This is a genomic window from Streptomyces sp. NPDC059009 (genome assembly GCF_042740175.1).
Classification (GTDB): Bacteria; Actinomycetota; Actinomycetes; order Streptomycetales; family Streptomycetaceae; genus Streptomyces.
The window spans coordinates 1-200712 of sequence record NZ_JBHYJB010000013.1 but is presented as its reverse complement, the minus strand read 5'-3'; the positions used below and the strand labels follow the sequence as shown (position 1 = coordinate 200712).

General features: G+C 71.9%; 186 protein-coding genes, 1 tRNA gene and 1 riboswitch. Of the genes, 97 read left to right on the top strand and 90 right to left on the bottom strand.

Annotation, left to right across the window (positions count from 1 at the left end; genetic code table 11):
• Positions 1-181: 181 nt before the first annotated feature.
• Positions 182-994: a class I SAM-dependent methyltransferase gene (locus tag ACFWYM_RS16080; RefSeq protein WP_384836237.1), complete on the bottom strand. Its 813-nt coding sequence runs from the start codon at positions 992-994 to the stop codon at positions 182-184.
• Between the two features lie 279 nt (positions 995-1273).
• Between ACFWYM_RS16080 and mshA the strand changes: the two genes are divergently transcribed.
• From mshA to ACFWYM_RS16065, 3 genes are all read left to right on the top strand, one after another.
• Complete coding sequence (gene mshA / locus ACFWYM_RS16075) at positions 1274-2677, top strand: D-inositol-3-phosphate glycosyltransferase (protein ID WP_384836234.1); 1404 nt, start codon at positions 1274-1276, stop codon at positions 2675-2677.
• A complete protein-coding gene (locus ACFWYM_RS16070; RefSeq protein ID WP_384836231.1) occupies positions 2670-3191 on the top strand; it encodes a YbjN domain-containing protein in 522 nt (173 codons plus the stop codon). Before mshA ends, ACFWYM_RS16070 begins: the two co-directional genes overlap by 8 nt.
• Before the next feature lie 124 nt (positions 3192-3315).
• A complete protein-coding gene (locus ACFWYM_RS16065) occupies positions 3316-5043 on the top strand; it encodes a glycosyl hydrolase family 28-related protein (protein WP_384836228.1) in 1728 nt (575 codons plus the stop codon).
• Here the strand turns inward: ACFWYM_RS16065 and ACFWYM_RS16060 are convergent.
• The gene (locus ACFWYM_RS16060; protein WP_384836225.1) at positions 5033-6373 is read right to left on the bottom strand and encodes an MDR family MFS transporter; all 1341 of its coding nucleotides are present in this window, start codon (positions 6371-6373) and stop codon (positions 5033-5035) included. The genes ACFWYM_RS16065 and ACFWYM_RS16060 overlap by 11 nt on opposite strands.
• 134 nt (positions 6374-6507) lie before the next feature.
• Between ACFWYM_RS16060 and ACFWYM_RS16055 the strand changes: the two genes are divergently transcribed.
• Positions 6508-7269, top strand: a complete 762-nt coding sequence (locus ACFWYM_RS16055) for a phosphoglyceromutase (RefSeq protein ID WP_384836222.1) — start codon at positions 6508-6510, stop codon at positions 7267-7269.
• A 49-nt stretch (positions 7270-7318) separates the two neighbouring features.
• Here the strand turns inward: ACFWYM_RS16055 and ACFWYM_RS16050 are convergent, their stop codons facing one another.
• Positions 7319-7522, bottom strand: coding sequence for a hypothetical protein (locus tag ACFWYM_RS16050; RefSeq protein ID WP_384836218.1), 204 nt, complete (start codon positions 7520-7522; stop codon positions 7319-7321).
• Between the two features lie 137 nt (positions 7523-7659).
• A complete protein-coding gene (locus tag ACFWYM_RS16045) occupies positions 7660-9651 on the bottom strand; it encodes a YncE family protein (protein WP_384836215.1) in 1992 nt (663 codons plus the stop codon).
• Positions 9652-9903: 252 nt separating this feature from the next.
• Between ACFWYM_RS16045 and ACFWYM_RS16040 the strand changes: the two genes are divergently transcribed.
• Positions 9904-10062 carry a hypothetical protein gene (locus tag ACFWYM_RS16040; protein ID WP_384836212.1) on the top strand — a complete coding sequence of 53 codons (159 nt, stop codon included), beginning with the start codon at positions 9904-9906 and terminating at the stop codon, positions 10060-10062.
• A 124-nt stretch (positions 10063-10186) separates the two neighbouring features.
• On the opposite strand, the gene phoU is transcribed toward ACFWYM_RS16040, so the two are convergent.
• A complete protein-coding gene (phoU, locus tag ACFWYM_RS16035) occupies positions 10187-10867 on the bottom strand; it encodes a phosphate signaling complex protein PhoU (RefSeq protein WP_384836210.1) in 681 nt (226 codons plus the stop codon).
• Positions 10868-11140: 273 nt separating this feature from the next.
• On the opposite strand from phoU, the gene ACFWYM_RS16030 reads away from it, so the two are divergent.
• Positions 11141-12421, top strand: a complete 1281-nt coding sequence (locus tag ACFWYM_RS16030) for a sensor histidine kinase (protein ID WP_384836207.1) — start codon at positions 11141-11143, stop codon at positions 12419-12421.
• A complete protein-coding gene (locus ACFWYM_RS16025; protein ID WP_018527980.1) occupies positions 12418-13098 on the top strand; it encodes a response regulator transcription factor in 681 nt (226 codons plus the stop codon). The genes ACFWYM_RS16030 and ACFWYM_RS16025 overlap by 4 nt, the downstream gene beginning before the upstream one ends.
• Before the next feature lie 112 nt (positions 13099-13210).
• Here the strand turns inward: ACFWYM_RS16025 and ACFWYM_RS16020 are convergent, their stop codons facing one another.
• Positions 13211-13969, bottom strand: coding sequence for a DUF461 domain-containing protein (locus tag ACFWYM_RS16020; RefSeq protein ID WP_384836204.1), 759 nt, complete (start codon positions 13967-13969; stop codon positions 13211-13213).
• Positions 13970-14603: 634 nt separating this feature from the next.
• Between ACFWYM_RS16020 and ACFWYM_RS16015 the strand changes: the two genes are divergently transcribed.
• From ACFWYM_RS16015 to ACFWYM_RS15985, 7 genes are all read left to right on the top strand, one after another.
• Positions 14604-15086 carry a CarD family transcriptional regulator gene (locus ACFWYM_RS16015; RefSeq protein WP_003953493.1) on the top strand — a complete coding sequence of 161 codons (483 nt, stop codon included), beginning with the start codon at positions 14604-14606 and terminating at the stop codon, positions 15084-15086.
• A 365-nt stretch (positions 15087-15451) separates the two neighbouring features.
• Complete coding sequence (gene ispD / locus ACFWYM_RS16010; protein ID WP_384836201.1) at positions 15452-16198, top strand: 2-C-methyl-D-erythritol 4-phosphate cytidylyltransferase; 747 nt, start codon at positions 15452-15454, stop codon at positions 16196-16198.
• Between the two features lie 37 nt (positions 16199-16235).
• Positions 16236-16742 (top strand): 2-C-methyl-D-erythritol 2,4-cyclodiphosphate synthase, encoded by a 507-nt coding sequence (gene ispF / locus ACFWYM_RS16005; protein ID WP_384836198.1) that lies wholly within the window; start codon positions 16236-16238, stop codon positions 16740-16742.
• A gap of 126 nt (positions 16743-16868) precedes the next feature.
• Positions 16869-17273, top strand: coding sequence for a PPOX class F420-dependent oxidoreductase (locus ACFWYM_RS16000; RefSeq protein WP_384836195.1), 405 nt, complete (start codon positions 16869-16871; stop codon positions 17271-17273).
• Between the two features lie 99 nt (positions 17274-17372).
• On the top strand, positions 17373-18776 hold the full coding sequence (cysS, locus tag ACFWYM_RS15995; protein ID WP_384836192.1) for a cysteine--tRNA ligase: 1404 nt from the start codon (positions 17373-17375) through the stop codon (positions 18774-18776).
• Between the two features lie 107 nt (positions 18777-18883).
• The gene (rlmB, locus tag ACFWYM_RS15990; protein ID WP_384836189.1) at positions 18884-19825 is read left to right on the top strand and encodes a 23S rRNA (guanosine(2251)-2'-O)-methyltransferase RlmB; all 942 of its coding nucleotides are present in this window, start codon (positions 18884-18886) and stop codon (positions 19823-19825) included.
• Positions 19826-19973: 148 nt separating this feature from the next.
• The gene (locus ACFWYM_RS15985) at positions 19974-21626 is read left to right on the top strand and encodes a DoxX family protein (protein WP_384836186.1); all 1653 of its coding nucleotides are present in this window, start codon (positions 19974-19976) and stop codon (positions 21624-21626) included.
• Positions 21627-21757: 131 nt separating this feature from the next.
• Here the strand turns inward: ACFWYM_RS15985 and ACFWYM_RS15980 are convergent, their stop codons facing one another.
• From ACFWYM_RS15980 to ACFWYM_RS15970, 3 genes are all read right to left on the bottom strand, one after another.
• A complete protein-coding gene (locus ACFWYM_RS15980; protein WP_384836183.1) occupies positions 21758-22492 on the bottom strand; it encodes an NDP-sugar synthase in 735 nt (244 codons plus the stop codon).
• A 52-nt stretch (positions 22493-22544) separates the two neighbouring features.
• On the bottom strand, positions 22545-23003 hold the full coding sequence (locus ACFWYM_RS15975; RefSeq protein WP_384836180.1) for a hypothetical protein: 459 nt from the start codon (positions 23001-23003) through the stop codon (positions 22545-22547).
• Between the two features lie 265 nt (positions 23004-23268).
• On the bottom strand, positions 23269-24405 hold the full coding sequence (locus tag ACFWYM_RS15970; protein ID WP_384836177.1) for an ABC transporter ATP-binding protein: 1137 nt from the start codon (positions 24403-24405) through the stop codon (positions 23269-23271).
• 192 nt (positions 24406-24597) lie between these two features.
• On the opposite strand from ACFWYM_RS15970, the gene ACFWYM_RS15965 reads away from it, so the two are divergent.
• Positions 24598-24674: transfer RNA gene (locus ACFWYM_RS15965), tRNA-Thr, on the top strand.
• Between the two features lie 44 nt (positions 24675-24718).
• On the opposite strand, the gene ACFWYM_RS15960 is transcribed toward ACFWYM_RS15965, so the two are convergent.
• From ACFWYM_RS15960 to ACFWYM_RS15950, 3 genes are all read right to left on the bottom strand, one after another.
• Positions 24719-27352 carry a glycosyl hydrolase gene (locus ACFWYM_RS15960; RefSeq protein WP_384836174.1) on the bottom strand — a complete coding sequence of 878 codons (2634 nt, stop codon included), beginning with the start codon at positions 27350-27352 and terminating at the stop codon, positions 24719-24721.
• 171 nt (positions 27353-27523) lie between these two features.
• Positions 27524-28222: a DUF4232 domain-containing protein gene (locus tag ACFWYM_RS15955; RefSeq protein WP_384836171.1), complete on the bottom strand. Its 699-nt coding sequence runs from the start codon at positions 28220-28222 to the stop codon at positions 27524-27526.
• A gap of 140 nt (positions 28223-28362) precedes the next feature.
• Positions 28363-29769, bottom strand: a complete 1407-nt coding sequence (locus ACFWYM_RS15950) for an NAD(P)/FAD-dependent oxidoreductase (protein ID WP_384836168.1) — start codon at positions 29767-29769, stop codon at positions 28363-28365.
• Between the two features lie 132 nt (positions 29770-29901).
• Between ACFWYM_RS15950 and ACFWYM_RS15945 the strand changes: the two genes are divergently transcribed.
• The gene (locus ACFWYM_RS15945) at positions 29902-30645 is read left to right on the top strand and encodes a DsbA family protein (protein WP_384836165.1); all 744 of its coding nucleotides are present in this window, start codon (positions 29902-29904) and stop codon (positions 30643-30645) included.
• Here ACFWYM_RS15945 and ACFWYM_RS15940 read toward each other — a convergent pair.
• The gene (locus ACFWYM_RS15940) at positions 30623-31291 is read right to left on the bottom strand and encodes a rhomboid-like protein (RefSeq protein WP_384836162.1); all 669 of its coding nucleotides are present in this window, start codon (positions 31289-31291) and stop codon (positions 30623-30625) included. The genes ACFWYM_RS15945 and ACFWYM_RS15940 overlap by 23 nt on opposite strands.
• Between ACFWYM_RS15940 and ACFWYM_RS15935 the strand changes: the two genes are divergently transcribed.
• The 4 genes from ACFWYM_RS15935 to ACFWYM_RS15920 all read left to right on the top strand — a co-directional run bounded on the left by ACFWYM_RS15935 (position 31290) and on the right by ACFWYM_RS15920 (position 33549).
• The gene (locus ACFWYM_RS15935) at positions 31290-32237 is read left to right on the top strand and encodes an aminoglycoside phosphotransferase family protein (RefSeq protein WP_384836159.1); all 948 of its coding nucleotides are present in this window, start codon (positions 31290-31292) and stop codon (positions 32235-32237) included. The two genes, ACFWYM_RS15940 and ACFWYM_RS15935, sit on opposite strands and share 2 nt — an antisense overlap.
• Positions 32238-32258: 21 nt before the next feature.
• Entirely contained in the window at positions 32259-32750 is a 492-nt protein-coding gene (locus ACFWYM_RS15930; RefSeq protein WP_384836156.1) for a GNAT family N-acetyltransferase, read from the top strand.
• Between the two features lie 109 nt (positions 32751-32859).
• A complete protein-coding gene (locus ACFWYM_RS15925; RefSeq protein WP_384836257.1) occupies positions 32860-33357 on the top strand; it encodes a hypothetical protein in 498 nt (165 codons plus the stop codon).
• A gap of 48 nt (positions 33358-33405) precedes the next feature.
• Complete coding sequence (locus ACFWYM_RS15920) at positions 33406-33549, top strand: hypothetical protein (protein WP_384836153.1); 144 nt, start codon at positions 33406-33408, stop codon at positions 33547-33549.
• Between the two features lie 65 nt (positions 33550-33614).
• Here the strand turns inward: ACFWYM_RS15920 and ACFWYM_RS15915 are convergent, their stop codons facing one another.
• The gene (locus ACFWYM_RS15915; RefSeq protein ID WP_384836150.1) at positions 33615-34619 is read right to left on the bottom strand and encodes a zinc-binding dehydrogenase; all 1005 of its coding nucleotides are present in this window, start codon (positions 34617-34619) and stop codon (positions 33615-33617) included.
• A 68-nt stretch (positions 34620-34687) separates the two neighbouring features.
• Positions 34688-35965, bottom strand: a complete 1278-nt coding sequence (locus ACFWYM_RS15910; RefSeq protein ID WP_384836254.1) for an NAD(P)-binding protein — start codon at positions 35963-35965, stop codon at positions 34688-34690.
• A 184-nt stretch (positions 35966-36149) separates the two neighbouring features.
• Here ACFWYM_RS15910 and ACFWYM_RS15905 point away from each other — a divergent pair, with 184 nt between their 5' ends.
• On the top strand, positions 36150-36878 hold the full coding sequence (locus ACFWYM_RS15905) for a pentapeptide repeat-containing protein (protein ID WP_384836148.1): 729 nt from the start codon (positions 36150-36152) through the stop codon (positions 36876-36878).
• Between the two features lie 111 nt (positions 36879-36989).
• Here the strand turns inward: ACFWYM_RS15905 and ACFWYM_RS15900 are convergent, their stop codons facing one another.
• Complete coding sequence (locus ACFWYM_RS15900) at positions 36990-37490, bottom strand: hypothetical protein (RefSeq protein ID WP_384836145.1); 501 nt, start codon at positions 37488-37490, stop codon at positions 36990-36992.
• Positions 37491-37700: 210 nt separating this feature from the next.
• On the opposite strand from ACFWYM_RS15900, the gene ACFWYM_RS15895 reads away from it, so the two are divergent.
• On the top strand, positions 37701-38264 hold the full coding sequence (locus ACFWYM_RS15895; protein WP_384836142.1) for a Uma2 family endonuclease: 564 nt from the start codon (positions 37701-37703) through the stop codon (positions 38262-38264).
• A gap of 15 nt (positions 38265-38279) precedes the next feature.
• Here ACFWYM_RS15895 and ACFWYM_RS15890 read toward each other — a convergent pair whose 3' ends face one another.
• Positions 38280-38969, bottom strand: a complete 690-nt coding sequence (locus ACFWYM_RS15890; protein WP_384836139.1) for a response regulator — start codon at positions 38967-38969, stop codon at positions 38280-38282.
• Complete coding sequence (locus tag ACFWYM_RS15885; RefSeq protein WP_384836251.1) at positions 38966-40210, bottom strand: sensor histidine kinase; 1245 nt, start codon at positions 40208-40210, stop codon at positions 38966-38968. Before ACFWYM_RS15885 ends, ACFWYM_RS15890 begins: the two co-directional genes overlap by 4 nt.
• A gap of 444 nt (positions 40211-40654) precedes the next feature.
• On the opposite strand from ACFWYM_RS15885, the gene ACFWYM_RS15880 reads away from it, so the two are divergent.
• The 4 genes from ACFWYM_RS15880 to ACFWYM_RS15865 all read left to right on the top strand — a co-directional run bounded on the left by ACFWYM_RS15880 (position 40655) and on the right by ACFWYM_RS15865 (position 44519).
• A complete protein-coding gene (locus ACFWYM_RS15880; protein ID WP_384836136.1) occupies positions 40655-41212 on the top strand; it encodes a heme-binding protein in 558 nt (185 codons plus the stop codon).
• A gap of 56 nt (positions 41213-41268) precedes the next feature.
• Positions 41269-41868, top strand: coding sequence for an ankyrin repeat domain-containing protein (locus ACFWYM_RS15875; protein WP_384836133.1), 600 nt, complete (start codon positions 41269-41271; stop codon positions 41866-41868).
• On the top strand, positions 41868-43022 hold the full coding sequence (locus ACFWYM_RS15870) for a YncE family protein (protein WP_384836130.1): 1155 nt from the start codon (positions 41868-41870) through the stop codon (positions 43020-43022). The genes ACFWYM_RS15875 and ACFWYM_RS15870 overlap by 1 nt, the downstream gene beginning before the upstream one ends.
• Before the next feature lie 72 nt (positions 43023-43094).
• Entirely contained in the window at positions 43095-44519 is a 1425-nt protein-coding gene (locus ACFWYM_RS15865) for a M1 family metallopeptidase (protein ID WP_384836128.1), read from the top strand.
• Positions 44520-44582: 63 nt separating this feature from the next.
• Here ACFWYM_RS15865 and ACFWYM_RS15860 read toward each other — a convergent pair whose 3' ends face one another.
• The 4 genes from ACFWYM_RS15860 to ACFWYM_RS15845 all read right to left on the bottom strand — a co-directional run bounded on the left by ACFWYM_RS15860 (position 44583) and on the right by ACFWYM_RS15845 (position 47531).
• Positions 44583-45110, bottom strand: coding sequence for a GNAT family N-acetyltransferase (locus ACFWYM_RS15860; RefSeq protein WP_384836125.1), 528 nt, complete (start codon positions 45108-45110; stop codon positions 44583-44585).
• A gap of 222 nt (positions 45111-45332) precedes the next feature.
• Positions 45333-46388 (bottom strand): hypothetical protein, encoded by a 1056-nt coding sequence (locus ACFWYM_RS15855; protein ID WP_384836122.1) that lies wholly within the window; start codon positions 46386-46388, stop codon positions 45333-45335.
• A complete protein-coding gene (locus ACFWYM_RS15850; RefSeq protein WP_384836119.1) occupies positions 46385-46747 on the bottom strand; it encodes a PadR family transcriptional regulator in 363 nt (120 codons plus the stop codon). The genes ACFWYM_RS15855 and ACFWYM_RS15850 overlap by 4 nt, the downstream gene beginning before the upstream one ends.
• Before the next feature lie 208 nt (positions 46748-46955).
• Positions 46956-47531: a TerD family protein gene (locus ACFWYM_RS15845; protein ID WP_289949196.1), complete on the bottom strand. Its 576-nt coding sequence runs from the start codon at positions 47529-47531 to the stop codon at positions 46956-46958.
• Positions 47532-47751: 220 nt separating this feature from the next.
• Here ACFWYM_RS15845 and arfB point away from each other — a divergent pair, with 220 nt between their 5' ends.
• The gene (gene arfB / locus ACFWYM_RS15840; RefSeq protein ID WP_384836115.1) at positions 47752-48183 is read left to right on the top strand and encodes an alternative ribosome rescue aminoacyl-tRNA hydrolase ArfB; all 432 of its coding nucleotides are present in this window, start codon (positions 47752-47754) and stop codon (positions 48181-48183) included.
• 209 nt (positions 48184-48392) lie between these two features.
• Here the strand turns inward: arfB and ACFWYM_RS15835 are convergent, their stop codons facing one another.
• Positions 48393-48884 (bottom strand): flavin reductase family protein, encoded by a 492-nt coding sequence (locus tag ACFWYM_RS15835; protein ID WP_384836248.1) that lies wholly within the window; start codon positions 48882-48884, stop codon positions 48393-48395.
• A gap of 426 nt (positions 48885-49310) precedes the next feature.
• On the opposite strand from ACFWYM_RS15835, the gene cdgB reads away from it, so the two are divergent.
• Entirely contained in the window at positions 49311-51005 is a 1695-nt protein-coding gene (gene cdgB, locus ACFWYM_RS15830) for a diguanylate cyclase CdgB (RefSeq protein ID WP_384836112.1), read from the top strand.
• Positions 51006-51126: 121 nt separating this feature from the next.
• Positions 51127-52104, top strand: coding sequence for a carbohydrate-binding protein (locus ACFWYM_RS15825; RefSeq protein ID WP_384836109.1), 978 nt, complete (start codon positions 51127-51129; stop codon positions 52102-52104).
• Between the two features lie 14 nt (positions 52105-52118).
• On the opposite strand, the gene ACFWYM_RS15820 is transcribed toward ACFWYM_RS15825, so the two are convergent.
• The 5 genes from ACFWYM_RS15820 to ACFWYM_RS15800 form a co-directional block, all read right to left on the bottom strand.
• The gene (locus ACFWYM_RS15820; protein ID WP_384836106.1) at positions 52119-52973 is read right to left on the bottom strand and encodes a ketose-bisphosphate aldolase; all 855 of its coding nucleotides are present in this window, start codon (positions 52971-52973) and stop codon (positions 52119-52121) included.
• An 80-nt stretch (positions 52974-53053) separates the two neighbouring features.
• Positions 53054-53983: a 1-phosphofructokinase family hexose kinase gene (locus ACFWYM_RS15815; protein ID WP_384836103.1), complete on the bottom strand. Its 930-nt coding sequence runs from the start codon at positions 53981-53983 to the stop codon at positions 53054-53056.
• A gap of 183 nt (positions 53984-54166) precedes the next feature.
• Entirely contained in the window at positions 54167-55312 is a 1146-nt protein-coding gene (gene nagA / locus ACFWYM_RS15810) for an N-acetylglucosamine-6-phosphate deacetylase (RefSeq protein WP_384836100.1), read from the bottom strand.
• Positions 55312-56265 (bottom strand): ROK family protein, encoded by a 954-nt coding sequence (locus ACFWYM_RS15805; protein ID WP_384836097.1) that lies wholly within the window; start codon positions 56263-56265, stop codon positions 55312-55314. The genes nagA and ACFWYM_RS15805 overlap by 1 nt, the downstream gene beginning before the upstream one ends.
• Before the next feature lie 338 nt (positions 56266-56603).
• Positions 56604-57494 carry an SIS domain-containing protein gene (locus tag ACFWYM_RS15800; protein WP_384836094.1) on the bottom strand — a complete coding sequence of 297 codons (891 nt, stop codon included), beginning with the start codon at positions 57492-57494 and terminating at the stop codon, positions 56604-56606.
• Between the two features lie 272 nt (positions 57495-57766).
• Between ACFWYM_RS15800 and ACFWYM_RS15795 the strand changes: the two genes are divergently transcribed.
• The 3 genes from ACFWYM_RS15795 (at position 57767) to otsB (ending at position 60238) form a co-directional block, all read left to right on the top strand.
• Complete coding sequence (locus ACFWYM_RS15795; protein ID WP_384836246.1) at positions 57767-58984, top strand: ABC transporter substrate-binding protein; 1218 nt, start codon at positions 57767-57769, stop codon at positions 58982-58984.
• 9 nt (positions 58985-58993) lie between these two features.
• Positions 58994-59254 (top strand): DUF3263 domain-containing protein, encoded by a 261-nt coding sequence (locus tag ACFWYM_RS15790; RefSeq protein ID WP_384836091.1) that lies wholly within the window; start codon positions 58994-58996, stop codon positions 59252-59254.
• A 111-nt stretch (positions 59255-59365) separates the two neighbouring features.
• A complete protein-coding gene (gene otsB / locus ACFWYM_RS15785; protein ID WP_384836088.1) occupies positions 59366-60238 on the top strand; it encodes a trehalose-phosphatase in 873 nt (290 codons plus the stop codon).
• Here the strand turns inward: otsB and ACFWYM_RS15780 are convergent.
• From ACFWYM_RS15780 to ACFWYM_RS15765, 4 genes are all read right to left on the bottom strand, one after another.
• The gene (locus ACFWYM_RS15780) at positions 60226-61725 is read right to left on the bottom strand and encodes a right-handed parallel beta-helix repeat-containing protein (protein ID WP_384836085.1); all 1500 of its coding nucleotides are present in this window, start codon (positions 61723-61725) and stop codon (positions 60226-60228) included. The genes otsB and ACFWYM_RS15780 overlap by 13 nt on opposite strands.
• Positions 61726-62029: 304 nt before the next feature.
• Entirely contained in the window at positions 62030-63451 is a 1422-nt protein-coding gene (locus tag ACFWYM_RS15775; protein WP_384836082.1) for a trehalose-6-phosphate synthase, read from the bottom strand.
• 180 nt (positions 63452-63631) lie between these two features.
• A complete protein-coding gene (locus ACFWYM_RS15770) occupies positions 63632-65719 on the bottom strand; it encodes a hypothetical protein (protein WP_384836080.1) in 2088 nt (695 codons plus the stop codon).
• Positions 65720-65808: 89 nt separating this feature from the next.
• On the bottom strand, positions 65809-66780 hold the full coding sequence (locus tag ACFWYM_RS15765; protein WP_384836077.1) for a glucosyl-3-phosphoglycerate synthase: 972 nt from the start codon (positions 66778-66780) through the stop codon (positions 65809-65811).
• A gap of 180 nt (positions 66781-66960) precedes the next feature.
• A riboswitch (SAM riboswitch) is annotated at positions 66961-67143 on the top strand.
• Between the two features lie 17 nt (positions 67144-67160).
• On the opposite strand from ACFWYM_RS15765, the gene thrC reads away from it, so the two are divergent.
• The 5 genes from thrC (at position 67161) to ACFWYM_RS15740 (ending at position 72705) form a co-directional block, all read left to right on the top strand.
• The gene (thrC, locus tag ACFWYM_RS15760) at positions 67161-68456 is read left to right on the top strand and encodes a threonine synthase (RefSeq protein WP_384836074.1); all 1296 of its coding nucleotides are present in this window, start codon (positions 67161-67163) and stop codon (positions 68454-68456) included.
• 37 nt (positions 68457-68493) lie between these two features.
• Entirely contained in the window at positions 68494-68769 is a 276-nt protein-coding gene (locus tag ACFWYM_RS15755; protein WP_384836071.1) for a ubiquitin-like small modifier protein 1, read from the top strand.
• Positions 68770-69212: 443 nt separating this feature from the next.
• Positions 69213-69419 carry a cold-shock protein gene (locus ACFWYM_RS15750; protein ID WP_003967346.1) on the top strand — a complete coding sequence of 69 codons (207 nt, stop codon included), beginning with the start codon at positions 69213-69215 and terminating at the stop codon, positions 69417-69419.
• A 354-nt stretch (positions 69420-69773) separates the two neighbouring features.
• Positions 69774-71396, top strand: coding sequence for a chaperonin GroEL (gene groL / locus ACFWYM_RS15745; RefSeq protein WP_384836068.1), 1623 nt, complete (start codon positions 69774-69776; stop codon positions 71394-71396).
• Positions 71397-71652: 256 nt separating this feature from the next.
• Entirely contained in the window at positions 71653-72705 is a 1053-nt protein-coding gene (locus tag ACFWYM_RS15740) for an aldo/keto reductase (protein ID WP_384836065.1), read from the top strand.
• A 32-nt stretch (positions 72706-72737) separates the two neighbouring features.
• Here the strand turns inward: ACFWYM_RS15740 and ACFWYM_RS15735 are convergent, their stop codons facing one another.
• A complete protein-coding gene (locus ACFWYM_RS15735; protein ID WP_384836062.1) occupies positions 72738-73253 on the bottom strand; it encodes a hypothetical protein in 516 nt (171 codons plus the stop codon).
• Positions 73254-73386: 133 nt separating this feature from the next.
• On the opposite strand from ACFWYM_RS15735, the gene ACFWYM_RS15730 reads away from it, so the two are divergent.
• Positions 73387-73896, top strand: coding sequence for a hypothetical protein (locus ACFWYM_RS15730; protein ID WP_384836059.1), 510 nt, complete (start codon positions 73387-73389; stop codon positions 73894-73896).
• Between the two features lie 94 nt (positions 73897-73990).
• Here the strand turns inward: ACFWYM_RS15730 and ACFWYM_RS15725 are convergent, their stop codons facing one another.
• From ACFWYM_RS15725 to ACFWYM_RS15715, 3 genes are all read right to left on the bottom strand, one after another.
• Entirely contained in the window at positions 73991-75520 is a 1530-nt protein-coding gene (locus ACFWYM_RS15725) for a PTS transporter subunit EIIC (RefSeq protein WP_384836056.1), read from the bottom strand.
• A 44-nt stretch (positions 75521-75564) separates the two neighbouring features.
• Entirely contained in the window at positions 75565-76536 is a 972-nt protein-coding gene (gene murQ, locus ACFWYM_RS15720) for an N-acetylmuramic acid 6-phosphate etherase (RefSeq protein WP_384836054.1), read from the bottom strand.
• A gap of 102 nt (positions 76537-76638) precedes the next feature.
• Complete coding sequence (locus tag ACFWYM_RS15715) at positions 76639-77562, bottom strand: MurR/RpiR family transcriptional regulator (protein WP_384836051.1); 924 nt, start codon at positions 77560-77562, stop codon at positions 76639-76641.
• Positions 77563-77688: 126 nt separating this feature from the next.
• Here ACFWYM_RS15715 and ACFWYM_RS15710 point away from each other — a divergent pair, with 126 nt between their 5' ends.
• Both ACFWYM_RS15710 and ACFWYM_RS15705 read left to right on the top strand, forming a co-directional pair.
• A complete protein-coding gene (locus ACFWYM_RS15710) occupies positions 77689-78048 on the top strand; it encodes a hypothetical protein (RefSeq protein ID WP_384836048.1) in 360 nt (119 codons plus the stop codon).
• Positions 78045-78311, top strand: coding sequence for a DUF4031 domain-containing protein (locus ACFWYM_RS15705; RefSeq protein ID WP_384836045.1), 267 nt, complete (start codon positions 78045-78047; stop codon positions 78309-78311). Before ACFWYM_RS15710 ends, ACFWYM_RS15705 begins: the two co-directional genes overlap by 4 nt.
• A gap of 320 nt (positions 78312-78631) precedes the next feature.
• On the opposite strand, the gene ACFWYM_RS15700 is transcribed toward ACFWYM_RS15705, so the two are convergent.
• Both ACFWYM_RS15700 and ACFWYM_RS15695 read right to left on the bottom strand, forming a co-directional pair.
• Positions 78632-79720: a GNAT family N-acetyltransferase gene (locus tag ACFWYM_RS15700; protein WP_384836042.1), complete on the bottom strand. Its 1089-nt coding sequence runs from the start codon at positions 79718-79720 to the stop codon at positions 78632-78634.
• 79 nt (positions 79721-79799) lie between these two features.
• Positions 79800-80564, bottom strand: a complete 765-nt coding sequence (locus ACFWYM_RS15695) for a hypothetical protein (RefSeq protein WP_384836039.1) — start codon at positions 80562-80564, stop codon at positions 79800-79802.
• Positions 80565-80630: 66 nt separating this feature from the next.
• On the opposite strand from ACFWYM_RS15695, the gene ACFWYM_RS15690 reads away from it, so the two are divergent.
• A complete protein-coding gene (locus ACFWYM_RS15690) occupies positions 80631-81323 on the top strand; it encodes a maleylpyruvate isomerase family mycothiol-dependent enzyme (RefSeq protein ID WP_384836036.1) in 693 nt (230 codons plus the stop codon).
• A gap of 84 nt (positions 81324-81407) precedes the next feature.
• On the opposite strand, the gene ACFWYM_RS15685 is transcribed toward ACFWYM_RS15690, so the two are convergent.
• On the bottom strand, positions 81408-82424 hold the full coding sequence (locus ACFWYM_RS15685) for a hypothetical protein (protein ID WP_384836033.1): 1017 nt from the start codon (positions 82422-82424) through the stop codon (positions 81408-81410).
• A 187-nt stretch (positions 82425-82611) separates the two neighbouring features.
• Here ACFWYM_RS15685 and ACFWYM_RS15680 point away from each other — a divergent pair, with 187 nt between their 5' ends.
• Both ACFWYM_RS15680 and ACFWYM_RS15675 read left to right on the top strand, forming a co-directional pair.
• A complete protein-coding gene (locus ACFWYM_RS15680) occupies positions 82612-84906 on the top strand; it encodes a heavy metal translocating P-type ATPase (protein ID WP_384836030.1) in 2295 nt (764 codons plus the stop codon).
• A 141-nt stretch (positions 84907-85047) separates the two neighbouring features.
• Positions 85048-85737, top strand: a complete 690-nt coding sequence (locus tag ACFWYM_RS15675; RefSeq protein WP_384836028.1) for a copper homeostasis protein CutC — start codon at positions 85048-85050, stop codon at positions 85735-85737.
• 90 nt (positions 85738-85827) lie between these two features.
• Here ACFWYM_RS15675 and ACFWYM_RS15670 read toward each other — a convergent pair whose 3' ends face one another.
• Together ACFWYM_RS15670 and ACFWYM_RS15665 are read right to left on the bottom strand one after the other, a co-directional pair.
• Positions 85828-87951 (bottom strand): HelD family protein, encoded by a 2124-nt coding sequence (locus ACFWYM_RS15670; RefSeq protein ID WP_384836025.1) that lies wholly within the window; start codon positions 87949-87951, stop codon positions 85828-85830.
• A gap of 241 nt (positions 87952-88192) precedes the next feature.
• Positions 88193-88969, bottom strand: coding sequence for a helix-turn-helix domain-containing protein (locus tag ACFWYM_RS15665; RefSeq protein ID WP_384836022.1), 777 nt, complete (start codon positions 88967-88969; stop codon positions 88193-88195).
• Positions 88970-89165: 196 nt separating this feature from the next.
• Here ACFWYM_RS15665 and ACFWYM_RS15660 point away from each other — a divergent pair, with 196 nt between their 5' ends.
• On the top strand, positions 89166-89522 hold the full coding sequence (locus ACFWYM_RS15660; RefSeq protein WP_384836019.1) for a hypothetical protein: 357 nt from the start codon (positions 89166-89168) through the stop codon (positions 89520-89522).
• A gap of 74 nt (positions 89523-89596) precedes the next feature.
• Positions 89597-90427: a protein kinase gene (locus tag ACFWYM_RS15655; protein WP_384836016.1), complete on the top strand. Its 831-nt coding sequence runs from the start codon at positions 89597-89599 to the stop codon at positions 90425-90427.
• Between the two features lie 37 nt (positions 90428-90464).
• Here the strand turns inward: ACFWYM_RS15655 and ACFWYM_RS15650 are convergent, their stop codons facing one another.
• Both ACFWYM_RS15650 and ACFWYM_RS15645 read right to left on the bottom strand, forming a co-directional pair.
• Positions 90465-90689, bottom strand: coding sequence for a hypothetical protein (locus ACFWYM_RS15650; protein ID WP_384836013.1), 225 nt, complete (start codon positions 90687-90689; stop codon positions 90465-90467).
• A gap of 144 nt (positions 90690-90833) precedes the next feature.
• Positions 90834-91637, bottom strand: coding sequence for a hypothetical protein (locus ACFWYM_RS15645; RefSeq protein ID WP_384836010.1), 804 nt, complete (start codon positions 91635-91637; stop codon positions 90834-90836).
• A gap of 385 nt (positions 91638-92022) precedes the next feature.
• Between ACFWYM_RS15645 and ACFWYM_RS15640 the strand changes: the two genes are divergently transcribed.
• The gene (locus ACFWYM_RS15640; RefSeq protein WP_384836007.1) at positions 92023-93666 is read left to right on the top strand and encodes a DNA repair helicase XPB; all 1644 of its coding nucleotides are present in this window, start codon (positions 92023-92025) and stop codon (positions 93664-93666) included.
• Between the two features lie 226 nt (positions 93667-93892).
• Here ACFWYM_RS15640 and ACFWYM_RS15635 read toward each other — a convergent pair whose 3' ends face one another.
• The 3 genes from ACFWYM_RS15635 to ACFWYM_RS15625 form a co-directional block, all read right to left on the bottom strand.
• Positions 93893-95113 (bottom strand): glycosyltransferase 87 family protein, encoded by a 1221-nt coding sequence (locus ACFWYM_RS15635; RefSeq protein WP_384836004.1) that lies wholly within the window; start codon positions 95111-95113, stop codon positions 93893-93895.
• A gap of 50 nt (positions 95114-95163) precedes the next feature.
• On the bottom strand, positions 95164-95373 hold the full coding sequence (locus tag ACFWYM_RS15630) for a hypothetical protein (protein WP_384836001.1): 210 nt from the start codon (positions 95371-95373) through the stop codon (positions 95164-95166).
• A gap of 111 nt (positions 95374-95484) precedes the next feature.
• Positions 95485-98019 (bottom strand): helicase-associated domain-containing protein, encoded by a 2535-nt coding sequence (locus tag ACFWYM_RS15625; RefSeq protein ID WP_384835998.1) that lies wholly within the window; start codon positions 98017-98019, stop codon positions 95485-95487.
• A 111-nt stretch (positions 98020-98130) separates the two neighbouring features.
• Between ACFWYM_RS15625 and ACFWYM_RS15620 the strand changes: the two genes are divergently transcribed.
• Positions 98131-99234 (top strand): hypothetical protein, encoded by a 1104-nt coding sequence (locus ACFWYM_RS15620; protein ID WP_384835995.1) that lies wholly within the window; start codon positions 98131-98133, stop codon positions 99232-99234.
• Positions 99235-99278: 44 nt separating this feature from the next.
• Here ACFWYM_RS15620 and ACFWYM_RS15615 read toward each other — a convergent pair whose 3' ends face one another.
• Genes ACFWYM_RS15615 through ACFWYM_RS15600 form a run of 4 tightly spaced genes read right to left on the bottom strand, consistent with a single transcriptional unit; the run spans position 99279 to position 103241 of the window.
• The gene (locus tag ACFWYM_RS15615) at positions 99279-100262 is read right to left on the bottom strand and encodes an ABC transporter substrate-binding protein (protein ID WP_384835992.1); all 984 of its coding nucleotides are present in this window, start codon (positions 100260-100262) and stop codon (positions 99279-99281) included.
• Positions 100259-101155: an ABC transporter ATP-binding protein gene (locus tag ACFWYM_RS15610; RefSeq protein ID WP_384835989.1), complete on the bottom strand. Its 897-nt coding sequence runs from the start codon at positions 101153-101155 to the stop codon at positions 100259-100261. The genes ACFWYM_RS15615 and ACFWYM_RS15610 overlap by 4 nt, the downstream gene beginning before the upstream one ends.
• The gene (locus tag ACFWYM_RS15605; protein WP_384835986.1) at positions 101152-102246 is read right to left on the bottom strand and encodes a FecCD family ABC transporter permease; all 1095 of its coding nucleotides are present in this window, start codon (positions 102244-102246) and stop codon (positions 101152-101154) included. Before ACFWYM_RS15605 ends, ACFWYM_RS15610 begins: the two co-directional genes overlap by 4 nt.
• Entirely contained in the window at positions 102243-103241 is a 999-nt protein-coding gene (locus tag ACFWYM_RS15600; RefSeq protein ID WP_384835983.1) for a FecCD family ABC transporter permease, read from the bottom strand. Before ACFWYM_RS15600 ends, ACFWYM_RS15605 begins: the two co-directional genes overlap by 4 nt.
• Before the next feature lie 150 nt (positions 103242-103391).
• Between ACFWYM_RS15600 and ACFWYM_RS15595 the strand changes: the two genes are divergently transcribed.
• A complete protein-coding gene (locus ACFWYM_RS15595; protein ID WP_384835980.1) occupies positions 103392-104009 on the top strand; it encodes an HAD family hydrolase in 618 nt (205 codons plus the stop codon).
• Between the two features lie 20 nt (positions 104010-104029).
• Here ACFWYM_RS15595 and ACFWYM_RS15590 read toward each other — a convergent pair whose 3' ends face one another.
• Positions 104030-104278 (bottom strand): hypothetical protein, encoded by a 249-nt coding sequence (locus ACFWYM_RS15590; RefSeq protein WP_384835977.1) that lies wholly within the window; start codon positions 104276-104278, stop codon positions 104030-104032.
• Positions 104279-104434: 156 nt separating this feature from the next.
• Here ACFWYM_RS15590 and ACFWYM_RS15585 point away from each other — a divergent pair, with 156 nt between their 5' ends.
• Positions 104435-104818, top strand: a complete 384-nt coding sequence (locus ACFWYM_RS15585; protein ID WP_055701393.1) for a cold-shock protein — start codon at positions 104435-104437, stop codon at positions 104816-104818.
• Positions 104819-104871: 53 nt separating this feature from the next.
• On the opposite strand, the gene ACFWYM_RS15580 is transcribed toward ACFWYM_RS15585, so the two are convergent.
• The 4 genes from ACFWYM_RS15580 to ACFWYM_RS15565 all read right to left on the bottom strand — a co-directional run bounded on the left by ACFWYM_RS15580 (position 104872) and on the right by ACFWYM_RS15565 (position 108465).
• Positions 104872-105756: a 1,4-dihydroxy-6-naphthoate synthase gene (locus ACFWYM_RS15580; protein WP_384835974.1), complete on the bottom strand. Its 885-nt coding sequence runs from the start codon at positions 105754-105756 to the stop codon at positions 104872-104874.
• Positions 105746-106414, bottom strand: a complete 669-nt coding sequence (locus ACFWYM_RS15575; protein ID WP_384835971.1) for a futalosine hydrolase — start codon at positions 106412-106414, stop codon at positions 105746-105748. The genes ACFWYM_RS15580 and ACFWYM_RS15575 overlap by 11 nt, the downstream gene beginning before the upstream one ends.
• 25 nt (positions 106415-106439) lie before the next feature.
• Positions 106440-106943, bottom strand: a complete 504-nt coding sequence (locus ACFWYM_RS15570) for a hypothetical protein (RefSeq protein WP_384835968.1) — start codon at positions 106941-106943, stop codon at positions 106440-106442.
• A 112-nt stretch (positions 106944-107055) separates the two neighbouring features.
• On the bottom strand, positions 107056-108465 hold the full coding sequence (locus ACFWYM_RS15565; RefSeq protein WP_384835966.1) for an MFS transporter: 1410 nt from the start codon (positions 108463-108465) through the stop codon (positions 107056-107058).
• A 400-nt stretch (positions 108466-108865) separates the two neighbouring features.
• On the opposite strand from ACFWYM_RS15565, the gene ACFWYM_RS15560 reads away from it, so the two are divergent.
• From ACFWYM_RS15560 to ACFWYM_RS15545, 4 genes are all read left to right on the top strand, one after another.
• Positions 108866-109804 (top strand): DUF3027 domain-containing protein, encoded by a 939-nt coding sequence (locus ACFWYM_RS15560; protein ID WP_384835963.1) that lies wholly within the window; start codon positions 108866-108868, stop codon positions 109802-109804.
• A gap of 370 nt (positions 109805-110174) precedes the next feature.
• Positions 110175-113369 (top strand): sacsin N-terminal ATP-binding-like domain-containing protein, encoded by a 3195-nt coding sequence (locus tag ACFWYM_RS15555; RefSeq protein WP_384835960.1) that lies wholly within the window; start codon positions 110175-110177, stop codon positions 113367-113369.
• Positions 113370-113535: 166 nt separating this feature from the next.
• Entirely contained in the window at positions 113536-114315 is a 780-nt protein-coding gene (locus tag ACFWYM_RS15550; RefSeq protein ID WP_384835957.1) for a calcium-binding protein, read from the top strand.
• A gap of 145 nt (positions 114316-114460) precedes the next feature.
• Positions 114461-115303: a calcium-binding protein gene (locus tag ACFWYM_RS15545; RefSeq protein WP_384835954.1), complete on the top strand. Its 843-nt coding sequence runs from the start codon at positions 114461-114463 to the stop codon at positions 115301-115303.
• Positions 115304-115309: 6 nt separating this feature from the next.
• On the opposite strand, the gene ACFWYM_RS15540 is transcribed toward ACFWYM_RS15545, so the two are convergent.
• Together ACFWYM_RS15540 and ACFWYM_RS15535 are read right to left on the bottom strand one after the other, a co-directional pair.
• Positions 115310-117712, bottom strand: coding sequence for an HAD-IC family P-type ATPase (locus ACFWYM_RS15540; RefSeq protein WP_384835951.1), 2403 nt, complete (start codon positions 117710-117712; stop codon positions 115310-115312).
• A 95-nt stretch (positions 117713-117807) separates the two neighbouring features.
• Positions 117808-118095 (bottom strand): DUF2530 domain-containing protein, encoded by a 288-nt coding sequence (locus ACFWYM_RS15535; RefSeq protein WP_384835948.1) that lies wholly within the window; start codon positions 118093-118095, stop codon positions 117808-117810.
• A 174-nt stretch (positions 118096-118269) separates the two neighbouring features.
• Here ACFWYM_RS15535 and ACFWYM_RS15530 point away from each other — a divergent pair, with 174 nt between their 5' ends.
• Positions 118270-119715 carry an NCS2 family permease gene (locus tag ACFWYM_RS15530; protein WP_384835945.1) on the top strand — a complete coding sequence of 482 codons (1446 nt, stop codon included), beginning with the start codon at positions 118270-118272 and terminating at the stop codon, positions 119713-119715.
• Positions 119716-119783: 68 nt separating this feature from the next.
• On the opposite strand, the gene ACFWYM_RS15525 is transcribed toward ACFWYM_RS15530, so the two are convergent.
• Positions 119784-119966, bottom strand: a complete 183-nt coding sequence (locus ACFWYM_RS15525) for a ribbon-helix-helix protein, CopG family (RefSeq protein WP_384835942.1) — start codon at positions 119964-119966, stop codon at positions 119784-119786.
• A 154-nt stretch (positions 119967-120120) separates the two neighbouring features.
• Here ACFWYM_RS15525 and ACFWYM_RS15520 point away from each other — a divergent pair, with 154 nt between their 5' ends.
• Positions 120121-120558 carry a MarR family winged helix-turn-helix transcriptional regulator gene (locus ACFWYM_RS15520; protein WP_384835939.1) on the top strand — a complete coding sequence of 146 codons (438 nt, stop codon included), beginning with the start codon at positions 120121-120123 and terminating at the stop codon, positions 120556-120558.
• A 70-nt stretch (positions 120559-120628) separates the two neighbouring features.
• A complete protein-coding gene (locus ACFWYM_RS15515) occupies positions 120629-121975 on the top strand; it encodes an MFS transporter (RefSeq protein WP_384835936.1) in 1347 nt (448 codons plus the stop codon).
• A gap of 159 nt (positions 121976-122134) precedes the next feature.
• Here the strand turns inward: ACFWYM_RS15515 and ACFWYM_RS15510 are convergent, their stop codons facing one another.
• The gene (locus ACFWYM_RS15510) at positions 122135-122650 is read right to left on the bottom strand and encodes a GNAT family N-acetyltransferase (RefSeq protein WP_384835935.1); all 516 of its coding nucleotides are present in this window, start codon (positions 122648-122650) and stop codon (positions 122135-122137) included.
• Positions 122651-122661: 11 nt separating this feature from the next.
• On the bottom strand, positions 122662-123423 hold the full coding sequence (locus ACFWYM_RS15505) for a hypothetical protein (protein ID WP_384835932.1): 762 nt from the start codon (positions 123421-123423) through the stop codon (positions 122662-122664).
• A gap of 76 nt (positions 123424-123499) precedes the next feature.
• On the opposite strand from ACFWYM_RS15505, the gene thpR reads away from it, so the two are divergent.
• Positions 123500-124090 (top strand): RNA 2',3'-cyclic phosphodiesterase, encoded by a 591-nt coding sequence (thpR, locus tag ACFWYM_RS15500; RefSeq protein ID WP_384835929.1) that lies wholly within the window; start codon positions 123500-123502, stop codon positions 124088-124090.
• 268 nt (positions 124091-124358) lie between these two features.
• Here thpR and ACFWYM_RS15495 read toward each other — a convergent pair whose 3' ends face one another.
• From ACFWYM_RS15495 to ACFWYM_RS15485, 3 genes are all read right to left on the bottom strand, one after another.
• A complete protein-coding gene (locus ACFWYM_RS15495) occupies positions 124359-125357 on the bottom strand; it encodes an aldo/keto reductase (protein WP_384835926.1) in 999 nt (332 codons plus the stop codon).
• Positions 125358-125416: 59 nt separating this feature from the next.
• On the bottom strand, positions 125417-125971 hold the full coding sequence (locus ACFWYM_RS15490; protein ID WP_384835923.1) for a Uma2 family endonuclease: 555 nt from the start codon (positions 125969-125971) through the stop codon (positions 125417-125419).
• 88 nt (positions 125972-126059) lie between these two features.
• A complete protein-coding gene (locus ACFWYM_RS15485) occupies positions 126060-126635 on the bottom strand; it encodes a MarR family winged helix-turn-helix transcriptional regulator (RefSeq protein ID WP_384835920.1) in 576 nt (191 codons plus the stop codon).
• Positions 126636-126663: 28 nt separating this feature from the next.
• Between ACFWYM_RS15485 and ACFWYM_RS15480 the strand changes: the two genes are divergently transcribed.
• Positions 126664-127128: a carboxymuconolactone decarboxylase family protein gene (locus ACFWYM_RS15480; protein ID WP_384835918.1), complete on the top strand. Its 465-nt coding sequence runs from the start codon at positions 126664-126666 to the stop codon at positions 127126-127128.
• Here ACFWYM_RS15480 and ACFWYM_RS15475 read toward each other — a convergent pair.
• Positions 127106-128101: an AraC family transcriptional regulator gene (locus tag ACFWYM_RS15475; RefSeq protein WP_384835915.1), complete on the bottom strand. Its 996-nt coding sequence runs from the start codon at positions 128099-128101 to the stop codon at positions 127106-127108. The genes ACFWYM_RS15480 and ACFWYM_RS15475 overlap by 23 nt on opposite strands.
• Before the next feature lie 103 nt (positions 128102-128204).
• Here ACFWYM_RS15475 and ACFWYM_RS15470 point away from each other — a divergent pair, with 103 nt between their 5' ends.
• Both ACFWYM_RS15470 and ACFWYM_RS15465 read left to right on the top strand, forming a co-directional pair.
• On the top strand, positions 128205-129113 hold the full coding sequence (locus tag ACFWYM_RS15470) for an MBL fold metallo-hydrolase (RefSeq protein WP_384835912.1): 909 nt from the start codon (positions 128205-128207) through the stop codon (positions 129111-129113).
• Positions 129114-129213: 100 nt separating this feature from the next.
• Positions 129214-130152, top strand: coding sequence for a glutaminase (locus tag ACFWYM_RS15465; protein ID WP_384835909.1), 939 nt, complete (start codon positions 129214-129216; stop codon positions 130150-130152).
• Between the two features lie 10 nt (positions 130153-130162).
• Here ACFWYM_RS15465 and ACFWYM_RS15460 read toward each other — a convergent pair whose 3' ends face one another.
• Both ACFWYM_RS15460 and ACFWYM_RS15455 read right to left on the bottom strand, forming a co-directional pair.
• Positions 130163-130399: a DUF397 domain-containing protein gene (locus tag ACFWYM_RS15460; RefSeq protein ID WP_384835906.1), complete on the bottom strand. Its 237-nt coding sequence runs from the start codon at positions 130397-130399 to the stop codon at positions 130163-130165.
• Entirely contained in the window at positions 130396-131205 is an 810-nt protein-coding gene (locus tag ACFWYM_RS15455) for a Scr1 family TA system antitoxin-like transcriptional regulator (protein WP_384835903.1), read from the bottom strand. Before ACFWYM_RS15455 ends, ACFWYM_RS15460 begins: the two co-directional genes overlap by 4 nt.
• 83 nt (positions 131206-131288) lie before the next feature.
• Here ACFWYM_RS15455 and ACFWYM_RS15450 point away from each other — a divergent pair, with 83 nt between their 5' ends.
• Positions 131289-131708, top strand: a complete 420-nt coding sequence (locus tag ACFWYM_RS15450; RefSeq protein WP_384835900.1) for a hypothetical protein — start codon at positions 131289-131291, stop codon at positions 131706-131708.
• A gap of 1196 nt (positions 131709-132904) precedes the next feature.
• Here ACFWYM_RS15450 and ACFWYM_RS15445 read toward each other — a convergent pair.
• Together ACFWYM_RS15445 and ACFWYM_RS15440 are read right to left on the bottom strand one after the other, a co-directional pair.
• Positions 132905-133261: a hypothetical protein gene (locus ACFWYM_RS15445; protein WP_384835897.1), complete on the bottom strand. Its 357-nt coding sequence runs from the start codon at positions 133259-133261 to the stop codon at positions 132905-132907.
• 57 nt (positions 133262-133318) lie between these two features.
• A complete protein-coding gene (locus tag ACFWYM_RS15440; RefSeq protein WP_384835894.1) occupies positions 133319-134041 on the bottom strand; it encodes a GDSL-type esterase/lipase family protein in 723 nt (240 codons plus the stop codon).
• Between the two features lie 76 nt (positions 134042-134117).
• On the opposite strand from ACFWYM_RS15440, the gene ACFWYM_RS15435 reads away from it, so the two are divergent.
• On the top strand, positions 134118-135149 hold the full coding sequence (locus ACFWYM_RS15435; RefSeq protein ID WP_384835891.1) for a WD40 repeat domain-containing protein: 1032 nt from the start codon (positions 134118-134120) through the stop codon (positions 135147-135149).
• A 29-nt stretch (positions 135150-135178) separates the two neighbouring features.
• On the opposite strand, the gene ACFWYM_RS15430 is transcribed toward ACFWYM_RS15435, so the two are convergent.
• Together ACFWYM_RS15430 and ACFWYM_RS15425 are read right to left on the bottom strand one after the other, a co-directional pair.
• The gene (locus tag ACFWYM_RS15430; protein ID WP_384835888.1) at positions 135179-135610 is read right to left on the bottom strand and encodes a PPOX class F420-dependent oxidoreductase; all 432 of its coding nucleotides are present in this window, start codon (positions 135608-135610) and stop codon (positions 135179-135181) included.
• Between the two features lie 31 nt (positions 135611-135641).
• Positions 135642-136403 carry a TetR/AcrR family transcriptional regulator gene (locus ACFWYM_RS15425; RefSeq protein ID WP_384835885.1) on the bottom strand — a complete coding sequence of 254 codons (762 nt, stop codon included), beginning with the start codon at positions 136401-136403 and terminating at the stop codon, positions 135642-135644.
• A 120-nt stretch (positions 136404-136523) separates the two neighbouring features.
• Here ACFWYM_RS15425 and ACFWYM_RS15420 point away from each other — a divergent pair, with 120 nt between their 5' ends.
• A complete protein-coding gene (locus ACFWYM_RS15420) occupies positions 136524-137489 on the top strand; it encodes an ATP-binding cassette domain-containing protein (protein ID WP_384835882.1) in 966 nt (321 codons plus the stop codon).
• Positions 137486-138361, top strand: coding sequence for an ABC transporter permease (locus ACFWYM_RS15415; RefSeq protein WP_384835879.1), 876 nt, complete (start codon positions 137486-137488; stop codon positions 138359-138361). Before ACFWYM_RS15420 ends, ACFWYM_RS15415 begins: the two co-directional genes overlap by 4 nt.
• A gap of 105 nt (positions 138362-138466) precedes the next feature.
• On the opposite strand, the gene serC is transcribed toward ACFWYM_RS15415, so the two are convergent.
• Complete coding sequence (serC, locus tag ACFWYM_RS15410) at positions 138467-139585, bottom strand: phosphoserine transaminase (protein ID WP_384835876.1); 1119 nt, start codon at positions 139583-139585, stop codon at positions 138467-138469.
• 171 nt (positions 139586-139756) lie between these two features.
• Here serC and ACFWYM_RS15405 point away from each other — a divergent pair, with 171 nt between their 5' ends.
• From ACFWYM_RS15405 to ACFWYM_RS15360, 10 genes are all read left to right on the top strand, one after another.
• Positions 139757-142627, top strand: a complete 2871-nt coding sequence (locus ACFWYM_RS15405) for an FAD-binding and (Fe-S)-binding domain-containing protein (protein WP_384835873.1) — start codon at positions 139757-139759, stop codon at positions 142625-142627.
• A gap of 107 nt (positions 142628-142734) precedes the next feature.
• Complete coding sequence (locus ACFWYM_RS15400) at positions 142735-143700, top strand: DMT family transporter (RefSeq protein WP_384836243.1); 966 nt, start codon at positions 142735-142737, stop codon at positions 143698-143700.
• Between the two features lie 76 nt (positions 143701-143776).
• Positions 143777-144571, top strand: coding sequence for a TIGR03084 family metal-binding protein (locus ACFWYM_RS15395; RefSeq protein WP_384835870.1), 795 nt, complete (start codon positions 143777-143779; stop codon positions 144569-144571).
• Positions 144568-146271: an acyclic terpene utilization AtuA family protein gene (locus ACFWYM_RS15390; RefSeq protein ID WP_384835867.1), complete on the top strand. Its 1704-nt coding sequence runs from the start codon at positions 144568-144570 to the stop codon at positions 146269-146271. Before ACFWYM_RS15395 ends, ACFWYM_RS15390 begins: the two co-directional genes overlap by 4 nt.
• Positions 146268-147872 carry an acyl-CoA carboxylase subunit beta gene (locus ACFWYM_RS15385; protein WP_384835864.1) on the top strand — a complete coding sequence of 535 codons (1605 nt, stop codon included), beginning with the start codon at positions 146268-146270 and terminating at the stop codon, positions 147870-147872. Before ACFWYM_RS15390 ends, ACFWYM_RS15385 begins: the two co-directional genes overlap by 4 nt.
• 53 nt (positions 147873-147925) lie before the next feature.
• The gene (locus ACFWYM_RS15380) at positions 147926-149833 is read left to right on the top strand and encodes an acetyl/propionyl/methylcrotonyl-CoA carboxylase subunit alpha (RefSeq protein WP_384835861.1); all 1908 of its coding nucleotides are present in this window, start codon (positions 147926-147928) and stop codon (positions 149831-149833) included.
• Complete coding sequence (locus ACFWYM_RS15375; protein WP_384835858.1) at positions 149830-151002, top strand: acyl-CoA dehydrogenase family protein; 1173 nt, start codon at positions 149830-149832, stop codon at positions 151000-151002. The genes ACFWYM_RS15380 and ACFWYM_RS15375 overlap by 4 nt, the downstream gene beginning before the upstream one ends.
• Positions 151003-151035: 33 nt before the next feature.
• Entirely contained in the window at positions 151036-151770 is a 735-nt protein-coding gene (locus ACFWYM_RS15370; RefSeq protein ID WP_384835855.1) for an enoyl-CoA hydratase family protein, read from the top strand.
• Positions 151758-152378, top strand: a complete 621-nt coding sequence (locus ACFWYM_RS15365) for a TetR/AcrR family transcriptional regulator (protein ID WP_384835852.1) — start codon at positions 151758-151760, stop codon at positions 152376-152378. Before ACFWYM_RS15370 ends, ACFWYM_RS15365 begins: the two co-directional genes overlap by 13 nt.
• Before the next feature lie 132 nt (positions 152379-152510).
• Positions 152511-153113, top strand: coding sequence for a hypothetical protein (locus ACFWYM_RS15360; RefSeq protein WP_384835849.1), 603 nt, complete (start codon positions 152511-152513; stop codon positions 153111-153113).
• 69 nt (positions 153114-153182) lie between these two features.
• Here the strand turns inward: ACFWYM_RS15360 and ACFWYM_RS15355 are convergent, their stop codons facing one another.
• On the bottom strand, positions 153183-154286 hold the full coding sequence (locus ACFWYM_RS15355) for a citrate synthase 2 (RefSeq protein ID WP_384835847.1): 1104 nt from the start codon (positions 154284-154286) through the stop codon (positions 153183-153185).
• A 299-nt stretch (positions 154287-154585) separates the two neighbouring features.
• Between ACFWYM_RS15355 and pdxH the strand changes: the two genes are divergently transcribed.
• Complete coding sequence (gene pdxH / locus ACFWYM_RS15350; RefSeq protein WP_384835844.1) at positions 154586-155314, top strand: pyridoxamine 5'-phosphate oxidase; 729 nt, start codon at positions 154586-154588, stop codon at positions 155312-155314.
• Positions 155315-155418: 104 nt separating this feature from the next.
• Here pdxH and ACFWYM_RS15345 read toward each other — a convergent pair whose 3' ends face one another.
• Both ACFWYM_RS15345 and ACFWYM_RS15340 read right to left on the bottom strand, forming a co-directional pair.
• Positions 155419-156282: an alpha/beta fold hydrolase gene (locus ACFWYM_RS15345; protein WP_384835841.1), complete on the bottom strand. Its 864-nt coding sequence runs from the start codon at positions 156280-156282 to the stop codon at positions 155419-155421.
• Positions 156283-156994: 712 nt separating this feature from the next.
• Positions 156995-157687: a metal-dependent transcriptional regulator gene (locus ACFWYM_RS15340; protein WP_384835838.1), complete on the bottom strand. Its 693-nt coding sequence runs from the start codon at positions 157685-157687 to the stop codon at positions 156995-156997.
• 251 nt (positions 157688-157938) lie between these two features.
• On the opposite strand from ACFWYM_RS15340, the gene ACFWYM_RS15335 reads away from it, so the two are divergent.
• On the top strand, positions 157939-158703 hold the full coding sequence (locus ACFWYM_RS15335; RefSeq protein ID WP_384835835.1) for an SIS domain-containing protein: 765 nt from the start codon (positions 157939-157941) through the stop codon (positions 158701-158703).
• Here the strand turns inward: ACFWYM_RS15335 and ACFWYM_RS15330 are convergent.
• Positions 158691-159959: a sensor histidine kinase gene (locus tag ACFWYM_RS15330; protein ID WP_384835832.1), complete on the bottom strand. Its 1269-nt coding sequence runs from the start codon at positions 159957-159959 to the stop codon at positions 158691-158693. The genes ACFWYM_RS15335 and ACFWYM_RS15330 overlap by 13 nt on opposite strands.
• A gap of 14 nt (positions 159960-159973) precedes the next feature.
• Positions 159974-160642 carry a response regulator transcription factor gene (locus tag ACFWYM_RS15325; RefSeq protein ID WP_384835829.1) on the bottom strand — a complete coding sequence of 223 codons (669 nt, stop codon included), beginning with the start codon at positions 160640-160642 and terminating at the stop codon, positions 159974-159976.
• Between the two features lie 151 nt (positions 160643-160793).
• On the opposite strand from ACFWYM_RS15325, the gene ACFWYM_RS15320 reads away from it, so the two are divergent.
• From ACFWYM_RS15320 to ACFWYM_RS15305, 4 genes are read left to right on the top strand one after another with little or no spacing between them, the layout of a single operon-like run.
• A complete protein-coding gene (locus ACFWYM_RS15320; protein WP_384835826.1) occupies positions 160794-161288 on the top strand; it encodes a hypothetical protein in 495 nt (164 codons plus the stop codon).
• The gene (locus ACFWYM_RS15315; RefSeq protein ID WP_384835824.1) at positions 161285-162361 is read left to right on the top strand and encodes an efflux RND transporter periplasmic adaptor subunit; all 1077 of its coding nucleotides are present in this window, start codon (positions 161285-161287) and stop codon (positions 162359-162361) included. The genes ACFWYM_RS15320 and ACFWYM_RS15315 overlap by 4 nt, the downstream gene beginning before the upstream one ends.
• A 19-nt stretch (positions 162362-162380) precedes the next feature.
• The gene (locus ACFWYM_RS15310; protein WP_384835821.1) at positions 162381-163100 is read left to right on the top strand and encodes an ABC transporter ATP-binding protein; all 720 of its coding nucleotides are present in this window, start codon (positions 162381-162383) and stop codon (positions 163098-163100) included.
• Positions 163097-164287: an ABC transporter permease gene (locus ACFWYM_RS15305; RefSeq protein ID WP_384835818.1), complete on the top strand. Its 1191-nt coding sequence runs from the start codon at positions 163097-163099 to the stop codon at positions 164285-164287. The genes ACFWYM_RS15310 and ACFWYM_RS15305 overlap by 4 nt, the downstream gene beginning before the upstream one ends.
• A 55-nt stretch (positions 164288-164342) precedes the next feature.
• Here the strand turns inward: ACFWYM_RS15305 and ACFWYM_RS15300 are convergent, their stop codons facing one another.
• From ACFWYM_RS15300 to ACFWYM_RS15285, 4 genes are all read right to left on the bottom strand, one after another.
• The gene (locus ACFWYM_RS15300; protein ID WP_384835815.1) at positions 164343-165785 is read right to left on the bottom strand and encodes a PAS domain-containing protein; all 1443 of its coding nucleotides are present in this window, start codon (positions 165783-165785) and stop codon (positions 164343-164345) included.
• A 447-nt stretch (positions 165786-166232) separates the two neighbouring features.
• Entirely contained in the window at positions 166233-167861 is a 1629-nt protein-coding gene (locus ACFWYM_RS15295; RefSeq protein WP_384835812.1) for a transporter, read from the bottom strand.
• The gene (locus ACFWYM_RS15290) at positions 167858-168670 is read right to left on the bottom strand and encodes an ABC transporter ATP-binding protein (RefSeq protein WP_384835810.1); all 813 of its coding nucleotides are present in this window, start codon (positions 168668-168670) and stop codon (positions 167858-167860) included. The genes ACFWYM_RS15295 and ACFWYM_RS15290 overlap by 4 nt, the downstream gene beginning before the upstream one ends.
• 36 nt (positions 168671-168706) lie before the next feature.
• Entirely contained in the window at positions 168707-169369 is a 663-nt protein-coding gene (locus ACFWYM_RS15285) for a bifunctional DNA primase/polymerase (RefSeq protein ID WP_384835807.1), read from the bottom strand.
• 287 nt (positions 169370-169656) lie between these two features.
• Between ACFWYM_RS15285 and ACFWYM_RS15280 the strand changes: the two genes are divergently transcribed.
• Both ACFWYM_RS15280 and ACFWYM_RS15275 read left to right on the top strand, forming a co-directional pair.
• Positions 169657-171045 carry a transcriptional regulator gene (locus ACFWYM_RS15280; RefSeq protein WP_384835805.1) on the top strand — a complete coding sequence of 463 codons (1389 nt, stop codon included), beginning with the start codon at positions 169657-169659 and terminating at the stop codon, positions 171043-171045.
• 250 nt (positions 171046-171295) lie between these two features.
• Positions 171296-173188, top strand: coding sequence for a hypothetical protein (locus tag ACFWYM_RS15275; protein WP_384835802.1), 1893 nt, complete (start codon positions 171296-171298; stop codon positions 173186-173188).
• A gap of 36 nt (positions 173189-173224) precedes the next feature.
• Here ACFWYM_RS15275 and ACFWYM_RS15270 read toward each other — a convergent pair whose 3' ends face one another.
• The gene (locus ACFWYM_RS15270; RefSeq protein ID WP_384835800.1) at positions 173225-174490 is read right to left on the bottom strand and encodes an ABC transporter substrate-binding protein; all 1266 of its coding nucleotides are present in this window, start codon (positions 174488-174490) and stop codon (positions 173225-173227) included.
• A gap of 117 nt (positions 174491-174607) precedes the next feature.
• Between ACFWYM_RS15270 and ACFWYM_RS15265 the strand changes: the two genes are divergently transcribed.
• The gene (locus tag ACFWYM_RS15265) at positions 174608-175114 is read left to right on the top strand and encodes a hypothetical protein (protein WP_384835797.1); all 507 of its coding nucleotides are present in this window, start codon (positions 174608-174610) and stop codon (positions 175112-175114) included.
• Positions 175115-175236: 122 nt separating this feature from the next.
• Positions 175237-176115 carry a formyltetrahydrofolate deformylase gene (gene purU, locus ACFWYM_RS15260; RefSeq protein ID WP_384835794.1) on the top strand — a complete coding sequence of 293 codons (879 nt, stop codon included), beginning with the start codon at positions 175237-175239 and terminating at the stop codon, positions 176113-176115.
• Positions 176116-176239: 124 nt separating this feature from the next.
• Here the strand turns inward: purU and ACFWYM_RS15255 are convergent, their stop codons facing one another.
• Both ACFWYM_RS15255 and ACFWYM_RS15250 read right to left on the bottom strand, forming a co-directional pair.
• Positions 176240-177598 (bottom strand): zf-HC2 domain-containing protein, encoded by a 1359-nt coding sequence (locus ACFWYM_RS15255; protein WP_384835791.1) that lies wholly within the window; start codon positions 177596-177598, stop codon positions 176240-176242.
• Positions 177595-178182, bottom strand: a complete 588-nt coding sequence (locus ACFWYM_RS15250; RefSeq protein WP_384835788.1) for a sigma-70 family RNA polymerase sigma factor — start codon at positions 178180-178182, stop codon at positions 177595-177597. The genes ACFWYM_RS15255 and ACFWYM_RS15250 overlap by 4 nt, the downstream gene beginning before the upstream one ends.
• 286 nt (positions 178183-178468) lie before the next feature.
• Here ACFWYM_RS15250 and ACFWYM_RS15245 point away from each other — a divergent pair, with 286 nt between their 5' ends.
• Together ACFWYM_RS15245 and ACFWYM_RS15240 are read left to right on the top strand one after the other, a co-directional pair.
• Entirely contained in the window at positions 178469-178843 is a 375-nt protein-coding gene (locus ACFWYM_RS15245) for an STAS domain-containing protein (protein WP_384835785.1), read from the top strand.
• A 193-nt stretch (positions 178844-179036) separates the two neighbouring features.
• Positions 179037-179549, top strand: a complete 513-nt coding sequence (locus ACFWYM_RS15240; protein ID WP_384835782.1) for an EF-hand domain-containing protein — start codon at positions 179037-179039, stop codon at positions 179547-179549.
• A gap of 61 nt (positions 179550-179610) precedes the next feature.
• On the opposite strand, the gene ACFWYM_RS15235 is transcribed toward ACFWYM_RS15240, so the two are convergent.
• A complete protein-coding gene (locus ACFWYM_RS15235) occupies positions 179611-181164 on the bottom strand; it encodes a class I adenylate-forming enzyme family protein (RefSeq protein ID WP_384835779.1) in 1554 nt (517 codons plus the stop codon).
• A gap of 134 nt (positions 181165-181298) precedes the next feature.
• Here ACFWYM_RS15235 and ACFWYM_RS15230 point away from each other — a divergent pair, with 134 nt between their 5' ends.
• The 4 genes from ACFWYM_RS15230 to ACFWYM_RS15215 all read left to right on the top strand — a co-directional run bounded on the left by ACFWYM_RS15230 (position 181299) and on the right by ACFWYM_RS15215 (position 184936).
• Positions 181299-182462: an acyl-CoA dehydrogenase gene (locus tag ACFWYM_RS15230; RefSeq protein ID WP_384835776.1), complete on the top strand. Its 1164-nt coding sequence runs from the start codon at positions 181299-181301 to the stop codon at positions 182460-182462.
• 8 nt (positions 182463-182470) lie between these two features.
• A complete protein-coding gene (locus ACFWYM_RS15225) occupies positions 182471-183340 on the top strand; it encodes an acyl-CoA dehydrogenase family protein (RefSeq protein WP_384835773.1) in 870 nt (289 codons plus the stop codon).
• Positions 183341-183425: 85 nt separating this feature from the next.
• Positions 183426-184025 (top strand): hypothetical protein, encoded by a 600-nt coding sequence (locus tag ACFWYM_RS15220; protein ID WP_384835770.1) that lies wholly within the window; start codon positions 183426-183428, stop codon positions 184023-184025.
• Positions 184026-184465: 440 nt separating this feature from the next.
• Entirely contained in the window at positions 184466-184936 is a 471-nt protein-coding gene (locus tag ACFWYM_RS15215; protein ID WP_384835768.1) for an ATP-binding protein, read from the top strand.
• 447 nt (positions 184937-185383) lie between these two features.
• On the opposite strand, the gene ACFWYM_RS15210 is transcribed toward ACFWYM_RS15215, so the two are convergent.
• Positions 185384-186310, bottom strand: a complete 927-nt coding sequence (locus tag ACFWYM_RS15210; RefSeq protein ID WP_384835765.1) for a cyclase family protein — start codon at positions 186308-186310, stop codon at positions 185384-185386.
• Between the two features lie 87 nt (positions 186311-186397).
• On the opposite strand from ACFWYM_RS15210, the gene ACFWYM_RS15205 reads away from it, so the two are divergent.
• The 5 genes from ACFWYM_RS15205 (at position 186398) to ACFWYM_RS15185 (ending at position 191396) form a co-directional block, all read left to right on the top strand.
• Positions 186398-187309, top strand: coding sequence for an SDR family oxidoreductase (locus tag ACFWYM_RS15205; protein ID WP_384835762.1), 912 nt, complete (start codon positions 186398-186400; stop codon positions 187307-187309).
• An 8-nt stretch (positions 187310-187317) separates the two neighbouring features.
• Positions 187318-188520: an acyl-CoA dehydrogenase family protein gene (locus ACFWYM_RS15200; RefSeq protein ID WP_384835759.1), complete on the top strand. Its 1203-nt coding sequence runs from the start codon at positions 187318-187320 to the stop codon at positions 188518-188520.
• Between the two features lie 13 nt (positions 188521-188533).
• Positions 188534-189583: a Zn-dependent alcohol dehydrogenase gene (locus ACFWYM_RS15195; protein WP_384835756.1), complete on the top strand. Its 1050-nt coding sequence runs from the start codon at positions 188534-188536 to the stop codon at positions 189581-189583.
• Between the two features lie 73 nt (positions 189584-189656).
• Entirely contained in the window at positions 189657-190862 is a 1206-nt protein-coding gene (locus ACFWYM_RS15190; RefSeq protein ID WP_384835753.1) for an MFS transporter, read from the top strand.
• 93 nt (positions 190863-190955) lie between these two features.
• A complete protein-coding gene (locus ACFWYM_RS15185; RefSeq protein ID WP_384835750.1) occupies positions 190956-191396 on the top strand; it encodes a hypothetical protein in 441 nt (146 codons plus the stop codon).
• A gap of 105 nt (positions 191397-191501) precedes the next feature.
• Here ACFWYM_RS15185 and ACFWYM_RS15180 read toward each other — a convergent pair whose 3' ends face one another.
• The gene (locus tag ACFWYM_RS15180; RefSeq protein WP_384835747.1) at positions 191502-192497 is read right to left on the bottom strand and encodes a GlxA family transcriptional regulator; all 996 of its coding nucleotides are present in this window, start codon (positions 192495-192497) and stop codon (positions 191502-191504) included.
• Positions 192498-192656: 159 nt separating this feature from the next.
• On the opposite strand from ACFWYM_RS15180, the gene ACFWYM_RS15175 reads away from it, so the two are divergent.
• Positions 192657-193970 (top strand): MFS transporter, encoded by a 1314-nt coding sequence (locus ACFWYM_RS15175; RefSeq protein WP_384836240.1) that lies wholly within the window; start codon positions 192657-192659, stop codon positions 193968-193970.
• Here the strand turns inward: ACFWYM_RS15175 and ACFWYM_RS15170 are convergent.
• The 4 genes from ACFWYM_RS15170 to ACFWYM_RS15155 all read right to left on the bottom strand — a co-directional run bounded on the left by ACFWYM_RS15170 (position 193957) and on the right by ACFWYM_RS15155 (position 199294).
• Entirely contained in the window at positions 193957-194586 is a 630-nt protein-coding gene (locus tag ACFWYM_RS15170; RefSeq protein ID WP_384835745.1) for a flavin reductase family protein, read from the bottom strand. The two genes, ACFWYM_RS15175 and ACFWYM_RS15170, sit on opposite strands and share 14 nt — an antisense overlap.
• A 146-nt stretch (positions 194587-194732) precedes the next feature.
• On the bottom strand, positions 194733-195578 hold the full coding sequence (locus tag ACFWYM_RS15165; RefSeq protein ID WP_384835742.1) for an enoyl-CoA hydratase/isomerase family protein: 846 nt from the start codon (positions 195576-195578) through the stop codon (positions 194733-194735).
• Between the two features lie 115 nt (positions 195579-195693).
• The gene (locus ACFWYM_RS15160; protein ID WP_384835739.1) at positions 195694-197919 is read right to left on the bottom strand and encodes an acetate--CoA ligase family protein; all 2226 of its coding nucleotides are present in this window, start codon (positions 197917-197919) and stop codon (positions 195694-195696) included.
• A 196-nt stretch (positions 197920-198115) separates the two neighbouring features.
• A complete protein-coding gene (locus ACFWYM_RS15155; protein WP_384835736.1) occupies positions 198116-199294 on the bottom strand; it encodes a flavin-containing monooxygenase in 1179 nt (392 codons plus the stop codon).
• A gap of 167 nt (positions 199295-199461) precedes the next feature.
• Here ACFWYM_RS15155 and ACFWYM_RS15150 point away from each other — a divergent pair, with 167 nt between their 5' ends.
• The gene (locus ACFWYM_RS15150) at positions 199462-199965 is read left to right on the top strand and encodes a Zn-ribbon domain-containing OB-fold protein (protein WP_384835734.1); all 504 of its coding nucleotides are present in this window, start codon (positions 199462-199464) and stop codon (positions 199963-199965) included.
• The last annotated feature ends 747 nt before the right edge of the window (positions 199966-200712 follow it).

Sequence of the window (200712 nt, the reverse complement as noted above, 5' to 3'; positions counted from 1 at the left end):
GCGGTATGTCCGCCCGCAGTACAGCACCCCACCCACCCCAGTACTCATGAACTCGTCCGGCGCCCCCGGCTTTTCGAGGACGGACATACCGCCGCGTCCCCACCCCGACCCACCCACCGGCCCGCACCCGCACCCACGAACCCGCACCCACGAACCCGCACCCACGAACCCGCCCCGCCCCCTACACCGCACCAGCCCCCGGCGCCAACGCCCCCCACCGCACCGTCACTTCCCCCCGCCCCCACTCCTCCCGCCGCCCCTCCACCGGCCACACCCCCGCCACATCCGCCACCGCCCGCACCCACCGCTGCCGCACCCCGTACGCCGCATACGGGGCCGCCGCAGCCCACGCCCGGTCGAAGTCCCGCAGGAACGCATGCACCGGCTCCCCGGGCACGTTCCGGTGGATCAGCGCCTTGGGCAGCCGCTCGGCCAGGTCCGAAGGCCGCTCGAGAGAGGCCAGCCGCGCAGCGAACGTCACCGTCCGCGGCCCCTCTGGCCCCAGCGCCACCCACACATGACGCCGCCCGATCTCGTCGCACGTGCCCTCCACCAACAGCCCGCCCGGCGCCAGCCGCCCGCACAGCCGCTCCCACACGGCCGCGACCTCAGCCTCCTCGTACTGCCGCAACACATTCGCGGCCCGAATCAACAACGGCTGGGCGCCCCCGCCCAACGGCACCTCGAACCCCCCATGCCGAAAGCTCAGCCCCTCCCTCTCATAGGGCCGCGCCCCCGCCACCCGCTCCGGGTCGATCTCGACGCCGACGACCCGCACGCGCGGCGCCACCGTCCGCAGCCGGAGCAGCAGCTCGACCGCGGTCCAGGGCGCCGCCCCGTATCCGAGGTCCACGGCCACCGCCCCCGCGCCCGCCCGCCGCAGCACCCCACCGTGCCGCGTGGCGATCCAGCGGTCCATGCGCCGCAGCCGGTTCGGATTGGTGGTCCCGCGTGTGACCGTCCCCACGGGACGGGAGGAGGAGCGGGGAGCCATGGAAAGAGCGTAAGCGTCCCGGGTGGCAAGCCCTCACAAGCGTCCCGGGCGATACGCCCCCGCAAGCGCCCCGGACGGCAAGCCCTCACAAGCTTCCCGGGCGGTACACCCCCACAAGCACACAAGCATCCCGAGCCGTAAGTCCTCGCAAGCGCTCCGGCGGGCCCCCAAGGCAACGGTTTGGCAAAGTGGAAATGGAGGGCGACCTTCCGGTGTTCCGACTGTGTAGAGGGTCCCGTACGCCCTCCCCGAAGTCGTGCCATCAAGGAGGACCGCCAGGTGAGCCAGTACGTGACCAGGCTCGGCCGTCGCTCCCAGGCGACCCTGGGCGCCCCGGGCAGGCTCCGCATCCCCGGCGCGAGCCGCCCGCCCCGCCGCCCCCGCCGTATCGCGATGCTCAGCGTGCACACCTCTCCGCTCCACCAGCCCGGCACCGGCGACGCGGGCGGCATGAACGTCTACATCGTGGAGCTGGCCAAGCGCCTCGCCGCGATCAACATCGAGGTCGAGATCTTCACGCGCGCCACGACCGGCGCCCTCCCGCCCGCCGTCGAGCTCGCCCCCGGCGTCCTCGTACGACATGTGGACGCGGGCCCGTACGAGGGGCTCGCGAAGGAGGAACTGCCCGCTCAGCTCTGCGCGTTCACGCACGGGGTGATGCAGGCGTGGGCCGGTCACCGCCCTGGCTACTACGACCTGGTCCACTCCCACTACTGGCTCTCCGGCCACGTCGGCTGGCTCGCGGCCGAGCGCTGGGGCGTGCCCCTCGTCCACGCCATGCACACCATGGCCAAGGTGAAGAACGCCGCGCTCGCCGCGGGCGACACCCCCGAGCCCGCCGCCCGCGTCATCGGCGAGACACAGATCGTGCGCGCCGCCGACCGCCTCATCGCCAACACCTCCGACGAGGCCGACGAGCTCGTACGGCACTACGAGGCGGACCCGGGGAAGGTCGCCGTCGTGCACCCCGGGGTCAATCTCGACCGCTTCCGGCCCTTCCCCAAGGGCTCCGACGAGCTCCGTCCAGGGGAGGCATCGTCCGCGCGGGCCGCAGCGCGCGCCCGCCTCGGCCTGCCGCAGGACGCGCTGATCCCGCTCTTCGCGGGCCGCATCCAGCCCCTCAAGGCCCCCGACGTCCTCCTCCGTGCGGTCGCGGTCCTCCTCGACCAGCGCCCCGAGCTGCGCGGCCACATCGTCGTGCCCGTCGTCGGCGGCCCCAGCGGCAGCGGCCTCGCCAAGCCGGAGGGGCTGCAGAAGCTGGCGGCACGGCTCGGGATCGCGGACGTCGTGCGGTTCCAGCCTCCCGTCGGACAGGAGCAGCTCGCGGACTGGTTCCGGGCGGCCTCGGTCCTGGTGATGCCCTCGTACAGCGAGTCCTTCGGGCTCGTCGCGATCGAGGCGCAGGCGGCCGGGACCCCGGTCCTCGCGGCCGCCGTCGGCGGGCTGCCCGTGGCGGTGCGCGACGAGGTGACCGGCTTCCTGGTCTCCGGGCACGAACCGGCCCACTACGCGCGCGTGCTGCGCGACTTCGCCGACCATCCACAGCTTGTGGACCGCATGGGCCAGGCCGCGGCCCGGCACGCGCAGTCCTTCGGCTGGGACACCGCGGCCTCGGCCACCGCCGACGTCTACACCGCCGCCCTGCACGATTTCCGCCGTCACGTACGCTCGCACCATGGCTGAGCAGGCGGACGTGAAGGCTCCGGGCCCGGGCCCGAGCGCGATCATCGAGCAGACCCTGACCGGCGCCGAGCTGGAGTGGGAGAGCCCCGAGCCCGGCGCCTACGTGGTGAAGCTGCCGGGCACGCGCAAGCTCTCCACGACGCTCTCCCTCAAGCTCGGCCGGCACTCCCTGTCCCTGAACGCGTTCGTGATCCGCCACCCGGACGAGAACGAGGGGGCGTTCCACCGCTGGCTCCTGGAGCGCAACCTCCGCCTCTACGGAGTGAGTTACGCCGTCGACCAGCTGGGCGACGTCTACGTGGCGGGCAAGCTCCCGCTCGCCGCGGTCACCCCGGACGAGCTGGACCGGCTTCTCGGCTCCGTCCTGGAGGCGGCGGACGGCTCCTTCAACACCCTCCTTGAGCTCGGTTTCGCGAGCGCCATCCGCAAGGAGTACGCGTGGCGGGTCTCGCGCGGCGAGTCCACGCGCAACCTGGACGCGTTCACGCACCTGACCCAGAAGCCGAGCAGCTAGCCCTCCGACGGTCTCCTCAACACCCCGTCTGCGCAACCCCTTTCGGCGCACGGCGGGGTCTGGCATGCTCCCGCCCATCGCTTACGTGAATCACGTTCACATCCATGAAAGTGAGGGCGGCAGTATGCGGAACCCCGGCAGACGCACGGTGATCGGCGGCGCCATCGCTGTGGCGGCCGCCGCGGCGACCGGCTCCACCCCGGCGCAGGCGACCGAAGCCACCCCTTCCCAGGCGACCGAAGTCACCCCTTCCCGGCGCCGCCCCCAGGGCCGGGCCCGCCCCGCCCATCCCCAACCCCCCACCCTCTGGCGCGAGTTCACCGCCACCCCCTACACCCACCCCCAGATCCCGTACATCGGCAGGGCAGGAGCCCGCACCGGCACCCGCACCCTGCCCCGCCGCCCGGTCGTCGCGAACGTCCTCGACCACGGTGCCGACCCCACCGGCGCCCGCGACTCCGCGCCCGCGATCAACCGTGCCCTCGCCGTCGCCGGACGGGCAGGCGGGGGCACGGTCCTCGTCCCGGCCGGCACCTACCGCGTCGACGACGTCATCCGCATCGCCCACGACCGCGTCGTCCTGCGCGGCGCGGGCAGCGGCCGCACCACCCTCCACGCCACCAAGAACCTCACCGAGCTGATCGGCGTCTACGGCTCCCGCTACGGCGGCGACAAGTCCAGCTGGTCCTGGGCGGGCGGCCTCATCTGGCTCTGCCCGCAGGCGCGTTGGGACTCGCTCACCGCCGCCATCAAGAACAAGGAGTGGCCCTTCGAGGGCTGGACCGGCAACAAGCGCGACGCATGGAAGCCCCTCACCGCCGTCGCCCCCGCCACCCGCGGCTCCTGGGCGGTGACGGTCGCCGACCCGGCACGACTGCGACAAGGAGACCTCGTCCTGCTCCGCCTCGCGGACGACGCGGACCACACGCTCCTCCAGCACATGGCGGGCGGCGGCCCCGGCCCCGAGGCGTACACCTGGGCCGACAAGACCAAGCTGACCTCGTACGTCCCCTACGAGTGGCCCGTGCGCATCGCCTCCGTACGCGGCCGGAAGGTCACCTTCGAGCGACCGCTTCCGCTGGACGTCCGCAAGGAGTGGCAGCCTCAGCTCACCACCCACGTAAGAGCCCTCTCCGGAGCGGGCGTCGAAGGGCTCACCCTCGAAGCCGTGGAGACCCCGCAGTCCCCGCACCTCCTGGACAAGGGCCACAACGGCGTCGCGTTCCAGTGCGCGTACGACTGCTGGGCGGACGACATCACGGTCCGGCACGTCGACAACGGCTTCGGCCTGGTCGCCGCCTCCGCCTGCACGCTGCGCAACACCCGCGTGGAGGGCCGGGGTTCGCACCACCCGTACTTCTGCCGGGAGGGCTCGCACGACAACCTCGTCGAGGACTTCACGATCGCGCGGCGCACGGTCCCGGCGCCCGCGAACACCCAGCTCCACGGCATCAACGTCGAGGGCCTGTCCTCGTACAACGTCTGGTCGCGCGGCCGGATGGAGATGGGCACCTTCGACAGCCACCGCGGACTGCCGTTCGCCAACGTCCGCACGGACATCACCGTGAACAACAACGGCCGCCACGGCGGTGACGCGTCGGCCGGCCCTCTCTTCGGTGCCCGCTTCACGCACTGGAACATCCGCGTCACCAACGAGCGCGCGGGCCTCATGAAGATCGACGGCCTCGCGCCCTACAGCGCCACCGTCGGCCTCAACGAGGTGCGCGAGTTCGACCAGATCGACGTCCCGGACTTCACCGGCGACCTGCACAGCAGGCTGGAGGCGTACGGGACCCCCGTGCCCGTACGCCCCCGGAATCTGTACGAGGCCCAGCGCGCTCTCAGGCGCTGAGCTCGACGGCAGAGGCGGCAGAGGCGGCAGAGGCGGCAGAGGCGGCAGAGGCACCTACAGGCGCCTCCTCCACGGCGGCCTCCTCCACGGCGGCCTCCACCACACCGGCCTCCACCACACCGGCCTCCTCCTCCGGCAGCTTCCGCATCAGCCCCCAGTACCCGGCCGCCGCCACCGTCCCGATCACCGCGCAGCCGCCCCACAGCCACTCCGGCCCGAACCGGTCGATCACGGCGCCCGACATCAGCGGCGCGACGAGACCGGCCACGGCCCACGACAGGGTGTACATGCCCTGGTAGCGCCCGCGTCCATGGGTCGGCGAGAGCCGGACGACGAGACCGGTCTGCGTCGGTGCGTTGACGATCTCGGCGAGCGTCCATACGCACACCGTCAGGGCGAAGGCGCCGACCGAACCGGCGAAGGCGGTGAGCCCGAAGCCGTATCCGGCGACGATCGACGACACCACCAACAGGCGCTGCGGGTCCCGGTGTTCGATGAAGCGGGTGACCGGGATCTGCAGCGCGACGATCAGGACGCCGTTGACCGCGATGGCCATGCCGTAGTCGGCGGGCGTGAACCCCGCGTGCCCCATTGCCACCGGCAGTCCCACCGACCCCTGCTGGAAGATCAGCGCGACCAGGAACGACAGCCCCACGACACCCATGAACCGCCCGTCCCGCACCACGGTCCCGAGCCCCACCTCCGGCTCCCCGCCCGCCTCCGACGTGTTCTTCTCCGGCCGCGACTCGGGCAGCTTCACATACACGACGATCGCGCACGCGAGCGTCATGGCGGCCTCGATCAGGAACCCGGCGCGGTAGCTGTACGAGGCGATGAAGCCCGCGCCCGCCGAGGAGACCGCGAAACCGAGGTTGATGGCCCAGTAGTTGAGCGAGAACGCCCGCACCCGGTCCTCGGGGCGCACGATGTCGGCCATCATCGCCTGCACGGCCGGGCGCGAGGCGTTGCTCGCCATCCCGACCAGGAAGGCGGCCCCGGCGATGGCCACCGGGTGCTCCATGAAGCCGAGCAGCGCGACCGAGCCCGCCGTGGAGGTCTGCGCGATGAGCAGCGTGGGCCGCCGCCCCAGCCGGTCGGTCAGCACGCCGCCGCCGATCGAGGAGACGACGCCGCCGAGCCCGTGCAGCGCGGCCACGAGCCCCGCGTACGTCGCCGAGTACCCCCGCTCCAAGGTCAGGTACAACGCCATGAAAGTGGCGACGAAGGCCCCGAGCCGGTTGACCAGAGTGCTCGTCCACAGCCACCAGAAGTCCCGGGGCAGCCCCGAGACGGACTCTTTGGCGGCACGTCTGAGCGAGGCGACTGACATGAGTGCGTTCCCCCGGGTGATGTAAGTGGCTCGTTAGATGAACGCAACTTACGGTCCGGCCAGGGACCAAGGCCACTGGATTGACGACCACCGTCAATCGGCGGGGAACAGAAGGGTCGATTAGGCTCGGGCCCATGGCCGACGCACCGTACAAGCTGATCCTCCTCCGCCACGGCGAGAGCGAATGGAACGCGAAGAACCTGTTCACCGGCTGGGTGGACGTCAACCTGAACGAGAAGGGCGAGAAGGAGGCGGTCCGCGGCGGTGAGCTGCTCAAGGACGCCGGCCTGCTCCCGGACGTGGTCCACACGTCGCTCCAGAAGCGCGCGATCCGCACCGCGCAGCTGGCGCTGGAGTCCGCCGACCGCCACTGGATCCCGGTCCACCGCAGCTGGCGCCTGAACGAGCGCCACTACGGCGCCCTCCAGGGCAAGGACAAGGCCCAGACCCTGGCCGAGTTCGGCGAGGAGCAGTTCATGCTCTGGCGCCGCTCGTACGACACCCCGCCCCCGCCGCTGGACCGCGACGCCGAGTACTCCCAGTTCGAGGACCCGCGCTACGCGACGCTCCCGCCGGAGCTGCGCCCGCAGACGGAGTGCCTGAAGGACGTCGTCGTCCGCATGCTCCCGTACTGGTTCGACGGCATCGTCCCGGACCTGCTGACGGGCAGGACGGTCCTGGTCGCGGCCCACGGCAACTCGCTGCGCGCCCTGGTCAAGCACCTGGACGGCATCTCCGACGCCGACATCGCGGGCCTCAACATCCCGACGGGCATCCCGCTCTCGTACGAGCTGGACAGCGACTTCAAGCCGGTGAAGCCGGGCGGCACGTACCTGGACCCGGACGCGGCCGCGGCGGCGATCGAGGCGGTCAAGAACCAGGGCAAGAAGAAGTAGCCCGACCCGCAGGACACCGCCACCCCCTGATCCGCACGCCTGGTGCGGGTCAGGGGGTGGCTGCGTTGGAGACGCCTTGGGCGAGTTCGCCTGTGGTGTTCAGGATCCAGTGGCCGAAGCTCGTGGGGGCTATCAGGACTCCGAAGACGAGCACGACAGTCGCGGTCATGACCGCGTCGCTCCGCTTCCGGGCCAACGGGCGTCTGCGCACCAGGAAGAAGATGATGACGGCCAGCAGAACCGCGAGGTCCATCGTGAGTACCACTGGCTGTCCTCCCGTCAGGTAAGAGCATCCCTCTTTCCTGTGTAGCGTGAACTGACTTGCGTGACCGCCCAGTTACCCATGGTTGGCGCCAAAACGCTCCTGCCGGGCCGGATCGGCGTACTGGCTCAGCGGGTGAAGTTCAGGTACTGCCAGGCGCCGTGCGTCGTCGAGTTCACGTTGTCGCCCGAGGTGCCGTTCACGTACGACGAGCGGATGCGCGCGCGGATGCCGGAGCGGCCGGGAGCCTCCAGGCGGACCACCGACGTGCCGTCCGGGCCGAGTTTGAAGTACTCGGAGCCGGTGGCGTGCCACGCGCGGTCGTCTCCGTAGACCTGGATCTCGAAGCGCTGCTTGCGGCCCTTGTAGTACGTCATCTTCGTGCTGAGCACCGGGTCGGTGTTCTTGTGGAAGTAGTGGTACTTCGTGGCGCCGATCCTGCCCGTCTTGTAGTGCTTGGAGACGGAGCTGGAGATCCTGGCCTTGGCGTACGCCGTGGACGTCGCCTTCTTGGACTCCGAGCGGGCGTCTCCGGAGAAGGCGGCGGTCACCTTCGTGTCGCGCTTCATGTCGACCGTGGCCGACAGGTTGCCCGCGGAGTTGACCTTGCCCTTCTTGACCAGCTTGGTGGGCTTGTCGCCGCCGTAGGGGTCGGCCCAGATCTCGACGGTGCGGTTCTTGTAGGTCTTGCCGAGGTGCGCGGTGAAGGAGACGTCGGCGCCGTAGCCGTAGACGTTGCCGTTCTTGTTCAGGGTGAGGGTCGTCCTGGAGCGCGCGACCGCCACCGTGGCCGCACCGGAGGCCGCGGCCCGCTGGGCGTTGCCCGCGTACGCCGCCCTGTACGTCACCTTGTCGCCCGCGGGCGGGGAGTCGGTGAACGAGAAGGAGCCGTCCGCCTTGGTCTTCACCGGGGGCAGCGCCTTGCCGCCGGGGGACTCGACGTCCGTGCGCGTCACGGCCAGTTCGGTCCCGGCGGGCAGCGGCACGGTGTCGCTGATCTTGCCGGAGACGGTGAGCGGCTTGGCCCGCGGGGCCTTCGCCGGAGCCTTCACCGTGAGCGTGGGCAGGGACTTGGCGGGGTCGGCCAGACCGCGCAGCGTGTACTTCCCGTACGAGTTCACGGACACCGCGAAGACCCGGCTGCCGTCCGGCGCCCACGCCAGCGCGGCCGGGACCAGGGTGTCGGCGCCGGAGGTGTTGCCGGTGTTGGGGAAGTCGTACTGCCGCACGGGGGTCTTCACGCCCGGCTGGTAGATGTGCACGTCCGGCTCGTACCAGGAGTCGGTGCCGCCCGCGACGGTGCCGTCCGGGGCGATGTCCACGGCGTTCGGATACGGCTCCGTGGGGTACTGGCTGACCTGGTGCAGGTCCTTGGCGGAGTACACCGGGAACGAGTAGCCGTTCCCGTCGCCCCAGGTGGTCAGCACCTGCTCCCCGTCGGGCGTCAGGTCCAGCTGCTTGAAGTTGCCGGTGACGTTCTTCGAGGTGCGCAGCGCGGGCTCGGCGCCCGAGATGTCGTACACCGCGATGTCGGCCCAGGTGTTGCCCTGCTCACCGGCCACCAGGAGCCCCGGCTGCTTCGGGTCCGCGCCGAGCAGCGGCACCCCGTCCCAGGTGACGCCGGTGCCCTGGCCGGTCTGCACGACGGGTTCGGCGCCGGAGGTGTCGAGTGAGCCGATGCCTCCCTTGTAGCCGAACCACACCTTGCCGCCCGCGGTCTCCAGGGTGGCGGGACCCTGCGCGCCGGCGAGGTCGTAGCTCGCCGTCTGCGTGTACGTGGCGGTGTCCACGGAGACGATGCGGTCCTTGTCGGCGACCGCGGCGAACACCTGGCCGGAGTCCGCGGACAGCGCGAGGCCGTCGACGCCGGGCAAGCCGGTGACGGTGCCCTGGACCGCTCCTTCGTAGTCCGTGACGACGATCTGCCCCACGGACGGGTCGGAGACGTAGACCCGGCGGTGGACGCCGTCCACGGCGATGTCGCCGACCGAGGAGACCGGCAGCAGTTCGGCGGAGTCCGCCGCGGCGGCCGGACCCGCCGCGCCCGCGACCAGCGCCGCGGAGCTGAAGAGGACCGCGAGCGCCGTCGCGGTCGAGATGGTGCGCGTACGTGTACGCATGGTGATGTGGCCCCCCACAGGCACAGTGAATCCCGGGCGGCCGACTGCGCGCCCGGGGCATGACCCCCCGTTCCAGCGCTGAGGTTAAGGCATTCCTGTGACAGTTGTGGAGGAAGTTTCACAGGAGCCGGGAGTGCCGTGGAGCCTGAAGTCCCGCGCGCGCGTGCGCCGTTGATGCGCCCCGCCCCAGTGGGCATGAGATGGGCAGTAGGCAGTACGTCTTCGCAGTACGCCTTCGAGGAGGAGACCCCCATGGCCGAGTCCCCCACACCCGATTTCACCCCCGAGCAGCCCATAGAAGTCGCGGAGTTCCCCGCACTCGTCCTGCTCGGCGCCTGCGGCTGCGGCTCGGGCTGCAGCTGCGGCTGCCAGTCCGGAGCGCCCTGCCAGTGCGGCGGCTGCTGCGGCTGACGCGACGACGGCGGTACGACGGCGTGGGGCCCCGCACGGATCCGTGCGGGGCCCCACGCGCGCGTACGCGCGTACGAGAGCTATGACGGCTCAGGCACCCTCGACGCTCAGGCGCCCTCGACGCTCAGGCGCCCTCGACCGGCGCCGTGCTCGGCTGGATCTCGTCCGCGTGCTCGCCCGTGACCAGGTACACGACGCGCTTGGCGACCGACACCGCGTGGTCCGCGAAGCGCTCGTAGTAGCGGCCGAGGAGGGTGACGTCGACGGCCGTCTCGATGCCGTGCTTCCAGCGGTCGTCCATCAGGTGCTGGAAGAGCGTGCGGTGCAGGAGGTCCATCTCGTCGTCGTCCTGCTCCAGTTGGAGCGCGAGGTCGACGTCCTTGGTGATGATGACCTCCGCCGCCTTCGCCATCAGGCGCTGCGCGAGCTGGCCCATCTCCAGGATCGTGGCGTGCAGGTCGCGGGGGACCGCCGAGTCGGGGAAGCGCAGCCGGGTCAGCTTGGCCACGTGCTGGGCGAGGTCGCCGGAGCGCTCCAGGTCGGCGCTCATCCGCAGGGAGGTCACGACGATGCGCAGGTCCGTCGCGACCGGTTGCTGGCGGGCCAGCAGGGCTATCGCGCGCGCCTCCAGGTCGTGCTGGAGATCGTCGACCTTCTGGTCCGCGGCGATCACGCTTTCGGCCATCTTCAGGTCGGCGTCGAGCATGGCCGTGGTGGCGCGCCCGATCGCCGACCCGACAAGACGGGCCATCTCGACCAGCCCCTCGCCGATCGAGTCAAGTTCCTCGTGGTACGCGTCACGCATGTGGCTGTCCCTCTCTAGTACGTCCCAGGGGGCTGACCCCCACGCTCCCACGGTGTGGTCCCGACGCGTCCGTTTCCGGCACCCCGCGTGAACCGACCCTGTCGCCAAGGTGAACACCGGGCGACCTGGTCACCGACCGCCCGGTAACCGCCGGAGTACCCGGTCAGCAGAAATGAACCCGCCACATCGCCCCGGTGAACTCTGGGCGACGAGTGTTCGAGCTGACCCTCGGACGGCTGGGGCTGGGGCTCGGACCGCGCATAACCTGGACTCATGGACGTGAACGCGGCGGTCGCCGCAGCGGCAGCGATCGCCGGAGTGTGCACCGGTGTCATCGCCATGCTGGCGTTCCGCTGGAGCGAACGCGACCAGAAACGCCCCACCCGCACTTCCCTGCACACGGACCCGGTCCTGCCGCCCGGCGTCGACACGGTCCTGTCCGTGCTCCGCTCCTCCGCCGTCGTCCTGGACGAGGCGGACAGCGTGGTCAAGGCCAGCTCCGCCGCGTACGCCCTCGGCCTGGTCCGCGGCGGCAAGCTCGCCGTCGAGCCGATGCTCCAGATGGCCAGGGACACCCGGCGCGACGGCGAGATACGCCAGGTCGAGCTGGACCTGCCGCGGCGCGGCACGGGCCGCGGCGGCGAGGCGCTCGCCGTCTCCGCCCGCGTGGCCCCCCTCGGCTCCCGCCTGGTGCTCCTCCTCGTCGAGGACCTCACCGAGGCCCGGCGCATCGAGGCCGTGCGCCGCGACTTCGTCGCCAACGTCAGCCACGAGCTCAAGACCCCCGTGGGCGCCCTGAGCCTCCTCTCCGAGGCCGTCATGGACGCCTCGGACGATCCGGAGGCAGTCGAGCGCTTCGCGGGCCGTATGCAGATCGAGTCGACCCGCCTGACCAGCCTGGTCCAGGAGCTCATCGACCTCTCCCGGGTGCAGAACGACGACCCGCTGGAGGACGCCGAGCCGGTCCGCGTGGACGAGCTGGTGGCCGAGGCCATCGACCGCTGCCGCCACCAGGCGGGCACGAAGCAGATCACGATGGCCGCGGGCGGCACCGCCGACCTGCACGTCTGGGGCAACCGCGGCCAGCTCGCCGCCGCCCTCGGCAACCTCGTCGAGAACGCGGTGAACTACTCGCCCGCCCGCACCCGCGTGGGCATAGCCGCCCGCCGGGTGACCGCACCCGGCGGAGACCTCATCGAAGTCGCCGTGACCGACCAGGGCATCGGCATCTCCGACAAGGACAAGGAGCGCATCTTCGAGCGCTTCTACCGCGTCGACCCGGCCCGCTCCCGGGCCACCGGCGGCACCGGCCTCGGCCTCGCCATCGTCAAGCACGTGGCCGCCTCGCACGGCGGGGAGGTCACCGTGTGGAGCTCCGAGGGACAGGGCTCCACCTTCACCCTGCGGCTGCCCGAAGCGGGCGCGACCCGCGACCGTGACCGCGGCAACGGAGCCGCGGGCGGCGCCGGCGCGGCCGCCGACCGCGACAGGGCCGACCGGCCCGACGAGACCACCCAGTACGAAACCATTCCTGCCCCGGAGGTCCTTCCGTGACCCGAGTGCTCGTCGTCGAGGACGAGGAATCCTTCTCCGACGCCCTGTCTTACATGCTCCGCAAAGAGGGCTTCGAGGTCGCCATCGCGGCCACCGGCCCGGACGGACTCGACGAATTCGAGCGCAACGGCGCCGACCTCGTCCTGCTCGACCTGATGCTCCCCGGACTGCCCGGCACCGAGGTCTGCCGCCAGCTGCGCGGCCGCTCCAACGTCCCCGTGATCATGGTGACCGCCAAGGACAGCGAGATCGACAAGGTCGTGGGCCTCGAAATAGGAGCCGATGACTATGTCACCAAGCCGTTCTCCTCGCGCGAGCTGGTGGCCCGCATCCGCGCCGTCCTGCGCCGCCGCGGCGAGCCCGAGGAGGTCGCCCCGCAGGCCCTGGAAGCGGGCCCGGTCCGCATGGACGTGGACCGCCACGTGGTCACGGTCTCCGGCTCCAAGGTCGACCTGCCGCTCAAGGAGTTCGACCTCCTGGAGATGCTGCTGCGCAACGCGGGCCGCGTCCTGACCCGCATGCAGCTCATCGACCGCGTCTGGGGCGCCGACTACGTGGGCGACACCAAGACCCTGGACGTCCACGTGAAGCGCCTGCGCGCCAAGATCGAGCCGGACCCGGGGGCGCCGCGCTACCTGGTGACGGTGCGCGGCCTCGGCTACAAGTTCGAGCCGTAAACCGGCCCGCGCACACCACGCACACCACGCACACCACGCCGAAGGGCGGGACCCCGAGGGGGTCCCGCCCTTTGCGCTGCTGCTGCGCTGCGGTGCTGCTGCGTTACGAAGGTCAGTGCTGCCCGGTACCGGTACCGGTACCAGTCCCCGCACCGTGCGAGGCGGCCCCCGACGGGTTGGTGGAGGCCGCACCGTCCTGGCCCTGGGCACCCCCGGACGGCTTGCCCGAGGGCTTGCCGGACGGGTTCGTGGAGGCGCCCTCACCGGGCTTGCCGGAGGCGGCGCCCGAGGGCTTCCCGGAGGGCTTGCCCGACGGCTTCTGGTCCGGCGCCTTCGGGAGCTCGCTCGGGCCCCACTTCTCGAAGTAGCTCGCGGCCGGGACGACGAAGCCGCTGATGCTGACGGCGCCGGTCTCGCTGAAGGTGAAGGTCATCTTCTGCGCGTTGCCGTCCTTGACCGCCTCACGGCTGCTCGGCAGGACGGCGGAGGCGTTGCCCTCGCCGCCGATGACGACGGAGCCGCCCGCCGGGATCGTGAGCGGGCCGCCGGGCTTGGAGATCTTGTCCTCCTTGCCGGGCGTGATCTTGGCCGACTTGCCGGTGCCGTTGATCGTGATGGAGTCCAAGGTCTGGGCCTTGTCCCCATTGTTGAAGAGCGTCCCCGCGACCACGGCCGGACCCTTCGACTCCAGGTCGGGCTGGGTGATGACCATGGCGTTCTGGATCTTGATGTTGCCGACGGCGGTCTCGGCGTTGTCCGGCTTGACCCCCAGGGTCTGGGCGTCGCTGCCGGCGCCGCACGCGGCGAGCGTGGCGAGCGAGAACGCGATGGTGGTGGCGGCGAGGGCGCCGCGTCGAAGGCTGCGGCTCACGGCGGCGGCAACTCCTTGAACGTGGGCGATACGGGAGAGCGGGCGGCTGTAAAGCCGCCCTAAGGGTGTGTCAGCGGCCTTAGGTTACCGAGCCGTTCCGCCGCCACCGCACCCGACCCGCCCCTTGGCCACAGCAGCCGCTCGGGCCTCACCGTGCCACCGGCGCACGATTGTTGATTCCCATAACTCCCGTGACGCCGGCGCGTGGATTTCCGGCAGGGAATGCGGGGAGATCCCAAAGAATTGATCTTCGATCGATCTCCGTTCGATCTCTGATCAAGATCGGGCCGGTGTGCGGCTCGCTTGATCAATTCCGGAATCGCGCCGAGAACCGCCGCACAACGTCTCGTACGCCTCTCCCGTCACCGAACGGAGTAGCGGAAGTCCCCCGCTTGGAACCTGGCAAAACGGGACGTTCGGCCTCTTGGGAGGCGATCGCGGGCTCTGTGACGTGTACGTTTCGCCTTCCCCGGAGAGCGGCTCCCACCTGCGAATACCCGGCTCCGCAGGCCCTTCGCAGCACGTTCCTGTTGCTGTTGTCAAGCCCCGAGATATGCCCTGACCTGCGAAAACGCCATTCAGAAGAGGCGGTTCTCGTGTTAGGATGGATAGCCACGGAAGGGGTACCTGTCACATGACGTTCAAGGTTGGCGACACCGTGGTCTATCCCCATCACGGGGCCGCGCTGATTGAGGCCATCGAAACTCGCCAGATCAAAGGCGTGGACAAGACCTACTTGGTGCTGAAAGTCGCCCAGGGCGACTTGACGGTACGTGTGCCAGCGGACAATGCGGAGTTCGTCGGCGTACGTGATGTGGTCGGTCAGGACGGCCTCGACCGGGTCTTCGAAGTACTGCGCGCGCCGTACGCCGAAGAGCCCACGAACTGGTCGCGTCGCTACAAGGCAAATCTCGAGAAGCTCGCGTCCGGCGATGTCATCAAGGTCGCGGAAGTCGTCCGTGACCTGTGGCGTCGCGAGCGTGAGCGCGGACTGTCCGCGGGCGAGAAGCGCATGCTCGCCAAGGCTCGCCAGATCCTGGTGAGCGAGCTGGCCCTCGCCGAGAACACGAACGAGGACAAGGCCGAGGCTCTTCTTGACGAGGTCCTCGCGTCCTGACGCACGTCCCACCGACTCTTGATGTCAGTGACTCTTGATGTCTGTAGACGTACGGCCTGCGCAGCAGTGAGTGATTGCCGCGGTGCCCGCTGACGCCCTTCATGGTGTCGCCGGGCGCTGCGGCATGTTCATACCCGGAAAGAATTCCGGAAGATCCCCCTCGATCCCCTGACTATCGATCCCTCGCCCCCGCACCACGACTACTTTGGTGTGCCGGGCTCGGGCAGCTGACTCGACCAGATGTCACGGAAGGGTCCGGTCAAGGCTCGTGCCCGGCACGCCCCCACGCTCTCGACTGCGCTCGAGCAGGGGGTACCCCCAGGCCATACCCACGCAGCCCGAGCGCACAAACCTGAACGGAACCGATGTCTGACGCATCTGCTTCGGCGGGCCAGTCTCGTACCGCCGTCGTGATCCCCGCCGCAGGTCGCGGCGTACGTCTCGGCCCCGGCGCCCCCAAGGCGCTGCGCGCGCTGAACGGCACTCCCATGCTCATCCACGCCGTACGGGCCATGGCCGCCTCGCGGTCCGTCTCGCTCGTCGTCGTCGTGGCGCCGCCCGACGGCGCCGCCGAGGTGAAGACGCTCCTCGCCGACCACGCGTTGCCCGAGCGCACGGACTTCCTGGTGGTGCCCGGCGGCGAGAGCCGCCAGGACTCGGTGAAGCTCGGCCTGGACGCGCTGCCGGCCGGTGTCGAGGTCGTCCTCGTCCACGACGCGGCCCGCCCCCTCGTCCCGGTCGACACCGTCGACGCGGTCATCGAGGCGGTACGGGACGGGGCCCCGGCCGTTGTCCCCGCGCTGCCGCTCGCGGACACCGTCAAGGAGGTCGAGCCCGGCGCCCCCGGGGAGCCCGAGCCCGTCCTGGCCACGCCCGACCGGGCCCGCCTCCGAGCCGTGCAGACCCCGCAGGGCTTCGACCGGGACACCCTGGTGCGCGCCCACGAGACGGTCACCGAGAACGTCACGGACGACGCGAGCATGGTCGAGCAGCTGGGCCTCCAGGTCGTCGTGGTGCCCGGGCACGAGGAGGCGTTCAAGGTGACGCGGCCGCTGGACCTCGTACTGGCCGAGGCGGTCCTGGCGCGCAGGAGGGCGAACGATGGCTTCTGAGACAGCTTCCGAGACGGCTTCCGAGACAGATCCTGAGATGGCTTCTGAGATGGCCGCTCCACGGGTGGTTCTCCCGCTCGTCGGGATCGGCACCGACATCCACGCCTTCGAAGAGGGGCGCGAGCTGTGGTGCGCGGGCCTGAAGTGGGAGGGCGAGGGGCCCGGTCTGGCCGGGCACTCGGACGCGGACGTCGTCGCGCACGCCGCGTGCAACGCGCTCTTCTCCGCGGCGGGCCTCGGCGACCTCGGCGCCCACTTCGGCACCGGCCGCCCCGAGTGGTCCGGCGCCTCCGGGCTCACCCTGCTCACGGAGGCGGCCCGGATCGTGCGGGACGCCGGTTTCACCATCGGCAATGTCGCGGTGCAGGTCATCGGCGCCCGGCCCAAGATCGGCAAGCGCCGTGACGAGGCCCAGAAGGTGCTGTCCGACGCCGTCGGCGCCCCCGTCTCGGTCTCCGGCGCCACGACGGACGGGCTCGGGTTCCCGGGGCGGGGCGAGGGGCTGCAGGCGATCGCCACGGCGCTCGTGGTCCGTACGGGCTGAGCCCGGCTCAGCCGGGCCGGAAATCCCTCTTGGGGAGGGAGCGGCCGCGCAGTATCGGGTACTCGTACGACTCATCCAGCGCTCAACGAAACGCCGTTCAGCGCGCAATGAAGGGACGAGGCACCCATGTCCGCAGCGCTCTCCGAGGACCTCAAGGCACTTCTCGACACCCCCGTCTTCATCACCGTCGCCACGATCCAGCCCGACGGCAGCCCTCAGCTCTCTCCGGTCTGGGTCAAGCGGGACGGTGACGACGTGCTGTTCTCCACGACGATCGGCCGCCGGAAGGAGAAGAACCTGCGGCGCGACCCCCGCGTCACGGTCCTCTTCCAGCCCTTCGACGCCCCGTACACGTACGCGGAGATCCGTGGCACGGCGGAGCTGACGACGGAGGGCGGCCAGGAGCTCATCGACGAGCTGTCGCTGAAGTACACGGGCAAGAAGTACGCCGAGTTCAACCCGGGGTCGGCGGACGATGCGGAGCGGGTCGTGGTGCGGGTGTCGGCGCGGAAGGTCGTTGGCCGGATCTGATCGCTCCGGGGGCGGGGGGCCGAGGGTGAACGTCACAGTTCCGTCCGCTGTCCCTCACAGGGGCGCGGGGCACTGCCCTGCGCCCACTACCCTGGAGTGGTGACGATTCGCCTGTACGACACCAGCGCCCGGCAGATCCGTGACTTCAGTCCGCTCATCGACGGCTGTGTCTCGATCTACCTGTGTGGTGCCACGGTGCAGGCGGCCCCGCACATCGGGCACATCCGCTCGGGCCTGAACTTCGACATCATGCGCCGCTGGTTCGCCTACCGCGGCTACGAAGTGACGTTCGTGCGCAATGTGACCGACATCGACGACAAGATCATCAAGAAGTCCGGCGAGCAGGGCCGCCCCTGGTGGTCCATCGGCTACGAGAACGAGCGGGCCTTCAACAGCGGCTACGACGCCCTGGGCTGCCTGCCGCCCACCTACGAGCCGCGCGCCACCGGGCACATCACCGAGATGGTCGAGATGATGCGCGGGCTCATCGAGCGCGGGCACGCCTACGAGGCCGACGGGAACGTGTACTTCGACGTGAAGTCCTTCCCCGGCTACCTGGAGCTGTCCAACCAGGAGCTCGACAATCTGCTCCAGCCGTCCGGCGAGGGCGAGACCGGCAAGCGGGACCCGCGGGACTTCGCCATGTGGAAGGCCGCCAAGGAAGGCGAGCCGAGCTGGGAGACGCCGTGGGGGCGTGGCCGTCCGGGCTGGCACCTGGAGTGCTCCGCCATGGCCCACAAGTACCTGGGGTCCGCCTTCGACATCCACGGCGGCGGCATCGACCTGATCTTCCCGCACCACGAGAACGAGATCGCCCAGGCCAAGGCGTTCGGCGACGAGTTCGCGAAGTACTGGGTGCACAACGCCTGGGTCACGATCGCCGGCGAGAAGATGGCCAAGTCCCTGGGCAACTCGGTGCTCGTCAGCGAAATGGTCAAGCACTGGCGGCCCATCGTGCTGCGCTACTACCTGGGCACCCCGCACTACCGCTCGATGATCGAGTACAGCCCGGAGGCGCTGCGCGAGGCCGAGTCCGCCTTCGCGCGCATCGAGGGCTTCATGCAGCGCGCCGCCGAGCTGGCCGGGGGACCGGTCGAGCCCGCGGCCGAGGTGCCGCCCGCGTTCGCCGAGGCGATGGACGACGACCTCGGGGTGCCGCAGGCCCTCGCGATCGTCCACACCACGGTGCGCCAGGGCAACTCCGCGCTCGCCGCCGACGACAAGGAAGCCGCCGTGGCGCGGCTCGCCGAGGTGCGGGCCATGCTGGGCGTGCTCGGCCTCGACCCGCTGGACGCGCACTGGGGCGGGGGCGAGAACGACCGGGGCGAGGACCTGCACGGGGTCGTCGACACCCTCGTGCGCCTGGTGCTCGAGCAGCGCGAGGCGGCGCGGGCCCGTAAGGACTGGGGCGCGGCTGACGCCATCCGCGACCAGCTCAAGCAGTCCGGTCTCGTCATCGAGGACAGCCCGTCGGGCCCGCGCTGGACGCTCGGCCCGCGCTGACGCGACAGCGAGCAGCAGCGAGGACGTGCCGCCCGCGCCCGTGGGCGGCACACTCGTAGACACACGCAGATACGTACGTACGCACGCTTCACAGAGACAGGTAGGTCATGGCCGCGAACAACCGTCGCATGTCCGGCAAGAAGGGCGCGCAGGTCGGCAGCGGCGGCAATCGGCGCCGCGCGCTCGAGGGCAAGGGCCCGACGCCGCCCGCCGAGGCGCGCAAGGGGCATGTGAAGAACCGCATCGCCAACGCCAAGGCCAAGCAGACCGCGCGCCGTCCCGCGCCGCGCGGCCGGGGCGGCAAGTCCACCTCCGAGCTGGTCGTGGGCCGCAACCCCGTCGTCGAGGCGCTGCGCGAGGGCGTGCCCGCGAACACGCTGTACGTGCAGCAGTTCATCGACAACGACGAGCGGGTGCGCGAGGCGCTCCAGCTCGCCGGTGAGCGCGGCGGCATCCACCTCATGGAGGCCCCCCGCCCCGAGCTCGACCGCATGACGAACGGGCTCAACCACCAGGGCCTGGTCCTCCAGGTCCCGCCGTACGAGTACGCGCACCCCGAGGACCTCGTCGCCGCCGCCTTCGACGCGGGCGAGGACCCGCTGATCGTCGCCCTCGACGGTGTGACGGACCCGCGCAACCTCGGCGCGGTCGTGCGGTCCGTGTCCGCGTTCGGCGGGCACGGGGTCGTGGTGCCGGAGCGGCGGGCGGCCGGGATGACGGCCGGGGCCTGGAAGACGTCCGCCGGTACGGCGGCGCGCACGCCGGTGGCGCGGGCCACGAATCTGACGCGGGCCCTGGAGCAGTACAAGAAGGCCGGTGTCGCCGTGGTCGGCCTCGCCGCCGACGGCGAGCACGCGGTGGGCGACCTGGAGGCGCTGAACGGCCCCGTCGTCATCGTGGTCGGCAGCGAGGGCAAGGGCCTGTCCCGCCTCGTCGGCGAGACGTGCGACTTCCGGGTGCGGATTCCGATGCCGGGTGGGGCGGAGTCGCTGAACGCGGGTGTCGCGGCGGGCGTCGTGCTGTACGAGGCGTCGCGGCGCCGGGCCTGAGGGCGCGGTACGGGGGAGCGGCATGGCGCGGCACGGGGGAGCGGCGCGGGGGCCGGTGACGGCCCTCGTGGGTGTCGTGGCTGCTTGACGGGGTCCGGACAGATCGGAGCGGTCAAGGCAGTGTCCTAAACACACATCACTCGGTTAGATGAGTGTGGACACCAGAACACCCCGCACACCCACGGGGGGAAGCTCGTCAGGCTTCGACGAAGCTCCCGCGCTGAGCATGGTGAAGGTGCCGAGCGACCCGGCGCAGGTCATCGTCAATCACGCGAGCTTCCGCGTACAGCTCCCCACCGCTTCACGTACTCAATCCCCGCGCATCGCACAGCACTTGGGCACGGCCGACGAGACGGTGCGCATCCCCGTCGTCACCGCCGCCGGCAAGCGCCGCGCGCCCGTCGTGTGGAGCGGCAAGTCCGAGCCGGGCGACCCCGCCGCCAGTGGCCTGCTGCAGGCCGTGCGCGGAACCGGCGTGCGCCATACGGCCGAAGGCGCCTCCGTCGGCTCCTCCTTCGACGACGGCGGGGCCACCCAGGTCATCCCGCGCATCGACCTCGACGAGGGTCCGGAGACCGCCGCGACGCCCAGCGTCATCGGGCCCCGCAGCCCCGGCGCCGAGACCCGGCTGCTGCCTCAGATGCGGATGCCGGGCAGCGACCTCGACGAGCGCCACCCCTATGACGAGCAACGTCCTTATGAGGACGACGAGTTCGAGGGGGAGGAGGGCGAGGACGGGGCCGCGCGGCGGCACGGGGCCGACCCGGTGCGGCACGCCTACTACCCCGGGCGCCGGATGAACCTCGGCGTGGTGCTGCTCCCGCTGCGCGTCTTCCTGGGCTTCATCTCGATCTACGCCGGCATGGGCAAGCTCTGCGACCCCGTCTACTTCGACGGCGGCGAGCGCGGCTCCATGGTCAAGTGGCTGAACTCGCTGCACCCCTGGGCCCTCGCCGAGCCGCTGCGGGACTTCGCGCTCCAGCACCCGGTCGGCGCCGGCCTCTGCATCGCCTTCCTTCAGGTCATCGTCGGCGTGCTCACCGTGCTCGGGCTCTGGCAGCGGGTCGCGGCGAGCATCGGCGTGCTGCTCTCCGCCGCGCTCATCGTCACCGTCAGCTGGAAGACGGTGCCCGCCTATGACGCGCCGGACATCATCTACCTCGCCGCCTGGTCGCCGCTGATCATCGCCGGTGCCCCGGTCTACTCCATCGACGGGCGGCTCGCGGGCGAAGCCTGGCGCACCCTCGGGCCGCGCGCCGACCTCTGGGAGCTGCGGCGCCGGGTGCTGCGGCGCGGCGGGCTCGTGGGCACGGTCGTGGTCGGGCTCACGCTCCTCATCGGCTCGCTGCTCGGCGGCGCCGTGCGCGACGCGGACCGCGTGACCGTGCCGGGCCCCGGCGAGGCGCCCCGCAACCAGGTGCCCGGGTCCCCGCTTCCCGAGGACCCCGCGAAGAAGGGCGGCCACGGAAGCAAGGAACACCGGGGGCGGCAGCACTCGAAGTCGCCGTCCGCCGCCTCGCAGTCGCCGACGCAGGGGCAGTCCGCGAGCCCCACGGAGAGCGCCACGACGCCGGGTGCGGTCCGCGAGACCGGCACCGTCGGCACGGGGCAGCCCAGCCAGACGCAGGGCACCGGGCAGGCGCCGCCGCAGCAGTCGACGCCGCAGCAGCCGCCGACGACGTCCGCCGGTCCCACTTCCAGTGGGGGTGGCGGCACCGGGTCCGGTGGGAGCGGTAGTTCCGGCGGTAGTGGTGGTGGTTCCGGGTCCGGCGGACTCTTGGGCGGAGTGCTCGGCCACTGAGTGCCTGAGGGAGGCCGAGTCCTACCTGCGGGTGCGTCGTGGCTGGTCGCGCAGTTCCCCGCGCCCCTCTAAGCAGTTCCCCCGCGCCCCCTCAGGGGGCGCGGGGGAACTGCTGCGTCAGGGGGCGTCCCTCAACGGGACTGTGCCGCAAGCTCCTTGGCTGCCTCTGTGAGGTCCTTCGCCGTGTCGATGGCGCGCCAGTATGCGCCCTGCGGGATGGGGAAGCCCGCCAGGTTCTTGCCGCGGGCCAGCCGCGGGAACGTGGTGCGCTCGTGGTCGCCGCGGTCGGGCAGCAGGGCCGTGAAGGCGGCGGAGAAGACGTAGACGCCCGCGTTGATGAGGTACGGGGAGGGCGGGGACTCGATGAAGTCCGTGATGTGGCCGAAGGCGTCCGTCTCGACGGCGCCCCAGGGGATGCGGGGCCGGGCCAGGGCGAGCGTCGCGGTGGCGTCGCGCTCGGCGTGGAAGGCCGCCATGTCGCGGAGCGAGAAGCGGGTCCAGATGTCGCCGTTCGTCGCGTACCAGGGCCGGTCGGCGTGGGGGAGGTGCTGGGCCGCGTACTTGAGGCCGCCGCCGCGGCCGAGCGGCTCGGTCTCGACGACCGTCGTGACGCGCAGGGGCAGGTCGGTCTTCTCCAGCCACTCCTGGAGGACCTCGGCGAGATGGCCGCAGGAGACGACCGCGTCGGTCACGCCCTCTTCGGCGAGCCAGGCAAGCTGATGGCCGATGATCGGGGTCCCCGTGCCGGGGATCTCGACCATCGGCTTCGGCCGGTCGTCGGTGTACGGGCGCAGCCGCGAGCCCTGGCCTCCGGCCAGGACGACGGCCTGCGTGGGTGGCTTCAGCGCGTGGGGGTCTGCGGTCATGCCCAGAACCCTACGTGGTGGGCGGAGGCGTCCCCGGAGCTCGGCCGGCCCGTCAGCCGTTCTGGTGCGCGGCGACTCCGGTGGCGAAGGAGGTGTCGCAGACCGGGCGGGCGTAGGACTGCGCGCGGCTCGGGCCGTACGCCTGGACCGCGGCGCGGCCGAGGGCACGGGCGATCGAGACGCAGTGCTTGGCGAGCGAGGGGCGGCGGTCGACCTCCTCCTGCAGGTGGGTGAGCGCGATGCCCGGGTCCTTCTCCTGGAGCTCGGTCAGGAGCCGGTCGCGCAGCACGTCCTGCGGGGCGCGGGACTTGGCCGGCACGGAGAGGTCGTCGGCGGAGGCGGTGAGCACCGAGTCCGACGAGCTTCCCGACCAGTTGACGCGCGTGACCGCGAGCGTCCCGGACAGGACCAGGAAGACGGGCAGGACGAGGGCGAGGGTGCGGCCGATGCGGCGAGCGGGGCCTCGGTGGGCTCGGCGCTGCTTCTGGGTGTAGTTGGCGGAGTGCGTCACGCAGGCGAGCGTAGCGGTAGGTGATGATTTGGCGACATTTAGTCACTCGGTCGAGCGACCAAGAAAAGGGTTTTGCTGTACGGGTGTTGACGGGGTGCTGCGAAATGACCGTTGTGCCGGGGTATTTGTCGACAACCGGCGTATGGGACGGATGGGCCCGCACCGTGAGCGCGGAAGAGCCCCGCACCACAAGTGCGGGGCTCTTCATGCCAGTTGGGCGGTGCCTATCGGGCGGTGCCGGTCGGGCGACGCCGGTCGGGCGGTGTCAGTCGCTGAGGCGCTCGCCCGTCGACGTCGAGAAGACGTGGATCTCGCCCGGGCGCGGCACGACGTGCAGCTGGGTGCCCTTCTCCGGGACCTGGCGGCCGTTCACGCGGACCACGAGGTCCTTGTGCTCGCCGCCGACCTCGGCGGAGCCGTAGACGTAGCCGTCGGCGCCGAGCTCCTCGACGACGTTGACCGAGACGGCCAGGCCCGCCGGGGCGTCCTCGGTCTCCTTGGAGAGGCTCTTCGCGGCGGCGCCGCCCTGCTCGGCGATGTCGAAGTGCTCGGGGCGGACGCCGACCGTGACGGTGCGGTCGCCGCGGTCGGCGGCGGCCGCGAGGGCCTCGCGGTTGACCGGCACCACGGAGTTGCCGAACTTCACGCCGCCGTCGGTGATCGGGACCTCGACCAGGTTCATGGCGGGGGAGCCGATGAAGCCCGCGACGAAGAGGTTGGCCGGGCGGTCGTACATGTTGCGGGGGCTGTCCACCTGCTGGAGGAGCCCGTCCTTCAGGACGGCCACGCGGTCGCCCATCGTCATGGCCTCGACCTGGTCGTGGGTGACGTAGACGGTCGTGATGCCGAGGCGGCGCTGGAGGCTCGCGATCTGCGTACGGGTCGAGACGCGGAGCTTGGCGTCCAGGTTCGACAGCGGCTCGTCCATGAGGAAGACCTGCGGCTCACGGACGATCGCGCGGCCCATCGCGACGCGCTGGCGCTGACCGCCGGAGAGGGCCTTGGGCTTGCGGCCCAGGTACTCGGTGAGGTCCAGGATCTTGGCGGCGTCCTCGACCTTCTGGCGGATCTCGGCCTTGTTGACGCCCGCGATCTTGAGCGCGAAGCCCATGTTGTCGGCGACCGTCATGTGCGGGTAGAGCGCGTAGTTCTGGAACACCATGGCGATGTCCCGGTCCTTGGGCGGCAGGTGCGTGACGTCGCGCTCACCGATGCGGATGGCGCCGTTGTTCACGTCCTCCAGGCCCGCGAGCATGCGCAGGGAGGTGGACTTGCCGCAGCCGGACGGGCCGACGAGGACGAGGAACTCGCCGTCCTCGATCTCGATGTCGAGGCCGTCGACGGCGGGCTTGTCGGAACCCGGGTAGATCCGGGTCGCCTTGTCGAACGTAACTGTGGCCATGGTGTGGGCCCCCTTCACCGGCAGGAACGTGCCGGACGATCCGAGTAGAGGGAGTGGTGTAGTCCACTCGAGTGGACTGACCGTGACGGTACCCGGCGGGTGCCGGGTCTGTCAGTAGCCGGGAGCACGTGACCTTCGAGGGAATTTTCGACGGAGGCGTGCCGCTCGTTGGTTACACTTCTCGGGCAGCACGCCTCCTTAGCTCAGTTGGTCAGAGCGCCGCTCTTGTAAAGCGAAGGTCGTCGGTTCGAATCCGACAGGGGGCTCCAGAGCAGGGGCCAGGGGGCTCCCGGGCAGGGGGACGGCGGCGGGATCAGGGCCGGCCCCGCGAGGCCCAGATGCCGCGGCCGTGGGTCGCGGCGTAGAGGCGGCCGTCCGGGCCGGTCTTCAGTTGGAGGACCGCTGTCGTCGGCAGGTCGCGGGCCCGGGTCCAGGACGATCCGGGGGCCGGGCGGAGCAGGACGCCCAGGTCGGTGCCGAGCGCCACCGTCCCGTTCTTCAGGAGGGTCACCGAGTTCGCGGGTACGTCGGGCAGGTTGCCCGATATGTCCGTCCAGGTGGCGCCGGAGTCGTGGGTCTCGAAGAGGTGGCCGACGCCCGCGCCGGGGCCCTCCGTCCACTTCCGCGTGAAGCCGTTGACGGCGAGCAGGACGTGCGCCGGGTCCTTGGGGTCGATGGCGAGGGAGGACAGGTAGCGGTTGGGGACCGTGCCCTCGACGGGCAGGGGCAGCTGGTGCCAGCCGGTGCCGTCCGCGTTGCCGACCGCGATGCCGCGCGTGAAGCCCTGGTTGTTGCAGGGCCCGCACCAGGCCGCGTAGACGGTGCCGCCGGACGCGGCGACGGCCGTGGCGGTGTGGCCCTGGCCGAGGTCGACGGCGGACGTCCACTCGGTGGAGGAGCGGATCGCGTAGCCGTGCGTGTTGATCCAGACGTGGCGGCCGCCCGCGACCCAGGTGTTCTTGTCCTTGAGGTCGGCGGCGAGCGGGGCGATGAAGCGGGCCGACTGTGTCGCGTTGTCGGGCGGGGGCACGGGGTACGTGGTGGCCTTTGTCGGGTCTGTGGTCCAACTGCCGTCGTTCACCGCGCAGTTCTGGGTGACCGCCACCGCCAGGTACACGTACTCCTGGGCGATGTCGCAGCCGTCGGCCGGGTCCACGAGGGTGTCGCCGCCGTCGCCGCCGAAGTTGGAGCCCATCACGCGGTCGCCGGGGCGCAGCATGGACTGGCCGTTGTCCTGCATGCCGCCGGTGAGCGCGAGGCCCCGCCCGGAGGGGTCGGCGCCGATGCCCACCGAGTAGTACTGGAGGGCGCCCATCGTGCCGTCGTTGAGGGAGCGCCAGTCGGTGGCGTGCCCGTCGGGGTTGGCCGAGCCGTCGACCGGGCGGCGGTAGGTGCCACCGTCGTTGCCGACGATCACGTACGGCTTGCCGCCGTCGCTGCCGATGGCCACCGCGTGCTGGTCGGGGTGGGTGGTCTGCGGGCAGGTGCCGCTCTGGTGGGCCGGGTCGATGGACCAGCAGGGGAAGCCGAAGTTCCAGTACGGGCCCGGGGTGGTCCAGGTGGTGCCGCCGTCCTTCGTCTCGAAGACCTCCTCGAGGCCCGCGTAGACGTGGTCGGGGTCGGCCGGGTCGACCTGGAGGAACTGGTTGTACCAGGACTGGGTGCCCGGCATGGCGCCGGGCCCGGTCAGCGCCGAACCCGAGTCGCGGAGCTTCTGGTGGTCGGCGACGCGGGTCCAAGGGCCGGTCGGCGAGCCGGACTTGGAGACGAAGACCCCGTACAGGCCGCTGCTGGGATTCTCGGCGGTCTGCTTCGGGGACTGGTCGAGCGCGTAGTAGCGGGAGCCGTCCGCGCTGCGGGCGAAGGTGACGTTGCCGACGTCGGCGGCGGCGGACGGGAGGTCGCCGAGGCCGCTGGTGAGGCGCTGCCAGGTGCCGTCGGCCTGCTTGGTGTAGAAGCCGTTGTACGTGTCTCCGCCGCGCCAGCCGAGTGCGAGGACGGTCTTGTCGGGGTTCTTGGGGTCGAGGGCCACGTCGTTCGCGATGTTCTTGTACGCGGCCGCCGGGTCGTTCGCCTTCGGGCCGCCCGGCAGGTAGTCGGGGTTGGGTGCGAACTCCAGCTTCCACGGGCCCTTGAGGTCGGCCGTGGAGTGGCTCCACACGCCGCGCGTGGTGGCCGCCCACACCGTGGTGCCCGCGAATCGCAGGGCGTTGACCGATGTCGACTCCAGCTCGTCGCCGCCGACCCGGTCGCGCGGGCCGAAGCTGCCCTTGCGGGGGTCGCGCAGGACGTAGACGCCGGTGCCGAGGAAGGAGGTGGAGCTGGTGTTGGCCTCGCCCGTCGCGTACCAGAGGCGGCCGTGGCCATCGAGCTGGAGGTCGCCGGTGGAGAGCGCGGGCAGCCGGTCGGAGATGTTCTGCCAGTGGCCGCCACCGCTGCGGGACCGGTACACGCCGCCGTTGGCCGCGCCCGCGTAGACGTGGCCGCTCCGGTCGGCGGCGAGCCCGGTGACCCGGCCCGTGACCTTGCCCGCGCCGCCGCTGGAGTTGGAGTTGACGTCACGGTAGCGGGGGTCGTCGGCGTCGTACGGGAGGCTGGTCAGGTCGCGCCAGCCGCCCGGTGCGTACGGCAGGCCGGTGAACTCCGCGTAGGCGGCCCCGTAGGCGCCGGGGGCGACGATGCCGGGTGAGGTGCGGGCCTCGGCGTACTGCTGGGCGGCCTCGTCGATGTCCTCGGACTCGCCGGGCTCGCCGGGGGCGGCCAGAGACGGCGGCAGGCCCTTCTGCTGCTGATGCAGAAGGGCCTGCCGGTGGAGTGCGCGGACTCCGAAGGGGTCGGCGCCGCCGCTGCCCGCCGGTGCTGCCTGGGCCTGCGTGGCCAGGAGCCCGAAGGCGGCGGCGGTGGCCACTAAGGTCCACGCGCCGGTGCGTCTTGCCATGATCGCCATGAACGTTCCCTCCCCTGGGAAAGCCGTTACGTGCATGACATGGGGTGCCCAACCAGGTTTCCGGGGAGGGGAGTCGGGTGCGTGGGGCGGGATGGCAATGGGGGAGTAAAGCTTGGTTGAGGCTTATACGGAGAGTGGCGCCGGGGGGCTTGCGGGCTTTCGGGTGTGCGCCTACTGCTTGCCGGTGCCGACGGGGTCCACCGAGACGCCGTCGACGTGGGAGTCGTCCGTGGCGGGCAGGTTGAGGCCGATCAGCACGGTCTTGGAGTGCGTCTCGTTCGGCGGGGTCACGACGATGCGGTCGATCTTGACGCCCGAGCCGCCGCTGTTGTTCGGCGGGTAGTGCAGCGTGAAGCGGGTCTCCTCGCCGGACTTCACGACGACGGAGGGGGCGGCGAGGTCGGAGCGGTCGGCGCTGATGCCGCCGGGGCCGCCGTCCGCCTTCAGGTCGACGCCGGGGAAGCCCTTGAGCGAGCAGGCGTCGCCGGTGTTCTTCATGCTGACCAGGACGTTGCCCTCGCCCATGCCGTGGGTGGCGCGGATCTGGAGGTTCGCGGTCTTGCAGGGGCCGGTGTTGATCTGGCCGCCGCCGCTGCCCGGGGCGTCGTCGTCGGAGCTGGAACCGCCGTTGCCCGCCTGGGAGTTGTCGCCGGAACCGCCCTTGCCCGCGGAGCTTCCGGAGCTGCCGCTCTCGCCCTTGCCGCCGGAGCCGCCCGTGCCGCTGGAGCCGCCCGTGCCGCCGGAGCCCTGGGACGCCGAGGACCCGGAGTCGTTCGCGCCCGAGGCGGAGTCCTCGTCCCCCTGGCAGGCGGTCAGCGAGAGACCCGCGACGAGGGCCAGGGCGGCGAGGGTGAGCTTCTGAGCGCGCATCGTTTCTTCTCTTCCTTCGTGGTCCGGTGCGAGTGATGAGCCGTGGTGCCTGTCGCTTGTCTGGACCCGCTCAAGCCCGGGTGCCGTTCCGCCCGGCCCCCGCTTCGTACATGCCTGTTACACACGCCTCGCGTGTGCCGTCAGCCCCGCCCCGCCACCCGGTCCGCGATCCGCGCCAGGCGCGACGACTCGGCGGTGTGCGTGGTGAGTTCACGCCGGTCGGCCGCGTAGTACGTGGCGTACATGCCGTGCACGCCCAGCCAGCGCAACGGCTCCGGCTCCCACTTGCGGACCTTGTGGTTGACCCAGGGCAGGGAGGTGAGGTCGGTGGGGCCGGCCTGCCCCGAGTCCTGCTGGACCAGGTCGCGCAGGGTGCGCGCGGCGAGGTTGGCGGTGGCGACGCCGGAGCCGACGTAGCCGCCCGCCCAGCCGAGGCCCGTCGCGCGGTCCAGGGTCACCGTGGCGCACCAGTCGCGCGGGACGCCGAGGACGCCGGACCAGGCGTGCGCCACCTCCACCCCGGCGAGCTGCGGGAAGAAGCGGGTCAGGATCGCGCGCAGGGACTCGACGGTGGCGGCCTGGGTGCGGCCGTCGTTGTCGGTCCTGGAGCCGTAGCGGTAGGGGACGCCGCGGCCGCCGAGGGCGATGCGGCCGTCCGCCGTGCGCTGCGCGTACATGTACGCGTGCGCCATGTCGCCGAGGGTCTCGCGGCCCTCCCAGCCGATCGACTCCCACTGCCCGGCGGTCAGCGGCTCCGTCGCGATCATCGAGGAGTTCATGGGGAGCCAGGTGCGGCGCTGGCCCTTGAGGGCGGCCGTGAAGCCCTCCGTGCAGCGCAGGACGTACGGGGCGCGGACCGTGCCGTACGGGGTGATCGCGTGCTTCGGCCTGATCTCGGTCACCGGGGTCGACTCGTGGAGGGTGACGCCGAGCGCCTCGACGGCGGCCGCGAGCCCCTTGACCAGCTTCACCGGGTGCAGCCGGGCGCCGTGCGGGGTCCAGGTGGAGCCGACGGCCCCGGAGACGCGGATCCGCTCGGCGGTCTCGCGGGCGCCGTGCAGGGTGCGGTCCGTCTCGCCGTATGCGAGCTCGGCGGCGTGGAAGGACTTCAGGCGCGCCAACTGGGCCGGGGTGTGGGCGACTTCGAGGACGCCGCCGTGGTGGATGTCGGCGTCGATCGACTCGGCGCGGGCCGTGTCGATGACCTCGGTCACCGTCTCGTTCATGGCCTGCTGGAGGCGGACCGCGGCGTCGTGGCCGTGCAGCTTCGCGTAGCGGTCGCGGCCCGCGATGCCGTTGTAGAGCCAGCCGCCGTTGCGGCCGGAGGCGCCGTAGCCGCAGAACTTCTGCTCCAGGACCGTGATGCGCAGGAAGGGCGCGGCCTTCTTCAGGTAGTACGCGGTCCACAGGCCGGTGTAGCCGCCGCCGACGATGCAGACGTCCGCCGTCGCGTCGCCGGGCAGGGGCTCGCGGGGTGCGGGGGTGCCCTCCTGGGCGTACCAGAACGATATGCCGCCGTTGACGGCGCCGCTGATCTTGCTGCTCATAGCCGGACGTTACTGCGTGCGGAGGGTGCGGGGGGCCTTGGTCCCCGGGGCCGGGCCCTTCGGCGGTCCGGCGGCAGGGTAGATTCGGTTACTTTGGGCCGTAATCATCAAAATTTCTGGAGGACTGTTCTCATGGCCGTACGCAAGGCCGGACGCATCGCGACCGCCGTGGCCGCCGCCGCGCTGATCGGGGTGGGCGTGGCCGCCTGCGGGCCCGACGACGGCGGCAGCGGCAAGAAGGACTCCGCCTCCGCCGAGCAGTCCGCCCCCGAGGCCAAGGCCCCGCCGCACGGCGCCGAGCTCGGCAAGGTGCCCGCCAAGGTGAACGGCGGCGTGATCACCGTCGGCGACCCGAAGGCGAAGCATACGGTCAAGATCTACGAGGACGCGCGCTGCCCGTTCTGCGCGAAGTTCGAGGAGAACGGCGCCCAGGCGCTGGTCAAGCCGGTGACCGAGGGCAAGGTCAAGATCGAGTACACGATCGCCTCGTTCCTCGACAAGAACTTCGGCGGCAGCGGTTCGGTGAACGCCGCGAACGCCCTGCGGGCCTCCGTCGAGGCGGGCAAGTTCGCGGAGTTCCACGCGGGTGTCTTCGCCAACCAGCCCGAGCAGGAGTCGGACGACGCCTTCACCCCGGCCTTCCTCCTGAAGATCGCCGACAAGGTCGACGGGCTGCGCGGCCCGGCCTTCGACAAGGCCGTCAAGAACAACTCGTACGAGAGCTGGACCGAGGAGGCCATGAAGTCCTTCCAGAAGGACGGCGTCCAGGCCACTCCGAACGTCCTCATCGACGGCGAGAAGGTGCCGGGCGACGGCAGCGCGATGTTCAGCGAGTCCGAGTTCGCGAAGGTCCTCAAGGACCAGGGGATCGGCTGACCCCGGCCCGTGCGGTGACCCCTCTGGTCAGCGGGTAGCAGGCCAGGCCGATCAGGACCGAGGTGAAGTGTCCGAGGTCGGTGAAGGTCCGCCCGCTGACCAGCGGGATGCCGTACACGACGAGGACGCCGAGGAGATACCCGTACCGCCAGGGCCTCGGCAGCCGGTACGTGAGCACCGCCACGACGCCCGCCAGCGCGTAACTCACGCCCACATCAAGGGTGTTGACCGACGACGCGGGCGCGGCGCCGTGGCGGACCGCGAGCAGCAGCACGCCCTCGCTGATGAGCGTGGCCGCGACGTGCGCGCCCGCCGCCACCGCGAGCCAGCGCCAGGTGCCCAGCCAGCGCTCCACGGTGGCGTGGAAGGCCGTGTAGAGCACGACGTACGAGAGCCAGCCGCCGCCGTCGATCCAGAAGGCGCTGGAGACCAGCACCCGGACCGGGTTCTTGCTGAGCTCGTGGATGTTGGTGGAGCGCTGCCGCAGGAACTCGTCCTCGAACTCCGGGGACATGTGGTGCATCGCGACCGTCGTGAAGAAGAGAGCCGCGAGCCAGATGTAGGTCCCCGGGGCGCTGCGGACGTAGGACCGGATCGCGTGGGCGGCGCGGGCCACCGGGTGTTCCGCCCGCCGGAAAAACGACATGTGCCGATTCACGCACGTCGGTAGGGTCGCGAAGGTGATCGACATTCGCATTCCGGACGGGCTGATCGAGTCGCAGTACGCATACGCGGGGGAGCCGGGGCGTGCCTTCATCGCCGCCCTGCCCGCGCGCGTGGAGGAGTTCCTGGAGCGCTGGGAGCTACGGGTGGACGGGGACCCGATGCACGGCATGGCGGCGCTGGTGCTGCCGGTGGTGCGGGCGGACGGGACCGGGGCCGCCCTCAAGTTCCAACTCCTGGACGAGGAGACCGAGGGCGAGCCCGTGGGCCTGCGGGTGTGGGACGGCGACGGCGCGGTCCGCCTCCTCGCCTACGACGACGAGACGGCGACGGGCACGATGCTGCTCGAACGCCTGGACTCCGGGCGGATGTTGTCGACGACGGCCACCTCGCGCGACGAGACTCGCAAGGCCGTGCTCGTCATCGCGGAGCTGCTCGCCCGCCTCACATCGGTGCGGGCCCCGGCGGGGATGCGCACCCTCAAGGACATCGCCGGGCAGATGCTCGCGGACACCCCCGACGCCCTGACGTCCCTCGCCGACCCGGCCGAGCGGGCGCTGGTCGAGCGGTGCGCGGGCGCGCTGCGGGAGGTCGTGGGCGAGCCCGGTGACCGGCTGCTCCACTGGGACCTGCACTTCGAGAACGTCCTCGCGGCCGACCGCGAGCCCTGGCTCGCCATCGACCCGAAGCCGCTCGCCGGCGACCCCGGCTTCGACCTGTGGCCCGCCCTGAACAACGAGTTCGACGCCGACGACCTGCTGTGGCGGTTCGACGCCATGAGCGAGGTCCTCGGCCTGGACCGGAAGCGGGCCGCGGCCTGGACGCTCGGCCGGGTGCTGCAGAACGCGCTGTGGGAGATCGAGGACGGCCGCGCCCCCGACCCGGAGGACCTGGAGGTCGCGCGGCAGCTCCTGGACCACCGCGCGTAGGGCAGGCTTTAGCCTTCGACCATGATTCGTACCGCGACCCCCGCCGATGTCCCCGCCCTCCACGCCATGGTGTGTGAGCTCGCCGACTACGAGAAGGCGCTCGACGAAGTCCGCGCCACCGAGGAGCAGTTGCACGAAGCGCTGTTCGGGGAGCGGCCCGCCGCCTTCGCCCACATCGCCGAGACGGACGCGGGCGAGACGGCCGGGTTCGCGCTGTGGTTCCTCAACTTCTCGACGTGGCGCGGGGTCCACGGGATCTATCTGGAGGACCTCTACGTCCGCCCCGAGGCGCGCGGCGGCGGCCACGGCAAGGCGCTCCTGGCCGAGTTGGCGCGGATCTGCGTCGCGCGCGGCTATGAGCGCCTGGAGTGGTCGGTGCTCGACTGGAACACCCCGTCCATCGACTTCTACGAGTCCCTGGGCGCGCGCCCGCAGGACGAGTGGACGGTCTATCGGCTGACGGACGGCGCGTTGGCCGAGTTGGGTTCCGGGAGCGGGAGCGGGAGCCGTTAAGGAAGTCCCCTTTTAAAGCAAGGTCATTGCGTATGCGGAGCGCCCGCTGGTAGCGTCCCGACGCAACGACCAGGCAATTTCAGGAAGTTGGGGGAACGGCTTCGTGAGCATGCGCAATAAAGGTATTTCCGTCGTCATAGCCTGCGCCTTGACCGGGGTGGCGGGCAGTACGGCATACGCGGCCGCAGAGCAGTCGGCGACTGAATCCCAGGCCGTCGGCGCGGACGAGATCTGCGCGGTCCTGGGCATCGGCAGTGGCGCGGCCGGCCTGACCAAGGCGCTGGCCAAGGGGGCGTCGTGGGTAGGGATCGGCGCCAGCATCGGCTGCTACGCGTACACGAAGGCGAAGCAGGTGACGCCCGCGCAGAAGCGCGCGGCCATGATCAAGTCGTACAAGAAGTACCAGGCCATGAGCGCCCTCAAGAAGCTTGACGCACTGGGCTATTACTGCCGGAAGCAGAGCGGCGGTGGCGGTGGCGGTACGGATGTCGCCCCGGCCAATGCTGTCGGCCCGGCCCATGCTGTCGGCCCGATCACCACGATGGCAGGTTGGCGGACCATCAAGATGAAGGGCGTCAAGTACTCCTGCACCGCCAATAGGGACTAGTGATCCGCCGTGGCCCGGGACAGGTACGGAGAGCGATTCCTTTTCTCCGTGGCGCTGGTCGTCGTGAGCCTGCTGTGGATGACGCAGGAAATGGCTCAATGGGCGACCGTGTTGTGCGGCGCCGGTGCCGTTGCCGGAGTCCTTGGAATTCTCCACTTCGGCCGGCTCTATATGCGGGCACGCGGAAATTGACGTAGGCGAGGGCCGCCCCCACCGAAAGGTATGGGCGGCCCTTTGCCGTCCGACGCCGGGTGCTTCTACGGGATCAGCACGACCTTCCCGATCGTGGCCCGCGTCTCCAGGGCGCGGTGGGCGGCGGCCGCCTCGGCGAGGGGGAAGCGCTGCACGGCAGGCGTGAAGTACCCCTCGGCGGCGGCGGACAGCGCGCGCAGCTCCAGCGTGCGGACCGGGTTGTCGCCGCCCGCCGCCCGCATCATGGCCGGGCCGAGCGGGCTGACCTGGGTGATCCCGCGCCCGGCCAGGTACCCGTCGGGGAAGGTCAAGGGCGCGCCGTCGTGCAGGCCCTGGCCGGACCAGCCGAACACGACGTGTGTGCCGCCGGGGCCGAGCAGGTCGACGGCGGCGCGCCCGGCCTCGCCCCCGACGCCGTCGAAGACGACGGTGGCGGCGCGCCCGCCGAGGTGCGCGCGCACGGCGTCCGGCCATGCGGGGTCGGTGTAGTCGACGGCCAGGTCGGCGCCGTTCGCCCGTACCCGTGCGGTCTTCTCGGGGCCGCCCGCCAGGCCGATCACCGTGGCGCCCGTGTGCTTCGCGTACTGCGTGAGGAGGGTGCCGATGCCTCCGGCGGCGGCCGGAACGACGGCCACGGAGGAGGGGCCGAGCTCGGCGAACTGGAGGATGCCCATCGTCGTGCGGCCGGTGCCGATGAGGGCGACGGCCTCCTCGAAGCCGAGCGCGTCGGGGAGTTCGTGGAGGCGGTCGGCCTCGGTGACGGTCAGCTCGGCGTATCCGCCGGGCGCGAAGCCGATGTGGGCGGTGACGCGCCTGCCCAGCCAGGCGGGGTCGACATCCGGGCCGAGGGACTCGACGGTGCCGGCGACCTCGCGGCCGGGGACCGTGGGCAGGGCGGGGAGTTCGGGCAGAGGGCCCTTGATGCCCGCGCGGATTGCCGTGTCGAGGAGGTGCACCCCGGCGGCGGCGACCGCGATCCGGACCTGCCCGGGGCCGGGCTCGGGGTCGGCCGTCTCCTCGTGCACGAGGTTCTCGGCCGGGCCGAAGGCGTGCAGACGGATGGCGTGCATGGCGGGCTCCTGGGGTCGGGCGGGGGCCGGAGGAGCTCCGGCCCGGGGACGTCCGCCACTCTGCGACCTCAAGCGGACTTGAGGTCAACCCAGGGCTTGACCGAGGGCTCGACCCAGGGCTCGGTCGCCCCCGGCCGCCGGGCGCCGCCCTCCCGCAGGCGTCCGCTGAGGGCCAGCGCCACCGCTTCGATCGCGCTGTTGAAGGAGACCTCGGAGAGCAGCCCGGGCGCCGCGACCTGGTCGCCCACGAGGTAGACGCCGTCGCCCCGGGCGATCGCGGGCCGGTCGCGCCAGGTGGTGCCGGGGTGGTCGACGGCGCCGGTGCGGCCGTTCGCGACGGAGGCGCGGCGCCAGGCCACGCGGCCGCGCCAGTCCGGGAAGCCCAGGTCGAGCAGGCGCTCGGCGCGGGCCTCGCCGTCCGCCTTCGTCTCGTCGGGCCCGATCGGGAACTGGCCCTGGAGGAGCTGCCGGCCCGCCGGGGCGAGGGTGCGGTCCTGGGCGGTGAACCGCTCGATCCAGCCGGTCCCGTCCAGGTCGGAGAGGACGAAGGGGTCGCCCTTGCGGGAGCGCAGCGCGAGGTCGACGAGGACGGTGCGGCCGCTGTCCCAGCGCAGTGAGCCGTCGTCCAGGAGGCGGCGCGCGGAGTCCAGGGAGGTGGCGACGACGACCGGTCCCGCGGAGAGGCCGGTGTCCGTGAGGGAGTCGACCCGGGCCAGGGTCTCCACGCGCACCCCGAGGTTCCAGGCGCGGGCCGCCATCCGGTCGATGACCGACGCCCAGCCACCGACGGGGAGTGGGGTATCCCCTGCCCGAGCGAGGCCGAGAGCTCGGGGAAGGGCTTCTGAGGGCATCTTGGCGGCGCGGCGCAGGCGCTCCTGGACGAAGCGGGCCGAGAGGGAGCCGGGGTCGTGGTGGAAGGTGGCGACGGCCACGTAGTGCGCGGCCGCGCGGGCGCCCTCCTCGCCCACCTGACCGGTGGCCCAGGTGGTGAAGTCCTGGTCGACGGGCGCCAGTTCGGCCTTGCGGCGCAGCAGCTTCAGCATCGCGAAGGGCGGGGTGCGGCGCAGGGCGCCCCGGTGGCGCAGGCGCAGGCGGGTGCCTTCGAGGGGCGGGACCGGGGCGAGCGGGCCGATGAGGTCGCGCTGCTTGAGCCAGGTCCAGTGGGGGCCGCCGCTGTAGAGGGCGTGCGGGCCCTCGTTCGTCTTGTACGGGCCTTCGGCGGTGCGGGCGCGGCCGCCGAGGGTGTGGTGCGACTCGTGCAGGGTCACGCGGGCCCCGGCCTCCGCGGCGCTGATGGCGGCGGTGAGCCCGGCGAAGCCGCCGCCGATGACGGTGAGACGGGGCATCCGGGTCGTACGGGGGGTGCGGGGCGTACGGGCCATGGCTGGGTTTCCCTCTCGCGCGGTGGCGGGTGCTGTCCTTGTGCGGGTCTTTGGTCCTGTCGTTCCTGTCCTTGTTCAGTACGACCGGGCGAGGGGGCCGGAATGTGACATCGGGCCGTTGTCAGTGGTGGGAGTCACCATGGAGGGCATGGCAGCACGAGGACGGAACGCAGGCAGGGGCACGGGTGGCGCGGGCTCGGGGGAGGCCAGGGGCGGCCGGTCGGGTACGGAGGTGAAGGCGGCGCGGCGGCCGGAGGTGCGGCTGCCGGTGCTGACGCCTTTCGAGGAAGGGGAGTTGGCGCCGGACGGGGACTATGACGGGGTGGAGTTCCAGGGCCTCGACCTGGGCGGGCAGGACGGCGGGGGAGCGCTGTTCATGGACTGCGCGCTCGCCGGGTGCGGGCTCACGGAGACGCGGCTGCACGCGGCCCGCTTCGTCGACTCGGTGGTGACGGCCCCGCAGGGCGTGGGCACGGACCTCGCGTCGGCGTCGCTGCGGGACGTGGAGGTGGTGGACGCGCGGCTCGGCGGAGTGCAGCTGCACGGGGCCGTGCTGGAGCGGGTGGTGGTGCGGGGCGGCAAGATCGACTATCTGAACCTGCGGAAGGCGAAGCTGAAGGACGTCGTCTTCGAGGAGTGCGTCCTGGTGGAGCCGGACTTCGGGGCGGCGTCCCTGGAGCGGGTGGAGTTCAAGGGGTGCGCGCTGCGGGGTGCGGACTTCAGCGGGGCGCGGCTGCGGGACGTGGACCTGCGGGAGGCCGCACAGCTGGAGATCGCGCGGGGGGTGGACTGTCTCGCGGGGGCGGTGGTCAGTCCGGGCCAACTGCTGGATCTGGCACCGGTGTTCGCGGCGCAGCTGGGGGTGCGGGTGCTGTAGGGCGCCGGGGGGCGGGGTGCCCGGGCTCAGGGTGCGGGGTGCGGGGTGCGGGGTGCCGGGTGTGTGGCGCCGGGGGGCGGGATGCCGGGTACCGGGTGTGTGGCGCCGGGCTCAGGCGACCCGGGGGAAGCGGGCCTGGAGCGTCCAGATCGCCGGGTTGTCCGCCAGGTCCTCGTGCAGGTCGGACAGGTCGGCGATCAGGTCGTGGAGGAAGTCCCGTGCCTCGCGCCGGAGTTCGGTGTGGGAGAAGGTCAGCGGCTCCTCCTCGCCCGGCATCCAGTCCGCCTCGACGTCGACCCAGCCGAAGCGGCGGGCGAAGAGCATGCGGTCGGTGGACTCGGTGAAGTCGATCTCCGCGTGCTGGGGGCGCGCGGCGCGGCTGCCCAGCGGGTCCCGGTCCAGGTGCTCCACCGTGTCGCACAGCGCCCACGCGAAGTCGAGCACGGGCACCCATCCCCAGCCTGTGGACAGCTCCCGGTCCGCCTTGGTGTCCGCCAGGTACACGTCCCCGCAGAACAGGTCGTGCCGCAGCGCGTGGACGTCCGCGCGGCGGTAGTCCGTCTGCGGGGGGTCGGGGAAGCGGTTGGAGAGGGCGTAGCCGATGTCGAGCACGTAGGTGATGGTGTCATGGGGTTGCCCTGTAGTTGGCCGCATGGCGTCTGACCTGCTGAAACGTTACGCTCACGCGTTCGAGTGAACGATCCCCGGCTCCGTCCGGGCGATGCGGCATACGCTGGCACTGTCGCGCTGAGCGAAGGAGGCCCGCCATGGCAGCACTGCCACTCCCGGAGTGCGAGCCCTGTCAGGAGTTCGACCCCACTGATGAGCCTGGTCAAGGACCAGGTTCCTGCCATGCCGGTGGAGGACGCCTTCGTCATGTTCAGCGCGGTCGCCCCCAAGGGGTGGCGCGTGGAGTTGATCGAAGGGGAGATCCACGCGACGCCTCCGGCCGATGGGGAGCACGAAGAGATCGTGTCGGAAATCACGGGTCAAGCACGGGATCACCGTAAGGACTTGGCTCGCTACACGGGCATCGGCCTGTACTTGCCGGGCGCGTCGGTCTCCGGCCAGGTCGAGCCCGACATCGTGCTCGCGCCCAAGGGCAGCTTCGCCGACCAGGAGGAATACCACGACCCGAGCCCCGTCCTCCTCGTCGCCGAAGTCACCTCCAAGTCCACCGGCGACAACGACCGCCACAAGAAGATCCTCGGCTACGCCCGCGCAGGCATCCCCGTCTATCTCCTCATCGACCGCAAGGCCGGGCACGCCGTGCTGTACACCGAGCCCGCCGGTGAGGAGTACGAGCGCCAGGAGACGTTCAAGCTCTCCAAGGTCATCCCGCTTCCCGAGCCCCTCGGCTTCGAGCTCGACACCAGCCAGTTCTGAGCAGACGCGCCCTCCTCACCCCAGCAGCCGCTGCTCCTTCGCCACCGCCACCGCACCCGCCCGCGTGTCCACGCCCAACTTGTCGTAGATCCGGCCCAGATGGGTCTTCACCGTCGCCTCGCTGATGAACAGGGCGCGGGCGATGTCGCGGTTGCCGAGGCCGTGGGCGAGCTGCGCGAGGATGTCGCGCTCGCGGTCGGTGAGGGTGGGGCGGGGGCTGCGCATATTGGCCATGACACGGGAGGCCACCGGTGGGGAGAGGGTGGTGCGGCCCTGGGCGGCGGCCTGGATCGCGGAGAACAGCTCCTCGGGGCGTTCCGCCTTGAGCAGGTAGCCCGTCGCGCCCGCCTCGATGGCGCGGGTGATGTCGGCGTCCGTGTCGTAGGTGGTCAGGACCAGGACGTGGGGGACGTGCGGCGGGGTGCCCGAGGAGGAGACGATGCGGCGCGTCGCCTCCACCCCGTCGATGCCCTCGCCGAGCTGGAGGTCCATCAGGACCACGTCCGGGGCCAGCTTCGCGGCCAGGGCGGCCGCCTCCTCGCCGGTGCCCGCCTCGCCGACCACCTCGATGTCCGGCGCGCTGCCGAGGAGGGCGAGCAGGCCCGCCCGTACGACGACGTGGTCGTCGCAGACCAGGAGGCGGACCGGGGCCGTGCCGGGCGTACTGCCGGGCGTGCTGCCGGGCGTGCTGCCGGGCGTACTCATGCGCTCTCCAAGGGGATGGAAACCGAAAGCACCGTGCCCTCGCCCGGCGCCGACTCGATGGTCAGGGTGCCGCCCAGCTGGCGCACCCGCGCCCGGATCGCGGGCAGGCCGTGGCCCCGTACCCCAGGGCCCCCGCCCCCGGCCGGGAGCTCCGCGGGCGTGAAGCCGCGGCCGTCGTCCAGGATGTCGAGGACCACCTGGTCGTCGAGGTGGGTGAGGGTCAGGGCGGCCGTCGTCGCGGCGGCGTGCTCGCGGACGTTGGCGAGGGCGCCCTGTGCGATGCGGAGCAGCGCCGAGCTCACGCCGTCGGGGAGCGGCACCGCCGGGGCGCCCTCGGCGTGGAAGCGGACCGTGAGGCCCGCCCCCGACTCCCGCTCGGCCAGGGCCCGCAGCGCCTGGCTGAGGCCGCCGCCGTCGGCGAGGTCGGCGGGGGCGAGGTCGTGCACGAAGCGGCGGGCCTCGGCGAGGCCGCGCTCGGTGACCGACTCGGCCGTACGGATGTGGGTGCGGGCCTTGGCCGGGTCGGTGTCCCAGAGGCGGTCCGCGGCCTGGAGGAGCATCTGCTGGCTGGACAGGCTCTGCGCGAGCGTGTCGTGGATCTCCATGGAGAGGCGCTGGCGTTCGGCGAGGGTGCCCTCGCGGCGCTCGGTGGCGGCGAGTTCGCGGCGGGTGCGGATGAGGTCGTCGATCAGGGCGCGCTGCCGGACCGCCTGGCGCCGCATGTGGAGGAAGACCGCCGTCGCGATCGCCGACACGGCCGGCGGCCCGAGGATCAGGTCCGGGTCGTACCGGCCCGCGAGCCGCAGCTGGGACGCGATGACGCAGCCGGTGAGGACGGTCACCAGGGCCAGGGCCGCGCGCGGCGGCAGCGTCCGCAGGCCGGTGTAGAAGAGCGGCACCGCGCACCACCCGAAGCTCGGCGCGAGGACGACGAGGACCAGCCAGACCACGACGACCAGGGCGAGCCAGGTGAGGCGGCGGGGCGTGGGCCGGGCGCCGGACGCGAGTCCTGGCGGGTGGGGGAGTCCTGACGGGTGGGGGGCGGTGCGCCTGCCCCGGGGCGCGCCGGTCAGGAAGGACGGCAGGAAGGACCGCAGGAACGGCAGCAGGAACGGCAGGGCGTAGAGGACGGCCAGGACCGCGGAGAGCGCGATGATCCACGGGACGCGCGCGCCGCCGGGGTGGCGCAGCAGGAAGCGGGCCAGCGAGGTCGCCAGGAGCAGGTAGAAGGTCGCGTGCATGACGGCCGCGAGCCAGCGGGCGTCGGGGTCGTGCGTGCGGGGGCCGCGGTCGTGCGTGCGGGGGTCGGTGCCGTGTGTGCGGGGGTCGGTGCCCGGCGTGCGCTGTCCCACGGGGCGCCTCCCTCTCGTACTGCCGCCTCGTACTGCCGCGAGGCGGTCGCTGGGCCGGGCCCCACCCAGGTCGCTGGATCTGGGCCCACACTCATGTCTCTGAACTGGGCAAACACCCTTATTGTCCCCCGCCCTGGCGGGCCCGGGGTCAACCGATCGGTTGACCCACGTGTCGGCCGAGTCGCGCGCCGCCTCCAGCCGGTACGCCGAGGGGTGCGGGCCGGAAGCGGCCACAGGATTGAGGGCAGAGGCAAGCACCTCCGAGGCAAGCCCTCCGAGGCGATCGGCCTCCTCCTCCCGCCTCCCTCCCTCCCCGATTCGCAGGAGCCCCTGATGAAGAAGTTCACCCGCCGCACCCGCGTCCTCACCGGCGCCGCCACCGTCGCCGTCCTCGCCGCCGGTACCTTCGGTGCCGTCTCCGCGAGCGCCGACGCCCCGGCCGCCACCCCGAAGGCCGCGGTCACCGCCGACGCCGGCAACGCCAACCTGCAGCAGAGCACGCACCTGACGGCCGCCGCCGCCAACAAGGCCGCGCAGGCCGCCCTCGACGCCGCGAAGAAGGAGAACCAGAAGGTCTCCGTCGCCGTCGTCGACCGCAACGGCAACACCATCCTCACGCTGCGCGGCGACGGCGCGGGCCCGCAGTCGTACGAGGCCGCCGAGAAGAAGGCGTTCACCGCCGTTTCCTGGAACGCCCCCACCTCTGAGCTCGTCAAGCGTCTTGACAAGGCCCCCACCCTGAAGGACATCCCCGGCACCCTCTTCCTGGCCGGCGGCGCCCCCGTCACCGCCAAGGGCGCCCCCGTCGCGGGCATCGGTGTCGCGGGTGCCCCGAGCGGCGACCTGGACGAGAAGTTCGCCCAGGCGGGTGTGGCGGCGCTCGGCCGCTGAGCCCCATGCTGCTGAGGCTGTTCCCGACCCTGCCGCCGACCGCGAGGAGATCCGTCATGAACAAGCGTGCCGATCAGCGTCTGCTCGACGCCGCGCGGTCCGGGAACGCCACCGAAGTCGCCGCCGCCCTCGACGCGGGTGCCCGCGTCGAGGCGCGCGACTCCGAACTGCGCACGCCGCTGCTGCTGGCCGCCGTCGGCGACCACGTGGCGGCCGCGCGGGTCCTCGTCGCGGCGGGCGCCGACGTCAATGCGCAGGATCACCGCGCCGACAGCCCCTGGCTGGTCACCGGCGTGACGGGCAGCGTCGCCATGCTGCACGTCCTGCTCCCGGCGGGACCCGACCTGAAGCTCCGCAACCGCTTCGGCGGGATCTGTGTGATCCCCGCGTCGGAGCGCGGCCACGTCGCGTACGTACGTGAGGTGCTGCGCGTCACCGACATCGACGTCGACCACGTCAACGACCTGGGCTGGACCGCCCTGTTGGAGGCCGTGATCCTCGGCGACGGCGGGCGCGCGCACCGCGACATCGTGGAGCTGCTGCTCGCCGCGGGCGCCACCGCCGACCTGCCCGACGGCGACGGGGTCACGCCGCTCGCCCACGCGGAGCGGCGCGGCTTCACCGAGATCGCCGACCTGCTGAGAGGGGTCTCCTGATGGCGCACCGCTCCCGGATCACGGCGCCCGGCTCCCGGATCACGGCGTCCCGCACCCGGATCGCGGGCGCTGTCCTCCTGGCCGCCGCGGCCCTCGCGGGCTGCGGCACCGGCGCGGGCGCGGCGTCCCCCGAGCCCGCCCGCGCCGTACAGACGGCCACCCTGCCCGCGAAGGCCGGGACTCCCCAAGGGACGCTGCTCGTCGCCGACTTCGGCTCCGACACCGTCACCTTCATCGACCCGAAGAAGGGCCCCGTCGACTCCGTGCGGGTCGGCCAGGCCCCCTACGGGCTCGCCGTGGGCAAGGACGGCCGCGCCTGGGTGGCGACCGCCGAGGGCGTCGCCGTCGTCGACACCGCCACCCGCGAGCGCGTCGACCGCATCCCGTACGAGACGGAGACCGGGCCCGCCACGACCGGCGAGTACCGGGGCGGCGGCATGGGCATCGCACTCGCCCCCGACGGCAAGCACGCCTATGTGGGCGTCAACGTCCCTGACAAGAAAGGGGTGTTGGAGGTCATCGACACCGAGCGCCGCGCCGTGACGGACACCGTCGGGGTGGGCCGCCGCCCCTTCGACGTGGACGTCTCCAAGGACGGCCGCGAGGTGTACGCCACCGACCACGACTCCTTCGACGTGACGGTGGTCCGCGCGAATGACCTGAAGCCGCGCCGCATCGAGGTCGCCCCCTACGGGACCGAGGGCGGCCTCGGCTCCTGGCTGAAGCCGCACTACGCCGCCGTACGGCCGTCGGACGGGAAGCTCCTGCTGCCCTTCGAGGGCGAGAAGCTCGTCGTGCTCGACCCGCGCACCGGCGACCAGGACATCGAGAAGATGACGGCCAACACCCACCAGCACGGTGCCGCCGTCGCCCCCGACGGCACCCTCTTCGCCGTCGGCACCGGCCCCATCGACCCGGACCGGGACGACGGCCCTTCCCTCACGGTCCGCGCCCCCGACGGCCACGAGCGCGTCTACCCGCTCGACGGGCCGCACGAGGACGTCGCGGTCTCCCGGGACGGCCGCACCGCGTACGTCACCGGTGGCTTCACCCGCGACGGCTACTGGAACGGGATCTCCGTCGTCGATCTGGACAGCGGGGACGTGCGCCGACTGGCGGGCGGGGAGCGGCCGTTGGGGGTCGCGGTCCTGTGACCCCGCCGCGTCCCCGTTACCTTCCGCGCAACACGTCGGCAATCCGAACATGTGCCGCATAAGATCGCTGACGTGGACCAACGACGCCCCCGTGCCCTCACCGCGCTGACCCTCGCCTCGCTGCTCGCCCTGACCGCCTGCAGCGGCTCCGGGGTGAACGGCACCTCCGGCGCCGCGGGCCTGCGCGACCCGTACTTCCCGAAGCAGGGCAACGGCGGGTACGACGTGACGCACTACGGCCTGAAGCTCGGCTACGACCCGGAGTCCCACCACCTCACCGGCACCGCCGAGATCACGGCCCGCGCCACCCAGGACCTCAGCGCCTTCAACCTCGACCTGAAGGGCCTGGAGGTCTCCGGCGTCACCGTCGAGGGCAAGGCCGCCCGCTTCCAGCGCGCGGGCCAGGAGCTGACCGTCCGCCCGCACGACGACCTCGACAAGGGCGAGACGTTCCGGGCGACCGTGCGCTACGCCAGCACCCCCGAGAAGATCACCGACGCGGACGACGCCGAGGAGGGCTGGCTGGAGACCGAGGACGGCGCCCTCGCGCTCGGCGAGCCGAACGGCTCCATGGCGTGGTTCCCCGGCAACCACCACCCCTCCGACAAGGCCGCGTACGACATAGAGGTCACCGTCCCCAAGGGCCTGAAGGCCATCTCCAACGGGGAGTTGACCCGCGAGACCACCGAGAACGGCCGTACGACCTTCTCCTGGCACAACGCCGAGCCGATGGCGAGCTACGTCGCGACGGTCGCCATCGGGGCGTACGAGGTGAAGAAGTCGGCGACGAAGTCGGGCCTGCCCGTCCTCACGGCCGTCGACGCCTCCCAGGTGAAGGAGAGCGCGAAGGTCCTGGCGAAGATCCCCGAGATCATCGACTGGGAGGAGTACAACTTCGGGCCCTACCCCTTCTCCTCGACCGGCGCGATCGTCGCCCCCGAGGACTCCGCGGGCTATGCCCTGGAGACCCAGACCAAGCCCGTCTTCCCCGGCGCCCCCGACACCGAGACCCTCGTCCACGAGCTGGCCCACCAGTGGTACGGCGACTCCGTCACGCCCGAGACCTGGCAGGACATGTGGCTCAACGAGGGCTTCGCCACGTACGCGGAGTGGCTCTGGCAGGAGGACCACGACGGCGACAGCGCGCAGGAGACCTTCGACGCGCTCTACAAGGGCGACTACTACGAGGACGAGGAAGACAACGACGCCGTCTGGGACTTCCCGCCCGCGAAGCCGACGGACGCCGCGCACATCTCGGACTCCCCGGTCTACGAGCGCGGCGCGATGGTCATCCACAAGATCCGCCAGGCGGTGGGCGACGACCGCTTCTACGACATCATCCAGGGCTGGGCCGCCGAGCACCGGCACGGGAACGCGGACACGGCGGACTTCACGGCGTACGTGGAGAAGATGGCGCCGGACGACGGGGCGCGCGAGAAGCTGAAGGTGGTCTGGGACGAGTGGCTGCACGGGGACGGCAAGCCGGAGAAGCCGTGACCCGTACGTCCCTTGTGGCCCCTGTGACGTCCCTTGAGGTCCCTGTGACTTCCCCTGTGGCCCCTATGAGGCGAGGGACTTGCGCAGGACCGCGCAGGGGCGGTGGAGCGCCTTGTCCTCGCGGTGGTCGATGACCTCGTAGCCGAGCGCCGTCCAGAAGGCGAGCCCGGCCGGATTGTTCGCCAGCACCGCGAGCCGCACGGCATCCCGTCCCGCCGCCCGGAACCGCTCCTCGACGGCGGCCGCGAACTGCCGCCCGTACCCGGAGCGTTGACGGCCGGCGTCCACCATCAGCAGGCCGATCCAGGGGTCCGGGTCGGCCGGGTCGGGGTGCCGGGCCAGGGTGACCGCGACCCCGACGAGCCGCCCCTCGCAGCGGGCGAGCAGCACCTCCGCGTCCGGGTGGGCCAGGTCGTCGGCGAGGGCGGCGGCAACCTGTTCGGGGCGGACGTCGTCGGGGTCGGGGAAGTCGCCGCTGAGCGCGTGGAAGGCGCGGTTGGAGGCGTAGAGGCCGGTGAGTTCGGTGAGGACCTCGGCGGGGATGTCGGGGGTGCCGTGGTCCACGGGCACGGCCAGGGGTTCGATGAGCACGGCGGCAGGCTAGCGCCTGATCCGCCGGACAGGCCCTAGGGCCTGTCCGGCGGATCTTGCCGCGGTCGCGGGCTGTGGTACGCCGATCTGCGGCGTTGTCGTCGGTTGCCAACGCTCCGCGTTGTCGCCCTCCTCCGCCTTGCATCTCGACGCACCACAGCCCGCTCACCAGCGACGGACGGCACAGCTCGGAATCATGCGGCCTGATCCGCCGGACAGGCCCTAGTCGGTCTCCGGGCGCCGCGGGCCCGGGGCGAGCAGCCGCCACCAGCCGCGCAGCACGTACCCGGCCCAGTAGACGCCCGCCGCGCAGTGCAGCCAGAACCAGAAGGACGTCGGGTCGGGGTCGCGGACGTCGTCCACGAGCACGGTGGCGGCGAAGAGCACGCCGAGCGCCGTCGCCCCGTACAGCTTCCGCCGGGCCAACCGCCCTTCCCTGGCGGGTCCTTCGGCGAGCCGGAGGGCGTACACCTCGACGTCCCCGAAGGCGTCGGCGGCGCGTTCGCCGGACGCGGCGAGGTGCTGGCGGGCCTCGCGCACATGCCCGCGGGCCTCGGCGGCCCGCATGGCGTGCCGCCCGCGCAGCAGCCCGCCGAGCCGGCCGAGCCATCGCGCGTCGTCCCCCGCCACGGGCGCGGGCGCGAACCACCGGTCGAGCACGGCGTCCGGGAACGCCACCGCGCCCCACATCCACGCCACGCACCCGAGCGCGAGCACGGGCTGGGGTACGTCGAAGAGACGCCCGTCCGGTACGAGGGTGGCCACCGCGGCCCCGGCGCCCACCGCGGCGACGGCTCCGGCGAGGAGCCCCCACGTGGCCCGCATCCGCCCGGTGGCCCGGGCGACGAAGGCGAGGGTGCCGAGGACGATGACGCCCACGACGGTGAGGAAGAAGGTGATCCCCTCCCGACTCACCGTCGCCCACAGCCCGTTCTCGAACCACCGCACGACGGACAGGACGAGCCCGACCCCGCCGAGGACGGCGAGCGAGGCGGTGACGCGCTCGCCGGGCAGCAGCCCATGGGCATCGACCCGTGCGCGCTGCTCCTCGCTGATGCGCTCGCGGGCGACGGCGCGTGCGTACGCCTCCGGGGCGCCGAGTACCTCTTCGGCCGGCAGCCCGGCCTCCGTGACGACCTCGTGGGCCTCGGCGAGGACGGTGCCGGCGAGTCCGGCGGGCGCGTCATGGTCGAGCACGAGCCGCAGCTCGACGACGGCGGCCCACTCCTCGTCGGCCTCCCGGGCCCAACTGACGTCGGCTTTCCCGGTCCTGGTCACGCTTCCCCCTCGATGGTCGCTCCTCCGGCGAGGGCGGCGACGGCGCGGGTGAAGTCCCCCCACGCGGCCCGGTCGCGCCGCAGCCGCGCCCGCCCCTCCTCGGTGATCCGGTAGTACTTCCGCCCCGGCCCGCCCTCGCCCGCTCCCCACTCGACGGCGACGGAGCCCTCTTCTTCGAGACGGGTGAGCGCCGGATACAGAGTGGCGGCTTTGACGCCCCCGAGCCCCGCCCCGTCGAGCCGGCTCAACAGGGCGTACCCGTAGCTCTTCTCCTCGCTGTCGAGGATGCCGAGCAGGCAGAGGGGGAGGGCGGCGCGGGTCCACGGCGCGGGCGGGGCGGCGGGTGTCGCGGCGGCCACGGGCTCCCTCTTCTCGTCTGCCGACTATTACAGAAACAAGAATAGTCGAGTTCGCCGACCCGGCAACCCCTGGGGCGTGCGTTGAAGGGCGGTGCGTCAGTGCCGGAGCAGGCAGTACGGATGCCCCGCCGGGCACGAAAGCGCCCCGGCCGCTTCCTCCACGGCCGGGGCGCTCTCAGCCCTCAAGCGGGCAGCTCTCAAGCGGGACTCAGACGTTCACGCCGAAGTCCTGGGCGATGCCCACGAGGCCGGAGGCGTAGCCCTGGCCGACGGCGCGGAACTTCCACTCCGCGCCGTTGCGGTACAGCTCGCCGAAGACCATGGCGGTCTCCGTGGCGGCGTCCTCCGAGAGGTCGTAGCGGGCGATCTCGGTGCCGCCGGCCTGGTTCACGATGCGGATGAACGCGTTGCGGACCTGGCCGAAGTTCTGCGAGCGGTTCTCCGCGTCGTAGATCGAGACCGGGAAGACGATCTTCTCGATGTCGGCGGGCAGACCCGCGAGGTTGACGTTGATCTGCTCGTCGTCGCCCTCGCCCTGGCCGGTGACGTTGTCGCCGGTGTGGACGATCGTCTGGTCCGGCGTCGCCTTGTTGTTGAAGAAGACGAAGTGGGCGTCCGAGTAGACCTTGCCCTGCGTGTTCACCGCGATCGCCGAGGCGTCCAGGTCGAAGTCGGTACCGGTGGTGGTGCGGACGTCCCAGCCGAGGCCCACGGTGACGGCGGTCAGGCCCGGAGCCTCCTTGGTGAGCGAGACGTTGCCACCCTTGGACAGGCTTACTGCCATTGTTGGGAGTCCCTTCCCTTGTCTGCGTACGCACAGGCTGTGCGTAGGGGCTTCGTACTGGGGACGAAGCTACCGGTACTCCTATGAACGCCGACGGGGGTCCCCAAGGTTCCACTTCCACGAACCTCGCTTTACTTTCTTTACCCGGACCGCCTCGCGGCCCTCGCAGCCGGGCGTAAACCGTGTGACGTGGACCGGACATGTGCGGGACCATGGGGGCATGTCCAGCCGACCGCACGTCATCCGCGGCTCGGTCTCCCTGCCGGAGGCCGAGCTCATGTGGCGTTTCTCGCGCTCCGGCGGCCCCGGCGGGCAGCACGTGAACACCAGCGACTCACAAGTGGAGTTGCGGTTCGACCTCGCGAAGACCGAGGCGCTGCCCGAGGTGTGGAAGCGGCGGGCCCTGGAGCGGCTCGCGCCCCGCCTGGTGGACGGCGTCATCAGCGTACGGGCGTCGGAGCACCGCTCCCAGTGGCGGAACAGGGAGATGGCGGCCACGCGGCTCGCCTCCCTGCTGGCGGAGGCGACGGCCCCGCCGCCGAAGCCGCGGCGCGCGACGAAGATCCCGCGAGGGATCAATGAACGGCGCCTGCGGAACAAGAAGCAGCGGAGCGAGACGAAGCGGGGGCGCACCGGACGGGACTGGGGATAGCGGTCGGCCTTGCGGCGGCGCCCCTTCCGGGGCTGCGCCCCTGGCCTCCCTCCGGGGCTGCGCCCCTGGCCTCCCTCCGGGGCTGCGCCCCTGGCCTCCCTCCGGGGCTGCGCCCCTGGCCCCGCTTCGGCGCTGCGCGCCTCGTCCTCAATCGCCGGACCGGCTCTGTCTGTCTGCCTGTCTGCCTGAGTGTCTGCCTGTCCGGCTGTCTATCCCAGCTGCCGGTACTTCCCCCTGAAATACGTCAGCGGCCCCCCGTCCGCGCTCGGCACCCCCGCCGTCAGGACCCGCCCGATCACCAGCGTGTGGTCGCCCGCCGGTACCGTCTGCTCGGTGCGGCACTCCAGCGTCGCGAGCGCGCCGCCCACCAGCGGGGCGCCGGACTTCTCCCCCCGTGCGTACGGGATGTCCTCGAAGAGGAGGCGGTCGCTGATGCGGCCCTTCATCGCGAAGCGGCCCGCGATGTGGCGCTGGCTCTCGGCGAGGACCGAGACCGCCCACAGCGGCTGCTCGGCCAGGAGGTCGTCCATCCGGGAGCCCTCGCGCAGGCTCACCATGACCAGGGGCGGGTCGAGGGAGACGGACAGGAACGCCGTCGCCGTCATGCCGACGTCCTCGCCGCCGGGGGCGTCCGGGTCGTCCGGGTCCAGCGGGGGCTCGTGCGCGGTCACCAGGACCACGCCCGCGGCGAGCCGGGACATGGCGGCTCGGAACTCGTCGTTGCTCACCCCCTCAGGATGCCCGCCGGAAGCGGGTCCCCAGGGGGAACTTGGCGGCGGACTGGGCGGTGAGCTCTTCAGTGCGGTAACCACGGCCACGACGCTAGCCCCGGCCGCCCCGCCGCCACATCGGGCCAAGGGCCGAGTGAGGACCTAGGACCAACACCGGCTTCCCACCTGTGACTTGAGTCACAGGACCCATATTTTGTTGACCCTGTGTACCGAGTGAGCAGCTCACTGTGATTCAGTGACGGTGGCAATCGGACAGAGGAGTAGCTGGAGACTGCCGAAGTCTTCCGAGTCGTCCGAGTCTTCCGCAGAAGGCGCCGAAGATTGCTGAAGACGCCGAAGACTACTGAGGACGCTGCGAATCCTGGAGTTGCTGTCGAGGTCTCGGGGAGAGCGAGCATGGAGAGCGAGTCGGAGCCGTACGTCCGTCTTGCGACCCTGCGGCAGCTGCATCAGGTCGTGGCGGACCTGAACACGGCCCGGAGCCTGGCCGACACCTTGCAGACCGTCGCCGACGGCGTCGTCAACGGCCTCGGCTACGAGCTGGCGTGCGTGAACCTCGTCCGCCCGGACGGAGACCTCGTCGTCGCCGCCTTCGCCGGGAACTCCGCCGCCGAGGCCCTCATCACCGGCCGCGTCGGCTCCCGCGACGCCTGGGAGCGCCGCCTGGCCATGGGCGAGGCATGGGGCGCCCTCCGCTACATCCCGCACACCGAGGGCTGGGTCCTTGACGAGGACGACGTGCCGCAGTGGTACACCGACGGCCCGCAGCCCCGCTTCGAGGACGAGTGGCACCCCGCCGACCGGCTCTTCGCGCCCATGTACGCGACCGGCGGCTCCGGCGGCGAGCTCATCGGCGTCATATCCGTCGACCGGCCGCGCAACGGGCGGCGGCCCGGCGCCTGGGGCCGAGAGGCCCTGCAGATGTACGCCTTCCAGGCCGCCATCGCGATCAGCAACGCCCGCCTCCGGGCCAACATGCAGCGCGCCCTCGTCCGCCTGGAGCGCGAGCAGCAGGCGCTGCGGGCCAGCGAAGAGTCGTTCCGCCAAGCCTTCGAGTACGCCCCGTCCGGCATGGCCATCGCCGAGATGGGCGGCGACCAGCACGGCCGCATCCTCCGGACGAACGACGCGCTGTGCCGCCTCCTCGGGCGCCCCGCCTCCGCGATGCGCCGCTACTCCTTCTCCGACCTCGTGCACCCCGAGGACATCGGCACGCTCCTGCGGACCTCGGCCGAGGGCGGCCGTGCGGAGCTGCGGCTCGGGCGGCGCGACGGGACGTATGTGTGGGTCTCGCTCCGCAACTCCGTCGTCGCCGACGCCGCCGACGGGCCCCGCTTCCTGCTCACCCACGTCGAGGACATCGAGGAGCGCAAGCGCCGCGAGCTCCAGCTCGCCCACCGCGCCTCGCACGACGCCCTGACCGGACTGCCCAACTCCGCCGAGCTGCGCACCCGGCTCAGCGCCCGCCTCTGCCGCAGGCCCCAGTCGCCGCAGCCCAGCGCCGTCGACTCCCTCGACGCGGCCTACGGAGACCGGGGCGACGGCGGCTACCAGGGCGGCTACGGCAACGCGGCCATAGGGCACAGCGCCGGGCACAGCTATGACTACGGCGGGCCGCACCAGGGCGAAGGCTTCGACCACCACGTCCACACCGTCGCACCCGGCGACGACGGATCGGGCGCGGACGACGGCACGAAGGGCCTCGCCGTCCTCTTCTGCGACCTCGACGGCTTCAAGTCGATCAACGACCGCTTCGGGCACCACACCGGCGACGCCGTCCTCATCGAGGTGGCCCGGCGCCTCACCAGCGGGGTGCGGGACGGGGACACGGTGGCCCGGCTCGGCGGCGACGAGTTCGTGGTGCTCGCCGACGGGCTCGGCCGCGCGGACGCCCAGGACCTTGCGGTCCGGTTGCGGAACGCCATCATTCCGCCCATCCGCGTGGACGGCAGGGCGGTCCGCGTCGGCGCCAGCTTCGGCATCGGCTGGGCCCACTGCGGGATGTCGGCCGACGAGGTGCTGCACTCCGCCGACCAGCGGATGTACGTGGAGAAGCGGTCCCGCGCCAAGCAGCACCGACGCGCGGGATGACCCGTTTTGTCGTGTGCGAGTAGTGCGCGAGCCGTGTACGGGATGAGGTCAAGGCCACCCTGTGGGTTCACGCGGACCGGGTAGGCTCGCCCGGTCAGCGATATGAGGGAGTGACCTGGGAATGACGACGCCCGGCAATAACGGCGAGCCCACGCCGAGCGCGCCAGAGGGCGACGACGACCCCTTCGGCTATCTGTACGCCGACGGTCAGGCGAACGGCGCCACGCCCCCGGGCGGAGGCGGCGGCTACGGCTACCCGGGTCCCGGCTCCCGCTCCTCGTACTCGTACAACCAGGTCCGCACGGTCGGTGAGCGCCAGTACGGGCAGCAGCCGACCGCCGCGTACGGCCAGGCGCAGGTGCCGCCGCAGCAGCCCTACGGCGAGCCGAACGCCCACTACGCGGCGCCCGAGACCCAGCCCGGCGGGATGCCCCCGACGACGCGTCCCGTGCCGCAGGCCGGGGGCGGCGGCCGGGGCCGCGGGCCCAACACCAAGGGCCTGCTGATCGGGGCGATCGCCGTGGTCTGCACCGTCGCCATCGGGATCGGCGCCGCGATGCTCTTCGGCGGCGACGACAAGAAGGACGACGGCTCGCAGGCGGGTTCGTCCCCGTCGGCCGCCGACTCCGTGAAGCCGAGCGAGAAGCCGTCCGACGAACCCAAGGACGACGCAGAGCTCCCCGAGACCGACGCCAAGGCCCTCAAGCTGGACGGCGGCACCAGCACGGCCTCCGACATCAAGGGCGCGAAGGCCGCGGGCGGGGTGTACGTGGCAGGGCTCGACAAGGTCGGCGCCCAGGTCACCTGGACGGTCAACGGCATCCCGAAGGACGGCACGTACAAGCTCTGGGTGAGCTACGGCGTGCCCGGCAAGGACGCCAACGCCAACGTCCTCGTCAACGGCAAGAAGCAGACCCGCCCGCTCAACATGGAGAACTTCGCCCACGCCAAGGAAGGCGACTGGGAGAAGGGCTGGACCAAGACCTGGGCGATCGTCCAGCTCAACAAGGGCACCAACACCCTCTCGCTGGCCTGCGACCAGTCCAACATCTGCGGGGCGAACCTCGACCAGATGTGGCTGGCCGAGGGCGAGGGCTGAGCGTCCGGCGTCCGCTACAGCAGCGCCAGGAACCCCCGCACCGTCCCCGCCATCGCCTCGCGCGCGGGGGCGAGGTACTTGCGGGGGTCGACGCCCTTCGCGTCCCCCGCGAGGTACTCCCGCACCGCGCCCGTGAACGCGGTGTTGAGCGCCGTACCGACGTTGATCTTCACCATGCCGGACGCCACCGCCTGCCGTATCTCCGCGTCCGGCACGCCACTTGAGCCGTGCAGGACGAGGGGGACGGGGACGGCGTCGCGCAGGGCGGCGATCAACGCGTGGTCCAGGGCCGCCGTGCGCTCCGTCATCGCGTGCGAGGAGCCGACCGCCACCGCGAGGGCGTCCACGCCCGTGTCGGCGACGTAGGCGGCCGCCTCCGCGGGATCGGTCCGCACCCCCGGGGCGTGCGCGTCCAGCGGGGCCTCGCCCTCCTTGCCGCCGACCTTGCCGAGCTCGGCCTCGATCCAGATGCCCCGCTCATGGCCCCAACGGACCGCGTCCGCCGTGGCCTTGACGTTGTCCCCGTAACTCATCTTCGACGCGTCGAACATCACCGAGCTGAAGCCCTCGGGGTGCGCCGCCCGCAGCAGGTCCACGTCCATCACGTGGTCCAGGTGCAGGGAGAGGGGCGCGGCGGAGGCGCGGGCCACCGCCGTCGCCGCCGCGGCGATCGCGGAGAGCCCGGAGGGGCCGCCGCCGTGGAACTTCACGGCGTTCTCGGAGACTTGGAGGATCGCGGGGGCGCCCGCCTGCTCGGCGCCGTGGGCGATCGCCTCCGCGTGCTCCAGAGTGATCACGTTGAAGGCGGCGACGCCGCGCCCGGAGGTGCGCGCGTCGGCGACGAGTTCGCCGGTGGATACGAGTGGCACGTTCTCCCCAATTCCCGGGCCGCAGGGGCCCGTTCACTCCCGGCCGCGCGGGGCCGTCAGGTCTCCGCCGGTCGCGTCGGTCAGGTCACCGCTATCCGCGTCAGCAGGTCTTCGTACGTCGGCGGGTCGAACTCGCCCGCCACGGGCGCCGCCACCGTGGCCGCCGAGAGGGCCACCGCGCGGGACAGGCGCCCGGGCCACGGGAGTTCCTCGACCAGGCCGGAGAGCAGGCCCGCGACCGCGGAGTCGCCCGCGCCCGTGGGGTTGCCGCGCACGGGGCCGGGCGGGGCCGCCTGCCAGCTGCCGTCCGGGGTCACCGCGAGCAGCCCCTCGGTGCCGAGCGAGGCGACGACGGAGTGCGCGCCCCTGCGGCGGGCGTCGCGGGTGGCCTGGGCCGGGTCGTGGGAGCCGGTGAGCTCGGCGAGTTCGTCGGCGTTCGGCTTGACGATGTCGGGGCGGGCGGCGACGCCGCGGCGCAGCGGCTCGCCGCTGGTGTCCAGGAGGACCGGCACGCGGGCGGACCGCGCCGCGCGCACCAGGAGGCCGTACGCGCCCACGGGCACCCCCGGCGGCAGGCTGCCGCACAGGGCCACGGCCGCCGCGTCGCGCACCAAGTCCTCGTAGGTGTCGAGGAACGCGGTCCACTCGTCGGCGGTGACCGTCGGGCCCGGCTCGTTCAGCTGCGTGGTGTCGCCGCTCGCGGAGTCGACCACGGCGACGGTGCGGCGGGTGGGGCCCGCGACGGGGACGAGGGCGTCGGTGAGGCGGGTGTCGGTGCGGCGGGCCGCGTCGCCCGCGAGGTGGGCGCGCAGGGTGGCGCCGGTGTCGCCGCCGGCGAAGCCGGTCACCGTCACGTCGTGGCCGAGCGCGGCGAGCACCCGGGCCACGTTCAGGCCCTTGCCGCCGGGCCGTTCGGTGACCTCGGTGACGCGGTGCGAGGCGTGCGGGGTGAGGGCGGGGACGCGGTAGGTGATGTCGAGGGCGGTGTTCAGGGTGACCGTGAGGATCACTGCACTTCACCCCCGAGACCGAGAACGCGTGAACTCACGTACCCACGTACTCACGCATGAACTCACGTACTCACGTACGACGTGCTGGCTGCACCGGAGGCGATCATGCCAAAAAGAAGGCGGCTGGCCCAGACCTCCGGACCAACCGCCTGCCGTTCATACGGCGTTCAACATGAGCTGAAATCACCCAAGTTGGGGCTGAACCACCCATTCGCCCTTGCGGAGCACGCCCTTGAGCACGAAGTCCGCGTCCAGGACCACGACGTCGGCGTCCTTGCCGGGCTCCAGGGAGCCGACCCGGTCGTAGACGCCGAGGAGCTTCGCCGGGTTCGCGGAGATCGCCCGGACCGTGTCCTCGACGGAGATCCCGTCGACGGTGACGGACCGCTTGAAGGCCCGGTCCAGGGTGAGCGTCGAGCCCGCGATGGAGCCGCCCTCGACGAGCCGCGCCACGCTGTCCTTCACCTCGACCTCCAGCGGGCCGAGCATGTACCGCCCGTCGCCGAAGCCGGCGGCGTCCATGGCGTCGGTGATGAGCGCGGTCCGATGGGCCCCCGCGTGGTGGAAGGCCAGCTCGAAGGCGGCGGGGTGCAGATGCGTGCCGTCGTTGATCAGCTCGACGGTGATCCGCTCGTCCTCGAGGAGGGCGGCGATGGGCCCGGGGGCACGGTGTCCGAGGGTGGGCATGGCGTTGTACAGATGCGTGGCGACGGTGGCGCCCGCGTCGATGGCCTCCACGGTCTGCTCGTACGTGGCGTCTGTGTGCCCGATCGCCGCGATCACGCCGTGCTCGGCGAGCAGGCGCACCGAGTCGATGCCGCCCGGCAGTTCGGTGGCGAGCGTGACCATGCGGGCCTGGCCGCGGGCGGCGTCGACGAGCTTGCGCACATCGGCCGGGTCGGGGTCGCGCAGGAGCGTCTCGTCGTGGGCGCCCTTGCGGCACGGCGAGATGAACGGGCCCTCGAAGTGGATGCCCGCGATCTCCCCCTGCTCGGCCAGCTCGGACAGGAGCCCGGCGCGCTGGGTCAGGAAGTCCATCTGGCCGGTGACGAAGGAGGCGACGACGGTGGTGGTGCCGTGCAGCCGGTGGGTGTGGACGCCGGTGAGGATGTCGTCGACGGTGCCGGAGGTGAAGGAGGCGCCACCGCCGCCGTGGTTGTGCATGTCGACGAAGCCGGGGACCAGCCAGTGGCCGGTCAGGTCGAGGACCTCGGCGTCCGCGGGCGCGGCGCCGGCGATCCTGCTGCCCTCGACGATGACGCGGCCGTTCGGAACGGTACCGGTGGGCAGGACCACCTGAGCCCCGGCGAGAACCTTGCTAGTGGCCATCAGGTGGTTACCTCCGTGGGGTGGGGGGAGTGCGGACTGACCAGGTCCCAGGCGAGCAGACCCGCGCCCAGGCACCCGGCGGTGTCCCCGAGCGCCGCGGGGACGATCTCGGGGAGCGTCTGGAAGGTCACGATGCGGCGCGCGACGGCCGCCCGGAGCGGTGTGAACAAGGTTTCCCCGGCCTCGGCGAGCCCGCCACCGATGATCAGGGTGTTCGGGTCCAGCAGAGTGAGGGCGGTGAGCAGCCCGTCGGCGAGCGCGTCGACGGCGTTCCGCCAGACCTCCTGGGCGCGCGGGTCGCCGGACTCCACGGCCTTGGCGCAGTCCGCCGCGTCCGCGTCCGGGTCCCCGCTCGCCTCGGCCCAGGCCAGGCTCACGGCGGAGGCGGAGGCGAGCCGCTCCAGACAGCCGCGCTGCCCGCAGCCGCAGGGGGGCCCGTCCGGGCGTACGACGATGTGGCCGATCTCGCCCGCGGAGCCGTGTGCGCCGGGCTCGATGGCGCCGCCGATGCCGATGGCCCCGGCGATCCCGGTGCCGAGCGGCACGAACAGGAACCGGTCGGCTCCCTTCCCCGCCCCGATCCGCCCCTCGGCGAGGCCGCCGGAGCGGACGTCGTGGCCGAGGGCGACGGGGAGGCCGTCCAGGCGGGTGCTGAGGAGCTCGCGCAGGGGGACGTCGCTCCAGCCGAGGTTGGAGGCGTAGACGGCGATGCCGCGGTCGGCGTCGACGATGCCGGGCACGGCGACGCCGGCCGCGGCCGCGGGTTCGCCGAACGCCTGCACGCCGTGGGCGCGGAGGTCCTCGGCGAACCCGAGGATCGACTCGACGACCGCGTCGGGGCCGCGGTCCCGGCCGGTCGGGCGGCGGGACTCGTGCAGCAGGGTGCCGTCCGCCCCGACCAGGGCGGCCTTCATTCCGGTGCCGCCCACGTCGAGGGCGATGACATGTTTCACGGGGGACAGTCTCGCGCCGGGACCGCGAAAGGTCTAGTCCACTTTGGGCGCGGGTTGCGGGTCGAAGGTCCATTCCCCGATCCCGCCCCTTCCCGAATCCGGCGACTCCGTCGCCCCTGGGGCGCTCTCCTGGGGCTTTGCCCCTAGACCCCCTTATCGGCCTGGACGGCCTCGTCCTCAATCGCCGGACGGGCTGAGAGGCCAGCCCGTCCGGGGGTCTGGGGGCGGAGCCCCCTGCGCGCGCGGAGCGCGCCAATAGATGCAGCCGGGAAGGGGCGGGATCTAGATGCAGCCAGGAAGGGGCGGGATCGGGGGAAAGAACCGCCGGAGGCTCCGCGCTAGCTCAGGATCACGCTGCGCGTCAGGTTCCGCGGGCGGTCCGGGTCGAAGCCCCGGGCCTCCGCGAGCGCCACCGCCAGCCGCTGCGCACGCACCAGATCGGCCAGCGGATCCAGCTCACTGGTCACCAGCTCCCCGCCCACCCGGGCGACGTCCCCCGCGAGCCCCTCAGGAAGCTCCCCGAACATCCACGCCACCCGCCCGGGCCCGGTGATGGAGATCGGCCCGTGCCGGTACTCCATCGCCGGGTACGACTCCGTCCACGCCCCCGCCGCCTCCCGCATCTTCAGCCCCGCCTCGAGCGCGAGCCCGTACGTCCAGCCCCGCCCCAGGAACGTCCACTGTTCCGCGCCCACCACGGCGTCGGGCAGGGGCTCCGCCACCGCCAGCTCCGCGTCCGCCGCCGCCTCGGACACGGCCTTCACACCCGGCAGCTCCCCGAGGCCCGCCCGCAGGAAGGCGAGCGCCGTCGTGGCGAAGCGGGTCTGGACGACCGACTCCTCGTCGGCCCAGTCCAGGACGGCCACCGTGTCCGCCGCCTCCATGACCGGGGTCTTCGGATCGGCCGTCAGCGCCACCGTCGGGACCGAGCCCCGCACCGCGGCCAGCAGCTCAAGGACCTCCGTCGTCGTACCGGACCGGGTGATCGCCACCACCCGGTCGTACGGGCGGCCCGCCGGGAACTCCGAGGACGCGAACGCGTCCGTCTCGCCCTGCCCCGCGGCCTCCCGCAGCGCCGCGTACGCGATCGCCATGAACCAGGACGTGCCGCAGCCGGTCACCGCGACCCGCTCGCCCGGCTTCGGCAGGCCGTCGAACTCCTCGGCGGACCGGGCCGCGCGCCGCCAGCAATCGGGCTGGGTGGCTATTTCTGCAGACGTACGCGACATGGGAGGCATGGAAGACATCGAAGACGCAGGCGACATGAGTCAAAGCTCCTTGCTGGTGCGGTACTTGAGCGTCGTGCGGGAACGAGCTGTGCTTAGCAGCCCCGGGCCCGACCGGGCAATGGGGGCACTCCGTTGCAGAAGTGATACTGGGGTGGTGTAGACCTTGTGTCGGGACGCGGGAGAAACTCGCAGTTCATGAAGTTGAGGAACAGGGTGGGACAGCAGTGCAGCGGCGCGTGACAGGGATAACCGCGGCTGGCGCCGCGCTGGGCATGGCGGCGGTCCTCGCCGGCTGCGGCGGTCCGGGCGGATCGGACGACGTGACCCTCAAGCTGGTGGCCGCCGACTACGGCGACTCCGCCGCGAACAGCTCGCAGAAGTACTGGGACAAGCTGGCGAAGAAGTTCGAGGCCGCGCACCCCAACATCAAGGTCGAGGTGAGCGTCTACTCCTGGACCGACGTGGACCGCAAGGTCAAGGAGATGGTCAAGGCGGGCGACGCCCCGGACATGGCCCAGATCGGCGCGTACGCGGACTACGCCGCGCAGAAGAAGCTCTACACCGCCGACGAGCTGCTCTCCATCGCCACGCAGTCGGACTTCCTCTCCCCCCTCGCCCAGGCCGGTGAGGTCGACCGCACGCAGTACGGCATGCCGTTCGCCGGCTCCACGCGCCTGCTCTTCTACAACGAGAAGCTCTTCAAGGACGCGAACCTCGACCCGCCGCAGAGCTGGACCGAGCTCGCCGCCGACGCCAAGGTGCTCAAGGCGCGCGGCGTGAAGTTCCCGTACGCGCTGCCGCTCGGCCGCGAGGAGGCGCAGGCCGAGACCCTGCAGTGGCTGCTCAGCGGCGGCGGTGGCTACACCGACAACGTCGGCTCGTACGACATCGACTCCAAGCTGAACGTGAAGACGTTCACGTGGCTGCGCGACGAACTCGTCGGCAAGGGCCTGACCGGCCCGACCGAGCCCGGCAAGCTGAACCGCGCGGAGGCGTTCGCGGCGTTCACACGCGGCGACGTCGGCATGCTCAACGGCCACCCCACGCTGATGAAGATGGCCGCCAAGAAGGGCGTCAAGTTCGGCATGGTGCCGATGCCCGGCGTGAACGGCAACTCCGAGGCGACGATGGGCGTCGCCGACTGGATGATGGCGTTCAAGCAGCACGGTCACCGCAAGGAGATCGGCACGTTCCTCGACTACGTCTACAGCGAGAAGAACGTCCTGGAATTCAGCCGCGAGTACGACCTGCTGCCGGTCACCACGTCCGCCTCGCAGGTGATGGCGGACGACAAGAGCAAGGCCGACCTCGACAAGTTCCTGAAGGAGCTGCCGACTTCGCGCCTCTACCCGGTGGGCCACACGTCCTGGGCCGGGGTGTCCGTCGACATCAAGAAGTACATCGGCAAGACGGTCGGCCCGAACGGCAATCCGCAGTCGACCCTCGGCCAGATCCAGCGGGCGGCCCAGGCCGAGGAGAACTCGGAATAGCGTGACTCCATGACGACCAGCGACGGCAGCACGGAGGACGGGGCCCGGGACCTGGACGCGCAGGCGCGGGCCGTCCTCGCCCTGGAGCGGCGCAACTGGCCCGGCCCCGGCGCCAAGGAGCGCGCGATCCGCGAGGAGCTCGGCATGGCGCCGGTCCGCTACTACCAGCTCCTGAACGCCCTCCTGGACGACCGGCGCGCCCTCGAGCACGACCCGGTGACGGTCAACCGCCTGCGCGCCACCCGGCAGACGCGCCGCGACGAGCGCTGAACCGGGCCGCGCAGCACGTACGACGGTGTGCCGGAAACGGCCCGTATTGCCCTGACCGGGACGTGAAAGGGTGTCGGGCGCTCCCCGGCGACGGGCAGTAAGGTCAGGCCCATGGGTGACCCTCAGTACTCCCGGCGCTCGCTGACCGTGCCCGAGCCCGCGACCGCGGCGGGCCGTGACGGCCTCGCCGCGCTGCTCGCACGCCCCCAACAGGCCGTGATCGCGCTCGACTTCGACGGCACGCTCGCGCCGATCGTGCCCGACCCCGAGCAGGCCCGCGCCCACCCGGAGGCGGTCCCCACGCTCGCCGCGCTCGCGCCGAAGCTGGGCTCGGTCGCCATCGTCACCGGCCGCCCGGCGGGCGTCGCGGTCCGCTACGGCGGCCTCGCGGGCGTCCCGGGCCTGGAACACCTCGTCGTCCTCGGGCACTACGGCGCGGAGCGCTGGGACGCGGTCACCGGCACGGTGCGCGCCGCGGACCCGCACCCCGGTGTCGCCTCCGTGCGCGCCGAACTCCCCGGATTCCTCGACGCGATCGGCGCCTGGAGCGGCATCTGGATCGAGGAGAAGGGCCGCGCCCTCGCCGTCCACACGCGCCGCGCGAAGGACCCCCAGGCCGCCTTCGACGAACTGAGCGCGCCCCTCGCCGAACTCGCCTCCCGCCACGGCCTGATCGTCGAACCGGGCCGCCTGGTCCTGGAGCTCCGCCCGCCCGGCATGGACAAGGGCGTCGCCCTCGCCGACTACGTCCGCGAGGTGGGCGCCGAGTCCGTCCTGTACGCGGGCGACGACCTCGGCGACCTCACCGCCTTCGCGGCCGTGGAGAAGCTCCGCTCCGACCGGATCGCGGGCCTGAAGGTGTGCAGCGGCAGCCCGGAGGTCGCCGAACTCACGGGCCGCGCGGACCTGGTGGTGGACGGCCCGGAGGGCGTGGTGGCCCTGCTGCAGTCGATCTCCGCTCAACTCTCCGCTCAACTCGACTGATCCGCCCCGATGTTGGGCGGGTCCGGAATGGGATTGCCGAAGTAGTCGTAGGCGGTCCCGTCGTCCCCGCCTCCGTCCACGGACCCGGCCCCGCGCGCGGGTGAGCCGTCCTTCAGGCGTACGTCGTCGGGGGCGCCCGGCGCGGCGGACCGGAGCAGCGGGTCGGCGCGGACGCCGGTGGTGTCACGGGGCTGGTCGGTGCGCCAGTAGAGGTTGTTGCGATAGGTGCTCACGGTGTCACGGATCGGGGACCCCTGGCCGGCCGCCGCCCCCACGAACACGTTGTCCTCGAACGTGACGCCCGTGGGGCCGTTGTTGGAGACGAGGGCGGTGTCGGACCGGTTGGTGACGATGGTGTTGCGGTAGATCCGCGTATTGGTGGAAGCACCGCAGACGACGGAGACGACTCCATAAGGCGAGGCCGTGTTCCGGTCGTTGACACTGATGTTGTCGTGGACGCGGTTCCCGTCGCTCACCATGCCTTCGGCGTTGCAGACGAGCAGGAAGCCGCCCTCGTTGTCGTGGCTGTAGTTGTAGCGGTAGACGTTGCGGTTGTTGCCGCCGTCGATGTCGTACGCCATGGAGTCCCGGGTCCCGTGCCCCCCGCTGACCTCGTTGTACTGGTACAGCACGTCGTCCGCGTCCCAGGCCCACACCCCGGCGTTGTAGCCGGCCGACCGCATGTTGAACCCGTCGACGAGGTTGCGCTCGACGAGGGCGCCGCGCGCCTTCTGCACGACGATGCCGTCGCCCCCGACGTCGTACACCTTGTTGCGCGTGAACTGGACGTCGGTGGACTGGATCTGACCGGCCCCGGAGGCGCGCTTCCAGGTGGAGGAGGTGGCGATGCCGGTGCGGTCGACGTGGCGGACGGTGGAGCGGTCGACGCGGATGCCGTCGAACCGGGTGGGGGTGGTGGCTCCCTTCACCGTGAAGAGGATCCCCCCACTCGGGTCCGGGTCCTTGAAGTCGGCGCCGTTGACGTCGTGGACGTCGACGCCCTCGACGACGAAGTGGTGGGCGACGCCGTAGTCGGTGAGCTCGACGTAGAGGCCCGCGCGGCGGTCGGTGGTGGTGGCGGGGCCGGTGTTGGAGAGGTCGAGGTTGCGGATCTCCCACTGCTCGGTGTTGCTGAGGAGCAGGGCGGCGCGGGCGCCTCCGCCCTCGATGTGCGGCTTGCCCGCCCTCTTGCTCCCGTAGGCGTCGATCCGCACGGGCGCCCCCTGTGCCCCCTTCCCCCGGGGCGCGAGCACGCCGTCGCACTGCGTGCCGCGCTTGAGGAGGAGGCGCTCGCCGGGGGCGTAGGTGTGGGCGCTCGCCTGGGCGAGGGTGCGCCAGGCGGTGGCGGGGGAGGTGCCGCTCGCGGCGTCGTCGCCGCGTTGGCAGTCGAGGTAGTGGGTGGTGGGGGTGCGGGGGGTGGCGGTCGCTGTGGGGGTGGCGGCTGCTGTGGCCAGGGCGGTGGCCAGGAGGAGGGGGCGTAGGGGCATGGCCCCGGAACGTAGTCGGGCACACCCTCAAGGGCCCATGGACAAACGGCGGTTGCTGTTGGACGTTACTTTTCCCCAGTCCCGCCCCTACCCGGCTGCATCTATTGGCGCGCTCCGCGCGCGCAGGGGGCTCCGCCCCCAGACCCCCGGACGGGCCGGCCTCTCAGCCCGTCCGGCGATTGAGGACGAGGCGCGTTCAGCGCCGATAGCGGGGGCTGGGGGCGCAGCCCCAAGAGGCCCGCCCAGGGGCGACGGAGTCGCCGGACCGGGAAGGGGCGGGGTTGGGGAAGAAGCCCCGCAGGGGTCAGGCGTCCAGCGCCCGCAACTGGTCCAGGAACCACTGCCCGGGCGGCAACGCAGTCGCCGCAGCCGCAAGCCGCTTCGTCCGCTCAGCCCGCTCCTCCACCGGCATGGTCAACGCCTCATGAAGCGCCCCCGCCGTCCCCGTGACGTCATACGGATTCACGACCACCGCATCCTCCCCCAACTCCGCAAACGCCCCCGCCTCCCGCGAAAGCACCAGCACACACCCCTCGTCCGACACCACGGGAACCTCCTTGGCGACGAGGTTCATGCCGTCCCGGATGGGGTTCACCAGCGCCACGTCCGCCAGCCGGTACGCGGCGAGGGAGCGGGCGAAGTCGTCCTTGACGTGGAGGATCACCGGGGTCCAGCCCGCCGTGCCGAAACGGGAGTTGATCGACTCCGCGACCCGCGACACCTCCGCCGTGTAGTCGCGGTACACCGCGAGATCCTGCCGCGAGGGATACGCGAACGCGAGGTGCACCACCCGCTCCCGCCACTCGGGCCGCGTCTCCAGGAGCAGCTCGTACGCCCGCAGGCCCCGCACGATGTTCTTCGAGAGCTCCGTCCGGTCCACCCGGACGATCACCTTCCGGGCGCCGTCCCCGGAACCGCTCCCGGACCCGTCCCCGCCGATCTGCTCCCGCAGCCCCCCGATCCGCTCCTCCACGTCGTCCCGCCGCGACCGCTCCCGCAGGAAGTCCGCGTCGGCGCCGAGGCCGTGCACCCCGATCCGGGTGCCCGACGTCCCGCCGAGGATCCGCACGCAGCACTCCGTGAACGCGTCCGCCCACCGTGCGGTGAGGAAACCGAGCCGGTCCGCGCCGAGCATGCCGCGCAGGAGCTGCTCCGCGATGTCGTCCGGCAGCATCCGGAAGTAGTCGACGGGCGCCCAGGGGGTGTGCGAGAAGTGCCCGATCCGCAGGTCGTCCCTCAACTCGCGCAGCATCCCCGGCACCAGCGCCAGGTGATAGTCCTGCACCACCACCGTCGCCCCCGGCGCCGCCTCCTGTGCCAACGCCTCGGCGAACGCCTGGTTGTACGCCTCGTACGACGCCCAGCGGCGCCGGAACTCCGTCCCGAACGACGGCTCCAGAGGCGTCTGGTACAGCATGTGGTGCACGAACCACAGCACCGAGTTCGCGATGCCGTTGTACGCGTCCGCGTGCACGTCGGCGTCGATGTCCAGCATCCGCACCCCGGGCTCGCCGACCCCGCGCCGCACCGCCTCGCGGTCCCCGTCGCTCAGCGCCGCGCACACCCACAGCTTGTCCTCGACGACGCTGAGCGCGGAGACGAGGCCGCCCCCGCCGCGCTTGGGGGTGAGTGTGCCGTCGTCCGCCACCTCGTACGAGACGGGGCCGCGGTTGGACGCGACGAGAACCTGGGACTGTGCCGACTGTGCTGACTGCTCGGAGACCATGCAGCGAAACTAGCCTGTCCCGGAAACGCTCAAACGTGCGGACGGGAACGGCCGGACTCTTTGGCGAGTCCGGCCGTTCCCGTCCGTATACGAGAGACCGTCAGTACCTCTGCGAGATACGAGAGACCGTCAACACCTCTGCGAGATACGAGAGACCGTCAGTCCCTCTGTGAGCGTCCGTCAGTCCCTGCGGCTGCGCACCGCCGCGAGCGCCAGCACCCCGAGCCCGCACAGCGAGGCCGCGAGGCCCGCGTACAGGAGGGCGGAGGAGTCGTCGCCGGTCTCGGCCAGTTCGCCGCCGCCGGGGTGCTGCGGCGCGTGCGGGCCGGGGCGGCCCTGGACCCGCTGGGAGAGGATCGCCGTGGTGCACGGGTCGTCGCCGCCGCGCATCGTCTTGGAGCAGTTGCTGCCGGGCGCCGTCACCGTGATGACGGTGACCTCGCCGGGCGTGCAGGACACCTTGACGTTCTGCGTGATCGTGACGGTGCCGTGCGCCTTGACGTCGCCGGTCCAGGTGTAGGTCGAGCCCTTCTTCGTCACCTTTCCGCTGCTGGCGACGGGCTCCGACGAGCCGGGCTTGACCGGCCAGGACGCGGTGGCGCCGGTGCGGTCGCGGTCCGACTTGTTCTTCACCGTGATGGTGTTCTTCACGGAGGAGCAGGCGGGCGCGACCCGGGTCTGCGGGTGGGTCTCGACGGTGACCGGTGGCTGGTTCTGCGGCGGCGCGGGCTGCCGGATGAGGATCGGCGTCGTGCCGCAGTGCCGGTCGGTGCTGTCCTCGTCGCAGTTGGAGCGCGGGGACTCCACATCGACGTTGTTGCGCAGCTTTCCGTCGCCGCTGACCGGGTCGTTGACCTTCACCGAGTACGTGACGGTCGCCGTCTGCCCGGCCGGGATGTCGCCGGTGTAGCTGATCTTCGGCTCGCTGTAGGAGACCTTGCCGATGTCCGCCTTCGCGTCGTTGTTGTACGTCGCGTCGTCGAGGTTGTCGGAGAGGTCGTCGCTGAACTTGGCTGCGGGGTAGGGGAGTTTGCTGATGTTCTTCGCCTTGACCGTGTAGGTCAGGGTGTCTCCCGGCTCGACCTTCTCGGGGGAGGCGGTCTTGGTGACCTCCAGGTCGGGCACGGGGACGGAGAGCGCCAGCTGTGAGGGGACGTACACGTCGCCCGTGGTGGTGAAGGTGAGCTTGGCCGACTTGGCGCCGACCGGGATGGCTCCGTCCGGCACCCTGAACGCCTTGGCGTCGATGCTCAGGTTGTTGCGGTACTTGGGGTTGAGGGCGCCGTCGTCCTCACTGATGAAGAAGTTGTCGGTCCTGCCGGTGTGCGACTCGGTGACGGGCTTCCCGTCGACGAGGAACTGGTCGCCCTTGGTGTTCCAGTCGCCCTCGTACGCCGTGACGCTCGCGTGGATGTCGCCGTCGGTCCGGTAGAAGCCGTCGACCGGGACCGTGGTGGAGCTGTCCGCGAGGGCCTTGCTCCGGACCGAGCGCTGGATGACGTGACCGCCCCAGATGTAGACGTTGCGGCGGTCGGGCGCGTACTGGGCGTTGGGGCCGTCGTACTTGTAGACGACGGTGAGCGACCAGCCGCCGACGCAGCCCTGACCGTTCGGCGCCCAGATGTCGCCGACGGCCACCTCGACGGGGCTGCCGGTGGGCGCGCCCTTGAAGGCGTCGGTGACGTTGGCCTCGGCCGTGTAGTAGTGCGGGCCCTGGGTGGCGTTGGGGGACCTGACCGCGTTCTCCACGGTCACCCGGGACTGGGTGCCGCCGCCGACGCGGATGACCGGGCGGGTGGTGAGCGGGTCGCCGGGGGCCGGGGCGACGGGGAGGTTGCCCTCGCGGTTGAGGTCGCAGATGTTGCGGACGGTCCTGCCGAAGCGGTGCGTGCCCGCGTTGCCGCCCCAGAACAGGCGCGCGTAGTCGACCTTGGCGCCGGGCGGGATGGCCACCTGGCCCGTGCTGGAGTCGAAGGTGCCGCTCAGGCCGGCCACGTTGATGCGTTGCTCGATGAAGTTGTTGTTGTTCTTGGTGCCCTGGGACTGCTGCGTCTCCCGGCAGGAGGCGGCCACGTCGGCCGGGGCCGTCGGGCAGTCCAGGACCGTGTTGCCGATGGTCTTGAAGTCGCCGTACAGCGATTCGTCGTAGCGCTTGGCGAACGGCTCGATCACCTCGGCCGAGGCGGGTGCGGTGGCGGCGCAGAGCGCCCCGGCCGCGACGGTGACGGTGGCGAGCGTCATGCCGCCGATGCGCCGCATCGCTCTCATAACTTGTCTAACCCACATAAATGGGAAATTTAGGCAAAGCGCATGATCGTTTGCGGCTACGCCACGCCCCCACGCCCGGCGTACGGGGCCTACGCCACGCGTCTGGTCGCGTACTCCTCGATACCGGACATCGGCGGCCGCTCCTCCGTGTCCACCGCGTACGTACGCGGCTCGAAGCCGTGCTCCCCGCGCACGAACTGGGTCAGCTCGGGCCGCACCAGATGCCCGCGGGCCAGGCGCAGCTGTGCCGTCCGGTAGATCGCCGCCGCCATCCGCCCGAGCGCCTGCCCGTCCTGGTGCCGGTGCTTGCGCACCCCGACGTCGACCTGCGCGAGCGCGTCCAGGCCCACCGTGTGCAGCGCGTCGACGAGCAGGCCCAGCTCGACCCCGTACCCGACGGGGAAGGGCAGCCGCTCCAGGAGCGAGCGCCGCGCCGCGTACTCGCCGCCCAACGGCTGGACGAATCCGGCCAATTGGGGCCAGTGGAAGTTGAGCAGCGGGCGCGCCATCAGCTCGGTGACCCGGCCCCCCTGGCCCGCCGTCGTGCCGGAGGAGCGCGCATCGAACTCGGCGCCGAGCGGCCGGTCGTACATCGCCTTCACGAACTCCACGTCCGGGTCGGTCAGGAGCGGCCCGACGATGCCCGAGACGAAGTCCGCCGAGAACTCCTTGAGGTCCGCGTCGATGAAGCACACGATGTCGCCGCTCGTCACGAGGAGCGAGCGCCACAGCACCTCACCCTTACCGGGGACCACCGGAATCCGGGGCAGCACCTCGTCCCGGTGTATGACACGGGCACCTGCCTCGCGCGCGACCTTCGCGGTGCCGTCCGCCGAGCCGGAGTCGATCACCACCAGCTCGTCGACGAGCGGGGCCTTCTCGATCAGCTCGCGGCGGATCTCGGCGACGATCTCGCCGACCGTCTCCTCCTCGTCGAGGGCGGGCAGGACGACGCTCACGGTGGTGCCACCGGCCCGCTTCGCGGCGAGGAGCTCATCGAGCGGACGGTCGGCCACGGACCAGGAACGCCTGCTCAGCCAGCGCTCGACTTCTTCCAGCACGGTCAGCGGCTCCTTCGCAGAGGGTGGTGGGCGACGGGCGGGTGTGATCCATCTCGCGGTTCGGACGACTATCTCAAGGGTCCTGTCCGTCGGTTACAGTCTTGAGCAAGGCCGGTGACCATCGCATGTCGGGGGCCGCCGCCGCCCGAGAGGGCGAACCAAAGATCAACAACCGAATACCGCTCATCCAGAGGGGCAGAGGGATACGGCCCGTTGAAGCCCCGGCAACCCTCCAGCCGCCACGCGCCGGCAGGCGCAAAGTGTCACTGCGTGCGACACCGCAACTGTCGACTCGCGAGGCTCCCGGCTAGGGAAGGTGCCAATTCCGTCTCGCGGCGAAGTGCGTCGCGGGGAAGATGAGGAGAAAGGGCCTCGCCTCCATGGCTGTGCAGACTGTCGCCACCACTGGTACCACCACCCCCGTAGACCTCGGTCCGGCCTCCGGCCTCTCCTGCCGTGAGTGCGGAACCCGCTTCGAGCTCGGCCCGATCTTCGCCTGCGCCGAGTGTTTCGGCCCCCTCGAAGTCGCCTACGACCTCCCGGCCACTGGCCCGGAAGCCCTCCGCAAGCAGATCGAGGCCGGCCCCGCCAACGTCTGGCGCTACGCCCCGCTGCTGCCCGTCCCGGCCGACGTCGCCGAGAAGCCGAACCTGAACCCGGGCTGGACGAAGCTGGTCAAGGCCGACAACCTCGCCCGCGAACTGGGCGTCGCGCAGGGCAAGTTGTTCGTCAAGGACGACTCCGGCAACCCCACGCACTCCTTCAAGGACCGCGTCGTCGCGCAGGCCATCGAGGCCGCGCGCGCCTTCGGCTTCACCACCCTGTCCTGCTCCTCGACCGGCAACCTGGCCGGTGCCGTCGGCGCCGCCGCCGCCCGCGCCGGCTTCCGCTCCTGCGTCTTCATCCCGCACGACCTGGAGCAGGGCAAGGTCGTCATGGCCGGTGTCTACGGCGGTGACCTCGTCGCCATCGAGGGCAACTACGACGATGTGAACCGCTTCTGCTCCGAGCTCATCGGCGACCCGCTGGGCGAGGGCTGGGGCTTCGTGAACGTGAACCTGCGGCCGTACTACGGAGAGGGCTCCAAGACCCTCGCGTACGAGATCTGCGAGCAGCTCGGCTGGCAGCTGCCCGACCAGCTGGTCATCCCGATCGCCTCCGGCTCCCAGTTCACGAAGATCGACAAGGGGCTGCAGGAGCTGATCAAGCTCGGCCTCGTCGAGGACAAGCCCTACAAGCTCTTCGGCGCCCAGGCCGAGGGCTGCTCGCCGGTCTCCGTCGCCTACAAGGGCGGCCACGACGTCGTCCGCCCGCAGAAGCCGAACACGATCGCCAAGTCCCTCGCCATCGGCAACCCGGCCGACGGCCCGTACGTCCTGGACATCGCGCGCCGCACGGGCGGGGCCGTGGAGGACGTCGACGACGAGCAGGTCGTGGACGCGATCAAGCTGCTCGCCCAGACCGAGGGGATCTTCGCCGAGACGGCGGGCGGTGTGACCCTGGGCGTCACCAGGAAGCTGATCGAGGCGGGCGCCATCGACCCGAACCTCACCACGGTCGTGCTGAACACGGGCGACGGCCTCAAGACGCTGGACGCCGTCGCCGACAGTTCGCAGGCGACCGCCACCATCCGCCCCAGCCTGGACGCGTTCCGCGACGCGGGCCTGGCCCACTGACCCACGTACGACCGCGTCCGCAGGAAGGACCCACCCCATGAGCGTCAACGTCCGCATCCCCACCATCCTCCGCACCTACACCGGCGGCCAGGCCGAGGTCCGCGCCGAGGGCGCCACCCTCGGTGAGGTCATCGCCGATCTGGAGAAGAGCCACACGGGCATCGCTGCCCGCGTCCTCGACGACCAGGGCAAGCTGCGCCGCTTCGTGAACGTGTACGTGAACGACGACGATGTGCGCTTCGAGCAGGGCCTCGAGACCGCGACGCCGGACGGCGCGGGCGTTTCGATCATTCCCGCCGTCGCGGGCGGCTGAGCCGCGAAGGAGGTCCGGCCGCGGACTTCCGCAACAACTCTGCGTTATTCGGATTGCCCCCTCCGGGAGAAAGCGGAGGGGGCAATTCTGTGTCGTTGAGCGCGGTACAGTTGAGGAGCACGCTGTGCCGTTAGTGCCGAGCGCATATACGAAGTCGGCCGCTCGCCCGCCAGAAGTAGCCAAAGTACCTTGCCTATTTGAGCCCATTGCGGCATTTGTCGGGCCCGACTTGCCCTGAACTCCGGCAGAATCGCCGGATATTACCGATCGGGCGTGCCCAGAATTCTCGTCCGATTGACCTGTTGCAGACGGCAGTTGGGCAGATACATTCAGCCGCGGTCGACGCGTTCCGGCGCACACCCCCATCACCAATGGGGCGTGAGGTCTGACCCGGGTCCGCGAAGTGCGGTCCTGCGCAAGGGCCAGTAATAGGGGAGTTAGGCATGGCTCAGGGCACCGTCAAGTGGTTCAACGCGGAGAAGGGGTACGGCTTCATCGCGGTCGACGGTGGTGCGGATGTATTCGTCCACTACAGCGCGATCCAGATGGACGGGTACCGCACCCTTGAAGAAGGTCAGCGGGTCGAGTTCGAGATCTCGCAGGGCCAGAAGGGTCCGCAGGCGGACATGGTCAAGCTGGCCGTCGGCTGAGCTGGCGCGTCCGGCCAACTAGGCACTCACGGCGAGGGCCCGTATCCCGAGAGGGGTACGGGCCCTCGTGCGTGCGCGGGGGTTGCCGGGGCGGGCGGGGTGTCTGGGGTACGTAAGGGCGCTGTGGGCGCACCTTGCACTCGGAGGGGTCGAGTGCTAATCATTGGCGTTAGCACTCTACGAGTGAGAGTGACAGAACTTGGATCGGGCCGGTGAGGTCCGCAGACCGGGTGGGGCAAGGAACCACAAGGGCTGCAGGCCGTCCGTCGCGGGCACCAGTGCGGTCCGGATTTTCCTTCCCCAAGCTCTTGACGAGCTGGGGGAGACCCCATCTGTCCGGGAGGACCACTTCACATGGCCAAGATCATCGCGTTCGACGAGGAGGCACGGCGCGGCCTCGAGCGCGGCATGAACCAGCTCGCCGACGCCGTCAAGGTGACCCTGGGCCCCAAGGGTCGCAACGTCGTCCTCGAGAAGAAGTGGGGCGCCCCCACGATCACCAACGATGGTGTGTCCATCGCCAAGGAGATCGAGCTCGAGGACCCGTACGAGAAGATCGGCGCCGAGCTGGTCAAGGAGGTCGCGAAGAAGACGGACGACGTCGCCGGTGACGGCACGACGACCGCGACCGTCCTCGCCCAGGCGCTCGTCCGCGAGGGTCTGCGCAACGTGGCCGCCGGTGCCAACCCGATGGCCCTGAAGCGCGGCATCGAGAAGGCCGTCGAGGCCGTCTCGGGCGCCCTGCTCGAGCAGGCGAAGGATGTCGAGACCAAGGAGCAGATCGCTTCGACGGCCTCCATCTCCGCCGCCGACACCCAGATCGGCGAGCTCATCGCCGAGGCCATGGACAAGGTCGGCAAGGAAGGCGTCATCACGGTCGAGGAGGCCCAGACCTTCGGTCTGGAGCTGGAGCTCACCGAGGGCATGCGCTTCGACAAGGGCTACATCTCGGCGTACTTCGCCACCGACATGGAGCGTATGGAGGCGTCGCTCGACGACCCGTACATCCTGATCGTCAACTCGAAGATCGGCTCGGTCAAGGACCTGCTGCCGCTCCTCGAGAAGGTCATGCAGTCCGGCAAGCCGCTGCTGATCATCGCCGAGGACGTCGAGGGCGAGGCCCTGTCGACCCTGGTCGTCAACAAGATCAAGGGCACCTTCAAGTCCGTCGCCGTCAAGGCTCCGGGCTTCGGCGACCGCCGCAAGGCGATGCTGAACGACATCGCCATCCTCACGGGCGGCGAGGTCATCTCCGAGGAGGTCGGCCTCAAGCTGGAGAACGCCGGTCTGGAGCTCCTCGGCCGCGCCCGCAAGGTCGTCATCACCAAGGACGAGACGACCATCGTCGACGGCGCCGGCAGCAGCGACCAGGTCCAGGGCCGGGTCAACCAGATCCGCGCCGAGATCGAGAACTCGGACTCGGACTACGACCGCGAGAAGCTCCAGGAGCGCCTGGCGAAGCTCGCGGGCGGCGTGGCCGTCATCAAGGCCGGTGCCGCGACCGAGGTCGAGCTCAAGGAGCGCAAGCACCGCATCGAGGACGCCGTGCGCAACGCCAAGGCGGCCGTCGAGGAGGGCATCGTCGCCGGTGGTGGCGTGGCCCTGCTGCAGGCTTCCTCCGTCTTCGAGAAGCTCGAGCTCGAGGGTGACGAGGCCACCGGTGCCGCCGCTGTGAAGCTGGCCCTGGAGGCCCCGCTGAAGCAGATCTCCGTGAACGCCGGCCTCGAGGGTGGCGTCATCGTGGAGAAGGTCCGCAACCTCACCCCCGGTCACGGCCTGAACGCCGCGAACGGCGAGTACGTGGACATGATCGCCGAGGGCATCATCGACCCGGCGAAGGTGACCCGCTCTGCCCTGCAGAACGCCGCCTCCATCGCCGCGCTGTTCCTCACCACCGAGGCCGTCATCGCCGACAAGCCGGAGAAGGCCGCCGCGGCCGCTCCGGGCGGCATGCCGGGCGGTGACATGGACTTCTGAGCCCCCGAGGTTCAGTAGTTCATGGCATGACCCGCAGTACCCGCAGTACCTGTAGTACCCGCTTCACGTCGAGGGCGGCACCCCTTCTCCCAGGGGGGTGCCGCCCTCGGCGCGTGGTGCGGGGGCTGCGGGGCCTGGCGGGCTTGCGGTGGAGTGAACTCCAACTCCTAAGGTGCGGTCATCTTCGGTCTTCGGCCTCTGGCCTCTGGCCTCTGGCTTCGGGCTTCGACGGACCGCTTCGGCAAGGGAGTTCACCATGCGCTATCGCGTTCTCGGCGGCACCGGCATCGAGGTCAGCACCTACTGCCTCGGCACGATGATGTTCGGTGCCATCGGCAACCCCGACCACGACGCGTGCGTGCGCGCCGTCCACACCGCGCTCGACGCGGGCATCAACTTCGTGGACACCGCCGACATCTACTCGGCCGGTGAGTCCGAGGAGATCACCGGCAAGGCGCTGCGCGGCCGCCGCGACGACGTCGTGCTCGCGACGAAGGCGCACTTCCCGATGGGCGGCGAGGGCCCGGGCCGGGGCGGGAACTCGCGGCGCTGGATCGTGCGCGCCGTGGAGGACAGCCTGCGCCGCCTCGGCACCGACTGGATCGACCTCTACCAGATCCACCGCCCCGACCACACGACCGATGTGGAGGAGACCCTCGGGGTGCTCGGTGATCTCGTACGGGAGGGCAAGATACGGGCCTTCGGGTGCTCGACCTTCCCCGCCGAGGACATCGTCGAGGCCCACCACGTCGCGGAGCGGCGCGGGCTCATGCGCTTCCGTACTGAGCAGCCGCCGTACTCGATCCTGGCCCGCGGCATCGAGAAGTCCGTCCTCCCGACCGCCCGCCGCCTCAACATGGGCGTCCTGACCTGGGGGCCGCTCGCCTCCGGCTTCCTCTCCGGCAAGTACCGCACGGGGCTGCCCGTGGACCTCGAAGGCAACCGCGCCAGGCTCAACCGGCAGCGGTTCGACCCGGCCGTCCCCGGCAACGCCGAGAAGCTGGCCGTCGCGGAGCAACTGCACGAGCTGGCCGGGGAGTTGGGCTGCACCCTGCCCGAGCTGGCGGTGGCCTTCCCGCTCGCGCACCCCGCCGTCACCTCGGTGATCCTCGGCCCGCGCACCCAGGAGCAGCTGGAGCTGTTCCTCAAGGGCGCCGCGCTCACCCTCGACGACGCGACGCTCGACCGCATCGATGAGCTGGTCCCGCCGGGCACCGACCTCTACCGGGCCGACGGGGCCTGGACCCCGCCCGCCCTCACCGACACGGCGGGGCGGCGGCGCCCGGCGGGGGACCGGGCCGCGGCCTGAAGGGTGCGTGCGGGGGTTCGGCGCGCTGGGGTTCAGAGCGTCAGGGCCAGGAAGCCCAGCAGGTAGGCGAGGGCGAAGACGATGGGGACCCACTGCTCCACGTACGAGATCTGGAGGTACTTCCTCGGGTCCCGGCCCTCGCCGAGGAAGCCCCACTCCGCGCGTGAGTAGGCGTACGCGGGCAGCCGCTCCTCCAGGGCGCCGATGACCTGCCACTTGACCTTGTTGAGCTGGCGGTAGGAGCGCACGAGGACGAACCACGAGATGCACATCGTCAGCAGGATCACGAACCCGGGCAGCAGCAGCCACACCGAGATCCCGTCGCGCAGCTCGGGGGCGGCCGTGGCGAGCACGGTGACGAGGACGCTGTTGGCGGTGAGGAAGAACGTGTTGGAGACGCTGCGGCGCGCGCTGGAGCGGTCGGCCAGCTCCACGCACAGCTTGTACTGCTCGAAGACGGCGGTCCGGTAGCGGTCGGAGGAGTCGGACTCGCGGTAGTCGGCCGGGCCTATGGACTCGTTCCAGAGGGCGTCCCGCATCTCGGTCATAGCGGAATGATGCCGCGCAACTCCCTTGCCCCACCAGACCCTTGGGAATCGTTCAGCGGTCGGTCGTCGGTCGTCGGTCGTCGGTGGTCCGTCGTCCGTCGTCGGCTGTCGGCCGTCGGCTAGGGTCCGGGACATGAGTACGAGCGCCACGGCCGCCACCGCCATCGCGGTGACCGGGCACATGGACCTGGCCGGGCCGGCCGTGCCGCTCGTACGGGCGGAGCTGGCACGGCTGCTCGCGCCGTGCGCCGGGGCCGGGCTCACCGGTCTGTCCTGCCTGGCGGCGGGCGCCGACGCGCTGTTCGCGGACGCGGTGCTGGCGGCGGGGGGCCGGCTGGTCGCCGTCATCCCGTCGCGGGACTACCGCGCCGCGCAGGTCACGCCGTCGTACGCCGCGGACTTCGACCGGCTGGTGCGGGCGGCGGCCGAGGTGGCGGTCATGCCGTACGAGACGGCGGGCCGGGACGCGTACGAGGCCGCCAACCGCGCCCTGCTCGCGCGCGCCGACCGGCTCGTGGCCGTGTGGGACGGGACGCCGCCCACCGGGAAGGGCGGGGGCACCGCCGATGTGGTGGGCGCGGCACGGGAGTTGGGGCTGCCGGTGGATGTGGTGTGGCCGCGGGGGGCCCGGCGCGGCGCCTAGAGATGCTGCTGGGCGCGGCGCCTAGAGATGCTTCCGGGCGCGGCGCCGAGGGGGATGCCCGGCGCCGCGCCCAGGGGCAGGGGTGCTCGGCGGGTCAGACCTTCGCCGCTTCCGGGGCCGGGGCCGCCGGGCGCAGGGAATCCGCTCCCTCGGCCTGTGCCGCCGCCGGCTCGCCCGCGGCTGCTTCCTGGGGGTCCGCGTTCAGGTCCACCAGCATCTGCTTGCTGAAGCCGAAGAAGTACGTGGTGAAGAAGCCGACCAGGTAGCCGACGAGGAGGCCGCCGCCGTAGATCGCGGCGGTGAGGCCGAGGCCCTTGTTGCCGTCGAGGAGGGGGAACAGGGCCCAGCCGGACGGGCCGATGGCCGTCGAGCCGACCTTGTCGCCGAGCATCGAGAAGGCGCCGATGAACGCGCCGCCCGCCGCGCCGCCCACGCACGCCGTGATGAAGGGGCGGCCGAGGGGGAGCGAGACGCCGTAGATGAGCGGTTCGCCGACGCCCAGGAAGCCCGCGGGGAGGGCGGACTTGATCGTCGTACGGATCGACTTGTTGTGCTTGAGGCGCTTGAAGACCGCGATCGCGCAGCCGACCTGGCCCGCGCCCGCCATCGCCAGGATGGGCAGCAGAACGGTGTAGCCCTGCTGCTCGATGAGGGTGGTGTGGATCGGGATCAGCGCCTGGTGCAGGCCCAGCATGACCAGCGGCAGGAAGAGGCCGCCGAGGACCAGGCCCGCGAAGGCGCCGGTGTTGTCGAGGAGCCAGTTGGCGGCCGTGCCGATGCCGGTGGAGACCTCGCCCGCGAGGAACATCAGGCCGAAGATCGTGACGAGGCCGGAGATGAGGACCGTGAGGGTGGGGGTGACCAGGACGTCCACCGCCTCCGGCACCCACTTCCTGCACCACTTCTCGATGTAAGTGGCCAACACCGCCGCGCCCAGTGCGCCGAGGACACCGCCCTGGCCCGGGGAGAGCTTCTGCCCGAACGCCTCGATGTCGGCGACGCCCGCGTACACGATGATGGCCGCGACCGCGCCGCCGAGGATCGGGGTGCCGCCGAACTCCTTCGCCGTGTTGAAGCCGACGAACACCGCGATCAGCGCCATGAATCCGGAGGCGATGGCGGCGAGGGCCGGGGTGATGGCGGGCAGCCACCCCAGGTTGATGAGGAGGCCGTTGATGCCCGCGATGATGCCGCAGCCGATGAGGGCCGGGATGAGGGGCACGAAGATGTTGGCGATGCGGCGCAGGAAGAGCTTGAACGGGGTGGCGTTCTTCTCCTTCCGCGCCGCCTTGATGGCCGCGCCCTGAGCCGCCAACTCATCGGCGGTGAGGGTGTGTTCGGCGGTGGCTGAGGGCTCGGCCGAGCGGCCCTCCGCCACCAGGGCCTCGAACTCCGGCGTGACCCGGGCGACCTTCCCGGGGCCGAGGACGATCTGGTACGTGTCGTCCTCGACCACGCCCAGCACGTCCGGCAGCGCCTTCAGCGCCTCGTCCTGGACCAGGGAGCGGTCGGCGAGGCCCAGGCGGAGCCGGGTCATGCAGTGGGCGACGGTGGTGACGTTGGCCGCCCCTCCCACGAGGGGGAGGATCGCGGCGGCGGTGGCGCGGTTCTTGTCTGTGCTCATGGTGCGGCCTTACGCGGTGCGGTGGACCCGAGGGCCCGGGTGGGTCAACTGGTGCTCTGGGGGCGGGCGTTGGACAGGGCCGCGCGGAGGTGGCCCTTCGACTCCGTCAGCAGGCGGGCGGCCGTCGGGCCGTCCACATCGCCGAGGATCGTGAGGATCGCGTTCTTCACCTCCCCGTCCGTCGCGGCGAGTGCGGCCTCGATGGCGGCGTCGTCGGCGCCCGTGGCCAGGGAGACGATCCGGCGGGAGCGGGCCTGCAGCTTCTCGTTCGAAGCGCGTACGTCGACCATCAGGTTCCCGTACGTCTTGCCGAGCCGGATCATCGTGATCGTGGAGAGCATGTTGAGGACGAGCTTCTGGGCGGTGCCCGCCTTCAACCGGGTGGAGCCGGTGAGGAGTTCGGGGCCGACGACGACCTCGATGCCGTGGTCCGCGGCGGCGGCCAGGGCGCTGTCGGCGTTGCAGGAGAGCCCGACGGTGAGCGCGCCGTACCGCGCCTTCGCGTGCTCGACGGCGCCGATCGCGTACGGGGTGCGGCCGGAGGCGGAGATGCCCACGACGGTGTCGTCCGCGGTCAGGTGCAGGGCGTCCAGGTCCGCGGCGGCCAGCTCCTTGCTGTCCTCCGCGCCCTCGACGGCCGTGACCATCGCGCTCGGGCCGCCCGCGATCAGGCCGACGACCTCGTCCGGGCCGGTGTTGAAGGTGGGCGGGCACTCGGAGGCGTCGAGCACGCCGAGGCGCCCGGCGGTGCCCGCGCCCGCGTAGATCAGGCGGCCGCCGCGGGCCATGCGCTCGGCGGCGCCGTCGATGGCGGCGGCGATCGAGGGGAGCTGGGCGGCGACGGCGGTGGGGACGCCGGCGTCCTCCCCGTTCATGATCCGCGCGATCTCCGGCGTGGGCAGCCGGTCGATCTCGGAGAGCTCCGGCCGGAACGCCTCGGTGGTGAGGGTGTCCAGCTGGGCGCGCAGCTCTCCGTAGTTCTCCCCGGGGGCGGCGGCGTCGGTGGTGGAGGTCATGGCGTGCGGCTCTTTCTCAGTACGGGGGAGGGGTGAGGGTCTCGGGTCCGGTCCGGGGTGGGCCATGGTCAGCGGCCCGGTCCGGTCCGGGGCGGGCCGGGGTCAGCGGCCGGTGCCCCGGGGGCTGTGGCGGGGGGCCAGCGCCTCGTACGAGGCGGCGAGGGCGGGGGCCGCGGTCTCGTACGTCCGCTGGGCGACGCCCACGAACAGGCAGTCCACGACGAGGAGTTGGCTGGTGCGCGAGGACATCGCGGCGGGGCGCAGCTCGCTCTCGCGGGCGGTGGAGGTGGTCAGGACGTGGTCGGCGTACTGCGACACGGGCCCGTCCGGCCGGCCGGTGATCGCGATGGTGGTGGCCCCGTGCTCGAAGGCGACGCGCAGCGGCTCGATCACGTCGCCCGTCGAGCCGGAGTGGGTGATCGCGATCGCCACGTCCTTGGCCCGGAGGGTGACGGCGTTGGTGACCGCGAGGTGCGGGTCGGAGTGGGCGTGCGCGACCTGGCCGATGCGCAGCAGCTTCTGTGCCAGGTCGAGGGCGACCAGGCCGGAGGCGGCGACGCCGTAGATGTCCACGCGGCGGGCCCCGGCCAGGGCGGAGACGGCGGCGCCGAGCTGGACCGTGTCGAGCCCCGCGGCGGTGTCGGCGAGGGTCTGCTGCTCGTCGTAGGCGAGCTTGGCGACCACGTCGGCGATGGGGTCGTCCACGGCGATGTCGGCCGTGACGGCCGGGGCGCGGCCCGACTGCTGCTGGGCGGCGAGCCCGGCGAGCGCGAGGCGCAGGTCCCGGTAGCCGGGGTAGCCGAGGAGCCGGGCGGTGCGGACCACGGTGGCCTCGCTGGTGCCGGTGAGCTCGGCGAGTCCGGTGACGGTGAGCGCCGCGCAGCCCGCCGGGTCACCCGCGACGGCCTCGGCGACGCGCTGCATGGAGCGGGTCATCGACGGCGCGAGGGTGCGCACCTTGGCCGCGAGGGCCGCCGGGGCGGGCGGTGCGGTGCCTGCGAAAATTTCCTTCACGTCATTGCTCACTCTTGAAAGATATTTTCGGAGTCCTTATGCGGTCAAGAGCCCGAAGGTCCCGGGCTTCGCGGGGGCTTTCGCCGGGGCGTTCGCGGGACGTTCGGGCCGGGTGGGGCGTGGGGCGACAATGGACCCATGGATCCATCGGAACAGGCGCTCCACGCGGCCCGCGCCCTCGTCCTCGCCGACCTCGTCTCGGGCGACGTCGCCGAGCCGGACGTCGTCTCGCTGGTCGAGGACTCGATCGTGCAGCGGCGCTGGTGGGTCGGGCAGTGGCCACAGGGCGCGGAGTACGTGGCGGGGCTCGTCGCGCAGGACGTCCAGGACGCGCTCCTGGAGAAGTACGGGCGCTGGCCGCTGTGCCCGGTCTGCGGCTCGGGTGATCCGCATGCGCTGGATGTGGAGCCGGAGCTGGGGCCGGATCCGCACTGGGTGTGCGGGAAGGCGGGGGTGGTGGTTGCGGCGGTGGGGTCGCTGGGGGCGGCGATTCTGTGACCGTGTACATAGACCCGCCGACCTGGCCGGGGCACGGGCGGCTGTGGTCGCACCTGGTGAGCGACGTCTCGTTCGACGAACTGCACCGGTTCGCGCGGGAGTTGGGGGTGCCGGAGCGGGCCTTCGAGCGGGACCACTATGACGTGCCGTCGGCTCGGTACGGGGACGCGGTGCGGGCCGGGGCGGTGGAGGTGGGGTCCAAGGAGCTGGTGCGGAGGCTGACGGAGGCGGGGCTGAGGCGGCCTAAGGGGCGGCCGGCGTAGGGGGCGTAGGGGGGTGCGGGTGCCCCTGCCGGGGGGCTTTTCCCCAGTCCCGCCCCTTCCCGAATCCGCCGACTTCGTCGGCCCTGGGTGGGCCTTTATCGCCTTAAGGGCTCGTCCTCAAACGCCGGACGGGCTGAGTGACTTGCCTGAGCGGGCACGGTATAGCCCGAGCGGGCACGGTACAGCCCGTCCGGCGATTGAGGACGAGGCGCGTTCAGCGCCGACAGGGGGTCTAGGGGCGCAGCCCCAGGAAGGCCCGCCCAGGGCGACGGAGTCGCCGTTTCAGGAAGGGGCGGGACTGGGGAAAGAGCCCCGCAGGGCTAGGGCCGCGCCTCGTACACCCGCAGCTCCCCCCGGTCGGCGACCCGGATGAAGCCCGCCCGCTCAGCCACGGCCTGCGACGCCTCGTTGCCCTGGTCGACGACAGCGTGCAGCACCGCGGCCTTCTCCGGTTGCTCGAACGCCCACCCCGCCAGCACCCGCAGCGCCTCCGTCGCGTACCCCGTGCCCCGCGCCCCCTCGACCAGGTCGTACCCGACCTCCGTCCGCCCGTCCTCGTCCGGCCGCCCGTGGAAGCCCATGCCGCCCACCGCGACCCCGTCCTCCGCGCGCACGATCGCGAACATGCCCCACTCGGGCCGGTGCGTCCCCTCCGCGTACGCCTTGGTGACCTGGTTCGCCGCCCTGCGTGTCCCCTCGAAGGGGGCGCCGCCGAGCCACTCCAGGAACCCCGTGCCGCCCGCCGCCAGGTCGGCCGCCGCGGCGGGAGTGACCTCCTTCAGGGCGACGCGGCCGGTGGGGGAGGGGAGGTGGATCGCGTTGTGCCACCTCCACTTCGGCAGGCGGGCCCGGCCGGGGAGCGTGCCGCGGCCCGTGGCCCAGAGCAGCGTGGGCCAGTGCGCGGACGCGTCCGTGGCCGGTGTGACGTGCGGGAAGATCCAGGCCAGCAGGGCCTCGCAGAGGTCGGACGGCGGCTCGTACCCGTCGCCGAGCGCGGTCATGATGTCGTGGGTGTGCAGGAGCAGTTCGGCGATCCCCATGGCGGCGAAGCCGGTCGCGTCGGCGCTGCCGTTCGGATACGGGTGCCAGCCGCGCGCCGTCGCCGGTGCGGTCCTGACGACGGCGGCGAGCAGGCCGCCGGTGGCCTCGACGACGCGGACCGCGCCCTCGGGGTCGGTGCCCTTCTCCAGGATGATGTCGAAGGGGACGTAGTCGCCGTGCGCGGCCGTGCGGCCCGTCACATTCGTCGCGTATCCGATGAAGTCGCCCGCGATGTGCTCGGCCGTGTAGAGACAACTCCACTCCAGGCCGCCCGCGTTGACGCTCCAGTCCTGGTCGGTCACGGTGCGCAGCGCGGTCACCGCGTGCGCCACCGCCTGGTCGACTTGGTCTCCACCCATGGCAAGCATGCGCAGAGGGTATGCAGGCGGGGTGCCGGGGGAACAGCGGATTTGGGTTTCAGGGGGACAGCAGATCCAGGGCTTGGCTTCAGGGGGACAGCAGATCCAGCTCCGTGGTCAGGTTCTCGCGGGCCCGTGCCTCCCACTCCTTCGCCCCGTACGGGGTGCGGAACAGTCGCGGCAGGTCGAGCAGCTGGCGCAGCACCGCCGCGCGGCCCTGGCGGAACGCCTCGTCCGGCACGAAGGCGTACTCCTCGCGGACGGCGGCGGCATAGGCGGCGTACGCGTCGTCGGGCGCCGCCAGGATCGCGAGGTCCGCGTCGCACAGCGCCTCGCCATCGCGGTCGCCCTCGGCCGGGTCGTGCGTGACCGTGAGCCGCACCAGTCGGGCGACCTCGGCGGTGGCCTCCTGGCTCAACCCGGCCTCGGGCAGGGCCCGTTCGGCGAGGCGCGCGGACCGCTCCTCGTTCTCGGACCGGTCCGGTGCGTACACGGCGTCGTGGAACCAGGCCGCGAGCCGCACCAGATCGGGCGCGTCCGCGTGCTCCTCCAGTACGTCGATGTGGTCCAGGACCGCCGCGAGGTGCGCGGTGGTGTGGTACCGGCGCTGGGGTTCGGCCCAGCGGGCGAGGAGGTTGTCCGCGTAGGGGGCGGGTTCGGGCGCATCGGCCGACGTGGGGTCCGGTCCACCGGCAGCCTCGCGGGCGCGCACCAGGGTCTCGTGCCAGCGGTCGCGCAGGTCGTCACCCAAGTCACCCAGGTCGCCCAGGTCGCGTACGTCCTTCTCGTCGCGCGCCTTCTCGTCGCGCGCCCCCGCGTCGTCCCGCAGCCCCGCGTCCTCTTCATCTGCCATGCGCCGACCCTAACCACCGCGGCACCCATTGCGGCCACGCACCGGCTCCCGCTTGGCTGTTCCCTCATGAGCGACTCGACGAACGACCTGACGAACGACCCGACGCACGACGAGACGTACGACCCCGAGCGGCCGGGGCGGCTGCTGCGCGCCGAACGCGACGCGCTGATCCCGCTGTTGCGGGCGGCGCCCGACGACGCGTACGGGCTGCGCACCGCCTGCCCCGGGTGGACGGTGCGGGACGTGCTCGCGCACTGCTCGGCCGCCCTGACGCGGGTGCTCGAGCAGCGCTTCGAGAAGGGCGTGTACAGCCCCGAGTCCAATGAGCGGGACATCGCCGAGCGCGCCGACTGGTCCCACTCCCGCGTGGTGGACGAGCTGGAGCGCGGGATGACGGAGGCGGGCGCGGTGATCGCCGAGTACAAGGGGGTCCTGGACGGGGTCGCCCTCGGAGAGTGGATCCACGCCGGTGACGTACGGGAGGCGTGGGGGAAGCCCGGGGCGTACGGGGGTGCCGGGCTCGTGGAGGCGCTGCCGCTGCTCGTGGGCATGAGCCGCCGCGTGAAGTCGCTGCCCCTGCACGCCGACGTCGACGGTCTCGACGAGCCGCTGCTGCTCGGTGTGGGCGACGGAACGCGGTCCCCGGCCCGCTACATCGGCGACGGCCCGACGCTGATCCGGCTGTGTGCGGGGCGGCCGGTGGTGGGGGCGCGGTACGAGCTGGCGGGGGCGAAGGAAGGGGAGCTGTCGGTCTTCTAGCGTCTGCCGGCTTCTGGTGTGCAGACGTGAGTCCCCTTGCGCACAGCGACCGTGCGCAGGGGGACTCGGCGGGAGGCGGCGGCGTCAGTGCTCGTGCCCGCCCGAGGCGTCCCCGGCGTCCTCGGAGTCCTTGGCGCCCTCGGCCTGGTCGGCGTCCGGGGTCCGGTCGCCGTCCGCTGCCCCCGCGTGCACCGTGAACGCCGCCGTGCGGACCGTGCCCTCGTGCTTGAAGTCGAGGAACAGGCGGTACGCGCCCGGGCTCGCCGCCGTCGCCGTGAAGGAGACGCCGGGGCCCGCCTCGGTCCTGCCGTCGCCCGGCTCGCCGTTCGGGTGCACGTGGAGGTAGGCGAGGTCGCCGGCGCGCAGCGCGACCAGATGGCCGTAGGAGCCGAGGTAGGGCTGCAGGTCGCGTACCTTCTTGCCGTCCTTCGTCACGTTCAGGGTCAGCTCGCTCGCCCGGCCCGCCGTCAACTCGCCCTTCAGGCGCACCTCGTAGCCGTCCACCCGGGCCGTGGCGCTGTGCGCGGGCAGCTCCTTCGGCGTGTACGTGCCCGCCACCGCGAGGTCCGCGCCGAGGGTGAGGCCCTCCTTCGCGTCCGCCGCCCGGAAGTCGGCGAAGACGCGGTAGCCGCCCGCCTCGGGCAGCGTGACCGGTGTCGACCAGGTGCCGTCCGCCGCGCGGGTCGGATGCAGATGGCGGTAGCTGGTCAGGTCGCGTGCGGCGACGATGAGGTGCAGCTCCTTGCCGTGCTCCGTCCGGTACGCGGTGACCTTGCGCCCGGTGGCGTCCTTGACGACGGCGAACCGCAGCTCCGTGCGCCGGTCGGCGGTCAGGCGCGGCGTCTTCAGGTCCAGCGTGTAGCCCTGGTCCGAGATCTGCAGGCCACCGGGGGCGGCGGCCGCGTGGCCCCCGTGCCCGCCGTCCTTCCCCTTCCCCTTCCCCGTCTGCCCGCCCTTCTCCGTGGCGCCGTCGTGTTTCCCGTGCTGTGCCGTCGGGGCCTTGTCCGCGACGGGGTCGACTCCCTTGCCCACCCCGTACGCGGTCCCGAAGGTCGCGGCGACGGCGGCGGCGAAGGCGGTGATCTTCAGTCCCGTGTTCATGACGGCTCCCTGAGCGCTCGGTGGTCCCGACTCATCTCGACTCACTCGAAGATACCCCCCAGGGGTATGAAGTCAAGCGGGATCGGCTCTTGCGTTAGGTACCCCCCAGGGGTATAAATGTGGTCGTCGGCGATACCCACCCAGGGTATCCGGTCACCCGGCTACCCGAGCACGAGGAGCGGCAGACATGTCCACCACCACACCTGGGCCCACCGAGGTGGCAGAGGTCGAACTCGCCATCGGTGGCATGACCTGCGCCTCCTGCGCCGCCCGGATCGAGAAGAAGCTCAACCGCATGGAGGGCGTCGAGGCGACCGTCAACTACGCCACCGAGAAGGCGAAGGTCAGCTACCGCGTCGACGAGGGCGCCGCCGTCGCCGTCGCCGACCTCATCGCCACCGTCGAGGCCACCGGCTACACCGCACAGGAGCCCGCTCCCGTACGGGAGGGAGCCGTCCCCGGGGAAGAGGGGGAGGGCGAGGGCGAGGACGGCGGTGCCGAACTGCGGCCGCTGCGCGAGCGGTTGATCACCGCCGTCGTGCTGTCCGTGCCCGTCATCGCCATGGCGATGGTCCCTGCCCTCCAGTTCGAGTACTGGCAGTGGCTGTCCCTGACGCTCGCCGCGCCCGTCGTGACGTACGCGGCCTGGCCCTTCCACAAGGCCGCGTTCACCAACGCCCGGCACGGCGCCGCCACCATGGACACGCTGATCTCGGTCGGCACCTCGGCCGCGTTCCTGTGGTCCCTGTGGGCGCTGTTCTTCGGCACGGCAGGGACGCCCGGCATGACGCACGCCTTCGAGCTGACCATCGAGCGCAGCGACGGCGCGGGCAACATCTATCTGGAGGCGGCGGCCGGTGTCACCGCCTTCATCCTCGCCGGCCGCTACTTCGAGGCCCGCTCGAAGCGCAAGGCGGGCGCGGCCCTGAAGGCGCTGCTCCAGCTGGGCGCCAAGGACGTCACCGTCATCCACGACGGCGGGCATGAAATGACCGTCCCCGTCGGTGAGTTGAAGGTCGGGGACCGGTTCCTGGTCCGGCCCGGGGAGAAGATCGCCACCGACGGGCGCGTCGCCGAGGGTGCCTCCGCCGTGGACGCCTCGATGCTGACCGGCGAGTCCGTGCCGGTCGAGGTGGGCGTCGGGGACTCCGTCACCGGGGCCACCCTGAACGTGGGCGGGCGGCTCGTCGTCGAAGCCACCCGCGTCGGCGCCGACACCCAGCTCGCCCGGATGGCCAGGCTCGTCGAGGACGCCCAGAACGGCAAGGCCGCGGCGCAGCGCCTCGCGGACCGGATCTCGGCGGTCTTCGTGCCGGTCGTCATCGGCCTCGCCCTCGCCACCCTCGGCTTCTGGCTCGGCAACGGCGCCGGACTCACCGCCGCCTTCACGGCCGCCGTCGCCGTCCTGATCATCGCCTGCCCGTGCGCCCTGGGGCTCGCGACCCCGACCGCGCTGATGGTGGGCACGGGGCGCGGCGCGCAGCTCGGCATCCTGATCAAGGGCCCCGAGGTCCTGGAGACCACCCGCAAGGTCGACACGATCGTCCTCGACAAGACCGGCACGGTGACCACGGGCCGGATGACGCTGCTCGGCACGGTCACCGCCGAGGGCGTCGAGGAGGCCGAAGTCCTGCGCCTGGCCGGGGCGTTGGAGCACGCCTCGGAGCACCCCGTCGCGCAGGCCGTGGCGACCGGGGCGGCCGAGAAGGTCGGCGCGCTGCCGGTGCCGGAGGACTTCGCGAACGTCGCGGGCCTCGGTGTGCAGGGCATCGTCGAGGGCCACGCCGTCCTCGTCGGCCGCGAGAAGCTGCTCAAGGAATGGGAGATCCACCTGCCCGTCGCCCTCGAACGGGCCAAGGCCGAGGCGGAGGCCGCCGGGCGCACCGCCATCGCGGTCGCCTGGGACGGCGAGGCGCGGGCGGTCCTGGAGGTCGCCGACGCGGTGAAGGAGACCAGCGCGGAGGCGATCCGGCGGCTGCGCGACCTGGGTCTGACCCCGATCCTCCTGACCGGCGACAACAAGGCGGTCGCGGAGTCGGTCGCGGCCGAGGTGGGCATCGCCCCGGAGCACGTCATCGCGGAGGTCATGCCGCAGGACAAGGTCGACGTCGTCAAGTCCCTTCAGGGAGAGGGCCGTTCGGTCGCGATGGTGGGCGATGGCGTCAACGACGCGGCGGCGCTGGCGCAGGCCGACCTCGGTCTGGCGATGGGCACGGGCACGGACGCCGCGATCGAGGCGGGCGACCTGACCCTCGTACGCGGGGACCTGCGCGCCGCGGCCGACGCGATCCGGCTCTCCCGCAAGACCCTCGGCACGATCAAGTCGAACCTGTTCTGGGCCTTCGCCTACAACGTGGCGGCGCTGCCGCTGGCCGCGTCGGGGCTGCTCAACCCGATGATCGCGGGTGCGGCGATGGCGTTCTCGTCGGTCTTCGTGGTCGGCAACAGCCTGCGCCTGCGGGGGTTCAAGCCGCTGAGCTGAACCCGGCGTGGCATGTACATGTACGCAATCTGACGATCGCCCCGGCGCTTTGGAAGCGCGCCGGGGCGATCTGCGCGTACGCTGGTGGGTAATTGGACTAGACCTGTGTGTCCCGCCTGGTGACCGAACGGAAGGACCCCCATGAGCGAGCGTGCAGTCCTGGAGGTGATCGCCCTCGACGCCGAGGACGCGGTCGCCGCCCAGGCCGGAGGCGCGGACCGGCTCGAGCTGGTCACGGACATGGCCGCGGACGGGCTCACCCCGTCCCGCGAGACCTTCGCCGCGATCCGCGCCTCCGTGGACATCTCGCTGCGCGTGATGCTGCGCCTCGCGGACGGCTTCGCGGCCGGGGACGTGGCGGAGCTGGTCCGCCGGGCCGGCGAGCTGCGCGCCGAGGGCGCCGACGAGTTCGTGCTCGGCTTCCTCACCGAGACGGGCGAGGCGGACCTCGCGGCGGTCGAGGCCCTGGTGGGCGCGCTCGACGGCTGCCGCTGGACCTTCCACCGGGCCATCGACCGCGCCGCCGACCGCGACGCCCTGCGCAAGCAGCTCGCGGACCTGCCGGGCCTGGACACCTACCTCACGGCGGGCTCGGCCGCGGGCGTCGACGACGGCCTGCCGACGCTGCTCGCGGAGGCGGCGCGGCGCGGTGAGCCCGGCTACGAACAGCAGATGCTCATCGGCGGAGGGCTCCGCCTCGATCATCTGCCGGGGCTCAGGGCCGCCGGGGTGGACGCCTTCCACATCGGAGGCGCCGCCCGGCCCGACGGCTGGTCGGCACCCGTCTCCGCCGATGCGGTACGGGAGTGGCGGGACGCTCTCGACAGCTGAGCCTCTCGGTGGGGCGCCGTCTCCTCTGGGGGCTCCGCCCCCAGACCCCCGTATCGGCCTGAACGGCCTCGCCCTCAAACGCCGGACGGGCTATTGCCCGTCCAGCTGCCCCGGCAGCTCTGCCGCGTGCACCACCGTCAACCCCGACACCGCACGCGTCAGCGCCACGTACAGCCGCCGCAGGCCCGTCCGTTCGTCGGGCTCGCCGTCGACCACGGCGGCGGGCTCGTCCAGGACCACGTAGTCGTACTCGAGGCCCTTGGCGAGGGAGGCGGGGACGAGGGTGAGGCGGGTCTCGGCCGTCGTCTCCTCGCCGGGGGAGAGGTGGCCGAGCCCGGCCGCCGCCAGCGCCTCCGCCAGCGCGGGGATACGGGCGTCCGCCGCGATGAGCCCGATCGAGCCCTCGCGGCGCAGCGACTCCTCGACGGCCGTGACCACGTCGGCGTCCGAGGCGATCGCGCGGACGGTGAAGGCGCCCGGATTCTCCCGGACCGACGAGACCGGGGTGAGCCCCGGCGCGATGTGCGGGAGCAGGCGCGAGGCGTACGTGATGACGTCCGTCGGCACGCGGAAGCCGGCCGTCAGCTCCTCCACCACCGCCTCCCGCTTGCCGAGGTGCGTGAGCGCCTCCTCCCAACTCCGCGTCGCCCAGGGCGTGGTGCCCTGCGCGAGGTCGCCGAGGACGGTGGCGGAGCCGGTGGTGCAGCGGCGCCCCACCGCGCGGTACTGCATGGGGGAGAGGTCCTGCGCCTCGTCGAGCACGACGTGGCCGAGCGAGTGCGTGCGCGCGACGAGGTCGCTCGCCTCGTCGATCAGCACGGCGTCGGCGGCGGACCACTTGGCGGTCTTCACGCTGCGCGCGGGCTTGGTCCACAGGATGGTCTGCTGCTCGTCCTCGCTGAGCAGCCCCTCCGCGTGCGCGGCGAGGAAGTCGGCGTCGGAGAGCAGCCGGAGCACCAGCTTGGCGGGGTCGACGGCCGGCCAGACGGTCTTCACCGCGGCCTTCACCGCGGTGTTGCGCGCGACGGCGTCCTGCACCCGGTCGTCCGGCGCCTCCCCGGACCGCTCCATCTGGACGAGCACGGCGTGCGCGATGCGCTGCGGCAGCGCGTCCCGGGCGGCCCCGTACCGCATGTCGCGGGCGAGCAACTCCTCGACGATCTCTGCGAGTTCATAGGGCGCCACGCGCCACCGCCGCGACCCCCGCACCACCACGAGACCCTCGGTCGGCATGACGACATGCGAGCGCACCGCCCGCCGCAGCACCTCCGCCATGCGGGCGTCGCCCTTGACCACGGCCGCCGCGGCCCCGTCCTGCCCGCGCACCTCCACATGCGCGACCAGGTCGTCGACGGTCGCCTGCTTGACCTCCAACTCGCCGAGGGCGGGAAGGACTTGCTCGATGTAGTGGAGGAAGGACTTGTTCGGCCCGATGACCAGCGTCCCCGTCCTGGCGAGCCGCTCCCGGTGCGCGTAGAGGAGATACGCGACCCGGTGCAGGCCGACGGCGGTCTTCCCGGTCCCGGGCCCGCCCTGCACGCACACGCTCCCGCCCAGGTCCCCGCGCACGATCTCGTCCTGCTCGGGCTGGATGGTGGCGACGATGTCCCGCATCGGCCCGACGCGGGGCCGCTCGATCTCCTCCTGGAGGAGCTTGCTCGCGTACGCGTCCGGGGCGGTGTCGTCCCCCAGGTTCTCGTCCTCGTACGCGGTGAGGTCGCCGCCCGTGTACCCGAACCGGCGCCGCAGGGCGACGTCCATCGGGTCCTTCTTCGAGGCCCGGTAGTAGGCGTGCGAGACCGGCGCGCGCCAGTCGATCACCATCGGGTCCCCGTCGGCGTCGTGCACATGCCGCCGCCCGATGTAGAACTGCTCGCCCTCCGCCCCCTCGGCCTGCTCCGCCCCCGGCGCGTGCAGATAGTCGAGGCGCCCGAAGAACAGCGGGGTGTGGGCGAGATCGGCGAGCGCCTTGATGCGGTCGTCGATCTGGCTCTGCAGGACGGCGGCGTTCACCCAGTTCGCGGTGACGTCTCTGATGTCCAGGGCCTCGGCGTCCTCCCGCATGGCGCGCAGGGCGGCACGGGACGCGGCGAGGTGGGCGCGCTCACGGGAGAGAGGGTCCGAGGGGTCGAGGGCGGGCGGCCCTGAGGGGGCGGACGGGGTGGACGGGGCGGTCGGTCCTGAGGGGGCGGACGGGGCGGACGGGGCTGACAAGGGGTTCCTCCGGCGGCGACGGGATGTGGCGGGCCTGGAGCCTTCCGGCGTCGGGCCGACCGGTTTCCGTCCGGGCGGCGGCGCTCCACTCAGAGGGAGGCGGGGGAAAGGAGGATCCTAAGCGAGGGGTGGGTGGGGGTGCCAATGAATTTCCCGGTGGCCGGTCGTCGCTGGGGTCCACGGCGAAGCCCCGCCAGTCTGCCGTGGGTCGGCAGGCCGGCGGGCTCTTGGCTGCGGTGCCCTATTCCGGAGGGCAGCTGTACCGCTCCAGCGCCGCCTTGTTCGTGGAGGGGTCCATGAGACGCAGCTCCCAAGGCCCGGTGTTCACGTCGAAGTCCTTGCCGAAGCCGACCCACTTCCCGGCCATGCGCCGCCCTGTCGGCTCCACCAGCATCTGAACGGCGCCGTGGTAGCGGGCGCCCTGGTAGTAGCCATCCGATGCCGTCTGCTCGGTCCAGGAACCCGTGACGACTGACCGGTCCAGCGTCAGGTCGATGGACAGGGGACTGTCAGGGTTGCTGCTGGCTCCGGGCAGGCTCCGGACTGTGAGTCGGCTGCCGGTCTGCACCACCACCACGTAGTGCTTGCCCTCGTACGTACTGTCTCGGCCTGACGAGTAGTACTCGTACCGGGACAGCCACACGCCTCCGTACTGCTCTTCGGCCTTCGCTGCGGCCCTGTCCGCGTCCGGGGACGCTGCGGCCACGCCTTCAGGGTCCGGGTCCATGTCGTGGCCCCCTGCGCCGTCGTCGTGCACTCGTGCCATGACAGTCAGTGTGAACCCCAGCTCTTCGATGGGGCGCCCTGTGACATGCTCCAGGGCCCGGACGTAGACCCCTCGGGGGGACTTGCTTATGCCGGACTCCCAACGCTGGACGAGCCGCTTGCTCGCTTCGTTGGGCTCGTCCAGTTCCGCGCCTGCCTTGCGCAGGGCTTTGGCGAAGTCCTCTTGGCTCATGCGCATGCCGATCCGGATGGCACGCAGGGTGTCGTTCGGCTCCGTGACCGTGGCTGTCATGTGATCCACGCTAGTCCCAATGTCCTTGTAATGACACCGAATTGACGCCCTCAATCCGACGTCCCTCGGACGCCTTCCTTGACATCGCAGTGACGTGGAGGAGTCAGCGAACATCGCAGCGTGACGCCAACCCGAGAGGGGACAGGAAGTGGTCGAAGCCCGAAGCCCTCTCGGAGTGTCACCCGGACACAACGACATGAAGGAAGACCCCCGGCACGCGCCCGGCATCATCGACCAGGCACTGGCCTACTACGGCGCCGTGGCCTTGCACACGGGGGCGCCGCTCATGCCGTCCGAAGCCGTTGACCGTGGCGTTCACGCGATCCTGCTGCACACGCGCGAAGCTGCTGAACTCTTCGACCGCGTCGCGGGCCGCTTCCTGCACCACAACCCGCACCCCGAGAAGGGTGGGCGTCCTGCGGGCTCGCTCGCGTACACCAAGTCGGCGATTCTCGACGCCGGTTACGTCATCCAGGACAAGTATTGGGCTCACGTCGAAGGCGGCATCTCGCAGTGCGACTCCGACGACGGACGCCCCTACAGCAACGCGTAGGCGGTAGCCCAACGTCAGGGGGACCGGTCCTCATCGGGGGCCGGTCCCCCTCTACCCGGGAAGGAGTCAATCGGGTGTCCGAGACCATCACCGAGTTGCCGTCCGAGGTTCGAGCGGTCGTTCAGCCCAAGGCCGTGAGAGTCGTTGCGGACCGTCGTGGGTCGATCGTGTGGGAGGCGGAATCCGAGCCGCACGGGCGCGTGGCCGTCAAGGTCGGCGCCCCCATCGATGAGCAGCGCGGGTACACAGCTCTCGCCCCCGCCCGGGAAGCCTCCGTCCTGCATGCTCTGGGACGCCCTCATGTCGCTTACGGCACATGGGATCGAGGCACGTGGAGTGTTCAGCCCTGGTTCGACGGCCTGAGCCTCTGGCCTCTGTGGGGAGACCAACGAAAGGACCGTCAGGCATCCATCGACTACCGGACCGCCGCCGACTGTGCGGAGGCACTGGATCGGCTCCACAGCGACGGTTGGGTGCACGGGGACGTGCAGCCCGCGCACTTGATCGTGAGTGACGGAGTGCGGCTGATCGACCTCGCCTTCGCACGGGGTGGCAAGGTCCCCGCTCTGTATGACTTCCCGTATCCCGGGTGCCTGGTCCACTACGAGGCCCCGGAGATTTCCCGCAACGTCCTCGCGACCGGCACGGCCACTCCGTCTCCCGCCGCAGACGTGTACGCACTGGGGGCGTCCCTGCTGATCTGCGCCACGAGCGTCAGGGCAATGGAGTACCCGGACGATGCGGAGCGCGAGGAGCAGCGACAGGCAGTGGTCGACAACAAACGACGGCCCTTCGACCTCCCGGAACCCTTCGGTGGCGTGGTGGACCGCATGCTGAGCTACGAGCCGTATGACCGGCCGACCCTCGCAGAGGTGATGGCGGACTTCCGCGAGGCGGCCAAGTAGGGCGAGGAAACAGCGGATTTCACCCTCTGATGGATGCTCAACGTCGGCGGAGGCCGATCGCCACGCCGAGTGCGGTAGCCAGCGCTGAGGCCATTCCACCCACGGCTCCGATCGGACCGGCCAGCGAGGGGTGGACCACACACAGGTAGAGCGTGGCGCCCAGGACCAGGACGACGACGAGCCCCAGCACCAGGACCAGCACGGGGTCCGTGCCCGAGGGCTGCGGGGCCGGCGGCGGAGGCTGGTTGGTGGTGGCGGACATGGGAGGTCTCCTCCTTGGGTGAGCCTGCGGGCTGTCCGCAGGCGGAAGGCGGGCATGAGGGGCCCCGCACCATCTGCGTGCCGGGGGCGCCAGGTGTACGGCAGAGTGCGAGACGGCAGGGTTGGCTCCGCAAGGGCGGCCTGCTCATCGCCCAGAAGTCGCGGCCTTCTTCCGGGGTTTGCGCGGTTTCGCGATGGCGGTGCGCTTGTACTGGTGGGTCTTGGAGAAACCGAGCGGGGCGAAGGGGGCCTTGATGTAGTGATCGCGTCGCTCGACAAGCCCGAGAGCGATGAGCTTCCTCAGCCCGCGCTCATGGGTGTCGGCGGACCAGCCGTACCACTCGGGGGCCTTCTCTGCCGGGAAGGCCGACCAGTTCTTCTCGCGAGCGACGACCAGGAACAGGGCAAGGCCGGGCAGGTCGAGGCTCTCGTCGCGGCCCGTCGTCCAGAACGTGGCCGGGATCTGGAGATAGCGGTTCTCCTCGGTCTTGCCGTCGGGGCGGTCGTAGATCCGCCCACTGCCGTCCTCGCGCCTGAGAGTGACCGTGATCATGGTCCCGTCGCGTTGGCAGTCGATCAGCTTGCGTTCACGCAGCCGGAGCAGGGCCCGCCAGGCACCCGTGCGGGCGGACTGGTCATCCGCAGTCTTGTGAATGTCCATCAGCCTCGCCCACACCGCGCTGTCGTGCCTGGTCGACCAGCCGGTGTCCCCGTTGCTGCACGCGGCCACGATGAGCAGGTATGCCTTGAGGCCCCGCAGGTCCCTTCCTGTCACGAAGTCCTTCAGGGGCCCGTGTCGGCTGTCGCCCCCCGCGTTCGCCTGCACGAAGGTCTTGCGCAACGGCACGCTGGCCCGGACCGAGCGGTCGAGGACCGCCGTACGCGTGTCCCGTCCGGTCGCGGTGGCCTCCCGCTGTCGGTCCCGCTCGGTGGGCGTCGTCGTCTTCATGCCTTCGGACGCTAGCCATCCTGACGCCGCAGCATCAAACGGTTCAGCGGCCCGGACGGTGCCGCATCAGCTGACGATCATGGATGTGCCAGCGGTCCTTGTGAGGTCCTCAATGAAAGCTCCATGTGACAGATCTGAGTGAGAGTCCCAGTGAAAGGTCGACATGGGATAACCGGTAAGACATGCCTCAGCACCGCACCCCGCATGCACCACCACACCCGTCGCCGCACGACGGCGGGTGCGGCCGACCAACTCGCTGCCTGGGACGCGGAACCGTCCGGCCCGGGCGGCCTGAACCCGCGACCCAGGCCACACGTCCACCCGATGCGGCACACTGGACGTTTGGCCTCCCGGCCGATTCCGAGCAGAAAGGGCCGAGCGCGCGGTGAACGGACCCCTGATCGTCCAGTCGGACAAGACTCTCCTGCTGGAGGTCGACCACGAGCAGGCCGACGCCTGCCGTCGTGCCATCGCGCCCTTCGCGGAGCTGGAGCGCGCCCCCGAGCACATCCACACCTACCGGGTCACGCCGCTCGGCCTGTGGAACGCGCGCGCGGCCGGGCACGACGCCGAGCAGGTCGTGGACGCCCTCGTGGAGTTCTCGCGCTACCCCGTGCCGCACGCGCTGCTCGTGGACGTCGCCGAGACGATGGCCCGGTACGGGCGCCTCACGCTCTCCAAGCACCCCACGCACGGGCTCGTGCTCACGACCACGGACCGGCCCGTCCTCGAAGAGATCCTGCGGTCGAAGAAGGTCCAGCCGCTGGTCGGGGCCCGCGTCGACCCGGACACCGTCGTCGTGCACCCCTCCGAGCGCGGCCAGATCAAGCAGACGCTGCTCAAGCTGGGCTGGCCCGCCGAGGACCTCGCCGGGTACGTGGACGGCGAGGCGCACGCCATCGACCTCGACGAGAGCGGCTGGGCGCTGCGGCCCTACCAGCAGCAGGCCGTCGAGGGCTTCTGGCACGGCGGGAGCGGCGTGGTCGTGCTGCCCTGCGGGGCCGGGAAGACCCTGGTCGGCGCGGGGGCCATGGCGCAGGCCAAGGCGACCACGCTCATCCTCGTCACCAACACCGTCTCCGCGCGGCAGTGGAAGCACGAGCTGGTGAAGCGGACGTCCCTGACCGAGGACGAGATCGGCGAGTACAGCGGGACCAAGAAGGAGATCCGGCCCGTCACCATCGCCACGTATCAGGTGCTCACGACCAAGCGGAAGGGCATCTATCCGCACCTTGAGCTCTTCGACTCCCGGGACTGGGGGCTCATCGTCTACGACGAGGTGCATCTGCTGCCTGCCCCTGTTTTCAAGTTCACCGCCGATCTGCAGGCCCGGCGGCGGCTCGGGCTCACCGCCACCCTCGTACGCGAGGACGGGCGGGAGTCGGATGTCTTCTCGCTCATCGGGCCGAAGAGGTTCGACGCTCCGTGGAAGGAGATCGAGGCGCAGGGGTACATCGCGCCCGCCGACTGCGTCGAGGTGCGGGTCAATCTCACCGACAGCGAGCGGCTCGCCTACGCCACCGCCGAGGCCGAGGAGAAGTACCGCTTCTGTGCGACGACGGCGACGAAGCGGAAGGTGACCGAGGCGCTGGTCAGGAAGCACGCGGGTCAGCAGACCCTCGTGATCGGCCAGTACATCGACCAACTCGACGAGCTGGGCGAGCACTTGGACGCGCCCGTCATCAAGGGCGAGACGACGAACGCGGTGCGCGAGAAGCTCTTCGACGCGTTCCGGCAGGGCGAGATCTCCGTGCTCGTGGTGTCGAAGGTCGCGAACTTCTCCATCGACCTGCCGGAGGCGACCGTCGCCATCCAGGTGTCGGGCACGTTCGGCTCGCGGCAGGAGGAGGCGCAGCGGCTCGGACGGGTGCTCCGCCCGAAGGCGGACGGGCACGAGGCCCGCTTCTACTCGGTCGTCGCCCGCGACACCATCGACCAGGACTTCGCCGCCCACCGGCAGCGGTTCCTGGCCGAGCAGGGGTACGCGTACCGGATCATGGACGCGGACGAGCTGCTGGCGGGCGGCTGAGCGAACGGACTTCGGACCTGTGGGTGGCTCGGTACGCTGGAGTACGAGCCACCACTGACCGAAGGATCACACCGTGCAGCCCCGTCACACCTACCGCGTTCAGTGGACCGAGGAAGCAGCCCGGGTCCGCGACTCCCTCGACGCCGAGCGCAAGCGTTACCTCTTGGAGGGTGTGGAGATACTGGCGGCCGATCCGTTCCACGAGCAGTCGCGCCCCATGAACGCTTCAGGGACGCTGCGCAAGGCGATCGTCACGGACGGCATCCTCGCCGAGTACGACGTGGTCGCAGAGGTCGCGGTCATCATCTTCATCGAGCTGTTCGACAGCATGAGCGCGCTGCGGCCCGTCGACCCCGCCTAGCCACACCAGCGGCGTCAGCGCCAGCACGAGCAGCGGATACGGCGACGCCAACGCCTGCTGCCACCACGGCAGTCGCAGGTCCAGGTCGCCCGCATGGGGCAGCAGCCACATCGTGCGGGCCGTGAAGACCACCGCCACCGCCGCTGCCGTACGCCGGTGCCCCCGCGCCCACAGCAGCACGAGCAGCGGCACGCACCACACCCAGTGGTGGGACCAGCTGATGGGGGAGACCAGGAGCGCGGTGCAGGCGGTCGCCAGGATCCCCCACGGCCCGTCCCCGCTCCGGCGGGCCAGCCACAGGCCCGCGACGCCGAGGACTCCCGCGGGAACGGCCCACGCGAGGCCCGGCTCCGCGGTGTGCAGGACGCGTGCGACGAGCCCCTGCAGCGACTGGTTGTCGACGATCCACGCCTTGCCGACCCGGCCCGTCTCGAAGACCCGCCGGGTGAAGAACTCGACGGTGGCGTACGGGAGGACGAGCGCGCCGAGGAGCACCGTGCCGGCGAACGCGGCCAGCGCCGTGCAGCCCTCACGCACGCGGCGCGTGAGCAACAGGTACGCGATGAAGACGGCCGGAGTGAGCTTGATCCCTGCGGCGACACCGATGCCGAAGCCGTGCGCCGGGGAACCCGGAGGCCGTGTGAGGTCCCACAGCACCAGACAGGCCAGGGCCAGGTTGATCTGCCCGAACAGGACGGTCTGGAAGACGGGTTCGAGCCAGAGGGCGAGGGCCGTCGCGGCGCACAGGGCCGTGGGGCGCGTCCGGAGGCCCGCCAGCTTCGCGGAGAGGTGGAGGAGGGCGGTGAGGAGGCCGGTGTTCACGACGAGGAAGGCGGCCTTGAGGGCGGCGACCGGCAGCCACGTCGTCGGGACGAAGAGGACCGCCGCGAACGGCGGGTACGTGGCGGGCAGTTGCCACTCGGTGACGGTGAAGCCGTAGAGGTCGCCGCCGTGCGCGACGGCCGCGCCTTCCGCCCGGTAGACCAGGGCGTCGGCCATGGGCAGGCCCTGGAGGGCGCAGAGGGTGACGAGAGCGGCGAGGGAGACGGTGAGCAGGGTGAGTGCGGACTGTGATCGAGGGGTCACAGTCCGTCGACTGTAGTGGGTGGGTGGGGAGTTGACCCCGTAACCCCGGGTCAGGCGCGGCGGACGCCTGCCTCTTCCGCGTACTCCCCGAGGACGACGACCCCGAAGGCCGTGCTCACGAAGACCTTCGCGGCGCGCAGGGCGTCACCGAGGCGGTGCGGACGGTGGGCCGCGGCGGACGACGCCGTGGCCCCATGGGCTGAGAGGGAGGCGGCCGGTGCGGCCGCCGCGGACGACGGGCTGAAGGCTGCGGTGCTCATGTATCCATGGTGGATCGCGGCGGTTTGATCCACATCGGCCTGCGGGGGTAACCCGTGGCCGCCCACCGTCCACCCGCAGGCTGAGCCCGACCCCTAGGTCCCCCTCAGGGTCTACTCCTCCGCGAGCTCCGCGACCCCCGTCACCCGGTGCAGCGGATACGTCCGCACCTCGTCCGCCGTGTGGTCGTACGCCGTCACGAAGCCGCCCTCGACCCGGATCGGGGCGATGACGCGCTGGCTCGCCGCGCCCTCCGCGTTGACGTAGCCGATCCACAGGGCGTCCCCGGTCAGCACCGCGGCCTGCATCGTGGCGAGGGTCTCGGCGGCCGTGGTGCGCGGGAGTTCGCCGCCCGACGTGTGCGCGGCGCTCGCACCGGCGCCCTCCTTGCGGGGGGCCGTCGAGGCCAGGTCGCCCGCGCGGATGGCGCGCACGGCGGCGCCGATCAGGGTGGCGTCGGGCAGCGGCGGCCCGTCCGGCACCGGCTCGGGCGCCGTGCGCGGGGGCGTGCGGTGGGCGTGTGCGCGGGCGATCAGGACGTCGCCCTCGGGGCCCTCGGCGGCGGGCGCGAACCCCATGGAGCGCAGCCCTTCCAGGAGGCCCGCCGGGTCGGCCTGGGCGGCCAGGACGGTGGGCGCTAGGCGGCGCAGGCGGAGCCCGGCCGAGCGCTTGTCGGCGAGGATCTCGTTCAGGAGCGCCTCGTCGTCGCAGCGGACGTAGGCGGATGCCGCGCCGATGCGCAGGTGGCCGTGGCGCCGCGCCACGTCGTCGATCAGATACGTGAGGGGCTGCGGGACCGGCGTACGGGAGTGGGCGGCGAGGAAGGCGTGCAGGTCGGACGCGGACCGGCCGGCGTCGAGCGCGCGCCGCACGGAGCCGGGCGTGAAGCGGTAGACCGTGGCGCCGCCCTTCGACTCGACGTCCGCGAGGACGGCGAGCGCGTCGGCGAGCGGGCGCTCCAGCGGGCCGGGCGCGACGGCGGTCAGGTCGGCCTGGAGCAGCACGTGGTCGAGGGGTTCGGGCAGGAGCGGGGCGAGCAGGCGGCCCGACGCGGCGGCGGCCAGGGCGAGTTCGGCGGCGGTGGGGCCCGTGGCGAAGGCGGTGGCCGGTGCGGCGCTGCCGTCCGGGCCCAGCAGCGCGCGGCCGTGCGCAGACAGCGCCCCGCGCCCCGTCACCCCGAGCAACTCGGCCTCGGTGACGGTCCATTGGGCCATCCTCGTCCGCAGTTCGAGGGAGGCGGGGGACGGGCGCTGCCAGCGCAGGCGGCCCAGGAGCGAGTCGGGGTCCGGGGACGCGCCCTCGGGCAGCGACGCGATGAGGCCGAGGACGCGGCGGCGCACCTCGGGGGCGGCCGAGCGGTCCAGGTGCGGGCCGAGCGCGGAGAGGGTGCGGTCCTTGCCGTCGCGGCCGCCGACCAGGCCCGCGGTGCGGGTGGCGGCGAGCCAGGCGGAGGCGAGGGACGACCAGCGCTGGGCGGCGGGGAGTTCGAGCCACTCGTCGTACGCGGGGGTCGCCGCGTACCGCTCGTCGGCCTCGCCGTCGGCCGCCAGCAGCCCGGCGGCGTAGGCGAGTTCGACCCAGAACGCGGCCTGCGGCTCCGGCACGTCCAGGGCCACCGCCGTCCGCTTCAGGTCGCGCACGCTGAGCCCGCCCGCGCGCAGCACCGCGGGCCCGCCCTCGTCCCAGTCCTTCAGGAGCTCCTCGACGGTGGCGAGCGCCGTGTACGCCTGGCCCGCCGCCGTAGCGTCCACAACCTGTGGGCGGTGTTCGCGGGCCGCCGTGACCTCGGGCGGCTGCGGTTCGGCGGCGCGGTGGGCGCGGCCGCCGCGCAGGTGGAGGGCGGCCTCGCGGGGCAGCACGACGGTGCCGGGCGAGGTCGGCACGAGCAGGGCGCGGTCCAGGAGCCAGCGCAGATGCGCGGCCGGCTCGGCGGTGACCTGGCCGTACGGCGGCCCCCAGACGAGGCGCGAGAGCACCTCGACGGCGGCGGCGGGCGCCTCGTCCAGGAGCGCCGACATCCGGGCGCGGTCGGTGAACAGCCCGGTCAGGGAGTGCACGGCGGAGACCGCGTCGTGCGTCGAGGGCAGGCCCACCGCCGCGACGATCTCCTGGATGCGGCCCGGCGACATCCCGGCGGTCGCCTCGGCGACGGTCGGCCCGAGCCCGGTCGGGGACGGGTGCTGCGGGGCGGGCGCGAGCAGCTCGCGGACGGTGCGCACCAGGCGGAGCCGGTCGTCGGGCCCCCAGACCAGGGCCTGTGCGCGCAGCGTGCCGAGCGCCCGGCGCAGTCCCGACTCGACGGCGCCCCGGTCCCGCACACCGTCCTGCCCGTCCCCGGCGAGGAGGCTCAGGAGCTCCGCGTACGAGGCGGGGTCGGGCGCCACCGCGAGCGCCTCGGCGGTCTGCTGCGCGAACCGGTCGAGGTGGTCGAGGGCGCGCACCACGGAGGCCCGGGTGCCGGCCCGGGTGGCGAGCTGCGTGAGGTCGTTCGGCACCGGGGTGAGCAGGTCGGGGCGGGCCCGGAGCAGCCCGGCGAGCTCGGCGTCCCCGCTGGCGCGCAGGGACTCGGCGAGGGAGCGCGGGACTGCATCGGCAGGGCGCGCTGCGGAGTCCGCGGCCTGCCCGGCCGCCTGCTCGTGGGTGCTCATCCGGCCCACGGTAGCGGGTCGGGTGGGCACCGGGGGCCCACGTCACCGGGTGCAGGCGGTACCGTCACGTGCGGGGAGAACCGTCAACAGAGCCGCCCCGGAGGGGACTTCGTGGGGATCGAGAGCGACAAGCTCGTCTTCGACTACCTGAGCCGCGTCGGCGACGTGGCCCAGCAGCGTCAACTGCCCTCCGGCACCCGTATGCGCCTCGTCTCGGAGCTGCGCGGCGAGATCGAACGCCGCCGCTCCACGGCCGCCGACACCCCGGCGGGCGTCCGCCGTCTCCTCAGCAGCCTCGGCACCCCGGAGGAGCTCGTCGACGCGGCGGGCGAGGGCGGCGACGGCCCGCGCGTGCCACGGGAGACCCGTGTCGAGCTTCCCTCGCAGCGTGCGGCGGGCACCGACGACGCCCCGCTCTCCGAGCGCCTGCGCCGCAAGGTCCCCCGCCCCCGCACCCCGCGTGCCCCCCGTACGACGCGCCTGGACAAGCCCGCCCCGACGCAGGAGCGGCGCCGCGACGCCCCCTCCCCGCCGCACCTCGCGGGCATGGACGAGCTCGGCGACCACGGCGGCGTGGAGCCGGACTGGTGGCGGGTCGACCGCCGCACCAGCCCGTTCGGGCTCGACGACAGCCTGCCCGGGTTCACCGGCGGCGTGGAGATCCCCGAGATACTCAAGCCCCCGCCGCCCCAGGGTGAGGAAGAGGAGGCGGAGGAGGAAGAGGGGGAGTACGAGGAAGAGGAGTACGAAGAGGAGGCCGAGGGCGACGAGGCGCAGGACGAGGACGACGACGGCGCCGTCGAAGCCGCTCCCCGCCGCCGCATCCTCGGCGGCGGCCGCCGCTCCGCCCCCGCCAGGGAGCCCCGCTCGGGCCCCGCCTTCGTGAACCCGCTGCTCCTGATCGCCGCCGCCCTGCTCACCGTCGGCGCCATCGTCGGCAACCTCATCGCGCTCGGCGTCGGCTGGGTGATCGCCTACACCACCCGCAAGCTCAGCCGGGCCGAGGCCAAGTGGGCCGTGCTCGGCATGCCGGGCCTGGTGGCGGCGGGCGGCATCGCCTGGCTGTGGGGCCGCACCCAGGGCCGCTGGGGCGAGCCGATCGCGGACGGGCACATGAACGACGCGATCGTGGAGACCTGGCCGTGGGTGCTGCGGGGGGCGGCCGTCGCCTCCGCGCTCTTCCTGCTGTGGAGATCGCAGCGGCAACGGCCGTGACCAACTGCCGTACGGGGCGGCCTGCTTCGGACTGATTCGGCGGACTACTTCGTGAGATCGCGCTGCATCTCGTCCAGGATCTTGTTCGCCGCCGTGTAGCCGATGCCCTGGATCCACAGCTCGTCGTCGACCTTGTGGACGTCGCCCGACTTCACGGCCTTCATGTTCTTCCACAGGCCGCTGCCGACGGTCTGCGTCTCCTTCGCCTTCTTCGGGTCGCCGTACGTCGACTGGAAGATGACGTCCGTGTCGGCGAGGTCGATCTTCTCGGGGCTCAGGTCGTAGGAGAACCCGTCCTTCGCCTTCTTCACGATCGCGGGGCGGCCGAGGCCGACGTCCTTGAGGACCGTCGCGATGTAGCTCTGGTCGCCGTAGAGGCGGATGTCGGCGCCCTCCAGGAAGCGGAGGACGTTGACCTTGGTCGCCCTGGCCTTCTCGGGGCCGCCGAGCGCCGTCGTCACCTTCTTGGCGTGCGCCATGTAGGCGGCGGCGACCTTCTTGGCCTCGTCCTGCTTGCCGAGGGCCTCGGCGTGCACCTGGAAGTTCTGCCGCCAGGGGTAGCCGGTGGTCTCCGTCATGACGGTCGGCGCGATGCTCTTCAGCTGCTCGTACTTGGCGCCGTGCCGGATCTTGCTGGTGAGGATGAGGTCCGGCTTCAGCGCGGCGATGGCCTCCATGTCGGGGCTCTCCATCACGCCGACGTCCTTGACGCCCTTGAGCTCGCCCTTCGGCAGATAGCTCGGGAAGCCCTCGGCGGCCTCGACGTGCGTGGCCCCGACCGGCTGCACACCGAGCGTCAGCGCGGAGTCCAGCTCGGCGGTGTCGAGCACCACGACGCGCTGCGGGTGCTCCTTCACCTGGACCTCGCCCATGGCGGTGTCGACGGCGCGGGTCCTGCCGCCCGCGTCCTTGCCGCCGTCGCCGGAGCCGGAGGAGCCGCAGGCGGACAGGACGAGCCCGCCGGTCAGTGCGAGCGCGCCGACGGCGAGGGCGCGGCGGCGGGCGGGCACGGTGCGGGAGCCGGTCATGAGGAGAGCCTTTCGTCGGTGGGACTGGGGGCGGTGGCGCTCCAGGGCGCGCCGGGGACGATCAGGGGCGAGCCCGTCACCGGGTCCGGGACGACCACGCACTCCAGGCCGAAGACCTCCCGTACGAGCTCCGCGGTGACGATCTTCGAGGGGGCGCCCTCGGCGACGATCCGCCCCGCCTTCATGGCGACGAGGTGATCGGCGTAGCGGGCGGCCTGGTTGAGGTCGTGCAGCACGACGGCCACGGTGCGGCCCGGCTCACCCTCGGGGGTCGGTGCGGCCAACTGGCGTACGAGATCGAGGACTTCGACCTGGTGCGAGATGTCGAGGTAGGTCGTGGGCTCGTCGAGGAGCAGCAGGTCCGTCTGCTGCGCGATGACCATCGCGATCCACACGCGCTGCCGCTGCCCGCCGGACAGCTCGTCCACGGACCGCTCGGCGAGGGCGGTGACGTCGGTGCGCGCCATGGCCTCGGTGACGGCGCGCTCGTCCTCGTCGGACCACTGCTGCCACCAGTGCTGGTGCGGCTGGCGGCCGCGCGAGACGAGGTCGGCGACGGTGATGGCCTCGGGGGCGACGGGCGACTGCGGGAGCAGCCCGATCCGCTGGGCGATCTTCTTCGTCGGCAGCTTGGCGAGCTCCTCGCCGTCGAGCAGCACGGCACCGCTCTTCGGCCTGAGCAGCCGCCCGAGGGCGCGCAGGGTGGTCGACTTCCCGCAGGCGTTGGGGCCGACGATGACCGTGACCCGGCCGTCGGGGATCGCCAGGTCGAGCTCGTGCACGACGGCGCGGTCCTCGTAGGCGAGGGTCAGTTCCGTGGTCGACAGTCGAGAGGTGCGCGCGTCAGCGCTCGTTGAGGGGCGGAGGTCGGGAGACGGGCGGGACGTCGTCATGCGGTGCCTCCATTGCGGACGGTACGGCTCCGGACGATGAGCCAGATCAGATACGGCGCCCCGACAGCCGCCGTGAGGACGCCCACCGGAAGCTCGGTCGGCGCGAAGAGACGGCGGGCGAGCAGGTCGGCGAGGACGACGATCAGCGCGCCCAGCAGCGCCGAACTGAGCAGCGGGATCTGCGCGGTGCGGGTCAGGCGCCGGGCGATCTGCGGGGCGAGCAGCGCCACGAAGTCGACGGGCCCGGCGGCGCCGGTCGCCACGGACGCGAGCACCACGCCGAGCGCGACGAGCCCCAGGCGTACGCGTCCCAGGCGCACCCCGAGCGCCGTCGCGGTGTCGTCGTCGAGGGTGACCGAGCGCTGTGCGCGGGCCGCCCAGAGGACGAAGGGCAGCAGCACGAGGAGGGTCAGGCCGAGCGGGTTCGCCTCGGCCCAGCCGCGCCCGTTGAGGGAGCCCGTCATCCAGATCTGCGCCTGCTGGGCGACGAGGTAGTCGCCCTTCGTCATGAAGAGCGTGGTGATGGACCGCAACGCGATCGCGAAGCCGATGCCGATGAGCACGAAGCGGGTGGCGTGCAGACCGCCGCGCCAGGCGAAGACGTACACGAGGGCGGCGGCGAGGACCCCGCCGAGCACCGAGAGATAGGGCAGCACCGCGTACGAGGTGAGGCCGAAGGTCATCGCGCCGACGGTGAGCGCGCTCGCGCCCTGGCTGATGCCGATGATGTCGGGGCTGGCGAGGGGGTTGCGGGCGACGGTCTGGATGAGCCCGCCCGCGACGCCGAACGCGGCACCGACGAGGAGACCGACGACCATGCGGGGCTCGCGCAGCGTTCCCACGACCAGCTCGTCCGGGGACGGCTGCCCGAAGACGACCTTCAGGGCCTCGACGGGCTGCACGAAGGACTCGCCCACGCAGAGGTAGGCGAGACAGGCCGCGGCGAGCAGCACGGTGAGCGTGGTGGCCACCACGGCGGCCCTGCGGTGCACCATGAACGCGGCCCCGCGCACGCGGAGTACCGCGTAACCGGCGGGCCGGATCCGGGGGTTCAGGGCGGGCTCGGGGGTGGTGCCGAGGGTGGCGGTCACGCCGGTACCGCCTTCCTGCGCACCAGCGCCACCAGGAACGGCACCCCGATGAGCGCCGTCATCACACCGGCCGGGACCTCGCTCGGCGGGAAGATCACGCGCCCCACGGTGTCCGACACGAGCAGCATCACCGGGCCGAGGACCGCCGCCATCGGCAGCACCCAGCGGTGGCCGCCGCCCACGAGGGCGCGGGCGATGTGCGGGACCGCGAGGCCGGTGAAGGCGATGGGCCCGGCGGCCGCGACGCCCGCGCCCGTCAGGACCGTCGCCCCGAGCCCGCCCACGACGCGCACCGTCGCGACCTTCTGCCCGAGCCCCTTCGCCACGTCCTCGCCGAGCGCGAGCGCGTCAAGACCCCGGGCCACGGAGGCGACGAGGAGCAGCCCCACGACGAGGAACGGCCAGATCTGGCCGACGATCGCGGCGTCGCGCCCGGAGAGCGAACCCACCTGCCAGAAGCGGAACTCGTCGATCGCGGACGCCTTCGTGGTGAGGACCGACGTGGTCACCGAGACGAGCAGCGCGTTGATCGCGGCGCCGCCGAGCGCGAGCTTCACGGGCGTCGCGCCGCCCCGCCCGCTCGCCGCGATCGCGTACACGGCGACGGAGGCGATCCCGGCCCCCGCGAACGCCCACCACACGTACCCGGTCAGCGTGTGCACGCCCGCGAACGCGATGGCGAGCACGACGCCCACCGAGGCGCCCTGGCTGACGCCGAGGATGCCGGGATCGGCGATGGGGTTCCGGGTGATGCCCTGCAGGGCGGTGCCCGCGACGGCGAGCGCGGCGCCGACCAGCACCCCGATCACGGTGCGCGGCACCCGCATCCCGCGGACCACCTCGGCGGCGTCGCTGTGCCCGCCGTGCAGCAGGGCGTCGAGGACGGCGGAGGGCGCGATGGCGCGGGCGCCGACGGAGAGGCTGAGCAGAATCGCGAGCAGCAGGGCCACGACGGCCGCCGTCATCGCGACCGCGCGTCTGGCTGGCACACGCATCGGCTGAGGCTCGTTTCAGAGGTTGTTCACGGGCAGAGGGGACGGTCTCGGCAAGCCGCGGTCGGGCTCGGTAAGCCTTGGTAAGGCTTGGCTAAGTCTACGGCGGGGGAGGGGCGCCCCGGCCCGGCCCAGTGGCGCCACAATGGCCCCATGACTTCACGCGCGTTGACCGTCGGCTTCGACCTCGACATGACCCTGATCGATTCCAGGCCCGGTATCCGCGCCGTCTACCTGGAGCTTTCCGAGCGCACCGGCACGTACATCGACGCGGACCTCGTCGTCACGCGGCTCGGCCCGCCGCTGGAGGAGGAGATCGCGAACTGGTTCCCGGCCGACAAGGTCGCGGAGATGAGCGACCTCTACCGTGAGATGTATCCCACACACGCGATCACCGGGTCGCTCGCGATGCCGGGCGCGCGCGAGGCGATCGACGCGGTGCACGCGGCGGGCGGCCGCGCGATCGTCGTCACCGCGAAGTACGAGCCCAGCGCCAAGCTCCACCTGGCGCACCTGGGCCTCGGCGCGGACGAGCTCATCGGCAACCTGTGGGCCGAGCGCAAGGCGGAGGCCCTGCGGGAGCATGGTGCGTCCGTGTACGTCGGGGACCACACCGGTGATGTACGCGGTGCGCGTACGGCGGGCGCGCTCTCCGTCGCGGTGCCGACGGGGCCGTGCGACGCAGCGGAACTGCGCGCGGCGGGCGCGGACGTGGTCCTGGCCGACCTGACCGAGTTCCCGTCCTGGATCGCCTCCTACGCCTCCGCCTAGGACTACGCCTCCGCCTGGGACTACGCCTGGGACTTGGCCTGCCTGCGCTGCACGGCGACCCCGCGCAGCACCCCCGCGGCGGCGATCAGGAACCCCACGCCCATCAGCATGCACACCGCGTACGCGATCGGCGGGAAGGGGTCCGAACCGAGGAAGAGCGGGGCCACGGTGACCAGTGTGGCCACGGCTCCGACGAAGAAGACGATCGCTCCGACGCGGACGAGGCCGTCGCCCGGTCCGGCGGAATTGGCTTGGGTTTTGTCACGCACCGGACCAGGGTAGTTCCCAGCGCGTAGGAAGAATCCGGGGACGTCTTGTCAGCGGCCCCGGGACCAATAGTCTTGGAGCTGGCGGGTCGGTCGACCCGCTGTAGTGCTATCCAGAGCCGTTTTTCACGACGACAAGTACGAGGACGAGGACTTCACGTGCCTACCGGCAAGGTCAAGTGGTTCAACAGCGAGAAGGGCTTCGGCTTCCTCTCCCGTGACGACGGCGGTGACGTCTTCGTGCACTCCTCCGTCCTGCCCGCCGGCGTCGACACACTCAAGCCCGGACAGCGCGTCGAGTTCGGCGTGGTCGCGGGGCAGCGGGGCGACCAGGCCCTGTCGGTGACGATCCTCGACCCGACGCCGTCCGTGGCGGCGGCGCAGCGCCGCAAGCCGGACGAACTCGCCTCCATCGTCCAGGACTTGACCACGCTTCTGGAGAACATCACGCCGATGCTGGAGAAGGGCCGCTACCCGGACAAGGCGTCCGGCGCCAAGATCGCCGGCCTCCTGCGCGCGGTGGCGGACCAACTGGACGTCTAGCTCCCCCCACTCTCGAACGCCGGACGGGCTGATGCAGCCCGTCCGGCGTTCCGTTACGGGAACGCCAGCGCACCCGGCGCCAGCGCCGGCACCAGACCCTCCGCCGCCGCCCGCGTCAGCAGCCCCCGCACCGCCGCGTACCCGTCCTCCCCGAGGTCGGCGGTGAACTCGTTCACGTACAGGCCGATGTGCTGGTCGGCGACCGCCGGGTCCATCTCCTGGGCGTGCTCCAGGACGTAGGGCCGGGACACCTCGGGGTCGTCCCAGGCCATGCGGACCGAGGTGCGCGCCGCGGCGGCCAGCTCCCGCAGCACGGCCTCTCCCAGCGCCCGCTTCGCGATGATCGCCCCCAGCGGGATGGGCAGGCCCGTCGTCGCCTCCCAGTGCTCCCCCATGTCCGCAAGGCAGTTGAGCCCGTAGTTCTGGTACGTGAAGCGCGCCTCGTGGATGACCAGGCCCGCGTCCACCTTCCCGTCCCGCACCGCCGGCATGATCTGGTCGAAGGGCAGCACCACGATCTCGCCGACCCCGCCCGGCACCACGTCCGCCGCCCACAGCCGGAACAGCAGATACGCGGTGGACTTCTCGCTCGGGACGGCCACCGTCCTGCCCGCCAGGTCCACCCCCGGCTCCCGGGTCAGCACCAGCGGCCCGCACCCGCGCCCCAGCGCACCCCCGCAGGGCAGCAGCGCGTACTCGTCGAGGACGTACGGCAGGACGGCGTACGACACCTTCAGGACATCCAACTCACCGCGCTCCGCCATGCCGTTGGTGATGTCGATGTCCGCGAAGGTGACGTCGAGGGCGGGCGCGCCGGGGACGCGGCCGTGGGCCCAGGCGTCGAAGACGAAGGTGTCGTTGGGGCAGGGGGAGTACGCGATCTTCAGCGCGGCGTCCGTGCGGCCGTCCGTCCGGCCGTCCGTGGGGTCAGTCGTCATGCTGGGTCCAACTCTCCAGTACCGGTGGGAACTTCCCGAAGGCGTCGGTGAGGGCGGCGAGCGCGTCCCCGATGCGCCAGGCGGCGCGGTCGCGCGGGCCGACGGGGTTGGAGACCGCGCGGATCTCCAGGACGGGCAGCCCGTGCGCGGCGGCGGCCTCGGCGACCCCGAAGCCCTCCATCGCCTCGGCGAGGGCCCCCGGGTGACGTGCGCGCAGCGCCTCGGCCCGCGCCGCCGTGCCCGTCACCGTCGACACGGTCAGGACCGTCCCGGTCGCCGCACCGGTGGCGGCGGCGACATCTCGTACGAGGGAAAGCGGCGGACCGTGGGTGACGGCCCCGAAACCGAGTTCGGTGACCGGCAGGAAGCCGCCGGGGGAGTCCGGGGACTCCGCGCCGAGGTCGGCGACGGTGATGGCGTCGGCCACGACGAGCGAGCCGACGGGCGCGTCCGGGGCGAAGCCGCCGCCGATGCCCGCGGAGACGACGAGGTCGTACGGGACGTCGGCACGGGCCAGTGCGGTGGCCGTGCCCGCCGCGGCGGCGGCCGGGCCGACCCCCACGGCGAGGACGTCGAAGGCACCGGCGGGGGCGGTCGTGAACGCGCGAGCCACCGCGTCCCGTTCGGCCGGGACGGCGGTGGCGATCAGGACACGCATGCGGGAGAGGGGACGGCTCGCTCGGTCAGTCCTCGTCCGCGTTCTTGAGCTTGAAGTTCCACACGCCCTTGTACTCGTCGCCCGCCTTGTTCTGCTCGACGACGCTGATGTACAGCTGCTTCGGGGCCGGCTGGCCCTGCTGCGGGGCGAAGAGGTCGACGCCCTGGAAGGCGAAGTAGGTCTTCTTGGAGGGGTTGGTGACCTGCTGGCCGTTGATGTACAGCGACCAGCCCGTGTCCGCGACCTCCGGGTCGACGCCGATGCGCAGGGTGTCGCCCTGGCCCATCGAGATCGACTTCGACGCCTTCTTGAGGGCGCACGCGATGGCCTTCTTGCGGCCGATGTCCTTGCCGTCGTCGTAGCAGGTGGCCTGCGAGTTCACCGAGTTCTTGCCGATCGTCACGGTGGCCATCGGGGTCGGCTTGTCACAGGCGGACAGGACGAGGAGTCCGGCGGAGACGGCGCCGATGGCGGCCACGGTGCGGCGGCGGCGCGTCACGCTGGTACGGCCGCGGGGCTGGGAGGTCATGCGGGAAGGCTATCGGGCCCCTCGGGCCCGCCCGCCACGTGGGGTCGGCGTGCCGCGGACCCGGTACCGGCGGCGCGCGGACCCGCACCGCCGGGCGTGCACACCCGCGCCGTCAGGCGACCCTGGCCCGCCGCGCCCCGCCGTGCCGGGCCGAGGCGAGCAGCCCCCGCACCGTCGAAGCCCAGCCGAGCGCCACGATCGACGCCGCCACCGACAGACCCACCTGCCCGATCAGCGGCAGCGCGATGCCGATCGCTCCGCCCACCACCCACGCCATCTGCAGCAGCGTCTCGGAGCGCGCGAACGCCGAGGTGCGCACCTGCTCCGGCACGTCCCGCTGGATCAGCGCGTCGAGCGACAGCTTCGCGAGCGCCTGCGCGAACCCGGCGACCGCGCCGAGGCACGCCACGCCCACCGCCCCGAAGAAGACCGCCGCGGTGACCGCGACGCCGAGGACGACGCCGACGACGGTCACGATGATGATCTCCGGGGCCCGCGACTGCAGCCACGCGCCGACCGCCGTGCCGAGCGCGTTGCCCGCGCCCGCCGACACTCCCACTATCCCCAGCGACACCGCGGCGCTCTGCCCGGCCAGGGGCTCCTCGCGCAGCAGGAACGCCAGGAAGAAGATGAGGAAGCCGGACAGACAGCGCAGCGTGGCGTTGGCCCCGAGCGCATGGGTCACGGCGGGCCCCACGGTCCGCAGCCCCGGCCGCCGCTCACGGCCCCCGGTGGCCGCCGCCTCCCGGGCCGCCGGGCCGTGCAGATGTGCCTCGTCGGCGGCGAGCAGCGCCTTGTCCTCGCCCTTCGCCGAGTCGACCTTGTGCGGCAGCGAGAGCGACAGGAACATCCCGCACATGAAGATCACGAACGCCCCGTAGAGCGGCCAGCGCGGCCCGACCGACTGCAGCCCCGCCCCGATCGGCGCGGCGATGCCCGTCGCGAGCAGCCCGCCGAGCGTGACCCGCGAGTTCGCCTTCACCAGGGAGAAGCGCGGCGGCAGCAGGCGCGGCACGACGGCGCTGCGCACCACCCCGTACGCCTTCGACGACACCAGCACGCCGAGCGCCGCCGGATACAGCTCCATGCTGCCGGTGACGACCGCCCCGGACAGGACCAGCGCGAGCAGCGCCCGGGCCAGCATCGCGCCCGCCATCGCGGCCCGGCGGCCGTGCGGCAGGCGGTCCAGGAGCGGGCCGATGACGGGGGCGAGGAGAGTGAAGGGGGCCATGGTGATGGCGAGGTAGAGGGCGACGCGCCCGCGCGCCTCGTCGGTCGGCACGGAGAAGAAGACGGTCGAGGCGAGCGCGACGGTGACCATCACGTCGCCCGCGCCGTTCACCGCGTGCAGCTCGATCAGCTTGCCGAGCCCCGACTCGCCCGCGCCGTGCGCATGGGTGGCCTTGCGGATGCCGCGCGCCGTGCCGGTGAACGGCAGGTGCAGGGCGCGGCCGACCGCACGGCCGGCCCGTCTCACCAGGCCCGGCCGGTCCGATCCATAGGACGACCTCGTGGGAGCCACCCCGTCATAGTGCCCTCTGAGGGGCCTGGCTAGTGCATTTATGGACGGGCGTCTGAAGGAAGATCCCCGCCGGGAACGCGCCGGGAACGCGCCGGGAGACCGCCCGGAACGCCACCACCGGGGCCCCGCGGGCACCGCGGGAGCGCGCCGGGAGCAGGGTCGGAGCACGAGGAGTCGTACGTCGGTGTGGGCGCGGGCGCCGGGAACAGGTAGCGTGCGTAGCGCGCCTGCGGCGGTTGTTCTTGGCCGCGCGCCTCTCGGTCATCCCGCAGAATGGATGACGTAGGTGCGCCCGAGAACGTCGGGCGCGGACGTCGACGCGGCCCTCCGGTCCGCTCCGTCCGCACCTCCGCGTAAGGGTGGCGCACTCGTGAGACGGCGTAGGAGAGAAGCGATACCTGTGAGCGCAGCGACAACGCGAAGCCGTACCCCGCGCACCCCGCGTACGCCCGACCGGCTCTGCGCGGAGGCGGTCGGCCTCGCCCGCGCGGCGGCCGAGGAGGCGGCGGCGCCCGGCGTGGTCGGGGAGCACGTCGAAGTCGTCGTCGAGGGCGATCGCGTCGTCACGCACCTCTTCGAGTGCAAGGAGCCCGGCTACCGCGGCTGGCGCTGGGCGGTGACCGTCGCCCGGGCCTCGCGCGCGAAGGTCGTCACGCTCGACGAGACGGTTCTGCTGCCCGGCCCGGACGCCCTCCTCGCACCCGAGTGGGTGCCGTGGAGCGAGCGGCTCCGCCCCGGCGACATGGGCCCCGGCGACCTGCTCCCCACGGACGCCGAGGACCTCCGCCTGGAGCCCGGCTTCTCCGGCGAGGAGGAGCCCCCGCCGAACTCCGCGGTCTCGGAGGAGATGGCGGAGCTGGTGGAGGCGGAGGACGCCGAGGTCACCTCGGGCTCGCCCGCGAACCTTCCGGTGGCGCCCGCGCGCGGCTCGATCGCCGCGGTCGCCGACGAACTGGGCATGCGCCGTGCCCGCGTCCTCTCCCGCTACGGCCTGCACACGGCGGCCGACCGCTGGGAGGAGGCGTACGGGGGGAAGACCCCGATGGCGCAGGCGGCGCCCGCGTCGTGCGCCAGCTGTGGCTTCCTGGCGCCGATCGGCGGGTCGTTGGGGCAGGCGTTCGGGGTGTGCGCGAACGAGTTCGGGCCCGCGGACGGGAGGGTGGTCTCCCTCTCGTACGGGTGTGGTGGCCACTCGGAGGCGGCGGTCATGCCGAAGCCTCCGCGGCCGGCCCCGCCGGTTCTGGACGAGACCCGCGTCGACGTCCTGCCGCTGCGTCCCGACTCCGACTCGGGGTCGGTGACGGCGGCGGGGCCGAGCGAGGATCTCGGCCACTCGTAGGTGGGGGCTGGGGCTTGCCTCCGGCGGTTCTTTCCCCGCCGCATCCTTCAGCGCGCTCCGCGCGCGGGCGCCCCTTCCCGAATCCGCCGACTCCGTCGGCCCTGGAGCACCCCGTATCGCCTTAAGGGCTCGTCCTCAAACGCCGGACGGGCTGAGTGTGCTCGGCCGCGGCTGGGGGCATTTCAGCCCGTCCGGCGTTTGAGGACGAGGCGCGTTCAGCGCCGATAGCGGGGTCTAGGGGCGAAGCCCCAGGACGGGCACCCCAGGCCGACGGAGTCGGGGCATTCGGGTAGGGGTGGGGAGGGGGAAAGCCCGCCCCAGCCACGCGGTAGCGTTCGCCCGAATCCGCGGACGGCAACAAGGAGTGACCGTGAGCAAGCCCGTGCGGCCCGCCCCCGAGGGAACCGACCCCTTCGGCACCACCCGCCTCCGCCGCACCGTCCTGGACGGCTGGGCCGCAGCCCCCGCCCGCTTCCGCGAGGACGCCAACGCCGAGGAAGACCTCGCCCTCGGCGGCTACCGCGACCGCCTCGTCGTCGAGCTCGCCCAGAACGCCGCCGACGCCGCGGCCCGCGCCCGCGTCCCGGGCCGCCTCGCCCTCACCCTCCGGGACGGCGTCCTCGCCGCCGCCAACAACGGCGCCCCGCTGGACGCGGCGGGCGTCGAGTCGCTGTCCACCCTCCGCGCCTCCGCCAAGAGGGAGAGCCGGCCGGGAGAGGGGACCGGCAGCGTCGGCCGCTTCGGCGTCGGCTTCGCCGCCGTCCTCGCCGTCTCCGACGAGCCCGCCCTCGTCGGCCGCACCGGCGGCATCCGCTGGTCCCTCGCCGAGGCCCGTGAACTCGCCGCCGAGACCGCCCGGTTCAGCCCGGGACTCGGCGAGGAGATCCGGCGGCGCGACGGGCACGTGCCGTTGCTGCGGCTGCCGCTCCCCGCCGAGGGCACCGCCCCCGACGGCTATGACTCCGTCGTCATCCTGCCGCTGCGCGACGCCGCCGCCGAGGACCTCGTGGCCCGCCTCCTCGACGGCATCGACGACGCCCTCCTGCTGGCCCTCCCGGGCCTCACCGAGGTCCGCGTCGAGACCCCCGACGGCACCGTCCGCACCCTCCGCCGCCGCGACGAACCCCCGTACACCGTCGTCGAGGACAGCACCACCGGTACAGACAGCGCCACCGGTACGGACAGCAGCACCGGTACTGCTACGACGCGCTGGCGCACCCACAGCGCCCACGGCCCCCTCGACCCCGCCCTCCTCAAGGACCGGCCCGTCGAGGAGCGGCTGCGCCCCCACTGGTCCGTGACCTGGGCCGTGCCCACCGCGGCCGACGGCGGGCCCGAGCGGCCGCGCACCGCGCCCGTCGTGCACGCGCCGACCCCGAGCGACGAGCCGCTCGGCGTGCCCGCCCTGCTCATCGCCTCGTTCCCGCTGGACACCACGCGCCGGCACGCCGCCCCCGGGCCGCTCACCGACTTCCTGGTGCAGCGCGCCGCCGACGCCTACGCCGAACTCCTCGACGGCTGGCGGCCGGTGACCGAGGGCGCCATCGGGCTCGTGCCGGGGCCGCTCGGCTCGGGGGAGCTGGACGGGGCGCTGCGGCACGCCGTGCTCGAACGGCTGCCGCGCACCGCCTTCCTGCCCCCTGCCGCGCAGCGCGGTGGTGGTGCCGACGATGACGACGACATGCTGCCCGAGGCGCTGCGCCCCCGCGACGCCGAGGTCGTCGAGGGCGCGGGCGCCGACACCGTACGCGTGCTCGCCGAGGTGCTGCCGAGCCTGCTGCCCGCCGGGCTCGAACGCCGAGCTGAGCTGCGGACGTTGGACGTGGCCCGGGTCCCGCTGACCGAGGCCGTCGACCGGCTCGCGGGCCTGGAGCGGGAGCCCTCCTGGTGGCGGCGGCTCTACGACACCCTGGCGGGCGTCGACCCGGACCGGCTGAGCGGGCTGCCCGTTCCGCTGGCCGACGGGCGGACGACGATCGGGCCCCGGCAGATCCTCCTGCCCACGGCGGAGGGGGACAACAACCCCGCCGCCCTGGCCCGCCTCGGTCTCAAGGTCGCCCACCCCGACGCCGCCCACCCCCTGTTGGAGAAGCTCGGCGCGCTGCCCGCCACGCCCCGCGCCGTCCTCACCACCCCGCAGGTGCGCGCCGCCGTCGCCGCCTCCCTCGACGACGACACCTGGTACGAGGACGAGGCGGCCGAAACCTCCCTGGACGGGGAGGAGTTGGCGGAGCTGGTGCTCGGGCTCGTGCGGGACGCGCACCTCGCCCCCGGCGACGAGCCGTGGCTCGGTGCGCTCGCGCTGCCCGACGAGGACGGGGAGCCGGCGCCCGCCGGGGAGCTCGTGCTGCCCGGGAGCGACTTCGCGCAGGTCATGCGGGAGGGTGAACTCGCCGCCGTCGACGAGGAGTTGGCGGAGCGGTGGGGGGAGCAGCCGCTCGCCGCCTGTGGGGTGCTCGCGAACTTCGCGCTGGTGCGCGCCGCCGACACCGTCCTGGACCCGGACGAACTGGAGCCCCGCGAGGGCGACTTCGCCGAGCCCGACGACGCGGGTCTGCTCGACGCCGTGGACGTGTGGTGCGAGGACGTGCTCGACCGGCTGCCCGACAGCCCGGTGCCGCCGGTCGCGACGGAGCTCATCGCCGTACGGGATCTGGACCTGGTCGACGACGAGCAGTGGCCGCGGGCGCTCGCGCTGCTGTCGCGGCCGCCGCTGCGGGACGCCCTGACCCAGCCGCTGCGGGTGCTGCTGCCCGACGGCACCACCGAGTCCGTCCGCTCGTACACCGCGTGGTGGCTGCGCGGTCACCCGGTCATCGGCGGCCGTCGTCCGGCGGGTCTGCGCGCCGCGGGGAGCGACCCGCTGCTCGCCGGGCTGTACGACGAGGCGGATGCCACCGGCTTCGACGACGAGCAGGTGCTGCGTGCGCTGGGAGTGCGGACGTCGGTGGCCGCGCTGCTCGGCGAGCCGGGGGGCGCCGCCGAGCTGCTCGACCGGCTCGCGGACCCGGACAGGACCGTTTCCCCCGGTCAACTGCACGCCCTCTACAGCGCGTTGGCGGACCTCGATCCCGAGCAGGTGACGCTCCCGGACGAGCTGCGGGCCGTCGTGGACGGCGAGGTGCGGGTGGTGGACGCGGCCGACGCGCTGGTCGCCGACGCCCCGGACCTGCTGCCGCTGACCGCCGGGGTGCCGCTGCTGCCCGTACAGCCGGGGAAGGCGGCGGACCTTGCCGAGCTGTTCCAGGTGCGCAGGCTCAGCGGGTCGGTGCCCGCCGAGGTGACGTCGGCCGGGGTGGAGCGTGACGTGCCCGATTCCGTACGGGTGCTCCTCGGTCCTTCGACGCCGCGCACGTACGTGGAGCACGAGGAGCTGCTCGCGGGGGAGACCCCCCTCGACTGGCGCCGGGCGAGCGACGGGGCCGTGCACGCCGCGACCCTGGAGGGCGTCGCGGCGGGGCTCGCGTGGGCCACCGGGCACTGGCCGCGCCGCTTCGAGGTGGCGGCTCTTCTGGAGGACCCGTCGCGGACACAGGAGCTGGCGCGGGACCGCTGGTTCGACTGAGTGCGGAGCGGGGGGTTTGTGGGGTTGTACAGAAGTTAACTTCCTGTACAACCCTGCGCCCCCGTCGTGGGTCTGATCTCCCGAGTCAACAGACTCCTAGATCACTCGGGCTCCGCGTGACAGCGGCGACGCTCCGCGGAGCCCCCTTCTCCACCTGGGGAAACGCATGCGCATTCGCGCCACTGTGGCCGCCCTGTCCGGCGCCCTGGCCCTGTCCGCCCTCGCCGTCCCGGCCGCGCAGGCCGACACGGCCGTCGGCGACACCAAGATCACGAAGGTCACCGTCAACGGCGGCAAGGACATCGTGCTCGGCACCACCGCGAAGAAGAAGGTCACGATCGCCATCACGGCGACCGACCCGTCCGGCATCGTGAAGATCGACGGCTTCCTGTGGCACGGCTCCGACATCGACCACGCCGACGGCGCGGTCGTCCACGCGTCGGACTACCGGCCCAGCTGCACCACCGTGAACGCGACCACCAAGACCTGCACGATCACGCTCACGGTCGACCCGAAGAAGCACACCTACAACAACACCCTCGCGGGCAGCTGGAAGGTCCTCGCGGCCGCGCACGGCTCGGACGGCGACAAGCTCGTCAAGAACGCCTACAAGACGGTCCGCTTCCAGCGCGCGTCCAAGCTCACCGTGAACGCCTCCCCGGAGCCGGTCAAGAAGGGCAAGACCATCACGGTCACCGGCGCCCTGACCCGCGCCAACTGGGACACGAGCAAGTACGCGGGCTACACGGGCCAGTCCGTGAAGCTCCAGTTCAAGAAGAAGGGCGCGAGCTCCTACAGCACCGTGAAGACGGTCAAGTCGGGCTCCAAGGGCGCCCTGAAGACCACGGTCAAGGCGTCGGCCGACGGCACCTTCCGCTACTCCTTCGCCGGTACGTCCACGACCCCGGCCGTGAACTCCTCCGGTGACGCGATCGACGTGCGCTAGGTCCTGAGGTCCCGTCCGGGGGCGCGTGCGTAACGGACATCACGCGCGAAGATCCCCGAACTCGTACAACCAGTCACGCAGGTCGCAGGTCTGTTCTCGGGGTCGACCCGGCCCCGAGAACAGCACCCACCACCTGGGGAAACACATGCGCTTCCGTGCCACCGCGGCGACTCTGACGACCGCCCTGGCCCTGTCCGCACTCGCCGTGCCCGCCGTGCACGCGGCCGACCGGCCGGACGTTCCCGACGTCCCGCAGTCCGCGCCCTTCGCCGCGAAGGCCCCCGCGAAGAGCGGAGCCAAGGTCAAGATCACGAAGGTCGTCGTCAACGGCGGCAAGGACATCGTGGTCGGCACGGTCAAGAAGAAGAAGGTCACCATCGCCGTGACCGCGACGCACCCCTCCGGGATCCAGGAGGGCTACGCCATGCTGTGGCACGGCAAGAAGTTCAGCGAGACCGGCATCGACAGCGGGATGGTTCCGGCCGCCGACCGCGGCAAGTGCACCAAGGTCAACAAGACCACCTCGACCTGCAAGGTCACCGTCGTCGCCGACCCGAACGAGAACATCTACCGCAACGCCCTCGCGGGCAAGTGGAAGGTCTGGGCCGGGGCCGCGGCCAAGAACGGCGCCTCCGTCATCAAGGACACGTACAAGACGGTCTCGGTGAAGCGCTACGCGAAGCTCACCGTGAACGCCGCCCCGGAGCCGGTCAAGAAGGGCCGGACCATCACGGTCACCGGCGCCCTGACCCGCGCCAACTGGGACTCGGGCAAGTACGCCGGCTACACCAAGCAGCCCGTGAAGCTGGAGTTCAAGAAGAAGGGCTCCAGCACCTACAAGGCGCTCAAGACGGTCCGCACGGACGGCAAGGGCAAGCTGCGCACCACGGTGAAGGCGTCGGTGGACGGCACCTTCCGCTATGTCTTCGCGGGCACCTCGACGACCCCGTCCGTGAAGTCCACGGGCGACTTCGTCGACGTCAAGTAGCAGCAGCTATGCGGCAAAGCGGCGGTCGACCCAGCGGAACGTGAACTCCACGGCCGCCGCGGCGATCGCCGCGATGCCCACCGCGGCCCACGGCATCGTCGCGCCCGCCAGCTTCAGGGCGAAGAAGTCCTGCAGCCACGGCACCGCGAGCACCACCAGGAACGCCAGCCCCATCGCCGCCACCAGGCAGATCCGCCACCACGTGTACGGCCGGGCGATGATCGCCAGGACCCACATGGAGACCAGGAAGAGCGTGAGCGTCGCCGCGCTGGTCTCGGCCTCCCGGGCGCCGTCCCCGGTGTAGTAGTTGCGGGCCAGCATGTACGTGAGGAAGGTGGCGGCGGCCGCGATGATGCCGCCGGGCAGCGCGTATCGCATGACCCTGCGCACGAAGTGCGGTTTCGCGCGCTCCTTGTTGGGCGCGAGCGCCAGGAAGAAGGCCGGGACGCCGATCGTCAGGGTGGACAGCAGCGTCAGGTGGCGCGGCAGGAACAGGTACTCCACCTGCGAGCACACCACGAGCAGCGCGATGACCACCGAGTAGACGGTCTTCACCAGGAACAGCGTCGCCACGCGCGTGATGTTGCCGATGACGCGGCGGCCCTCCGCGACCACCGAAGGCAGCGTCGCGAAGCTGTTGTTGAGGAGCACGATCTGCGCGACGGCGCGGGTCGCCTCGGAGCCCGAGCCCATGCTCACGCCGATGTCGGCGTCCTTCAGCGCCAGCACGTCGTTCACGCCGTCGCCCGTCATCGCCACCGTGTGGCCGTGCGACTGGAGGGCGGAGACCATGTCCCGCTTCTGCTGCGGGGTGACGCGGCCGAACACCGCGTTCTCGTCGAGCTGTTGGGCCATTTCCTCCTGGTCGGTGGGGAGATGGCGGGCATCCACGGTGTGCTCGGCGCCCGGCAGGCCGAGCTTTCCGGCGACGGCGCCCACGGAGACCGCGTTGTCACCGGAGATGACCTTCGCCTTGACGTCCTGCTCCGCGAAGTAGCGCAGGGTGTCGGCGGCGTCGGGGCGCAGGCGCTGCTCCAGGACGACGAGGGCGGTGGCCGTGGCTCCGGCCGCCACCTGGGGGTCGTCGAGCTCTCCGGCGGCGCGGGCGAGCAGCAGCACGCGCAGGCCCTGCCTGTTCAGCTCCTCGATGTCGGTGAGCGCGGGATCGCCGTCCGGCAGCAGGACGTCGGGGGCGCCGAGCAGCCACGTCGAGTTCTCGCCGTCGCCCTCGCTGAAGGAGGCGCCGCTGTACTTGCGGGCGGAGGAGAAGGGCAGCGACTCCGTGCACCGCCACTCCTCGCTGTCCGGGTAGGCGTCGATGATCGCCTGGAGCGAGGCGTTGGGCCGCGGGTCGGACTCGCCGAGGGCGCCGAGGACCTTCCGTACGTATGTCTCGTCCGTGCCGTTCAGCGGCCGCAGGTCCGTGACGTCCATGCCGCCCTCGGTGAGGGTGCCGGTCTTGTCGAGGCAGACGGTGTCGACGCGCGCGAGCCCCTCGATGGCGGGCAACTCCTGCACCAGGCACTGCTTCCGCCCGAGCCGGATGACCCCGATCGCGAAGGCCACGGAGGTGAGGAGCACGAGCCCCTCGGGGATCATCGGCACGATCCCGCCGACCGTGTACGCGATCGACTCCTTGAAGTTGTCGTCCTTGACCACGAGTTGGGAGATGACGAGGCCGATGGAGGTCGGGATCATCAGCCACGTCACGTACTTGAGGATCGTGGAGATGCCGGAGCGCAGCTCGGAGTGGACGAGCGTGAAGCGGCTCGCCTCCTCGGCCAGCTGCGCCGCGTACGCCTCGCGTCCCACCTTCGTCGCGGTGAAGGCGCCACCACCCGCGACCACGAAAGAACCCGACATCATCTTGTCGCCGGGCTTCTTCAGGACCGGGTCGGCCTCGCCGGTGAGCAGCGACTCGTCGACCTCCAGGCCCTCGGCCTCGACGGTCTCGCCGTCCACCGCGATCTTGTCGCCGGGTCCCAGTTCGACCAGGTCGCCGAGGACGATGTCGGAGGTGGAGATCTCGGCCGCCACCCCGTCGCGGCGGACCGTGGGCTTGGCCTCGCCGATGACCGCGAGCCCGTCCAGGGTCTTCTTGGCGCGCCACTCCTGGATGATGCCGATGCCGGTGTTCGCGATGATCACGAAGCCGAAGAGGCTGTCCTGGATCGGCGCGACGAAGAGCATGATCACCCAGAGCACGCCGATGATCGCGTTGAACCGGGTGAAGACGTTGGCGCGGACGATCTCGCCCAGGGAGCGACTGCTGCGCACCGGGACGTCGTTGACCTCGCCGCGCGCGACGCGCTCGGCGACCTCGGCGGCGCTCAGGCCGGTCGCCCGCCCGGTGGGCGGCGCGACGGGGTGGACCGGATCGAGTTCGGCGCCCGCGTCGATATGCGTCATGCATTCGACGGTACGGGGGGAAAGGTCGGTTCACCCCTTGAGATCCGGAAAGATCCGACCTCGGTAGGAGAAGGACGGTCCCGTGGTCGTACGGGCTACTGCGTGGGTTGGGCCTCCGGGCCCGCCGCGTCCGCCCCGCCCGCCGCGTGCCGCTTGATCGCCGCGTCCCGCTTGCGCACGTACCAGATGCCGATGCACCCGAGCCCCGCGCCCGCCAGACACGTCCACACCCACCAGGTGTGCCCGTGGTCGTCGAACCAGCCGTAGAAGGGGAGCTGGACCAGGAAGAGGACGAACCAGAGGATCGTGCCGCCCGTGATGGTGGCGACAACGGGGCCCTCCAGGGGCTCCGGCGCCTCGTGTGTCGGTGTCCACTTCGCCATGGGGACAGCTTACGAGGGCCGGTGATCGCCCCGCGCACCCCTTGCGGGGCAAGGCTCTACGCGCGGAGATAGCCATTTGCGCCTCATGTATTCATACTGAAACAGCTTGTTAATGGCCGATTGCTTTCGTACGAAAGAACAATTCGAGCCCGTTCTGAACTCAAGAGGTCACGCATGTCCCCCTCGGCCAGCGCCCCGGTCGACATAAAGCCGCAGCCGACGCCCCCGCAGGGCGCCCTCGACCGCTACTTCAAGATCTCCGAGCGGGGTTCGAGCCTCGTCCGCGAGGTCCGCGGCGGCTTCGCGACCTTCTTCGCGATGGCCTACATCATCGTGCTGAACCCGATCATCCTCGGCAGCGCGAAGGACATGTACGGCCACCAGCTCGACCACGGCCAGCTGGTCACGGCGACGGTCCTGACCGCCGCCTTCACCACGCTCCTCATGGGCGTCATCGGCAACGTCCCGATCGCGCTCGCCGCCGGTCTCGGCGTGAACACCGTCGTCGCCCTGCAGCTCGCGCCCCGCATGGCGTGGCCGGACGCGATGGGCATGGTCGTGCTCGCGGGCTTCGTGGTGATGCTGCTCGTCGCGACCGGGCTGCGGGAGCGCGTGATGAGCGCCGTGCCGCTCGGCCTGCGCAAGGGCATCGCGATCGGCATCGGCCTCTTCATCATGCTGATCGGCCTCGTCGACTCCGGCTTCGTCTCGCGGATGCCGGACGCCGCGCACACCACGGTCCCGCTCCAGCTGGGCGGCGACGGGCACCTCAACGGCTGGCCCGTGCTCGTCTTCGTGATCGGTGTGCTGCTGACCCTCGCGCTCATCGTCCGCAAGGTGCCGGGCGCGATCCTCATCAGCATCGTCGTCATGACCGTCGCGGCCATGATCATCAACGCGGTCGCGGACATCCCCTCCTGGGGCCTGACCACCCCCGAGTGGCCCGGCAACCCGGTCGCCACCCCGGACTTCGGGCTCGTCGGCCAGATCAGCCTCTTCGGCGGCTTCGGCAAGGTCGGCGTCCTGACCGGCATCCTCTTCGTCTTCACCGTGCTGCTGTCCTGCTTCTTCGACGCCATGGGCACGATCATGGGCATCGGCGACGAGGCCAAGCTGACGGACAGCAACGGCAACATGCCCGGCATCAACAAGGTCCTGTTCGTGGACGGCATCGCGGTCGCCGCCGGCGGCGCGTCCTCGTCCTCGGCCACCACGTGCTTCGTGGAGTCCACGGCGGGGGTCGGCGAGGGAGCCCGTACGGGCTTCGCGAACCTCGTCACCGGCGGCCTCTTCACGGTGGCGCTGTTCCTCACGCCGCTCGCCACGATGGTGCCGTCCCAGGCGGCCACGCCCGCGCTGCTCGCGGTGGGCTTCCTGATCCTGTCCGGCTCGATCCGGCAGATCGACTGGAGCGACTACACGATCGCGATCCCCGCGTTCGTGACGATGCTGATGATGCCGTTCACCTACTCGATCACGAACGGCATCGGGATGGGCTTCATCGCCTTCACGGTGCTGCGGGTGGCCTCCGGCCGAGCGCGGGAGGTGCCGGTGGCCATGTACGTGGTGTCCGCCGTGTTCGCCTTCTACTACCTGATGCCGGCGTTGAACCTCACCTAGGAGCGCTGTTCGCTGCGGGCCGGTGGGGGGCTGGTCGCACAGTTCCCCGCGCCCCTTCGGGGTGCGGGCTACGCCACCCCGTAGAACCTCTCTGTCTCCTCGACGGACGTCTTGAAACGCTCGTCGAAGTCATCGCGAATGAGCGTCCGGACCACATAGTCCTGGACGCTCATTCCCCTTTTCGCCGCGTGCTTGCGGAGCCGGTCGAGCAGCTCCCCGTCTATGCGCAGGCTGAGCACTGTCGATCCCATGCCCGCCAGGGTCGCCGCACGCCGTCGGGGGATGCCTCACTTTCCGAAGTCGCCTCACTCATATGGGTGACGAAAGGGTTCTCTGTCCGCTGTGACGGGCATCGCCGTTCAACCGCGTGGTCCTTAGTCAGGGTAATGAGTTATGCTAACGAACATGCCGGACCTCTCCCATGGCGACAACGCCGCCGCCGTGAACTCCCTGCGCTCCGCCGTGATGCGGCTCTCCCGCCGCCTGAAGCACCAGCGGGTCGACGAGTCGCTGAGCCCCACCGAGATGTCGGTGCTCGGCACCCTCGCCCGCTGCGGCAGCGCGACACCGGGCGAGCTCGCCCGCAAGGAGCATGTGCAGCCGCCGTCGATGACCCGCATCGTCGCGCTGCTCGAGGCCAAGGGCCTGGTCCGGCTCGAGCCGCACCCCGAGGACCGCCGCCAGAAGGTGGTGACCCAGACGGAGACCGCCGAGGCGATGCTCGAAGAGAGCCGCCGCAAGCGGAACGCCTGGCTGGCCAACCTGGCCGCGGACCTGGACGACGACGAGTGGGCCAAGCTCCGCGCCGCCGCCCCGGTCCTGGAGAAGCTCGCACACCTGTAAGACCGCACAGCCCGCACAGCCCCATTCGGGACGTGGGGACCACCGCAATCGCCAAGGAGGCGACGCCACCTTGAGTACGGGACCCGGAGCAGACTCCGCCCCCGCACCAACCGCCCTCGATTCCCCTGCCCGCCCCCGCAAGACCTCGATGTTCGCCAGCCTCAAGGTCCGCAACTACCGGCTCTTCGCCACCGGCGCCGTGGTGTCCAACACCGGCACCTGGATGGCCCGCATCACCCAGGACTGGCTGGTCCTGAGCCTCACCGGATCCTCCGCCGCCGTCGGCATCACGACGGCGATGCAGTTCCTGCCGATGCTGCTCTTCGGCCTGTACGGCGGCGTCATCGCCGACCGCTTCAGCAAGCGGAAGCTCCTCTTCTGCACCCAGGGCGCGATGAGCCTCTCCGGCCTCTTCCTCGCGGCCCTCACGCTCTCCGGCCACGTCCAGGTCTGGCACGTCTACGCCGCGGCCTTCTTCACCGGCCTCGTCACGGTCGTCGACAACCCGACCCGGCAGTCCTTCGTGTCCGAGATGGTCGGCCCCGACCAGGTGCGCAACGCGGTCTCGTTGAACTCCGCCAACTTCCAGTCGGCGCGGCTCATCGGCCCCGCGGTCGCCAGTGCCCTGACCGCGGCCGTCGGCCCCGGCTGGGCGTTCCTCGCCAACGGCCTGTCCTTCCTCGCCCCGCTCACCGGCCTCATGCTGATGCGCACCAAGGAGCTGCACCACACGCCCCGCACCCCGCGCGGCAAGGGGCAGCTGCGGGAAGGGCTCCAGTACGTCCGCCGGCACCCCGAGCTGATCTGGCCGATCGTGCTCGTCGGGTTCATCGGCACCTTCGGCTTCAACTTCCCGATCTGGATGTCCGCGTACGCGGATGACGTGTTCCACGGCGGCGTCGGGATGTACGGCCTGTTCAACACCCTGATGGCGGCCGGTTCGCTCGCGGGCGCGCTGCTCGCGGCCCGCCGCCGCTCGACCCGGCTGCGGGTCCTGACGGGCGCGGCACTCGGCTTCGGCGCGCTCCTGGTGGTGGCGTCCTGGGCGCCCGGCGTATGGATGTTCGCGCCGCTGGTCGTGGTGCTCGGCATCCTCGGCCTCACGGTGAACGTCACGGCCAACTCGTCGGTCCAGATGGCCACGGACCCCGAGATGCGCGGCCGCGTGATGTCGCTGTTCATGATGGTCTTCACCGGCGGCACCCCGCTCGGCGGCCCGCTCTTCGGCTGGCTCGCCGACGCCTACGGGGTGCGGGTCAGCATGACGCTCGGCGGACTGATCTGCGCGGTCGCCGCGGTGGGCGTCGGCCTGGCGCTGGCCCGTGCGGCGGACCTGCGGTTGAAGCTCGACCTTCGCAAGGGCGAGCGTCATCTGCAGTTCGTGCCGAGGGAGCGGGAGCTGGCGACCGCGGCGTAGGGCTCCGCCCGGGTGCGGGTGGCCGGGGCTGGGCTCTTTGCGCAGTTCCCCGCGCCCCTTGAGGGGTTGTTCTTTGGCTGCGGGGTGGTGGGGGCTTGTGTCTTGCGCAGTTCCCCGCGCCCCTTCCCTGGGCAGTTCCCCGCGCGCCTTGAGGGGCGCTCACACCCGCATCTCCAGGACCTGGCCCGGCCAGGTGCCGTTCATTTCCAGGAAGGGCTCGGTGCGGGTGAAGCCCTGGCTCTCGTAGTACGCGACGAGCTTGCCGTCGTCGCCCGCGTAGCAGTCGACGCGGAGGAGGGAGACGCCCGCCCTGCGGGTCTCCTCCGCGGCGTGCGCGAGCAGTGCCCCGCCCACGCCCCGGCCCGCGAACGCGTGGTCGGCGGTGAGGAGATGGACATAGCGCTCGGGCTCGTCGACGGGCGCGATGTAGGGCCCCGGGCCGTCGGTCAGGGTGACCGTGCCGACGGGGCGTCCGTCGATCTCCGCGATCCAGGGCGAGCCCGTCGTCATGTACTTCTCGACCAGCTCGACGGTCCTGGGCCGGGTCGACCACGGGTCCGTGCCCCACTGCCCGGTGCGGCCCTGTGCGACCAGCCACTCCATCGCCCGGTCGAAGAGCCCGAGGACGGCGGGGATGTCCTCGGCGCCACCCGCCCTGATCTTTATGGCACTCATGAGTGGTGAGGCTAGGTGAGCGGCCGTATCCGGTCCAGGGCGAGCTGGAAGGCGGTGGGGGAGACCTTCAAGGGGCCGCTGAAGGGGTAGTTGAACTCATAGACGATCAGGAGCATCACGCCCACCGTGACCGTCAGGGAGAACACCACGCCCGCGTGCGCGCGCACGCTGTCCATGCCGAAGAGCAGCGCGAACCCGATGGTGACGAGGGCGCCGACGAGCAGCGCCGTCCACAGCAGGGTGGGCACCCCCGCACTGGCCGCCTCGTTGACCCGCTCCCGCCGCGCGTCCCCGAGCTGACCGACCGCTTCGAGGGCGCCCTGATAGCGGGTCTGGCCCGCGTCGGTCGTCGGCTCCTCGGTGTTGATCAGCTCCCGGATCTCGGTGAACTGCGTCCACGCCGCGGGGTCCGCGCGCTGCTCGCCGAGCAGCGGCCACTCGTCGCGGATCACCGTCTCCGTGTACCGCTCGACGAGGCCGCCGAGCCGCTCCCGCCCGGGCTGCGGCAGGGAACGGCTGTACCAGGTGAGCTGGAGGAGGGCGTTGGTCTCCGTGTACGTGTTCTCGTGGGCCTGCGCGCGGGTGTCCCACACGCCGACGACGACCATGGCGAGCACGACGGCGTAGATCACGCCGATCTCCGCGTACACGAAACCGAGCACGTCGTTGTGTGCCTTGCGCTTCGCCACCGGCACGAGGCGGGTGACGGCCAGGACCGCCCCGGTCATGGCCACGGATCCGAGCAGCAGCAGGACGATCCCGAACACCGGCATACGAGAAGTCTGCGGGCCCGCTCCGCCGGTGATCCATTCCCCGTGAGGGTGACGGGGCGCACGGCAGACTGCTGTCATGAGACTCTTCGCGGCCGTCCTGCCCCCGGCCTCCGCAACCGCCGAACTCACCGAGCACGCTGCCCGGTTGAGGGAGCTCCCGGGTGCGGACGGGCTGCGCTGGACGGCGCGCGAGAGCTGGCACTTCACGCTCGCGTTCCTGGCGGAGGTGGCGGCGGAGACGCTGCCCGAGCTGTCGGAGCGGATGGAGCGGGCGGCCCGCCGCACCCCCGCCTTCCCGCTCTCCCTGCACGGCGGCGGGCGCTTCGGGGAGCGCGCCCTGTGGGCCGGGGCGGCGGGGGACGTGGCTGCCCTGCGGCTGCTCGCCGCCCGGGCGGACGCGGCGGCGCGCAAGGCGGGGGTGCCGATGGAGGAGCACCGCGCCTACCGCCCCCACCTCACGCTCGCCCGCGCCCGTGGCGGCGGCGTCGACCTGCGCCCGTACGTCGCCGCGCTCGGCTCCTTCTCCGGCACGCCCTGGACGGTGGCGGAGCTGGCCCTCGTCCGCAGCAACCTGCCGCGGAGCGGGGTGGCGGGGGAGCGGCCCCGTTACGAGGTGGTCGGCCGCTGGGAGCTGGACGCCTCGCGTGCTGCATTTCCCGGGGGATGACCCCCGGACCCCCAGCCGGACAAGCAGCGGGGTCTGGGTAACCTCGCATGTGTGGACCCGAAGACCAGGAACCGGATCATGGCCGGTGTGCTCGTGTTGATGTTCGCCGTGGTGGCGGTGGCGGCCGCGGTCGGCAAGTAGCCGCGGGCGCGGCTGCCACCCGCCGGAGCGCCCGCCGGAGCGGCAACAGCATCGGCAGCAGCAGCGGCAACCGGAGCGGCCGCCACCCGTCACACCTGCCCCGCCTCTCACATCTGCCCGGCCTGCCTCACCAGGCGAACGCCTCCGGTGACGGCCCCGTCCCCGGGAAGATCTCCTCCAGCGACGCCAGCAGCTCCTCCGGCAGCTCCAGGTCGACGGCGCGGACCGCCGAGGCCAGCTGGTCGGCGGTGCGGGGCCCGACGATGGGGCCGGTGACGCCGGGCCGGGTGAGCAGCCAGGCGAGCGCGACCTCGCCGGGCTCGGCGTGCCCGTGCTTGTCGAGCAGGTCCTCGTACGCCTGGATCTGCGCGCGGACCTCGGGCTTCTCCAGGGCGTTCGCGGCCCGCCCGCCGCCCGCCCTGCGCCCCTGTGTCGCCTGCTTCTTCAGCACGCCGCCGAGCAGCCCGCCGTGCAGCGGCGACCAGGGGATGACGCCGAGCCCGTACTCCTGGGCGGCCGGGATGACCTCCATCTCGGCGCGGCGCTCGCTGAGGTTGTAGAGGCACTGCTCGCTGACGAGGCCCACGCGGCCGTGGGCCCGAGCCGTCTCGTTGGCCTGCGCGATCTTGTACCCGGGGAAGTTGCTGGACCCGGCGTAGAGGATCTTGCCCTGCTGGACGAGGGCGTCGACGGCCTGCCAGATCTCCTCGAACGGGGTGTTCCGGTCGATGTGGTGGAACTGGTACAGGTCGATGTGATCGGTCCGCAGCCGCTTGAGGCTGGCCTCGACGGCGCGGCGGATGTTCAGGGCGGAGAGCCGGTCGTGGTTGGGCCAGGGCTGCTCGCCGTCGGGCGTCATGTTCCCGTAGACCTTGGTGGCGAGGACGACCTTCTCGCGGCGCCCGCCGCCCTGGGCGAACCAGTTGCCGATGATCTCCTCGGTGCGGCCCTTGCCCGCGGTCTGCCCGTAGACGTTGGCGGTGTCGAAGAAGTTGATCCCCGCGCCGAGCGCGGCGTCCATGATCGTGTGGCTGGCGGCCTCGTCCGTGTGCGGCCCGAAGTTCATGGTGCCGAGGGTGAGGCGGCTGACGTTGAGTCCGGTGCGGCCTAGCTGTGTGTACCTCATGGAGGCTCAGCCAAGGGTGTGGAGTGCGCTCTAGGCAAGGGAGTTGGGGGTGGCTTGGGTCAATCGCGGGGGAAGGTGTCAGTCTTGAGGGCGAGGCCGAGGGGGGTGTCGGTGAGGTCCACTTCCTCGCCGAACGCGACGGTCGGCCACGTGTGGGTGTAGGCGCCGTCCTTGGGGGGCGTGTGGATGTGGCACGTGCCCTGGTAGGGGTCGGCGATGAGGTAGACCGCGACTCCGGCGGTGGCGTAGGCCGTCTTCTTGGGCCCGTGGTCGATCGCGGCCGTTCCCCGGGTGATCACCTCGGCGACGAACCTCACGTCCTGGTAGGACCAACGGTCTTCGTCGTCCGACTGTGCGCTCTCGGTCAAGAGCGCCACGTCACTGCACAGGCCGTTGAGGTGGCCGGGGTAGTCGATGCGTACGTTGGAGAACACCCGCTGCGAGTGGCGGGGCAGTTGGCGAACGATGTCCCAGGTGACGTGCCAGTGGGTATCCCGTTGTGGCGTCATGTGAACGTTGCCCTCGACGACCTCGGTCCGCATGCCTTCGAGGACGGGCTGCCCCTCGAAGGCGTTGAACAACGCGTCCAGCATCCGTGTGTTCCGGTCGGCCATCGTGGCGCTCCTTCCAGCCCCGGGAGCGGGGTGCGGCCGCGCAGTACAACGATGCGTACGGACCCAAGGGCACGTACGGACCCCGAGGTCACGCCCCGCCCAGCCACCCCGCCGCGTCGAGCCGGAACGCCTCCGGGGGGACGACGGTGCGCAGGTCGTCCTCCAGCTCCCGCAGCCGCCCCGCGCCGAGCGCCCCCGCCCACTCCGCCCGCAGTTCGTCGAAGACCGCCGCCGAGCGCGCCAGTGCGTCGAGGCCGTGCGGGGTGAGCCGGACCAGCTTGCGGCGGGCGTCGGCCGCGTCGGCGGAGCGCTCCGCGTAGCCGAGGGCGATGAGGCGGTCGACGGTCTTGCCCGCCGCCTGCTTGGTCACGCCGAGGCGGCGGCCGATCTCGCTCGCCGTGGCCCCGTCGAGCCCGATGGCCTGCATGGCGAAGCCGTGCGCGGGGCGGACGTCAGGGTGGCCCTGGCGGGCGAGTTCGGCGTGCAGGCGGTCGATGAGGGTGCGGAAGCCCCCGAAGAGGAGGAGGGGGAGTTCGTAGCCGGGCGGGTCCTGCCGCTGCTCTCGCCCGCTCCCCTTGCTCCCCGTATTCCCCTTGCCTCTGTTCCCCTTGCCTTCATCGACAACCTGGTTTACCTTTTTCTCCGGCGAGGATTCGTCAACCATGTTGTCCATCGTAGGGGTGGGGTACGGAATGGCAGACACGGACACGGACACGGCAGTCGGCCAGCAGGTCATCGAGAACGCGAAGGCCAAGCTCGGCGTATCGCCCGAACTGCTCGACGCCTTCCTGGAGTTGAGCGCCAGGTTCGAGAAGACCACGCTGGAGCCGGTGGCCCGCGAGGTCGTCATCATGACCGTCGCCGCGCGCAACGAGTGCCGGCTGTGCGTGGCGATGCACACGGGGAAGCTGCGGGCGCTGGGGGCGGACACGGAGCTCATCACGGCCTTGCGGGAGCAGCGGTCCCTGACCGATGAACGGCTCGAAGCCGTACGGCAGTTCACGCTCGACGTGCTCGCGAGCGCGGGTGGCGTCGGGGACGCAGAGCTGGCCGCCTTCCGCGCGCACGGGTTCACCGATCGCAACGCCCTGGAGGTCGTCATGGGGATCGGGACCTACACCATGTCCACGTTCGCTAACCGGCTGGTGCGGGTGTAGCGCCGTTGCGCGCCGGCTGGGCCCTGTACCGGCCCGGTGTCGTGCCGAACTCCCTGCTGAAGGCGTGGGAGAGGGCGAAGGGGGTGCTGTAGCCGACCCGGCGGGCGATCGTGTCCAGGGGGTCGGTGGAGTCGCGCAGGAGGGCCGCCGCGCGGGTCATGCGCCACCAGGTCAGATACGTCATCGGGGCCCGGCCCACGCGGGCCGTGAAGCGCCGGGTGAGGGTCGGCCGGGACACCCCGACCTCGGCCGCGAGGCGGTCGTTGGTCCACGGGGCGGCGGGGTCGGTGTGCAGGGCGCGCAGCGCGGTGGAGACGACGGGGTCGCCGAGGGCGGCGGGCCAGCGGCGGCCGGAGCCGTCGGTGGGGCTCTCGGTGGTGTGCTCCGTGATCCACGTACGGATCATGTAGACGAGGAGCAGGTCGAGGAGCCCGGGAACCGCCAGGCAGGCGCCGGGGCGGGCCGCGGCGCCTGCCAGTTCCATCCCCAACAGGCCGATCGCGCCCCGGAGTTCGGGGTTGCGGCTGAGGCGGTGGGGGAGGTGGATGACGTCCGGGAGCTCGGCCATGAGGGGGTGGGCGCGGCTGCGGTTGAGGCGGTACTTGCCGCAGAGGAGTTCGGTGGGGGTGGTGGGGCCGGGGCCGTTGCCCTCGTGGTGCAGGTCCCTGGTCATCCAGTCCTCGAAGGGGATGGCGCGCTCCACCACCGCGGCTCGGTCCGCCGGGTTCCCGGGGGGTGCGTCGGCCATGACGTGCCCGCTGCCGTGCGGCAGCAGGACGGCGTCGCCGGGGCCGAGCGTGATCGGCTCTCCGCCCCCGTCCGGCAGCAGCCAGCAGCCGCCCGCGAGGACGACGTGGAACCCCGCCCCCTCGTACGGCGCGAACCGTGCGCTCCAACTACCTGTCACCCGGGCCCGGTTGGAGAAGGGCTCCCCGACCCGGACGGTCGATATCGCGTCGCTCACCACGTCCATACGGGCAGGCTATACCCGTACGGGTGAGGGGTGAGCAGGATGCGTATGTGAGCGAGCTGAGCGGGCATTGAGAGGCTCGCTTAGTGCTTCTAGGTTCGTTGTCATGACGACGAACGAGAGCGACGAGCGCATCGTCCTGGGCGATGTCGAGATCACCAAAGTCGAGGAACTGGCCGGGGCGTTCATGCCCGGCACCGACCTCGTCCCGGACGCGGGCGCCGAGATCTGGCAGCGCGACGCGGACTGGCTGGCGCCGGACTTCATGGACGCCGAGAGCGGCTGGGCGGTCGCGGCGGTGCAGACGTGGGTGGTGCGGACCGGGGGCCGGACCATCCTCGTCGACACGGGCGTGGGCAACGGCCGGGAGCGCCCGTCCCGCCCCGAGTTCCAGCACCTGGAGACGGACTTCCTGGACCGGCTGAAGGCGGCCGGGGTGCGCCCCGAGGACGTGGACGTCGTGGTCAACACGCATCTGCACGGGGATCACGTGGGCTGGAACACGTATGACGCGGGCGGGAGTTGGGAGCCGACGTTCCCCAACGCCAGCTACCTCGTCCCCGCCGCCGACGACTTCCACTTCGGCCCTGCGGGCGGCTACGCGGGCGGGGAGCGCCCCGACGACCGGCTCCTCTACGAGGACAGTGTGGCGCCGCTGCACCGGGCCGGGCTGGTGCGGCTGTGGGAGGGAAGCCACCGCATCGGAGACGGGCTGACCTTGGAGGCGGCGCCGGGCCACACCCCCGGCTCGTCGGTGCTGCGGGTCGCCTCCGGCGGGGAGCGGGCAGTGTTCGTGGGCGACATGCTGCACTCGCCGGTGCAGATCGAGATGCCGAGGTGCAGCTCCTGCCTCTGCGCGGACCCGGTGGGGGCGGCGGAGACCAGGGTGCGGGTGTTCGGGCGGGCCGTCGAGGAGCGGGAGTTGGTGATTCCGGCGCACTTCGGTGGGGCGGGGGCTTTTGAGGTGCGGCGGGAGGGGGAGGGGTTCGCGGTGGCGCGGTGGGGGGTGAGCTAGGGGGGCAGGGTCCGGCGGCGTGCTGTGTCGCCGGACCGCTGTCGTAGGGTGTGGCGACCGCCGAACCACCACATCACCGTACGAATCGGGAGCAGCAAGCGTGTCCCCGTCCGCACTCACTTCGTCCCCCTCCTTCCAGCCCGTACTGGAACGCATCGCCGCCGAGATCGAGGCCACGCCGGGCCGGGGCCGTCCGGCCGACTACATCCCCGCGCTGGCCTCGGTCGATCCGCGGCGCTTCGGGATGGCGGTCGCGGAGCTCGACGGGACGGTGTACGGGGTCGGCGACTGGCAGCGGCCCTTCTCCACGCAGTCCATCACCAAGGTGTTCACGCTCGCCCTGGGCCTGTCGCTGGAGGGAGACGAGCTGTGGGAGCACGTGGGCCGGGAGCCGTCCGGCAACCCCTTCAACTCCCTTGTGCAGCTGGAGTACGAGCACGGGATCCCGCGCAATCCGTTCATCAACGCGGGCGCGCTGGTGGTCACGGACCGCCTCCAGTCGCTGACGGGTGACGCGGCCGGGGCCCTGCGCGACTTCCTGCGTGCGGAGTCCGGCAACGCGAAGCTCACCTTCGACGACGAGGTGGCCGCCTCGGAGGCCGAGCACGGCGACCGCAACGCCGCCCTCGCGCACTTCATGGCGTCGTACGGCAACATCTCCAACCCGGTGCCGGAGCTCCTCGACCAGTACGTCCGCCAGTGCTCCGTCGAGGCGTCCTGCGCGGACCTCGCGCGGGCGGCCGGGTTCCTGGCCCGGCACGGCATAAGGGCCGACGGGTCGACCTTGCTCACGCGCAGCCAGGCCAAGCAGGTGAACGCCGTGATGCTGACCTGTGGCACGTACGACGCGGCGGGGAACTTCGCGTATCGGGTGGGCCTGCCGGGCAAGAGCGGGGTCGGCGGCGGGATCGTGGTCGTCGTGCCGGGGCGCTGCACGCTGTGCGTGTGGAGTCCGGGGCTCGATGAGCGGGGGAACTCGGTGGCGGGGGTTGCGGCGCTGGATCGGTTTACGACGTTGACGGGGCTTTCGGTGTTCTGAGGGCCCTCACCTACGTGAGTGACGTGAGGAAGGTGGTCCAGGTGGTGGGGGTTACCTGGAGGGTGGGGGCGGTTTCGGGGGCCTGCTTGGAGTCGCGGATGTGGATGCAGTCGGGGTGCGCTATCACTTCTAGGCATTCGCCCTCGCTGCCGCTGCGACTCGACTTGGTCCAGTTGAGGGCCACCTCTAGGCATTCGCCCTCGCCGCTGCTGTAGCTGCTCTTGAACCAGGCGAGGTCCGCGCTCATAGGTCCCGTGCCACCTCTTCAATCAGCTTCGCCGACTCCTCGGGCGTGAGGGCCTGCGCCCGCAGAATCCCATACTTACCGAACAGGTTGCCTAGTTCGGGTTGTTCGCTCACGAAGTAGCCGCCGCTCGGAGCCTCGACGTAAGCGAGCTGATGACGTTCGGCCGTCTCCAAGAGGATCATGGGCCCTGTTAGCCCAGCGTGGGACTGGCGGCTGTGAGGCATGAGTTGAATCTCGACGTGGCGTAGCTGACCTACCTCAAGGATTCGGTGGAGTTGCTCCTTGAGTACCGCCGTTCCGCCAAGGGGCCGGGTGAGCAGGTTCTCCTCGATCACAAAGCTGATGTCCGGTGGGGGCCTGCGATGGAAGAGCTGCTCCCGCTCCAGCCTGTTCACGACCCTCTTCTCGACCTCGTCGTCGTCCAAAGACGGATAGCAGTTGCTGTTGTAGACGGCGCGTGCGTACTCCCTGGTCTGGAGTGACCCTGGGATCACCAACGTCTGGTAGGCGTGAACGGCCACGGCTTTGCGTTCCTCAGCGAGGTAGTCCTCCGTCCACGGTGGGAGTACGCGCTCCCCGAACTCCCTGTCCGCCACCACCAGAAGTGCGCCTTGTGCACCGAGCACCTCGTCGGCGATCTCGACCAACTTCCCCTTGGGGGCACGTTCCCCCCGCTCCACCATCGCCACCTGCGACTTGGAGTACCCGACATGCGCGCCCAGCGCCTCCTGCGTCATCCCGGCCCGCTCGCGGTAGAACCGCAACAGCGCTCCGAACGACTCCGACCCTCGTTCACCGGAGTGCACAACTGCCTCCCCAAGTGCACAGCCCTGCACGGCTCTTGCGTGGCCCTGGTCACAGTATGTGAGCGCCCGAAACCATTTGCTTCATGAACCGGAAAACTCCACCCGCCCCCGTCCACCCCTGGATCCCGGCCTCCGGCCACACGCTCCGCCACGTCGGCGTGTACTTCGATGTGGTCCGCATCAGCGGCGTACTCGGTGAGCAAGTCGCTTACGAACTAATGGAGTTCACGGACTTCCAGGCGGGCCCGATCATCCGCGAGGGGACGGGCGGCCGGAACATGTACTTCGTCCTGGCGGTGGGCGAGGCCGGCCGTCACGTATGGCGGGGCGGGGCCCGACCGCTGGGCCGGGACGCGTGCGGGGTCGCCTTCGTCGGCGTACCCGCCCTGGAGGGCAATACGTGGCCGCTCGACTGGCGATCGCTGCCGAGCGCTGAAGTCCCGTACGTGGAAGGGGATTTGCTGCACCAAATGGTGGAGAGGGCGTTGACTGCGGCACGGTGACCGCGCCATCACGCTCCGTGTTCCGGTTGTGATTTCCGGTTCTGGCGGGGCGCGGTCCTCGGAGGTGCTAGCAACACCACCCGAGGACCTTCACCACCGAGTGGAATAGAGGTCCACCGGGATGCTTCGGCATGCTATCGCGCCCACGCGGCGCTTCACCAAGGCGTCGCATGATGTCGTACGCCACCAGCGCCTGAACAGTGACGCGAAGGTCCTCCTCCTGTACGTGCAGGGACTCCCGGACGGGGAGGCGTCGGCCAGGTCGCTGGGCGAGCACGCGTTGCGAATCGGGCTGAAAGGGCGCGCGTACCAGCGGGCCAAGCAACTCCTCGCCGAGAACGGCTACTTGTGGGAGTGGCGGTCGCAAGGCGAGCGGGGGCGCTGGGTCACGGAGCAGTTGCTCGCGAACGTCACCCTGACGGGGGAGGAGGCGGGGCGGGCCCGGAGTGGGTGTGGCGATACGGCGCCTCCGGGTGAGCGGATTCCGAGTGAGCGACATCCGGCGGTCGGTGGGCCGGGTGGGCGGGATGTCGGTGGCTCTTACCCAGAAGAAGAACAGGAGAAGAACCTTCCCCACCCTCCACCCGAAGAGGCCGGCGAGCCTGCGGAGTCAGACCAATGTGCTGACGCCGAAGTTGCGGAAGCTGAGCGGGTGTTGCTGTCGCTGCGGCACGAGAGCCGGGACTTACTGCTCGGCGTACGAGAGGTGCGGGCCCTCGCCGACGTCGCGGCGGAGTGGCTGCGGCGCGGGGTGTCGGCGGGGGAGCTGCGGCGGGCGCTCACGGTCGGATTGCCGGTGGGCGGGGTGCGGTCGGCGGTGGGGTTCGTGCGGCATCGGCTGGTGCAGAAGTTGCCGGGGGAGGGGTCAGTTGCTGGTCCGGGCGCGGTGGTTGGGGCGCTGGTGACGTGTGAGGGGGGCGGTGAGGAGCACGTGTTTCGGCGGGTGGGGGAGGAGCGGGTGTGTGGGCGGTGCCGGGTGGGGAGGGCGGCTGAGGCGTCCGCATCTGCCGCTGCGGGGAGAGGGATTTCGTGGCGGGAACGGGTTGCGGGGGTGGCTGTGGGGTGAGAAGCCGGGGTGGGTCAGCTCCGGTGGGTCTCGCTCAACCAGAAGTCCGTACCGGGATGTGAGGAGCGGACCCCTTCGGTGAAGGTGGACGGGGTCGCCGTCCACGGTCCGCCCCCCCCGGGCCCCTGGCTCAGACCCGCTTCGCGCAGGTCAGCGGCACCTGGCCACCCCGCACGATGAACCAGTCGTGACCGGTCCTGCCGCACTTGTTGTACGACTGGGAGTAGCCGTTGGCGATGAGGCAGGACCTGAGCTTGTCGCCCTTGCGGACGTAGCGGGTGACCGGGTCGTCGGAGTCGGCCACGGTGTCGCCGTTGTCCGGCATGCGCACGGCGACCTTCTTGCCCGTGATCTTGATGGTCGTACAGGCGGCGGCCTTCTTCGGCGCGACCGCCTGCGCGGAGCCCGCCGTGGCGAGCCCGGTGCCGAGGACGGCGAGGCCGAACAGACCGGCCGTGGCGCACCGGAGAGTACGAGAACGCTTCACGTGTAGCCCTTTAGCCCTTCGTGGGGGAGGCGCCCGCCGGGTGGCGGGCGTTCGTGATCACGGTAGCTTCAGGGGTTTTCCGCCCTCGGAGGGAGGGGCGTCGGAAGCGTACGGGCCGCCCAGCGCCCACGCCTCCCACATCGCCCCCGCGAACGCCCCGGCCAGCTTGAGCTCGCCGCTCTCGTTCGGGTGCGTTCCGTCGTACGTGTCCGAGTGGATGTCGTACGAGGGGGGCGGCGAGGCCAGGAGCAAGGGGGAGCGGCCCGTGTCCAGGTCCGCGGCCGCCTTCGCCAGGAGCACGTTGAAGTGGGTCACCTCCGCCGCGAACGGGGCGTCCGACTCCGCGCGGATGTTGGGGATGACCGGGAGGATCACCATCCGCACCTGTGGGTTCGCCGCCCGGGCCGACTCCACGAAGGCGCGGACGTTCGCCGCCGTCTGCTCCGCGTTCGTGTAGAAGCCGAGGTCGATCAGGCCCAGGGAGATCAGGAGGACGTCCGCGCGGGTGTCGCGCACCACGTTTCCGATGGCCGGGGCCATGTGCAGCCAGCCCTCTCCCCAGCCCGCCAAGTGGTGGCGGGGGAAGTCGGGTTGAGGGTCCGCGTAGTCGTGTGAGGTCGCCGTGCCCGCACCCTTGTCGTACAGGGTCTTCCGTGGGCCCACGATCTCGAAGGGGGCGTCGAGTGTCGCGTGCAGGTGGTGCCACATCCAGTAGCGCCAGGTGTGTTCCCCGGCGCTTCCGATCGTCATCGAGTCGCCGACGAACATGAACCTGAGCATCCGCTTATCTTGGCGGATCACGCCGTCCGGTGGGGTGTGAGGCTGAGCACGCCCGGCGGATGGCAACCTTGGGCTCATGCGTTCGCCTTTGCCCGTGCTTGCCGGTGTCGGTGCCAGTGCCGCCCTGGTCGTTGGTCTGGTCGTTGGTCTGACCGCTCCCGTCGCCGCCGCCGACGACGGAGGCGGTCATGACGGGTTCACCATCAAGGACCCCCGGATCGTCGAGTCCAGCGGGCTTGCCGCCTCCCGTGCGCACCCCGGCGTCTACTGGACCCACAACGACCAGGACAAGTGCGCCTGCCTGTACGCCGTCGACTCGAAGAGCGGCGAGACCGTCGCCACCGTCACCATGACGGGGGTCGGCAAGCCGCGTGACGTGGAGGCCATCTCCATCGGGCCTGACGGGAATCTGTATGTGGGGGACATCGGGGACAACCTCGGTGGCAAGTGGGCGTACGTCTGGGTCTACAAGCTGCCCGAGCCCAAGCAGCTCAAGGACCAGAGCGTCCGTGCCCAGCAGTTTGTTGTGAAGTACGCGGATGGGGCCCGGGACGCCGAGGCGTTGATGGTTCATCCCAAGACCGGGCGCATCTACATCGCCGACAAGAAAGAGGACGAGGTCGGCGGGCTCTATGAAGGGCCTGAGCCGGGGGCGATGTCCACGAAGCGCACGAATGTCTTCAAGCGCGTCGCCGACATCGACCAGTGGGTCACCGACGGGGCCTTCTCGCCCGACGGCAAGCACCTCGCCCTGCGCGGGTACTTCGGGGGTGAGCTGTTCTCCTGGGAGGAGAAGGGGGGCAAGGTGTCCGTCAAAGAGCAGCAGCGGCTCAGCGTGCCCCTGCAGCGGCAGGGGGAGTCGATGACCTACACCCCGGACGGGACCACCCTCATGTACGGGTCCGAGGGCGCCGGGAGTGAGGTCGAGCCCGTGGAGGCGCCCGGCGGGGGCGGGTCCAAGTCGCCCTCGGGGGGCGGGAGTTCCGTCTTCGGCGGTGATGGTGGGGGTGGGGTCGGCGGGGACGTGAAGGTGGGGGCCCTCGCCCTGGCCGTCGTGCTCGCCGCCCTGTACGGGCTCCGGCGCTCACGGCGGCGCAAGAGCAGCTGATATCGGGCGAGTGTGACGGGCGAGTCCTGTCACTCGTCCCGCAGCCGCACCTCGTAGTGCAGTGTCTTGTCCCGCTTCAGTTTGTGCGCGAGCGGGACCAGCACGCGGTGCGTCACCGGGTACTGGTGGCCGATCACCTCGCGCGCGTGCCTGTCCTCCTCGCTGCCCTCGTCGAGGAGGCGTGCGCGCGCCCTGATCGTCGGGCCGGTGGGGGCGCCGCGCACCGTGGAGGGGGCGAGTTCGACCTCCGGGTTGTTGCGCAGGCGCTTGGCCTTCCATGCCGTGCCGTAGGTGCGGAAGTACGCGTGGTCGCCCTCGACGGCGATGTTCACGGGGGTGCCGACGCCGGTGCCGTCCTTCTTGTGCGTCGTGAGCAGCGCCGCGTACGGCTTCATGAGAGGGGCGAGCTCAGGGCTTGGGCTCGGACTCGCGCTCGGCTTCGTTTTCCTGCGTCCAGTCATGTGTCCATGGATGCACTCTTCCGCCCGGCTGTCACCTCTTGGCGCGCTGCGCCACCAGCGCTTCCAGGCCGTCCAGGATCGCCCGCAGGCCGAACCCGAAGTGGTCGAAGTCGGGGCTGAAGGTGTCTTCGGAGAGCCCGGCCACCGTGGGGTAGTCGCCGCTCAGCATCGCCTTCTCCAGGAACGGCTGCTGGGCCGTCCAGAACGCCTCGTCCGTCAGGCCCGTGGTCCGCTGCGCCTCGATCTCCTGCGCCTGGGAGCGGGCCGCCCCGGTCACGTACGCCTCGACCATCACCATCACCCCGATCAGCTCGGGGCCGTCCAGGCCCATCGGCTCGATGCGGGACACCACCTTCTCCAGGTTGCCGACCGCGCTCGGGCCGAGCACCGGGCGGGCCTGGTTGACCTGGAGCAGCCAGGGGTGTGCGCGGTACTGGGCGAGGGTCTCGTGGGCGTACGCCTCGACGGCGTCGCGCCAGGTGCCGGTGAAGGGCTCCGGGTCCTCGGTGGGGCGCTGCACGCGGTCGAGCATCAGGGCGAGCAGTTCGGCCTTGCCGGGGACGTAGCGGTACAGCGACATCGTGCCGGTGCCGAGCTCCTGGGAGAGGCGGCGCATCGTGACCGCGGCGAGGCCCTCGGCGTCCGCGAGCGCCACGGCCGCCGTGGTGATCCGGTCCAGGGTCAGGGCCGGCTTCGGGCCGCGGGTGGGGCGCCCGCCGGTGCCCCAGAGCAGTTCCATGCTGCGCGTGACGTCGCCGCTGCTGTCGCTGCCGCCGGTCTCCGTGGTGCTCATGCGCCGGTCTCCGTGGTGCTCATGGACGCCAGCCTAAGCCCATTGCCAAAAACTGGGTACGGTGTACTCTCCATTGAGTACGACGTACCCAGTTCTCAGGTTGAGGGGTGACCGAGGCGGATGAACGACGATCGATACGCCGTGTGGGCCGAGGGGCTGCGCAAGCGGTACGGGGAGAAGGCCGCCCTCGACGGGTTCGACCTGGCCGTCGGGTCCGGCACCGTGCACGGGCTGCTCGGGCCGAACGGCGCGGGCAAGACCACCGCCGTGCGCATCCTCGCCACGCTCGTGCGGCTCGACGGCGGCCGCGCCGTCGTCGCGGGCGTCGACGTGGCCGCCGAGCCGGGCGCGGTGCGCCGCCGCATCGGCCTGACCGGGCAGTACGCGGCCGTCGACGAGGTGCTCACCGGGCGGCAGAACCTGGAGATGTTCGGCCGCCTCTTCCATCTGGGCGGGGCGCGGGCCGCGCGCCGGGCCGGGGAGCTGCTCGAGCAGTTCGGGCTCGTCGACGCCGGTGACCGGGGCGTGAGCACGTACAGCGGGGGCATGCGGCGCAGGCTCGACCTCGCCGCCTCCATGATCCTCGCGCCCGCCGTCCTCTTCCTGGACGAGCCGACCACCGGGCTCGACCCGCGCAGCCGCCTCGAAGTCTGGGACAGCGTGCGGGAGTTGGTGGCGGGCGGCACGACCGTGCTGCTCACCACCCAGTATCTGGAGGAGGCCGACCGGCTTGCCTCCCGGATCACCGTCATCGATCAAGGGCGCGCCATCGCCGACGACACCCCTGACGGGCTCAAGTCCACCGTGGGCAGCAGTCAGTTGGAGGTCGTCGTGGGTGCCCAGGGCGATCTGCCCGCCGCCGTCAAGGCCGTCGCACGCGTCACCGACGAGGAGCCGCGGACCCTGGACGGGGAGCGCCGCGTGCAGGCCCCGGTGGCCGACCCGGTCGGCGCCCTCACGGAGGTCGCCCGCACGCTCCGGGACGAGGGGGTGGCCGTCGAGGACATCGGGCTGCGCAGGCCCAGCCTCGACGACGTGTTCCTGAGCCTCACCGGGCACCGCACGGAAACGGAGGCTGCCGCATGAGTGCCGTCGGCACCGTACGCCCCGCAGATTCCACAGATTCCGCAGGTCCCGTGCGCGGGCGGCTCTTCTGGGCCGTCGCCGACGCCCTGAACGTCACCCGGCGCCACCTCACCCACTACCAGCGCCAGCCCGTCGCCGTCGCCTGGCAGCTGGGCTTCCCGATCATCAGCGTGCTGCTGTACGGGTTCGTGTTCGGCGAGGCCATGAAGGTGCCGGGCGGCGGCAATGGCGGAGGTGGCGACGGCGGCGGGGACTACAAGCAGTTTCTGATGCCCGGCATGTTCGTGATGACCATGGCCTTCGGGTTCATGAACACCGCCGTGGCCGTCGCGACCGACGCCCACAAGGGCGTCATCGACCGGTTCCGCTCCATGCCCATGGCGCCCTCCGCCGTCGCGTCCGGGCGCGGGCTCGCCGACCTCGTCGTGGCGTGCGCCGAGCTCACCATCCTGGTGGGCACCGCGCTCGCCATCGGCTGGCGCTCCAGCGCGGGCGTCCTCGACACGCTCGCCGCGTTCGGACTGCTGCTGCTCCTGCGGTTCAGCCTGATCTGGGTCGGGGTCTTCCTCGGCCTGCTGGTGCCGAACCCGGAGGCCGCGGGCAGCCTCTACGCGGTCGCCTTCCCGCTCACGATGATCTCCAGCGTCTTCGTGGCGCCGTCCCTGATGCCGGACTGGCTGGCCCCGATCGCCGCCTGGAACCCGGTCTCGTCGACGGGCACGGCCACCCGCGAGCTGTTCGGCAACCCCGGCGCGGGCGGGGCGAGCTGGGTGGAGCAGCACGCGGTCCTGATGGCGGTGGTGTGGCCGGTGGTGGTGACCCTCGCCTTTCTGCCGCTCGCCGTGCGGAGGTTCAAGGCGTTGAGCCGCTGAGCCGTTGAGCGGCTGAGTCGTTGAGCCGCTGAGAGGTTTGCCGTGCATACGTGGAGGGGGCGCCCACAGTGGCTTGTGGGCGCCCCATCTCCGTACGACTGACGGCTAGAGGTTCTCGATCACGTAGTCGATGCACTTCGTGAGTGCCTCGACGTCCGCCGGGTCGATCGCCGGGAACATTGCCACGCGCAGCTGGTTGCGGCCCAGCTTGCGGTACGGCTCGGTGTCGACGATGCCGTTGGCGCGCAGGGCCTTGGCGACCGCGGCCGCGTCGATGTCGTCGGCGAAGTCGATGGTGCCGATGACCTGCGAGCGCTTGGCCGCGTCGGTGACGAAGGGCGTCGCGTGCTTGGAATCCTCGGCCCACGAGTACAGGCGGGTGGAGGAGTCCTTCGTACGGGACGTCGTGAAGTCGAGGCCGCCCTGGCTGTTCATCCACTCCAGCTGCTCGCCGAGGAGGAAGAGCGTGGCGAGGGCCGGGGTGTTGTACGTCTGGTTCTTGCGGGAGTTGTCGATCGCCGTGGGCAGCGAGAAGAACTCCGGGACGTGGCGGCCGGACGCGTGGATCCGCTCGGCGCGCTCGATCGCGGCCGGGGAGAAGACACCGATCCACAGGCCGCCGTCGGAGGCGAAGGACTTCTGCGGCGCGAAGTAGTACACGTCCGTCTCGGCGACGTCGACCGGCAGGCCGCCCGCGCCGGACGTGGCGTCCACCAGGACGAGGGACCCGGCGTCGGCGCCCTCGACGCGCTTGATCGGCGCCGCGACGCCCGTCGAGGTCTCGTTGTGCGTGAAGGCGTAGACGTCGACGCCGGCCTCGGCCTGCGGCTCCGGGTGCGTGCCCGGGTCCGAGCTGATGACGGTGGGCTCCGCGAGCCACGGCGCCAGCTTGGCGGCCTTCGCGAACTTGGAGGAGAACTCGCCGAACGTGAGGTGCTGCGACTTGTTCTCGATCAGGCCGTGCGTCGCGATGTCCCAGAACGCGGTCGAGCCGCCGTTGCCGAGGATCACCTCGTAGCCCTCGGGGAGCTGGAACAGGTCGCGTACGCCGTCGCGGACCTTGCCCACGAGGTTCTTGACCGGGGCCTGGCGGTGGGACGTGCCAAGGAGGGAGGCACCGGTGGCGGCCAGGGCGTCCAGCGCCTCGGTCCGCACCTTGGAGGGGCCCGCGCCGAAACGGCCGTCGGCGGGCTTGATGTCAGCGGGAATACGGATCTCAGCCACGGGACGCAGCGTAGCTGCTGCTGGAGGGGGTCTGTGCTGGGGTTCCATCTTGCGAGACGGGTCTCACGGGGGCTCCCTTTTACAGGACTGCCGCTTCGCGGCGGAGTTCTCCCACCCGCCCACCCGTTGCTCTGCGAGTTGCCGAGACCTAGAGCGAGCATGCTGGGACGTATGACTCAAGGGCTGACTCATGAGCTGGAGCGCGCCCTGCGGGGCGCCGGGATCCGAGGAGACATCGAGTTCGGAGCCCGCGACCGGGCTCTCTACACCATGGACGCGTCCAACTACCGGAGAGTGCCCCTCGGGATCGTCGCCCCGAAGGACGCCGGGGACGTGGAAGCCGTGCTCGGGGTCTGCCGGGAGCAAGGAGTGCCCGTCGTGGCGCGCGGGGCCGGGACCTCCATCGCGGGGCAGGCCACCGGGACCGGCGTGGTCCTCGACTTCACCCGGCACATGGACCGGATCCTCGGGATCGACCCCGAAGCCCGTACCGCCGTCGTCCAGCCGGGGGTCATCCTCGATCAACTGCGGGGCGCGGCCGGAAAGTTCGGGCTCACCTTCGGGCCCGATCCGTCCACGCACAGCCGCTGCACCCTCGGCGGGATGATCGGCAACAACTCCTGCGGCTCGCACTCCGTGGCCTGGGGCACCACCGCCGACAATGTGCGGGAGGTCGAGGTCCGCACCGCCGCCGGGGAAGTGGTGCGGCTCGGGCAGGGGTGGGACGGGCTGCCGGACGGGCGGCTGCGGGACGGGCTGCGCGCCCTCGTGGACGAGCGGCTCGCGCTGCTGCGGACCGGGTTTCCCGAGCTGCCCCGGCGGATCTCCGGGTATGCGCTGGATGCCTTGCTGCCCGAGAACGGTGTTGATCTCGCTCGCGCCTTCTGCGGCTCGGAAGGGACGCTCGGCGTGCTCACCGAAGCCGTCGTCGGGCTCGTCGAGGCGCCCCGCGCGCGGGCCCTGGCCGTCCTCGGGTACGCCGACGAGAGCGCGGCGGCCCAGGCGGCCGCGGGGCTGCTTCCGCACGGGCCGCTCACGGTCGAAGGCATGGCCGCCGACCTCGTGAAGGGTGCGCGGGATCTGCCCAGGGGCGGGGCCTGGCTCTTCGTGGAGGTCGGGGGCGGGGACCCGGGGGAGGCGCGGACGCGGGCCGAGGCGATCGTACGGGCCGCCGACGCCGTGGACGCCGTCGTCGTCACCGACCCGGCGGGGCAGCGCGCCCTGTGGCGGGTACGCGAGGACGCGAGCGGGACCGCGACGCGCATGCCCGACGGGAGCGAGGCGTGGCCCGGGTGGGAGGACTGCGCCGTGCCGCCCGCCGAACTCGGCGCGTATCTGCGGGACTTCCGGGAGCTGTTGCGGGAGCACGGGCTGCGCGGGACGCCGTACGGGCACTTCGGGGACGGCTGCATCCATGTGCGGATCGACTTCGATCTGATGAGCCGGGAGGGCGTCGCGCGATTCCGGAAGTTCTCCGAAGAGCTCGCCGATGTCGTTGTCGCGCATGGGGGCTCCCTGTCCGGTGAGCACGGGGACGGGCAGGCGCGGGCCGAGCTGCTGCCGAAGATGTACGGGACGGAGATGGTGCGGCTCTTCGAGCAGGTCAAGGGCGTGTGGGACCCGGGTGATCTGCTCAACCCGGGGATGCTGGTGCGGCCCGCGCGCCTCGACGAGAACCTACGCTTCGCGGTTCTGCCGCGCGAACCCGTTCCTGTCGCCTTCGGCTATCCGCACGACGGCGGGGACTTCGGGGCGGCCGTGCGGCGGTGCGTCGGGGTCGCCAAGTGCCGTACGGACGCCGTCAGTTCCGGCAGCAGCTCGGTCATGTGTCCGTCCTTCCGGGCCACCGGCGCCGAGGAGCACTCCACGCGCGGGCGGGCCCGGCTGCTGCACGAGATGCTGGCCGGGGACGTGATCACGGACGGCTGGCGGTCGGAGGAGGTCCGGGGCGCCCTCGACCTGTGTCTGTCCTGCAAGGGGTGCAGGTCCGACTGTCCCGTGGGCGTCGACATGGCCACGTACAAGGCGGAGTTCCTGCACCACTACTACGACGGGCCCGGTGCGCGGCGCAGGCCCGCCGCGCACTACGCGATGGGCTGGCTGCCGCTGTGGCTGCGCCTCGCCTCCCGGACCCGTGCGGCACGGCTCGCCAACTCCCTGGCCCGGGTGGGGGTGTTGGCGCGGCTCGCCAAGCGGGCCGGGGGGATCGCGCGGGAGCGGGACATTCCGTGGCTCGCGCCCGAGACCTTCCGGGGGTGGTTCGCGGAGCGGGAGAGGGCGCGGAAGCGGCGGGAACGGGACCAGGGGGTGGCGGTGGGCACCACCGTGGTCGTCTGGCCCGACACCTTCACCGACCACCTCGCGCCCTCCGTCGGGCGGGCCGCCGTGCGGGTCCTGGAGGCGGCGGGGCTGCGGCCCGTGGTGCCGCCGGGGGACGTCTGCTGCGGGCTGACGTATGTCTCCACGGGCCAGCTCGACCGCGCCCGCGCCGTCCTGCGCCGCACCCTCGACCGGCTCGCCCCGCTGCTCGACTCGGACGCGCCCCTCGTCGTCCTGGAGCCGAGCTGCGGGGCCGCCCTCAAGTCCGACCTCGTCGAGCTGCTCGGCGCCGACGACCCGCGCGCCCATCAACTCGCGGCCCGGGTCAGGACGTTCGCGCAGACCCTGGAGGAGTACGCCCCCGACTGGCGGCCCCCGGCGGTGGGGCGGCCCGCCGTCGGCCAGACCCACTGTCACCAGCACGCGGTGCTGGGGGACGGGGCCGAGCGGAGGCTGCGTGAACGGGCCGGTATCGACGGGGAGTTGAGCGGCGGATGCTGCGGGCTCGCGGGCAACTTCGGCTTCGAGGACGGGCACTACGAGGTGTCGGTGGCCTGCGCGGAGGAGCAGCTGCTGCCCTCGGTGCGGGCGGCCGCCGACGGTGACGCCGTCGTCCTGGCGGACGGCTTCTCGTGCCGGACCCAGCTGGAACAGCTCGGCGGGGTGCGGGGGCGGCACCTCGCGGAGGTTATTGCCGAGCGGCTCGACGGGGGCGAGTCGTAAGCTCCAAAAAGGGTTAACAATCCTGTCGGAGTCCAGTAGCTTGGATTGCTGAGTACAGGATCGTAGACCATGACGGCGCGGAAGGCTCAGAAGTGAACGTCTCGGGTATGGAGCAGGCCGGACCGGCCTCGGTCGAGGCCCCTGCCGTCGTGCAGCCCGAAGTCGCGGGGCCGGTCGCCGCGGCGGGCGGGGCCCCCGCCCGCCGGGGCTCCCTCGGCCCCGTCGGCCTCGTCCTCGCGGGCTGCGTCTCCGTCCAGTTCGGCGGCGCCCTCGCGGTGAGCCTGATGCCGCGCGCCGGGGCCGTCGGCGTGGTCACGCTGCGGCTCGTGGCCGCGGCGGTCGTGCTGCTCGTGGTCTGCCGGCCGAAGCTGCGCGGGCACTCCCGCGCGGACTGGGGCACCGTCGTCGCCTTCGGCGTCGTCATGGGCGGGATGAACATGATCTTCTACCAGGCCGCCGCCCGCATCCCGCTCGGCGTCGCCGTCACCTTCGAGGTGCTCGGCCCGCTCGCCCTCTCCGTGATCGCCTCGCGCCGCGCCGTCAACGCCCTGTGGGCCGCGCTCGCGCTCGGCGGCGTCTTCCTGCTCGGCGGGGGCGGTGGCGGCTTCGGCGACCTCGACCCGGTGGGCGTCGCGTGCGCGCTCGGCGCGGGTGCGCTGTGGGCCGCGTACATCGTCTTCAGCGCCCGTACGGGACGGCGGTTCCCGCAGGCGGACGGGCTCGCGCTCGCCATGGCCGTCGCGGCTGTGCTCTCGCTGCCCCTGGGCATCGCCGAGGCGGGCTCGAAGCTGGCCGTGCCGTCCACCATCGGGCTCGGTGCGGCGGTCGCGGTGCTCTCCTCCGTCCTCCCGTACACCCTCGAACTCCTCGCGCTGCGGCGGCTGCCCGCCTCCACCTTCGCGATCATGATGAGTCTGGAACCGGCCATCGCGGCGCTCGCCGGGTTCCTGGTCCTCAGTCAGTCCCTCTCCCTCGTCGAGGCCCTGGCGATCGCGCTGGTCATCGCGGCGAGCATGGGGGCGGTGCGGACGCAGGTGGGGCGCGGGGCGCCCGAAGCGCTGTCCGAAAAATAATCCAAGCACGCTTGCTTGTTTCTATGAGCGCTGCCATGCTCCCCGGCATGCCGCCGTGCCCTGAGGGGAGCGCTCCGTGTCCGACGTCCTGCCCGTCTTCGGTGATCTGCGCGATGAGAGCGAGGAACTCGACCAGCTCGTAGGAGAGTTGGCGGAGGAGAAGTGGGCGCGTGCGACGCCCGCCGAGGGGTGGACGGTCGCCCACCAGATCGCCCATCTCGCCTGGACCGACCGAGCCGCCTGGTACGCCCTCACCGACGCCGACGCCTTCCACGGCGAGGTCGAGAAGGCGCTGGCCAACCCCGATTCCTTCGTCGACGACGGCGCCGAGACGTTCGTACGACGGGGGCCCGCCGCGCTCCTGGAGCAGTGGCGGACCGGGCGTGCGGCGCTGGGGCGGGCGCTGCACGAAGCGCCCGCCGGGACGCGCTTCCCGTGGTTCGGGCCGCCCATGTCCGCCGCGTCCATGGCGACCGGGCGGCTCATGGAGACCTGGGCGCACGGCCAGGACGTGGCGGACGCGCTCGGGGTCGAGCGCCGGGCCACCGACCGGCTCCGGCATGTGGCGCGGATCGCCGTACGGGCCCGGAACTTCGCCTTCGGGCTGCGGGGGCTGGAAGCTCCCGACGCCGACTTCCGCATCGAACTCACGGCTCCCTCGGGGGCGTTGTGGACCTTCGGGCCCGACGACGCGGCCCAGCGGGTGACCGGGCCCGCGCTCGACTTCTGCCTGCTCGCCACCCAGCGGGCGCACCGTGATGACCTGGCGGTACGGGCCGAAGGCCCCGACGCCGACCGGTGGCTGGACATCGCGCAGGCGTTCGCGGGCCCGCCCGGTGCGGGCAGGCCCCCGAAGGGTGCCGCACGATGAGCGGCTCCCCGGCCGGCCGGGCCCTCCGCATCGGCAACGCCTCCGGCTTCTACGGCGACCGCTTCGACGCCATGCGCGAGATGCTGACCGGCGGCCCCCTCGACGTCCTCACCGGTGACTACCTCGCCGAGCTCACCATGCTGATCCTCGGGCGGGACCGGCTGCGCGACCCCTCGCTCGGGTACGCCAAGACCTTTCTGCGGCAGCTGGAGGAGTGCCTCGGGCTCGCCCAGGAGCGCGGGGTGCGCATCGTCGCCAACGCGGGCGGCCTCCACCCCGGTGGACTGGCCGACGCCGTACGGGAGTTGGCGGGGCGGCTCGGACTCGGCGTGCGGGTCGCGCACGTCGAGGGCGGGGACCTCGGCGCCCGCTTCCCCGGCGCGCTCACCGCGCACGCCTACCTCGGGGGTGAGGGCATCGCCGCCTGTCTGCGGGCCGGGGCCGACGTCGTGGTGACCGGGCGCGTCACCGACGCCGCGCTCGTCACCGGGCCCGCGTCCTGGCACTTCGGCTGGGCGCCCGACGACCTCGACCGGCTCGCGGGCGCCGTCGTCGCCGGGCACATCCTGGAGTGCGGCACCCAGGCCACCGGCGGCAACTACGCCCACTTCACGGGCCACGACGTGCGGCGCCCCGGCTTCCCCCTCGCCGAGATCCAGGACGACGGCTCCTGCGTCGTCACCAAGCACGACAGCACCGGCGGCCTCGTCGACATCGGCACCGTCACCGCGCAGCTCCTCTACGAGACGCAGGGCGCACGGTATGCCGGGCCGGACGTCACCGCCCGCCTCGACACCGTGACCCTCACGCAGGAGGGGCCCGACCGCGTCCGCGTCTCCGGAGTGCGCGGCGAGGCCCCGCCCCCGACCCTCAAGGTCGGCCTCAACCGCATCGGCGGCCACCGCAACGAGGTCGTGTTCGTCCTCACCGGGCTCGACATCGACGCCAAGGCCGCGCTGGTGCGCGAGCAGATCGAGGACGCCCTCGACCGCGCCAAGTCCCGCCCGAGCGAAGTGCGTTGGGAGCTCGCACGGACCGACCGGGCCGACGCCCCCACGGAGGAGACCGCCAGCGCGCTGCTCCGCCTGGTCGTCCGCGACCCCGACCCCGACGTGGTGGGCCGCACCCTCAGCGGCGCCGCCATCGAGCTGGCCCTCGCCTCCTACCCGGGCTTCCATGTGACGGCGCCGCCGGGGAAGGGCGCGCCGTACGGGGTCTTCGAGGCCGCGTATGTGGAGCGGGAGGGCGTGGAGCAGGTGGCGGTGCTGCCGGACGGGGAGCGGGTCGTGGTCCCGGACGGGGCCCCCGTTCCCGTACGGGACGAGAGACCTGAACTCCCCGGGCTGCCGCGGCGGCTGGAGCCCGGACCCACCCGCCGCGCACCCCTCGGCCTCGTCGCGGGCGCGCGCAGCGGGGACAAGGGGGGCGACGCCAATGTCGGGGTGTGGGTGCGCACGGACGAGGCGTGGCGCTGGCTGGCCCACGAACTGACGGTACAGCGCTTCCGTGAACTCCTGCCGGAGGCTGCGGAGTTGCCCGTCGAACGCCATGTGCTGCCCAACCTCCGCGCCCTCAACTTCGTCGTGACGGGCCTGCTGGGCGAGGGCGTCGCGGCGCAGGCGCGGTTCGATCCGCAGGCGAAGGGGGTGGGGGAGTGGCTGCGCTCCCGCCACCTGGACATACCGGAGGTTCTGCTGTGACCGTGCTCGCGACCGCCCTCGACCCCGCCGACCCCGACCACACCGCCCACCGCGAGGCCATGCTCGCCAAGCTCGCCGAGCTGGCCGCCGAGCAGGACAAGGCGTTGGCGGGCGGGGGTGAGAAGTACGTCCAACGGCACCGCAAGCGGGGGAAGTTGCTCGCCCGGGAGCGGATCGAGCTGCTGCTCGACCCCGATACGCCGTTCCTGGAGCTGTCGCCGCTGGCCGCCTGGGGCAGCGACTACCCGGTGGGGGCCTCCATGGTCACCGGCATCGGGGTCGTCGAGGGCGTGGAGTGCCTGATCACCGCCAACGACCCGACGGTGCGCGGCGGGGCCAGCAACCCGTGGACGCTGAAGAAGGCGTTCCGCTCGCACGAGATCGGGCACGCCAACCGGCTGCCGTCCATCCACCTCGTGGAGTCCGGGGGCGCCGACCTGCCCTCACAGAAGGAGATCTTCATCCCGGGCGGGGCGCTCTTCAAGCACCTCACGCAGTCCTCGGCCGCCGGGATCCCGACCGTCGCCGTGGTCTTCGGGAACTCGACGGCCGGGGGCGCGTACGTCCCGGGGATGTGCGACCACGTCATCATGGTCAAGGAGCGCGCCAAGGTCTTCCTCGGCGGTCCGCCGCTGGTGAAGATGGCCACCGGCGAGGAGAGCGACGACGAGTCGCTGGGCGGCGCCGAGATGCACGCCCGTACGTCGGGCCTCGCCGACTATCTGGCGGTGGACGAGCAGGACGCGCTGCGCCAGGCCCGCCGCGTCGTCTCCCGCCTCAACTGGCGCAAGGCGTACGCCGATCCGGACCCGGCGGGCGTCGTCGAGCCGAAGTACGACGCCGACGAGCTCCTCGGCATCGTCCCCGGAGACCTGAAGATCCCCTTCGATCCGCGCGAGGTCGTCGCGCGCATCGTCGACGGCTCCGACTTCGACGAGTTCAAGCCGCTGTACGGGAGCTCACTCGTCACGGGCTGGGCCGAGCTGCACGGCTACCCCATCGGGATCCTCGCCAATGCCCAGGGTGTGCTGTTCAGCGAGGAGTCCCAGAAGGCCGCCCAGTTCATCCAGTTGGCGAACCAGCGGGACATTCCGCTGCTCTTCCTGCACAACACCACCGGCTACATGGTCGGCAAGGAGTACGAGCAGGGCGGCATCATCAAGCACGGCGCCATGATGATCAACGCGGTCTCGAACTCGCGGGTGCCGCATCTGTCCGTGCTCATGGGGGCCTCCTACGGGGCCGGGCACTACGGGATGTGCGGGCGGGCGTACGACCCGCGCTTCCTCTTCTCCTGGCCGAGCTCGAAGTCCGCCGTCATGGGGCCGCAGCAGCTCGCGGGCGTCCTGTCGATCGTCGCCCGTGCCTCGGCGGCCGCCAAGGGGCAGCCCTACGACGACGAGGCAGACGCGGGCCTTCGCGCCATGGTGGAGCAGCAGATCGAGGCCGAGTCCCTGCCGACGTTCCTGTCCGGGCGGCTCTACGACGACGGGGTCATCGACCCCCGCGACACCCGCACCGTCCTCGGCCTGTGCCTGTCCGTGATCCACACGGCCCCCTACGAGGGCGCGCGCGGCGGCTTCGGCGTCTTCAGGATGTAACCCCCCATGACCACCACTGTGCTGATGACCACCACCGTGCTGAGGAACTCCCCATGATTACTTCCCTGTTGGTGGCCAACCGGGGCGAGATCGCCTGCCGCGTCTTCCGCACCTGCCGTGAGCTCGGCATCGCCACCGTCGCCGTCCACTCCGATGCCGACGCCGACGCCCTGCACGTGCGGGAGGCGGATGCGGCGGTACGGCTGCCCGGTGCGGCGCCCTCGGACACGTATCTGCGCGGCGAGCTGATCGTGAAGGCCGCCCAGGCCGCGGGCGCCGACGCGGTCCACCCCGGCTACGGCTTCCTCTCCGAGAACGCCGACTTCGCCCGGTCCGTCATCGACGCGGGCCTGACCTGGGTCGGTCCGCCACCGGAGGCGATCGAGGCGATGGCGTCCAAGACGCGCGCCAAGGAGCTCATGGGTATCGCGCCCCTGGGCGAGGTGGGCGAGTCCGACCTGCCGGTGCTCGTGAAGGCGGCGTCGGGCGGCGGCGGGCGCGGCATGCGCGTCGTGCGTGAACTCAAGGCTCTGGACGAGGAGTTGGCGGCCGCGCGGGCCGAGGCCGCGAGCGCCTTCGGGGACGGGGAGGTCTTCGTCGAGCCGTACCTCGAGGGCGGCCGCCACGTCGAGGTGCAGATCATGGCCGACGCGCACGGGACGGTGTGGGCGCTCGGCACCCGGGACTGCTCGCTGCAACGGCGCCACCAGAAGGTGATCGAGGAGGCCCCGGCGCCGGGCCTTGGCCCCGGACTCGCCGCCGAGCTCGATGAGTTGGCGGTGCGGGCGGCCCGTGCCACCGGCTACCGGGGCGCGGGCACCGTGGAGTTCCTCGTCGCCGGCGGACGCGCGCACTTCCTGGAGATGAACACCCGGCTCCAGGTCGAACACCCCGTGACGGAAGCCGTGTTCGGGGTCGACCTGGTCGCGCTCCAGCTCCAGGTCGCCGAGGGCGAGCCGCTGCCCGCCGAGCGGCCCGAGCCGCGCGGGCACGCCGTGGAGGCCCGCCTGTACGCGGAGGACCCTGCCTCCGGATGGGCGCCGCAGACCGGCACGCTGCACCGCCTCGAGGTGCCGCAAGGGGTGCGCCTGGACACCGGTTACGCGTCCGGCGACACCATCGGCGTCCACTACGACGCGATGCTCGCCAAGGCCGTCGCGCACGCCCCGACCCGCGCGGAGGCCGTCCGCAGACTCGCGGGCGCCCTGGAGCGGACCGTGGTGCACGGCCCCGTCACCAACCGCGACCTGCTCGTACGGTCGCTGCGGCACCCCGAGTTCACGGCGGGCGGCACCGACACCGGCTTCTACGACCGCAACCTGCCCGAGCTGACGAGCCGCGAGACGGACCCGTACGCGCCGCTGGCCGCCGCCCTCGCCGACGCACATGGCCGCTCCCGCTTCGGCGGCTGGCGCAACCTGCCCTCGCAGGACCAGGTCAAGCGCTACCGCACCGAGCCCGACGGCACCGAGCACGAGGCCCGCTACCGGCACACCCGCGAGGGCCTGGCGGCCGACGGCGTCCGCGTGGTCAGCGCGAGCCGTGAGCTCGTCGTGCTCGAAGTGGCGGGCGTGCGGCGGAAGTTCGCGGTCTCCGCGTACGGCGACGGCGACCGGGTGTACGTCGGGGGCGCGTCCGGGGGCGTCACCCTCACCGCCCTGCCCCGCTTCACCGACCCCAGCGAGCAGACCGCCCCCGGCTCCCTGCTCGCCCCCATGCCCGGCACCGTCGTCCGCGTCGCCGAGGGACTCACCGAAGGCTCCCCGGTCACCGCCGGGCAGCCGCTGCTCTGGCTGGAGGCCATGAAGATGGAGCACCGCGTCACCGCTCCCGCCTCCGGCACGCTCACCGCCCTGCACGCCGCCCCCGGCCGCCAGGTCGAGGTCGGCGCCCTGCTCGCTGTCGTGGACGTCGCGGATGCCGACGTCGCCGACGCTGTCACGGAGGAGAAGCCCGCATGAGCACCGCCCTGAGCACCGTCCTCGAAACCGAAGAGCACCAGGCGCTGCGCGCCGCCGTCGCCGCCCTCGGCAAGCGCTACGGCCGCGACTACATGACCAAGGTCGTCCAGGCCGGGGCCCACCCCGACGAGCTGTGGGCGGAGGCGGCGAAGCTCGGCTATCTGGGCGTGAACCTGCCGGAGGAGTACGGCGGCGGGGGTGCGGGCATAGCCGAACTCGCCATTGTCCTGGAGGAGTTGGGGGCGGCGGGCAGCCCGCTGCTGATGATGGTCGTGTCGCCCGCGATCTGCGGGACGGTGATCTCCCGCTTCGGCACGGCGGAGCAGAAGCGGGAGTGGCTGCCGGGCCTGGCCGACGGCTCGCGCACGATGGCCTTCGGGATCACCGAGCCGGACGCCGGCTCCAACTCGCACCGCATCACCACCACGGCCCGCCGCGACGGCGCGGACTGGCTGCTGACCGGCCGCAAGGTCTTCGTGTCGGGCGTCGACATCGCGGACGCCACCCTGATCGTGGGCCGCACCGAGGACGCCCGCACCGGCAGCCTCAAGCCCTGCCTCTTCATCGTCCCGCGCGACGCGGAGGGCTTCCAGCGCAACCGGATCCCCATGGAACTCCAGGCCCCGGAGAAGCAGTTCGAGCTGGTCCTCGACGATGTGCGCCTCCCGGCCTCGGCGCTGGTCGGCGACGAGGACGCGGGCCTGCTCCAGCTCTTCGCGGGACTGAACCCCGAGCGCATCATGACGGCGGCGTTCTCGGTGGGCATGGGCCGGTACGCGCTGCAGCGCGCCGTCGAGTACGCGAAGGAGCGCACCGTCTGGAAGGCCCCCATCGGCGCCCACCAGGCGATCGCCCACCCCCTCGCCCAGGCCCACATCGACCTGGAGCTGGCCCGCCTGATGATGCACAAGGCGGCCCTCCTGTACGACGCCGGGGACGACATGGGCGCGGGCGAGGCGGCCAACATGGCGAAGCTCGCGGCGGCCGACGCCTGTGTGAAAGCCGTCGACCAGGCGGTGCACACACTCGGCGGCAACGGCCTGACGAAGGAGTTCGGCCTGGCCTCGCTGATCGTGGCGTCGCGGGTGGCGCGGATCGCGCCGGTGAGCCGCGAAATGATCCTCAACTATGTCTCGCACCAGTCCCTCGGCCTGCCGAAGTCGTACTGAAGTGGCGCAAGCCGACCGAAGGTGGCTGACCCCATGACCCTCACTGTCTCCTCGCCGCAGCGCGGCATCGTCACCGTCACGCTGGACGCCCCCGCCAACCGGAACGCCCTCTCCGCCGACCTGGTGGGCGCCCTGACCGAAGTGTTCGAGAGCCGGGCCAAGGACTCCGACACCCGCGCGGTGCTGCTCACCCACACCGGGTCGACGTTCTGTTCCGGCGCCGACCTGCGGGACCCGCCCGACCCGCGTGCCTTCGTGGCGCTGCTCCGGCAGATCGTGGCGCTGCCCAGGCCGGTGGTGGCGCGGGTGGCCGGCCACGTCAGGGCGGGCGGCCTCGGCCTGGTCGGGGCGTGCGACATCGCGGTGGCGGGGGCCGGGGCGTCGTTCGCGCTCACGGAGGTACGGATCGGAGTGGCGCCCGCGGTGATCTCGATGCCGCTGCTGCCCCGCGTATCGCCCCGCGCGCTGGACCGGTACGCCCTCACGGGGGAGCGGTTCGACGCGGTGGAGGCGGCGCGGATCGGCCTGATCACGGCGGCCTCCGAGGACGTCGACGTGGCCCTGGCACCCGTACTGGACGGCCTGCGCAGGTCCGCCCCACGGGCCCTGGCCGAGACGAAGAAGCTGGTCACGGCTAAGGTTCTGGACGCATTCGACCACCACACGGACGACCTCATCGCCCTCTCCGCCCGGCTCTTCGGCTCGGCGGAGGCCCAGGAGGGCATGACGGCGTTCCTCGAACGACGGGAGCCTCCATGGGTGCTGTGACCGCCGCGGACCGGGGCGCCGACCGGGGCCCGAAGCAGGACCGCAGCCGGGCCACGCGCCAGCGCCTGCTGGAGGCCGCGGTGGCGTGCCTGGCCGAGCACGGCTGGGCGGGGTCGACGGTGACCGTGGTGGCGGAGCGGGCGGGCGTCTCGCGGGGCGCCGCCCAGCACCACTTCCCCACGCGGGAGGACCTGTTCACGGCGGCGGTCGAATACGTCGCCGAACAGCGGTCGGGTGCGCTGCGGGCGCTTGTGGCCCAGGACCGGGCCGCGGTGGTCGCGGGCCTGGTCGACCTGTTCACGGGCCCCCTGTTCCGGGCGGCCCTCCACCTGTGGGTGGCGGCGTCGAACGAACAGCAACTCAGTGACCGCGTACGGGAGTTGGAGACCCGGGTGGGCCGTGAGACGCACCGCATGGCGGTGGAGCTCCTCGGCGCGGACGAGTCGGTCCCCGGGGTCCGGGAGACCATCCAGGGCTTCCTGGACATGGCGCGGGGCCTCGGCCTCGCGAACCTCCTCACCGACGACGGGGCGCGGCGGGAGCGGGTGGTGGCGCAGTGGACGTCGATCCTCGACGGCGTTCTTGGCCGAAACCACCGTAATCCGTAGCGTTTACCGCGAAGGTTTACCCCGGCTCAACTCCTGGGTGGACGAAGTGACTTTCCCCCGCTGGCACTTTCTGAGGGCGCCGCGAAGGGCGGCGGCTTCAGCGGAGATCCGCGAAGACCCAGGGGGAAACACATGGCAGTCACGAAGGGCCGCGTCGCCGTCGCGGCCGCAGGTGCGTTGCTGATGCTCGGCACGGGCGTGGCCTCGGCCCAGGCGGGTCCGGCGGCCCCGGCCTCGGCACGCTTCGCCGCACAGGCCGAGTCCGCGCACCTGACCAGTGCGCAGACCACGGCGCTGCAGGCGAAGGTGGACGGCTATCTGGCGAAGACGGGCGGGACCCAGGTCGCGCTCAACAAGATCGACCTCGGCGGCAAGGGGGAGATCCTCGTCGCCCTGAAGGGCGAGGCCCACCCGCGCGACTTCGCCTCGGGCAAGGGGACGCGCGTCGCCGTCAGCCCCTGCCTGCGTGCGGGGGTGTCCCACTACTTCTGTGCGTACCGCGGTGACAGCTACACCGGGGACGAGATCTTGATGTACACGTGCGGGACCAGGTATTACGTGTCCACCTGGGGCCGGGGCGGTTCGTGGATCAACGACCAGACCCGCAACCAGGAGAGCCGCCGGGCCCGGATGTACAACCCCAGCGGCACCATGATCTACAAGACGCCGCGTGCGTTCAGCTACGACGCCCACGGCGACTGGAACCCCGTCCGCTACGTGATCCCCTGCGGCTAGCGGGCGCCTCCACACAGCGGCGCCCCCGGTCCTTCGCGGACCGGGGGCGCCGTGCCATGCCCGCGCGTGTCAGCGGCCCGCGATGTCCGCGAACCCCTCGATGTCCTGCGGGTTCCGGGAGCCGGGCCCCACATACCGCGCCGAGGGCCGCACCAGCCGCCCCGTCCGCTTCTGCTCAAGGATGTGCGCCGACCAGCCCGCGGTCCTGGCGCACGTGAACATCGACGTGAACATGTGCGCCGGCACCTCCGCGAAGTCGAGGACGATCGCCGCCCAGAACTCCACGTTGGTGGCGAGCACCCGGTCGGGACGGCGTGCGTGCAGCTCGTCGAGGGCGGCCTTCTCCAGCGCCTCCGCCACCTCGAAGCGCGGCGCGCCCAGCTCCCGCGCCGTCCGCCGCAGCACCCGCGCCCGCGGGTCCTCCGCCCGGTACACCCGGTGCCCGAAGCCCATGAGCCGCTCGCCCTTGTCCAGGGCGCGCTTCACGTACGCCACCGCGTCCCCGGAGCGCTCGATCTCCTCGATCATGCCGAGGACCCGGGACGGGGCGCCGCCGTGCAGCGGGCCGGACATCGCGCCCACCGCCCCGCTGAGCGCCGCCGCCACGTCCGCCCCCGTGGAGGCGATGACGCGCGCCGTGAACGTCGAGGCGTTCATGCCGTGTTCGGCGGCCGACGTCCAGTACGCGTCGACGGCCTGGACGTGTTTGGGGTCGGGCTCCCCGCGCCACCGCTTCATGAACCGTTCGACGACGGTCTCGGCCTTGTCGATCTCGCGCTGCGGCACCATCGGCAGCCCCTGACCGCGCGCCGACTGGGCGACGTACGACAGCGCCATGACGGCGGCCCGGGCGAGGTCGTCGCGGGCCTGCGCCTCGTCGATGTCCAAAAGCGGGCGCAGGCCCCACACGGGGGCGAGCATGGCCAGGGCCGACTGGACGTCGACGCGGATGTCGCCGGAGTGGACCGGGATCGGGAACGGCTCGGCGGGCGGCAGCCCGGGGTTGAAGGCGCCGTCGACGAGCAGGCCCCAGACGTTCCCGAAGGAGACGTGGCCCACCAGGTCCTCGATGTCGACGCCGCGATAGCGGAGCGCACCGCCTTCCTTATCCGGTTCGGCGATCTCCGTCTCGAACGCGATGACTCCCTCAAGTCCGGGTACGAAGTCGGACATCAGGCGGCTCCTCATGATGTGTGCGACGGGGGGCGGCTGTGGCAGCTGTGACCCTTGAGCTTTGACCATGTGTCAGCAGGGGGTGCTTCACGGGCGGTTACGCGGTCTCGTCACTCTCGACTCGGGCGACTCGCGGTCCGTTCGCTCACCCCGGTGATGCCCCGCGCGGCTGGTGGTCACCCAACCGGAGCGGAAGCAGGACGATATCTGCTGGCGCCTGCGTTGGCGATGGTTCGCGGCACTCAGTGCCACATGTCACCTCTCCGAGGTGTTTCAGACCCCGCCGACTGCCCGTGCGCATGCGGCAAGATGACGGCGTGACCGATCGCGCACCCGACTTCACCGTGCCCGCTGCCGACGTCGCCGCCATGCGCGAGCAGTACGCCGCCGAGGGCCTCGCCGAGGACGATCTTCCCGGCGACCCGATGACGCAGTTCACGCGCTGGTTCGAGGAGGCCGCGGCCGAGGCCGCGGGCCCGTCCGGGGCGCTGCGCGAGCCCAACGCGATGGTCGTCTCCACCGCCGACGCCGAGGGCCGCCCGAGCTCGCGCACGGTGCTCCTGAAGGGGTACGACCGCGACGGCGCCGGCGGCTTCGTCTTCTACACCAACTACGAGTCCCGCAAGGCCCGCGAGCTCGCCGCGAACCCGTACATCGCACTGCTCTTCCCATGGCACCCGATGCAGCGCCAGGTCATCGTGACGGGCACGGCGGCCCGCATCGGCCGCGACGAGACGGTCCGCTACTTCCGCAGCCGCCCGCACGGCTCCCAGCTCGGCGCCTGGGCCAGCGCCCAGTCGACGGTCATCGCCTCCCGCGCCGAACTCGACGCCTCCTACGCCGAGTTGGCGTCCCGCTACCCCGAGGGCGAACAGGTCCCGGCGCCCCCGCACTGGGGCGGCTTCCGGGTGGTGCCGGAGACGGTGGAGTTCTGGCAGGGCAGGAGCAACCGGCTGCATGACCGGTTGCGGTACGTGCGGGAGGAGGGGGCGGGGCGGGGCTGGCGAGTGGAGCGCCTGAGTCCATGAGGCCGGGGGAACTGTTCAGCCCGTCCGGCGTTTGAGGATGAGCGCGGAGCGCGACAAGGGGGTCCGGGGCGAAGCCCCCGGGGCGGCGCCCCACCCAAGAGCTCTCACCCGGTGAGGACCCCGTCCAGGAACGGCTCGATCGCCGCGCGCCAGCCCTCCGGCTGGTCGTAGTGGACGAGGTGGCCCGCGTCCGCCACCTCCGCGTACTCGCCCCGGGGCAGCACCCGCACCATCTCCTGCGCCTCGGCCCGGCCCAGCTCGCCGTCCAGGCCGCGGACGACGAGGGCGGGGCAGCGGACCTGGACGAGGTCGTCCCAGTGGGCGTCGTAGACCCAGGTCTCGCGGGACTTGAGCATGTGGTCGGGGTCGAAGACGGGGCGCCAGCCGTCCGCGCCCTCGGCCATGACCTCGGCGTAGAACGCGCCGCGCGAGGGGTTGGGGCGCTCCACCCAGGGGTCGTCCTCGCCGAACCACTTGCGGACGTCCGCGAGCGTCGCGAACGGCACCGGCCAGGCTTTGAACCAGTCCTCCCACTCCCGCTGGGACGCGGCGCCGAGCGCCGACGCGCGCATGTCGCAGATGATCACGCCCTGGACGAGGTCGGGGCGGCGGGCGGCGAGCTGCCAGGCGGTGAGGGCGCCCATGGAGTGGCCGATGAGGACGGCGGGGGCGAGGCCGAGCTGGACGAGGGCGGCCTCCGCGTCGTCCACGTACGCCTCACGGGTGTACGGGCCCTCGGGGGGCTTCTCGCTCTGGCCGTGGCCCCGCTGGTCGAGGGCGACCGCGCGGTGCCGCTCGGAGAGCCAGCGGGCGGTGCCCGCCCAGTGCGAGGCGCGGCCCATCAGGCCGTGCAATAAGAGCACGCCGCCCGGCGGGCCCTCCGCCTCCCGGGTCTTGGGAGGGTCCGCGAACTCCCAGGCAGCCAGGCGTACTCCGCCTGTGCCGGTCACGTCGATGCGCCGCACCATGGGTCCTGGCACCCCCCTTGAATCCGCTCGGGTTGATTCCGCCCCGGCTCCCCGGCCGGACCGGTCACGCACCCCCGCACGCTATCGAACTCTCTTTCGAAACAGCCTTTCCCGGCGCCAACACCCCTCGTTCGTGTGACTCCGCTCAAGGATTGACCGGCGCGGCCGAGGGGAGATCTTCAACGGGAGGCGGGCCGATCGGGGAAAACGGTCCGAGGGGAATGACCCTGAGAGCTCGGGGCTCCGGGTCAGCAAAGGGGAGGACAGGCCCCGGCGCCGCAAGGCGCCGGGGCCCTCTGCTGCTCCGGCCCCCGGCACCCGCGTCGCGTTCTTGGCCCCCGGCGCCCGCGTAGCGTTCCCGGCCCTCGGCGCCCGCGTCCCGGCCCCGCGCACGCGCTCCCCAGGCGCATGCGGACGAGCCCCCGCGTATGCCGTGCGCGCCGCGTGTCCCGCACACCTCGCGCACTCCCCAGACGGGCGCATCTCCCGCCCCCCTCTCCGGCCCTGCGGCCAGACCCGGCGCCGACTCGGTCAAGAGCCCTCAGGTCATATGCCTCTCGCGACAGCCTCGCACGCAAAGCGTCCCGGCGCTGCGATTCCGCACACTGAATCTTGGCCGTTATGAAGCCGCCGGATCCGCACAACTTCCCCTGCCGTCACGGCAGTTGACCGCGGGCGGGACTCGGTGTGCGCAGCGCGCGCCGGGGCGCCGTCAGCGCTTGGCGACGAAGACGTGCGACGCCACGTCCGACGCGAGCTCGGCGGCCTCGCCGCTGCTGCCCACGAGGACGCCTCCCGGCGACTCCGTCACGCTCACCACGGCACCGGGCTGCACGCCCGCGCGCCGCAGCGTGTACATCAGCTGCGCGTCCGTCTGGATCGGCTCGCCGATGCGGCGCACCACGGCCGTCTTGCCCTCCGCGCCCGGGTCGAGATCGGCGAGGGACACCATGCCCTCGTCCAGGAACGGGTCCGCGCCGTCCTTCTCGCCCAGCTCCTCGAGGCCCGGGATCGGGTTGCCGTACGGCGACTCGGTGGGGTGGCGGAGCAGGTCGAGGACGCGGCGCTCGACCGCCTCGCTCATCACGTGCTCCCAGCGGCACGCCTCGGCGTGCACCTGCTCCCATTCGAGCCCGATCACATCGACCAGCAGGCACTCGGCGAGGCGGTGCTTGCGCATCACGCGGGTGGCGAGACGGCGGCCCTCCTCGGTGAGCTCCAGGTGACGGTCGCTGGCCACGGCCACCAGACCGTCGCGCTCCATGCGCGCGACCGTCTGGCTCACCGTGGGCCCGCTCTGGTCGAGCCGCTCGGCGATCCGGGCGCGCATGGGGACCACACCTTCCTCCTCGAGCTCGAGGATGGTGCGCAAATACATCTCAGTGGTGTCAATCAGCCCCGACATGGGTGCCCCTCAGAATTCGCTCGTGCGCTGGCCCTGCCCTCAATTCTGACGCATACCGCTGACAACCGGGTCGCGCCAGGGGCAAAAGCCGGTTCCGCCCTGGTGCGGGGGCCTCTGGCCGGGCCGTATTGACAGGGCACTGGTCCAGACCGCAACGTGATCCGCGGCACACACCGCGCCGCACACCGCGCCGCACATCGCGCCGCACACCGCCCCACACGACGTACGTACCCGGGAAGGTTTCGCCGCCCATGAGCTCGACGAGCGAGAGCAAGCTGGCCGGTCAGTTCCTCGACGCCGCGATCGGTCTCCTCCGGCGGGTCCGGGAAGAGGAGTCCGGGAGCGTCGCCGCGGCGGGCGGCCTGCTCGCCGACGCCGTCGAGTCCGGCGGGCGGCTCTTCGCCTTCGGCGCCGGGCACTCCTCGCTCGCCGCGCAGGACGTCGTCTACCGCGCAGGTGGCCTCGCCCTGATGAACCTCCTGGCCGTCCCCGGTGTCGTCGGCATCGACGTGATGCCCGCCACGCTCGGCTCCGCCCTGGAGCGGGTCGACGGGCTCGCGGGCGCCGTCCTGGACTCCAGCCCGGCCCGCCCCGGCGACGCCCTGGTGATCATCTCGCTCTCGGGGCGGAACTCGCTGCCGGTGGAGATGGCGATGAACGCCCGCGCCCTCGGCCTCAAGGTCATCGGCGTGACGTCGGTGGCGTACGCGACGGAGACGAAGTCGCGGCACGTCTCCGGGACGTTCCTCAAGGACCACTGCGACGTGGTGATCGACTCGAAGATCGCCGTCGGTGACGCGGAGCTCTCCCTGGACACGGTGGACGCACCCTTCGGCCCCGCGTCGAGCGTCGTCACCAACGCGCTGATGCAGGCCATGATGGCGGCCGCCGTCGAGCGCCTCGCCGCGCACGGCGTCCAGCCCCCGCTGCTGCGCTCCGGGAACGTCGACGGGGGCCACGAGTGGAACGGCCGGGTCTTCCAGGAGTACGCGGACCGGATCTTCTACCGCCACTGAACCCGCACGGTGAGCCCGCCGCCCTCCCGGTTCGGCTCCGCCGCGACGGTCGCCCCGTGCGCCCGCGCGATCGCCGCCACGATCGACAGGCCGAGTCCGGCGCCCTCCCCACGCGCGTGAGTGCGCTCATGGAGGCGGCGGAAGGGTTCGAAGAGGTGCGGGACCGTCTCGGCGGGGACGTCGGGGCCCGTGTTGCTCACCTCGACGCCGGCCGCCGACGTGCGCACCTGAACCGTGCCGCCCTTCACGTTGTGCCGCACCCCGTTCGCCACCAGGTTGTGCAGGAGCCGGTCGAGCAGTACGCCGTCGCCCGCCACCGTCAGGGGCTCGGCCCGCACCGAGACCGTGACGTCGCGTTCGGCGGCCTCGTCGGCGAGGCCCTCCGCGACGGCGTGGGCCAGCTCGTCCAGGGCGATGGGCTCGCGCCGCTCGACGCCCTGCTCCGAGGTGGCGAGCAGCAGCAGCCCCTCGATGAGCCGCTCGCTCTCGTCGGCGACGGAGATGAGCTTCGTACGGATGCGGTCGACCCTTCCCCAAGCACTCGAATCCGCTCGTGCAGGGGAGACCCCACTCGCGTCCAGCGCCCCGGCCAGGCCGATCTCCGCCGCCGCCCGCTGCACCGCCAGCGGGGTGCGCAGCTCGTGCGCCGCGTTGGCCGCGAACCGCTGCTGGGCGCCCACGAGTTGCTCTATCCGGTCGAGCATCTCGTCGAAGGTGTCGGCGAGCCGCTTCAGCTCGCCGGGCGGGGCGTCGAGGTCGATCCGCTCGTGCAGGTTCTCGCCGGAGAGGCGGCGTGCGGTGCCGGTGATGACGGCGACGGGGCGCAGCACCCGGCCCGCCATCCACCACGCGAGGGCGACGGACAGCACCGCGTACACGGTGAAGACGATCACGGAGACGGTGAGCAGCCGGTTCAGTGCGGTCTCCCCGGCGATGTCGCTCACCTTGGCGATGGCCATGGCTCCCTGGGTGTCGGCGCCGGTCGGCGTGGCCTGCCCGGTCGCGGCGGCCGAGGCGGGCGAGGCCGACTGGGCGGGCACCACGGGCACCAGCGGCACCGTGACCCACGGCGGATGAGCCCGGTCGCGGGGCACGGCCGTCGTCACCGCCGTGCTGATGGAGGAGTAGAGGCCCTGCTTGACCAGCAGGTACACCACGCCGGTCAGCAGCAGCCCGGCGAGCACCAGCAGCCCCCCGTACAGGGTGGTGAGCCGGGCCCGCTCGCTGCTCGCCCGGAAGCCGGCCGGCAGGCCCATCCGCAGCCCCGCCCTCACAGGGACGTCCCGGTGATCCGGTAGCCCGCGCCCGGCACGGTCTCCACCACCGGGGGCTCGCCCAGCTTGGCGCGGAGCTTGGACAAGGTCACCCGGACCGCGTTGGTGCGGTAGCTGGTGTCCTCCTCCCAGACCTGTTCGATCAGGTCCTCGCCGCTGACCACGGCCCCGTCCGCCCGAAGGAGCGCCTCCAGGACCGCGAACTCCTTGCGGGAGAGCGACAGATGGCGGCCGTCGCGGCTGGCCTGGCGGCGGGCCGTGTCCAGGGTGAGCCCGGCCCGCTCGAGGACCGGGGGCAGGGCGGGCCGGGCGCGGCGGCCGAGGGCGAGGACGCGGGCGAGGAGCTCGTCGTAGGCGAAGGGCTTGGTCAGGTAGTCGTCGGCGCCGAGGCCGAGCCCGGCCACGCGGTCGCGGACCGTGCCGGAGGCCGTCAGCATCAGGACGCGGGTGAGGAGCCGCATGTGGACGATGCGGCGGCACACCTCGTCGCCGTGCACGCCCGGCAGGTCCCGGTCGAGGACCACGACGTCGTAGTCGCCGAGCTGGAGCTTGCGGAGCGCGGTGAGGCCGTCGGCGGCGACGTCGACGGCCAGCGCGTCGCGGCGCAGCCCGTCGGCGATCATCTCGGCCAGGAACTCCTCGTCCTCCACCACCAGTACGCGCATGCGGCCAGGTGTACCCGAAGGGGACCTTTCGCCGATGTAAGCGCCTCCGTTGAAGGAAACGAAACCCCGCTTCCCGTGAGCCTGAGCGCGGCACTGAGCCCACTCATGCCGACTCACAGCCCACGCACCGCCCACTTCCGAGGGGAAGCACATGAGGACTCGTACGCGTTCGTCGGTCATCGCATCGGGGGTCGCCGCCCTCGCCCTGTTCACCGCGGCCTGCTCGGGCGGCGGATCCGGCTCCGACGACTCGGGGGCGGGCGGCAAGGACGGCGGCAAGGGGAACGCCGCCGACGCCGCCTTCAAGGAGCGCGAGTGTCTGCGCAAGGAGGGTCTCAAGGTCGATGAGCCGAAGCCCGGTGAGTCGATGGGGGGCATCGCCATCGGCGGTGATCTCAGCAAGGAGAAGATGGAAGCCGCGATGAAGAAGTGCACCGGCAAGAGCGGCGGTGCGGCCGGCGGCGAGATCCCGCAGGCCGAGAAGGACAAGATGCTCAAGTACGCGCAGTGCATGCGCAAGAACGGCTACAACATGCCCGACCCGGAGTTCAAGGGCGGCGGCATGAAGGCCATGCCCGTCCCGAAGGGCGCCGAGCAGAAGAAGATGGAGAAGGCCGCCGCCGCGTGCAAGGGCATCGTCGCGTGAAGCGCCGTACCGCCATCGGCTCGGCCGTCGTCGCGCTCCTCGCGATCGCCGGGGGCGGCCTCGCGGTCAGCGGATTCGCCGACGCGGACGGCGGCAAGGGCTCCTCCGACCGCCGGGACGCGGGCCTGCCGCCCGCCACCGCCGACGTCGAGCGCGGCGACCTCAGCAGCGCCTCGCAGGCCGACGGCACCCTCGGCTACAACAAGGAACGCAAGGTCAACGCGGGCGGCGCGGGCATCCTCACCTGGTCCGCCGGGTCCGGCGACACCATCAGCCGCGACGGGCGCCTCTACGAGGTCAACGGCGTCCCGGTGCGCCTGATGTACGGCACCGAGCCCATGTACCGCAGCCTCAAGCCCGGCGACAAGGGCAAGGACGTGCGGCAGCTGGAGGAGAACCTGACCGCGCTCGGATACGGGTCCGGGCTCGCCGTCGACGACACGTACACGGACGGGACGGCGGCCGCCGTGAAGCGGTGGCAGAAGGCCCACGACCGCAAGCAGACCGGCCGGGTCGGGCCCGACCAGATCGCCTTCTCGCCGGGCTCCGTGCGCGTGAAGTCCGCCGACTCGGCGGTCGGCGACCAGGTGGCGCCGGGAAAACCCGTGCTGGCCACGACGGGCTCCGAGCGCGTCGTGAGGTTCTCGCTGGAGGTGGCGGACGCGAAGCTCGCGAAGGCCGGGACGAAGGTGACGGTGGATCTGCCGGACGGCTCCACCGCCGAGGGCCGCGTCTCCTCCGTGGGTAGGACGGCGAAGCCCGAGGGTGACGACCCGGCCGACAAGACGCCCAAGATCCCGCTGACGGTCACCTTCGACGACCCGGGCAAGGTCGACGGCTTCGACCAGTCACCGGTCACCGTCAACCTCACCGGCGAGACGAAGGAGAACGTCCTGTCCGTCCCCGTCAACGCGCTCCTCGCGCTGCCCGGCGGCGGCTACGGGGTCCAGGTCGTCGAGCACGGCAAGGCCCGCCAAGTCCCGGTAAAGCTCGGCATGTTCGGGCAGGGGCGCGTCGAGGTGAGCGGGGGCGGCCTGCGCGCGGGCATGAAGGTCGGGGTGCCCAAGGTATGAGCGCCGTACGGGAGTTGATATGAGCGCCGTAGTGGAACTGACCGGTGTCACCAAGGAGTACCCGGGCGGGGTCGCGGCGCTGCGCGGCGTGGACCTCACCGTCGACGAGGGCGAGCTCCTCGCCCTCGTCGGCCCGTCCGGCTCCGGCAAGTCGACGCTCCTGCACATCGTGGGCACCCTCGACCGGCCCACGGCGGGACACGTGGCCATCGCGGGCCACGACGTGGCGGCCCTCTCCGACCGCAGCCTGTCCGCGCTGCGCTCGCGCCACATCGGCTTCGTCTTCCAGGCGTTCCACCTGGTGCCGGGCGTCAGCGCGCGGGAGAACGTCGCCGAGGGCCTGCTCTACTCGGGCCTGTCCCGGGCCCGGCGCCGCCAGGCCGCCGCCGAGGCCCTGGACCGCGTCGGCCTCGCCGACCGCATGCACCACCGCCCGCACGAGCTGTCCGGCGGCCAGAAGCAGCGCGTGGCGATCGCCCGCGCCGTCGTCGGCGAACCCGACCTGCTCCTCGCCGACGAGCCCACGGGCGCCCTCGACTCGGCGTCCGGCGACGCGGTCATGCAGCTCCTGCACGACCTGAACGCGGACGGCGCGACCATCGCCGTCATCACCCACGACACGGAGATCGCGGGCCGCCTGCCGCGCCAAGTGCGTATCAGGGACGGCGAGATCGTCACGGACACGCGGACCCCGCGCCCCACGGATCCCCGTACGCCCGAGGAGGTGGCCGCCCGATGAGGCTCCGCCCCCCGCGCCTGACCCCCCGGGACGTCCTCCACGTGGGCTCGTCGGGCCTGCGCACCCGCCCCCTGCGGGTGGCCCTGTCGGCCCTCGGCATCGCCATCGGCATCGCGACGATGATCGCGGTGGTCGGCATCTCGTCCTCGTCCAAGGCGCAACTCCTCGAAGAGCTGGACGAGTTGGGGACGAACATGCTGGTGGTCAAGCCCGGTGAGCCGATGTTCTCGGGGGAGGAGGTGAAGCTGCCCAAGGACGCGACGGGCCGCGCCTCCCGCATCGAGGGCGTGGAGCACGTGGGCGGCACCGGGGACGTGAAACACCCCGTGCGCCGCAGCGAGAAGATCCCGAAGGAGGAGACGGGCGGCCTCACCGTCAAGGCCGCGACGGAGGGTCTGCTCTCCACCCTGCGCGGCTCGGTGGCCCAGGGCACCTGGCTGAACAAGGCCACGGGCCGCTACCCGTCCGTGGTCCTCGGCCATGTCGCGGCCCAGCGCCTCGGCATCGGCTCGCCCGGCCAGCAAGTGTGGATCGGCGACCGCTACTTCACGGTCATCGGCATCCTCGACCCGCTGCCCCTGGCCCCCGAGATCGAACGCTCGGCCCTGGTCGGCTGGGACGCCGCGCGGAGCACCCTCGGCTTCGACGGCCACCCCACGTCCGTGTACGAGCGCTCCACGGACGCGACCGTCGCCGGCGTACGGAAGCTCCTCGCGCCCTCGATCGACCCGGAGAACCCGCGCAACGTCCAGGTCACCGACCCCTCGGCGGCGCTCCAGGCGAAGGCGGCGACGGAGGGCGCGTTCTCCACGCTGCTGCTCGGACTCGGCGGGATCGCGCTGCTCGTGGGCGGCGTCGGCGTGGCCAACACCATGATCATCTCGGTCCTCGAGCGCCGCCACGAGATCGGCCTGCGCCGCTCGCTGGGCGCCACGCGCGGCCAGATCCGCATCCAGTTCGTGACGGAGTCCCTGCTGCTCTCGGGCCTCGGCGGCCTGGCGGGCATCGCGCTCGGCGCGGCGGCGACGGCGGCGTACGCGAGCTCGGGCGGGCTGCCGTGGGTGGTGCCGCTGTGGGCGGTGAGCGGGGGCTTCGGGGCGACGCTGGTGATCGGGACGGTGGCGGGCCTGTACCCGGCGATCCGGGCGGCCCGCCTGTCGCCGACGCTGGCGCTGCAGGCGGCGTGAGCGGGCGGGGGTGCGCCGGTCACTCCGTGGGGGGTGCACCGGCCACCCCCGCCCCTCAACCCCCTTGTTCCTCTTGCCCTTTCAGCAACTCGGCCAGGTCCAGCGCGGCAGCGACCCGCGCACCCACACTCTCCGCATACGCCGCGTCCGCACGGTCGAAGGGCGAGCGGCTGGCGGTGCGCAGGAACGTCACGACGCCGATGGTGCGCCCCCGGCTGCGCAGGGCGGAGCAGAGCGCGTGCGCCGTGTCGTCCGGCCAGTGCCGGGCGCGGGCCCACTCCCGGGCCCGCTCCGGCGTCGCCGCCCCCGCACCGGCCCGCACCGAACCGGCCCGCTCGGCGGCCTGCGGCGCCGGGTGCCCCTCCAGGTAGCGGACCGGTATGCCGGTGCGGCCCACGGAGTGGCAGGGCCCGGAGGCGCCGCCGGAGGGCGTCTCGGCGGCCCGGGCGAGCCGTACGGGACCCGGCCCCCCGGCTGCCGAGCCGACCACCCCGCCGACCACCCCGCCGACCACCACGTCGAGCAGGGCGTGGTCGGCGAACCCGGCCAGGGCGAAGTCGAGTTGGACGGTCGCGGCCTCCGTCGGGTCCTCGCACTCGGCAGCCGCCCGTGCGGCCCGGTGCAACTGCTGGGAGCGGAACCGCAGTTGGGCGGCCTCCTGCTCCGTCTGCTTGGCCTCCGTGATGTCCTGGAAGAGCCAGCCGACGCCCAGCGGCACCGGTTCCTCCGCGAGCGGCGAGGCGAGCCGCACGAAGCCGCTGCGCCAGCACTTGCGCTCGAACTCGGGGGCGCCGCCCTCGGTGTCCCCGGAGGCGCGCACCGACACCCACATCTCCGCGGGCGCGGGCGGCGCGCCCTCCGCGAGGACGTGCGCGAGGACGCTCTCCAGCTCCTCGACGCCCTGCCCGAGGAGCTCGCCCAGCGGGCGGCCCAGCAAGGCCGTCCGGCCCATGCCGAGGGCGCGGGCCGCCGACTCGTTGGCCACCGCGGGGCGCAGGTCCGCGTCGACGAGGACCACGCCCCACGACGCCGTCTCGAAGAGGGCCTCGCTCAGCGCGATGGACCGCTCCAGGTCGATCTGGGCGTGCACCTCGCTGAACGCGCAGTACACCCCGGCCGGCTTGTCGTCGTCGCCGCGCACCGCAGCCGACTGGGTGCGCACCAGGACCCGGCCGCCGTCCTTGGTCAGCAGCGCGAACTCGTGCACCTGCCGCCCCGGGGCATGCATCGCGGACAGGAGCCGCTCCTCGACCTCGGCCGCGTCGGCGCTGCGCACCGCCCACCCGGCGAAGCCGCTCCGCCCGACCGCCTCGGCGGCGGACCAGCCGAGTATCCGCTCCGCCTCGCGGTTCCAGTGGGTCACCACACCGTCGGCGTCGAAGGCGCACAGCGCCGCGTCCATCCCGTCGAGCAGCGCCGCCAGCAGCTTGGCCCCGCCCGGTTCCGGCTCCTCAGGCACCGACTCGTCCGTGGTTCCGCTCTGTCGGGAAGCACTCACCCGGCACCCCCTCGCCTGGACCGCACTCCAGATCATTGAACTCGAACGTGAGCAAGGCCACAGGGTGTTCCCGGAAGTTGGGGCAATTCATTGCCCGGACCGGTCCCGGCCCACCCGTGTCCTCAAGGTCTCCAAAAATAGGTTGTGCGTCTCCTGGGGCAGTTCTTAGGGTGCTGCGTACACGAGAAGGGAGGTGGTTCGGCAGATGTATGGAAACCGGACGCGTGAGGTGACTGCGGGCTAGCGGCCCGACGTCGCATCTCGAATTCGGCGCCGGACCAGCACGTGAGTTGTGCGTGCAGCCGGCCCTATTCCCAAGCAGTCACCCGACCCGCGAGCCGCTGGTACGTCCGGCCGGCTTCCCGCAGAGCCCACGCGGCTCCGGCGGGAACCACGGCTCGCGGGTCGCCTGCGTCTCCGGGCCCTTTCTGAGCCCTTCTTGCCGGTCTAGCCCTTGCTGACCGCCGCCAGGATCTCCGGCAGCCGCCCCGCCACCCGCGGCGCCGCGAGCCGCAGCCCGCCCGCCGTCACCGCCGCCCCGTAGACAGCGCCCAGCGGCAGCAGCAGCCACGTCCACGACTGCGCCCCCGACGCGTGCAGCCAGATCGTGAAGGCGAGGACGGGCGCGCACAGCACGGTCGCCGCGACCATGCCGCCGAAGATGGACATCCAGGCGAGCCCGGCCTGCCCCGGCGCCACGTTCTTGTAGCCGTCCTGCGGGATCGAGTACGGGAACCGGGCCGAGGACCAGGCGCCCGTCGCCAGCATCGCACCGAGCAGCGCGAAGGAGAGCCCGAGGACCTCGGGCAGCGCCGCCCAGTCGCCGAGGAGCGCCGTGGTGAGGACGGTGACCAGCGTCGCGTACGGGAGGGTGATCACCAGCAACGCGAGGGCGCGGCCGCGCAGTTCGACGTACGCGTCGCGCGTCGAGCCGATCGTCATCGCGACCATCCAGAACGCCGAGGTGTCCTGGCCGAACTGGTTGTACATCTGGATGCCGAGCATCCCCGCCGCGAAGCAGGCGAAGTAGATCGAGCCGGTGTCCTGGAGGGCGTTGAAGAGCGGCACGATGAGGCCGATGGCGAGCGAAGTGACCCAGGCGGCCTTGGTCTTGGGGTCGCGCCACACATAGCGCAGGGTGCGCTCCATGACGGTGCCGGTGCGCCCGGAGGGCAGCAGACCGCGGCCGCGCCCGGTGCGCCGCGCCTTCTCCTTGGCGGGTTCGGCGGCGGCGAGCGTGGAGCTGTCGGGGGACGTCATCAGGCGGTCGAGGCTGCGCCGCCAGACCGTGAGCAGGGCGAACAGCGCGGCCACCGCGAGGGCGAGCCGGGCGAGCCCGGCGGCGTACGCGCCCTCGCTCACCGACCGCACCGCCCCGAGCGCCGACGCGGGCGGGATCCAGCCGAGGACGTCGGCCGCCGGATCGAGCTTGGCCAGGCCGCCGTCGGTCGAACCGAGCTTCTGCGCCCCGAAGTTCACGACCTGCGCGCCGACGGCGATGAGCAGGCCGCTGAGCACCGCGAGGTCGCGGCCCTTGCGGCTGGTGAGCAGCCGGATGTTGGCGGTCGCGACGGCGCGGGCGAGCGCCACGCAGATGAGGACGACCAGCGGCACCGCCACCACGGAGACCACGGCGGCCGCGGCCCCGTGCGCCACCGAGATCACCCCGCCGAGCGCCATGCAGAGCGTGAACAGCGGCCCGATCCCGACGAGCGACGCGGCGAGCAGCGCCCGCATCAGGGAGCGGGGGCGCAGCGGGAGCATCACCAGGCGCGTCGGGTCGAGGGTCTCGTCGCCGCCGGGGAAGAACAGCGGCATGACCGCCCAGCCGAGCGCGAGGACCGCGACGAGGAAGACGGCGACGGTGCCCGCGTGCGCGCTGCCGCGCAGCGCGATCAGCCCGAGGAGCTGCGCCGCCGCGAAGAGCAGCACGAGCACGACCGAGGCGATGTAGGCGGCCCGCCGCCCCGACGACTGCCGCAGCCCGTTGCGCAGGAGCGACAGCTTCAGCCGTACGAAGACACCGGTGATCCCAGGCGCGGCCGAGGCGGCGGGTGTGACGGGTGCGGTGCTCAACGCGGGCCCCCGCCCAGCCAGTCCAGGTCCGAGCCCGCGTCCCGCCCGTTCGCGCCGACGAGTTCGAGGAACGCCTCCTGCAGCGAGGGCGCGTCCCCGCGGACCTCCGCCAGCGTGCCGTGCGCGCGGATGCGGCCCGCCGCCATCACGGCGACCCAGTCGCACAGCGACTCCACGAGCTCCATCACGTGCGAGGAGAAGACGACGGTGGCGCCGGAGCCCGTGAACCGTTCGAGGACGCCGCGGATGGTCTGTGCGGAGACCGGGTCGACGCCCTCGAACGGCTCGTCCAGGAAGAGGACTTCGGGGTTGTGCAGCAGGGCGGCGGCGAGCCCGATCTTCTTGCGCATGCCCGTCGAGTAGTCGACGACGAGCTTGTGCTGCGCGCCCGCGAGGTCAAGGACGTCCAGGAGCTGGGTGGCGCGCTTGTCGACCTCGTCGCCGGGCAGGCCGCGCAGCCTGCCCGTATAGGCGAGGAGTTCACGCCCGGAGAGCCGCTCGAAGAGCCGCAGCCCCTCCGGCAGCACCCCGATGCGCGACTTGACGTCGACGGTCTCCTCGGGGGCCCGCCAGACGTCGCGCCCGACGACCTCGACCGTGCCCTGGTCGGGCCGGAGCAGGCCCGTGACCATGGACAGGGTGGTGGTCTTGCCCGCGCCGTTGGGGCCGACGAGCCCGATGAACTTGCCCGCGGGCAGGGCCAGATCGATCCCGGCGACGGCGATCTGCTGCCCGAACCGCTTCCAGAGTCCCTGCACGCGGACGGCGGGCACGACGGCGCCCGGGTCCGCTGTTGTCGTCTCGCTCACAAGGCGAGGCTAACCGCCGCCCCGCCCCGACCGGCCCTAGCGGCGGCGGCCCTCGCGCCCACAGGCGTACGACAGCGGCGAGATGATCTCCTCCGCGTCGGGCAGCCAGCGGTTGGCGGCCGTCGGCCGGCAGGCCCACTGGACGGCGCCGGAGGCACCGAAGCGGGTGGGCGGCGCCGCGACGTACGCGCCCTCGCCGAGCGCGAGCAGATCCAGGGCGGCGGGCGGCCAGCCGAGCTTGCGGACGAGGTCGGGGACCTTCACCGTCGCCCCGGGGAGCACGAAGAACTGCATGCGCCGGTCCGGCGTGCAGGTGACCGGACCGAGCGTCAGCTCCATCCGCTCCATGCGGGCGAGAGCCAGGAATCCCGCGGTCTCGGGCACGTCAATGGCGTCGAAGGTGCGCCCCGTGGGCAGCAGGATCGACGCCTTGGGCTGCTTCGACCACAGCCGCCGTGCGACGGTCGCGCTGCCGGTCGCCTGGGTCGCCCAGTCCTCGCGCGCGGGGTGGGCGCCGGGACGTGCGCACGCGGCGTCACCGCACGAGCACCGCTCGGCGCCTTCGACGGAGTCGAGCCAGGTGCCGGGGAACACGTCCCAGTGGCGCTCTTCCGCGTATCGCACGGCCGTGTCCAGCAAGGATTCTCCGCGCTGCTTCGGGATCTGCGCGGCTGACGTGACTCCGATGGTCTCTTCCACGAAGTTCTCAACTCCCCTCACCACAGAGGGTTACGGGCACACGCGCGCGCGGGGGAGGAGCATCGTTTACCCACCTGGGGCGCATGGGTGCACGGGTGGGGGCGCAGACGGGGATCGGCTGCCGGGGGCGGGTAGCCACGTTCAGGGCGAACGGATGACTCGCTTAAGTTCACTTAGGGGTAATTCGCCCGCATCTTCCGTTTGTCCCCAGGGCATTGATCATCCAGGGACGGGCCCCTCGGCCCGGACCGCTCACGATGGTCCACGGTGCACACAGGGGGTACGCCATGGCCGCCAGGCCACTCGTAGCTCGACAGCCCAACGAACGACTGCAAGCGCTCATCCAGGAAGCGGGCTGCTCGAACGCGGGCCTCGCCCGCAGGGTCAACATGTGCGGCGCGGAGCACGGACTCGATCTGCGGTACGACAAGACATCGGTGGCCCGCTGGCTGCGCGGACAGCAGCCGCGCGGGCGGGCACCCGGCATCATCGCGGAGGCGCTCGGCCGCAAGCTGGGCCGCACCGTCACCATCGACGAGATCGGCATGGCGAACGGCAAGAACCTCGCCTCCGGTGTCGGCCTCCAGTTCTCGCCGACGGTCCTCGGCGCCATCGAGCAGGTCTGCGAGCTGTGGCGCAGCGACGTGGGCCGCAGGGACTTCCTCTCCGGCTCCTCCGTGGCGGCGTCCGCGCTCGTCGAGCCGAGCCGCGACTGGCTGATCTCCTCGCCGGACTCGCAGGTCGGCCGGATGGCGGGCCCGCGCGTCGGGCTCTCCGACGTGTCGGCGGTGCGGGCCATGACGGAGGCCCTGACGCAGCTGGACCACCAGTACGGCAGCGGGCATGTCCGCCCGGTGGTCGTGCACTACCTGAACTCGGTGGTGTCGGGGCTGCTCTCCGGCTCGTACCGGGAGGCGGTGGGGCGTGAACTGTTCGCGGCGGTCGCGCGGTTGACGGAGCTCGCCGGCTACATGGCCGTCGACACTGGGCAGCCGGGCCTCGCCCAGCGCTACTACATCCAGGCGCTGCGGCTCGCGCAGGCGGCCGGGGACCGGGGCTACGGCGGGTACGTCCTCGCGGCGTCCATGAGCCACCTCGCCGCGCAGCTCGGCAACCCCCGGGAGATCGCACAGCTCGCCCGGGCCGCGCAGGAGGGGGCGCGGGGGCGTGTCACCCCGCGCGCGGAGTCCATGTTCTACGCGGCGGAGGCGCGTGGCCACGCCCTGCTCGGGGACGCGCGGTCGGCGCACGCCGTGTCGGGCCGGGCCATCGAGGCGATGGACCGGGCGGCCGGGCAGACCCGCTCCGGCGACGACCCGGTGTGGATCCGGCACTTCGACCACGCCTACCTCGCGGACGAACTGGCGCACTGCCACCGCGACTTGGGCCAGGCCGACGCGGCGGCGCGCACCGCACAGGAGTCCCTGGACGGGCACCCGGAGACCCGGGCGCGGCGGCGGGCGATCGGCATGGTCCTGCTGGCCACCGCGCAGGTGCAGCGGCGCGAGGTGGAGCAGGCGTGCCACACGGGCCTCAAGGCCGTCGAGCTCCTCGGCACGCTCCGCTCGAACCGGGGCGCGGAGTACCTGGAGGACTTCCGGGACCGCCTGGAGCCCTACCGGGACGAGCCGGTGGTGCGGGAGTTCGGGGCGCGCCTGGAGGTCCAGGCGGCGTGATGTACGTCTCGTGGGCGCGGCCTCGGGGGCCGCGCCCGGGAGGGGTGTGTACGAGGGGTGGCCGCCCGGCGAACGAGACGTGTTCGTCCGGGTCATGGGCGTGAACGGACGTAATCAGCGTTGCCGCGCGCGCAATTGTTACTGCCGTCGTTGACGTATGGACAGCGCCTTGAGCTGCGTGGCCGAGCGCCACGGGGACCCGGTAGCGTGACCCGACGATTCCGAAGGTCCCCCATATGTAGGAGTCCCGGTGACGCAGCAGAGCGGACAGGGCGCTGCTTCCTCCGATCCGCAGCAGCCCGCGGCTCGGCCAGCGCACGAGGGCGTGATCCTGCCCGCGGACGGCGGCGAACCGCTGCTGCCCGGCACCGCGGGCCAGGCCGCCCCGTCGGGCGGCAGCCCCTGGGGCGAGCCGTGGGGCCCGCAGTCGGCACAGGCCGGGGGACTTCCGCCGCAGGACCTGCCGGGGGCCGGGCAGGCGTGGGGTGCACCGCCCGCGCCGGACGCGCACCAGCCGGACGCACACCGGCCGGACCCGTATCAGCCGGACCCGTACCAGGGGCAGCACCAGTACGAGGGCCGGCAGCCGTACCAGGCGCAGGCCCCGGGCCAGTTCCCCGAGCAGGGGCAGGGGCAGCCGCTGCCGCCGGAGGGCCAGAGCTACGGGCAGGGGCAGGCGCTGCCGCCGGAGGGTGCGCCGGGCCAGTACCCGGGCCAGTTCCCCGGCCAGGGGCAGTACCAGGACCACGGGCAGTACCAGAGCGAGAGCCAGGGCCAGGGGCAGGGCGAGAGCCAGGGGCAGTACGGGACGCAGGGCCGGCCGCTCCCGCAGCCCGCCGAGCACGGCCACGGCCACGGCCAGCAGCTCCCGCCCGCCGCACACCCGGCCCAGGACGCCGGGCAGCTCCCGCCAGCCGTACAGCCGCAGCAGCTTCCCCCGGCCGCTCCCGCGCGGGGCGCGCACCGTGCGCCCGCCGTGCCCGCCGCCCCGGACTCCGCCGCGGAAGCCACCCAGCTCATACCCCCCACGCCCGCCGCGGGAGCCGCCCCCGCCCCCGGCGCCGACGAGGGCGCCACCCAGTACATTCCGCCGGTCGCGCCCGGCGCCCTGCCGCCCGAGGCGCCCGCGTCCCCGTCCGCCGCCGGGCCCGGGCCCGCGCCTGCCGCCGACGCCACCCAGTTCCTCGGCCGTGCCATGCCGCACGCGCAGCAGCCCGCGCCGCCCGTCCCCGGCGGGCCGGACAGCGAGGCCACCCAGTACATCGCCCCCGTGCCCGCGGAGCCCACCTCCGCCCCGTACGGGATCAGGCCCGGCGCCCCCGGCGACCGCAAGCCGCCGGCCGAGTTCGACAGCCTCTTCCGTACGGAGCCGGGCCCCGGTGACGAGGGCGGCGCGGCCTCCACGCAGCAGATGCCGCGCTTCGACCCGGCGATGGCGGCCGCGCCCTCCGGGGCGCCGCAGCCCGAGCCGGCCGGGCACGGGGCCGGGTCCGGCGGGCCCCGCCGCCGTACCGGTTCCAAGCTCCCCCTGTTCGCGGCCCTCGGCGTCGGCATCGCCGTGCTCGGCATCGGCGCGGGCGCCCTGCTCAGCGGCGGCGGGGGTGACGACGACAAGGACGACGACGGCGAGCCCGTGTCGGCCACGGCCCCCGAGAGCGGGGAGCCGTCCAAGGCCCCCGACCCGGCCAAGGCGCAGGCCGTCGCGCTCGACAAGCTCCTCGCGGACAGCAACAACAGCCGGGACGCGGTGATCGGCGCCGTGCGCGACGTGGGCCAGTGCAAGAACCTCGGCCAGGCGGCGAGCGACCTGCGCGGCGCCGCCAAGCAGCGCGGCGACCTGGTGACCCGCCTCTCCGGGCTCACCATCGACAAGCTGCCGAACAACGCACAGCTGAAGGCGTCCCTCAACAACGCCTGGAAGGCGTCCGCCTCGGCGGACAACCACTACGCCGCGTGGGCCGACCAGATCGCCGGCAAGAAGAAGGCGCTCTGCAAGAAGGGCGTCGCCCGCCACACCCCGCAGTACAACGCGGGCACGGCGGCCTCGGGCCGGGCGACCGTGCAGAAGCAGGCCGCCGCCGACCGCTGGAACCCGCTCGCCAAGAAGTACGGCCTGACGGTCCGCGACAAGTCGCAGCTGTAGCAGGCGGGTTGGCCCGTGGGGCGGCGCGCCCTGGGGCTACACCCGCTCCAGGGTCTTCGCCATGTTCACGAAGCCGCGCCGCACCGGCACCAGGCGTCCCTCCCGTACGACTTGGAAGGTGACGTCGGGGTTGATCAGGCGCGGATAGCCGCCGACGGCGATCGTGTCCTCGAAGCGCCAGCTCAGGGTGGGCGTGAGGCCGCCCGTGCTGACGCGCAGGCCCTGGTCGAAGGCGCGGCGCAGCGTGCGCGCCGACACCTCGCCGCCGTCGAGCGACTCCACGGCCTGCTTCAGGACGGTGTAGGCGATCCACGTCGTCTGCACGCCCGCGTCCGTCGGGTCGATGCGGTTGTCGCCGAACGCCTGCTCGCGGACGGCCGAGCGCATCTGGTCCCAGCGCGGATCGTTCGCCGCCGGGTACCAGCCGGTGACGTAGGCGCCTTCGTACGGGCTGTCGCTGCCGCCCGTGCGGTCGATGAGGGACTGGTCGACGCTGCCGAGCACGGAGGAGATGCGCGGCTTCGCGTACAGGTCCTCGGTGCGCCGGAACGAGTCGTAGAAGGTGTCGGTGCGGTCGCCGAGCGCCGCGGTGACACAGCCGCCGGAGCCCGCGTGCTTCAGCGCCTGCTCGGCCTGGAACGTGAAGTCGGTGCCGTCCTCGGGCGCCCGGATGTCCCGGGCCTTGCCCCGACGGCCCTCGGCGAGGCCGGAGTTGAGGAGCTTGGGCAGGTCGTCGCCCGCGATGGTGTCGGGGCGGACCAGCGAGACGCGTTCACAACTGCGGGCCAGCTGGCGGCCGTTGCCCGCGAGCAGCGCCGCCTGGCCGCCGTTGACGGGGTAGGACAGGGCGCTGGTGAACTCCTCGTCCGTGATGCCGTAGCCGCCGATGTACGGGATGCCCGCGACCTCCAGCGGGGAGAGCGCCGAGCCCGCGTACTGGCTGTAGGAGCCGACGACCGCGGCGACCTTCTCGTCGACGGCCCGGCGCGCGCAGTCCGCCGCGGCCACCGAGTCGTTCTCGTCGTTGCAGGTGATGACCTTGAGTTCATGGCCGTCGAGGCCGCCGTGGGCGTTGGCCCAGCGTGCGAACGCCTGAGCCATCGCGGGGACGCCCGGCTTGTTGGTGGCCTTCGTCTTCTCCGGCGCCCAGGTCATGACCGTGATGGGGCTCTTGGCGCCGCCGGTCCCGGGGATCACGCCGCAGCCGGATATCAGGGTCGCGCACACCGCCGCTGCACAGGCCGAGAGAGCCGCGGTCTTGAAGGGGTGACGGGGGAGGGCGGTGCGTCGCGAGACGGGCATGTGCACGCACGATTCCGGACGGGTCCCAATCTTTGAGTGACTCGTGTTCAACGGGCAGTGACAAGAAGGTGAAGGGAAGGGGCCGATTCGGCTGCGCCTCGGGGGAACGTACGATCGATGACCGTGCAACAAGGTTCGGAGAAGTCTTCCCGTCGCGCCCGTCGCTCCACCACCATGGGCGGCATGCCAACGAACGACATGCCGTGGTGGCGCTGGCGCACCAATGTGCGCTCGGCGCTGCACATGCTCTCCGACCCGCGCTTCCAGCAGGAGTGCTGGCTCGCGGGCCGCGAGGAGTACGGGGATGTGACCGACGCCGTGTACCGCCTCGTCGAGGACACCTGGCTGGACAACTGGTCGGCGGACAAGTACGTGGGGACGATCTTCCGTGACCCGCAGGAGGCGGCGCTCGTCGACGCCGCGGTGCTCCGGGTGCTGCGGATCATGCACGAGGTGGGCCCGGACGCGGCCGTCTCCGCGTATCTGGACCACCCGGGCTGGCCGGAGGCCGTGCACGCGGCGCGGGACGCGCATGTGCACCTGGCGGTGAGCGACGGGGAGGACCCGGACCAGCCGCCGCGGACGCTGGAGGTACTGCGCATCCTGACGCGCTCGGCCTCCTGACGCGCTCGGCCTCCTGAGGAGGACGGCTTCCTGAGGCGGTCGGTCTCCCGGCGCGGTCGGTCTCCTGACCGCAGGGCGAGACGGGGACAACGGGCCCCGCGGGCTGTGCGACCCTTATTTCCATGAGCGAGAAGCCCGTGTCCCCGTCCGACGCTGACCAGTACGTCCTCACCCTCTCCTGCCCCGACAAGCAGGGCATCGTGCACGCCGTGTCGAGTTACCTCTTCATGACCGGCTGCAACATCGAGGACAGCCAGCAGTTCGGCGACCACGACACCGGTCTCTTCTTCATGCGGGTGCACTTCTCGGCCGAGGCCCCGGTGACCGTGGAGAAGCTGCGCGCGAGCTTCGCCGCCGTCGGCGACTCCTTTCACATGGACTGGCAGCTGCACCGGGCCGACGGGAAGATGCGCATCGCGCTGCTCGTCTCGAAGTTCGGCCACTGCCTGAACGACCTGCTGTTCCGCTCGCGCATCGGCGCGCTGCCGGTGGAGATCGCGGCGGTCGTCTCGAACCACAAGGACTTCGCCGAGCTGGCCGCGTCGTACGACGTCCCGTTCCACCACATCCCGGTCACCAAGGACACCAAGGCGGTGTCCGAGCAGCAGCTCCTCGACCTGGTCCGCGAGGAGAACGTGGAACTGGTCGTCCTCGCCCGCTACATGCAGGTCCTCTCGGACGACCTGTGCAAGCAGCTCAGCGGCCGCATCATCAACATCCACCACTCGTTCCTGCCGAGCTTCAAGGGCGCGAAGCCGTACCACCAGGCGCACGCGCGCGGCGTGAAGCTGATCGGTGCCACGGCGCACTATGTGACCGCCGACCTCGACGAGGGCCCGATCATCGAGCAGGAGGTCGAGCGAGTCGGCCACGACGTCACGCCGGACCAGCTGGTCGCGATCGGCCGCGACGTCGAGTGCCGGGCGCTGGCGCGCGCGGTGAAGTGGCACGCGGAGCACCGGATTCTGCTGAACGGCACCCGGACGGTGGTGTTCGGCTAGGGCCTGCCGCTGACGGGGCGCCCCGTCAGGGGCGCGGGGAACTGCGCGAGCAACCACGACGCATCCGCGCTCGGCGACGAGACGAGGCGCGGCAGCCCGGATGCCGCCCCTTGCATCCGGCTCCTTACATCCGGCTCAAAGACGCCGCGGCGAACAGCACGTCCCGGATGGCCTCTCGGTCCCCCACCTGCCCGGTTGCCGCCTCTTGAGGCGACACGTGGCCCGCGGCCAGCTTGCAGAACTCCACGCCGTCCAGGGCGACATGGGCCACCTCCTCTTCCGGTGACGGCACCGCGCCGGGGGAGTCGAGGGGGATGAGCCACTCGCCCCCGCCCGCCCCCTCGACCTCCAGGCGCAGGCTGCGCCCGGGCGCCCCCGCCGCGACCAGCTCGTGCGACGGCGCCGCGAGCCCCGCGCGGCGCCGGCCCGCGAGGGTGTCGGGGAGCAGCCGCGCGGCCAGGTCGATCATCACGTGGAGGTGGCGCGGGGAGGGCGGCTCGTACGGGTAGTCGACGGCGTCCGCGATGTCGCCCGCGTGGATCCAGCACTCGAAGGCGCGGTCCACCATCGAGTCCCGCAGCGGCAGTTCGGCGCCGTGCGTCCCGTACGGCACGGTCAGGCGGCCCGAGCCGCCGCCCGCGAACGACACCGTGCGGATCAGCTCGTGGGTCTGCTCCCGCCAGGGCCCGCGCACCGCGCGCGTGGGCGGGAAGCCGGACGAGGACGCGGCCCGCCAGTACGCCTCCGTGCGCTCCGCAGGGCCGCCGCCGCCCGAGGCGTGGGCCAGCGGGTCGGTCAGGCCGAGAGCGAGGCCGACCAGGCCGTCGACGGCGAGGAGGTGCGCGATGACCCCGGCGACCGTCGTCTTCCGGGAGACCGGGCCTTCCCCCTCGAACCATCTCAGCCGGACCGGCGCGTGCCACTCCGCGTCCCCGATGTCCTGGAGGAGGGCGTCGAGCCGGGCCGTCTCCGCGTCGTACGGAGTGGCCCACTCGGGCACCGGGATGCGGGGCGGGCGGCGCCCGAGGCAGCTCTCCAGGACGCGGCCCCGAAGGCCCGGGTCGAGGTCGAGGCTCTCCTCGGGGTGCAGCAGGCCCACGGCGTCCCGCAGCCGCAGCGCCTCCTCCGCGCAGGGCCCGCACCCGCCCAGGTGCTCCTCCACGGCGGCGGCCTCCTCCGCGGAGCAGGCGGACAGCGCCCAGGCGCCGAGCAGGGACTTGAGGACCGGGTGGTCGAGGACGAGCGGGGTGGGCGGCAGGGGCCGGCCGGTGTCCTCTATGGAGGTGCGGGGAGCCGGTATGCGCGGGGGCGGGGCGGACTCGTCGTCCCCGGCCGCCCCGAAGCCGCCGTCACCGCCACCGCCGTGGCCGTCCCCGGTGCCGTGATCGACGTCACCGTGACCGTCGTCACCGCGCCCGCCGGCTCCGGTGCCGCCCGGCTCCTCGTGCGGATCCGGCCGGTCGGCCCCGTCGGCCCGGCTCACAGCGCCCTCCCGTACCCCGGGGTGGTGTCGGGGCTCTCGGCCTGGCCGGTGTCGTGGGCCGTGGACAGGAGCTGGAGGCCGAGGCGGAGCCTGCGCCGGGCCTCGTCCTCCGTGACGCCGAGGTCGAGGGCGGCCTGGCGGTAGTCGCGCCGCTGGAAGTAGGCGAGCTCGAGGGCGGCCCGCAGGGGGGCGGGCATCGCGGTGACGATGTAGTCGGCGCGGGCGGCCGCGGAGGCGCGGCGGACCTTGCGCTCCAGCTCCTCCGTGCTGCCCCCGCCGCCGCGGGCGAGCGCCGCGGACTCGGTCTGGCGCAGCCGCTTCACGGCGAGCTGGTGGGCGAGCGTGGCGATCCAGGAGCGGAGGGGGCCCTGCTTGGGGTCGTACGCCTCCGGGTTCTCCCAGACGTGGGTGAAGACCTCGCGGGTGATGCGGTCGGCGCCCTGCTCCTCGCCGAGCACCCGGTGGGCCAGGCCGTGGACGAGCGAGGCGAACCTGTCGTAGAGCTCCCCGAGCGCCGCGGCCTCTCCATGTGCGAGGCGCTGCTGCATCCGGCGGTCCCAGCGACGCGGCGCGTCCTTCGGCATGCGGCCCCCCTCTCTGCGCTCGCCGTGCCCTCACCGTTCTCTCGAATGTAGTCGCCACCACCGACAACGCGCCCTGGTTTACGGCAATGCACGCGTTCTGGAGGCGGCTCGTGGGCCCGGGATGATAGGGGGCGCACGGCACACAGCACACTGGTGTTTCATAGAACTTCACAGATGTGAGCATCGCGGGGCGTCGAACGGCGCGGCGTTTCGCGGGTCGGCGGCGGGGCAGCCGCGCAGTGGAAGCGTAAGGACGGCTTCCGGATCAGCGAGCGGGAGGCATGGCGTGACGCTCAAGGTGACGGTGGGCGAGCAGGACGGATGGTCCGTCCTGCGGGTGTCGGGCGAGATGGACCTGGTGACGTCTCCCCGGGTGCGTCAGCGCGTCCACGACGCCGTCGCCGACGGCCGCCGCAGCCTCGTCCTCGACCTGTCCGAAGTGCTCTTCTGCGACTCCAGCGGCGTCGGCGTCCTCATCGCGACCCGTCGCCTCATCCGCTCCTGCCGGGGCCGGCTGCGCCTGATCCTGCCCGCGCAGGGCGCCGTCGACGGCTCCCACGTCAACCGCGTCCTCGCGGCCCTGGGCGTGCGCCGCCTCTTCGAGGTCTACCCGGACGTGGCGGCGGCGCTGGACGAGAGCGCGGCCCCGCTGTCGGCGTGACGGGGCGTCTTCTCCGGCACAACCGGACGTCCTCCTCGACGACTTGGCGCACACCGTGTCCCAGCCCTGACACAATCCCCGTTTTCGCGGCTGCGGCCGCCCGCGGCGACGTACGCTCCTTGCAGACAAAGTGCCAGCTGAGACAGGTCGGCTCGCACGGACCCAACCGCGGAAGTGAGGCGGCCCGAACACCATGGACAGTGCCGAGTACGAGCGAAAGATCGCAGCCCGTTTCGCCACCTTCGACCAGGACGGCAACGGCTACATCGACCGTGAGGACTTCAGCGCGGCGGCCAAAGCGGTACTCGCCGAGTTCGGCACCAAGGCGCGCTCCGAGCGGGGGCAGGCCCTCTACATCGGCGCCGAGGCTTTCTGGCAGGGCATGGCGGGCATCGCCGACCGCGACGGGGACCAGCGCATCACCCGCGAGGAGTTCGTCGGCGGCGCCGTGAAGCGGCTGCGCGACAACCCCGAGCGGTTCGCCGAGATCGCGCGCCCCTTCCTCGACGCCGTGATCGCGGTCGCCGACGCGGACGCGGACGGCGCGGCCAGCCCGCAGGAGGCCGCCCGCGCCCTCAAGGCCCTCGGTGTGCAGGCCGAGGTGGCCGACGCCGTCGCCGCGGGCCTGGACTCGGACGGGGACGGCCGGATCCTGGAGCCGGAGTTCGTGGCCGCGTTCGCCGCGTACTTCACGGTCCCCGAGTAGGTCCGTCTTCACGGTCCCCGAGTAGGCCCGCCCGCGCCGGGGCCCGTCCGCCGGACAGGCCCTACGCCGAATACCGCTCGCGCAGCTTGTACTTGAGCACCTTGCGCAGCGTCTCGTTGCGCGGCAGCGCGTCCACCACCTCCAGCTGCTCCGGCAGCTTGTACGTGGACAGGCCCTGCTCGCGCAGGTAGTCCGTGACGGCGCCGAGGGTCAGCTCCCCGGCGCCGTCGCGCAGTTCGAGGACGGCACAGACGCGTTCGCCGCGCTCCGGGTCGGGCAGGCCGATGACCGCGGCGTCGCCCACCGAGGGGTGCTGGTGCAGCAGGTCCTCGATCTCCTTGGCGGAGATGTTCTCGCCCTTGCGGATGATGATGTCCTTGGCCCGGCCGGTCAGGACCAGATGGCCCGTCTCCTTGAGGTGTCCGAGGTCGCCGGTGATCAGGAAGCCGTCCGCGTCGAAGACTTCGGCGCTCTGCACGGGGTCGAGGTAGCCCTGGCAGACCGCCTCGCCGCGCAGCCGCACCTCGCCGTCCACGTCGAAGGGGAGCTGCTTGCCGTCCGCGTCGGTGATGCGGATCTCCATGGCGGCCGGGGGCTTGCCCTCCGTCGTCGCCAGGTTCTCCGCGGTGTCGTCGGGGGCGCCCATCGTGATCATGGGGACCTCGGACATGCCGTAGCCGTGGGTGAGTTGGACGCCCATCTCGCGTACGACGGCGTGGTAGACCTCGGGCGGCTTCGGGGCGCCGCCGCCCGCGAGGAGGCGGAGGGACGGGATGACCTTCTCGCCCTCCGGGAGCTTCCGCTGTTCCGCCAGGAACATGGAGTAGAAGGCCGTTGAGCCGCCCGCGACCGTGACCCCGTGGCGCCGGTAGCCGTCGAGCGCCGCGGGCAGCGCGAAGTGCTCGAACATGACCGCGGGGAACCCGTACAGGAGGAGCATCACGGTGTAGTCGGGGCCCGCTATGTGGGCGAAGGGGAAGGCCATCGAGCCGACGTCGGACGGTTCCAGGTGCAGCGCGTGGGCGAGGCAGGAGCCGCCCGCGATCAGCGAACGGTCCGTGTGCAGCACGCCCTTGGGGTCGGACGTCGTCCCCGAGGTCCAGTAGATCCAGCGCACCGCCGTGCCGTCGGCGGGCGGGGGCGGCAGGACGGCCGGGTCGCCCTCCGGCAGCGTGTCGTACGCCTCGAAGACGCCGCGCGCGCCGAGGCGGTGTGCCATCTCCGTATGGCCGAAGCCGCGCCAGGTGCCCGGCGTGGCGAAGAACTCGGCCTTCGACTCCCGTAGCGCGAAGCCGACTTCACGGTCCCGGTAGAAGGGGATGACCGGCGACTGGACCGCGCCGATGCGGGCGAGCGCGAAGGACAGGACGGCCGTCTCGATGCGCGTGGGCAGCTGCCAGGCGACCACCGTGCCGGGGCGCACGCCCAGGTCGTGGAGCCCTGCGGCCACCCGCTCGCAGCGGTCGCGCAGGCCGCCGAAGGTGAGCGTGCGGTCGTCCGCCGGGTCGGCGGCGGCCTGGATCAGGACGGGGGCGTCGGGGGTGAGTTCGGCCCGGCGCTCGATGAGCTCCCAGAGCGTGTGCGACGCACCCAGTGCGCGTGCGGTGTCGTTCACTGCGCCCCCTTCACATAAGCGTCCGCGTTAGCTGACGGTCTGTCAGGTCGTGCCGAGAGAGTAGAGCTCCGCGCCTTGTCGGTCCAGGGGTGCGGGGCTAGCCTGCCATCTGACGGGTCGTCAGAAGGGTGCGCATGGACCTCACATACACGGAAGAAGAAGAGGAGTTCAGGGCGCGCCTGCGCGAGTGGCTCGGCAAGGCGCTCCCCGGGCTCCCGCCCAAGCCGTCCCCCGCCGACTGGCCCGGCCGCCGCGCCTACGACCTGGGCTGGCAGCGCACGCTGTACGACGCCGGGTACGCGGGCCTGCACTGGCCCGTCGACGCGGGCGGCCGGGGCGCGACCCCGACCCAGCACCTCATCTACCTGGAGGAGACCGAACGCGCGGGCGCCCCCTACGTAGGCGCCAGCTTCGTCGGACTGCTGCACGCAGGGCCGACCATCGCCTCCGAAGGCACCGCTCAGCAGCGGGCGCGCTGGCTGCCACCCGTGCTGCGCGGCGACGAGGTGTGGTGCCAGGGCTTCAGCGAACCGGACGCCGGCAGCGACCTCGCATCGCTGCGCACGCGCGCGTGGCGGGACGGCGACGACTACGTAGTGAGCGGGTCCAAGATCTGGACCTCGCACGCCGAAGTGGCCGACTGGTGCGAGCTGTTGGTGCGTACGACACCGGTGAGCGCGACCACGCCCAAGCACAAGGGCATCACCTGGCTCGCCATGCCCATGGACGCCCCCGGCATCACGGTCCGCCCGCTGCGCACGCTCGCGGGCTCCACCGAGTTCGCGGAGGTCTTCCTCGACGAGGTGCGCGTGCCCGTCGCGAACCGCGTCGGCGCCGAGAACGACGGCTGGCGCGTGACGATGGTGACGCTGTCGTACGAGCGCGGCACGGCCTTCGTCGGCGAGGTCGTGGCCTGCCGCCGCGTCCTCGGCGAACTCGCCCGCGAGGCACGGCGCAACGGCCGCTGGGACGACCCGGTGCTGCGCCGCCGCCTCGGCCGCCTGAGCGCCGAGTTCGCCGCCCTGTGGCGGCTCACGCAGTGGAACGTGAGCGAGTCCCAGCGCACCGGAGGCGTCCCCGGCATCGGCGGCTCCGTCTTCAAGCTGCGCTACTCGCACGCCCGCCAGGAGCTGTACGAGACGGCGGGCGAGGTCCTCGGCGCCGCCGGGCTCGACCTGGACCACGAGTGGGTCCTCGACCGGCTCTCCTCGCTCTCGTACACCATCGCCGCCGGGACCTCGCAGATCCAGCAGAACATCGTGGCCGAGCGCATCCTCGGCCTGCCGAAGGGGCGGTGAGGCGGCGCGTGGACTTCCAACTCACGCAGGACCAGCGGGACTTGAAGGCGGGCGTACGCGACCTCCTGGAGGGCCGGTTCGGCCGCGAGGCGCTGCGGGCCGCCGTGGACGCCTCCGAGGCCCCCGCCCTGGACCGGGGGCTGTGGCGCGAGCTCGCGGACGCGGGCTTCTTCGCGCTGCGGCTCCCGGAGGCCGGGGGAGGTGTGGGGCTCGGGCTGCCGGAGGCGGTGCTCGCCTTCGAGGAGGCGGGCCGGGTCCTGCTGCCCGGACCGCTGGTGGCCACGCATCTCGCGGCGGGCACCGTGGCGGGAGCGGCGACGGGCGACGTCGTGGTGACCGCCGTCGACGGCACGCTGGTGCCGTGGCTGGAGGCCGCCGATGTCGTACGGGGGGACGCCGGCGCCGCCACCGCGATCCGCTCCCTCGACCCGCTGACCCCCCTGCACCGCGTACCGGCCGGGCAGGAGCCGCCGATGCCCGAAGCCGTCCTGCTCACCGCCGCCGAACAGCTCGGCAGCGCGACCCGCACCCAGGAGCTCGCGGTCCAATACGCCAAGGAACGCACGCAGTTCGGGCAGCCCATCGGCGGCTTCCAGGCGGTCAAGCACCTGTGCGCGCAGATGCTCGTGCGCACCGAGGTGGCCCGCGCGGCCGTGTACGCGGCGGCCGTGACCGGGGACGCCCTGGAGGCGTCGGCCGCGAAGCTGCTCGCCGACGAGGCCGCGGTCCGAGGCGCCCGCGACTGCCTCCAGGTGCACGGCGGCATGGGCTTCACATGGGAGGCCGACGTCCACCTCCACCTGAAGCGGGCCTGGGTCCGCGCCGAGCTGGGGCGCACGGCCCGCGACGCGGAGGAGGAGCTGGCCGCGGCCCTGTGAACCCGGCAGCGCCCCCGTGAACCCGGCGGCGGCCCCGTGAACCTGGCGGCGGCCCTGCGAACGCCGTGTCGTAGGGTCCCTGTCCATGTCACTCGGCCCCGACCTCGGACCCGGCAACCTGCTCACGCCCCGCCCGGGGCCCACCCCGGGCGGCCGCGTGCTCGGCGTCGTGATGCTCCTGGTGACGCTGACCGTCTGCGGCCTCGGCGTGGCCAAGGCCGCGGCGTCCGCCGGGTACGTGGGCACGCGCGGCACCATCGAGGTCGAGGAGTGCTGGAAGTCCTCGGGCGGCCGCAATCACTCCGACACCCGCTGGTGCCGCGGCACCTTCCACGCAGGCGACGGCGGCGCCGACAGCGGCGCGCGTGCCGTGGACGCACAGGTGAAGTCCCGTGACGCGCAGCCCGAGGACTCCGTCGAAGTCAGCCGCAGCGGCAGCGAGTACGTCGAGGTCGGCCACGGGCACAGCTGGGGCTTCATGGTCATGGCCTTCTTCGGGCTGCTGCTCGCGGCGCCCGCGTTCGCCGTCGCCGTGAGCGGCATCAGGCCGCGCTCGGGAGGTCATGGCGCGGAGGCGATCCGCGCCGCGCTGAGCGGCACCTGGGCGGCCCGGGTCGTGAAGTGGACCGCGCTGACCTCGGTGGCCGGAATGGCGGTTTTCGGCTACCTTGCCTGGCTGTTCTGAGTGACGTTCGGTGGCGCAGGGTGTGCGGACCGTGGCCGACTTGTGGAGTCGGTGAATTCGGTGAAGGCTACTGAGCGTCGATATCGGGTTGTGTCCTACGCGTGACTCGTCACGGCATGGAGTCGGCGCCCCGCTCGGGTACCTTGTGTGGGATGCGAGTGGTTCTGAGGCCGAGCCATGCCGGTGTTGCCCCTGAGGCGGCTCCGGGCCCGGCAGTGCGCGTCATTCGCGGCGCAGGACAGGGCCTCGCGCCCGCCTGTTCGACCCCCTGCGGCGCGCGTCGCACAGTATGCCGCACGCGTACTCCTTCGCGCTGGAATATGCCCGAAGCGCTTGTTGGGGTGACTGAACGTCAACCATGCTGTCTCCCAAGGGGATCACGTTCCGTGACCCCGTGGAGTCGCGAGGCGATGTGTCCGCCGGTTCGGATGGTGTGAGCGGTGCAGGTGCTTCAAGTTCAGCTGGAGGTCAGGCCCGACCCCGCGGAGGTGGGGCGGGCCCGTAGATGGGCCCGTTCGCGGCTGGCCGTCTCGGGTATAGAGGCCGACGAGCCACTGGCGGAGACGCTGATCCTCCTGATCTCCGAGCTGGTCACCAACGCCGTTGTGCACACGGGCTGTCCGGCGGTGCTGCGCATGCGGCTGCCGGGCGTCCCGGAGGACTCCGCGGGCACCGTGCGGGTCGAGGTCGCCGACACCAGCGCCCGGCCGCCCAGCCCCCGGCACGCGGACGACGAGGAGACCAACGGCCGCGGCCTGGAGCTGGTCGACGGCCTCGCGGACCGCTGGGGCTGGCAGCCCGAGGGCACCGGCAAGAGCATCTGGTGCGAGGTGGACCGGTGCGAGCCGGGGGCCGCCACGATGGCGTTCGGCGGCGTGACGTACGAGGACGTCGCGTTCGAGACCGTCTGACGGATCTGGCGACCGACTCGCGGCCCCGACGACCGGCTGACGGTTCTGACGGCGCCGTCGGCCCCGTGCGGGAGTTCTTCCCGTTTTGCCGTCCCCGCGCCGCGCATGCGCCCTGTCCGTGCCTCGATGCGCGGCCATGTGCGAGCCCCACTGAATCGGACAAATAAGGGCGAACCCCCGGACAGGTGTTGACGTACCGTGTCCGATTGATCACGCTTGTGTGCAGCGATTCGCCGCGAGGGGATGTCGAGGGTGCTCGGTGACGGAGGTCCTTGGCGAGTGTGGATCGCCATTCGGCGTCAGCCTCTCTCTCCGGGGTCGGACAGAGGGGCAGGGCCTGTCGCCGGAGTCGGATGGCGGCGTGCGCGGCAGCGTGCTCGGGGCGGACGCCGGTGTGCCGCCACCCGAACTCCCTTCCAGGCAGGGCCTCCAGGACGTGCGGAGCCGCTAGAAGACCGCCACCGGAGCCACCATCGTCCCCGTCCCGCCGACGAAGGGCTCGGGCATCGCGGAGAGCAGGAAGTCGTGGCGGCCGATTTCCCCACAGGCTGTGGACAACTTTTCCAGATCCCAGTTCTGGCCCTGCAGCATCCCCATCTCGACCAGGTCGAGCGCGTGCACCGGCAGCCACAGGTTCTCGATCTCCGGCGGGAAGATCTCGAAGGTCAGGGTGTCGTTGGCGACGGCGGCGACGTCCCGCGCGTGGAACCACTCGGGCGTCCGCACGGACAGGCCGGGTGACGGGAAGCCGTACCCGTGCTTGTCGCCCGCCAGATAGACCTGCACCTGGCCCGTGCGGACCAGGACGATGTCGCCCGCGCGCACGCTCACACGGCCGAACTCCGCCGCCTCGTCCAGGTCTTCGGGCGTGACCGCGTGGTCGCCGGGCAGCCGGTCGAGGCCCTTCGCGCGGGCCACGTCCAGCAGGACGCCGCGCGAGACGATGTGCGGGGCCTTGTCGATGCCGCTGAACCGGGCGCCCCGGTGGGCCGTGATGGTGTCGGCGGGGCGGCCGTTGTAGAGCTTGCCCGAGTGCGAGACATGGGTGAGCGCGTCCCAGTGGGTGGCCGCCTGGAGGCCCATGGTCACGGCGTCGTCGCTGGTGGCGACCGTGTCGGGGCCGAAGATCTCCTGGTTGATCTGGACCATGGTGTGCAGGGGGTTGATCCGGCCGGGGATGAGCCCGGACTGCACGCCGTCCTCCTTGAGGGGCAGCGCGAGCGGGACGCGGCGCCCGGTGCGCACGGTGGCCGCGGCCTCCCGTACGACCTCGTCGGTGATCAGGTTCAGGGTGCCGATCTCGTCGTCCGCCCCCCAACGCCCCCAGTTGTTCACGCGTTTGGCGATGTCGTGGAACTCGGGCGGTAGTGGCATATGAGTCCTCCCCGAGGGCTTGTCTTCGAGTATCTGACGGGTCATAGAATCTAACGGTCCGTCAGAAACCGCGGGAAGGGGCCGGACGTGGGGAACTTCTTGGCAGGCAAGGTCGTCGCCGTGACCGGTGCCGGTCGTGGCATCGGAAGGGCGGTGGCGCTCGCCGCTGCCGCCGAGGGGGCGAAGGTCGTCGTGAACGACTACGGGGTCTCGATGGAGGGCGCCGAGCCCGCCAGCGAGGTCGCCGAGGCCGTCGTCAAGGAGATCGAGGCGGCGGGCGGAGAGGCCGTCGCGGTCGCCGACGACATCTCCACGATGGCGGGCGGCCAGCGGGTCGTCGACACCGCGCTCGCGCAGTTCGGGCGCATCGACGGCGTCGTCTGCGTCGCCGGGATCCTGCGCGAGCGGATGCTGTTCAACATGTCGGAGGAGGAGTGGGACCCGGTCCTCGCGACGCACCTCAAGGGCACCTTCACCCTCTTCAGGGCCGCCTCCGCCGTCATGCGCAAGCAGGGCACGGGCACCCTCATCGGCTTCACCAGCGGCAATCACCAGGGCTCCGTCGCGCAGGCCAACTACAGCGCCGCCAAGGGCGGGATCATCTCCCTGGTGCGCAGCGCCGCGCTCGGTCTCAACAAGTACGGGGTGACCGCCAACGCCGTCGCGCCCGTCGCGCGCACCCGTATGTCCGCCAACGTCCCGATGGAGCTCAAGGAGATCGGCGAGCCGGAGGACGTCGCGGCACTCGTCACCTATCTGCTCAGCGACCGCGCCCGCGAGGAGAAGATCACCGGGCAGGTCTACACGATCGCCGGACCCAAGATCGCGGTGTGGGCGCAGCCGCGCGAGCTGCGCGCCGGATACGCGGACGGCTCCTGGACGCCCGAGAAGATCGCCGACTTCCTGCCCGGGACGGTGGGGACCGACCCGATGCCGCTGCTGGCCCAGCTGGAGGCCATGGCGAAGGCGGCGGCCAACAAAGAACGACCGAACGCGTAGGCCCGGCCGTGGAGTTCAGCTTCGGAGCCGAGGACGAGGCGTTCCGCACGCGCGCGCGTGCCTGGCTCGCAGAGCACCTGACGGACGAGTTCGCCGCCGTGCGTGGGCGCGGCGGCCCCGGCAGCGAACACGAGGGCGGGGCCGGACGGCGCGCCTGGGAGCGGGAGTTGGGGCGCGGCGGCTGGATCGGCATCGGCTGGGACGCCCCCGAGGGCGCCTACGGCAACCGGCGGGCCACGCTCACCCAGCAGGTCGTCTGGGCCGAGGAGTACGCGCGCGTGCGGGCACCGGGCCGTTACGGCCACATCGGCGAGAACCTCCTGGCGCCCACCCTGCTCGCGCACGGCAGCGAGGAGCAGAAGGCCGAGTTCCTGCCGCCCATCGCGCGCGGGGACGCCCTGTGGTGCCAGGGCTACAGCGAGCCCGGCGCCGGCTCCGACCTCGCGGGGCTGCGCACGGCGGCGGTGCGGGACGGGGACACGTACCGGATCAGCGGCCAGAAGGTGTGGACGTCGCTCGCGCACGAGGCGGACTGGTGCTTCGTGCTCGCCCGCACCGAGGCGGGCTCACGCGGCCACAAGGGGCTGTCCTTCCTGCTGGTGCCGATGGACCAGCCGGGCCGTATCGAGGTGCGCCCCATCCGGCAGTTGACGGGCACGAGCGAGTTCAACGAGGTCTTCTTCGACGGTGCACACGCGCGCGTGGCGCATGTCGTCGGGGGTGAGGGCAACGGCTGGCGCGTGGCGATGGGGCTGCTCGGCTTCGAGCGGGGCGTGTCCACGCTCGTGCAGCAGATCGGCTTCGCCGAGGAGCTGGCGGGCGTCGTGCGGGAGGCCGTCGCCTCGGGTGCGGCGGACGACCCGGTGCTGCGCGACCGGCTGGTGCGGCAGTGGGCCGAGCTGCGCGTGATGCGCTGGAACGCCCTTCGTACGCTGGGTGGTTCGGGTGCCGGTGACGGGGGCGCGCCGAGCGTCGCCAAGCTGCTGTGGGGCGGCTGGCACCAGCGCCTGGGGGAGCTGGCGATGGCGGTACGGGGGGCGGGCGCGACGGTCGGCCCGGTCGACTGGTCGCCCGAGGCCCCGTACGAACTCGACGCCCTGCAACGGCTCTTCCTGTTCACCCGGGCCGACACGATCTACGGCGGCTCGGACGAGATTCAGCGGAACATCATCGCCGAGCGGGTGCTCGGCCTACCGAGGGAGCCGAGATGAGGGGTGGCTGCGCATGAGGGGCGTGGTGTTCGACGGGAAGCAGGCGGAGGTCGTCGACGACCTGGAGATACGGGACCCGGGTCCCGGCGAGGTCCTCGTCGCCGTCGCGGCGGCCGGGCTCTGCCACAGCGACCTCTCGGTGATCGACGGGACGATTCCGTTCCCGCCGCCCGTGGTGCTCGGGCACGAGGGCGCCGGGGTCGTGGAGGCCGTCGGCTCCGGGGTGACGCATGTGGCGGCAGGGGACCATGTGGCGCTGTCCACGATCGCCAACTGCGGGGCGTGCGCGGAGTGCAGCAAGGGCAGCCCGACCATGTGCCGCAAGGCCATCGGCATGCCCGACCAGCCGTTCACGCGAGGCGGCAAGCCGGTCTACCAGTTCGCGGCGAACTCGGCGTTCGCGGAGCGGACGGTGGTGAAGGCCGTGCAGGCGGTGAAGATCTCCCCGGACATCCCGCTGACGTCCGCCGCGCTCATCGGCTGCGGCGTCGTCACGGGCGTGGGCGCCGCGCTCAACCGCGCGCGGGTGGGCCGCGGCGACTCCGTGGTCGTCATCGGCACCGGCGGCATCGGCCTCAACGTCCTCCAGGGCGCCCGGATCGCCGGGGCCTCGACGGTCGTCGCCGTCGACGCCAACCCCGACAAGGAGGCGGCCGCCCGCCAGTTCGGCGCCACGCACTTCCTCGCCTCCACCGAGGGCGTACGGGAGATCCTGCCGACGGGCGCCGACCACGCCTTCGAGTGCGTGGGCCGCACCGAGCTGATCCGGCAGGCCGTCGACCTCCTCGACCGGCACGGCCAGGCGATCCTGCTCGGCATGACGCCCCCGAAGGCGGAGGCGAGCTTCGTGCCCGCCGAGCTGTTCCTCGACAAGTCCATCCTCGGTTGCCGGTACGGGAGTTCGCGCCCTCAGCATGACTTCGCGCTGTACGCGCGGCTCTACCAGGAGGGGCGGCTGCTCCTGGACGAGCTGGTCACGAAGACATACGCGGTGGAGGAGTTCGGGGCGGCCGTCGACGACCTGCACGCGGGGAAGGTGGCGCGGGGCGTCCTGACGTTCTGACGCGTCGATGGCGGGCGGCGCGCCTGTGGAAAACCGGTGGGGCCCTGTCAGTGGGCTCGCCTAACGTCGTTCCATGAGCTACCGCGACGTCGCCTCCAAACCCGTGCTCGTCTGGGCCGCCGTGTCCGTGGGCGCGCGGATGCCGGTCGCGATGGCGCCGCTCGCCCTCGTCTTCCTCGTCCGCGAGCGCCCCGGCGGCTACAGCCTGGGCGCGATGCTCGCCGCGGCCTATGTGATCGGCGAGATCGTCGGCGCCCCGCTGCTCGGCCTGCGCATGCGCGCCGAGCGGGCCCGGCGGCCGCTCGCCGTGGGCCTCGCCCTCGGGGCGCTCTGCTTCGGGGCGCTCGGCGCCCTGCCGCATGCGCACCCGGTGGCCCTCGCGGCGCTCGCCTTCGGCGCGGGCGCCGCTCCCGCCGCCGCGCCGGGCGCCCTGCGGGCCCTGCTGACCAGCGTCGTGCCGGACCGGTCGGTCGCCCAGGCGCTGTCCACGGAGTCGATGCTGACCTTCGCGATCTGGGCCGTCGCACCGGCCGCCGCGACCGGACTGGCGCTCGGTGCCGCGCCGAACCTCCCGCTGCTGCTCGCCGCCGCCCTGATGGGCGCCTCGGTGGCGGGCCTGTGGCTGCTGCCCGCGGGGTGGACGGCCGACGCGGCGGACCGGGGCGGCGAGTCCATGGTGCGGCTGCTGCTGCGCGCCTGGCCGGTGTTCGTGACGGGCGCGGCCAGCCTCTCCATGCTGGCCCTCGCCGAGCTGGTCCTGCCCGCGCTCCTGGAGCAGCGCGGCATCGAGGTGGGCTGGGCGGGCCCGCTGCTCGCCGGGCTCGCGATCGGCTCCGGGGTCGGCTCGTTCGTGTACGGGCTGCGCGCCTGGCCGGGCCGCCTGCGCACCCAGAGCCTGGTCATGATGCTCACGGTCTCCGGCTGCGTGGCCCTGGTGTCGGTGCTCCCCTCGGCGGCCGTGATGGCGGCCGTGCTCGCTGTCGCCGGCTTCTTCCAGGCCGGGGCGATGCTCACGCGCAACCTGATGCTCCGCGAGATCCTCCCGCCCAGCGCCCTCGCCGCGGGCTACTCGGTGATGTACGCGGCGGTGGGCGCGGGTTACGCCGCGAGCGGCTCCCTCGCGGGCGCCCTGCTGAATGCGGTCGCGCCCTCGACGGCGATTCTCGCGGGGGTCGGTCTCGCCCTTGTCCTGACGGTGGTGGGGGCGGTGGCGGAAGTGCGACCGGTCCCCAAATGCGCCCCTTATGGGGATCGCGTATTGCACAAAAGTGCAAGTTGAAACTTCAAATCTTCGTCAACTCCCGTGAACTCCGCCTTGCCCGGGCCGAGTTGCCCTAACGTCTCCGGCGGCACCACGACACGGGAGGAATAAGTGAAGAGAATTCTGCGGGGCCTTGGCGTCGGATCGGTCGCGCTCGCCTGCGTATTCGCGGGAAGCGGCGGGGCACAGGCGGCCACGGGGCACGGGAAGTCGTATCACGGCTGCCGGAACTACGTGAAGGTCTGGCGCAGCCACGGCAAGGTGTATGCCCAGGGCTGGCAGAAGTGCAGCAAGAGGCGGAGTGTCCAGCGTCCGGAGGCCGGCCTTTCCGCCTATAAGAACGGCAAGTTCAAGGACGTCTCGCCGGACAAGGGCCTGGGCGGCTGCCACAACAAGAAGGTCTGCAAGTCCCCGAAGGTCAAGCTGAAAGTCCACAAGGGATACAAGTACAGGGCGCTGAATGCAGGCACCGCCTCGATCGGAATTCCTGACGAGGGCGACTACTTCTGGCCGAAGCGTACGCAGGCCGTGAAGTGGTACACGGCTAGGTAGTGGCTTTTCGCATAGGCGGGTTCTCCATGGCCGGGAACCCGCCTATGTCCATCCCCCATCCCCCCATCCCCCCCTCCCTCATCTCCCATCCCCATCCCTCGTTCCTCAGGCACCGACGGAGCGGAACGTCCTCCGATAGGCGGTCGGCGTGACCCCCAGCGCCGCCTGCAGGTGCTGCCGCATCGACTGGGCCGTCCCGAAGCCCGCGTCCCGCGCCACCTGGTCGACCGACAGGGCGCTGGACTCCAGCAGGTGCCGGGCCCGCTCCACGCGCTGCTGGGTGAGCCACTGGCCGGGGCTGATGCCGACCTCCTCGCGGAAGCGACGCGTGAAGGTGCGCACCGACATGGACTCCTGCTCGGCCATGTCCCGCAGCTGGATCGGCTCGTGGAGGCGGCCGAGCGCCCACGCGCGCGCGGACGTCGTGGTGGCCAACTGCGGCTCCGGCACCGGCCGCTGGATGTACTGGGCCTGGCCGCCGTCGCGGTGCGGCGGCACGACGGTCACCCGGGCCACCTCGTTGGCGACGGCGGTGCCGTGGTCCCGGCGTACGACATGCAGGCACAGGTCCACCCCGGAGGCCACGCCCGCCGAGGTCAGCACGTCGCCGTCGTCGATGAACAGGACGTCCGCGTCGACCCGGACGTTCGGGAAGAGCCGCTGGAAGTGCTCGGCGGAGTGCCAGTGCGTGGTCGCGGGGCGGCCGTCCAGATAGCCCGCGGCGGCCAGGACGTAGCCGCCGGTGCAGATGGAGACCAGCCGGGTGCCCGGCCTGATCAGGGCCAGGGCAGCGGCGATTTCAGGCGTCAGGCGGCCCTCTTCGTAGACCGGGCCCAGCTCGTACGAGGCCGGAACGATCACGGTGTCCGCGGTGGCCAGGGCATCCGGCCCGTGCTCGACGAGGATCGAGAAGTCGGCGTCCGTGCGGACCGGGCCGGGTGGCCGGATCGAGCAGGTCACCACCTCGTAGAGGCGCTGCCCTGCGGAGTCCCGGGCGCGGCCGAAGATCCTTTGGGGAATGCCCAGTTCAAAGGGGATGACGCCGTCCAGGGCGAGGACGGCGACGCGGTGTCGGCGGGGCGGTGCTGCGGCGGAGGGCATGGCCTGATCCTAGCGAACACTGTCCCTCGGGCCACTCGATGGGCCCCGGCCCCTGGCCGGATCCTGTGTGTCGTGACCCAGACACCCGAGCCCACAGAGATCAAGGACCGCGAGCCCGCAGCGGGTGCCGAGGACCAGGAGAAGGACCGCGAGCCCGCAATGGGTGTCGAGGGCCAGGAGAGGGAGCGGAAAGACGCCCTCCCGCGCGCGGGGCGCCATTCCCGGCGCGTGCACCGCGCCTGGTTCGTCGCCGCCGTCACCTTCGTGACGATCATCGGCGCCGCGGCCTTCCGCTCGCTCCCGGGCCTGCTCATCGACCCGCTGCACCAGGAGTTCCACTGGTCGCGCGGCACGGTCGGGCTCGCGGTCTCCATCAACCTCGCGCTGTACGGGCTCACCGCCCCGTTCGCCGCCGCGCTCATGGACCGGTTCGGCATCCGCAGGGTCGTCGCGATCGCCCTCACGGTGATCGGCCTCGGCTCGCTCCTGACCGTATGGATGTCGGCCGTCTGGCAACTGCTGCTCTACTGGGGCCTGCTGGTCGGCCTCGGCTCCGGCTCGATGGCGCTCGCCTTCGCCGCGACCGTCACCAACCGCTGGTTCACCGAGCGGCGCGGCCTCGTCACCGGCATCCTCACCGCCGCGTCCGCCTCCGGCCAGCTGATCTTTCTGCCGCTGCTCTCCTGGATCGTCGACAGGTACGAGTGGCGGCCCGCCGCCGTGACCGTCGCGCTCGCCGCGTTCGCGGTCGTCCCCTTCGTATGGCTCCTGCTGCGCGACCATCCCGCGGACGTGGGCCTGAAGCCCTACGGAGCGCAGGAGTTCGTGCCGAAGCCGCCGCCCGTCACCGGCGCCGCGCGCCGCGCCGTCACGGTCCTCGTCAAGGCGGCCCGCACCGGCCCCTTCTGGCTCCTGGCCGGAACCTTCGCGATCTGCGGCGCCTCCACCAACGGCCTCGTGCAGACCCACTTCGTGCCCGCCGCCCACGACCACCACATGCCGGTCACCGCGGCCGCGTCCCTCCTTGCCGTCATCGGCGTCTTCGACGTCATCGGCACGATCGCCTCCGGCTGGTTCACCGACCGCTTCGACGCGCGCAGGCTGCTCGCCGTCTACTACGCGCTGCGCGGCATCTCGCTGCTCTTCCTGCCGCTGCTGCTCGCGCCCACCGTCCACCCGCCGATGATCTTCTTCATCGTCTTCTACGGCCTCGACTGGGTCGCCACGGTCCCGCCGACCCTCGCCCTGTGCCGCGAGCAGTACGGCGACGACAGCGCCATCGTCTTCGGCTGGGTGCTCGCCTCGCACCAGGTGGGCGCGGCCGTCGTCGCCTTCCTCGGCGGCGTGGCGCGCGACGCCTTCGGCTCGTACGACGTGGTCTGGATCGCCTCGGGGGCGCTGTGCGCGGCGGCGGCGCTGATGGCCCTGGTCATCCGGCGCCGCACGCCGGAGGGCACTCTCAACCCTGCGTGAACCGCCCGAACTTTCCCTTGTGGAACAGCAGCGGTGAGCCGCTCTCCTCGGCGCCGAGCGCGTCCACGCGGCCGACCACGATCAGATGGTCGCCGCCGGTGTGCACGGCGTGGATCGTGCAGTCGATCCACGCCGGGGCGCCGGTGAGCCGCGGCGAGCCGGAGACCGGGGACGGGCTGTGCTCGACCCCGGCGAACTTGTCCGCGCCGCTGACCGCGAAGCCCCGGCACAGCTCGCCCTGGCCGTCCCCGAGGACGTTCACGCAGAAGACGCCGGCGCGCGCGATCCGCGGCCAGGTCGTCGACGTGCGCGCGACCATGAAGGAGACCAGCGGCGGGTCGAGCGAGAGCGAGGCGAAGGACTGGCAGGCGAAGCCCGCGGGCCCCTGCGCGCCGTCCGTCGCGGGCGCCGTGATGACGGTGACGCCGGTCGCGAAGTTGCCCAGCACGCGCCGGAATTCGCCCGGGTCGAGCGGCGCCCGCTCGTCGTCGCGGACCGCGCGCAGCTCCGGGCGCGGCAGAGCTTCCACCGGAGCGGCCGCTGTGGGGGCCCCGACCGACCTGAGGTATCGGACGACGGTGGCCGCCATCCCTGCGTGTCCCATCACAGGAGCCATTGAAGCTGACGGTTCGTCAGATTGGAAGGGCCGGACGGCCTCTCGGCCGAGCCTTGAGAACCCCTTTGCCCGCCGCTCGTAACAGCTGCCTGCTGCCCGCTGCCCGGTGCCCGCTGTTCATGGCAGCTGCGCCCGCTGCCGGCCAGTCAACGCCCCTTGTACGAGGGTGACCTGCGCTCCACGAAGCTCGCCACGCCCTCCTGCGCGTCCGCCGTCGTCATGTTGATCTCCTGGGCCGCCGCCTCCGCCGCGAAGGCCGCGGCCCGGTCCCCGTCGAGCGAGGCGTTGACCAGCTGCTTGGTCATCGCGATGGCTCGCGTCGGCCCGGCCGCGAGCCGCTCCGCCCACTCCCGCGCGGTCTTCTCCAACTCCTCGGCCGGTACGACGCGGTTGACGAGCCCGAGCCGCTCGGCGTCCACCGCGGGCAGGGAGTCCCCGAAGAACATCAGCTCCTTGGCGCGCTGCGGCCCGACGAGCCGGGGCAGCAGATAGGCCCCGCCCCCGTCCGGCACGAGCCCACGGCGCACGAACACCTCGATGAACTTGGCCTGTTCGGCGGCGATGACGAGATCGCAGGCGAACGCGAGGTGCGCGCCGATCCCGGCGGCCGTGCCGTTGACGGCGGCGATCACCGGCTTCTCGCAGTCCAGGATCGACGCGATGAAGCGCTGGGCGCCGCGCTTGATGGTGCGGGCGACGTCGCCGGGCACGCGCTCACCGCCGGTGTCCGGGGTGCCGCGCAGATCGGCCCCCGCGCAGAAGCCCTTGCCGGTCGCGGTGATCACGACGGCGCGCACGCCGGGGTCGGCGGAGGCGTCGGCGAGCAGCGCCATGATGCGTTCGCGCTGGTCCCAGGTGAGGGCGTTCATGGCCTCGGGTCGGTTCAGCGTGATCCACGAGACGCCGTTGTCAGTGGCGTGCTGTACCAATGATTCAGCGGAACCCTCAGGGGGGTTCGTGCGGTCCTTTGGTGCTTCGGGGGAGGTCGTCATGGGGGAGTGGCTCCGTTTCGTACGAGAGCGGGTGCGGCTGGGGGTGCGAGGCCGGGCGGACCGGTGCGTGCGAGGCTGGGCGGTCCGGTGTGTACGAGACCGGGTGAGGCGACGGCTACCGGCAGATGGCGAGCGCGTCGAGCGCGACGGCGCCCTGGCCGCGCGGCAGCACCATCAGCGGGTTGATGTCCAACTCGCTGATCTCGTCCCCGAGTTCGAGGGCCATCCGCTGCACCCGCAGCACGACCTCGACGAGCGCCTCGACATCGGCCGGCGGCGCCCCGCGCACCCCGTCGAGCAGGGCCCGGCCGCGCAGCTCGCGCAGCATCGCCTTCGCCTGGTCCTCCCCGAAGGGCGGCACCCGCACGGCCGCGTCCCGCAGGACCTCCACGAGTACGCCGCCGAGCCCGACCGTCACGGTGGGCCCGAAGAGCTCGTCCTGGGTGACGCCGACGACCATCTCGACACCCTTCTCCACCATCTGGCAGACGAGGACGCCGTCCAGCGGAATCCCCTCGTAGCGGGCGATGTCGGTGAGCTCCCGATAGGCGTCCCGCACCTGGCTGGCCGAGGTGAGCCCGATCTTCACGAGCCCCAGCTCGGTCTTGTGCGCGAGCTGCGCCCCGGACGCCTTCATCACGACGGGGTAGCCCACCAGGCCCGCCGCCCGCACGGCCGCCGCGGCGCTGGTCACCAACTGCTCCCGCGGCACCCTGATTCCGTACGCGCGCAGGAGCTGTTTCGCCGCGTGCTCGCTCAGCTGGCGGCCCGGGCGCAGCAGCGCCTGCGCCTTGCGGAAGGACGGCGAGGGGGAGCGGGGCGCCTCGTCGAAGGGGGAGCGGTAGCCGCTCGTGAAGCGGTGGTGGTCGAGATAGGCGCGCACCGCCGTGATGCAGTTGGCGAAGGTGCGGAAGGTCGCGACGCGCGAGGAGCCGAGCAGTGTGGAGCGGTAGGCGTCCTCGGTGCCGACCGGCGAGCCCCACACCACGCACACCAGCTTGTCCGTCTGTTCCGCCGCGTCCACCAGGTCCTGCGCGAGCTTGTCGCTCATGGGCGGAAAGGGCCCCGTGATGGGACAGATGAGCACGCCCACCTCAGGGTCGTCCAGGATCGCGTCGATGATCTTCCGCCCGCGCCAGTCGCCCACGGGGTGCCCGCCGTTGTCGACGGGGTTGGCGACGTTCAGATACTCCGGTATCCACTGGTGCAGCTCGGCCTGCTTGGCGTCGGAGAGCGTGGGCAGCGAAAGACCCGACTCGCTCGCCAGGTCGGAGAAGTGCGCACCGGTCCCACCGGAGATCGAATACACGACGACGCCGTCGGCCTGCGGTGTGCGCGCCCGCGCCAACAGGGCGGAGGTGTCCTGGAGTTCATCGAGCCCGTCGACACGGATCACACCGAACTGCCGCATCGCCGCGTCCACCACCGCGTCGGCGCCGGTCAGCTTTCCGGTGTGTGAGGCGGCCATGCGGGCCCCGGTCTCGGTGCGCCCCACCTTCACGGCGACGACGGGCACGCCGCGCCGGGCGGCCCGGTCGGCAGCGAGCAGGAAGGACCGCCCGTCCTTCAACCCCTCCACATAACAGGCGATGGCACCGACCTCGGGCTGCTCGGCGAAGTAGGAGATGAAGTCGGAGGTCTCCAGGTCGGCCTCGTTGCCGGTGGGCGCCCAGTGGGAGAGGCGCACGCCGAGCTCCTGCATGGTGAAGACGGGACGTCCCTGGTGTCCGGACTGCGTGATGAGGGCGATGGCGGGCCCTTCCAGGTCATCACGGAACCGCTCGAAGGCGTTGAGGTTGGTGTTGGGCCCGAGCAGCCGCAGCCCGGAGCGCTCGACGGCGGCGGCGAGCCGGGCCTGGGCGACGGCGCCCTCGGCCCCGGTCTCGGCGAAGCCGGAGGCGAAGGCGACGGCGAACTTCACCTTCTCCTCGGCGAGTTCCTCGATCACGGGAAGGGGATCCCCGACCAGCAGAACGGCCAGATCGACCTGCTCGGGCAGGTCACCGACAGAGGGGAAGCAGGGCAGACCGAAGACGGACTGACGGGTGGGGTGCACGGGGTGCAGCCGGGCGCCGACGCGCTCGGCCCAGGCGATGAGCTGCCGGGTGATCCCGGTGTTGGGCCGCCCCTCGGCGTCCGACGCGCCGATGACGGCGACGGACTCGGGCCGGAAGAAGCGGTCCAGATCGGGCACCTCGGCGTGCAACGGCCGCCCGCTGACGTCGAGTTCGTCCGGGCCCGAGGCGTGCCCGTGGACGGCGGGTGCAGGGGTCTCGCCGCAGGCCACAACACGCGCGCGGCGGGGGTCGGTGGTGAAGGTGCCGTGAGTCGATCCAAGCATCGGTCCGCCCGCTCCTGTGTGACAGCAACTTAACTGACGCACAGTCAGATTACTGAACTGACGCTGCGTCAGGAATGGGGCTGCATGCAAAGAGTCGGGGCGGACGCGGTGACGACGTGTGGCGGGTACGCCGAGGCGCACCCGCCACACCAGAGAACAGCAGGATCAGATGCCCGCCAAGACCGCGATTGCGACATCAGCCCTTCGACAGGGCCTTGGCGATCTTCGCGGCGTCCAGACCGAGTTCGCGGAACATGCCGCTGATGGGATTGGAGAAGCCGGTGAAGTGGAGGCCGGGGGCGGCGGCGGAGGTGCGGGCCCCGTGGACGACGGGCAGCCCGCGCCCGTCCAGGACGCCGAGCCCGCCGACCAGGTCCTCCAGGCCCCGGCGGTACCCGGTCGCGGCGATGACGGCGTCCGGTTCGATCCGCGAGCCGTCCGCGAGGGCTACCTTGCCGTCCTCGAAGGAGTCGACGGCGGCGACGGGTTCGACGCGGCCCGTGCGCACGGCGTCGAGGAGACCGACGTCCTGCACCGGGATGGCACCTTCATTGGCCCGCGAGTACAGGCCGGTGTCCGGCCGCGGCAGCCCCTTCGCGGACAGGTCGGGCACGCTCATCCTGGCGAGCGGGACCGAGAGCCGGTCGACCACGGACACGGGCAGCCTGCGGCACAGGATGCCGGAGAGCTGCGCGGGCCAGCCGAGGGTGGACCGGCGCACGATGTGCGGCACCGTGCGCACCGCGAGCCGCACCCGGGCGGCGCCGCCCTCGATGAGGTCGACGGCGATCTCGGCGCCGGTGTTGCCGACGCCGACGACGAGGACGTCCTTGCCCGCGTACGGGGTGGGGTTGCGGTAGTCGGCGGCGTGGCGCAGCTCGCCGGTGTAGGTGTCGCGGCCGGGCCAGGACGGGAGGTGGGGGGTGTGGTTGTAGCCGGTGGCGATCACGACGGCGCGGCCGGTGAGTTCGCGTCCGCCGGTGGCATGGAGGAGCCAGCCGCTGCTGCCGCCGCTGCCGCTGCCGTCCGTGCTCCGCTCAAGTCGCGTGACCTCCACGCCCGTCACGATCTCCAGTTCGTGGAACTCCGCGTACTTCTCCAGATAGCGGATGACGTTGTCCCGGGCGACCCAGCGTCCGAAGGAGCGGGGTATCGCGAGGCCGGGGAGGGCGGAGAGGCGCCGCGTGGTGTGCAGCCGGAGCCGGTCGTAGTGGCCGTGCCAGGAGGCGGCGACGCGGTCCGACTTCTCCAGGACGACGGCCCGCACGCCCCGCGCGCGGAGCGCGGCCGCGGCGGAGAGGCCGCCGGGGCCGCCGCCGATCACGTAGACGGGGCGGTCCTCTTGGAGCGGTCGTGGGGGAGCGGAGTCGGCCATGGACGGGAGAGTAGCCACCCTGCGGGTTGATGGGGGACGGTCAAGACCCGAACCGGTTGCGAATTGATCACGAGTGCGGGAGGGGGGGAGGTCCTGGGGGCGGGCTCTTGCGGGGCGGGCTCTTGCGCTCCCTGTGGCCGGTGCGTTGAACTGACGTACCGTCAGATATGGACCCTCGATGCGTGATCGGACGTGCTGTGACTTCTGCGACCCCGGCGACCCCGGCGACTCCGGCGACTCCTGCGGCTTCTGCGACTCCTGCGGCTCCGCGTTTTGATCTCCCCGAGCCCGATGCCTTCACTCAGCCGTACTGGGATGCCGCTGCCGAGGGGCGGTTGCTGGTGCGGCGGTGTGGGGCTGAGGGCTGCGGCCGGGCTCATCACTATCCCCGGGAGTTCTGTCCCTACTGCTGGAGTGGGGAGGGGAGTTGGGAGCGGGCGAGTGGGCGGGCGTCGCTGTACACGTGGTCCGTGGTGCACCGGAATGACCTGCCGCCCTTTGGGGGGCGGACGCCGTATGTGGCGGCTGTTGTCGACCTTGAGGAGGGGCCGCGGATGATGACGGAGGTTGTGGGGTGTGGGGAGGGGGAGTTGAGGGTCGGGATGGGGCTTGTGGTGCGGTTTCGGGAACTGGTGGAGGGGGTTGCGGTGCCGGTGTTCGCTCCTGCGTAGGGGGCCCTGCCGGGGGCCTTTTCCCCAATCCCGCCCCTTCCCGATACGGCGACTGCGTCGCCCCTGGGGCGGCCTTCCTGGGGCTTTGCCCCTAGACCCCCTGATCGGCCTGGACGGCCTCGTCCTCAAACGCCGGACGGGCTGAAAGGGGCCCCTTGAGGTGAGGCTGAAGGGGCGCTGTGTGTGGGGGGAGGGAAGGCGGGAGGGGACGTGAGGGTAGGCGGGGCGGGAGGGGGAGGCAGGGGAAAGGCGGGAGGGGAGGCGGGGACGGGCGGGAAGCAGGGATGGGTTGCAGGTGCGCGGTGGCGAGGGGGCGGGTTGTAGGTGTGCGGTGGCGAGGGGGCGGGGACGCGTGGACGGGAGCGGGGACGGGCCGTAGACGCGTGACGGCCGAGGGGTGGGGGGGCGAGGAAGTGCCGCAAGGTAGGACGGGGCTGTAGATGGCGACCGGTGGGAGGGGTGGGGAGGCGGGGAAGTGCCGCAAGGTAGGACGGGGCTGTAGATGGGCGACCGGTGGGAGGGGTGGGGAGGCGAGGACGTGTCGCAAGGTAGGACGGGCTGTAGACGGGCGACGGCGCAAGGGGTGGGGACGCGGCGGTATGTCCGCCCGCAGTACAGCGAGCCGCCCAGGCCAGTACTCGTGTACTCGTTCGGCGCCCCCGGCTTTTCGAGGACGGACATACCGCCGCGTCCCCACCCCCCGCCCCCCCCACACCACCCCACCCAACCCCCACCAAGCCACCGGGA

Bases quoted from the DNA above. Each gene is read 5' to 3' on its own strand.
- ACFWYM_RS16080 (WP_384836237.1), bottom strand. From the start codon at position 994: ATGGCTCCCCGCTCCTCCTCCCGTCCCGTGGGGACGGTCACACGCGGG.
- ACFWYM_RS16070 (WP_384836231.1), top strand. From the start codon at position 2,670: ATGGCTGAGCAGGCGGACGTGAAGGCTCCGGGCCCGGGCCCGAGCGCG.
- ACFWYM_RS16065 (WP_384836228.1), top strand. From the start codon at position 3,316: ATGCGGAACCCCGGCAGACGCACGGTGATCGGCGGCGCCATCGCTGTG.
- ACFWYM_RS16060 (WP_384836225.1), bottom strand. From the start codon at position 6,373: ATGTCAGTCGCCTCGCTCAGACGTGCCGCCAAAGAGTCCGTCTCGGGG.
- ACFWYM_RS16055 (WP_384836222.1), top strand. From the start codon at position 6,508: ATGGCCGACGCACCGTACAAGCTGATCCTCCTCCGCCACGGCGAGAGC.
- ACFWYM_RS16050 (WP_384836218.1), bottom strand. From the start codon at position 7,522: ATGGACCTCGCGGTTCTGCTGGCCGTCATCATCTTCTTCCTGGTGCGC.
- ACFWYM_RS16045 (WP_384836215.1), bottom strand. From the start codon at position 9,651: ATGCGTACACGTACGCGCACCATCTCGACCGCGACGGCGCTCGCGGTC.
- ACFWYM_RS16040 (WP_384836212.1), top strand. From the start codon at position 9,904: ATGGCCGAGTCCCCCACACCCGATTTCACCCCCGAGCAGCCCATAGAA.
- phoU (WP_384836210.1), bottom strand. From the start codon at position 10,867: ATGCGTGACGCGTACCACGAGGAACTTGACTCGATCGGCGAGGGGCTG.
- ACFWYM_RS16030 (WP_384836207.1), top strand. From the start codon at position 11,141: ATGGACGTGAACGCGGCGGTCGCCGCAGCGGCAGCGATCGCCGGAGTG.
- ACFWYM_RS16015 (WP_003953493.1), top strand. From the start codon at position 14,604: ATGACGTTCAAGGTTGGCGACACCGTGGTCTATCCCCATCACGGGGCC.
- ispD (WP_384836201.1), top strand. From the start codon at position 15,452: ATGTCTGACGCATCTGCTTCGGCGGGCCAGTCTCGTACCGCCGTCGTG.
- ispF (WP_384836198.1), top strand. From the start codon at position 16,236: ATGGCTTCTGAGATGGCCGCTCCACGGGTGGTTCTCCCGCTCGTCGGG.
- ACFWYM_RS16000 (WP_384836195.1), top strand. From the start codon at position 16,869: ATGTCCGCAGCGCTCTCCGAGGACCTCAAGGCACTTCTCGACACCCCC.
- rlmB (WP_384836189.1), top strand. From the start codon at position 18,884: ATGGCCGCGAACAACCGTCGCATGTCCGGCAAGAAGGGCGCGCAGGTC.
- ACFWYM_RS15985 (WP_384836186.1), top strand. From the start codon at position 19,974: ATGAGTGTGGACACCAGAACACCCCGCACACCCACGGGGGGAAGCTCG.
- ACFWYM_RS15980 (WP_384836183.1), bottom strand. From the start codon at position 22,492: ATGACCGCAGACCCCCACGCGCTGAAGCCACCCACGCAGGCCGTCGTC.
- ACFWYM_RS15970 (WP_384836177.1), bottom strand. From the start codon at position 24,405: ATGGCCACAGTTACGTTCGACAAGGCGACCCGGATCTACCCGGGTTCC.
- ACFWYM_RS15960 (WP_384836174.1), bottom strand. From the start codon at position 27,352: ATGGCGATCATGGCAAGACGCACCGGCGCGTGGACCTTAGTGGCCACC.
- ACFWYM_RS15955 (WP_384836171.1), bottom strand. From the start codon at position 28,222: ATGCGCGCTCAGAAGCTCACCCTCGCCGCCCTGGCCCTCGTCGCGGGT.
- ACFWYM_RS15950 (WP_384836168.1), bottom strand. From the start codon at position 29,769: ATGAGCAGCAAGATCAGCGGCGCCGTCAACGGCGGCATATCGTTCTGG.
- ACFWYM_RS15945 (WP_384836165.1), top strand. From the start codon at position 29,902: ATGGCCGTACGCAAGGCCGGACGCATCGCGACCGCCGTGGCCGCCGCC.
- ACFWYM_RS15935 (WP_384836159.1), top strand. From the start codon at position 31,290: ATGTGCCGATTCACGCACGTCGGTAGGGTCGCGAAGGTGATCGACATT.
- ACFWYM_RS15940 (WP_384836162.1), bottom strand. From the start codon at position 31,291: ATGTCGTTTTTCCGGCGGGCGGAACACCCGGTGGCCCGCGCCGCCCAC.
- ACFWYM_RS15930 (WP_384836156.1), top strand. From the start codon at position 32,259: ATGATTCGTACCGCGACCCCCGCCGATGTCCCCGCCCTCCACGCCATG.
- ACFWYM_RS15925 (WP_384836257.1), top strand. From the start codon at position 32,860: ATGCGCAATAAAGGTATTTCCGTCGTCATAGCCTGCGCCTTGACCGGG.
- ACFWYM_RS15915 (WP_384836150.1), bottom strand. From the start codon at position 34,619: ATGCACGCCATCCGTCTGCACGCCTTCGGCCCGGCCGAGAACCTCGTG.
- ACFWYM_RS15910 (WP_384836254.1), bottom strand. From the start codon at position 35,965: ATGCCCCGTCTCACCGTCATCGGCGGCGGCTTCGCCGGGCTCACCGCC.
- ACFWYM_RS15905 (WP_384836148.1), top strand. From the start codon at position 36,150: ATGGCAGCACGAGGACGGAACGCAGGCAGGGGCACGGGTGGCGCGGGC.
- ACFWYM_RS15895 (WP_384836142.1), top strand. From the start codon at position 37,701: ATGAGCCTGGTCAAGGACCAGGTTCCTGCCATGCCGGTGGAGGACGCC.
- ACFWYM_RS15890 (WP_384836139.1), bottom strand. From the start codon at position 38,969: ATGAGTACGCCCGGCAGCACGCCCGGCAGCACGCCCGGCAGTACGCCC.
- ACFWYM_RS15885 (WP_384836251.1), bottom strand. From the start codon at position 40,210: ATGCACGCGACCTTCTACCTGCTCCTGGCGACCTCGCTGGCCCGCTTC.
- ACFWYM_RS15880 (WP_384836136.1), top strand. From the start codon at position 40,655: ATGAAGAAGTTCACCCGCCGCACCCGCGTCCTCACCGGCGCCGCCACC.
- ACFWYM_RS15875 (WP_384836133.1), top strand. From the start codon at position 41,269: ATGAACAAGCGTGCCGATCAGCGTCTGCTCGACGCCGCGCGGTCCGGG.
- ACFWYM_RS15870 (WP_384836130.1), top strand. From the start codon at position 41,868: ATGGCGCACCGCTCCCGGATCACGGCGCCCGGCTCCCGGATCACGGCG.
- ACFWYM_RS15845 (WP_289949196.1), bottom strand. From the start codon at position 47,531: ATGGCAGTAAGCCTGTCCAAGGGTGGCAACGTCTCGCTCACCAAGGAG.
- arfB (WP_384836115.1), top strand. From the start codon at position 47,752: ATGTCCAGCCGACCGCACGTCATCCGCGGCTCGGTCTCCCTGCCGGAG.
- ACFWYM_RS15835 (WP_384836248.1), bottom strand. From the start codon at position 48,884: ATGTCCCGGCTCGCCGCGGGCGTGGTCCTGGTGACCGCGCACGAGCCC.
- cdgB (WP_384836112.1), top strand. From the start codon at position 49,311: ATGGAGAGCGAGTCGGAGCCGTACGTCCGTCTTGCGACCCTGCGGCAG.
- ACFWYM_RS15825 (WP_384836109.1), top strand. From the start codon at position 51,127: ATGACGACGCCCGGCAATAACGGCGAGCCCACGCCGAGCGCGCCAGAG.
- nagA (WP_384836100.1), bottom strand. From the start codon at position 55,312: ATGGCCACTAGCAAGGTTCTCGCCGGGGCTCAGGTGGTCCTGCCCACC.
- ACFWYM_RS15800 (WP_384836094.1), bottom strand. From the start codon at position 57,494: ATGTCGCGTACGTCTGCAGAAATAGCCACCCAGCCCGATTGCTGGCGG.
- ACFWYM_RS15795 (WP_384836246.1), top strand. From the start codon at position 57,767: ATGGCGGCGGTCCTCGCCGGCTGCGGCGGTCCGGGCGGATCGGACGAC.
- ACFWYM_RS15790 (WP_384836091.1), top strand. From the start codon at position 58,994: ATGACGACCAGCGACGGCAGCACGGAGGACGGGGCCCGGGACCTGGAC.
- otsB (WP_384836088.1), top strand. From the start codon at position 59,366: ATGGGTGACCCTCAGTACTCCCGGCGCTCGCTGACCGTGCCCGAGCCC.
- ACFWYM_RS15780 (WP_384836085.1), bottom strand. From the start codon at position 61,725: ATGCCCCTACGCCCCCTCCTCCTGGCCACCGCCCTGGCCACAGCAGCC.
- ACFWYM_RS15775 (WP_384836082.1), bottom strand. From the start codon at position 63,451: ATGGTCTCCGAGCAGTCAGCACAGTCGGCACAGTCCCAGGTTCTCGTC.
- ACFWYM_RS15770 (WP_384836080.1), bottom strand. From the start codon at position 65,719: ATGAGAGCGATGCGGCGCATCGGCGGCATGACGCTCGCCACCGTCACC.
- thrC (WP_384836074.1), top strand. From the start codon at position 67,161: ATGGCTGTGCAGACTGTCGCCACCACTGGTACCACCACCCCCGTAGAC.
- ACFWYM_RS15755 (WP_384836071.1), top strand. From the start codon at position 68,494: ATGAGCGTCAACGTCCGCATCCCCACCATCCTCCGCACCTACACCGGC.
- ACFWYM_RS15750 (WP_003967346.1), top strand. From the start codon at position 69,213: ATGGCTCAGGGCACCGTCAAGTGGTTCAACGCGGAGAAGGGGTACGGC.
- groL (WP_384836068.1), top strand. From the start codon at position 69,774: ATGGCCAAGATCATCGCGTTCGACGAGGAGGCACGGCGCGGCCTCGAG.
- ACFWYM_RS15740 (WP_384836065.1), top strand. From the start codon at position 71,653: ATGCGCTATCGCGTTCTCGGCGGCACCGGCATCGAGGTCAGCACCTAC.
- ACFWYM_RS15735 (WP_384836062.1), bottom strand. From the start codon at position 73,253: ATGACCGAGATGCGGGACGCCCTCTGGAACGAGTCCATAGGCCCGGCC.
- ACFWYM_RS15730 (WP_384836059.1), top strand. From the start codon at position 73,387: ATGAGTACGAGCGCCACGGCCGCCACCGCCATCGCGGTGACCGGGCAC.
- ACFWYM_RS15725 (WP_384836056.1), bottom strand. From the start codon at position 75,520: ATGAGCACAGACAAGAACCGCGCCACCGCCGCCGCGATCCTCCCCCTC.
- murQ (WP_384836054.1), bottom strand. From the start codon at position 76,536: ATGACCTCCACCACCGACGCCGCCGCCCCCGGGGAGAACTACGGAGAG.
- ACFWYM_RS15710 (WP_384836048.1), top strand. From the start codon at position 77,689: ATGGATCCATCGGAACAGGCGCTCCACGCGGCCCGCGCCCTCGTCCTC.
- ACFWYM_RS15700 (WP_384836042.1), bottom strand. From the start codon at position 79,720: ATGCTTGCCATGGGTGGAGACCAAGTCGACCAGGCGGTGGCGCACGCG.
- ACFWYM_RS15695 (WP_384836039.1), bottom strand. From the start codon at position 80,564: ATGGCAGATGAAGAGGACGCGGGGCTGCGGGACGACGCGGGGGCGCGC.
- ACFWYM_RS15690 (WP_384836036.1), top strand. From the start codon at position 80,631: ATGAGCGACTCGACGAACGACCTGACGAACGACCCGACGCACGACGAG.
- ACFWYM_RS15685 (WP_384836033.1), bottom strand. From the start codon at position 82,424: ATGAACACGGGACTGAAGATCACCGCCTTCGCCGCCGCCGTCGCCGCG.
- ACFWYM_RS15680 (WP_384836030.1), top strand. From the start codon at position 82,612: ATGTCCACCACCACACCTGGGCCCACCGAGGTGGCAGAGGTCGAACTC.
- ACFWYM_RS15675 (WP_384836028.1), top strand. From the start codon at position 85,048: ATGAGCGAGCGTGCAGTCCTGGAGGTGATCGCCCTCGACGCCGAGGAC.
- ACFWYM_RS15665 (WP_384836022.1), bottom strand. From the start codon at position 88,969: ATGACAGCCACGGTCACGGAGCCGAACGACACCCTGCGTGCCATCCGG.
- ACFWYM_RS15660 (WP_384836019.1), top strand. From the start codon at position 89,166: ATGAAGGAAGACCCCCGGCACGCGCCCGGCATCATCGACCAGGCACTG.
- ACFWYM_RS15650 (WP_384836013.1), bottom strand. From the start codon at position 90,689: ATGTCCGCCACCACCAACCAGCCTCCGCCGCCGGCCCCGCAGCCCTCG.
- ACFWYM_RS15645 (WP_384836010.1), bottom strand. From the start codon at position 91,637: ATGAAGACGACGACGCCCACCGAGCGGGACCGACAGCGGGAGGCCACC.
- ACFWYM_RS15630 (WP_384836001.1), bottom strand. From the start codon at position 95,373: ATGAGCACCGCAGCCTTCAGCCCGTCGTCCGCGGCGGCCGCACCGGCC.
- ACFWYM_RS15625 (WP_384835998.1), bottom strand. From the start codon at position 98,019: ATGAGCACCCACGAGCAGGCGGCCGGGCAGGCCGCGGACTCCGCAGCG.
- ACFWYM_RS15615 (WP_384835992.1), bottom strand. From the start codon at position 100,262: ATGACCGGCTCCCGCACCGTGCCCGCCCGCCGCCGCGCCCTCGCCGTC.
- ACFWYM_RS15610 (WP_384835989.1), bottom strand. From the start codon at position 101,155: ATGACGACGTCCCGCCCGTCTCCCGACCTCCGCCCCTCAACGAGCGCT.
- ACFWYM_RS15600 (WP_384835983.1), bottom strand. From the start codon at position 103,241: ATGCGTGTGCCAGCCAGACGCGCGGTCGCGATGACGGCGGCCGTCGTG.
- ACFWYM_RS15595 (WP_384835980.1), top strand. From the start codon at position 103,392: ATGACTTCACGCGCGTTGACCGTCGGCTTCGACCTCGACATGACCCTG.
- ACFWYM_RS15580 (WP_384835974.1), bottom strand. From the start codon at position 105,756: ATGACGACTGACCCCACGGACGGCCGGACGGACGGCCGCACGGACGCC.
- ACFWYM_RS15575 (WP_384835971.1), bottom strand. From the start codon at position 106,414: ATGCGTGTCCTGATCGCCACCGCCGTCCCGGCCGAACGGGACGCGGTG.
- ACFWYM_RS15570 (WP_384835968.1), bottom strand. From the start codon at position 106,943: ATGACCTCCCAGCCCCGCGGCCGTACCAGCGTGACGCGCCGCCGCCGC.
- ACFWYM_RS15550 (WP_384835957.1), top strand. From the start codon at position 113,536: ATGCGCATTCGCGCCACTGTGGCCGCCCTGTCCGGCGCCCTGGCCCTG.
- ACFWYM_RS15545 (WP_384835954.1), top strand. From the start codon at position 114,461: ATGCGCTTCCGTGCCACCGCGGCGACTCTGACGACCGCCCTGGCCCTG.
- ACFWYM_RS15540 (WP_384835951.1), bottom strand. From the start codon at position 117,712: ATGACGCATATCGACGCGGGCGCCGAACTCGATCCGGTCCACCCCGTC.
- ACFWYM_RS15535 (WP_384835948.1), bottom strand. From the start codon at position 118,095: ATGGCGAAGTGGACACCGACACACGAGGCGCCGGAGCCCCTGGAGGGC.
- ACFWYM_RS15530 (WP_384835945.1), top strand. From the start codon at position 118,270: ATGTCCCCCTCGGCCAGCGCCCCGGTCGACATAAAGCCGCAGCCGACG.
- ACFWYM_RS15525 (WP_384835942.1), bottom strand. From the start codon at position 119,966: ATGGGATCGACAGTGCTCAGCCTGCGCATAGACGGGGAGCTGCTCGAC.
- ACFWYM_RS15520 (WP_384835939.1), top strand. From the start codon at position 120,121: ATGCCGGACCTCTCCCATGGCGACAACGCCGCCGCCGTGAACTCCCTG.
- ACFWYM_RS15510 (WP_384835935.1), bottom strand. From the start codon at position 122,650: ATGAGTGCCATAAAGATCAGGGCGGGTGGCGCCGAGGACATCCCCGCC.
- ACFWYM_RS15505 (WP_384835932.1), bottom strand. From the start codon at position 123,423: ATGCCGGTGTTCGGGATCGTCCTGCTGCTGCTCGGATCCGTGGCCATG.
- thpR (WP_384835929.1), top strand. From the start codon at position 123,500: ATGAGACTCTTCGCGGCCGTCCTGCCCCCGGCCTCCGCAACCGCCGAA.
- ACFWYM_RS15495 (WP_384835926.1), bottom strand. From the start codon at position 125,357: ATGAGGTACACACAGCTAGGCCGCACCGGACTCAACGTCAGCCGCCTC.
- ACFWYM_RS15490 (WP_384835923.1), bottom strand. From the start codon at position 125,971: ATGGCCGACCGGAACACACGGATGCTGGACGCGTTGTTCAACGCCTTC.
- ACFWYM_RS15485 (WP_384835920.1), bottom strand. From the start codon at position 126,635: ATGGTTGACGAATCCTCGCCGGAGAAAAAGGTAAACCAGGTTGTCGAT.
- ACFWYM_RS15480 (WP_384835918.1), top strand. From the start codon at position 126,664: ATGGCAGACACGGACACGGACACGGCAGTCGGCCAGCAGGTCATCGAG.
- ACFWYM_RS15475 (WP_384835915.1), bottom strand. From the start codon at position 128,101: ATGGACGTGGTGAGCGACGCGATATCGACCGTCCGGGTCGGGGAGCCC.
- ACFWYM_RS15470 (WP_384835912.1), top strand. From the start codon at position 128,205: ATGACGACGAACGAGAGCGACGAGCGCATCGTCCTGGGCGATGTCGAG.
- ACFWYM_RS15460 (WP_384835906.1), bottom strand. From the start codon at position 130,399: ATGAGCGCGGACCTCGCCTGGTTCAAGAGCAGCTACAGCAGCGGCGAG.
- ACFWYM_RS15450 (WP_384835900.1), top strand. From the start codon at position 131,289: ATGAACCGGAAAACTCCACCCGCCCCCGTCCACCCCTGGATCCCGGCC.
- ACFWYM_RS15440 (WP_384835894.1), bottom strand. From the start codon at position 134,041: ATGCTCAGGTTCATGTTCGTCGGCGACTCGATGACGATCGGAAGCGCC.
- ACFWYM_RS15435 (WP_384835891.1), top strand. From the start codon at position 134,118: ATGCGTTCGCCTTTGCCCGTGCTTGCCGGTGTCGGTGCCAGTGCCGCC.
- ACFWYM_RS15430 (WP_384835888.1), bottom strand. From the start codon at position 135,610: ATGACTGGACGCAGGAAAACGAAGCCGAGCGCGAGTCCGAGCCCAAGC.
- ACFWYM_RS15425 (WP_384835885.1), bottom strand. From the start codon at position 136,403: ATGAGCACCACGGAGACCGGCGGCAGCGACAGCAGCGGCGACGTCACG.
- ACFWYM_RS15420 (WP_384835882.1), top strand. From the start codon at position 136,524: ATGAACGACGATCGATACGCCGTGTGGGCCGAGGGGCTGCGCAAGCGG.
- ACFWYM_RS15415 (WP_384835879.1), top strand. From the start codon at position 137,486: ATGAGTGCCGTCGGCACCGTACGCCCCGCAGATTCCACAGATTCCGCA.
- ACFWYM_RS15405 (WP_384835873.1), top strand. From the start codon at position 139,757: ATGACTCAAGGGCTGACTCATGAGCTGGAGCGCGCCCTGCGGGGCGCC.
- ACFWYM_RS15400 (WP_384836243.1), top strand. From the start codon at position 142,735: ATGGAGCAGGCCGGACCGGCCTCGGTCGAGGCCCCTGCCGTCGTGCAG.
- ACFWYM_RS15390 (WP_384835867.1), top strand. From the start codon at position 144,568: ATGAGCGGCTCCCCGGCCGGCCGGGCCCTCCGCATCGGCAACGCCTCC.
- ACFWYM_RS15380 (WP_384835861.1), top strand. From the start codon at position 147,926: ATGATTACTTCCCTGTTGGTGGCCAACCGGGGCGAGATCGCCTGCCGC.
- ACFWYM_RS15375 (WP_384835858.1), top strand. From the start codon at position 149,830: ATGAGCACCGCCCTGAGCACCGTCCTCGAAACCGAAGAGCACCAGGCG.
- ACFWYM_RS15370 (WP_384835855.1), top strand. From the start codon at position 151,036: ATGACCCTCACTGTCTCCTCGCCGCAGCGCGGCATCGTCACCGTCACG.
- ACFWYM_RS15365 (WP_384835852.1), top strand. From the start codon at position 151,758: ATGGGTGCTGTGACCGCCGCGGACCGGGGCGCCGACCGGGGCCCGAAG.
- ACFWYM_RS15360 (WP_384835849.1), top strand. From the start codon at position 152,511: ATGGCAGTCACGAAGGGCCGCGTCGCCGTCGCGGCCGCAGGTGCGTTG.
- ACFWYM_RS15355 (WP_384835847.1), bottom strand. From the start codon at position 154,286: ATGTCCGACTTCGTACCCGGACTTGAGGGAGTCATCGCGTTCGAGACG.
- pdxH (WP_384835844.1), top strand. From the start codon at position 154,586: ATGCGGCAAGATGACGGCGTGACCGATCGCGCACCCGACTTCACCGTG.
- ACFWYM_RS15345 (WP_384835841.1), bottom strand. From the start codon at position 156,282: ATGGTGCGGCGCATCGACGTGACCGGCACAGGCGGAGTACGCCTGGCT.
- ACFWYM_RS15340 (WP_384835838.1), bottom strand. From the start codon at position 157,687: ATGTCGGGGCTGATTGACACCACTGAGATGTATTTGCGCACCATCCTC.
- ACFWYM_RS15335 (WP_384835835.1), top strand. From the start codon at position 157,939: ATGAGCTCGACGAGCGAGAGCAAGCTGGCCGGTCAGTTCCTCGACGCC.
- ACFWYM_RS15330 (WP_384835832.1), bottom strand. From the start codon at position 159,959: ATGGGCCTGCCGGCCGGCTTCCGGGCGAGCAGCGAGCGGGCCCGGCTC.
- ACFWYM_RS15325 (WP_384835829.1), bottom strand. From the start codon at position 160,642: ATGCGCGTACTGGTGGTGGAGGACGAGGAGTTCCTGGCCGAGATGATC.
- ACFWYM_RS15320 (WP_384835826.1), top strand. From the start codon at position 160,794: ATGAGGACTCGTACGCGTTCGTCGGTCATCGCATCGGGGGTCGCCGCC.
- ACFWYM_RS15310 (WP_384835821.1), top strand. From the start codon at position 162,381: ATGAGCGCCGTAGTGGAACTGACCGGTGTCACCAAGGAGTACCCGGGC.
- ACFWYM_RS15305 (WP_384835818.1), top strand. From the start codon at position 163,097: ATGAGGCTCCGCCCCCCGCGCCTGACCCCCCGGGACGTCCTCCACGTG.
- ACFWYM_RS15280 (WP_384835805.1), top strand. From the start codon at position 169,657: ATGGCCGCCAGGCCACTCGTAGCTCGACAGCCCAACGAACGACTGCAA.
- ACFWYM_RS15270 (WP_384835800.1), bottom strand. From the start codon at position 174,490: ATGCCCGTCTCGCGACGCACCGCCCTCCCCCGTCACCCCTTCAAGACC.
- ACFWYM_RS15265 (WP_384835797.1), top strand. From the start codon at position 174,608: ATGACCGTGCAACAAGGTTCGGAGAAGTCTTCCCGTCGCGCCCGTCGC.
- purU (WP_384835794.1), top strand. From the start codon at position 175,237: ATGAGCGAGAAGCCCGTGTCCCCGTCCGACGCTGACCAGTACGTCCTC.
- ACFWYM_RS15250 (WP_384835788.1), bottom strand. From the start codon at position 178,182: ATGCCGAAGGACGCGCCGCGTCGCTGGGACCGCCGGATGCAGCAGCGC.
- ACFWYM_RS15240 (WP_384835782.1), top strand. From the start codon at position 179,037: ATGGACAGTGCCGAGTACGAGCGAAAGATCGCAGCCCGTTTCGCCACC.
- ACFWYM_RS15230 (WP_384835776.1), top strand. From the start codon at position 181,299: ATGGACCTCACATACACGGAAGAAGAAGAGGAGTTCAGGGCGCGCCTG.
- ACFWYM_RS15220 (WP_384835770.1), top strand. From the start codon at position 183,426: ATGTCACTCGGCCCCGACCTCGGACCCGGCAACCTGCTCACGCCCCGC.
- ACFWYM_RS15210 (WP_384835765.1), bottom strand. From the start codon at position 186,310: ATGCCACTACCGCCCGAGTTCCACGACATCGCCAAACGCGTGAACAAC.
- ACFWYM_RS15195 (WP_384835756.1), top strand. From the start codon at position 188,534: ATGAGGGGCGTGGTGTTCGACGGGAAGCAGGCGGAGGTCGTCGACGAC.
- ACFWYM_RS15190 (WP_384835753.1), top strand. From the start codon at position 189,657: ATGAGCTACCGCGACGTCGCCTCCAAACCCGTGCTCGTCTGGGCCGCC.
- ACFWYM_RS15180 (WP_384835747.1), bottom strand. From the start codon at position 192,497: ATGCCCTCCGCCGCAGCACCGCCCCGCCGACACCGCGTCGCCGTCCTC.
- ACFWYM_RS15175 (WP_384836240.1), top strand. From the start codon at position 192,657: ATGGGTGTCGAGGGCCAGGAGAGGGAGCGGAAAGACGCCCTCCCGCGC.
- ACFWYM_RS15170 (WP_384835745.1), bottom strand. From the start codon at position 194,586: ATGGCTCCTGTGATGGGACACGCAGGGATGGCGGCCACCGTCGTCCGA.
- ACFWYM_RS15165 (WP_384835742.1), bottom strand. From the start codon at position 195,578: ATGACGACCTCCCCCGAAGCACCAAAGGACCGCACGAACCCCCCTGAG.
- ACFWYM_RS15160 (WP_384835739.1), bottom strand. From the start codon at position 197,919: ATGCTTGGATCGACTCACGGCACCTTCACCACCGACCCCCGCCGCGCG.
- ACFWYM_RS15155 (WP_384835736.1), bottom strand. From the start codon at position 199,294: ATGGCCGACTCCGCTCCCCCACGACCGCTCCAAGAGGACCGCCCCGTC.
- ACFWYM_RS15150 (WP_384835734.1), top strand. From the start codon at position 199,462: ATGGACCCTCGATGCGTGATCGGACGTGCTGTGACTTCTGCGACCCCG.